Genomic DNA, 230,686 nt, shown 5'->3' with positions numbered 1-230,686 from the left:
CCGGCCGGCCGAAAGGGGTGAAGGTGAGTCACCATTCGCTGCTGAACTATGCGCATTGGGCCGCCGGTCATTATCTGGAAGGCGGCCCGGCTGTTTTTGCGTTGTTTACTTCCATTGCATTTGACCTAACGGTAACGAGTATATTCACGCCGCTGATTACGGGTAATGCCATTGCCTTGTATGAAGAAGCAGATAAAGGCCAGCTGATCGGAAAGGTATTGTCGGATGGTATCGCGGAGGTGATCAAGTTGACGCCTTCCCACCTGCGGGTGATACGCAGTACGGAATTCGTGCCGGAAGCAGGGCGCACCTTCACCTTTATTGTAGGTGGTGAAGCCCTGGAGACGGCCCTGTCGCAGGGTATTCATCAGCAATTCAACGGCCAGGTAAAGATATATAACGAATACGGCCCTACGGAGGCAACGGTGGGATGTATGATCTATCAGTTTGATCCGGCCGATACCCTGGCCGTAGTGCCGATTGGTACCGCGATTCAGAACACGCAGATCCATTTACTGAATGCGGATTTACAACCGGTAGCCGCTGGCATTCCGGGTGAAATCTATATTGCCGGTACGGGTGTGGCTGCAGGATACCTGCTGAATGAAACACTGACAGCAGAACGGTTTATCACAGATCCGTTCAGCGCCGGTGGCCGCATGTACCGCACCGGCGACCTGGCGGTACGTCTGCCGGATGGGAGAATATTGTACCGGGGCCGTAACGATGAACAACTGAAAATAAGAGGCTACAGGATAGAGCCGGGAGAGATCGCACAACAGCTGTTGTTATACCCGGGCATAAAAGAAGCCGTAGTGGTAGCAATTGAAAAAGAAGGGAACAAATACCTCGTAGCCTACTACGTAGCAGGCAGCCCGCTGGATGCAACTGTGCTGACGACATATTTACAGGCCCGCTTACCGGTGTACATGGTACCTACGTTTTTTATCCCGCTCGAGCAGCTGCCCCTGACTACCAATGGTAAGTTGCATGTGAAAGCGCTACCGGCGCCGGAATGGGTAGCTACGCCAGCTTATGAACCTGCCGCAGATGAAACCGAAGCTAAACTGGTAGAGCTATGGGCCGCCGTGTTGAAAAGAGAACCGGACACCGTCAGTGTGACGCAATCTTTTCTGACACTGGGTGGTAATTCCCTGATGGCCATTGTGCTCACCAACAAAATATTCAAACAACTCAACGTAAAAATAGCCATTAAAGACTTTTTTGAGCAGGAGCACATCCGCGCCATGGGTAGATTTATCCGGGGTGCGGAGAAGTCCGGCTACACCAGTATCCGGAAAGTATTGTCGAAACCACATTATAAAGTGTCTTCCGCGCAACGGCGGTTGTACTTCCTGTATGAAGTCAATAAAACATCGCTGGCGTATAATATCACCACAGCGGTGACGCTGGAAGGTGCGCTGGATACCGATCGGCTGCAGGCCGCTTTCCGGGCACTGGTAACGCGGCACGAGAGTTTACGTACCTGTTTTGATAGGGTAAAGGAGGAGCCGGTACAGAAAATTATTCAGGATATGCCGTTTGAAGTGGCGCGTTTTACCACCGATGCAACAGGGGTACAAGCAACGATACGCACTTTCCGGCAACCCTTTGATGTAAATAACGGGCCGTTGATTCGTGCTGCCCTGATCACCGTCGCACCGGAAGAACATGTACTGGCAGTAGATATGCACCATATCATTTCGGATGGTATTTCACTGAGCTTATTGGTGAAGGACTTTATGGCGCTGTATAATGGCGACCAGCTGCCTGCACTTCGTTTGCAATACAAAGATTATGCAGCATGGCAGCAAAGCAAGGAGCAACAGGAAAAAGTACGCAGCAGTGAAGCTTTCTGGCTGCAGGAATTTGCAGCAGTTCCGGCAGCGCTGGAACTACCCACAGATTATCCCCGGCCTGCCATCAAAAATCATCACGGCAGCCGCCTGCGTTTCGAACTGGATGAAACGATGACGGCCCGGCTGTCTGCCATCGCAGAACAGGAAGGCAGTACGCTGTACATGTTGTTCCTGGCAGCATTTAACATATTACTGGCGAAGCTGGGCGGCCGGGAAGATATCACGGTTGGTACGTCTACCGCCGGCCGGCAACATCCGGAGCTGGAAAACATCATCGGTATGTTTGTGAATATGCTGACGATCCGGAATTACCCGGCCGGTCATCTCTCTTTCAAAACATTCCTGGCTGCTGTTAAAACAAAAACGCTGGCGTGTTTTGAAGGACAGGATTATCAATACGAACAATTGATTGAAGCCATAAAACCGGAGCGGGACATGAGCCGTAATCCGTTGTTTGATGTGATGTTTGATTTCAACAACTTTGAAGGAGAGGCTTTGCAGATACCCGGTCTTACTATCAGATCTTACCCTGCCGCCTATACGATTTCCAAATTCGACCTTACGCTGTCCTGTACCGCGATGGAAGGAAAGATTTATGGTAACCTGGAATATGCCACAGATCTTTTCCGGGAAGAAACCATTGAACGGTTTATCCACTACTTTAAGAATATAACAGCCGCCATTGCCGCAGATGCAGACCTGCAACTGGCGGACATCTCCTTGCTATCGCCGGAAGAGAAGGTGGCGCAGCTGCAAACCTACAATGCTACCGCCGCACCTTTGCCGGAAGCGGAAACTGTGGTAACCCTGTTTGAACAACAGGCGGCAGCGGATCCGGAAAATGTGGCGTTGATCAGCGGCGAGCATACGGTCAGCTACGGGCAGTTACAGGAGCAGGTAAACCGCGTAGCCGCTTATCTGCAGAACAGCTGTCATATACAAACTGGCGAGCTGGTGGGCATCCTGCTGGATCGGGAATTATCGCTGATCCCAGTGATGCTGGGCATACTGAAAAGTGGTGCGGCCTATGTGCCAATTGACCCGGCTTATCCGGCAGAACGGATTTTATCCATCGTAACAGATGCCGGCCTGAAAGTATTGTTTGCCGTGCATCCGGATGCGGAGCTGGCGGCGCATACGCGGGTAATTTCACCGGAAGTGGCGCTGGAGTCAGCATTGCCAGAACAGCAACTACCCGTACCAAATCAGGCCGCACTGGCCTATGTGCTGTATACTTCCGGCTCTACCGGCCGTCCCAAAGGCGTGCAGGTAGGACATCGCTCGCTATTGAACTATGTACATTGGGCTGCTGGTCAATACCTGGAAGGCCGCCCGGGTACCTTTGCGCTGTTTACCTCCATCGCTTTTGACCTAACGGTAACGACTATCTTCACCCCGTTGATTACGGGTAATGCGATTGCCTTGTACGAAGGTGAAGACAAAGGCCAGCTGATCGGAAAAGTATTGACAGATGGTGTCGCCGATGTGATTAAGTTAACGCCTTCGCACCTGCGGGTCATACGCAGCATGGGATGGGAGCCGGAAGGATTCCGGGCTATCACCCTGATTGTAGGGGGCGAGGCGTTGGAAACAGCCCTGTCACAGGATATTTATCATCAGTTTAATGGGCTGGTGAGAATATATAACGAATACGGCCCTACGGAGACAACGGTAGGCTGTATGATTTATCGCTTTAATCCGGCCGATACGTTGCCTGCAGTGCCCATTGGCGTACCAATACATAACACGCAGATCTATCTGCTGGATGGGTATCTGAAACCGGTGGCAGTGGGTGTACCCGGAGAAATTTATGTGGGCGGTACCGGCGTGGCCGAAGGCTACCTGAAAAATGAAGCGCTGACGGCAGAACGGTTTATCCCCGATCCGTTTACGGCTGGCGGCAGGATGTACAAAACCGGCGACCTGGCCGTGCGGCTGGCTGATGGAAAAGTAGTCTACCGGGGCCGTACCGATGAGCAACTGAAAATAAGAGGTTATCGCATAGAACCGGGAGATATTGCACAGCACCTGTTGTCGTATCCGGGCATAAGAGAGGCGGTGGTGGTAGCAGGAGAGAAAGAAGGCAGCAAGTACCTGATTGCCTATTATGTGGCTACTACACCGCTGGATGGAAACATCCTGGCTGCACACCTGGAGGTACATTTACCGGTGTATATGATACCTGCTTTTTTTGTACGGATCGACGAACTGCCACTGACTACCAATGGCAAACTGAATAAAAAAGCCTTACCAGCGCCGGAAGCTACAACGACTGGCGAGCACCTGGCCCCGCTGGATGAAACCGAAGTAAAACTGGTGCAGCTATGGGCGGAGGTATTAAAAATAGACGCGGCTGACATCAGTATCGATGCCAGTTTCTTTCAGCTGGGCGGACATTCCCTGCTGGCAATAGAACTGATCAGTAAAGTATTGCGGGAAATGCAGGTGGAATTGCCGCTGGATGTAGTGTTTGATCATGATAATGTGCGGGCGATGGCTACTTATATCCGCGGTACCAAAAAATCAGCTTATGCGGTTATTCCGGTTGCCGCAAAAAAAGAACATTATGCCTTATCGGCTACGCAGAAAGAAATGTATTTCCTGCATGGCCTGGATCAGGCGTCGCTGGCCTATAATATGCCGCGGGTAGTGAAGCTGGAAGGTAAGCTGGATAAGGATAAGCTGGCGCATGCTTTTACAACGCTGGTAGCCCGCCATGAAATTTTCCGGACCGCTTTTCACATTGTGGAGGAGACACCTGTACAGGTAATCGTGGAAGACGCAACGATAGCGATAAGTCACCACCAGACGACAGAAGCAGCCGTGAAACCATTGATGGAACAGCTGATCCGGCCGTTCGATCTCAGCGTGGCGCCGCTGTTACGAGTAGCGCTGGTGGAAACAGGGGGCGCTGAACATTTCCTGCTGGTAGATACCCATCATATTATCATGGATGGTACTTCCAATGGTATCCTGATTAAAGAATTTGTAGCCCTGTACAAAGGAGAAACATTACCACCACTCCGGTTGCAATATAAAGACTATGTGGAATGGCAGCAAAGTCCCGACAGGCAGCTGGCTGTGCAGGCGCAACGGGCTTTCTGGAAGGAACAGTTTGCAGATGGGATACCGGTATTGGAATTGCCGGTAGATCATCCCCGTCCGCTGGTGAAAAACCATGCCGGCAGCACCATCGATTTCAGCCTGGATGAAACTACCACGGCGGCTGTTAAATCATTAGCTGCATCGGAAAATGCCACCCTGTTCATGGTGTTGTTATCTGTATATAATGTGTTGCTGGCAAAGATGACCGGGCAGCATGACCTCATTGTGGGGGCCTCTGTTTCCGGCAGGAAACATGAAGACCTGAAGAACCTGATGGGCCTTTTCCTGGATACCTTGCCGATGCGTAATCAGCTGCGTACGGATCAGTCTTTCCGCGATTTCCTGAAAGCAGTACGCACCCGCACGTTGCAATGTTTCGATCATCAGGCCTATGAATACGAAATACTGGCCAATGAACTGAACATCCGGCGCAACGGCACACATAACGCCTTGTTTGATGTCATGTTTGCGGTACAGAATTATGAGAAAGCCACCTTTGAGCTACCGGAGCTCAGCTTTCAAACGTATAGCCGTAAAGGATATGAAGCCAAGTTTGATATGACGCTGACGGCAACAGAGCAGGGCGATCGTATTTACCTCAGCCTGGAATACAGCACGCAGCTGTTTGAAAGAGCTACCATAGAAAGATGTATTACCTGGTTCCGTAATATCCTGTCTGGCGTACTGGCAGATACCGCCATACGTATCGGAGATATTGAAATGATGGCCGGCACAGAGCGGGAGCAGATCCTGCACACCTTTAACCAGCCCGCTATTGTTACTGCACCCGGCCAAACTGTGCTGGACTTATTCACTACACAGGTGCAGCTACACGGAAATAACCCGGCCATCTGGTTTGATCAGCAAACCATCAGCTATGCAGTGCTGGATGAAAAAACAAACCAGCTGGCACATTACCTGGCCCATGATGCACAGGCAGAAACAGAAGAAGTGATTGCCTTATGTATGGACCGGTCGCCTGTCATGCTGGTGGCATTGCTGGCGATATTAAAAACGGGTGCTGCCTATGTGGCACTGGAGCCTTCTCTGCCAGCCAGCAGAATAGCTACCATTTTACAGGAAGCCGGCGTAAAAAGAATACTCACCAATACCGTGCTGGCAGGAGCTGCCGACTGGCCGGTAACGTTAATAGATATACGTAAAGAACAGGCAATCATCAACGGCTATCCGGTAACGCCGTTGCCGGTAACGATAACCGGTAACCAACTCGCATATGTGATCTATACGTCCGGTAGTACCGGTATACCGAAAGGTATTGAGATAGAACACCGTTCGTTGATAGACTATGCCCTCACTTTCCGGGATTATTTCGGGGTTACTCATACCGATAAAGTCGTACAGCAATCTTCCTTGTCATTTGATACCGCCGTTGAAGAAATCTTCCCGGCGCTGATCAGTGGCGCCCAATTGCTCCTGATGCAGGATGGGGGTATGAATGTGCCGCATCTGTTACAGGTGATGCAACAGGAAGGCGCTACCATACTCAGTACCACACCGCTGGTATTAAATGAATTAAACCGGCAGGCGGCTGCCTTGCCACCGTTGCGGGTACTGATCAGCGGAGGAGACGTATTGCGGCCGGAATACATCGATCAGCTGGCGGGTCGTTTCCAGGTGTATAACACCTATGGCCCTGCCGAATCCACGGTTTGTGTAACCTATCATCCGCTGACAGGCGCCGGCGATACCCAGGTGATTGGTAAACCGGTGAGGAACCGGGAAGTGCTGATCCTGAACCGGGTGGGCGGGCTTTGCCCCGTAGGGGTAAGAGGAGAAATCGCCGTGAGTGGTGCTGGTCTGGCAAGAGGTTACCTCCATCAGCCGGGAGCTACCGCCGCGAAATTTATCCCGCATCCCTATAATCCTGCTGCCCGCCTGTATCTGACCGGCGATGAAGGCCGCTGGCTGCCAGATGGCAGTATTGCCTTCCTGGGCCGAACAGATGGACAGGTTAAGATCAGGGGATACCGGGTAGAAACCGCAGAGATAGAAAATGTCTTGCTGGCAATACCGGGTATACGCGAAGCAGTGGTACTTAGTTATGAACCGGCGCCGGGAGACCGGAAGCTCGCTGCTTTCCTGGTGTTGGAGGATACTACCTTAAATGTGCTGAAAATAAAAAAACAGGTGCGGGACAAACTGGCCGGCTATATGGTGCCTGCGCATTTCATTCCGGTAGCGGGTATTCCGGCTACGGTAAACGGGAAAACAGATACGGCAGCTTTGCTGGCATTGATACCTGTTACCACCACCGTTTCAGATAGTTACCGCGCACCGCAGGATAAGATACAGCAACAGCTGGCAGCCATCTGGCAGGAATTACTGCAGGTAGAAAAGGCCGGCCTGGACGATACGTTCTTTGACCTGGGCGGGCATTCCCTGTTACTCATCAAACAAAGTGAAAGAATAAAGAAAACGTTTCGGGTAACACTCCCGCTGAACATCTTCTTTTATCAGACACTCGAACAGATAGCCGCCGCCATTGCCGCGGAAAAGACCCATTCCTGATCTCCTGAACCCAGTTACTGCATGGAATATCAATATATAGAAAAAGGCAACAGAAGGTTATACAGCATCTATCATGAGCCGGAACATCCCGGTCGTGAAGATACCGGCATCGTGCTTTGTTATCCGCTTGGACATGAGTATATCCGTTGCCACAGGTTGAATGTTAACCTCGCGCATAAGCTGGCCAGAGAAGGATTTCACGTGCTTCGTTTTGATTATTCCGGTACGGGCGATTCTGCCGGTGATTTTACTTCACTGACAGTGGAAGGCTGTCTGGAAGACATTGGCATGGCGGTCAGTGAGCTGAAAGACGCCTGTGGTATAACACGGGTAGGGCTGGCAGGCGTACGTTTTGGCGCCACTTTGTCTTTGCTGTATATGCAGCAGCAACCCGTGGATATGGCAGTGGTATGGAATCCCGTGTATGACGGCACCCGTTACCTGCGTGATATACAACAGGAATATCATGCCTGGAAAAAAGGCATGCTGGTGAAGGAAAAAGCCATGCCGGGTAACAGTATCTCCTGCTTCGGGTTTCATTATGATGCGGCTTTCCTGCAGCAGGTGGCCGCCATCAGACCGGAAACGGTGCGTTTTCCGACAGATAGCACCTTGTTGCTGATTGATGAAAAAGCACCGGCAAATGTGCCGCCACAGCTGACTTATCTGCCATCGCACAACAAGGAATTCTGGCTGAAAAGAGATCACGAAAAAGAAAAAAGTATGGTGCCGGTGGCAGAAATCAACGCCATACTTCAATGGATAAACGAAAAAACGGAGGAATGAAAGAACAGATTATACGATGGGGAGATACCAACGCTTTCGTGGGTATCCTGACCGGTAATCAGGATCATAAATATGCGGCAGATACCTGTGTGGTATTTATCAATGCAGGCATGATACATAAAGTAGGACCCAATGGTATTTACGTAAAAGCGGCCAGGGAGCTGGCCGGCCATAATATCTGCAGCTTTCGTTTCGATTTCTCCGGACTGGGCGACAGTGGCCCTTCCTACAGGGATCTGCCGGTAGCGGAAATGCGGAACCGGGAAATCAGGGATGCATTGGATGCGATACAATATCATACCGGTATCACCCGGTTTATCCTGACAGGTATCAGTCTGGGAGCAGATGATGCATTTGCGGTATCGCTGGAAGAAAAAAGAATAACAGGACTGATACTGATAGAAGGATTATATCAGGAAAAAGCACAGTTGATACAGGTGTCGCCTGCCGCTAAACGGATGTCCCGCTTGCGCTATCTGAAAGCATATCCGCTCCGGCCAGGAGGCTGGTTTAAAGCAGTCGCCACCTTTCCCGGCTGGCTGGCAAATGGATTACGCCGCCACCGGCCTGCCGTTGCAGGCGCCGATATCAGCCGCTGGCAACGGCTGTTGCAAAGGAAAGTAAAGATCCGGTTGATATTCAGTGAAGGAAGTATTGCCATCGATGTTTTTCAACTGACAACAGCTGCTCCGCTCAGTGCCTATATGGGCAGCTCACTGCTGAAAGTAAACCTGGTAGCCGGTGCAGACCACCTGTTTACACCGGTGTGGTCGCAGCAGTTATTGGTAAAACAAATTACGGCCATGGTACTCGAAGGGGCTGTATCGCCATATCCGGAATCAGGCCCGGCTAATCATCATCATTAATTATTATGTTATGCCTATCAGATTGAATCGCCATGTTGGCTTGTATTGCCTGTCTTCTCTGCTGACAGGTATCACACTTCCGCTCGCCGCACAGCAGCAACCCTATTTTGAAGCCGCCGGCCGGAAAATTAACAGTAAAGCTTTTGACGAAGCGATAGAGAAAATGATGGAAATCTCCAATGTGCCAGGTGTATCGCTCGCTATTATCGACAATAACCGGGTGGCTTATTACAGCGGCTACGGCTATCGCAAATTATCAGAGAAAACCCGGGTGGACAGCAATACGGTTTTTGAAGCCGCTTCATTGTCTAAAAGCTTTCTGGTATATGCCGCATTTAAACTCGTGGAAGCAGGAAAACTGGACCTCGATAAACCCATGTACGAGTATCGCGATCCCGGCGCTCCATTGAATAAGGATCCCCGCTATAAACTGATCACGCCCCGGATGATACTAAGCCATTGTTCCGGTATAGAAAACTGGCAACGGTACAATAATCCGGATGTACTGGAAATCGTCAGTGAACCAGGTAAACAATTTGTTTATTCCGGCACCGGCTATAATCTGCTGGCAGATGTGATGACGACCATTCTCGGAGAGCCTTACGAAGCCTATATTAAAAGATTGGTCATCGATCCGCTGGGGCTAAAAAATACTTTTCTCCGTTTTACTTCCGGTAATGTAAACGGCTTTTATAAAGAAACGCCCGCTGATTTTGCGGTAGGACACGATAGCTTTGGGAAAGACCTGGGGAAATGGAAGAACCGGGAAGCCGTGCCAGCCAGCGGCAACAACGTAACGGCAGCCGATTATGCCACTTTGCTGATCAGTCTTTTCGACCGGCAACATTTCACGGATGCCACCACCGCTACCTTGTTGCGGCCGGTGATAAGACTGGGTGAAACAGCCGACTATTCAGGTTATTACGGTACGGGTTTCGAAATCCATTATGTACCGGGAGATACCATCATTGCACATGGTGGAGATAACACCGGTTTTAAAAATCAGGTGTTTTATTCTATCACCCAAAAGAGAGGTTTTGTACTGCTCACCAACAGTGAGCGGGGAAAGCTGTTGAGTACGGCCATCTCCGCCTTGTCGGTAGACTTACCTATCCGGGAACTGTGCCGGAAAAATTTCATCGATCAGTATCCCAGTCCTGCCATCGATTTGTTTAATGTATACCGGAAAGACGGGAAAGCACCGATGCTCGCGGCATTACAGCAGGTGAAAGCCAAACAGGGATTGGATAGTAACACCTTGTGTGCTTTGGGAATGGAACTGGTAGAAAAAGATATTGATCTTTCCCGGCAACTCTTTGAAGAGGAAATCCGGCGTCAGCCCACATCTGCTACTGCCTATGGATTCCTGGCCGAAGTATGCTTCAAACAAAAACAGTATGACTCTTCACTGGCCTACTATACAAAGGCCCGCACCATGCACTTTAAGTGGTGGAATATCGATAATAAACTCACGCAGTGCGAAGATAAAATCAAGGAACAGAACAGAAGACCTTCTTTGCTGGCCACCATCGACGGAGCTGCTTCCTCCAGGGTACTGGCCAATGACTACAATGCCATGCAGGGCGTAGAATCCGGTCCTATCCCGGATTCCGGTACCAATTACACGGTAACTTATGTGAACACCGGCAGCTGGCTGGACTACAAAGTAAGTGTAGATAAACCCGGCACTTATCAGGTAGCCTTCCGCGTAGCCAGTAAAAAGGGCGGCAATAAACTGTTGCTGCAATCCGACGGAAAAGTACTGGCAAGTATAGCCGTGGCGTCTACGACAGAGTGGCGTAACTGGAATACGCTCACGGCGCAGGTACAGCTACCGCCCGGCAAACAGTTGCTGCGGCTGACTGCCAGCGGGGACGGCGGCGGATTTATTGTGAGCTGGATCAGGTTTTCACCGGTAGATACTTCGACTGCACAGACCGCAACGAAATAGTCTGCGGGAACAATAGCCAGGTGATTTTATGACTATAATTGAGATGTACCATGAACCTCGAACAGGATAATGTAATAGGAATCGTAGGAGGGATGGGGCCAGAAGCCGGCGCAATGCTCCTGAATGCCATCTCCGCTCATACCCGTGCCGCCAGTGATCAGGAGCATATGTCGGTGGTACTGATGTCGTTTCCCGGCCATATTACCGACAGAACCACGTTTCTGGAAGGAGGAACTACCGTGAATCCGGCATTCAGTGTAGCGCGGGTAATAGGACTGCTGGAGGCGGCGGGTGCAACGGTGGCGGGCATTGCCTGCAACACCATTTATGCTCCGCCCATATTCAATACCATTCAGGAAGAACTGGACCGGCATCAGGTGAAAATAAAATTGTTGCATATGCCTGCAGAAACCTGCCACTATATAAAGCAACATTATCCGCGTGCACAACGGATCGGCATCATGTCTACCAATGGTACCTACAAATCCGGCGTATACCGGCACCTGCTCGAAGGACTGGGATATGACGTGATATTACCAGACCCTGATTTTCAGGATGGGGTCATACACAGGATGGTGTATGATCCGCAGTTTGGCGTGAAAGCGAATCCTGGTAATATTACCCGCGAAACGATTATGCTCATGAAAAAAAGTACTGACTTTTTCAGACGGCAAAAAGCAGATGCCATCATCCTCGGATGTACGGAATTGCCATTGATACTCGTCGGGAAACCGGATCTGTCAGGCATACCTGTGATTAACTCCATTGAAGCCATGGCATTGGCATTGATCCGGGAAGCAACGGCAGGTATCAAAATAAAAAGCATAGCTGCTCCATCCTTTAAACAATCTGCTCAACACCTGAAATAGCGGGTGCCCTTTAAAATATGCAACAAATGAAAACACGCAATAGCCGCATTATTCTCTTTACATCTTTGCTGCTGCTTCTGGTTGGGGCAACGTGGGCGCAATCTTCCCCGCCTGTTGTCAGCGCAGCAATGGAACAGGAAATCAGAAACCTGATGGATGCCGGGCATATTCCTGGTCTGAGCCTGATTGTTGTAAAAGACGGCCGCCAGGAAATCAAGACCTTTGGTTATGCAGATGTGGCACAACAAAAGCCGGTGACGCCGGCTACTATCTTTGAAATCGGATCCTGTTCCAAAGCGTTTACTGCGCTGGTAGTCAGTAAGCTGATACAGGAAGGCCGGTTGGATCCTGCTGCCGCGGTTTCGCAATATATTCCCTGGCTAACGGTAACGTACAAAGGAAAGCAGGCAACGATTACCGTGCAACAATTGCTGCATCATACCAGCGGCATTCCCTGGAGTAGTATTGCCCGTATTCCGCAAACCAATGCGCCCGATGCATTGGAACAAACCGTAAGGCAGCTGAAAGGGCTGGAGCTGGCCCGCCTGCCGGGAAAAAAATATGAATATGCCACCATCAATTATGATGTATTGGCGCTGATTGTTCAGCAGATTACCCACCAACCTTTTGAGGAATATCTGCAAACAGCTGTATTGGATAAACTATCGCTCCATCATACTAAAATGGGTTATCCGGCAGATCCTGCCTTGAAAGCTACCGGATATAAAATCGGATTTTTTAAAGCAAGGCCTTATGCGGCGCCGGTATTCAGGGGGAATAACGCTGCCGGTTATATGATGTCCGATGCAACAGATATGGGCCGCTGGCTGCAATTCCAACTGGGATTGGCAGATACGGCAATGTATGCATGGGCGAAGTATACACAACAGCGCGATGAAACCGTGCCACCGCATAACATGTCGTCGTATGGAATGGGCTGGGAAGTGTCGCTGAAAGGAGATGGGGAAATTACCCACGGCGGCTTAAACCCTAACTTCACGGCTTATGTGGCGTTGCGGCCGGGGCAGCAGGCAGGCCTGGTTGTTATGGCCAATTCCAACAGCGCCTTTACTACTTTGATTGGCAACAAGCTGATGAAGATGCTGGTGGGAGAGGAAATAGAAAAAGAATACAATCCGGGTGATGGCAATGATAAAATGTTTTCCCTCGTAACATTGCTGCTGGCCGGCTATTTCCTGCTGCTGTTGTATTTTATCGTTACTATTCTGTTGGGGATCGTTCGTAAAAAGAGAAGTTATGAACCCATTACCGGCGCGAAAGTAAAACAGGCATTTATTTTACTGGTGCTATTCGTACCGTTGCTCTATGGTATTTATGTATTGCCCGAAGCTATTTTTAATTTCAACTGGGAAGCGATTGCCGTGTGGGCGCCGGTGAGTTTTGGCTGTCTGGCCATATTGCTGGTATCCGCGATGGCATTAAGTTATATCACCTATTGTATAGAGCTGTTGTTTCCGGAACACAACAAAATAAAAAATCTGGCGCCCCGGTTATTGTTACTGAGTGTGATTTCGGGTCTGGCCAATATGGCTGTGGTAGCGTTGATTGCTTCCTCGTTGGAAAGTAGTGTCGCGTTGAAGTATCTCATTTTTTACTACGCGCTGGCCATCGCCACTTATTTGCTGGGTAGAAGATTTGTGCAGATCAGTCTGATCAGATTAACCATGGGTATCATCTATGACCTGCGGGTGAAACTAACGGATAAGATTTTTGCTACTTCCTATCAGAAATTTGAAAAGATAGACCGGGGGCGTATTTATACCGCCCTGAATGATGACGTAAATACAATCGGCGAATCAGCGAATATGTTTGTGGTATTGGTGACCAGCGTATTTACAGCCATTGGTGCTTTCCTGTATCTGGCATCTGTAGCTTCCTGGGCTACCGGACTGACGATCGGCATGGTATTGCTGCTGGTAGTGATGTATTACCTGGTGAGCAAACGTGCCCAGAAATATTACAATGGTGCACGTGATACCAAGAATGTATTTATGCGGCTGATCAATGGGATGATAGATGGTTTTAAGGAGTTGAGTTTACACCGGAATAAAAAGGAAGCCTACAAACAGGATGTCTTCATCACCTCAGAAGAGTATCGTGCCAAGATGTGCATAGCAGGTGTGCAGTTTGCCAATGCATCGCTCTTCGGTGAGGCAATTCTGGTCATTATACTGGGGATGGTAGCCTTTGGTTTTCCGGAGTTGTTTCCTGGTATCAAAACCTATACCCTGATGAGTTTTCTGGTGGTGTTGCTTTACCTGATAGGGCCGGTCAACAGTATACTGGGAGCTATGCCAGCCGTGATGAAAATGAAAATCGCCTGGAACAGAACACAACGTTTTCTGAACGACATTCCGGCCAATACACCCGCCACCGGCCTGCGGCCACCTGTACCGCAGGTGGTAGACAATCTCCGGGTAGAAGGCGTGGAATTCCGCTACCAGGATGAAAACGGGCAGGATGTTTTTACTGTGGGACCTATTAACCTGGAGGTGAACGGAGGTGAGATACTCTTTATTATCGGCGCCAATGGCAGTGGTAAAACCACCCTGGCAAAATTGATCACAGGGTTGTACGAACCGGATAAAGGACGGTTCCGGATCAATGGCGACATCGTAGATGCCGCCAGACTGGGTGAATGTTTTTCTACGGTATTCAGTCCCATCTATCTTTTCAAAAAACTGTACAACATCGATGTAAAAGCTAAAGCAGCCAAGGCTGAAAAATACCTGAAACTGTTGCAGCTGGATAAAAAAGTAACCATCGAGGATAACACCTATAGTACTATTGATCTCTCCGGCGGACAGCGTAAGCGCCTGGGACTTCTGCAATGTTATCTGGAAGAGACACCCGTTTTCCTTTTTGATGAGTGGGCGGCAGATCAGGATCCGGTGTACCGGCATTTTTTCTATCGCACACTATTACCTGAAATGAAAAAGATGGGTAAGATCGTCATTGCGATTACGCACGACGACCATTATTTTGATGTGGCAGATAAAGTGTTGAAAATGGAGAGCGGACAACTCGAACATTACAACAGAACGATTGTGAATTTATAAAACCTGTAAATACTCCCGATGCATATGAGCAGGCAGTTGGAAATAAAAGCATACAGCGTGCAACCGGAAGAAATAGAACAAGCATTACTGCAATTGCCCGGTATTACCGGCGCGGCCGTTATTGCCGGTATGGTACATGGCGAAGCCCGGCTGGTAGCTTTTTATGCCGCCGTTTCCTGTCAGTCGTGCCTGACATTGAAAGGATGGCTGCGGAAAAAGCTACCGGAATACATGGTGCCTTACAAGTTGATTCAGGTATCGGCGATTCCTTTTACGGCAAATGGTATGGCAGATGAAGCAGCCTTGTATATGCTATGGGAGAAGAATGACGGGCTGGCTACCTGTGCCCGGAAACGCGCGTCTATCCTGGAAGTCGCCATTGCAGAACTATGGAAAGAAGAACTGGGTGTAACTGGTATCAGTGCCGGTGATAGTTTTTTTGACATGGGAGGTAACTCGCTGTTGTTACACAGGATTTCCGCCAGAATGAAAACAGAATTTGGTATTCAACCCGATTTCAGTGATTTTTTAAACCAGACATTTTCCCAGTTCCTGCATAATTGTACGGCAAAAATATTGGAAACAGTATAAACTTAAGATAGGAACAGATAACATCTTTTTTGCTGACGGAAATAAGCTGTCAGCAAAAAAGATAGCTATTTATAGTAGTACTCCTTACTGAAGAAGTAATAGCCGTATCATAACTGTAATGAGTATACGTAAATAGTATTGAGAAGACGATTGATGGAAGAACAGGCTAAACCGATCAATTATAAGCAACAGGTAATACCGGTAAAGTGGTAATCAGGTACTACCTGGTTACAGGTGCCTGTAAAAATAAAAGGGGTCATGCCATCAGTCTGCCAGATTTAATAATAAGATAAAACAGCGCACTTCCCGCATCCTGCCCCCATGACTACCTTTGCTCGTCAAAACCGAAGCTGCTATGACTGCTGATCAGGAAATGGAATTGTTCCGGCAAATGAAACAGGATGATGTCCAGGCATTTAACCTGTTATTCAGGACATACTGGGAAAGACTGTATTTATTTGCCTACCGGAAACTCAATTCCGAAGATGATGCCAAAGACATCATACAAAATATTTTCATTTCCTTCTGGCTGAAACGAAATACCCTCATCATTCAATCTTCTGTAGAATCCTATCTTTTTAGTATCGCCCGGTATGAATTACTCTCTTTCGTTTCCAGGGCCATCAAATCCAGGGAAAAACAGGAAATCCTGATACATACTATCCTGCCGGCATTTGAGGCCCCGCTGACGCCTATGGAGGCCCGGGAAATAGATCAGCTGCTGCTGCAGGAAGAAGAAAAGCTGCCGAAAAGGATGAAACAGATCTTTAAGATGGCCCGCGAAGAAAACCTCTCCATCCGGGAGATTTCCGTAGCGCTGCAACTATCAGAGCAAAATGTGCGCAACCAGCTGAATACAGCTATTACGAAAGTAAAAGTAGGTCTGGGCGAAGCCGTACTGGCAGCCATCCTCTTTAGTCAGCTGTCATGATAATAATAAGTATCCCTTCCACCACCTGTACCACGTATCCCACTCCTTTAAATATTTTTTTCCGCTTGTTAATAATTTGGTAACACTACCCGGATAGTTAAAACGCTGTGTTTTCCACGCTTACTGGTAAGCATAGCTATATGAAATTATCTGAACTGGAAATTCTGATCGACAAGTACCTGGAAGGCAAAGCCTCGGAGGAAGAAAAAGAACGCGTTGAACGATGGCTGGATCATCCAACAGCTCCTATGGCTGAGCTGACGCCTGCAAAAAAAGAAGCACTGACCCGGTATTTCTGGGATAACATTCTGGCAGGTATCGGGATGGCTCCGGCACGGCCCCGTCGCAGAATCGTACACTTGTTTCACCAGGCAAAAAGCAACATACTTAGGATCGCTGCTGCTTTGCTGTTGATGATAATGGCCGCGACTATCATTAAATATACCATCATAGATAAATGGATGGCAACGCCCGCCTATACCGTCATTACAGCCAAAGAAGGCCAGGCCCTCCATTATGTATTGCCTGATGGATCAACAGCCAGTCTTTTTCCTGGATCAGCGATACAGGTGCCGGATCATTACAATCAGTCCGACCGGCAGGTAAAAGTACATGGCCGGGTATTTTTTGAGATAGCGCGTAGTGAGTCGAATCCGTTTTATGTAGTAGCCGGAGAGCTGCAAACCCGTGTGTTGGGTACCTCCTTTGAAGTGAATACACTCGCCGCCCTGCAGCCAACCGTGGTGGTTAAAACCGGTAAAGTAGCCGTGTCCTATAAAGGACAGCAACAGGCTGTACTCACGGTGAACAAACGATTACGTATCAACCTGTCGGATCCCCATCCTGCCGGCCACGTAGACAGCGTGAATGCAGCCAGTATCTGCAGCTGGTGGAAGGGCACTTTCGATTTTGAACAAACAACCTTGCCGGAAGTATTGCAAACCATTAGCCAGTGGTATAAAATACCTATCGCCATCCAGGGCGAAAAATGGTATGCAGAAAGGGTAACCATGCATGTCGAAACCGGGTTGCCTGTTGAAGCTGTTATGCAGCTCCTGGCGGAAACTTTGGGTAATCATTACAAAATGACCGGACAGCACATCACCATTTACTAAAGCATCCGGTAGAGGTCCTATCATATCAACTGTAGAAAAAAATATAATGCAGCACAGACAACTTATCAGGTATTTCTTTTTCTTACTATGCTCCGTCATGTGTATGTGGCGGGTACGCGCGCAAACGCCGCCACAAAGTATTCGCCTGCACAACACCACAATCACCGTGGCTGAATTGATAAAGACAGTAGAAGCACAAACCCTTGTCCGGTTTTCTTATGGTAGTGGCGTTACAGAAAGACTAACAGCCGCTGTAAAGGTAAAAGCAGCAACTATTTCCCTGCAAGATGTATTGGAAGCTATTCGCACTCAAACCAGTATTCAATACAGTATTTTTTCGCCTGTTAAGGTGGTATTGAAAATGGATAAGAAAGAGGAGCCGAAGAAAAATGGGGTGGAAGAAGAGGAGGGCACCACTTTTCACGGCCTGGTGACTGATGCAGAAAGCGGCGTTCCTCTACCTGGTTCCTCCATCACGATCGGTCACTCCCGGCGGGGAACGGCTACCAATGAAAAAGGAATATTCAGCCTTCAGGCGCCTGCAACGAATACATTATTGGTGATCAGCCATGTAGGATACGACCGGAAGGAAGTACAGGCTACCGGTACCACATTTTTGCAGATTAAACTGGCACTGTCGAAAACCAGCCTCAATGAAGTCACGGTTTCTGCGGTCAGAAACCACCATACCGATGCGGCCCTGCTCTCTGAAAGAAGAAAGGCGGCCGTTATTTCTGATGGCATTGCAGCACAGCAGATCGAAAGAACCGCCAGCATCACAACGGCACAGGCGCTGCAAAGGGTAACAGGCGTATCTATCACGGATGATAAATACGTGGCCATCCGCGGGCTGGGCGACCGGAGCGTTATTGCAGAATTAAATGGCGCCCGCCTTTCTTCTGCAGACCCCGACCGCAGCACCGTTCCCCTCGATCTGATTCCGGCTGGTTTGCTGGATAATATCACCGTTTACAAAACCCTTACGCCGGATAGATCTGCTGATGCTGCCGCCGGTATTGTGGAATTGAAAACGAAATCAGTACCCACACAACGTACCCTGGAAGTCACCGCCCAGGTGGGGTTTAATTCCAACGTTGGCCTCAACGGAAAGTATAATGGATTCTATAATGATAACCTGGGCTTCTGGGGACAACGGGTGAAAACACATGCCCTCCCGGCCGATTTTCTGCAGCTGTCTAACCAGTATCCCGGCGGTTTGATACAAATGCAGGAGCTGTTTATTCAAAGCCGTAATAACCCGGCCATGGCGAAAGAGGCGATGCGTATCAGTAATATTATGCAAGGTTTCGATCCGGTACTGACCACCAGCTATAAAAATGCCAGCCCCAATCAGCTGTATGGGATTACATTCGGCGACTCCTATAAAGTTTTCGGCCGGCATAAGTTAGGATTGATAATGAGTGCAAATTATTACCAGCGATATGAAGATGTATACAACGGCGAACGGAATCAATACAGCCTGTATCAGGGTGTGGTAACCGGGTCCGGTAAGATCTTCAATCAGCTGCATATCCCGGGTTTTATTACGCCTGCCTACCCGCGGCTGGGGCATTATATTGCCTACAATGAAAACACCGGCAAACGTACCATTAACTATGGCGGATTAATTGGGGTGGCTTATCAGTTCACGCCGCAGCATGTGGTGCAGTTTCAGTTTGTAGGCAGCCGAGGTGCAGAAGCCATTGCCAGCAATCTTACCGGCCAATGGAAAAATACCGGTCTGAATTTTCCGGTATACAATATCATCAACCAGCTGAAATTAACCTATCGTACTTTCGATACTTACAATATTCAGGGAGAACATAAATTTTTGCAGCAAGCATGGTCGCCCCGGCTTACTTATAACCTGAGCACTTCCAAAACCGTGCAGGATGAACCTGATTTCCGTTCCAGCAACTATGCGCAACTAAGAACCGTGCAGCAAATGGATCCCAATGGTGTAGGTATTGGTACAGATACCTATGCTTTTGTCACTGGTTTAACACATGGGCTGGGCAACGATTATGCCAGCGCCATTATTGCTGATCCCAATGGCCGGCAATTCAGAAAGCTGTACGAAGATAACTATCATGCAAAGGTAGACCTGACGCAACCATTTACCATCCGGGGATTGCAGCAGGTGATCAAAATCGGAGGCGCTTTTCTCAGAAGAGAACGGGATTACCGGGAGAATATCCTGGGGTTGCCGGGCAGTAATCTGGGCGGTGGTGGCGACCTGCTGGGTGCCGTGAAAGGAGATATCAACCGCCTGGTATCTACCCGGTACGTAGGCCTGAAAGATCCCGCTGCTTTTGATGAAGAAGGGCAACCCAGGGTAGGTGGTTTTTTATATCAGATAAAAAAATCGCCGAACAATTACACGGGTGCCTATGAAACAAGGGCTTTCTATTTTATGGCCGACGCCCATGTTAGTGCGCGTTTACGTATAACCGGGGGCGTTCGTTTCGAATCTACCGTTATTGAAGCCAGTGTAGATACCAACCAGGTATATCTGCCGCCTATGCTCGATCTGGCCAGTAATCTCCCCGGTGTAAGCGTACGCAATATTACCGACAAACCTTTCTCCAATTACACAGTAGATTATCAGCCTTATTATTCTGCCAATGTTACCTATGCGGTACGGGACAATATGAATATCCGGCTGGCTTACAGTACGTCCCTGGCACGGCCTGAACTACGTGAGCTGACGAACATTTATTCCTTCGATCCCTTTCAGTTTGCGGTAGTAGGCGGTAATCCCGGTTTACAAAACCAGCTCACCAACAGTATGGATTTTCGTTGGGAATGGTTTACCGGCCCCAATGAGGTATGGGCTGTTTCAGCATTTTCCAAATCAATCAGCAATCAGCTGCAAAAAGTATTCAATTATAAATCGCAGGGTAACCTATCTACTTCACCGGAGTTTCCATTGGTAAATTTTCAGAATGATCCGAACAAAGGCCAGGTGTATGGAGCGGAGTTTGAACTGCGCCGTAACCTGCGGTTTATTTCGCCTGCTTTGAAAAACCTGTTCTTTAATGCCAACGTGATGCTGGCGGTGAGCCGGATCGATAAGAACCCGCAACGACTGGAAGCTTCGCGTATCAACGACCGGCTTTCACCCGCTACCAGTCCGGTGTTTGAACAGGCGCCCTATTCTATCAATACTGCACTCGACTATAATAATCCTGCTACTAAAACCACGGTATCCTGCAACTTCAATATTGTAGGCGCAAGACTGGTGCAGGTACAGCTGGATGGTACGCCTGATATTTTTGACCGGCCGGTACCTATCCTGGATCTGGTGTTTGCACAACAACTGGGGAAGTATTTTCTGTTGAAAGGTTTTGCGAAAAATCTGCTGGATCCCAGCTATAAACAGGTGTATACCAATGCCGGCAACAATGGTAAATATCATGGCAGTACTTACTTGTACAGACAGTACAAACGTGGGTCGGAATTTTCATTGGGTATTGCCTACAGAATTTTATAAAACCAATTCTTAAAAACAACGTGTCATGTATTGTTGTCAGCAACGTAGTTCCTACTATTTATTATTCCTGTTGTTTTTGAGTATCAGCATGGGCTGTACGAAAAATAAGGAATCTTCTGTCATACCACAGGACAACCTGCTCACCTTAACAAATTCCAATATCCGTTTATTTAACATCAGTCAGCGTGACCTCAGTGCAGTGGTAAACAATATCGTGCTGGCGATGCCTAAACGCATCATTACTGATGAACAGCAAACTTCTGTCATCGGTAAACAACTCTTCCCGGAAGGTGTATGGAAAAACGGCACTTCTTTTTCCATCCCTACCGCATTACTGGATAAATCCGGTGCTGCTTTTTTGTCTGTTCCGCTGGTTAACAGCGAGATAACGTTTAAGGATACACTGATCACAAATGATCCGGCATATCCCCGGGATTTTTACCTGTTGCCTACCGGGCAGATCACCAGCTTTCCCCGTAATAATACGCCACCGGCAAACCCCGAGCATTTTAAGATCCGCATCGTCAACCTGGGAGATCCGCATTCCGCCTTTAATGTGGGTGGGCCGGTGTCGCTCACGTTTGCAGATGGAAGTGAGGTGGATCCCCTGTTAAATGGTGTTGCCAGTGGTGCTGCTTCCGGATATGTGGAAATACCTTACGGCGCCTATCAATTCAAACTATTTGCCGGTGGAACGCCTGATTTTAAAAGGCAGTTGGTAACGGGTAAGATGGTGCCGGCATTTAATGCGTGTATACCAGGTGCCTTGCCGCAGGAAGGTTTTATGCCACCGGTAGTGACCTTCAAGCCGGGTGGGGTATACACGATGATGGTGGTCAATGGTATGTTTACCTTCGACTACAACTGTACCGGTACCGCCAGCCGGGAATCGCGGCGGGCCAACGCCTATCAGCTCATCACAGATCTGGATCCCGGTGTTAATCTGAGCTATGCCCGCCTGAATGCTGTCAATACCATCCCCGGAAAAAAAATTACGATCCGGGTAGATGGAAGACCATTAGGAGAACCGTTGGATTATGTCGGGAATATCTTCCGTGAAAAAGCCATCCCGGCAAAGTATTATACCGTGATACAAGGGCATCATACCATCGAGGCCCTGGATGCCGCCGGAAATACGCTGGCTACGACCACGCTGCAGCTATATCCTTTCGATAACTATACCATCTGGGCCTATGCGGGCAAGGAGGGAGGTACACAACTGGTGTTTACGGCCAACGACATGACCAATACCCTTTATAAAACCGGTGTGGATCCCTCGGGCAGCCTGGGCCCCGACGATGGTACAGACGGAGAACGCCGCCGGTTCCGGATTCCTTATGCCTGGCAAAGCAGGTGTATGAACTTTTGCAATGAATATACGGCTATCACCTTCACCCATAACGGGCAGCTTTTCCTGCCGGAATATGTGTATCCGGATACGTTGCGTTTTCCTTCCGCTTACCGTAATCTGGCGCCTGGTGTGGTGCCGCTCAAGAATGGCAGTATTATGTACCGGTTAGAAAATATACAGGGATACAAAGCAGACGGCACACCTGATCATGGCCTGAGCAATGATGAATATGCTTACTTCCCGCAGAAAATATGGGTCAACAATACGGCGGGGGGCCAATCGCCGGGTATATTACTGACCCATATCACGCCCATTACCGCTGCCAATACCTTTATCGCCAACGACCGGATGTATTCCGGTTCCTATACCCGGCCACCTGCTGAAAACGGTATCTATACAATGGCGCTGGTAGGCGGACAGGCAGGAACAAATCCGAAGCTAATTGTTATCAAACACAATAAATAATACCATTCATGAAAAACAAAATAATGTACCTGTTTTTTATACTGCCTGCCAGCTGGCTGCTGTTGGGTTGTTATAAATACAAAGAGCGTGATCCCGTAGAAAACCCTGCTTATATGCGGGTGTTCAATTCGGTGGCAGTTACGCCCGATGTATTACAGGGTGGGGGTGTTTCTTCTTTCTTTACATTTCTGATGGACCCCGAAACAGATGGGGAGGGCATACCACTGAACGCTGCCACTATGTGCGATTTTCTGACCACCCGGCAATTGTTCAGCACTTCCTATCCGATCAATGCCGGTAACAGCTCCGAGGGGCATTATGTGATAGATCAATATAACAGAAAAGTGTTTAGCACCACCCCTGTTAATTTTGAATATCCGGGTAATAAGCATGTGTTGACGGCACCTGTTATCAATGGATTTGATCTCTCTGCCTGGGCGCAGATTCCAGCCGGAAAACACCGGATTGTTTTTGTCAACCGGCCCAGAAACAGTATTCCTTTTTCCAGTCTGTCAAAAGCAATAAGAAACCAGGTATTGGTAGATACGGTAGTGGATTTTACAAAGGATGAAGTATACACGTTACAAATACTCAGCCGTGATCTGGATAAAAACAAATTCGGATTGTATGTAAGAAAAGAACAGTTTATTCATCAGGCCTTTGAAAAGGATAAAATCTATGTAGGATTTATCAACCTGTCCGGTGTATTGCCAAAGCTGGCGGAACTTTTCTTTATGGCCAGTTTTCCTGAAAAGGTGTCTGTAAAATACAGTTATAAGATGCAGGAAAGATCGGGCGTATACACCTATGTGCCGCTGCCGGGGTATAACAATAACTACTACACGACGCTTACCGGAAAAATGGATACCGTTATCAACTACATGACGCTACCCTTGTTGCCCAGGGAATATTTTTTTGATAAAGATACCCTGCGTACCTACGATAATTTATTACCCGGAGGACGCCGGCTGCCGCCTACATTGCCCTTTGCAGAATATACTTTCGGCGATGCCGACCGGCCGGGAAAAGTAACAACGATTGTACAGTACACCGCCAATCCCGCCGTGTACAATACCTACCGGTACGAATCCTTTTTGAATGCGCCATCACAGCTCTCTAATATAAATGTGGCGCCGAACCTGAATTTAATTACCAGTTCGGGCAACAGGTATCACATATCTGCCACACTCAATATTATGGAGATCGTATACGATCGGATTTACATGATGCAGGTACAACGTGGTTTCAACGAAATTCCTCAATAAAAATAATGACAAGCAATGCGAGATCATACCAGATATATAATCATCCTGCTGTTGTTGCTGACTGCCGGATGCATCCATAAAGATGCGATAGATACACCCTCCGTCAGGGCTGCTGCAAGTTTAAGAAGCCTGCTGACCAATAACTTTTCCTTCAGCATGTTTTATGAGGCAATGCGAAAGGCGGGGGTAGATACGTTGCTGGATAATGAAGCCAGTGGTTATACACTCCTGATACCAGATAACGGCGCTTTCGAACGGTCGGGCATTACGCCGGACAGCTTACGGAAGATGTTGCCGGAAGCGATACGTAAAATGGTGCTGTATCACGTAGTGCCAGGTAAAGTAAGCAGTACCGGCATTCCGCAAACGTTGAACTATCCTTTTGTCACGTTGGGAGAGAAGTCCGTGTTTACGTCTACCACGGTATTAGATACCAATTTATATGTGAATGGTATTGCGGTGGTGAAAAAAAATATCGCTGCGCGTAATGGGGTTATTCATGCCCTTAAAGAAGTATTGACTGTTCCTGCAGGTTCTGTGCAGGAGATCCTGGCCGGTAACCCACATTATAGCTGTCTTGTTGCCGGGTTGAAAAAATTTGGTTACTGGGAAGCGTTGGCTACGCAACCATCGCAGGTGATACTGGCGCCCACCAATGAAGCATTTGCCATGCATCACTGGGAAGAAAAAGATATCAATAATATGAAAACGACCGATTATAAAAAGCTGGTATTCGGTAGTTATGTGATGAATCAGGTTTTCTTTTTTACGAATGATGTGAGGATGGCTCCTCCACAAGGGCCCTTTCTGCAGGGAGAAGTGCTGTTGTTTGTTGAGCGGGCTAATACCGGCGAAGGGATCAGGATCAAGGTGATGCCGCTCAATTACCGTGATCCTGAATTTGGGTTGCGTATTATTTTTTATGGCGACTGGGTGAATATTCCCTATAGCAGGCCTGGCCAGCAGGCGGTTAATGGTATTGTGCATCAGGTAGACCAGTTGCCGGTCGTACCGGATAGTGCCCTGATTCGATAATCTTAATAACACATGGCATGTACAAAAAAAATATAACACATCATATAACTGTCATCATTGCTTGCATCTCGCTATGGGCAATGTCTGCCGGCTGTCTCAAATCATCCGACTCGCTGATCCGGCCATCCGGTTCAATGGAATCAGATAAAGAACATTTATTGAAGATCCTGGAAAAAGCAGATTCATTGAGCCTTTTTTATCAGGCATTGCAGCAGACAGGCTATGCGGATATGCTGGCAACCAACCGGAATTTTACCCTGTTGGTACCCGGGAACAAGGCGATGCTGGCAGCCGGACTAAGCGCTGCTAAAATGAAACAGCTACCGCCGGACTCTCTGCGGAAAATAGTAGCCGGCCATATGCTGCCAGGTGCTTATGATAACAATGCACTGGAAGGTTTACAGATAACTGCTTTTATGCCTTCCATGCGGATGGATACGGTACTGATTCCGCAGCAGCAATTTGTGATTAATCAGGCTTATTTATCTATACAGAAAGCAGATCAGCTTTACGTCAATAATGATGCAGTAGCTACGAATACACCGCCTGTGGCGGCTGCCAATGGTTTTATTTATCCGATTGGCAAAGTAATCAGTTTTGCCCCTATAGATGAAAGCAAAACGCTGTGGGACGTGATTCAAACAGATCCTGATCTCCGCATGTACCGGGATGCCATCCTGCTACTGGATAGCATCAAAAAAACTGATGTGTATTTTGATGGAACTATTTTTTATGACATACTCTCACCACCACTGGATGAGGATTTGCTGTCCGCCCGTAAAACCAATCCGGCCAATGGTACCATCAACAACCGGAATATACCGGTTGTATTCGCGCCTACCAATCAGGCATTTTATGATGCCGGCTTTCATACCATTGACGACCTGCGGAGATTTGCCTACCGCTATCCGTTTGGCGTAGAGAGCTGGGCAAACGAGGATTACACAGAAGTCATGTTTACCTACCACTTTTCTTCGCTGGATACATTACTGGCACATAATATATTGACCAATGGCATTGGTGATGGTGCGGATAGATATCCTCCCCGTATTTTATATCCTGATATGCTGAAAGGAAAAATCAATAATGGCACCTTCAATAAAATGACCCGGTTAACAGCCTACTCCGTGTCGACGTATGTGAAATATCCGGAAGACCTGCAATTCTCTGCCGCCAATGGCATCGCTTATGTACAGGACCGCCGTCAGGCTGCAAAAATTATGATACCTAAAGATACCGATCCGTTGAAGCCCGTGAATAATTACAATCTCGACAACGGTGTCCTGTATAAAGTTGGTAAACTCTTTTATCCTTTCAATTAAGAAATCAGTTTTATGATGAATCGGAAACGACCCTGGTGGTATACAATAAACTGTCTGATCGTCTTGCTGGGTGGTGTACTGTTGCTGGCGGCCTGTAGTAAAGACCCCGTGACATCCGGAAAAGAAGCCGAAGACAGAACCCGGATAGGCTATGTGCTGGAAGATAATTTCAATTTTTCCATTTGCCATGAACTGCTCGTTTATACCGGTCAGTCGGAAAGGTTGAAGAGTAATACAGCGGCTACTTTGCTGGCGCCTGATAATAATGCGTTCAATTTACTGCGGTTGGGCAATATACCTGCTACGCCCTATGACCGGGATTGGTTTACACAGGTAGCAGTGTATGCCACCTTGCCTGGCAGGTATTCCTTCCGGCAGCTACCATTGGGCGACAACCAACCTGTTTCATCAGCGAATGGTTATCACGCTTATGTGAGCCGCTATTTAGCGGGTACGGATACGGTTACACGCGTAAATGGGGTAGTCATGTCTGATATTGATGTAAAGGCCGGCAATGGGTATCTGCAGATTGCCACGCAGGTAATACGGCCGGAAAACACACGGCATCTGGCACAGCTGCTGGTGAGTGATACAACACTCACGCTGTTTGCGCTGGCGGTACAACACAGTGGATTAATGCCTTTGTTGCAAACCAACGAGTATACGGTGCTGGCGCCTGTGAATGCCGTGATGCGAACGAAGGGAGCACTGAAGCCAGGATTTAATCTTACTACGCCGGATAGTATACTGGCGATCCCGCCCGCAGAACTTGCCGCCTTGCTGAAATATCATGTATTGCCAGGCCGTAGTTTCCTGGACCGGATACACCGGATGGCAGATACTTCTGTCAATCATGCATTGGTCACCCTGAACGGAGAAAAGATAGGGATAGGCGGCAGTGTTCAAACGTATAATGGTACCTCTTTCACGGGGAATAAAAACAGTGTGCCGGCAAAGATATACCGGTTTGGCGGCGAAGCCATCAATCTCGCCAACTGTCCGGCAGGAAATGGTGTCGTGCATGGTATCGATAACATACTTCTCCCATAATCCGATTTTACTAAACAAGACAATATGTGTACAAAAATACATTATGTCATAGCAGTCAGTATATCCCTTTTGTTGGGTGCGTGTTCCAAGGAACCCGTCAACCAATCGGTGAATACATCCAAAGAAACCTGCATGGCATATATGGCGGCAGATCCTGCATTATCCTGCTTTTATGCGGCATTGCGTCGGATAGCACTTGATCAGGATACCGCCTATCTGCAGCACGGACCTTTCAGTTTTTTCGCTCCTACAGACGCTGCTTTTGCACAGGCAGGTATCAATATCGCCAACATCAGCGCCATGGATAAAAAGACGTTAAAGAAGATCATCTACGGACATATTTTAACCGGCAGACTAGGCAGCGCTACGGTAGCAGGATTTTATAAACTGCAGGCGCGTTGTCTGGATACCACTTTCCGTCCTATTCTTTCCCGTAATTACTATGGTCTTTTTCTGAATGGCAACAGCACGGCATTATCCACGGATCTGGGTGATGGGATTGTGCATAAAATGGACCACATCGCATGGCCGGGAACAGTCACCTTATGGCAAACGATTAAGGAAAACAAAGCGTTGACCATGCTGACTGCAGCGATCGCGCGAACGGCTCCTCCGCCTGGCCAGACTTCGCCCCAGTTAAACTATCAGGAAATCCTGGAATCAGGATTACCCCAGGCCGGATGGCTGACCTCTACGATGTTGTGCCCGACAGATGAAGCATTTCATACCCTGGGGTATCGGGATGTGGCAGCCATAGAACAACTTAGTCTGCAGGATGTCCGAAACCTGTTGAACCGGCACATCGTTCGGGATTACTACTTCACCGCTGATTATTTAATGAGTGGGGTACTTGAATGGGGATCTCCGGTGCTGAAGACAGGAGGTAATATCATCTATCCAAAAATTGTACAGGCCAACATCAAAGCTACCAATGGCGTGGCTCACCTGATTGACCAGGTGATTTTACCTTGATTTTTATAACATGTATTACATCATGAAAAAAATATCTTCCTCCACGAATAAAGTAGCAAAGCACCTTTTGATCGTGGTATGTATGCTGCTTTGCTTTCAGGTACCGGTACTCCGGGCGCAGGAAACCGGAGGAGCGCTGGAAGGCCGCATTACCGGGCCCGGAAAAAAGGGGCTGGAAGCTGCTGCGGTTATACTTACACACCTGCCCTCTGCTACCCGCTATTACCTTTCCACGCTGAAAGACGGCCAGTTTTATTTCAGTAATCTGAAAGTAGGCGGTCCTTATCACCTGGAAGTAACGCATGTAGGGATGAAGAAAACAGATACGACTATCTCAAAAATTTCTTTGGGAGATGCGCAGCTGATCACGCTTCAATTAACAGAAAATACTGTGGCACTAACAGGTATCACGGTAACGGCTGCTCCCCGGAAGTCTAAAAACATGCCAATAGGAGCAGGAGAACAGATCAATCGTCAGGTGGTACAAACCATGCCCACCATTTCCCGCAGTATCACGGATATCACGCGGGTAGTGCCGCAGGCAACGAAAGACAATAGCTTCGCCGGTACCAATTTCCGTTATAACAATGTAACGCTCGATGGTGCTGTCAACAACGATGCCATTGGGTTCAGTCCTTCGTTGGGCGGACAGACAGGTACCTCCAATATGCCCGGTAGTTCTACCAGAACCAATCCTGTTTCGCTGGATGCCATTGAGGAGATGCAGGTATATCTTTCTCCTTTCGATATCAAAATCGGTAATTTTACCGGTGGCAGTATCAACGCGGTTACCAGGTCGGGCACCAATGAAGTACATGGCTCCGTTTATTTTTTTGGCCGTAATGCTTCGTTGACAGGACCCGACAGAACCAATACGGAAAAAGAAAAACGATTGCCTGCTGCTTTTTATGACTGGCAAACCGGCGCCCGGGTTGGATTTCCGATTGTAAAAGATAAATTGTTCTTTTTTACCAATATAGAAATGACAGACCGGCAGGAGCCCGTACAACAAGTAGCCGGCAGTCCGGGATCTGATAATATTTTAAGTAGGGAAGATGCCGATAAAATTGTGCAGCACGCCCGGAGCAAATATAATTTTGATCCCGGTACTGATCAGTTATATAACACCTATGCCCGCTCAAAGAAGTTTTTCAACCGCCTGGATTGGAACATCAACGAGCGGCATCAGCTGGTGCTCCGCAACAATACCGTACTATCGGAGGCCCTGCATATGGAAAGGGACCAGTTTAACTTCCGCTTTTCCAGTATTGGATTCCGGCAGGTCAACCGGCAATCTGCTACTGTGCTGGACCTGAAGTCGAGGATCAATAACCGGATTTCCAATAACCTCATTGTCGGCTATACGAATATACACGACTACCGGGAACCTACGGCCAGAGCAGACTTCCCGCAGGTACAGATTGTAGGGCGTACACCCGGTACCACCATTTTCTTTGGTACCGACCGGGAAGCAGCTGTGTTCAACCTGCAACAAAAGACGTTTGAATTTACGGACAACGTAACCGTGAGAATGGGAAAACATACACTCACCGCAGGTACGCATAATGAGTTTTATAATATTGGTTATGGGTTTGTCAATAGCTGGAACGGGCGGGTGACCTATCAAAGTATCGCTGATTTCCTGTCCAACAATCCGCAACGGGTACAAGGAAACTATAACTACTTCAACAATAGCCGGGAATACCTCTACAATCATCCGCCGGCTAATTTCCGCATTAACTTCCTCAGTGCCTATGTGCAGGACGAGATCAGGATTTCTCCCCGGTTTAAAATAATGCCGGGTCTCAGAATAGACTGGACGCATATTCCGGAGAAAGCGCCCTTGAGTAGCCGTACGCAGGAAGCATTTCGTGATCCATACTTCGGTACCACCTATACCTATACGCCGTTGCGTAATATCAACCAACAATACCTGTCGCAGCCGATGGCTTCGCCGCGTATTGGATTCAGGGCGGATCTGACAGAAAGCCGTTCCGTGGTGCTGCGGGGAGGGATTGGTGTTTTTACCGGCCGTATTCCTTTAGCGTGGCTGGGGTATGCCTATTACAACACCGGCAATACATTCGGGTCTATCGATTTGCGAACAAACAGTGTGCCGCCTAACCCATTCCAGCCGGGTACGGATCCTTTATTGCGGCCGGCGGGTAGTCCGTATGAAGGCATCGCAGCTTTTGCTCATCAGCAGGGCCGGGTGGTAAATGATCCCAATGCCGGACAAACACAGGTGGATGTCATTGATAATAATTTCGTCATGCCTTCGGTGTTAAGAACCAGTCTGGCTATTGATTTTACTGACCAGCATGGCTTCAATTATTCACTGGAGGGAATCTATACCAAAACAATCCGGGATGTAAAATTTGTACAAATCAACCTCCGGGATAACCCTACGTATTTTGCCTATGATACGGCGTTGTCGCTAAGAAAACAACCGGTGTATGCCGGCAGTGTAGATCCGCGTTTGGCCAACGGGTACCTGCTAACCAATACCAGTAAAGGTTTCAGGTACAGCCTCACGGGGAAAGTCAGCCGCCGGTTCGATAATGGGTTTCATTTCTCTGCCGCCTATACCTATGGTAAATCGAAAGATATCTCCAATGGTATCCGGAACTCGATGGAATCAAACTGGCAGTTGAACCAGGCTTTAAATCCCAATGATCCGGCCCTTGCCTTGTCTAATTTTGATATCCGGCATAGAATCATTGCCATGCTGGGCTATGAACGGAGCTGGTCGCCTAAATGGCGTAGTGTGCTGTCGCTCTTCTTTTCAGCGCAATCGGGTAGTCCGTTTACCTATGGTTTTGTCAATTACACGCCACAGAATACGCCACAACAGGTGGGGCTGGCTTATATACCTGCCCGGGGAGAAACGATTAATTTCTTTGCCCCCCAATATGCTGCTGATGGCAAGACTGTGATCAGCACGGCGCAGGAGCAGGCGGCCGCCTTCGATCAGTTTATCGATGACAACAAATACCTGCAATCACGCCGGGGCAACTATACGGAACGCAATACCGGCAGAACGCCCTGGAATGTAAATGCAGATCTGCACTTCGCGCAGGAGTTTCATCTCTTTACAAATAAGCCGGTAAAAGATCATCATATCATAACATTGACGGTAGATATAATGAATTTTACAAATTTGATTAACAAAGAATGGGGCTGGGCCTATTTTGCGCCCAATACCTATAATGCCACAGCCAGTATTGGTTTGCAGCCCTACATTCCTGGCCGTAGTGCACAGGGGTATCCGCTTTACCAGTTCAAAGATCCGGGTAAGCCTTATTCCATTGACCCGCTGGCATCGCGCTGGCAAATGCAGTTAGGGCTGCGATACAGTTTGTAACAGTAGCATAGAAGCCGGAGACAAGGAAGAAAAAGCTTGTCAGTACAGCCAGACCGTAAAGATAGAAAACAGGCCTTTGCAAAAAGGTTGGTTTTGTATCTTTGCGGTCTTATGTTTAAAGAGCTTGCTGTCCGCTACTGGGGGTATATCGTGCATGTGGGTATAGATCCGGCTATGTCTTTTATAGAAGCGCGGCGTATCAAGCTGCTTAATCTGCTGGCATTACCTTGTATACCGTTCATGTTTTTCTATGCCATACTGAACACTTGTCAGCACCGCTACCTGCTGGCTTCACTCAATCTCACCACCACGCTGGTGAACATCACCGTACTACTGATGCATCGGTATCGGATGTATTATAGCGCCCGGATTGTTATGATCTTTTTCAGTGTGGTACTGTATACCTTCACCGGTATGTTTTTCCATAACGGGGCAGAATATTTTCTGCTCAACATCCTTATCCTGAGTATCCTGGTATATGACAACCGGTGGATCGTTGTGGGATTGAGTCTGATGGTGATTGCAGCCTTTCTGCTGATCCTGTTTCTGCCACAGCAATGGTACCTGGCCCCACCAGTACCGCAGGTAAGGGTCTGGAGTAATGTGAGTGTTTCGTTACTGTTTATTATCGTGGCACTGAGCTTCTTCAAATATATACAATCAGACTACCAGCAGCAGATCGAGCAGCAACGGCAGGAGCTGGCCGCCATGAACAAAGACAAGGAAAAACTTTTTTCTGTAGTTGCGCATGATATCCGTAGTCCGCTGGCCACGCTGGAAGTATTGCTGGATATGTACCGGAAGGGAGAATATCCGGCGCAGGAAATGAGCGCTGCCACAGAAGCCTTATACCAGAAAATTGTAGAGATGGGCGGCTCACTGGACAACGTACTCCGGTGGAGTGCCCGTAATATCCGGGGTATCCGCTGGCGCCCGGAATCCTTTCCCCTGGCGCCGCTCGTGCAGGAGGTGTTGTCTTTCTGCCAGCTGTTGATCCAGCAGAAACAACTGGTGCTGCAAGTGGAAATACCTGTCGTGATTGAATTGTATGCTGATAGGGACCAGGTATCTGTGATTCTTCGTAATATTCTCAATAATGCTATTAAATTCAGCTATACCGGAGAGAGCATTAGCGTGCGCGCAGAACAGGATCAGGAGATGGTACAGATTCAGGTGGCAGACCAGGGAACCGGCATGCCGGCCGAACAGTTAGCTATCCTGTTTTCCGGTGCGCCTGGTCAGGCTAACGGTACCTACGGCGAATGGGGAACAGGACTTGGCATGTTGCTTTGCAAGGAATTTACAGAACAGAACAAAGGTCACATCACGGCAGCAAGTACAGTGGGTAAAGGTACCTTGTTTACCGTCACATTGCCGGTAGCAGAGGAAGACGAATGAAAAGCGAATGAATAGATGTTAGGGAGGTATACCGTAAAATACCGGAAGCGTTGCCGGAAATGGCAGTGTGGAATGCTGCTTTATGCGGCGTTCCACAAAATAAATACATGAAAGGGATGGGTATGGTGGTCGGTTGTTTTTATAAGGGCGTGTTGATAGCAGAAGAAGATAACCCGGAGCTATTTTAACCATATGGCATTAGGTGGCTCAAAATTAAATAGATCTTCCGGGCTATAATTCTTCTATTCAACCATTAGAGAGAATATCTTGACCTGGTAAAGGTCGCAAAACAGGAGGTTATCCGGAATAACTACCTTGTAGCGCAGTGGGCACTTAAGCGGAGAATCAGATGACGCATCATTATACATCTCTATAAGCCTGGAATCCTCTTTTACAGGTGTTAAGATATTTTTCTGCGAGGCATGCAATTCCGCTGAACTTGTCTTTGTAGCTATGGTATATCTCATCTATGGCAGTTTCTTATGCAGCTGGTTTCGGTAACTGTAAGGGTAGGTGCACCCGGTATGTTGATAGCATCTTTGGGTTTTATAGTGATGATATAAAGTTTGTTTAAATAATAAGTGTTGAAAGTGCAAATAGGTTTGCAGTCGGAGTAATATGATTTCCATGAAAAGAAGGCAAGAAAGAAAAGTATGGTCCGATAAGATATGCCGCTATTGCCTACTGATTATTTTTATTGAAAAAAAGAATGAAACGGGTTCCCTTACCTGCTGATGATTCTACTTTTACGCCTACATTATTAGACCGGAGAATCGTATAGGTATTAGACAGGCCAATGCCCAACCCTCCTGGCTTAGTGGTGAAGTAAGGGGTGAATATTTTTTTGATGTTATCCTCGCTGATCCCGCAGCCATTATCTTCTATTTCGACAAGAAATTTACCATAAACTGATTTGGTTACCAGTGTAAGGATACCATTTTTGGAAGACATCGCATCAATGGCATTAATGATGATGTTTGTCAAAGCAATTTTCATTCTCAGGCCATTCAGCTCTATGGTACAATCATGTTGTTCATACTGCTTCCTGACCACGATATTTTTAAGCTGGATACGATCTGCTGCCATCTCCAGTACTTCCTCCAGCAGCTGATGAACAGCATGCTGTTCTACCGGTACTTCATTGGCATGTTGGTATTTAATCAGCTCAGTAACGAGATCGTTAATACGTACAGAGCTACGCATAATAATATCCAGGTAGCTTTTCAAATCGTCATTTCTGGTAATGGATTCGATCATCCCCACGGATAGATTAATATTGGTCAATGGATTTCGGAGTTCATGCGCCAGGCTGGCGGTCGGCTGTCCGGAAAACACTTTTGATTTTTCAGCAACTATCGGTAACGGGTAAAAGTTATTAGGGGCTACAGGTGAAAATACTTGGGTAGCAAAATCTGTATATGAGTCATGGCCAGCTATTTTTTTGGTATTGATACCTGCAGTCGATGTTTTCATTTCTTAAGGATTTATGCTGGATGTAAAGGTGAATAAAATTTTTGTTAGCACTATTATAGCCCGCAATGAATTAGTTACATAATTCACACATTCGCTGGTATCTTTGAAGCCGGTGTTAGTTTAAGCTGTGCCACTGCCACGAATCACGCCCATTAATACAACAATTACTGCGATAACAAGTAAAAGATGTATAAGGCTACCTGCGGCAAGTCCAAAAAATCCAATTGCCCATATAATTACTAATACGACGGCAAGGAGATAAAGTAGATTTCCCATGATGCATATTTTTTAAAAGGAGTACTAAATAAGAAAATCTTTACTCATACCCGCTTTTAATAATGGTCTGAATCATTTTGAATCTTCCATTGGGTTTTATGAAATTAGGTGCGTGTGCAGGTATGATGATACCTTGTCCTGATTCCAGGTAGTTGGATTTACTGTCAATGACAATCTCCGCCTTGCCTTCAATAATCTGGGCAAAAGTATCAAAGGGAGAAGTTTTTTCCGTTAGTCCTTCTCCGCTGTCAAAAGACATAATACTGATATTACCGGTTGATTTTTTAATAATCGTTTTAATTACTACAGCGTTGGCCATATACTCAATAATCTCAACAATAATATGTGATTTTGACTTTTCCAGTTCGGAGTTATCCAGGTATTCATTTTTATCGTTGTTGTCCATAGTCTGCAGTTGATTGACCGGTTTATACGTAGTCAATTCCAATAGCAAAGGTCCGCTGCTTTTTATTGATAACCATTACACAAAAACATAAATAAGTTGTAAGATTCACACATCGTCTAACATGGAACGTCTTTTTTCCTTTAGTTGCCGGAAATGGGAAGGGGTGAGTCCGGTCACTTTTTTAAACTGCGTAGAAAGATGTGCCACGCTGCTGTAATGCAGCAGATAAGCAATCTGCGTGAGGTTAAGCTCATTGTATACGAGTAATTCCTTTACCCGTTCTATTTTGTGGGCGATGATAAATTTTTCGATGGTAATACCTTGTACTTCTGAAAAGAGATTGGCGAGATAGGTGTAATCATAGTTTAATTTCTGGCTCAGGAATTCAGAGAAATTGATGGTCAATGGCTCGTCGGTGTAATGCACTAGTTCAATAATTACATTTTTTACTTTTTGAATGAGAATACTTTTTTTGTCATCCATTAATTCAAGGCCCCATTTCAATAGTGCTGATTTGAGCTGACTATGTTGTTCCGCAGAAATAGTAGAAAGCACTTCCGCTTCACCCAGTTCTACCATACCAAAAGGTAACCCGAGTTTCGTCAGTTCTTCCTTCACCAACATCTTACAACGGATGCAGACCATATTTTTAATGTATAGTTTCAATTGAGTTGATTTTTAATCAGGTATTTATGCTTATGCGCCCGGTAGAGCAGGAGAGGGTGGCTGCTCGGGTTATGTTTAGCAGTATTACCCTAAATATAGGCATAAATTTTCTGATTCAGCTATTTCCCATACTATCAGTAATAGCAAAGACTACCAGGTAAGGCGGCCGTTTGAAACCAGAAAATGTCACTGATATCCATTTTAAAAGGTGTTAAAAATAGTATTTACTACAAGATACATTGTAAGTATAGCTGTGCTATCGCAGCCATAACGGGAATACCCCGACGGGAAAATATTTTTATTAAAGTATTGGTTGATGAAAGGTCAATGCCGACGGTGCTTTCAGGGCAGTGAAAAATAATAGCAGGGTTGGTCGTAAAGGTCAATGCGGTGTGACTACCCGTTCGCTTTATGGTGAGAATCATTGTCTGTAATGCTCCCTTTGAAATAAGTACGGAGCGTACCTGATAATATTATTATAGCTACCGTTGCTGATCTGCAGTAGCGTATGAAATGTATAATGTTAAAGTTTGAAACCGGATGATAACCTGGAGGCGGGTTGTCAATATAGGCATTTGTATAGAACGGGATGGATAAGCATGATTTTTTATGCCTGTCAGGTATAATGGTAATCAATGATGCGTGTTATTTCAGCAATGATTGATGTTAAATAATCTTTCCGGAATACATAATATATATAGTATTTCCGGATGAGACGAAAATTATCCAGCTACTGAAATAGTATTGTTGCATACCTTGATTAGCTAAATTAGACAATAGGAATACGTTTGACCCTTACTTAGCTGTTTAGTATGAAATTTTATATATGGCGTGTATGGACCGGCAAGCTGGTCTGTCTGTTATGGAGCTGCTTGCCCGGTCTGCTCCCGGCACAAACTCCGGATACCTCCTGCTATGGGTTCAGGCATCTGCGGATGATGTATAAGGGAGATCCGGTAGAGATACTGGTAAAGTCCGGGAAAGGAACGGAGATGAAAGTAAAACCGTTGTTATTGTTTTGCCAGGGCAGCCTGCCGGTTCCATTAATTATTACTTACGACGCCGGTGGACAGCGGGCAATTTATCCGGTGTTTGTTTTTAATCCCGACAGCTTATCCGCGCAATATCACCTGGTTATTATTGGCAAGCCCTATATACCGTTGGTAGCTGATCAAAAAAATCTAACCAGCGATTTGACCTGCAGTGACAGTACTGGTAACTTTCCGCGACAATACATAGCGCGAAATCTGCTTTCCTATTATGTAAACCGGAATAAAGCCGTGATCCGGTTTTTACGAAAGCAAAGCTGGGTTTCCCAAAAGGAATTGGTAGTAGCCGGACATTCGGAAGGTAGTACGATTGCTGCTAAATTAGCCATGGAAACTCCGGCTGTGACAGCATTGATCTATTCAGGAGGGAATCCGATGGGGCGGATCATGACCATCATCACCCGCAGCAGGCAGGTGGAAACAGATAGTACTCAAAGAGCAGCAGCCGATATCCGGCGCTGGGAGGAGGTAGTAGCCAACAAGCAGCATATCGGTGCGGCGGAGGGAGATAGCCCGCAAACAACATATGAGTTTTCGATTCCTCCTATCCGGTATCTTCGTAAACTAAAGATACCCGTGCTCGTTAGCTATGGCTCAAAAGATGCCGGGGCGCCGTTTAATGATTACTGGCAGGTGGAAACCATCCGGCAGAAAAGAAAAAACTTTACATTCAGGACTTACGTCGGCACAGAACATAATTACTTCCCGCTAAAAGCGGATGGTAGCATCAACTATGACATTTTTAACTGGGACCGGGTAGCAGCGGACTGGCGGAAATGGCTGATCGCAAAATAAATGGAGGCGTTTACATTTGGCAGAAACCTCATTTTTCTCCATATTGCCCGACGTATCTTACACATTAGTATGTTTGGCATGAAATATATAGCATCATATGGATTTTGGAGCTAACTGGCAACAATATACGCAACTGGATGTATCCCTGTTGCCGGACGACCCGATTACCAGCCAGGTATTGAAAGGAGTACCGGGTAACAGCACGTTGCGGATTGGTACGTCCGGCTGGAGCAGAAAGGAATATGCCGGTACCCTGTATCCCAAAGGGCTCAAAGAAACGGCTTTACTGACGGAATACGGCCGGTTGTTTAACTGTGTGGAGCTGAATGCGACTCACTATAAAATATATAGTCCGGATGCGATCCGGAAATGGGCAGAGAAAGTAAAAGGAAGAGACTTCAGGTTTTGCCCGAAGGTACCGCAATCTATCAGTCATAACAGCTCTCTGATTAATGCGATGACAGAAACCGCGGCTTTCCTGGAGGGGATACGTGCTTTTGAAGACCAGCTGGGACCTGTATTTCTGCAGCTCAGTGAATATTTTTCGCCGGTACGTAAACAGAACCTGTATAAATATCTGGAGCAACTACCCCGTGATCTGACATTTTTTGTGGAGGTCAGACATCCGGATTGGTTTGGCAATGAGGCGGAACGCCGGGAATTTTTTACTACCCTGCATCAGCTGGGGATCGGCGCCGTACTCACGGATACGCCGGGTCGCCGGGATTGTTTGCATATGGGACTTACACTGCCGAAGCTGTTCCTGCGGTTTGTTACCCAGGGCGGGCATCCGCTGGATAAAGCCCGTTTGCTGGATTGGATCCCCCGGCTAAACGCCTGGAAGGACCAGGGGTTGGAAGATATTTATTTCTTCCTGCATGTACATGATGGTAAATACGAAGCCGGATTTTATGAAGAAGTACAGGCCGTATTTGGCCTGACACCCCAGCCGGCACAAACACAATTATCACTTTTTTAAATACCCTGTTGGGGAGCGTAATAAATAAACAGCCGGAAGCAGCGCATGGTGCTTCCGGCTGTTGTTATAAAGGACGGCATTATTTTTTTACCAGTCTGTAAATGCTTTTCAGGATGCCCGCGTAAGGGCTGAGTGCCAGACAGTGTTTGAAAGCTGCTTTATTGTTGCTGCTTTCGCCCCGGTTGGCCATTGCTGCCAGCTCATAAAAGCTCCTGGCTCTGTAGTAGTTACCATTAGCAGGAGTCTGGAAGCGGGCATTAATTTGCAAAGAATCTCCTCCCCATAAATGTTTGAAGGAATACAACAGTGCATTGGAACTAAGACTGATATCACAGGTATCCTGTGTATATCCGGTCTGGTGCAGTTGCTTACGGAAGTCGAACCCGAAGGCCTGTTGATAATCCGTTAACCAGATTTTCATGGTAGGGTATTTTTTTACAAAAGATACCTGCTGATTGATCTGGAGAATTTTTTCTGTAAATTTCTCTGCTGCGGTAGCCAGTTCCTTTACTTCCACTTTTGCGGGGTGGGCAACATAGCTCACTTCGTTACTATCTATTTTGCGGTAATCTGCCAGGTACTTGCTGATAGCAGCGGTAGAATCGTGTGCAGTCAGTGCTTCCCATTGATCTCCCGGATAGAGGACAACGGTTTCCGTCTTTAAGGTATCGGTAATAAAGTCATAAACGCGGTCTACCCGGTTCATGCCGTTATTCATGTATTTATTTTCTTCATGGCAGAAATATACATAGCTGGCAAAAGGAATGATGGCCTTTGGCGCAAAAACCTGTTGCTGTATGGCGATTCTCCGTAGCTTTTCAGCAGAAGCTTCTTCCCGTTCTTTTACATCATCCGTGTTACCTACTTTGTTGGCATAACCAAACTGGGTAAACAGGATGTCCACCGGACCCGTTTTAGCCTGGATGGATTTTGCATCTTCCGGTGTACAGATAATACAATCATTCAGATTCAGCAGATTGTATTTGTCGGTTTTGATATAAAGCCAGGAATCGCCGTCTGTAAATGGATTACACTTACATTGTACATTGGCGGAAAGCGAATAGTACTTATCTGTTTCCATTTCTACCACGGTACCAAATCCAGCTTTTCTGCAATAGTCTGCTACCTTTCTGTCGGTGGTGTTCTGGAACAATACCGTAATCTTTTCCCGGTAAGCTTTGGGTATTTTGTTCAGATTGGGTGGACTGAAATGGTCCGGGTGTTCGTGTGAGAACCAGATATGCGTAATGGTGGAAAAATCCTCATACTGTAATACAGTATTGGATAATAATGCCCAACCATTGTCGAATGCAGTTCCTTCCATCCATGGATCAGTAATCAGCCGGATGCCATCATATTCAAATATAAAAGAGGCATGGTTTACCCAGGTAACATTCATAAGTATATGTTTAGCGTCAATTCAATATTATCGGGATAAAAATATCCTGTCAGCATTAGGTCCTTAAATAAATTAAAAAAATAAAATATATGTATAAGGATGTTGGCCGCAATTTACATAAATATCAACAAAGTGCAAGTGCGTGAAACGTGGTAAACTGGCTATAGCTGGCGGTTATACACGTGTATCATGATAAAGAGAGAGGAGGGGATGCATACTGGCAGGCAGCAATGTAATAGGGGTGATTTGCCGGGAATGAGCTACTATACTGCATTGCAGCGGATAGAAGGCGGCCGTGAAATGGGTAGTCGCAGGCTTATTTCGCATCTAACGTTATCGGGCATACTTTTTTTAAGAAATTGTTAAGCTTGGAAAGATGATGACGTGACACGATAATTTTAGCTTGCATGAGCAATGGTTTTATAACTCCTCCGGAGAAAAAATGCTTGTTGCGCGAGATGAAATAGCTGTTAACATCCGGAATAAATGCCAATCCATGTATAGAATCCGGTTGGCCGACGGGGCCGGAACTCATCTTCCATTGCGGCTTTTATGTTATCTTTGCTGGCCTGTCATCAACGGATTTCGCGGACAGTAAATAATGTGCTATGTATGACCTTGTGTTAAGTAAAATGGATGCTTACTATCCCCTGAGTGAGGCGTGTCAGCAGGACCTGATGTCACTGTTTAAATACAGTACCATCAAAAAAGACGATTATCTGTTGAGAATGGGAACGGTGCCCGGATACTATTATTTCATCGTGAAGGGACTGTTTGCCTATTATTATATTGCTGCCAACGGAGATGTCATCATCAAAAAATTCTTCGCAGAAAATAGTTTTGTGGCCTCCACTTCCGCATTGATTGAACAAAAGCCCGGCCTGTTTTCTATTGTAGCCCTGGAGGATGCGGAATACATCCGGTTTGCGGCAAAGGAATTCCGGGACCTGTTCCGGAAGCACCATGACCTGGCCATGTTTCAGATTAACTACTTAGAGAAAAACTGGATCGTCGATAAGGAAAACGGAGAGATCTCCCTGAAATATGAAACCGCGAAAGAGCGGTATATACAGTTCCTGGAAACCTATCACGACATACAAGGCCGGATCAAATTGCACCACATCGCTTCCTTCCTGGGCATTACACCTACGCAGCTCAGCAGAATCCGGAAAGACATGGATTTTTAACCAAATCAACATATGTAAATGTTCAGTAGTACCGGTTAACAGAATTTTGTGTGATCAATCATTCAATATTCAAACAAATGAAACAGGTATTATTGGCCGTATTTTTATGTGGTGTGCAGTGGGCACAGGCCGCCCAGGTGGTACGCCGGGATGTTTTTAGTCCGGCTATGGGAAGAATCATTGCCACCATCCTTGTGGTGCCGGAAACAAAAACAGGAGCCGGATTTAATACCGTGTATGTGTTGCATGGCTATAGTGGTAATCCGCAGCGTACCCTCGACCAGGATGTTCCCGCATTGAAAGAGCGGGCAGACCGGGAGCAAACAATTTTTGTGATGCCGGATGGCAGCTTCTCCAGCTGGTATATCAACAGCCCGGTGAGGAAAAATTCTCAATATGAAACCTTCGTTGGAGTAGAACTGGTAAAGTATGTAGATACCCATTTTTCCACCAGGAAGGCAGCGACGCACAGAGGCTTGCTGGGCTGGAGTATGGGAGGATACGGTACGATGCTGATCGGTACACAGCATCCGGAAACATTTGGTATACTGGGCAGTGTATGCGGTGCACTCGACTTCCGGACGTTCGGAAAAGATTATCAGGTAAATGACATGTTGGGTGAAGATACGTTGACGTGGCGCCCTTATGTGATGGTTAACCGGATTGCCTGGTTCGAAAACAATCCGCAAAAACTGATCCTGGACTGTGGTACGGAAGATCCTTTTATTGGTATGAACCGGGCGTTCCATCAATTACTGACCAGTCGTGGTATACCGCATGAATACATAGAGCGGCAGGGAAAGCATGATACGGCCTATTGGGCTGCTGCTATGGAAGTGCAGCTGGATTATTTTAAGCATTTTTTTGAGCAGTAGCATCAGAAAAACAGGTAAATTACCAGTCAAATCCGCTGACCTATGCGTAAACAGACTCCCTTTACCTTAAAGATTGCTTCTCCTTGCCAGCAGTCGTGGCATGATATGCGTGAAACCACCTCCGGCCGTTATTGCAGTCATTGCAGCAAAAACGTCATTGATTTTACCACTATGAGTGATGCAGAAATAGAACAGCTGCTGCAGGATAATACGCAACAGTATTGTGGCTATTTTAAGGCAACACAGATAAATAACACCTGGGGTACCGCTGATAAGCATAAACCCCGTACTGTTTTACCTGCTGCCATGGTGAGTGCCTTGCTGCTTGCTGCCGTCGGCAATAGTGAGGCGCGGCCGCCAGCGCCGTTGGTGACCACCGTACATAATTTTCCTGTTAATCTACCGGTGGAAGCCTCCTTCGCTGATACCAGTGCTCCCGGTAAAGATTCCTTGCCGGAAGTGAGTGGGGTTGTCAGGGATAAGGATTCCCATGATCCTTTAGTGGGTGTTGTCATAGAAATAAAAGGAACCACCTATCGTGCCATAACAGACGTAAAGGGCCGTTTTACGCTGAAAATTCCGGCAGAGGTGGATGCCAGGAAAATAAAACTGATATTTTTATATATAGGGTATGAATCAAAGGAGCTGAAAGTAAAAGGGCCTTATCCCATGCAGGTGACATTGGAGCTGAGTCAGACTGTGATGGGCCAGTTTGCCATCGTCAGAAAAAAAACGGGTTTTTTAGCGGACCTCCGGTCGCTGCTGGGTATCGGATAAGCAAAGTGTATAAAGATAATGATGAAATTTTTTTTGTTATTACTGTTGCTGCCATTTTATACGACGGCACAGGTAACTATGCTCCCCGCAGCTGTCAGTCATAGGTTAGCGGATGTGATGTCGGTAGAAATGAAGAAAGATCCTTTTCGCACTTACATGTATCATATATGGGCACAAAAAGGGTATAGTAAAACGGAGCTAAAAAGAGCGGAACGGCAGCTGCATAAGGATGTTCAGGTACTGGATGATATACTGGAGGGATTGTATCATTATCCCGGTGGCATGCCCGATTCATTGCAAAAAGCAGGCATGTCGTCAGCGGATATAGCCATGCTGCAGGCATATGCCACCAATAGGTTTACGGCTACTGGCAATAAAGGAGCCAGATACTATACTGGTACCAGCCGCTTCGAAGACGAAGCAGGGAATTGGTGTCTGTGGGTGACCTTTGATAAAGAGAATGTGGTGATCAGAACCTATCCCGGTCCTAATAACTACACTTATCGGGTTAATCATCAACTACAACATGTTACTATGGGCAAAATTATTCATGATACGATATACGTGCAAAATAGTAAGGGAGCGTTGTTGGCGCAGTATTATTATTACGATAAAGGGAGATTACTGGAGATCAATGAGGGAGAGATAGAGCGTGTTCTTACCCCAATACCGGACAAGATCAATTGGGCGCAGGCTTTTAAAGAAGCCACTGCTAACAGGGAAGAAGAGGTTTTTGCCTTTGTGGAAATGCAGCCGTCATTTCCGGAGGGAGAGCCGGCACTGAAGCAATTTATAGCGGCGCATATGCAGTATCCTAAGACAGCACTGGAAAATAAGGTGACCGGTATTGCTTTTGTACAGTTTGTCGTAAAGTGGGATGGAACGGTGACGGATATAAAAAGTGTGGGCAGAGGCCTGGGATATGGACTGGATGAAGAAGCGCTGTGGCTGGTGTCGATCATGCCGAAATGGGAACCCGGTGCACAAAATGGTAAACTGGTAAATGTACGGGTTAACCTGCCTGTTAAATTTATATTGCCCGGGAGATGATATCCGGGACATAACTTTTTAAAAAGAAACCCTGTTAATGCCTCTCTCCGAAGAATTACATGGTTATAATGCACTCGTACAGCTACATATACACCTGTAGTTGTGTTACTACAGTCAAATACTAATGCTACTACATAGTCGTCCCGCAGGCTGATGTAAATTTGCCAAATCTTATTACTTGTTTTTAATCCGGTCTGCAAGATCGATGGTCTGCTACAGGTCTGTAGCTGCTGGCTATCTGTTGTACGGATGCTGAAAACAGTTGAATAGCGTAGTGGCTGTGTCACACTTTTTTGATTGTCTTAAATGATGTGAGTAAAGCGACTATATAAAATAAGTGCGGAGAAAATTATGGTTACACGGTATGATGGTATAATCGTTACCGGAGAAATCCTTTAACCCCCTGTATAAGCAGGTATAGTAACCATTAAGTTGCCCTGGTATCATACGCAACAGCCGTATGCCCCCGGAGAGAGTCATTTACACCGGTACTGCGCATGATAACGGTCCGGTGATACAAAGGTGGTAGATCATACACCGGCAGGCATGCATCGCAGCAAATGGACAGCCGCTGTGATGCAGGGTACTGTTACTTTACCACGTAGTGGTACAGAGAATCTGCAGGAAACGATGCGGCTGTTATCCAATGATACGGTGGTCATCCCTGAAGTAATGGTACCAGCTGCTGCCGGTCGGTTGTCTGAACCGGGCAATACCCCATGTTGCCATCAATAGCTGTACCACCCAATACAAAAGCAGTCATAGTAAAAATGATAGTGGTTAACCATCGCGTATATCGGAAATGTATCCCTTTTTTTAATTTACAATATGCAACATAGTTGCATATTGTAAATTAATGTTTACTTTCGCAATCCGGTAATACAGCAACCGGTCGTCAATACCTATATGTACTGGTTTATCAACATAGCACCCGTATTTGTCCGCAGGAAGTGGCCGCACGGCCGCGGGATAAGCGCTGTGTTGTTATTACTGCTGCTGGCAGTACCTGCTGTGGTGGAGACCATACACGGGCAGGCATGTATATCGTTGAATACGGCCAGCCAGATCAGCCGCAAGGGAAAACATACACACAGTATTCATCTCCCGTATAAAAAATGTAACCTGTGTGAAGTGATCAAACAACAGGTACATGATTCCTATCTCTTGCCACCGGCATTACCGGATATTGGCCCGTTACCGGTATATCTCTTGTTGCCCGATACCCGTACCTCCTTGTTGGGCATAGTATCACCTGCCCGCAGTAATAAAGGCCCTCCTGATAACGCTCCATACTATTATTAAGACTTCCGTGTCAGCGGAAGATACTACCTGTTATTTACTGTTGTCAACCAGGAGAGGAGTCCCCTGTCCTATAATTTATTATCATGCTGCAAGCGATATCGTTATCGAAACAATACCAGTCTTCCTATGCCCTCAAAGAACTGAACCTGCAGGTAAATGCCGGCGAAATATGCTGTCTCCTTGGGCAGAACGGCGCAGGGAAAACCACTACCATCAACCTGTTTCTGGGTTTTATGGCACCTACTTCGGGCAAAGCACTGATCAACGGGCAGGAAGTAGTGCCAGGTGCAGCTGCTACCCGTAAACACGTGGCCTATATTCCGGAAGTAGTCATGCTGTACGGACATTTAACCGCCATCGATAACCTGGATTATTTCAGCAGGCTGGCGGGGTTTCGCTATGATACCATCCGGTTGTCGGAATTGCTGGCGCAGTGCGGCCTGCATCCGGATAAACACCGGCAGCCCTTAAAGGGCTTTAGTAAAGGCATGCGGCAGAAAGTAGGAATTGCCATTGCCCTCGCAAAGAATGCGGCCGTTATCCTGATGGATGAACCTACCAGCGGGCTGGATCCCCGCGCTACAGATGAATTCACCGGACTGGTGAAGGAACTGGGGCAACAAGGCAAAGCTATTCTGATGGCAACTCATGATATCTTCAATGCGGTGAATATTGGTACGCATATCGGTATCATGAAACAAGGCCAACTCGTTCATACCATGCAGGCAGGAGATATCAATGCCAATGATCTGCAGCAACTGTATCTGCAAACTATTTAAAACTGACATCGTGATTGTATTTTCATCTTCCCGCCTGCTGCAGCTGATCGGCTTATGCAGTGCCGGTTTATTATTGCACAGGCCAGCCATCGCGCAACATAAAAAAGATACCGGTTTTATACCTGCTACCGGTGAAGCCCTGCAAACGGTAGAGGTGCGTGGTACGCGTACCCGTAAATATTTCAGTGACTATTCTTTTTCCGCTACTAAAACAGCTACTTTAAACAAAGATATTCCCCAGGCCATTGCCACTGTTTCTAAAGAACTGATTGCAGACCGGCAGGCATTCACACTGGCAGATGCTGTGAAAAATGTAACCGGAGTGGTACCCGCCAGTTTTTATAACCAGTTCACCATCCGCGGTATGAGCCAGAATGAAGAAGGCGTCATTATTAATGGGATGCGTACCCGGCAATATTTCTTTAACCAGCCCCTGACCAGCAACCTGGAACGGATTGAAGTGATCAAAGGACCTGCCAGTGCCACCTTTTCCAGTGTGGATCCGGGTGGTAGCATTAACCTGGTTACCAAAAAGCCGCTGACCGAAGACCGGAAACAGGTAAATATTTCCGTTGGCAGTTTCAGTACCATCAGAGGTGGTCTGGACTTTACCGGTCCGCTGAATAAAGAGAAAACCTTACTATACCGGTTGAATATCGGTTTTGATGATAGTAAAAGTTTCCGCGACCTGCAATACAGAAAAGCCTGGCTGATCGCTCCATCCTTTTCCTATGTTCCGAATGAGCGTACCAGTTTAAATGTGGAGATGGTCTTTAATGATACCAAAACCCGCCTGGACAGAGGGCAGGCTATCTTTGGCGCCATCGCCGGCAAAACAGACCTGCATAGTACCCCGCCGCGTTTCAATATGGGCGGAAGCAACGATTATTTCAATACCCGTGATCTTATGCTGATGGCCAACTTTTCTCATACATTAACAAAGGGTATTGTCTTCAACGTGGCCTACATGAAACAAACATGGAATGAAGACCTGCTGGAACACCGTACCACCAATGCATTTGGGGTAGATGAAAATAACCGGCCGGTGCCTGCACTCGCGGGCATGCGTGCGGTACAACGTCAGCAACGGTGGAATACGGATAACCTGAGTGCCTATGTGAGCATACAAACGGCTACGGGTATACTGCAACATCACCTGGTGATAGGATACGATCGTATCCATACTCAAAAATACCGGGGCGGTGGAGAAAATATGGCACAGGGCTACCGGCTGAAAGATGGTACCATCACGGCTAAATATGATCCGGCAAAAAAAGATGCTTATCTCTTTAAAAATATAAATGGCGTAAATATACCTGTGCCCAATGTGGATCACTTTAACCTGGCTAGTCCGGTATATGTACTGCATAACGTGAACGACTATGTTTTTACAAAACAGGAAATTCCACCAGCCAGTTACCTGGTAAATGGTGCCTATATCCAGGATCAGGTAAAATATGGTCCCCTGACGGTAACCCTGGGCTTAAGACAGGAATGGTATGCCGATGAGGGCAACTATCAACTGCCAGCTCAGTATACCGTATCCGGACAAAAACTACTGCCTCGTATCGGACTTACCTATGCAGCAGGCACCCACATCAATGTGTATGGTACATATTTGCAGGGGTATCAGCCACAGGGCAATACGTCCACTTTGGTGATTGTACCACCACCCGCCGGCACCCGTTTCAAGCCACTTGAAAGTGACCTGAAAGAAGTAGGGATGAAATCCACCTGGCTCGATCAGCAGCTGCAGGTAAATCTGGCTGTTTTTGAAATCAACCAGAAAAACCTGCTGATGAATGCCAATGATCCGCTGGACGCTAACCGCCTGATAGAACGGGGGGCGCAGCAAAGCCGGGGAGTGGAAGTAGAAGCGGCAGGGCTGATCACAGCAGGGTGGCAGTTCAATGCCGGCTATAGCTTTATAGATGCGGTCATCAAAGCAGATAATAACCCGGACCTGGTAGGAAAAAGAGTACAGAATACGCCCCGCCACAGTGGGCATATATGGACCCGCTACGACCTGCACCGCGGCAAATGGTGGAAAGGACTGGGCTTTGGCGCAGGCGTGCAGTATAGCGGCGATAAACTACCGGCATACGTACGCGATTTTACCGTGCCCGCCTATACGTTGTTAGATGCGGCAGTATATTATACACCCCCCAACAGTAAAGTACAGCTGGCGGTTAATATCAATAATATCACCAATAAAACCTATTGGATCGGCGCACAGCATTACCTGCGGTTATTTCCAGGTACACCCCGGAATATTATGTTTAACGTAACCTATAGATTCTGATAAGCGATGAATACTGTTATATTAATTGCAGGCCGCACCTGGAAAACCATTTTCAGCAATAGGGCAACAATGGCGTTGACACTTTTTCTGGGCCTGGCTTTATGCCTGGCTACCTATACTGGCTGGGAACATTATCAGTCACAGCAACGCCAGCGGTTGAAATATAAAGCTATTGTTAGAGCGCAGTGGCTGGCCAAGCCAGATAAACATCCCCATCGGATGGCACACTACGGATACCTGGTATTCCGCGATCAGCATGAACTTAGTTTTTTTGATTTCGGAATAGAAAGTTTTGCGGGTGTATCCATCTTTCTGGAAGCGCATAAACAGAATACGGCCAATTTTAGTGAAGCCGGATTTTCCGGTGGTATGTTGCGTTTCGGAGAGATGAGTGTAGCGATGGTATTACAGTTACTGGTACCGTTACTGATCTTTTTCCTGGGCTATAATGCCATATCCGCAGAGCGGGAATCCGGTACACTCAAAATTTTGTTATGCCAGGGAATCAGCTGGGAGCAGCTGCTGGCGGGCAAAACATTAGGTATTATCGGGGTCGTTTTTACATTGTTTCTCCCGGTGATGTTGCTGACAATGTTAGGCTGGGCAGTATTGAGTAACGGGCATTTATCAGCCGATGCGATACAGCGTTTTGGCTTGCTGCTGGCAGGATATACGATGTATTTCAGTATCTGTGCCGGCGTAGCGGTGTGGGTGTCTGCCTGTTGCAGCACGTCCAAAGTAGCGCTGACGATATTACTGGCAGGGTGGGTGTGTGGGATGATGATCCTGCCCCGGTTGACGCAGGCAATTGGTGTACAATTACATCCTGCCCCTGCCAGAATTGAATTCGCCGCCAACGTGGAAAAGGAATTGCACCGGCAGGGTGATAGCCACAACCCGGATGATCCGCACTATGCAAAGCTCAAAGATTCCCTGCTGCAGCAATATAAAGTAACAGATGTTAAACAACTGCCTTTCAATTATGGTGGCTATGTGATGGCAGAAGGTGAAAGAATTTCTGCCGCTATCTATAACCGGCATCAGCAAAAGTTGACAGACAGCTATCAAAAACAAAACAGTTTTACGATCGCTGCCGGTTATCTGAACCCATATCTGGCTATCCGGTATTTATCTATGGCACTGACGGCAGCAGATTTTGATACCTACGCTGACTTTCAGGATCAGGCGGAAGCATATCGTTACCAGCTTGCCCAACAAATGAATAAACTACAGATGAAGTACATCAGCAATGCTACTCCGGGCGATACCGATAAACCCGCCACTATCAGTCATACCCACTGGGCATCTATGCCTGATTTTCAATATCATTTTAAACCGGTAGCGGCAGTGGTGCGTACACAGGCTGCCACTATCGGAGCATTGTTGTGCTGGCTGGCATTGATCATCGGCTGTTTTCTGGGCGCTTCAAAATGGGCTAAATCTTTATAATCAAACACAGGTCTTTTGTATGGAGTTCAAAATATTTTTCAGCAACCGGTCAACGGTATATGGCGTGTTGATCCTGTTGTTCAGCGGACTTTTTGCCTTATATCTGGGTAAAACATTTATTGCACAGCAACAGACGGTAATAGAAAAAGCGATCCGGCTGCAGCCGGAAAACACGGCACGTAACCGGCAATACTTTGGAAAAGAGCTGGGAACACTGATGTACCATAATAAGTTTACCATGATACACCAGCCGGATCCCTGGGCGGCCTTTTCAAACGGACAACGGGATATATATCCTTATCAGCTGTCAGTGAGTATGCTGGGGTTACAGGGGCAGTTATATGATACGGATCTGCATAATCCGGTTACGTTATTGCTGGGTAATATTGACCTCGCATTTGTTTTTATTTTCCTGTTTCCGCTGGTGATCATTGCATTTACCTATAACCTGTTATCTGCAGAACAGGAATCAGGTACCTGGCGACTGATCGGGGCGCAGGCTATTCATCCCTGGCAGGTAATAGGCCGCCGTTTGCTGGTGAGTATAACCACCATATTTGCCGTAGCGGCATTGTTAATGATAGTGGCAGTAGTGTATCTGCAACTGCCGCCGGATATACGTTTATGGCGGGTGTCGGGGATGGTGGGGCTTTATCTGTTAAGCTGGTTTGCCTTAGCAACCTGGATCATCTCTATGGGGAAATCGTCAGATTTCAATGCCGCGGCATTGATTGCCTGTTGGGTGGTATTGCAGATGGTGGCGCCGGCAATATTGAATGTATGGGTTACCTGGAAGTACCCGGTGCCGGAGGCATTGGAAACCGTCGTGAAACAACGGGAAGGATACCACGAAAAATGGGATCTCGATAAAAAAAGTACCATGGATAAGTTTTATGCGCACTACCCGCAGTTTAAAAAATATCCTTTTCCGGAAGGGCAGACGTTCAGCTGGTACTGGTATTATGCAATGCAGCAGATGGGAGATGATGAAGCCGCACAGGGAGTGGCAGGTATGTCGGCGAAGCTGCAGCAGCGGCAGCAATTCACGGATATAGCCACGTTGCTGTTACCCGGTATTCAAACCTCCTTGCGGCTCAATGAAACCGCCGGCACTGATTTACAGCAGCACCTGCGTTTCCTGAAAGCGGTAGCAGCCTATCACGAAGAAGTACGGCTGTACTTTTATCCGTTACTGTTTACGGGCGTTTCATCGCAGCAGGTAGACTGGAACCGGTTTAAGGTGGCACAGTTTAAAGAGACGGCTGATGATAAAGGAGGGCTACAACTGTTGTCTGCCGGTATTTTCATCGTATTGTTTGCCGGTGGCGCCTTATACAATTATCGTCATCGGACCTATCATTTTTAAACCTTGCAGGATGAAAAAATTTTGTTGCTATCTGATGGTGCTCATAGGACTGGTCTTCACCGGATCGGCACAGGTAATACCTTTTGATTTTAACGGGCAACGGGTTATGCCGGGTACAAAGACTTCTTTTTTTATAACTGTCCCTGCAGGAGGAGACAGTGTGCAACTGCCGTTCACCGTGATCCATGGTAAAAAAACAGGTCCGGTAATCGGATTGATGGCGGGCGTTCATGGGTATGAGTATCCACCCATACTGGCATTGCAGGCACTTCCCGGCTATATTGATCCGGCACTGCTGACAGGTACAGTGGTGATCCTGCATCTGGCCAATGTACCGGCATTCCTGGGCAGGAGCGTGTATTATAATCCGATCGATGGTAAGAACCTGAACCGGTCATTTCCCGGCCATAAAACCGGTACGATCACAGATAAGATCGCCTGGTTTATTGCACATGATTACTTCCGGTATTGTAATTATCTGATAGATGTCCATGGTGGAGATGCGAGTGAAGATCTCCACCCGTATGTGGGTTATTACCGGAATGGTCCTGCTGCGGATTTGTCGCAGCAACTGGCCGTTGTTTCTGGTTATGATTGGCTGATAGCGGCCGACCTGCCGCCAAAAGCAGGAGAGGCAACCTTGTATGCCGGCCGCGAAGCGGCGATGCAGGGAATTCCATCCATCACCATTGAGCACGGCAAACTGGGCATCCCCGATAAAGCAGTAGCGGAGGTCATTCAGCAGCGGTTGCTGAACATGATGCGTTACCTGAAACTGTTACCGGGGGAAGTGGTCGCAGCTAACCAGCCGATGACCATCACCGGCCGGGCGAGTATTAAAAGTGAAGACAGCGGTATCATAAAAACAGACAAAAAAAGCGGCGATCTGGTGAGGAAAGGAATGAAGCTGGCAGCAATCACAGACCTGACAGGTAAGCATCTCCGGGATATTACAGCGCCGGTGGATGGCGTGATTATTTACATGCTGGCTACACCACCAGTCAATAAAGGAGAAACATTATTTAGCTTCGGCATACTGCCATAACGAGGGAAACGCGCGATGGTATAGCAGGAAGTGATTATCTTGCAGGCATCATAAACTGATAATGAACATGAAAAAGCTGCTCATAATACTGGTATTGTTAGGTTGGGGATACGGTGCCTTTTCCCAGACGACCGATAAAGACCGTAAAATAAAAACATTCCTGGAACTGACAGGCGCAGGTAAGCTGGGGGTACAGTTGTCGCAGCACCTGATCGCCAGTTTTAAGGGCCAGTTTACCGCAGTGCCGGCAGAGTTTTGGGAAAAAGCCACCAGCAATATCAATGCAGATGAGTTGATCAACCTGAGTATCCCGATTTATGCGAAATACTATACGACTGAGGATATCGATGAACTGATCCGGTTTTATAAAACACCGGTCGGACAAAAGGCGATTCAGGTAACACCTTTGTTGATGCAGGAATCGATGGAAGTGGGGAAGGTCTGGGGGCAACAGCTTGCGCAAAAAATTCTAAAAGAGCTGGAAGAGAAAGGATATAAAAAAGCAGAAAATTAATACCATAACTTTTTATACAAACAACAAAGGGAGCCACGCGGTTCCCTTTGTCGTTTTATTCCGTCCTGCGTTAGTTTTATTCCGTATCACGTCAGGCGGGGAGGGGCACGATGGATTACTTTTGGTACTCACTAAAAAGTATCCATCATGAGACTGAGTCATGTGTTGTTTAAAGTACGGCATTTGCATACAGCCGTAGAAAAATTGACCGCCGCCGGATTTAACGTGGAATATGGAACACGGCAGGATAAAGCCTATAATGCGATGATCTGGCTGGCAGATAATGTATTTGTAGAGATCTATGAAAACCCGGGCTTGCCTTTTTATGTCCGCCTGTACATGCGGTGGTTTGGCTATAAAGCAATAGCAGCGCGGATGGATAAATGGCAGGAGGTACAACATGGCTGGTGCGAGTGGTCGGTAGAATCGGAGCTGGCAGATCTTGCCCGGGAGGAACAACTGTTCACTGCTAAAAAGGTCCCTTATAAAACGCATATAGGTAAGCGTACCAATACGATGAATCAGTTATTATCCTGGCACCTGATTTTTCCGGATGACTATCGCCAGCCCTTTATTATGTCTGCCTATACACCGGATCCCAGGCCCGCTATGATCAGTCACCCTAACGGAATTACGGCCGTAGATCAGATCATGGCAGGCGAAGAGCACCTGGATAAGGCATTATATAATGACCTGCATTTAGACTGGACTAAAATCAAATTAATACCCGGTAAGTCCGGATTGCAAACCGTTATTTTCCGGGATTCGACGCTCCGGATAGAAGACGTTTTAGGATAAAAAATAGTTACATATTTATTGATAATTTATCATAGGCAATAAAGGGAAAAACGTACCTTTGAACTTTCTTATGAACTGGAAACCAACAGTTAACCCGTCCCTGGTACCTGCAACAGCTATTGGTGTTGCCAGTATGGATAACCGTAATAAAGATAATACTACCGGGACTGCAGCAGGCCTGGAAAAAAGTATAAACGCCAGCGTTCAAAGAGAAATGTAACAATTATAAAAACGATAAAATTATCCTGAAACTATGAAACGATGTTTGTTTACCGTTGCCCTGAGTTGTATGATGGTGCATTCCTATGCACAAGAGACTTTACAGTCAGTCACGGCTAATGGAAATAAGACAGATAGGCGTCTGATTCTCGGCGACAAAGAAGATGGTAAGAGTAAGATGTTTATTGACGGGGGGATCTCCCTGAGCGCCGGATTGGATGGTAACAGTGATCGTCCTTCCCTGCTGACTTCTACCATTATTGAACTCCGTGGCCAAAGCAGTACCTCTTACTTACAAGACGATGGTTTCTTAAGATTAACCGCGGGTGGCGGAAAATATGCAGGATCCAAATCCTTTATTGACCTCAGTGGTTATTCCAACAAACCGGATATGCTGCAGAATATTGTATTTGGTACCTCCGGCGGAGAACAAATGCGTATTACCAATTTGGGAAATATTGGAATGGGGGTTAAAAACCCTACTGCAAAACTGGAAGTACAGGGCGATGAAGTGGTGTATGGCAGAATTACGAGCAGCAGTAGTAGTAATGAACCCAGTCTTGGTGCATGTATTTCATTGGTAAATACATCTAAAACAGGAAATGGCCAGGGCAGAATGTGGAACATCTATAATATGTCCGGAGGCTATGCGAATTGCCTGGGTTTTTATGCCTATGATGCCAAAGGATGTGCTGGCGGAGGCATGTGTGCCCCCCGTTTAATATTAATGGATAACGGGAACGTAGGTATTGGTACCACCAACCCGCAGTCATTGCTCTCCGTGGCAGGAATCATTACGGCACAACGGGTAAAAGTCACCACAACCGGTTGGGCAGATGATGTCTTCCGCCCAGGTTATACATTGCCTACCTTACAGGAAGTGGAAAAATACATTCGGGAGCACCAGCACTTACCAGGTATTCCGTCTGAAGCTACCATTATCAAAGATGGCCTGGATATGGGAGATATGCAACAACAACAAATGAGAAAGATTGAAGAGCTGACGCTGTACCTGATTGAACAGCAAAAACAACTGGCGGCACAGCAACAGTTAATTACTTCCCAGCAGCAACTACTGATGGCGCAGGACAAACGGCTGAAAGAGTTGGAAAATAAACTGGTAAAATGATGAAAATAGCCAGATATCTGGCTATAGATAAGTAGTGAAATAGCAAATTAAACAGTATTACTACGCGGTTACATCTTTTATCAGTAGGTAAACTGGAATAGAAAGAAAAATATCATTTGTTGTAAACAATTATAAAAACGATAAAATTATCCTGAAACTATGAAACGATGTTTGTTTACCGTTGCCCTGAGTTGTATGATGGTACATTCCTATGCACAAGAGACTTTACAGTCAGTCACGGAGAGAGGAAATAAGACGGATAGGCGTCTGATCCTGGGCGACAAAGAAGATGGCAAGAGTAAGATGTTTATTGACGGAGGGATCTCCCTGAGCGCGGGGCTGGATGGTGCGAGTGAACGTCCGTCCCTGCTGAATTCTACTATTATTGAACTCCGGGGTCAAAGTAGTACCTCTTATTATCAGGACGATGGTTTCTTAAGGTTAAGTGCGGGCGGCGGAAAATATGCAGGATCCAAATCCTTTATTGACCTCAGTGGTTATTCCAGTAAACCGGATATGCTGCAGAATATTGTATTTGGTACCTCCGGAGGGGAGCATATGCGTATCAATAATTTGGGTAACATTGGAATCGGGACTAAGGAACCTGGTGCAAAGCTGCATGTACAGGGTAACATCATGGCAATGGGTCAGCTTATCAGTAGGATTGATAATCCTAATGTAGGCGGAACAATTGCCGTGGTGAATCCTGCTAAGGCAGCAGATGGACAGGCCAGATTATGGAATATCATGAATATGTCCGGAACTTATGGCAATAGCCTGCAATTCTGGGCCTATGATGAAAAAGGCTGTACCGGCGGAGGCATGTGTGCGCCCCGTTTAGTATTAATGGATAACGGGAACGTAGGTATCGGTACCTCCAAGCCGCAGTCATTGCTCTCGGTAGCAGGGATCATTACAGGACAGCGGGTAAAAGTCACCACAACCGGTTGGGCCGATGATGTCTTCCACCCAGGTTATACATTGCCTACCTTACAGGAAGTGGAAAAACACATTCGGGAGCACCAGCACTTACCAGGTATTCCATCTGAAGCTACCATTATCAAAGATGGCCTGGATGTGGGTGACATGCAGCAACAACAAATGAGAAAGATTGAAGAGCTGACGCTGTACCTGATTGAACAGCAAAAACAACTGGCCGCACAGCAACAGTTACTGGCTGCACAGGAAAAACGCCTGAAAGAACTGGAAAGTAAACTGTCGAAGTAAAAAGATAGCTTATCTTACGATCATTATCAAACAGCCACGCGATTTTCGCGTGGCTGTTTGACATATGTCAAATGTTGCTCCTTCGGAATTGGTTATATTGCATCGCTTTTATACGAGTGAGTAAATTTAGGTACGCACTATGCCTGGTACGATCTTTTCCCTGCATTTCGTGGTGTGTCCGCCGGTTTTGAAATGAAAACAACCATTTATTGTCTATATCTTTTTTTGCTTTTACATAGCCATTTTATCTATGCAAACGAAAGCCGGACGGAAAAGTCCGGCTACACGATCCGTCATTATACAGATGAAAACGGACTACCCCAGAATAGTGTAAAATACATAGCCCCCGATGCTGCCGGCTTTCTGTGGCTCCTTACCGAAAAAGGCCCGACAAGGTTTGATGGGCGTCAGTTCCTGCAGGTGGGCCGTGGAAATTTTGATACTATTGGCGGCCGGATGATTTTCTTCTATCCTCATGATACCCAAAGTAGTTGGCGGGCCATGACAGAAAATTACCAGATATTCACCAGTGATAAAGGGAAAATGGTATGGGCTTCCTCACATGATAAGGCTTACAGCTACCTCATGAAAACGAGGGTGCTGGATAGTTTTCTGGTAAACAAACTCCCGGATGTGAACCTGCATACCTGGAAAAATGCCACGTTTACATTTCCCCGGACGAAGGATGAATATTTTTTGATAAGTAATGACACCGTGCGGTTGATGAAAAACAGCCGGGAACAATACCGCTTCACTGTACCGGCATTACCTCATCAACGACTCTTTGTGTTGGGCGGCCGGTTATGTTATATCAATCATCAGGGAGATGTTATCTTTTATGAAAAGGAGAAACCCCGGAAGGTGTCTGTAACCGGAGCGCTGGCACAACAAAGGTTGTTACAACAGCCCATAAAGGTTTTCTGGAACCTGGCCATGCAACAGGTATTTATCGGTATAGCTGATCAGTGTTATCTGTTGCAGTTGATGCCGGATGGTACGGTACATACCTTGGAAGTGTTGAATGGATTTGACTTTACGGGGAATGCCATTGTTTCCATGTACTATGATGAAAACCATCACCGGCTTTTCCTGGGCAGTACTTCAAAAGGACTCTATGTATGCAGCCGCCAACAGTTCCGGACACGGAAAGCTGGCAATAAAAACAATGAAGTATATTATGCCCAGGCGCCCTATGGCAATAAGGGGGTATTGACTGCCAACGGAGTGGTGTTTGATTCGGCAGCAGTGTATACCGTTCCGCTGCTGAGCTATATCCGGAAGACCGGAGATGACTACAGTATGGTACAGGAGCCGGGAGGGAATTACTGGTTCAAGCATGAGAATATGTTGTACCGGCTGAATAAAACACTCACGGCGATAGACTGGCAACAGGATATCGGAGAATTTATCAGCCAGCTTTATCTGGACAAAGAAGGACGGCTGTGGATTGGGGGCATGAAGAAGGGGTTATACATGATAGATACCAAAGCGCAGGTACTACAACGGCAATTGTATACGCCGGTGATAGTAGACCCGGCTTTTATGAATGCGGAAACACCGGATGTACTATGGATCGGCACAGCAAAAGGTTTGTTCCGGTTGCACTTGCAGGATCACCGCATTGATACCCTGACGGCCCTCCGGGGAAAATATATCCGCAGCATCTATATTCCTGAAAGCGGAGAAATATGGATAACTACCTATGGCGATGGCATCTTCCTGTATAAAAATAATCGCCTGACACAACTGCCGATAGACCGCCGCCAATACCTGGCAACAGCGCATTGTATTTTCCAGGATACAAAAGGATACCTGTGGGTGACAACGAACAAAGGATTATTTCAGTTTAGTCGCCGGGATGGGCTGGCATATGCAGCTGGTATACAACAGGAGTTGTTTTACATGTATTATGGGAAAGACCAGGGATTCAATACCAATGAATTTAATGGTGGGTGTGAGCCATGCGCCTTGCAACTGGGAAATGGTGCTGTTTCCCTGCCATCCCTGGATGGACTGGTATATTTCGATCCCGCTGCTATCACTGCCGAGTTGCCGGCAAAAGGCATATTTGTAGATCGGGTAGAACTGGACACGAAAGAGGTAACGGCGGCACAAATGATAACGCTGCAGCCTGATTTCCGGCAACTGAAAATATATGTCAGCTCTCCTTATTTTGGCGACCCCGGTAACCTGCAGTTGTATTACTCCCTGAATGGGCCGGATCAGCAGAAAGCCCCCCTGTGGCTGCCTGTGAATGATGAACAGACGATTGCTTTTGCTTCGCTGCCTTCCGGAGAATATGAATTACATCTCAGAAAAGTAAATGGATTCGGTAAACAGAACACGATCGAAGGCATATTCCGCATTGTGGTATTACCTGCCTGGTATGAAACAACGGGGTTTCGTATACTGGTAGCTGTTATATTACTGTTGCTGGTTTGGATGTTTTACCGGTTGCGGTTGCGGGGGATTCAGCTGAAAAACCGCCGGCTGGAATTACATGTGGCTGCACGTACAAAAGCATTGCATGAAACATTGGAGAACCTGGAGCTGTCTGAACAACAGCTACGCCGGCAGGCATTTATGCAACAACGGTTGCTGGCAGCCATCAGCCATGATATAAAAACACCGCTGGAATTTCTGGTCGCTGTAATGGGTAAAAGCTATCAGTTGCAGGTGGATATGGCCGCTGCGGAACGGGATGTAGCCTATGAAAGCCTGCAACGCATGTCGGTATTGATCGGGAACCTGATCCGCTATATGAAATCGCAGTACCGGGTGAATGGACCATTATTGGAGATCGTGGATATCTACCTGTTGGCAGAAGAGAAAATGCATATTTTTTATCCGATGGCACAGGCCAGGGGAGTGGTACTGGAGAATGATATTGTACGGGAAACAGCTGTATTTATCAACCGGCAGTTGTTGTCTGTTATCCTGCATAACCTGCTGGATAACGCGGTGAAGTATACGAAAAAAGGAAAGATCCGGATAACGTCGGCAATCGTAGGGCCCTATTTACTGATTGAATTGACAGATACCGGGGAAGGTATGCCCGTTGCATTGATGGATTGGATCAACCGCTTTGAAAAGAATGCCTACGATACGGCACAGGTTCCCTTTACACACACCGGGCTGGGTATCATGATGGTCATGGAATTGCTGCAGCTTATCGGGGGCAGTATTCTGGTCAGTACGCATGCGCCGGCAGGAGGAACAAAGATTGTATTAACGATGCCGGTTAACATGCCGGGAAATGATACGGCCTCGCCTTTTGCAGCAGTTCACTGATATTGTTTACTTCCAGCTTGGCAAATAAACGGGCTTTGTAGGTACTGACAGTACTGATATGTACATGCAATATTTCTGCTATTTTAACAATAGGAATGCCTCTTGTCAGCAGGTTCATCACATCTATTTCCCGGGCGGAAAGCTCCATAAAAGCGTTCTGCAGCTGTTTGTCGCCGGATTTACTCTGCAGTAGTTGCTGCTGGGTCGCCGGGCTCATGTATTTTTCATCTTTTAGGATGACCCGGATCGCCTGATTAACTTCTTCGGCTGCTGTGGATTTTTGCAGATAACCATCTGCGCCGGCCTGTAGAAAGTTGAGCGCATATAGTTGCTCATCCAGGGCGGAGAAAATCAGCACCTTTAAGGTCGGTTGCCGTAAACGGACTGAACTTAACATGTGAATATTATTGCCGCCTGGCAAATTGATATCCAGGATCAGCAGATCAAATAATTGTTGGCTGACAAGCTGTATCACTTCATCAAAAGTGGCTGCTTCCGCGATCGTTACCGGGGCAAATTCAGGCGCAATCATCAGCTTTAACCCCAGTCGGATGATGGCATGGTCATCGGCAATTAAAACATTCATCATTTAATCATCTGCTAAAATGGCGCTGTCTGGCAGCAGGGATCTTTATTTTCACTGGCGAAAGTAGTGGATTTTTTCAGCTTGTCTGTTGGGAATATGATTTGTCTGATTATTACTACAGGTGAAAATGGCGACAGCGTTGCGTAGTATGACCATAGATATTTTATGACAGGAATAAATAAACCAGTGCCGTGTTCAAAGTTTAGAGATGCCAGGAGTTTGTATGCAAAGGGTATATAGACGCCCTGTATATGAAGTGAAAGCTGTTTTTTGAAGTGCCAGTGGGAAAATGTTTTACTGAAAAAGATATCTTTGAAAAAAAGGAGTGTGTATGATAAAAGTTATTTCGGTGAGAGAAACCCCGGCGTATAAAGATATCGCTATCCGGTACCTCCAGCAATCCTGGCCGGACGTCTATCCGATCATATATGAAGATGCTGTCAGTCATAGTATTGGCGCTGCTGCACCGTTGCCCCAGTGGTATCTGCTGGAAAAGGAGGGAGAAGTGATCGGTTGTGCCGGGCTGATAACAAACGATTTTATCAGCAGAGTGGACTTATATCCCTGGATATGTGCTATCTATATTGCGGAGGCACACCGGGGCCATCGCTACGCGCAGCTGTTGATAGAAAAGGCCAAGGCGGATACAGCCCGCGCGGGATTCACGCATCTTTATTTAAGTACGGATCATATTGGTTACTATGAAAGGTATGGCTTTGCATACATCGGGCAGGGATATCATCCATGGGAAGAATCTTCCCGGATATATGGCATCAGCGTACAGCCGTAATCGTTATTGGGGGGGGTATAGATGAATGACAATATGCCGCACTTGTTTATATAAAAAATGGCTGTCAGACCAGATGCTGACAGCCATTTTCTATATAAAAAGATGATAACCTATCCGATGGTATCTTCATAAACATTACCAAAACGATCGGTCGCTTTTACCGTAATCTTTTGCACGTTGGCAGCTGGTTTGGCAAAGAACATATGATCATTCAGCATTGGTTCCACAAACTTATGTTTCTTAGGCAACTGAGGACCGGCATACAGTTCCTCAGCCCATGGGTCATTAGCGACGCGTTGTTCCATAGGGCCTTGTAATACGCCATCTGCATACCATTCCACTTTCCATTTGTTATCCCAGTTCCATACATTGGCAGCAATTTCCTCCGGCGCATTTTTCACTTTGCCTTTGGGATAAACCCTGACCTGTTTTTCTTTCGGAAAGCCGGTGGATTTGTAGTACCATTTGATATCCGCGCCATCTACTTCGTACACGCCGTAGCCGCTGGGAGTGCCATCTCCGCAGATAGGGCCGGTCCACCAGGCGCCACATACCGTACCATGATTGTGTTCCATGATATTGCCTTCTTCCCAGTTGTCGTTGAAGTGGGTATGACCACTCATGATATGTGTTTTAAAAGGCGCCAGTAGTTTGTACAGCTGCTTTCTGTTGGTCACCATACCTCCGAGCTCCGGTTCTTTTTTCTCACGCCGTGCTGCACCGGTGAAAGTGGGGATGTGCAGACTTACCACTACTGTACTACCGGGTTTTACCAGTGCCAGGTCCTGTTCCAGCCACTGCAGCTGGTTTTCGGTCAGATAACCAATATATTTTTTATCTACCCCGATAAAGAAAACATCGTCCAGTACTACGTAATGAATATCGCCCCGGTTAAAGGAGTAATAGGTAGGGCCAAACTGTTGTTTGAAAGTGTGCGTAGAATGATCATCCGTACGGGCATCCAGGTCCATATCGTGGTTGCCGATAACATTATAGAAGGGAATACCACACATGGCGATAGCTGCCTTGTAGTCTTCGTATAGTTCAAAATGATCCCACACCAGGTCACCGCAACCAATACCGTGGAACAACGTTTCTTTCGGGTAAGATTGGAGCAATGCCTGTAAGTCGGGTACAGTCTGGGCTTTGAGCTGTTCTGCATCTGCCTTGGAAATCATCTGGGTGTCTGCCCATACCACGAAATTATGTTTACGGTCGTCTACAGTTAGTTTCGAGAGATGGAAGTCATATTTCGCGGTGCGGTTATTTTTGTTGATGGGCTGATAAAAAGCGGCGATGCTGTTTTGCTCCGGAATAGCATATCCAGCCGGTACGCTGATATATACGAGGGTAGCAGTGGCATTGCTGACCAGTTCATATTGCCCGTTCTTATCTGTTTGTGTGATATTGATACCATCTGTTACGGATACGTTGGCGATACCTTTGCCCTGGCTAAGTACTTTCCCTTTTAAGGTAAAGGAAGAGAGATCTATATTACCTGCTGTTGCTGCCGGTTGGGCCTTGAGTAGCAGGGAAGGTGCTGTCAGCAAGGATCCGGTAATTCCCACATTTCTTAGAAAACTTCTTCTGTTGAGCATGATATATGTCTGTTTATGTTCGTTTATTCGTTGTGATATGGGTGAAAACAAGGCCGGATGAAGGCTGTTTGTAGTGTTGTTGCCGGTTGCTAACGGTGTGGCATACACGGTAAACAATGGTGACTATGAATGGCGATTTTCAAAACGGCGATGGCGGGTGATTGTCTGTACAATTGTTGGCTATGGCTGGTTTAAAAATCCCGGTGGGTATGGTACCTCCTCATTGGGGCGCTAAAGTAATGGCGCAATATGAATTTTTTATTAAGGAATTATTATCTTTTCAAGAATATTTTAAGAGATTATAAAATAATATACTATTAGTTTGATGATGACCGGGATTGCTTATGTTTTTGATATGACAAGAAAGAAAATAATTTCTTGCAGGAGCTATGAGCAGCCACTTTGCAGCGTCTTGCCATATACAACATGGCTGAACCACACAGACTTTCAGCCGCATTTAACCGTTCCCTTAGTATTTTTGTACCCTAAATCTGTATCCATATGGACCATTTGTTGACGATAGGCGCAGCTGCCTTGAAAAAGGCGGCGTTAAATGAAGACGCAAAGGCTTTTCTGCTGCAAAATGAGGTAGTGTTTAATTTGTTGAAAAAAGCAGCAGACAGGTATATTGGCGGAGAAACACTCGAAGAAACAATCGTAAAGGTAAAACAGCAAAATCAGCAAGGATTCAAATGTTCCATAGAGTTTATGGGTGAAAGTACCCGGAATGAATCAGAGTCCAATGCCGCAACGGCCGAATTTATCCGGATCTGTGAAAAAATACAGCAACAGCAGTTATCGGCTACTGTTTCACTGGATCTTTCCCATATCGGGCTGGCAGTAGCGGAAACGCTATGCCGGGAAAACCTGGCTGCTATCTGTACGGCTGCTGCCAAAGGAGGCATAGAGGTCATTGTAAGCGCAGAAGGAACGGAGCGTACAGACGCCATCATCAACACGTATAAAACTGCCGCGCAAACATACGATAACCTGGCGATCACTTTACAGGCTTATTTGTACCGGACGAAAGACGATTTCAAAGACCTGATACAATTGCCCAACCGTATCAGAATCGTAAAAGGAGCCTTTGAAACGCCCGCCGGATGCTCGATGCCAAGGGGAGCAGAGCTGGATGATACCTATATGTATTACATCGATCAACTCCTGCAGCAACGGCATAAATGCGCTATTGCCACACACCACGACAAAATCCAGGAACGGGCCAAAACCTTGATACAACAGTATCAGCCGGATAAAGATAGCTACGAATTTGAAAGCCTGTATGGTATCCGTACGGAACAACTGGTGCAGTTGAAAGCCGATGGGTATAGCACTAAACTGTATTTCGTATATGGGAAAGAGTGGTACCTCTATTTATGCAACCGGATAGCGGAATATCCCCTGAATATTTTTCAGGCATTGCAGGATATTGTAGAGGCCTGATGAGGTAACAGCGCTCTTTCAGGTAGCTGTTGATAAAAGCAAAACACCGGTCCGGCCGCCGGCAACGGCGCCGGACAAAAAATGAAAGGATTTGTTAATATTCTGCGTATACTTGTCCATGTATTTATCCTGTGGTAGATTGAGATGTAATGGTAACCACTAATCTTATAAGAAAGGCATTTATATCCACGTTGCTGGTATGCTTTTGTCTGGCGGCAGCTGGTCAGGTGCGGGTCAGCGGAACCGTTTACGAACGGTCGGCCCGGTTTGGGCTGCCCGGTGTAAGCGTGATGAGTACCTCCGGCGCCGGTACGGTTACGGACTCCCTCGGGCGCTACAGTATCCGGCTGATGCCGGAAGATTCCCTCAGCTTTTCCTATCAGGGCAAAGCCACTATGAAGTTCCCATTAAAGGAAATTCACCCCAACCGGCCCTTTGATATGAGCCTGCATGTGGATGTACAAAGTTTGCCCATGGTGGAGGTAACCACCAAAAAGCTCGATTATAAACTGGACTCATTGAAACGCCGGGAAGAATACCGTAAAATATTTGACTATGCCCCGGAAGTACTGGCCGGTGGTACAAATGGCGTAGGCGTAGGTATTAACCTGGATATGCTGTTCAGTATGCGCAAAATAAAGAGAATGGAAGCCTTCCGGCAGTACCTCGAACAGGAAGAGCGGGAAAAGTACATCGACTACCGGTTCAACAGAAGCCTGGTTAAAAAGCTGACCGGCCTGGAGTCTCCGCTGTTGGATACTTTCATGCGGCAATACCGGCCCACCTTTGAATTACTCCACAGTTTTGAAAATGAATACCAGTATTATGAATATATCCGGGACTGGGGAAAATACTTCTCTGATACGCGGAACAATACCCGCCTTTAAATACAGCGCCGGTAAATAGTAAAAGATAACTATCTGCTCCTGATTGTCAGACAGACATTTATTATTACATGATAGACGCACTCCTAACCGGAACGTATACATCTGCTTATTAAAAAAGGTAACGAAGAAATTCAAAAAGAGGAACACATCGTTCCTCTTTTTTTATTACACACAGCAGCGGTAACGATATCGTATACACGTAGGAAATTTTTTCCCGATTCGTCATCAGCAGAAAATGGATATATAAGGGAAGTAATTAGACCATGAACAAGGAGTAGCCGTTGTGTTACTCCTTTTCTGTTTAAAGGCATTGAAATGAAAAAAAATAATATACCGATTGGTATATTTATACTATATTTGTACCGCAAAAAAGATAATTTATAATGTTTAATATACCGATTGGTATTAAATAAATGCCTGCTTTATCGGCAGATAACCATCCGATGGGTATAAAAACAATTACCTTATTTTATGGATAATCAATATGACGTTGTAGTGATCGGATCCGGCCCGGGAGGCTACGTGGCGGCTATCCGTGCTGCACAGCTGGGATCTAAAGTAGCCATCGTAGAAAAATACAACACCCTGGGCGGTACCTGTACCAATGTGGGATGTATTCCCACCAAAGCCTTACTGGATAGCTCAGAACGGTACCATCAGGCACAGGAACAGTTTCAGGCACATGGTATTCAGCTGAACGGTATACGACTGGATTTTGAACAGTTCATCCGGCGTAAGGCAGACGTGATCAAACAGAATACAGCCGGTTTAGCTTACCTGATGAAAAAAAATAAGATCGATGTACACACCGGCACCGGTAGTTTTATAGATGCCACGCATCTCCGGGTGGTAGCAGGTGAGCAGGAAACCATCCTGACCGGTCGGTATTTTATTATCGCTACAGGTTCCAAGCCATCGTCTCTGCCAGGCATCAGCATCGATAAAAAGCGTATCATCACCTCTACAGAAAGCTTGTCATTGCCGGCTATACCTGCTTCCATGGTGATTATCGGCGGTGGGGTCATCGGGGTGGAACTGGCGTCTATCTATGCCCGCATCGGTACCCGTGTAACGATCATTGAATATACCGATTCCCTGATCGCTACCATGGACCGGGAGCTGGGCAAGGCATTATATAAAACCCTGTCGGCTTTAAAGATCAATATCCTGTTGGGTAGCCAGGTGCAGGGTGCTACCGCTCAGGGTGAGACGGCGGAAGTCCGGTACCTGGATCAGCAGGGACAGGCACAAACCATTACGGCGGATTACTGCCTGGTGGCGGTAGGCAGAAGGCCCTATACGGATGGACTGCATCTGGAAGCAGTAGGCATTGTACCGGAGAAAAACGGCAAAATAGCCGTCAACGCGCAGCTGCAGACAACAGTGGCCAACATCTACGCTATTGGTGATGTGGTGGCCGGCCCGATGCTGGCACACAAGGCGGAAGAGGAAGGTACCTTTGCTGCCGAAATCATACACGGGCATCATCCCCGTATCAACTATCAGCTGATTCCTTCGGTGGTATATACCTGGCCGGAAGTAGCTGCTGTAGGCGCTACAGAAGAACAGCTGAAAGCGCAGGGCATTACCTACCGTGTAGGGAAGTTTCCTTATCTGGCGAGTGCCCGCGCACGGGCATCTATGGATGCAGAAGGATTTGTGAAGGTATTGGTATCACCGCAATACGGAGAAATACTAGGCGTCCATATTATAGGCCCAAGGGCTGCAGATGTGATTGCACAGCCGGTAGCGGCCATAGAACATGAAATTACGGTAGAAGAAATGTTCCGCATCAGCTATGCGCATCCTACCTATGCGGAAGCATTGAAAGATGCCTACCTGATGGCAGGAGGGCAGGGGGCCATTAATATTTAATGAAAACGGTTCCTGGTCGGATATACCGGCCGGGAACCATTTTTTCATATATCCGGTACCGTTATAGTGGGATAGCTAATGGGCGCATCGGAGCTGCACTGGCGCCACGTATTTTCAGCGGTAAACCTACAAAGAGAAAGTTACGCACCTTCGCTTTGGCCAGGTCTTCCAGGTATACCAACTCAATAAACATGGAGCCTTTTTGCGCCAGCAGATAGGTATGTCCTGGTAGCCAGTTGCTTTTATCTTTAGAGGGGAGGGCCTCCAGACTCAGGTTATCGGCGCCCAGCGTCATCACGCCTTTTTCTTCTACCAGCCATTTCAGGGCTTCCATACTAATACCCGGACTGTTTTGCATGAATTTTTCCCGATCGTTGTAAAAGTATTTCATCAAACCGGTTCGGATCAGTACAATGTCTCCTTTGTTGATTTGTAATTGTTGGGCTTTGATGACCTGCTGTATTTCTTCGAGTGAAATAACATAATTGCCGGGCAATACTTCCACGCCTTTATAGGCAGGTACATCTATCAGCACGCCTTTTCCGATGATAGGTGGTATTTTCTCCGCGCCTGTTTTATCCCATCCTCTGTCACTGAGGTGTTCGTCCGGCGTATAGCCGTTCCAGATTTTACCATGTAATCCGAAATGATTGAGGGCGTCAATGTGTGTGCCGGTGTGGGTGTACATGGAGATGGCATCGCCGGTATAGCTGACTTTCCGGTTCATGTCGCCGCCTTGTTTGGTATGATTGCCTACTACCGTGCCCCGGGGCGTATGGGTGAGCCAGTACTGATAGGCCGGGTCGCCCAGCTCTGTAAAGCCCGGCATGCCGGTGAAATATTCTACCCCCAGATCATAGACTTTCCCTGTCCTGATTTTAGCAAACAAAGAAAGATTGTTGCTGTCACTCATCATGTTCAGGGTGCCAATTTCATCTGCAGGTCCCCATGGGCTGGTGCCGGCTTGTTCTGTCTGTGCGGTGGCATGCAGGGTAGCTGCCAGCGCGAAGGTCAATAGCACCGTCTTTTTCCGGCCTAATCTGTAAAATGTATACATGTTGTTTAGATTTATATTGTTGAATAATTGTTCAATTATTGATGAAAAAATAATGCATCTTGTATTTTAGGTAATGGTACTAGTATATTGAATGATTATTCAATAATTAGTCAAAAAATAACCGGCACCGGATATCATCTGCCTAAACCTATCTGCTATTTGTTCAGGCGAGAGATGATATGTCTGCCACGCTGTAATTTTTATAGCCCATGGATACGCTGTCCAGACAACCATACGTGAATAGATCATTTATCCATACACTGCCATCCTACGCCTGGGTACAGGCTGTAATGCTGCAGGATCTGTATATTATTTTTCCGGGAGATGTATACCTGATAGAGCACTGTTTTGTACAGATGATCATTTTAATATCATTTTTTAGGAAGATGGTTCACCTGCCATACCTGTATTTTAATATCTCCATCTGCATTCAATAAATACTGATTTTAAATTATTGAATAATTATTCAACAATTGATCAAAAAATAACCTCTGCAGCATTGTTTTACCGGAGAGGCTTTTGATAACGCACGTCAGTTTTTCAGGCTGCCTATCAGTTGATCCAACAAGGTATGTATGAGCAGCCGTTCATTTAACAGCAGGTCCATCTGCCAAAGGCCGTTGTAACCGGCGTATACATGCAGGGCGAGTTGCCGGGTATCTTTTTCCGGTGCGATTTCACCAGCTTCCTGCGCGCGCTGCAGCAGGCTTTCAAAGATACCAACAATATCCCGTGCCTGTCCCGAGGCAATGGCGTACGCCTTCTTGTTTTTACGCCCCAGTTCCAGGGTGGTTTTTAAAACCATACATCCTTTACCTTCTTTCAGCAACTCATCTGCTCCTTTCCGGAGCATATTTTCCAGTATCGCCAGCGGAGAACCAGGCATATGTGCCCCTTGCTGAAAGGCGGCCAGCTTCTCTGTCGCATAGCTTTTCAGACACTCCAGAAAAAGTGCCTGTTTGCCGCCGAAGGTGCCGTATATACTACCGGGATTGAGCTTCGTGGCAGTTACAATATCCTTCATGGAAGTGGCATTATATCCTTTGGCCCAGAAAAGCTGTTTGGCTTTTTCCAGGCGCTCTTCCGGGTTAAATTCTTTCAGTCTGGCCATAACAGGAGCAAAGGTATATATTTTAAAACAATCGTTCAAGAATTTTAAAAGTGGCTCACCGCCTGTTTATCAGATTATATGCACATTGGCCCTTTATTACAGGAAACCTAAATAACACGGTATGTATTTACAGCCCGCTTTCTTGCAGCAATTCGTGCCCGTACCGGTACAGGAAATATTGGGTAACCCTGGCCGGCAACGGCGTACTGGTGGAATATGAGCTGGACTCCCAATGGGATTATCAGCACGGCGGAAGAAAAACGGAAATGTGGGATCACGATGACTGGGTGCTGGCCCGCCTGGGATTGGGCCTCCGGCTGCCCTGGCATAGTAACGGAAACGACTATATGAAATTGCCGGTAAAGCATACCTACCTCACCGGCTATACGTTTGTATCTGCAAAGGTAGAACCAGCTGGCGTTAGTGCCCTGGCTGTACTACCAGTCCCTGATCGGGCACCCATTTATCATACTCCATATATTGCGCTACCTGCGTGGCTACGGCTTTATTGTAAATTTTGGCTACCAGGTGCAGTGCCCCGTCTATACCGGCAGAGATGCCCGCAGTGGTAATCACCCGGCCATTGTCGACATAACGTACCCCTGATAATACTTTGGTCTTGGGCAGCGCTTTCCGCAGGTTGTCAATCCTGGCGTGAAAAGTAGTGGCCGTCTGATGATCGAGGAACCCTGCCTTCCCCAGCACAAAAGCACCGGTGCAAACAGAAAAGTAATAAGTGGGTGCCTGTTTCTTTTGCAGCCAATGTAGCACAGCGGTATCATCGGCGGGCGCAGAAGAACTTCCCCCAAAAAACGCGACAATATCCGCTTGTGGGGCGTTGGCAATACTGTAATCGGGAATGATCTTTAAGATACCCTGTGAAAGAATGGGGTCCGTGGTTTTGGAAACCGTGGCGATTTTGAAACCTGCATAGGCAAATACTTCCATTGGTCCGGCAAAATCCAGTACCTCTACACCATCCTGCAGGTAAAATAAGATGGTCAGCGGCTTTACCGCTTTAGCTTTCGCCTGCGCGGCTTCCGCTTGGGTAATAAGTGTCATGCCGCAATGCGGACAAGTACCGGCAGCCGTAAAACTGTTGTCATCGCAGCGTTGGTTGCAAGGTGGACAATAATAAGCAGCAGTAAGGGTTTGTGCGGTAACGGGAAAAACAAATGCGCATAATAACAGGCATAATAAGTGGAACACTTTGGGCATGACAGGAATTTTTTCCAAAGATACGCCATGTACTATCCCTGATCCGGCCAACCCTATGCAGTATCGGGCCATTATGGCTGCAATAGTCTGCGCAGGCTGTTGATACTTTTAAATCCACATTGCTGCGCAGCAGCCTGTAAGGTATGTCCTTCACCGAGTAATTGCCGGGCGTGTGTGGTGCGCAACTGATCCTGGTAGGCGCCAATGGTGATGCCGGTAGTTTTCCGGAATAGCCGGGTAAGGTTACGCGGACTCACATGCACCTTTTGCGCCAGTGCTGCCAGCGTATGCCGCTGGGAAGGCGTGCGGCTTAAAATATCCTGTACTTCGTGTATGCGTTGATCCAGGTGGTTGCGGTATTGCGTAAAGATGTTGAGTTGTTCATCTTCCGATGTTCTACGGAAATAGATCACCACTTCTTTGGCGATTTTAGCTGCAAACTGGGGCCCCCACAACTGCTCCGTGAGGTATAGGGCCAGATCAATGCCGGAAGCGACGCCGGCGCTGGTATAGATACCGGCTTCCTCCACAAAGAGTCGGTTGGTCAGTAAACGAGCTGCCGGATATCGCTGACTGAAAGCCGAGGTGTATTTCCAGTGCGTGGTACAGTTTTTATGATCCAGCAGGCCGGCAGCTGCCAGCAGGAAGGCGCCGGTGCAAACGGCGCATACCGTAATACCTTGCTGATGTTGGTGATACAGCCATTGCTGAAAGGGGGCGGACAAGCTGTTGAAGTGCGGATCAAACAACAAGGCGGAATCCAGCCCCGGCACAAACACCAGATCCCCGGCCCGCAACGTCAGCTGATCAAATGGTACCAGCTCCCGGAAAGAGAGGGCAGCGCTGCTGACAGCAGCGGATTCGCCGGTATAAATACTGCTGTATACCAGTTGGATGGGCGCCCCATAACAGGCAGCTTCATAAAAGATGTGCGCCGGACCGGCTAAGTCCAGCAAATGTACCTGCGGTGGCAACATAAATACAACCTGCATAAGCGGCGTTTCGGAAAGTGGCATCCCCTAAAATTAGGACTAAAACAGATACGTCGGATAGGAAGCCGCCATAAGCAGACGCGAAAAAATGCGTCTGCTTTATTAAATATTTAATCAGGCATGCAGTTCTCTGGTCCGTACCGGTACATCTGCCGGGCGGTCTGGCATAATAAACAAACAAATACTGACCATCATCAACAGAAAAATACTGACATATAAGGTGATGTGATACGCGTTGGTATAATCGGATAACCCGGGATTACTACCTGTGAAGTAAAAGAATACACCGCCTGTAACACCGGCTCCCAGGGCAATGGCCGATTGTTGCGCCGTATAGTAGGTACCAGAGGCTGCACCGGCAAACTGTTGGGGTATGCCTTTCAGCGACCAGGCCAGCAAGGACGGCAACACAGATCCGCAGCCCAGTCCGTATAAAAAAAGAATGGCCGGAAAGGTGAGGGGATGCGTAGCGGCAGTGTTCAGGAAAAACACATGCAGCAAAAGCGCGGCTATCATCGTGTAAATGCCCCCCTGCAACACTTTCTTCCCGAACTGGTGCATCAGTTTTACCGACAGGATAGAGGCAAGCACATAACCGATACCCTGGAATACAAAGTAGTAGCCGGTAGTGTGAGAACTGATATGCAAGCCATCCTGGAAAAATACGCCTGTGATGAGGAAGTAGGGTTCCTGTACCAGGAAATAAAAAATAGTCGCATACAACCCTATTTTAAAATCCCGGTAATGGAATAACGCGATGTTGATCAGTGGCGCCTGTTGCCGGGCAGATTTCCGCCGTTGGTCCCGTACAAAAAGCATAAACAGTACCACGGATACTGCCAGCAGGCCAATACTCCAGGCCGGCCAGCCCAGCTCCCGGCCCTGGATGACCGGATATATCAGGCAAAAAAGGGCTGGGGTGAGCAGGGCAACGCCACCATAGTCAAATTGTTGGGAACGATCGCGGGGCGTTTCTTTTAGTAAGAGAAACGCTGCTATCAGGGCGAGTATACCCAGTGGCAGGTTGATGAAAAAGATCAGCCGCCAGCCTTCCGCAATGAGGTGGGTATCGGGTAGGAAGCCACCGAGGAATTGTCCGATGACAGAGGCCGACCCGGCAATGATGCCATAAATACCGATGGCTTTCATCCGTTCCCTGGGTTCCGGAAACAATACCTGTATGTACGAAACGCCCTGCGGCGTCATCAGGGCCGCACTGATGCCTTGAAAGAAACGGGCCGTATTCAGTTGCAGGCCCGACTGTGCCAGCCCGCAAAAGCAGGAACTGATGGTGAAAATCAGCATGCCGGCCAGAAAGATTTTTTTCCGGCCATAGTAATCACCCAGCCGGCCACCGGTAATCAGCAGGCAGGAATAGCCCATCAGGTAAGTGGCTATGACCAGCTGCAGCTCTCCGTTGGTGCCGTTGATGCCTTTTTTAATGGCAGGTAAAGCCACGTTTACAATAAAGATATCAATCACTGCCAGGAAGATGGAAGTGGATACAATCAGCATGGATAACCAGCGGGAAGTTGGAGGTTTCATATTATATTTATATAGATAGATCTATCTATTTTTAAAGAAAAAAATAATTAGAGAAGCAGAGGAGTAGCATCGAGAAACCGACGTACCAGCAGACCAATATTTTCCGGTGCATCTTCCGGACTGTAATGGCCTACACCGGGCAATTCATGTAGCTGACCAGCCGGAAAAAGGGTCCGGAACAATGGCAGGAAATGAGTGGCCTGTAAGGTTTGATCTGCCATACCCCAGACGGCCATCGCCGGTAAGCGACTGATTTGCTCTTGCACGGCGGCGGAAGGCGTTTCAAAAACATGTGCACCTGTGGCAAATCCTTTGGCCCATCCCAGCGCGCCCAGGGTGTCTGCAGGCGTAGTAAAAGGTGTGCGCCACGCTGCCAGCCACGTGTCGGTGATCAGGTCTTTCCGCTCAAATCCGTTCAGGTGCAGGGTACTAAGGATATGATAGTGCAGTTGCGTCAGTACCTGTTCCAGCGTACCCGCGGCTTCGGCTTGTAAGATCCATTGAAACCAGGGAGCGGTGGCAGCATTGGCCTGCAGCGCTGCAGCCAGCTCCGGCTGCCCGAAAGGCACCGGCGCATTCAGGCTGATGATGCGGGCGATCCGTTCCGGATGCCGGGCCGCCAATCCCATACCAACGGGACCACCAAAATCATGCATGACGAGCGTGATGGCGCGGAGGTCGAGCGCGAGTACCAGTTGTTCCAGATTTTGAATGTGGTCCTGCAGCCAGTAGGTGCGGTCGGCCGGAGTTTCGCTTTTCCCGAATCCCATGTGGTCCGGTACAATCACCCGGTGATCGGCTGCCAGCCGGGAGATGAGTTCGCGAAACAGGTAGCCCCAGGTAGGTTCGCCATGCAGACAGAGTACTACGGGTCCTTCGCCTTCGTCCACGTAATGCATCCGGTATCCCGCCACGGTACTGACATGCGGCGCGAAAGGAAACGTGCCGTTGAATGTTTCATTGATAGGTATCATGTTGATATAGATTTAAAATAATAGTCGGGCCGGAAAGAGAATATTTAAAATAGATAGATATATCTATTTTTATCTTTCAAAAAAATTAATCGCTGATCTTTTTCAGGTATTTTTTCACACTCTCCAACGCCTGTATATTCTGGTGAATAGTGGTGCTGATGGTAGCGCCTTCCAGCATCAGGAACAGGGTATCAGCCAGCAGCTTCCTGTCCAGCGATCCGGTATACTCCATCTGTTTGATAAAGCCATACAGCATGGTACGCTGTTTTTCTTTGTGCGACTGTACCAGCTGCTGTACTTTCGGATCCCGGTCGCCGATTTCCGAAATGATTTTCGTGAAAGGGCAGCCACAGAACCCGGAGCTTTGCTGTTGCGCAATGCGGTAATCTATAAATTTCAGGACTTTATCCCGCGGATGGGTAACCCCCTTAATAGCCTGTTCAAACCCTTCAAACAACTCATCTTCCTGCCGTTGTAAATAGGCCAGCAGTAAATCATTTTTAGACGGAAAATGATTATACAAAGAACCAATGGCAATATCTGCTTCCGCAATAATCTGATTAATACCGGTTTGATTAAAACCCTGGTGGTAAAACAAATCAGTGGCGACATGGAGGATCCTGTCCCGTACTTTAACTTTCTCTTGCATAAGCCTGAATTGGAAGACAAATATAGGAACTATTTTAAAAAATAGAGAGGTCTATCTAAAAATATAATGAGCCGGACACCAGGATAACATAAAAACCCGCGCCTTGCGCAGGTTTTTATGTGGGAGCTCCGCTCACTTCCGGATGTTGCCTAACAGTAACCTGTTCCGGGCTAATGGTACGCCCATCCGGAAATAGCGGCTTTCCCGCAGATCGCATAATCGCTAAAAATTAATATCGAAATTTACACCGCCTACCCGGCAGGTAAAATTGGTCGGCGTGGTTAAGGTCAGCGGATCTTTATGCAGTGATCTTACCTGGTGCAGATAATAGGTGGGGCTGGCCTGGTTGCCCAGTAATCCGTCATGGAAAATGTATTTGGGCCCATCCGGATGTGTTTTGATATCTGCCAGCATGTCGCGGCTTACGTTATTGCCCGGAAAACCTACCACTGAAATCGGATCTGTGTGATTGATAATGTTACTGGAGATACCCAGGATTTGTGTGCCCCAGGTTTCTGGGTTGTAGTATTTTTCATAGTAGCGGTCTACGATGCCTGTATTCGAATATACCTGTACGGCATACGGATCAAGTAAAGCATCGGAAAATATAAACTGGAAACGGCCATCCATTTTAAATTCAACGGCTGGCGCCCATTGCCAGAAGATCAGTAATTTTTCCTGGGCCCGGTATTCCAGCTGCGTCATACAATATACGGTGCCGTTTTTTCTGGTGTTAATCATTCTCACCTGGTAATATAATCGCTTGGTAGACGTCACAAATACGGCCTGCGGTGTTACGTTTACCGTGGTTTTGCCTTCATCCGGATTATTGCCGGAAAGGTCCAGCCACAGATACCCCGGATGCGATTTGGTAAGGAGGCTGTTGACTGCATTCTCATCATTCGGATTGGTAACCTGTACCTGGTAGTTAGCTTTGTCCACATTCCAGGTTGCCGCAATGGCTTGCTGCAAGGTGGCCAGGGTACCGCTTTTCAGCGCAACGGTTTTACCTTTGCTGAACTGATACAAGGCATTGCCTATTTTCACGATGCCATGCGCATTTACCAGTTGTGCCGTTGCCCAGTCCGGTGCATTCACGCGATATTCATCCGGCGCTTTCCAGTATACCACCGATGCATACCGGGCTTTCAGCAGGTAAAATCCGCTGGTATCTCTCTTCTTTTCCATCTCCCTGACTGCGTGGTCAAACTCCAGGAAGCGGGCTGCCAGTGAGGTATAAGTTAGCACACCTTGTTGATGCAACTGTGCTGCCGGCGATAGCCTGGTTATTTCCTGCAGCTTTTTCGTGAAGGCGGCTTCATTTGCAAATGAAGGATAATCACCCAGACTTTTTTGAATCGCTGTTTCATCAATACCAATTGTTGTTACAGCAGGAATATCGTTGTTTTTAGAACAGGCTGCCAATAGCAGGAGAGCAGGCAGACTTAACAGGTAACATGTTTGAATAAACTTCATGGTGGTGGGTTTTGGTTGATAAATAAACAAGGGAACAGGCTACTTCGATGGTTTAAAAGTAATCATTCCGGATGCACTAGTTGGGGCTTATTGATACTCGATAAGAAACAACGCGTCGCGAAAAACAGCAACCATACTACCCGTTTTTATAAGTTATATTTACGCTGTAATCATCTCTGGTAAAGTATTTAGGTGTAATGGAAAAGGAAAGATAATGATCGTGGTAAATTTATATTTCAGGATAAGTACATTGTATTATATTTACCGAGAGTAATTTTGATAACAACACCTTATACTTTTAGGGGTAGCGATGATGACGACCAATAGCCCGGGCTTTTTTATCATGTCGGCAAGACACGCAAAAAATATACCTATCTAATCAATACTATTAAATACAAATTTATCTATGGGATTATTTTCCGGACTAATGGGCAATGCCGGCGCCGTAAGCCAGGAGCAACTAAACAAAGATTACGGTAAACTACTGATTGATAAAGAAACCATCGAGATGGGATTTAAGCTGATCAGAGACACGTTTATCTTCACCAACAAAAGATTAATTCTCATCGATAAGCAGGGGCTGACCGGTAGTAAAACAGAATACCGCAGCATCGTCTATAAAAGTATTTCCCGTTTCAGCGTAGAAACTGCCGGTACTTTCGACCTGGATGCAGAGCTGAAAATATGGATATCCGGCGAAATAAACCCCAGCATCAAAAAGCAGTTCAACAGATCTGTGGATGTATATGAAGTACAGAAAGTACTGGCGCACCATGTGCTGGGATAAAATAGTTGCAGCTATGATAGTGAAAGGCCCCAGGTATGACCTGGGGCTTTTTTATGCTGACTTCTGGCATGGAATTTACCCGCTATCTGTAGGTAGCAGACAACCGGTGTTATCGTGGCTGTACCTCCATATGCCTGACTGTAAAGCATCTACGTGCAGCACAGTCGTCATCACGGTGCGATGGAGAATGCCCGCTTTCCGGAAGGTGTGGATAAAAGGCCTCAGAAAGTACCGGCTTGTCGGCTCATCATTTAAATGTGCTATCATGAAACCAACTACGGGTAAAAACAACAACCGTTTTTTTGAGAAAATGGCTTCTGCAGTCATTGCGGCAACCGGCAGTCAGTGGGCCTTTTTTGTGGCGTTGGCCGTTATTGTGATATGGGCGGTCAGCGGTCCGTTATTTCATTATTCTGATACCTGGCAACTGGTGATTAATACCGGCACCACCATCGTGACATTCCTGATGGTATTTATCATACAGAAGTCGCAGAACAAAGATGCGAAATCGGTGCAGCTGAAACTGAATGAGCTGCTGGCTGCCAATAAAGCTGCCAGCAACCGCCTGATTGATGTAGAAAATCTGTCGGAAGAAGAACTGGATATCCTGCATAAATACTATTGTATCATCGTAGAGGAAACAAAAAAAAGATCCAGTATGACGGGATCTCATTCCGTAGAAGAAGCGATTAATAATGCGGAAAGTAAACATGCCAGCCAGCAGGCGGCCGGAGAGGCCCAAAAAACAGACACGGAATAAGCGGGAGAAATTCCTTGCTGTATATTTGTTGCATGTATACTTTGTTATTGCATCACGTAGCCCGTTACATTACACTGGAAGAACCCGCACAGCAACTTTTCTGTGACGCGCTGGAAGTAAAGAAACTGCGCAAACATCAATACCTGCTGCAGGAAGGAGACATCTGCCGCCGGGATTATTTTATTGTCGCCGGCGGGGTACGGCAATATGAAACGACTACCGATGGCCGCGAACATACCGTACATTTCGGCTTTGAAGATTGGTGGATGACAGACCGGCATAGCCTCCTGACCCATACGCCTTCTGTGTATAATATCCAGGCACTCGAAGCCACTACGGTGTTACAGCTTCATCAGGAGACACTGGAAACCCTCTATCATACCGTGCCACAGCTGGAACGGTATTTTCACAGGGTATTACAGCAAACCTGCGCGATGTGGCAGCAAAGAATATTGTTGCTGCAGAAAAGCGCTGCAGAACGGTACGAGGCTTTCCTGAAAGATTATGGTCCCATCGAACAACGCCTCTCGCAACAGCACATAGCTTCCTACCTCGGCGTTACCCGCGAAACCCTTAGCCGGCTGCGTAGTCAGCCTGGCCGCCTTTCACAATAAAACAAGGACATTCCGCACAGGAATTTTTTGATAAATGTCACAATATAACAGCTGCCTGCTGCTGCAACTTTGCATCAAAAAAAGATGTACAAAGAAGTAATGAGAGAGCTATTGAGTACCGGCAACAGCTGGGTGCCGCTGATATTAAGAGTGACCATTGGCGGCGTATTATTCCCACATGTGGTGCAGAAAATGTTTGGCTGGCTGAACGGGCCGGGGTTGTCCGGCGAAATGAAATTCATGACGGAAGTGGCCGGACTACCGGCATACGTGGCAGCCTTGGCCATCCTGGTAGAATGTGGTGGTACAGTCCTGCTACTAACGGGGATGGGTACACGTATAGCTGCCATCGGTATTGGCGGACTTTTCATCGGGATGATTATTTGCATCCATGGCAAAAATGGCTTTTTCATGAACTGGTTCGGGAAGCTGCCAGCCGGACAGGAAGGCTTTGAGTTTCACCTGCTGGTACTAGGTATGTGTCTGGCGCTATTGATCACCGGTGGCGGGCGCTATTCGCTGGACCGCTGGCTCGCATCGTAGGAACAACACGGGCCAGGGCAGCCCGTGTGCTTATATACTTCGTATTGCGTCAATGAAAAAACGGATTGCGTTATCATCCCTTCCGCTTCCTGTTGCAACTTTGCTGTCTAATCCGGAAATGATGTACAGGAAAAAAATTATTCTCTTTATTTTATTGATCGCCGCCGTCTTATCGCCACTGGATTTTTACATTGTTAACCTGGCGTTGACGGCCATCCAGCAAGACCTGCACGCCGAACCGGCGTCGCTGCAAATGATCGTTTCATTCTACACGGCTGCCTATGCCGTATTTCAGATTACCGGCGGCCGGCTGGGAGATCTGATGGGGCGCAAGCGGATGTTTCTTTGCGGGCTGTTTGGTTTTATTACTGCTTCTTTGATCTGTGGTTGCGCGCCAGATACCACCGTACTGATTGCCGGCCGGGTGTTGCAGGGCATTGCCGGTGCTATTATGGCGCCACAGGTATTGGCCATCATTCAGGTAGTGTATACCCCGGAGGAAAAGATCCGGGTGATGGGATATTACAGTTTCACTTTCGGCCTGGCTGCCGTATTAGGACAGCTGCTGGGCGGTTTACTGATTGCCATGAATATAGCGGGGCTAGGCTGGAAGGTTATTTTTCTCATTAATGTCCCTATTGGTATCGTGGCGTTGATCGCCGGTCTGAAATACCTGCCGGAACATAAAAGTGAACAGCAGGGACCTATAGATTGGTTGGGTATCTGCCTGTTGTCGGCCTGCCTGTTACTGGTGATATACCCGCTGACCTGTGGATTTGACCTGTACTGGCCTTTGCGTATAAAAGTGATGTTGGGGATGAGTATACCGGTATTGTTGTTGTTTTTCTGGTATGAAAACAGGCTGATGCAGCGTGGCCGCACGCCGCTGATCGATATGCGGATACTCCGCTACCCGCAGCTGGCGGGTGGTATCGGTACGGCTTTTTTATTTTATACCAGCGGTATCTTCTACCTGGCACTGGGGCTTTTCCTGCAAAATGGTTTGCATTGGCAGGCTATGCAGGCCGGCCTGGCGATTATCCCTTTCGGGCTGGGATTCCTGATTTGTTCGCTCGCTGCTGCCAGCATAACCCGTTATATCGGTGACCGCATATTATTGCTGGGTATCAGTTTGTATGCTGCGGGATTTACGTTGATGATCGCTGCATTATGGCAGCCGGCCGGGCAGTCGGGTATCCTGTTTTACGTAGGACTATGGGTGGCTGGTATGGGCATGGGATTTACCCTGTCGTCGATTGTACGTATCAGTTTAAACGGTATTCCGCAGGCATTTATAGGATTGGGTTCCGGGTTGATCAATTTTGCGCTGCAGATAGGATCTGCCCTGGGTGTGGCTTTGATCGGCCAGGTGTTCTTTGATGTGGCAGCCGGAAATAATTATGCCATCGCCTTTCGGGAGACGCTGATGGTAGTGGTGGTGTTGTTATTGCTGGCACTGGTACCGGGGTATCGCCTGGTACGCAAACAGGCGGCTGTCAAAAAGGGACAGGCATAAACTGCGCAGAGCATACCCTTCAGATATTATTTAAAGGTAGCACCAGGAGTGCTCCGGTTTTGCCATAGATGCAACAAACCAATATAGCCCATTACAGCCTGAAATGTCCACATATAAAATCCCCGTTACCTGTGGGGAAGGTAACGGGGATATCGTGGCTGGAATCATTGTTTTACGAATACATACGGGGTTGTTTCCACGTCGTCGGCTACCCGCACAGTGACAGACACTACTTTTCCGTCTTTTACCTGAGCAGGTAACAGCTTCACGCCATACAGGGATGCATTGTAAGTGCAGATGAATTCGTGGTTGCCTACCGGCTCCAGCTGGCCCTGTAAAGTTTTATGATGCTGAAAATGCATGACCAGTCCTGTTTTTTCCAGGGTGATGTGCATGCCGCCATAAACTGGATGTTGGTATGCGCCGGTATAGGCCTGCAATGGTAAGTTGGCGGCAGATTGCGTAGGTTTTTCCTGCCGGCGTTCCTGCAGCAGCTGCGCCTGCCGGGCTTCTCCGGCACTCACCGCCTCTTTGAGTACCCGGCTGTAATTACGGTAGGGTAACCCCAGGAAGGCATCGCGGATTTCATCGCGCAGCGCCACATAAAAGGCATTGTTGTCGGTGTTGGTGAGTATGACGATGCCCAGATTTTCTTCCGGCAGCAAGGTAACGCTGGAAACAAAACCATTCACGCCACCGGTATGGGACACGATTTTACGGCCATCATATTCTTCTATGATCCATCCCAGTCCGTATAGTACAAAATGCCCGGTGTTGTACCGCGGGCCGCCATTGCCCAATACGGCCTGTGGCTGTCGCAGTGCCTGGATAACGGATTCCGGTATGAGTTGCCGGTCGGCTGTTTTGCCATTATTCAGTTGTAACAGTACCCAGCGGCTCATATCATACACGGAGGAGCTGATCGCTCCTGCCGGCGCGAGGTTGTCGATTTTACAATAAGGGATGGTATGTAGTTTTCCGGCGGTGACAGTATGCGCCAATGCTTTGTCGGATAGCCCTTGCAGTTCCTGTACGGTAGTAACGGTATGCGTCATTTGCAGGGGAATGAAAATTTTTTCTTTCAGATAAGCGGCCCACGACTGACCGGTTACTTTCGGAATAATTTCTCCCGCGGTAAGATAGCCGGCATTACAATAGCCCCACTGCCGGAAACCCAGTGCCGGTTTTATTTTAGCGAGGGTTGTTCGTATCTGCTGACTGGTCAGGTCTGAATCGAAGAAAGTGAAATCGCCCTGAAAGGTGTCGAATCCCAGGCGATGGCTGAGGAGGTCGCGGATATTGGCTTCTCTGGCAATGTAAGAATCGTATAAGGTGAAGTCCGGCAGCCAGCGTTGTACCTTATCGTTGAGCGATATTTTCTTTTCTGCCTGCAACAGGGCGAGGGCAGTAGCGGTAAAAGCTTTGGTATTGGAGCCGATCATGAAGGCGGTATGTACACCTACGGGTTGTGCGGAACCGGTGGCCTTCTCGCCATAGCCTTTCATCCATACCACTTTCCCATTTTTGACAATAGCAACGGCAACACCGGGAATCTGCCAGTCGGCCAGCCCACGCGTCACATAATTATCCAGACTATCTTTCACAAAGGAGGGAACAGCATCCTGGGCAAAGGCCAGCTGTGAGGCAAACAGGAATAAGCATACCAGTTTTTTCATGTTGATGGGTTTAACGGTTTGTGGGATCAGCCATTTATCAAGCGCTCCGTCCCGGGGTGGACTGATTTGCTGACTAAGATAAATAAATCAGTGTGCAATCGTGTCTCGGCAACGATTATCTATGCTGTCCCAAAAAAATAAAAATAATTATGGGAGAGATGTCCTGTTTTGAATGATCCGGTCATTATTATATCAAAGGCCGGAGATGCCGACAGGCAATACGGCTCCTAATCTTTATCTTCAATCATCTTTTAAAGAAAAAATCATGAAAGACTTTATCTTGTTATTCCGTCAACCAGACTACGATCACCTTCACCTGTCACCGGAAGCCATGGAGGCCCTGAAACAGCAATGGCAGGACTGGATCGGCGGTATCGCCGCACAGGACAAGCTGGCAGGTAGGGGGCCGCGTTTATCGCAGGAAGGAAAAGTATTAAAAGCAGGTGGTGTTATTACAGACGGCCCCTTTGTGGAAATAAGGGAACGCCTGGGCGGTTTTATAATGATAAAAGCGGCCAGCGAAGAAGAGGCAATTACCCTGGCTCATGGTTGTCCGGCGCTGGCATCCGCCGGCAGCGTGGAAATCAGGGCTATCAGTTAAAGTATTATAACAGACAGGAAGGCATGCTGCGGGGCAGCATGCTTTTTATACTTATATATGAAAGCAGCAGACATCTCTTTAAAACAGTTATTCCAGCAGGAATTTGCCAAAATGGTAGCGGTTATCAGTAACAAGTTCGGCCTGGCACATATTGAAACCGCAGAAGATATTGTAAGTGAAACCTTCCTCACGGCCGCGGAAAACTGGGAAACGAAAGGGATACCGCCCAACCCGGCAGCCTGGTTGTATACTGTAGCCAAACAGAAAACCTTGTACCATTTCAGGAGAAATAAAATCCTGGAACAAAAGGTCATGCCGGCATTGACCGCCCGGCAGGAAAGCACAGAGGAGGCCAACCTGGACTTTTCTCATGAGAATATCAAAGACAGTCAGCTGCAAATGCTCTTTGCGGTGTGTGATCCTGTTATTGCCAGCGAAGCCCAGATCGGATTAGCCTTGCGTATCCTGTGCGGTTTTGGTATAGAAGAAATTGCAGAAGCCTTTTTGTCTAATAAAGAAACCATCAACAAACGTTTATTCCGGGCGAAGGAAAAGCTGCGTACCGCCGGCCTGAAAATGGAATTGCCACCGGCCAGTCAGTTATCGGCCCGTTTGGATAATGTGCTGCATATCATCTACCTGCTTTTCAGTGAAGGGTATTATTCGCAGACGCAAAACGAAATCCTGCGGAAAGACCTTTGCCTGGAAGCCTTACGCCTGGGCCTTATGCTAACGGCTGCGGAACTGACCAATCTGCCTAAAACCAATGCACTCATTGCGCTGATGTGTTTTCATGCTTCCCGCTTTGATGCCCGGGAGGCGGGTGATGGACGGGTGGTACTGTACGAAGAACAAGATGAAACATTATGGGATACAGCCCTGATCAGCCAGGGTATTCATTTCCTGGATTTGTCGGCCCGGGGCAGCGAAGTAAGTTCCTATCACCTGGAGGCCCGTATTGCCTACTGGCATTGTATGAAAGAAGATGCTGCCGAAAAATGGGAGCAGATCCTGCAGCTATATAATCAGCTGCTGCAAATCAATTATTCTCCCAGCGTGGCCCTCAACAGAACCTTTGCCCTGTATAAGGCAAATGGCCGGGAAGCAGCCCTGATAGAAGCAGAAAAGCTAAAGTTGGAACATAATCATTTTTACTTTTTACTGCTGGCAGAATTGTATAAAGAGATAGATCCCGAAAAAGCGCTCCGTCATTTAAAGCAAGCGTATAGCCTGGCGAAAACACAGACCGAACAACAAGGCATCCGGGAAAAAATAGATCGTTTGTCTGCATAACCGGATAACATAATTATCCCGGGTAACTGACCACACCAGCTACCCGGAACGATTACCCGGAGTGGATTACAGCGCCGTGGTACGCTGTATCCAACTGGCCATAAAAGCCATTACTTCCGGTGCCATGGTTTCCGTGATGGTAGCATATTCACTGATCGCGCCTGTTTTTGCCGTCTGGAAGAGATGATTTTTCCCTTCAAAGGCTTTGATAGTAACCTGTTTGTTGCCTCCCTGTCGCAGGGCGCGTTCTATTCTTTTTAACTGCGAAGGCAGTACCTGTACGTCTTTGGTACCGTTAATGGCCAACACCGGACACTTTACCCGGCTGACGATGGCAAACTGGTCCCGTTGGAAATCTGCCCGCCGGGGTTTGGATAGAAATGTCAGGAACTCATCTGATGCAATAGGAACGTGTAAATCCAGGATATCCTGGTCTTTTGCGGAAAGACCAGCCACCGCTTTATCCAGTGTACGCAATACCTGTGGGATCTTCACCCGGGCAATGCTGTCGGAAGGTTGTTGTTGTATAATGTTGAAAACGGCTGCCAGTACCAGTTGGTTTACCTGTACGCCTTTAGGGGATACGCCCTCCAGTGGATAGGCGGCGGCGCAATGCTCATAGTAACAGGTAGCGATAGGTGCTGCACTACCGGCCATCAGTACAATAAAGTTGACATCCGGCGACAGGTTCGCGGCAATCGGAGCAATATCGCCACCCAGGCTATGACCTATTAATCCGATGGCTTTGGGATTTATCTCCTTTCTGGTATGCAGGTAGGCAACGCCCGCTACGGCGTCTGCTGCCAGGTCTTCGTTAGTCGCTGAGTCGAAGTCGCCGGTACTTTCTCCGATACCACGATCATCCACCCGTAATACCGCAATACCGGCCCGGGTGAGGTAATCAGCCAGCACCAGGAATACTTTATGCGTAAAAATATTGGCATCGCGGTCGTTGCCTCCGGAACCGGAAATCAACACCACCGCAGGGAAGCGGCCACCGGTAGCCGGCCAGCTCAGTGTACCCGACAACGTTATACCGGCGGCGGCATGAGGGAACCGGACATTTTCTTCCAGGTAGGGCAGGGGGCCAACCGGCTCCTGAGGCCGGAGGGTTTTAGGCGCGGGTAAAGCAGCCTGCTTCTTTAACTCCAATACAAAACGTTGCTGGTCATTCATGACAATGAAACCCTTCAATAGGGTATCATTCACCAATGCGCCTTCAAAGCGGCAACTCAGGCGGCTGATGACCATCCGTACCTGCTGGTTGTTTTGCAGGATACTGTCTACCGGGATGTTGTAATTTTGCTGATTGGTAACATGCATCACCGCGGTGAGGCTGCCACCCGTCGCCTGGCTGATTTCAAAGGCTACATCCGGTGCATCCGGATGCAGGGTTTGTACAGTGCCGGTCCAGGTACCTGTGAGGGTAGGTATACCGGCAACGGTACGTAGGTGCATACCCGTTACGAAGAGGAATAATAGGAGATAAAAACGACGCATGTTTTTTTTAGGGTAAAACTAGCCGCAAAAAAAACAGGCCATACACCCGATTGACGAACAGGCCTGCTGGTCTTGTATACAGTGGATAGGTATGTGTGAACAACGTTCACATAAAAAAAAGGGGGTTGATCAATTCCCGTTTTTCCTTCTCCCCGGTAATCCTATCTTCACGAAAAAAAATTGAAGCGACACTATTGGGAAACAGGTATGCATGTAGTCATATGGCTCACCGGTTATTTACTCATCGCCTTTTTTGCCAACTATATTGGCACTTTCAGCAATACCTCCCGCAACTTTTTTGCCCCGCTCACTGTGGGTACACTTATTAATGCTGGTTTATTTTATGGCTGCGCGTTGAGTATTATTCCCCGGTATGCCGCCTACAAAAAAATACCGCAACTACTGGGACGTATCGGGCTGTTATATACAGTGGCTACGGCAATTGAATCCATGGCAGACTATTGCTTCGCCACCAGCATTTTTTCTTCGGAAAAAGAAACCTTTACCGAACAAATCTGGATCAATGTAGTCCTGAATGGTATACTCGTATGTGTGGCCGCGGGGTATGGCTTCACCCGGCACTGGTTTCGCCGGGAAGCCCGGCAGCAGCTGCTGGAGCGGGAAGTGCTGATTGCGGAACGGAACTTCCTGAAAGCCCAGGTGAATCCCCATTTCCTCTTCAATAGCCTCAATATGGCCTATGCCAGCGCCTTGCTGCACCGGGACGAACCTACGGCCAACATCATCGATAAACTGAGTCAGCTGATGCGCTACATGTTATACGAAAGCAACGAAGACCGCGTACGGCTGCAGCAGGAAATCCTGTACATGGAAAATTTCATCGACCTCCAGCAACGACGCCTGGCCGATGAGATAGCGGCAGATATCAGCTTTCACCACAGCTACGTATTGCCGGAACATCAGATTGCGCCCCTGTTACTCTTGCCATTCGTGGAGAATGCTTTCAAACACGGGATACAGTTGGATAAAAAATCGTTTATTCGTATCATGCTGGAAGTAGAGGGCGCGCTCCTGTATTTTTCCGTTAAAAACAGCCGGGGGCTGCCCCAGCCGGAAACAACGGTGCGGCACGGCGGCATCGGTTTGGATAATGTACGGAAACGTTTACAGTTGCTGTATCCCGGCGCGCATGTCTTGAATATTCAACAGGATGCCCGCATATTTCAAGTACAGTTAACCATTAATTTAAACGGATGGAATCATGAAATGCATGGTCGTAGATGATGAGCCTTTTGCATTGGCCCTTACCAAACAATATATTGCCCAAACGCCTTCACTGCAATTATGCGGCGACTTTACCAATCCCTATAAAGCCCTGGCGCACCTTCAGGCAACGCCGGTAGATCTCCTGTTGCTGGACATCAATATGCCCGGATTATCCGGATTGCAGCTGCTGGCTTCCCTGCCTGTGGCGCCTATGGTCATCTTCACCACTGCCTATGCCGAATTCGGCGCCGAAAGTTATGAGTATAACGCTATCGACTATCTGCTGAAACCCATCAACTATCCCCGCTTCCTGCGAGCCGTTAATAAAGCTATTGCGGCGGCTACGCCCCGCCTGCAGACAGCGCCGCCTGCTCCAGAAATCATTGTGAAGAGTGGCTCCCGCATCCATAAAATTCCTACCGACACGATTTATTACATCGAAGCCGCCGGCAACTACATGCGTTTTCATACCGCCAGCGCCAAAATCCTCTCCCTCCTCAATATGCAGGAACTCCTGACACTCCTGCCTGCACAGGACTTTATCCGTATCCACAAATCCTATGTGGTGGCGCTGAAACATATTTCGGTATTTGAAAAAAATCAGGTAGAGGTGAATGGTACCGAACTACCGGTGGGCCTGACTTTCCGGCAGCAGTTCCGGGAGCGGATGTGTCAAAAATAAATGAGTGGTGTTTACCCTGCTGCTTCCATCATGAAAAAAAGAGAGCATCGTACTACCGTTCTGGTTATCACGCCAATTCGCGGGGGGAAACAGGTATCAGGAAATACAAACGGGGCTGACACAATATTTGGCTACCTTGTTTTTTCCATGCTGTGATATGGCAGTCATCATAATATTACTACTTTTTTACCTTAACTTATGAGGAATATTGTCCAATTTAGCTAAATTGTTCATAACGGTCATGTTTAAACGAGCAACGATTTACGTAGATGATAAGCAATGGATGCTGTATCTCCGGGGATTGGAATGTCGGGAAATTGGACAGCTATGCATGCACGATAACTACGTATTACATATGCAACGAAGTAATGCCTGTCCCTGTTTTGTTTGTTCATTATAGTCATCTTATCCTGCCTATTTACTCACTTTAAAAATAGCACATGCAATTCAGCAGCATTTCACAGACAGCTCAAGGTATTGAGCATCTACAGGAACAGTATGCCCTGTTCAGCACCCGGGAAAAAATTTCCCTGAGTACCCTTTTCAATGACGGCGATACGAATATCCGGGAGTATTGCCGCACTTACCGGCCCAATGCCGGCAATGACCAGCTTACCGCTGCGGTGAAGTCGTGGAGTGAATCGTATGGTATCTGGCTGAAAAGCGGAGAACATTATTTGACCTGCGCCACCTATCTGTTTCCGGCGGCCGACTTCCGGCGGGGAATAGCTGTGGTGCAGAATTGTGCGGTGGACTATTACCTCAATGAAATCATGGGGCGTGATGTATTCCGGTTATTGCCCCGGGAGCAACAGGTGGAAGCCCGTTTGATCATTGACCGTATGGCCGGACTATCGCCTGCACTCACAGTGATACCGGAGGCGCATGCCGTGGAAAAAGCCAATGCGGAAATGCTGCAGGAAATCCGTGATACATCGCCAGGGGAGTGGTTTGCCGCGTTTTCTAACATGTATGCCTATCACATCGGTGTTACGCATCAGGACTGTAATGCCAGCGGGCTACATTACCTGCCGGATGTGGAGGAGTATATACAGCAACGGCTGCATACCTCGGGTATGCCCCACATTATTCTGCTGATTGAATACTGCGATGGCGCGTTTCTGGACTGGTCCTGGCTGGCCGCGCAGCGGATGGCAGCACAGCTGAAAGACCTGCAACAGGCGGTGGCTATGTTCGGCTGTTTGTCTAACGACTTCTTCTCTTTTGAAAAGGAAGTAATTGATAAAAGTGCCGACTCCAACCTGGTGGCCAGTGTAGCGCTGAACCATCCGGAGCTGTCGTTTGAAGCGGTGCTGGAAAAGGCCGCGGTGATTGTCCGGTTTTACCTGTCGGAATATTTCCGGTTGCGGGAACGGATTATCACGAAAATGCGCCGCCTGGCTGCGACAGCCGATCCCCGTTTGCAGGCGCTGGAAAAACACCTGGTAGGCCTGGAACGCTGCGTGCAGGCCAGTTGGATGTGGCAGGCCTATACGAAACGGTATAAACGTTATGATTCCGTATTCCAGGAAACAGTACTGGATACAGACATTGCTGTTGCCGTATAGCCGTTGGCTTTAGGGCCGGGACATTCCCGTCAGCTGGCCGGTCACGGGTGGTATGAGGGTGTTGAAATGTTTTTTCAGCTCATTGATGGAATAAGGCTTGGTCATGATGGCATCTGCACCGGATGCTTTGATCTGGGTGAGTGTTTCTGTCAGACCTTCTGCCGTGGCGATGATGACGGGAATGTCTTTTGTTCTGGCGTTGGCTTTTAAATGCCGGACGGTTTCAATACCGTCCATTTCCGGCATCACGTTGTCGAGGATGATAATATCCGGCAGGTACCGGGCAGTAGCTGTGAGTACCTCTTTGCCGTTATGGACACTTTTTACTTTACATCCGATGCGTTGCAGTGCCTTTTCCAGGATGCTGGTATTCATCGGATCATCGTCGGCGAGTAAAACATGCAGGGATACATCAAAGAATTCCGTGATAGAGGTATCCGCATCTTCTTCCGGTTGTATGGCTGCCGGATCGCCGGCTACCAGCGGCAGGGTAATGGTGAAGGTGGTAACGGGCCCGTTGCTGTCCAGCCGGATGGTGCCGGACATTTGTTGCAGGGTATTCTGCACAATGAATAATCCCAGGCCGGTTCCTTCAATGTATTGGTGCCCTTTGTGTGTGGTAAAGGCATGAAAGATTTTTTCCTGTAAATCCGGCGGAATGCTGTAGCCGGTATTCGTAACAGCGAGTGTCAGTACACTATCGGTGGCAGTCACTTTCAGCAGGATCGTGGTTTCCCTGAAAGAATATTTCAGGGCATTGCCGAGGAGGTTCGTCACAATTTCCTTTAAGCGGAAAGCATCGGTGATCATCACTTCGGGTACTGCAGGATCTATTTCCGGCTGTATTTTGATAGACCTGGACCGGGCAGCAATATTGTCTACCGCGATGATCTTTTGCAGAAAATCTTTCAGCACTACCGGGCTACGCTGGATATCATCGGGAATACCGGCTTCTATCTGCGACATGCTCAGTACACTATTGACAATATTGGCTGCATTGGAGGCGGCATAGTTGAGCAGTTCCACCAGCGGGGCAATGGTATGAATGGGTTTATCCAGCTGGATGTCTTGTTTCAGCAAACCGGCTATCCATTGCGTTTTGGCGAGGGAGTTCCGAAGTTCATGCGATATTTTCGAGATGAACATCCGTTTGAAATAGTTCGATTTTTCGAGTACTTTATTGCTGTCATTGCTGACCACATAGGTTTTGCTGACCATCAGTATCAGGATCATCACACCGGTAATGGCCAGGGATTGTATCACCAGTGCATCAGAGCTGCTAACGGTGATGACATTTGTATAATAATAACTGGTTTCCAGCAGTACGAGGGTAAGGATGGCAGCGGCCAGACAAATTTTCCGCAGATAGGTTTCCTTGAAGATCAGATAAATGATAGAGATCAGGAAGAGTACCATAAACTGCAGTTGCAGCATGGCGCCCATGAGCGTACCAAAATAGACTACTGCTGCGCACTGCAGGAAAAAAAGGGTGAGCGCTGCCGTTTTATACCACTTTTTATAGTTGAGAAAAAGCACCATGTTGTTGACCAGGAACTCTATCACAATAGCTATCAGGATAGATGTTTTGGGCGTAAGAAAATATACCACCGGTGCAATAATGAGGATGCAGACGCTGATGACCACACATATTTTATTGACAAAGGTGATTCTGGTAATCATTTCTTCATCTTCCAGGGAGGCCGTACCTGTTTTTATCATGTTGGGAAAAAGTGTAACAATACTGTGTAAAAGCATAGGAGTTGCAGGAACTAAAAAATGAGATTACAAAAATGCTGAATAATCGTATCAGGGTTCATGATCAGGTGTCTTCCCAAAAATAAAGCGGCGCGTTACTAATCAGTTGTTGGCAATAGTTTCAGTTGTACCCGGCTAATATACTATTTTTTGTGTTCAAAACCGGTAATAAAAAGCAGTGCTACCGTCGTATTACTACACTATTTTGTATTTGCCGCCGATGACCTCGATGCGTCTGATATCGTTGCTGTCGGGTTGATATATATCCGGGATCAGGCGCACGGTTTTTTGGTTCGTGAATTATCCGGGCCGCTTCCATAAGCGTGAATTTCCGGACAAGGAAAGGACACCTATAGATCCATCTCTGTTTGTACATTATTCCTGATCAATCCCGATATCATCATCATAAATAAATAGAAAGATTGATCTCATAATGTTGATGATCGTCCTGAACGAACAGGTGGTATTTTTCTTTATAAATCAGTTGCAGCCGCCTTCGCAGGTCTTCCATGCCAACATCTGCAGGAGGGGTATGCGGAACGATTGTTTTTTCATGGCTGATAAACAGCTGTAGCAAAGCGATACAGGGATCGTAATTCAGTTTTATCACCAGCGATTTGCTGTGTAGCAGCTCTCTGTGTTTAAAAGCATTTTCTACCAGGGTTATCAGTATAAAAGGATTAATCTTCACATGCGTATAATCATCTTCCGCAATGAAAGTAACTTTCAGCTCCTGGTTAAAACGTAGCTGATGGATGCGGATGACATTATTGATCTGTTCTATTTCCTTATACAGCGGAATACGTTTCAGCTCATTGCCTTCATTGTTGATAATGTAACGCATGATATCAGCGAGGTTCAGGATACCATCTGCCAGTTCTGCGGAAAGATTGAGCGCCCGGGCATAAAAAAAATTCAATACATTATAGAGGAAGTGCGGATTGATCTGTGCTTTGAGATAGGCATATTCAGCGGCCATATTTTCATTGACCAGCAGCGATTTTTCCCGCTCTCTGGCGAGCGTGGTTTTAACAAACCAATAGCCGAATCCCCATAAGGTATATTGGTACCACCACCAGCTATTCATCAGATACAATGACGGCAGGCTATCCGACATCGCCGGCAATCCGAACAACGGTAATATTTTGAGGTACAGGATTAGTTTAATGCCGAAAGAGAAAAATGATAACAGTATTACAGCAAGTGCGAAAGCGCGATAACGTTTACGGGCAAAAAATACCGGTAGTGTGTAATTCGTATTGCAATAGAAGATGAGGGCCGCTACCAGGTACTGGCCAATACTATCCTGTATATAGGCATGACCGTTATGCCGGCTGAAAGTAATAAAATGATTCAACAAAGTATAGCATACCCAAAACAGGATATGGTAGCCGATCTTTTTTTGTTTGGAAGAGATAGAATAAGCAGAATTCATTTGGTCGTTGATGAAATGAATGAATACACAGCAGGGTAATCCTGACTGGGATTGCTGGCAGGTGTATTTCGGTATAGATTAGCAGAAGGCCTCCGTACATCAGCAGTGGTGCCTGGCACTGATAAATAGGTACTTTCCGGGATGTGCGCTGGCCAGGTGAAGGTCGTTTTTCAATTACTGGGCCAGGCAGGTAACAATAAAATGACGTATAAGCCTGATATTGGATCTGTCTTTTTGTTGTAGTGCATGGTGTGCAGACGATTGGTAGCAGACATATGAGACAAATATACAGCACCTGGTTGTTCCCGGAGAAACTGATGGACGAAATCAGCTACGGTAGGTATGAATATCCGGATCGTACCTACCAAATCCTAAAACAAGGCCGGCCGAAGGGAGTATTATCTTGCCCGTTATAGGGTAAAAGAAGGATATCCGGAGGCATCATATATGGATATTAGGGGCTTTCGCACCGCGCAAGTCCGGTTTGGTCAATTAATCGTGTTCCACTGCGATAATTAATGATAGTTTTGTTTAAACGATCAACGGACAGTAGTAAATGTGAATGCTGTATATAAGTTCTTATTATCCCTGTATCCATTAAGAACGATAGTTTTTGTACGGCTGATTGTAAAGCGGATGACTACAGGCAGCCGGTTTACCGTTGCCTGTAATGTAACGGTCGCTATTCCGGCGCGTCTGCATGGTGCGCGCCGACTCCTTCCGCCAAAGGAGAGGTATCCCTTATAGGCTGTTTGCTGATAAGGATGCCCCTGTTCCGCCTTGTCAGCACCTTAAGCCCGGGAATTCCCGGGCTGGGGATGGCGGGCTGCTATGACGTTGCCTGATCTTGTCCGTTTACCCCTATAAAACAGCTGGGATGAAATACTTTAGAATCGTGGATATCCTCCGCGTTATGTCAGCGGGAGTATTGCTGGAGCTACGCTTTCACATCAGCCTTGCAGATACCCGACATGCTTTCACACTGGCCATCCGTGACGATCATGAAACCCTTTCATTTACCCGCACTTCCTCCTGGACTTCCTCTTTTACGGGGGAGTGTTACGACGTGGTATCTATAGACCGTCAGCAGGATGCATTGGGCAGATTGATCGGCAATGAAATCCGGCATACCCGTTATGGTATTGGCCGGTGCGGGAATACCGGCAGAGAAGGACTTTGTTTTTTCCGGTTGCAGACAGACAGGCATGCATGGCTATGTTTTAATAACGGCCGGGAAGTAGATTATTCTTTTGAACGTCCAGACCAGGTTACTACACATGCCGTATATACTATTGAATGGCTATGATAATAACTGTAACGGCTAAAGGTATATACCGTCAAAAATGGCCGGACTGGCAACTTATCCAGTTGTAGATGCGGCAGATATCCGTATTATTATAGAACAGCTGGAATCTTTAACAAACGGATATGTTAGCGTAATCATACGGACATGCAAACAGAAGGGGTTATTTCTTTTAACAAACATTAAGCATTTTTTGGTGACAGTTCCAGACTACTGGCATTTTGATTGCATGTTTTCACGGACAAAAATTATTGATGGTATAACCGGAAGTAAGGCTATATTTTTCTTCAACGTGAAATGAATTGGTATATGGATCAGTTTCTGACAAAAACAGGGGAACGAAAAAAACATCCGGCGGTGCTGGTAGTAGGGGATCTGATACTGGACGTGTGCATGAAAGGCAATAACGGCGCCAGGGTATCATCGGCTGTTATACCTGCCGTAGAGGTGGATGAAGTAGCATATATACCGGGTGGGGCCGCGTTTACAGCCGTTTGTCTGGCGCGTGCAGGCGCCAACGTTACACTACTGGGTGCGGGTGGCAACGATCCCGAAAAAGAACGACTTGTTTTATTATTGCAGCAGGAGGGGGTGGCGCCTGTTATCATTACTTCGCCGGAAAGCCGTACCTGCAGCCGGACTTATATCATGGCCGGGGAGCAGCTGATAGCGCGGTATGATACGGGTACAGCAACCGCAATGGGGGCAGCTGCAGCGCAGCACCTGCAGGAAATACTGGCTTCTTTTTTTTCGGCCTATGATGTGGTGGTATTGGCAGATTATAATAAAGGGGTATTGACAACAGGCGTGATTGATTGTCTGGAACAATTGAAAAAACAATATCCGGTTTTACTGGTGGCAGAAACGGGTCGGCCAGATCGTTACCGTTCCCTGCAGCCGGTGCTGGTAAAAACAAGTGCCGTGGAAGTAGCGCCGTTGTTGCTGCCCAACCGGCACAGGGAGGAAGATATCCGTACCTGGGAGGTAGCAGGAAAGACCGTATATGCGTTAACGGGAGCTGATATTACTACCATCAACAGTAGTAAAGGAGATGCCATGGTATATGCAAAAGATGAATTGTTGGGATATTACGCAGCCAGCGGTCCTGTGCGGCCGAAATTACCAGGCGCCGGTGACCCTTATCTATGTACTTTTCTGATGACCCTGTTGCAGGGAAGCCCTGCGCAGGCAGCCGCAGTAGCGGCGGCCAGTCATGGCAGCGCGGATAGTGGAATACCTGCCGGTGCTGTTACGGCTACCGGTCAACACCCACATATGGTGGGTATATGGACGAATTAAATAAACAGGTAATTCCCGGAAGGCGCCAGTGAAGGGCCTTCCGGAATATACCACGTCGGAGGGATAATATTAGTTGCTATCATGCACACACAGCAACTGCTTGGCTGTGATCCGTGTTTCCTCCGGATAGCCGAAAGCGTTATTGATATAAAAGACATCATCTATCGTACGTTTTACGTTTACATGACTGTGCCCGTAAATATGTATGATGGGATTTACTTTTCTGATTTGTGCTTCCAGACCATTACTGCCCAGGAACGGATAAATAATACGCCGGTCTGCTGGTATATAGTCCGGCATCAGGTCTATCCTGGGAAGAAAATGAGAAAACGTGATGGTAGGAATACCTGGTCTGTGTAAGGCCAGGTTGGTTTCATTCAGCGCGAGAAAGTGTTGGGTGATGCCTGCTACGCTGTTGAAGCCTGCCCAGTTACAGGCATAGAAATCCTGCCAGCTTTGTATGGCAATTTCGGTAGGTTGACCAAATGAATAATCATACCATCCCAGCAAAGGAATGATGGTGACGTTGTCGAGATATAACGTAGAGGTATGTACGCCATAAACTGCCGCCATCCGGCGGATCTGGTCAAACTTCTGCAATGATGTCAGCTGCCGGTTGCCGGCAATCCAGAGGTCATGGTTACCCGGAACAAAAATAACTTCCTTGAAAATTTTCTTGAGATGATAGAAAGCAGTTTCTATTAATTTCATTTCATGAGAAATATCTCCGCCCAGTATCAGGGTATCCTGCTGATAATCCAACCTGGACAACCCCTGTAGCCATTTTAGATTTTCGCTGTAATCGATGTGCAGATCCGAAAGTGCCTGAATGCTCATATTGATGGTTTAGTGCGCGTATCCTTATTTTTTCTTTCCGGGAGCCAGCAGGCCGTTTTTGAGTAACAGGGCAAAGCCGGCAGCTGCCTGTTGAATATCTTCTTCCGGCAGGGAAAATGCTTTTTTCTTCCGTCTGACATTTTTCCGGGAATCCATTTTATAAACGAATGCCAGATAGTTGTACAGGTTTTGTTGTACCTGTAATACCTGGAAGGCCATCAGGGTGGCAGGAATATCTTTCCGGATATGTCCCAGTTTAATCTGCTCTTCGATAGCCGGAATGAGGGGTTTCATCATACTGGCTGTCAGGTATTCCTGGATGTTGCCCAGCTCGTCGCTGTTTTTTTCCTGTGCCACATTGTGGAGGAAACTGCTGAAGCCAGGGTAGGCGAGGTCAAACCTGATTTCCGCTTTGAAGCGTTCCGTGAGTAGGGCAAAGAAGTCTTTGGCCGGGGGCTGCAGCCATTCTTTTTCTTTTTCCAGCCGGAAGTCGACGACGTAGCTCAGTAGATAACGATACAAGTGCTCTTTGTTTTTGAAGTACCGGTAGAAACTACCTTTGGCAAGGGCCAGCTTTTGTACAATGGCAGACAGGGATGCGCTCTCATACTCTTTCAGGGCAAATTCTTCCACAGCGGTGTTAATGATTTGCTGTTGGCGTTTGTGTGGCAGATTGAGGAACGTTTGCGTTGCAAACATGTGATTTGGGTTTAAGTAGGCGTTTGTAAATTTTTTATCGGACAATTTTACAAAAGGAAATAAGGTTGTCGCTATTTTATTTGCTTTTTGTAATCAATTTTAAGCGTACGGGCTAAGTGTACAGTAGTTAAAAATAATACTTTCTTGTTTATTTTGTACAGATTATAAAGATATTATCACAGAAGATACCTGTGAGCTGGATAGGTGACCATCCGGTCGCTATGGCGTAAAATGCCCCTGCATCGCTGTATCAGCAAGATTTTACCATTATCCGGATGCCGCCGGAAAAAAAATAATGGGCCTTTACTTTTTTTCGGATGTTTTATTGTTTAAGTGATATACAGGCCGGCTGAAAAGCCGGTTTAGCGGTATGTAAGACAGCAATCACCGGCCGGATCCGGGTAAGCCGGGCTTCCTGTCACCCGGATAACGGCCTATTCCCGGGCCTGGCATAAAAATTCGTATAGGCTTGCAGGGTGGAAGCCGATAACAAAGATTAACCATTTGAAAGATAACAGGGGCGAAGATTACCCGCCAGCTACGGGAATAAAATATTTGTCAGTCAGCCGGTTGTTGTTTAATTTCAGGATACATTGAGAAACCCGTTTTGAATGCCCGCATATCTTTTCCATGTATGAAAAAATGAGATGTGCAGTAGCCGTAGTTGACCCGTGTGTAACCTGACATAAACCATTTTCACCTGCACCTTGCGGTAAAGCCATGCCTGATCAGCTACATGATGACCCGGCTGTTTGCTGCCATCGCTGCAGATCACACAACAACAGGAGTATACCACTGTATGCCGGTGGTAAGTATAGTTTTCATTTTAAATACGCTATCAATGACCCGTTACAAGTTAGTGCCTGTAATGCTGTTTGCTTTGTTATTGCAGGCAGCCGGCGCATGGTCCCGACAGGCAAGCCCCGTTGCAGCTGAAAAGACCCTCTCCGGCAAGACCGGAAAAGCCACCATTCTTTGGGACACCTATGGCGTTCCCCATGTATATGCAAAGAACCTGCAGGAAATGTACTATAGCTTCGGCTGGGCACAGATGCATAATCATGCGGACCTCCTGTTACGCCTGTATGCGCAGGCAAGAGGCCGCGCCGCCGCTTATCTGGGTGAAAATTATCTGGCAGAAGATAAGTTGGTGCAATTGTATGATGTCCCCGAACTGGCGCGGCAGCACCGTAGCCGCCAGCATAAAGAGATGAACAATTACCTGGAGGCTTTTGTGGCAGGTATGAATGCTTATGCCACCGCCCATCCGGAAGCCATCGGAGCGCCTTATAAACCTATATTACCGATTACGGCGAATGATGTAATGGGGCATAAGATCCGGGTGCTCTACCTGAAATTTCTGGCAAGGGGCGAACTGGGAGCGGTTACCGCTTCCCTGAATCAAGGCTCCAATGCCTGGGCCATCGGGCCTTCTAAATCGGCTTCTCACCATGCCATGTTACTGGCCAATCCGCATCTGCCCTGGAAAGACTTATACCTGTTTTTTGAAGCGCACCTGAATGCGCCGGGTTTTCATACCTACGGCGCTACCCTGATTGGTATTCCGGTGCTGGCCATTGCCTTCAATGAACACCTGGGCTGGTCGCACACCGTAAATACCATTGATGCGGCAGACCGTTATGCACTCACCCTGCAGGACCAGGGATACCTGCTGGATGGCCGTACGGTTCCTTTTGTGGAAAAGAAAATAACCCTGCAGGTGAAACAGGCAGATGGCAGCCTGAAAGCAGTACCGCATGTACTCCGGTATACGCAGCACGGACCGGTACTGGAAAAAGGGAAAAAAGCCTTTGCTGTTCGTATAGCCGGTATGGATAGTCCCGATCTGCTTTATCAGTGGCACCGCATGGGGATGGCTACGAACTGGAAACAGTTTGAAGCCGCGCTGAAATTGATGCAGTTACCCATGTTTAATGTGATGTATGCAGATGATGCCGGTAATATCAGTTATACGTTTGCCGGTATGGTACCCAAACGGGATACCGGTGACTGGTCGTTCTGGCATCAGACCGTAGATGGTACCCGCTCATCTTATATCTGGCATAAAATACATGCTTATGCAGCTATGCCGAAGTTATTGAATCCCCGTTCCGGTTTCCTGCAAAACTCCAATGACCCACCCTGGAGCTGCACCTATCCTGCAGTACTGCAATCCGGTGACTATCCGGCTTACATGTCGCCGCTGGAAGTGGGCTTGCGGCCGCAACGCGGTATCCGCATGTTGCTGGCCGACTCGCTGATCACCTTCGATCAGCTCATCGCAGATAAACATGATACCCATATGGAAGCCACCGACCGTTTGCTGGATGAGTTGCTGGCCGCTGCACAGGCACATCCGGATGCAACGGTACAGCAGGCAGCTGCTATCCTCAAAGCCTGGGATCGTACTGCTGGTGCAGAGAGCCGTGGGGGCGTATTGTTTGTGACCTGGTTCGATCAGCTGAAAGGAAAAGGATACCGGCAGGCCTGGAATGTGGCTACGCCGGTAGGTACACCTACCGGATTGAAAGATCCGGCACAGGCAGTGGAGCTGTTGAAAACGGCTGCTATAGCTGTAGCGCAGGATTATGGCAAAGCAGATGTAGCCTGGGGTGAAGTATATCGGTTGCGGGGCCGCAACGGAGAAGATTATCCGGGCAATGGCAGTGAAGACCGCTACGGTGTTTTCCGGGTCATAGAATATACCCGCGGCGCTGACAAAAAGAAGGTGGCAGATGCAGGAGATAGTTATGTAGCCGTATTGGAATTTGGCAAACAAGTCAAAGCCAGGGTATCGCTGAGTTATGGAAATGCCACCCAGCCCGGCAGCCGTCATGCCTGGGATCAGTTACCTCTGATATCCCGGCAGGAATTGCGTACGCCCTGGTTGCAGCAGGAAGAGGTGCTGCAACACCTGGAAGAGAAAGAAGAGCTGCAGATCAAACAGATAAAGTAGCCTGCATTTTTCGTCAGGGAATTGTTAAAGCGTGCCGGGTGCTCCTATGTTGCAGCGAGCTTGCCTACTTTACTGCTGATAACCTGGATTCCACGAATGGTGCGCGCATCATGATCAACTCCATTCTGTGCATGATCCGATTCCACTTACGTTAAAACAGTAAAAGATGAAACCTGTAAAATCCTTTGGCAAAACCATGAACCGTACTGCTATGAAAAAGGTACAAGGTGGTGCCGGCAATGATGTGATCGTATGCACCAAAAGGTATTGTGATATGATCTGTATGGCACAATCCGGATTCGGTGGCCAATGTCATAATGGTCAGTGTTACTGCCTCGGATAGCAGGCAATCCGGCAAATGTATCCGATGTAGTCGGAGCAGCCAGTTGCCATAAGCCATTAAAAATCCTGGTCACATAGGCGTGGCCAGGATTTTTTTTAATGAAAGAAAACGAATCACGGACAAGTATCGTTCTCACGCAGAATGGGTATGTATCCGTATCCGCTGCGGCCGTTGGTGGCAATCCCGCTGATATTGCAGGAGCGTTTGCCACTGAAAGTATATGCTTATGAGTAGTCAAACCGTCATAACAGGCATACCGGTAATCTTTTTTTAATAATGAAGATGAACACACGTTGCTTACCTGGCTGCCCGTGGTGACATGCAGCAGTGAAACTTTAGAATGTGGCTGTATTACAGGCTGTATGGCAGCAGGTGATACAATAACGTTGTATCACATGAACGGTTATACGTAATAAGCATGGCACCGTGTGTTATAGTGTCCCTTTGGAGTAAAAAAGACGCTGAAATATTTCTGGTCAAAGGGACAGGCCGTGATGTATCAATACCATTGGAACAGGGGTGATGGCTAAAGGCACCTGTTTTGGAAACCGCATGCAGGAACCGCGCTCACGGGTGTCTCTCTCCCTGATCCGGTATGACACATCATCCGGCAGTATCATAGGTATACAGATCATCTGCAGGAACAGGTAGTTCTTTTGTAATCAGTATCTTCCTGGTGTCCTTTGCGTAACAGCCTGTATAAAAGTATCCGTAGTGAAACCGTACCGGGGTATTTTTTCCGGTTGCCGTTATGAAAAATGTTGAAGGTAAAAAGTCCTGGCTGCTTTTTCATTTTGGTGATACTTTTAGGTGTTAAATGGATGTTTTGCAGGGCACTATCGGGTCAATCATCATCTTATCTAAAACTACTATATATTTACATGGCCACAGTCGTTGAATCTGTCAGTGGCGATATTTTATCTGCGAAAGCCAGACTGTCTCAGCGACTTAAAAAGATGACAATGCTATGATTAGAAATGAAGTGATTATTGGCGTAGCTGCCGTAGAAAAAAGCTCCCGCTGGTATCAGCGTTTATTGGATTGTCACAGCCAGCATGGTGGAGATACTTTTGAAATCCTGACGGATGACGATGGTACCGTGGTGCTTTGTCTGCATAAATGGGAGGCACACGGGCATCCTACGCTAATAGCGCCTGTTGCAGCCCCGGGGAATGGATTGATCCTGTTTTTCCGGGTGAGTGATTTCGAAAAAAAGTGGACAAATGCCACTGCGCTGTCAACGGAGATAGCAGCTCCGCCGCATTTAAACAACAACTCCGGATGTATGGAGTTTTCATTGAGAGATCCGGATGGCTATTATGTGACGGTTTCAGCTGCCCGGTGAGTTAAAAAACCTGTAAGAGCGTAAACAATTTTTCCCGGATAGCTTCCCGCGGTTGTGGTGTATTCGCCAGCAGGATATAACAAAGCTGCTGATCCGGTAGCCATTGATAATCGCATTTAAAACCACCCTGGGATCCGGTATGCCCGATCATGCGGTAAGGCGTATCTGCTATGAACCAGCTTAATCCCATAAAGGGTGGGTAAGCAGCCGCCCAGTTATCAAAAGTATAGACCTTCCTGGATAAGGCCAGCCAGCTGGAATCGAGTAGCCGTTCCTGTTGGATAGCCTGTTCATATAACCACAGCTCTTCTACATTGCTCCATACACCACCGTTACCAGCGGCGGCAAACGTAGGTGCTTCCCCGTAATCATACTCCGTATAGCCATGTACGCTATCAGCTATATAACCATGTGCCACGCCGGTTTGCGGGTAGGCGCCATCGGTGATAAGGGATTGCTGCATGCCGGCAGGCCGGAAGATTTGTTCCCGGATGAACTGCTGCCATTTTTGGCCGCTGACTTTTTCTATAATTAGTGCCAGTCCGTTGAAAGCGGGATTGGAATATTCGAACTGACTACCTGGCGAAAAGTGTAGCTGCTGCGTTTTTTTAAGCGGTGCGAAATTGGCGGTATCAGTGGCGGTAAGATAGAATACGGGATGCTCGGCTACCTCTCTGCTGTCCGGCAGGCCGGAGCTATGGGTGAGCAGGTGACAGATACGGATGCTGTCGGCAATACTTTTATTGTCAAAGTCGGGAAAGAAGCGGGAGAGGGGATCCTGCAGGGAGATACGCCCTTGCTGCGCCAGTTTCAGGATACCATAGGCCACAAATGTTTTGCTGATGGAGCCGGTGTTGAAAATGGTGCGGGGTGTTACAGGCTGACGGGTAACGATGTCGGCTACACCAAATCCCCGCTTGTAAATAACTTTCCCTTTTTTAGCAATGAGTACCGCTCCGCCGGGAAGACCCGGCGGAAAGAGGGTACTGAAAAAGCTGTCCAGCTGTGCAGCAGACTGGCTATTGGCCTGCAGGGCCGGTAGCAGTAATAGTAGCAGCCAGCAGGCGGTATGTTTGTAGTCAATGATAAGGCGATACATGTTTCAACAGAACGGGGTGGTCATTATAAGGTAGCCGGTGCGGTGTTATTATCTTTATATACCACGCCGTCTTTCATCACAAAAACTACTTTACTCATTACCTGTATGTCGCGTAAGGGATCACCGTCTACGGCTACAATGTCGGCCAGTTTACCGGCTTCTATACTGCCCAGTTTATCTTTTACACCCAGGAGGTCTGCGGCGCTGATAGTGGCCGCCTGTATCACTTCCATCGGTGGCATGCCTGCTTCTACCATGTAGGTAAATTCGAGCCAGTTTTTACCATGGGTGTATACGCCGGCATCGGTGCCGAAGGCAATTTTTACCCCGGATTTATAGGCTTTTGCAAAGGTGCTTTGTATTTTAGGTCCGATGGTGGCCGCCTTTGGTTGTACGATAGCAGGGAAATAACCTGGTGTTTTTGCAGAATCACTTACCGAGTGGCCGGCTATAATGGTAGGCACATACCAGGTACCATATTGTTTGGCGAGGGCAATACCTTCATCGTCGAGATAAGTGCCATGCTCAATAGAGTTAACACCCGCGCGGATGGCGCGTTTAATACCTTCTGCACCGTGTGCGTGTGCCGCTACCCGCAGCCCGTAATCTTTGGCAGTGGCTACCAGCGCTTTCAGTTCTTCGTCTGTAAACTGCGGACTGCTGCCATCTTTGGCCACACTCAATACGCCGCCGGTAGCAGTGATCTTGATCACATCGGAACCGTTTTTATAGGCTTGTCTCACTGCCTTGCGGCATTCATCCGGACCGTTTACCACACCTGCTTCCGGACCGGGATTGCCCATCAGATCGCTGCGGTACCCGTTGGTAGGATCGCCGTGGCCGCCGGTAGTGGCAATGGCTTTGCCGGCAGTATATACCCGCGGTCCTTTGATCAGGCCTTTATTAATGGCGTTACGCAGCGCGATGTTTACCCCGCTGCCACCCAGGTCTCTCACAGTGGTAAAGCCTCCCTGCAGCGTACGTTCTGCAAATACCACACTTTGGTAGGCATAGTCCGCCGGGTTCATGGTGTACTTGTCTGAATAGGACGTTTTGTTGAATTCTGTTTCCAGGTGTACGTGCATGTCTATCCACCCCGGCGTTACTGTCTTTTGCCGCAGGTCAATCACTTTGTCATTACGTGTACCATTTACAAAACCTTCCTTGATGGCGCTGATCCGGTTACCATTGATGATAACAGACACATTGTGTCGTGGTGCATTGCTGATGCCATCTATCAAACTACCACAATGCAGAATCGTGGATTGCGCGGATATTGTCTGCATGCCAAGCAGGAGCAGAAAGGTAATAAGAACAGGGAATTTCATAATTTTTGGTTGAGGAGCTGAAAATACGATTTAATCTCTCTACGGGCAATAGCTACCTTACAGGTATTTATTGTATGCTGCTGCTTTAAAACTACCCCGCATGACTGCTATGAAACTGCAGTGTATAGGTAATAGTTATCGTATAACCATTACCGTTATATCCCGAAGAACGGGCAGGGAGGCTATTGTCATGACAGTCTCCCTGCGGGCAGTTACCGGTGAAAGGAACGGGTCGTGGCCGGAAAATTAAGAATGTGGTATCTTTATCACCGGAATCTATAAACAAAAACCTTGACAGACCAATTTAATACGATTCATTATCTGCAGACGGGGACCTTGCGGCAACAGCAGGCCCACGCTGTATTGCAGCAATATCAGGTCATGGAAAAACTGCAGCATTTTGATCCGTTGCTGGCTGGTACGATACCAATCGGGGTGGATATCGACGATAGTGATCTGGATATTATTTGTTGTTATCAGGAGCCGCAGGTCTTTCAAACCTGCCTGGAGCAGTACTTTTCGGGATTTGATGATTTCCGGTTGTATACAACTGTGATTAACGACACCACATCTATCATTGCGCAGCTGCAGATGGGAGGCTGGCCGGTGGAGATTTTCGGGCAGGGGGTACCTTCCCGGGAACAGGCGGCTTTCCGCCATATGCTGATCGAATATCAGTTACTGCAACAGCACGGAGAACCGCTACGGCAGGAGGTTATCCGGTTGAAAAAGCAGGGATATAAAACAGAACCTGCTTTTGCCCGGGTATTGGGGATTCCGGGAGATCCCTATCAGGCATTGCTGCAACTGACGATATCTCCCGGATATTAGCCCATGTATAATCAACCGCCGGCTCTTTTCTTTTCATCATCCGCACTGCCGGTTTTCCGCTTCGAGCCATTGGACTGGCCGCCGAATTTATAATTGAAACTCACCGTGATGACACGGGTATCTCTTTGCTGGAAGAAATGTTCGCCATAACCGGTTAACCGGGTAATCGCGTTTGTTTTATTGGTAAAGAAGATATCACTGCAATTGATTTTTATGGATGCTTTTTTATGCAGGATTTGTCTTTGCGCACCAATATTGACAAACCAGATGCTGCCTACATCCAGAAAGCCATAGTAAGACCGGCTGGTATAGCTGCCAATGATTTCCAGCGATGTTTTGGGATCAATGGTGATGGAATTGTTGGAGCTGAAATTGAAGGTGGTTCTGCCTACATTCAGATCGGTATTCACCAGGTTACCATTGTATTTGCTGTAAAATACCAGGGCAGTATTGTTGCTGGTCAGCCAGTGTCCGATAGTGATCGGAACATCTACGCTGGCATTGTAGTATAGAAATTCAGCCAGGTTACGGCCGGTTTGTATGATGGTGTTGGGTTTCACATCCGGTGAAAGTACCGTGAGGATGTTGTCGGTGGTTTTGCTGAAACCTATTTTGGTAATATATTTTTGCTGGAAGGTATGTACCAGCTCAAAGGAGTTGGTGATTTCCGGATTCAGATAAGGATTACCGGTGGAATAGGTAAACGGATCCAGGAACATGGTAAAGGGATTCAGCTGGCGATAGGAAGGCCGGTCGATCCTGCGGCTGAGAGAGAATCCCAGGTCATGCCGCTGATTGAATTCGTAGCCGATAAATCCGCTGGGGAAAAGCTGGGTGTAGTTCCGGTCAAACTGATCGTTGTTGGTCAGCTGATTGCCTTTAGCAATAGTATTCTCTACCCGGAGCCCCGCTTGTACCGTCAGTTTACGCCATTTTTTGGTGGCATTCAGATAGGCGGCATTGATATTTTCTTCATAGATGAAGTGATTGCTTTTTCCTAAATCCAGTTCGTTTTTACCGTCACTTCTGTCGTAGAATTTTACATCATTATCGGCCGTTACCCAACTGCTTTTAACCCCTGCTTCTATTTGTACATCGATGGGTTTAATGGGTTGTGCGTAATCAATTTTAAATGATTTGATCCGCAGGTCTCCATTGAGATTCCCGACAAGTACATAAGGTTTTTGGGAAGGGTGGTGAAACAGGTCAAAGAAATCGGTGGTGTAATTTTGTAATTCGTCGGAAGCGTACCGGGCATAATCGAAGTCGGCACTGAGTTCTTTACCGCTGGAATCCAGCTTGTGCCTGTAGTTCAGGTTGATGCTGCCGTTGTCGCGGTTGGTATTGTTGCTGCCCCCGGTTACAAATGAGCCGGTTTGTTGGCTAGCGGCATTGAATGTTTTAGCGGCGCTGTTGGAACGTACTTTACCATCGTTGAAAATACCATTGGCAACTACGCCGATAACGATATTGGAGTTGATGTTGTAATCTGCACCAATACGGGCGTTGTGGTTTTTATTATAGTATTTGAAATAGTTGTCGTAGTTGTTGCTACCGGTGATCTTGTTGGCTTCATTATAGAAGTCCCGCAGTATTTGCAGCTTGGTTCTTTCCAGCCGGTCGGAGTAGCTGTAGGAGGCAAAGAGGTTTACCTTGCGGATTTTGCTGTTGATATTGATGGAAGGATTGAACTTGTAATATACGCCCTGGCCATAGCTGAGGGTAACATTACCGTTGGTACCTTTCTGCTGTCCTTTACGTAACCGGATGTCGATAATACCGGCGTTACCGGCGGCATCATAGCGGGAAGAAGGGTTGGTAATGAGGTCTATTTTTTCAATCTGGTTGGCAGACATGCTCCTGAGCAGGTTCGCCAGTTCCTGGCCATTCATGGGTACCAGTTTGCCATCAATCATCACCAGTACGCCTTGTCTGCCGCGCATGGCAATATTGTCGTTCTGATCGATGGTGATGCCGGGCGCTTTTTCCAGTACTTCCAGGGCGGTACTACCAACAGCGGAAATGGAGCTGGCCACATTGAGTACCGTTTTATCGTATTGCTGCTGGATAAATGGTTTGGTGGCCACTACAGCCGCTTCTTTAAGGGTAGTGCTGGAAGCTTGCAGGGTGATGGTGCCGACGTTGGTGTTTTTATTATGTATAATGGCGTCTGACTGATACTTTACAAAGCCCATGCTTTGTGTAACGAGTATATAGGTACCGGGGGGTATTTTATCAAAAGTAAAATTACCTTGTTTGTCGGGATATTCCATTTTCACCAGTTTTTTATCACTGGCTTGCAGCAGGTGAACAATGACTTCATCCAGATGGGCGTCCTGTCCGCTGCTGAGTTTACCTTTCAGCTCGAAAGTGGTGGGTTTCTCCTGTGAAAAAGTACTGTTTGCGTGGAAGATGACAAAAAACAGCAGTAGAAAAAAACGGGCATACAGCTTTCTCATATTGGGTTGTTTGGTTGCTAAAAACAGATGATGTGGTTTTGGTTAATGTCTGAATTACGTGATTTATCGTTTCAATTTAGGTATTTCTCCTGTATAATGTTATGCCATATCAGTGAAAATGACAACAGATATGTAACAAAAAGGGAGGGGAGAATAGCTGCAAATACTTGCTGGTATTTCGTTTGGTACAGGTGCTGTCTTGTCTTATTATTTGATGGATGGTCGGTTGCCGGGTTAATCGTATCGGTGGGAGGTGGCAAAAAACAGGCAGGCAACGTTTTCGCCGGACAGGAGCGGTTGCCAGGCAAACGGGCATATCCTGATCTGTTGCCGGTTTGCTGTAGAAGTGGCTGCGGTGGCTGGCTGTACGAATGCGATGATTTAGAAATAAATAGCTTTTTTATGTAGGAATGTTTGGATTTTCACGGAAAAAAAAATAAGTTTGTGAGAAGCTCCGCTACATTTGTATGCTATAGCTTTTGTCAACAAACGCAGTCCGGAAAGATATGTTTCTCATGAAATATGGATAGATAAACGACCGCTGGATAACCCGCTTTCCCTATCTTCATGCAGAACCCAATAACTACCTTGATAACTATTGCAGCCCGTTGTTTTTGTAGTTACCACAGTTGCCCGACATTACTTCCCCGTTTTTTTTGTCTGCGTTATTATTGATAATATTTGAAATCATGCCGTATTTAATTGTGCTGATATAAAACTGTCCTGTTGTTATATAGCAGTATAATGTTTAATAGTTTTATTAAGGATAACCAATGTGCTTGTAATAAGTAAACCCATGCTCCCCAGTAACGAAATCAATATACGTATATCGGGTTAGTCACATGGTTACCTGAACCCACAAATGCATATTTTATGAGCGACAAACAACTATATCTTAAACCAAATGTCGTTATTGAACCGTTGGTAGACAGATGGTATGCCTGGAGTCATTTGATTTCTCCGGCTACGGCGGCTATGAATATTACTGGCCGTCATATGAATATTATGGAATCTTTTGTGATGGCGCCGGCTATACATGTGGAAGCAGTGCTGAACCCTAAAATGCGGGGCGGCCCTTTCATGGATATACCGGAGAAACGTGTAAATGAAGTAAAAGCAATTCAGCAGCAGACACTGGATAAACAACAGCCATTGATCCAGTTTTCAAAGGCCATCAAAGAACTCGACCGGTTGCTGGCGATGGAAGGAAAAGGGTTTGGCATGGAAGCCCTGTACGAAAAAGTGCCGGAAGAACTGAAAGGATACATTGAACTGTACTATGACCGGCATAATAATCCCGGTTTCCGCTTCTTTGAACCCCTGCTGTATGAAAGCAAGTATTACAATAAGAGCATGCAAAGCATTGCACTGTGGGTAACAGATAATGACCACCGGCCTTTTGCCCTCAGTACACCGCGCCTGGATGAACCCAATGTACTGCACCTCGAAATTCCTTTTGATCATCCCGGCATCGATGAACTGGCCAGGATGAAACGGAATCCCAAGTCATTAAAAGACATCAAGGATTTACTGGGGATCACGCCGGAGCAGGAGCCCCTGTTTGAAACGCTTTTCACGGATACTCCGCCGCCGCCTTATCAGCGTTATACCGGTGATAAAATCCGGATGCGTTACTTTGGCCATGCCTGCATCCTGATAGAAACAAAAGATATCAGTATCCTGGTAGATCCGCTGATCAGCTATTATGGCTACGATTCAGAAGTAACCCACTACTCTGATGTGCACCTGCCGGATAAAATTGATTATGTACTGATTACCCATAACCACCAGGACCATATTCTGTTTGAAACATTATTGCCGTTACGGCATAAAATACGCAATATCATTGTACCGCATACCAACAGCGGTAAGCTGGAAGATCCGGATCTGAAACTGATGTTTAATCACATCGGCTTCAATAACATCGTGTCGATGGAAGAAATGGAAACCCTGCGTTTCTCTGACTCCGTGATTACCAGTTTACCTTTTACCGGTGAGCACAGTGATATGAACATCCTCACGAAAGCCTGCTACCTGGTTCGCATTGGCGACTTCAAGTTATTGTTCCTGGCTGATTCCAGAATTGTGGAGCCGGCCCTGTATAAACATATCCAGAAAAGTATCGGCAATGTAGATGTCATGTTCCTGGGAATGGAATGCGATGGCGCCCCACTGTCATGGCTATACGGTCCACTGTTAACCAAGAAGTTATCCCGTGAACAGGACAACAGTCGCCGGCTTTCCGGATCGGATTGCGACAAAGGCATGTCACTGATCAATATCTTCCATCCCAAAGAAGCTTATGTATATGCCATGGGACAGGAGCCATGGGTGGAATTTATCAGCAGTATCAAATACACGGATGAATCCAATCCGATTGTACAATCGAACAGATTAGTAGCGGAATGTCATCAAAAAGATATTATCGCAGAACGGCTTTTTGGAGAGAAAGAATTGCTGTATGAAAAAGAAGCCAGTGTAGCAGTCTGAATATAGCTACCTTAAATATAACATCAGCGCGCCACAGGTATTTCCGGGCGCGCTTTTTTTATTGAAAAAAGATGTTGAGGCTATTTTATCTGGTGTGGTTGGGGCCATACCTATAACAGGAGGGGAACTATTAAATACAAGTGCCTGTTGTAAAACTGCAGTGACGTAACCCAGGTCCTTCAAATAGCCGATCATGTGGCAGCCTGTTTGAAGGGGTGCCTGCAAATGCATTTCCCTGGCAGGTATCTCTTCACATAAAAACGTATAGGCTTATCAGTAAGCGTTGTATAAGAGAGGAGATCGTATTCAACTTTCCAAGACGGGCATCCTGCTGTGCTAATGCCCATAAAGGAAGAAAGGTATAGGTAGATGGAATAGGCGGTGGTAGTGTGTTTAGCGGCAGGGGGTTAGTTTGAGGGAAAAGGTAAGGAGACCTTTATCTCTTTAAATTATGGGAATGTGCTAATATTTCCAAACTATTTTAGCAAAACTATTTAAACATCTTTCCCGATCCATAAACTGCTATAGTAACGCAGTAATAACTGCGTGGTAGCTGCCGTAAAAGTGGGCGCGCAATCACCTGTTGATTAGTATTTTTTATAGTAGATCAGCTCTCCTGCTTCACCGGGAGCAGCACCTTTGCCGGGAATAAATAAGGTGACCAGGATAGCGGGTTGTCCACCTATCTGCAGGCGGGTAATGGTTGGATTGGCAAATGCTTTACTCCCATGATCTGTAATGATATGTAAGGTGTCTGCATTACCTGTCTGATAGTCATAGAGGAAAGTGCGCCAGCTGCCGAAATCACCTTTGAGGTATTGACCTTCTATCACGCCAAACTGATAACCGTTGAAAGTGGTGACATCCCGGTCGCCGATATTTCCTTTTACACCCCAGTATAAAAGCGCATTGTCGAAATCAGGTTGCCGCTGCGTCGTCCAGGTGCGGAAGTTGGTGAGTATCCCTCTTGCCTGCCGGTCTGTATCGCAGTTGGCATAGTAGTGGTGGCCTGTTTCCACGCGGGTACTGCTGGCATAGTAGATGTTCGGCGTGCCTTCTGCACAGGAAGAGAGGGTGCGGGGCGCATCGAAGCTTTTGCTGACGACGCCGTTTTTCAGGTTGTTCCAGCTGCTGAAATAGGTGAACTTCAGGTGATTGGAGGGTTCCTGTTCCCATACCATGACGAAGCCCCCATCTGCGGCTACGGCGATGTCGGGCTGTGAAGCGCTGCCGGTATTACTGCCGGCCAGTTCCCTTACCCAGGTCCAGTTGAGTATATCCGTTGACGTAGCCAGATTTACTTTGGCTTCGCCGTTCACATAGGTGTGATATACGGCAATATAACCACCTGCCGGATTCGCAATGATTTTGGCGCAATCCATGTTATGACCGGCATTGTCTTTGGCATCATAACGGCGGGCGTCTGATAGCTTCACCTGTTCAATATATCCGCGCAGTATAGCCCGGGCGGGATCAGTAGGTGTACCGGCAGCCATGGCTGCGGTGGGATTGTCTGTTGGGAGCTGTACTGCAGCGGGTTTACCGCAGGAAAAAGCCAGCAGGCATATGCCCAGTGTGTGGGGAAATCTGCAATGCATACACGTGAAATATAAAAGGGTTTATCAATAAAGGGAAGTTACTGCTTTCATTTTTTCGCTGGCGGCTAATCTTTCTGCTAAATGGCAATAGCGGGAAATCCGCCCTGCATCAAGGGTTCAGTGATCATCATCTGTGTGCTGAAAATTAATTGCGGGTCCGCCTGTATTACCCTAATTTAGATGGCTTAACCATAAATGTTTTAACCCATGAGAAAAACCCTTGTATCAGGTTTGTTGTTCACTTTTTTTTATGTGCAAAGCCATGCTGCACCACACAACAAGGAGAAAAACCGGGAGATGATTACCCGCTCATCGTATCATCCTGTCAACAACAACATTGCTACGGCATTTAATGTCCGTATTGGTCTGGTTACCATCAATGGTACCCCTGTTTCAGGTAGTGCCGGATTGCGTGGTTTCTGGGCGAAAAATGAACAAACCGGTGTGTACATAGATGCGACTAACCGGGATGGCAATGAGTTTGAAGGATTACCGGCAGGCACCTATACATTTGGCGCCTATAATGGGAACTGGGATGGTGCGGTACCGCAAACCGTTACCCTTAGCCACAGCCAGGAAGGTCCTGACGGGTTTATTCCCGTAACACTCGTCTACTGGGTGGAGTAACATCCGGACAAAAGTTGTCGGAAGCCGGCTGTGAGGCCGGCTTTTTATTTCTCTTAAAAGCACTACTTTCGCTTTTTAATATATTAAAATATGAATTTACGTACAGCTTTAGCTTTACCGGCATTTATCCTGGTGCTGCAACCAGGAAATATTTATAGCAAGGAAAAGTATAGCGACGCCCGGTTGCCGCTGGTGATAGTTGAAAGTAGGAACGGTACCGGACAGGCAGCTGCGCCGAAAAAGAAAGTCAGTGTTGCCAGAGGCATTGAGCTGATTGTAAAGGGCCTGGATTTAAATATTAACAACATCCGGTTTATCAAAGCACCCAAAGCAACCGACTACTATGTGTATGCCAATAATAAAGCATCCTACGCGCCATCGCTGATTATAGCCGCCAATAATGGTATTCAGCTGGAGCGTACGGTACGTCTGGAAAAACCACTTACCCGTGAGCAGTTTGCGCAACACCTGGATGAAGCCATTTTATCTACCGGCGATTATGTTACCAATGCTATGTGGCTGACCATTGGCGACGAAGCGAAATTCTCCCAGAAGGCTTTGACAGCCGTACAACAGCTGATCAAATTCAATGTGGTGAAACTGGAAAAAGGTAACTTCCGCCCCAAAGCTTTTATTACAGAAGCTGAAGCGACTGAGATGATTAAACGTGCCGCTGAATTTGTACAATCTCCTAAAGAAGGCAAAGAATAATATAACCGGAGATCATCCGCAAAGGAGATATATGGGAAGATGATCCCCATATATCTCCTTTGTTTTTTAGGAGGGGATTTACCGGCGATATCTGTGGTTTCGCCGGTTGGGAGCAGCGATTTACCTGCCGATTGTTTACCAGGCAAATACCAGCCAGTAAATTTGGGGCTGTCAGCAATTGTAAATACCGCATATGCACGTTGAAACCCGTCCCAAACACGTACTGATTTCCGGCGCCAGTATCGCCGGCCCCGCCCTGGCCTACTGGCTGAACAAATACGGATTTAAGGTCACCATTATAGAAAGACAGCCAGCACTTAGCCGCGGCGGGTACCGCATCGACCTGAGAGGAGTGGCCGTGACGATAGCCGAACAAATGGGAATTATGCCACAGATCCGGCAGCAGCAGACATTCGTCCGGTCGGCTACCCTGGTCAATAAAAAAGGGAAAGAGATCGCCACCTTCCATCCCGATACATGGGGGATGCGGATGGATAAAGACCTCGAAATCATGCGGGGGGATTTGGCCCATATCCTCTATGAAGCTACCCGCGGGGAGGTCAGCTACATTTTTAACGACAGCATTACCAGTGTGCTGCAACACGAAGACAGCGTAACGGTAACCTTTCAGCGCAGTGCACCGCGCACCTTTGACCTGCTGGTAGGCGCCGATGGCCTGCGCTCCAATGTACGGAAGCTCGTCTTCGGCAATGAAAGCAGCTATCTGCGGCACCTGGGCTTTTACATCTCTATCTTTTCCCTGGAAAACTACCTGCAGCTGGATCATGGTGAAATGGGTTATCCGCTACCCGGAAAACTAATCAATGTATTTAATGCCAGCCGGCAGCAGGAGGCAAAAGCGGCCTTCCTCTTTGCCGCGCCGCCGTTAACCTATGATCACCGTCATCCGGAGCAACAAATGGATATTGTAACCGATTACTTCCGGGATGCCGGGTGGGAAGCCCCCCGGTTGCTCGCGGCCATGCGGCAGGCGCCGGATTTCTATTTCGACGCCATCAGCCAGGTGCATATGGAACAACTGTGGAAAGACCGGGTAGTACTGCTGGGCGACGCCGGGTATTGTCCGTCGCCGGCATCGGGGCAGGGGACCAGCCTCGCCATTATAGGCGCCTATGTACTGGCCGGAGAACTGGCCAAAGCACAGGGCGACCATACAGCCGCATACAGTAGCTATCACCGGCAGATGCAGCCGTTGATCAGGCTGAATCAGGAACTGGGACAAACGGCCTTAAAAAAGATGATTGCCCGCACCAAAAGAGAAGTATGGATACAGGCATTTTTTATCCGGATTATGTTACGTCTGCCGGGACGCAACTGGTTGTTCACACGTTTCCTCAGCAAACTGCAGCAGCAGGTAAACAAAGCGGCCAATGGTATTACCCCCGAAGACTATCGGGCCTATGAGCAGGCAGACAGGTAGTCGCTGTACTGCTGTGTGTTTTCATTTACCTTTGTTACCGCCAAAAATGCCACTTATCATTAAAAAGATGACATCGTGTTGCATTTTTTTTATTTTGGTTTGTCAACCGGTAACAGGTAGTAGCAAATCGCTGCCTGTTGATGATGAAATATCAAGACATGTTTAAACGCTTATGAAGAGATTCTTTTTCACGTGTGCAGCCTGGCTGCTGGCGGCAACTTCCTATGCGCAGGACAACGCGCTGTGGCTTCGTTACCCCGCCATCTCTCCTGATGGTAAAACCATCGCCTTTGGTTATAAAGGAGATATCTACAGAGTTCCGGTAAATGGCGGTGTAGCCGTTCCCGTTACCATCCATGAGGCACAGGATATGATGCCGGTATGGAGCCATGACGGCAAATACATCGCTTTTGCCAGCGACCGTTATGGCAACTTTGATGTATTCGTTATGCCTGCGGAAGGCGGTACGCCGGTAAGGCTTACCACCAACAGTGCAGCGGATTATCCGTATGACTTCACGCCAGACAACAAACAGGTATTGTTCGGCAGTGCGCGTAATGCGCCTGCAGCCAGTATCCGTTTCAGTTCCCGCCTGTTTGCCAACCTGTATACCGTACCGGTAACCGGTGGCCGCCCCGTGCTGCTGACAGCAGCAGGTGCAGAAGCAGCGCACTATAACAGCAAAGGAGATCAGGTAATTTTCCAGGACCGCAAAGGATATGAAGATCCCTGGCGTAAACACCATGTTTCTTCTGTTACAAGAGACATCTGGCTCTACGACCTGAACAAACAAACCTACGAACAGATATCCGGCTATGTGGGTGAAGACAGAGAACCGCTGTTCGGTAATAACAATGAGGTATATTATCTCAGCGAAAACGGTGGTATCTCTCAGAACCTGTTTAAGGTATCGCTGTCGGATAAAGGGAAAATGCAGCAGCTGACGCATTTCGACAAACATCCGGTACGTCACCTTTCCAGGGCTAATGACCAAACACTTTGCTTTACCTATAACGGTGAAATATATACGCTGAAAGAAGGCGGCAAACCACAGCAGGTGGCCGTGAAAATATTCAATGATGGCCGTAATGCCGTGGAGAAACGTTTGCCGGTAAGCAGCAACATTACCGAATTTGCACTCAGTCCCAATGGGAAGGAGCTGGCTATCGTAGCCAGGGGCGAGGTATATGTGACCAGCGTGGAAGGTAACATGACCAAAAGAATCACCAATACGCCGCAGCAGGAAAGAATGATTGAATGGTCGCCCGATGGCAAAAAACTCCTCTATGCCGGCGAACGCAATGGCAGCTGGAACATCTACCAGACTACTGTAGTACGGAAAGAAGAACCTTACTTCTATGCGGCTACCTTACTGAAGGAAGAACCGCTGATTGCCACGGCTGCAGAGGAATTCCAGCCGATATTCTCGCCGGATGGAAAAGATATCGCCTACATTGAAGACCGCAACATCCTCAAAGTATATAACCTTGCTTCCGGTAAAAGCCATACCCTGCTGCCAAAAGGAAATAACCATTCCTACGCGGACGGCGACTGGGGTTTCAGCTGGAGTCCCGATAGCAAATGGATCGTAACAGATGACCAGCAGGGGTATTACATGGTGAAGAATGCGACTGTTCTGTCTGCAGATGGGAAAGGCGCGCCTATCTATCCGCTGGGCAGCGGCTTCGGGGAAGGGGCTACCAAATGGAGCGCCGACGGAAAAATGCTGACCTGGCTGAATGGCCGCGAAGGTCGTAAATCCCTCGCGAAACAAGGTAGCCGCGAAGTGGATGTATATGGCGTATTCTTCGATCAGGAAGCCTATGATAAATTCATCTTATCAAAAGATGAATTTAACCTCCTGAAAGAAACAGAGGAAAATGCGAAGAAGCAATCCGGTAAAGACTCCGCTGCTGCTAAAAAAGATACGACCACGAAAACCAAATTCTTCCGGCCCGATTTCAATGACCTGGAAAACAGGAAAGTGCGTTTAACCATCAACAGCGCTTCCATCAGTGACTATATACTGAACAAAGACGGCAGCAAATTATACTACCTGGCAGCTTTTGAAAAAGGATTCGACCTGTGGGTAACAGAGCCCCGCACCGGTGACACCAAAATACTGGCTAAACTGGCAGGAGGCTACAGCAGTATCACCCTGAGCCGCGATGGTAATAATCTCTTTGTCATCAACAAAGGAAATGTGGTTAAGATAGATGCTGCTTCCGGCAAAACCACCCCGGTAAGTGTGGGCGGAGAACTGGAACTGGATCTGGAGGCAGAACGCGCCTACATCCTGGATCATGCCTGGAAACAAGTGAAGGAGAAATTCTATGATCCTACCCTGCGTAACCTCGACTGGAAGATGTACCACGACAACTACGCCCGTTTCCTGCCGCATATCAGCAACAACTACGATTTCCAGGAATTGCTGAGCGAAATGCTGGGCGAACTGAATGGCTCCCATACCGGTGGCCGTTACTCTCCACAGCAACCTACCGGCGATAATACCGCTGCACTGGGACTGCTCTTTGACGAAACCTATCGCAAAGACGGACTGAAAGTAGACGAAGTAATCGGTGGCGGACCGTTCGATAGAGCTGGTACTAAAGTGAAGAAAGGTAGCATCATCGAAAAAATAGATGGTGTAACGATTGATGAAAAGGCTGACTGGGCATCGCTGCTGAACCGCAAATCCGGCGCCAATGTGCTGGTAAGCGTATATGATGCAGATACCAAAACACGTTGGGAAGAAACCGTGAAACCCATTACGGCTGGCGCAGAAGACCGGCTGATGTACAAACGCTGGGTGAGCAACATGCGTAAGATGGTCGACAAACTCAGTGGCGGCAAAGTAGGTTATGTGCACGTAGAAGGTATGAACGACGCCAGTTTCCGTTCCATGTATGAAGAAGTAATGGGTAAAAACCGCGATAAAAAAGCGCTGATTGTAGATACCCGCTTTAATGGCGGCGGATGGCTGCATGATGATCTCTATAATTTCCTGAGTGGTAAAAGATACCTGGATTTTGCTCCCCAGGGAGATCGGTTGAAAAACGGAGAACCACAGGGCCAATGGCAAAGCCCCAGCTGTGTGCTGATGAGCGAAGGAAATTACAGTGACGCCTTTATCTTCCCGTATATCTATAAACAAGGCAACATCGGTAAGCTGGTAGGGATGCCGGTTGCCGGTACCGGTACCGCTGTATGGTGGGAAAAACAGGTAGATCCTACCCTGATATTCGGTATCCCGATGATTGCCACCATTGGTAAGGAAGGCCGTCCGACCGAGAACATGCAGGTAGAACCGGATATCCGGGTGCCCCTGCGTTATGAGGAATTCCTCGCCGGCAAGGATGCCCAGCTGGAAGCAGCTGTGAAACAAATGTTGCAGGAAATAAAATAACTACCGGTGGCAACGGATAGCCGTTGCCGGTAGTAAAAATAATAGTATCCATAACAGGTAATACCAGTACGGGCATCTTCCCGGAAAGGTATTACCTGTTATGCTTTTAAGACAGGAGCGGCAGCAATCTGTCGGTTTTGTTCTATTTCTCCGGCCATGGCCGGCCTAATTTTGTCCTAAAAAAAAGATGAAACCGTTACTGATTTTATGGGTGCTTTTGTTATCCTGCCATCTCTTGCCTGTGGCGAACTGTTATGCTGCCGCCGAAGATGAGTTGCAGGAGAAAGCCTTGCTGGTATTGAAGACGAAATGTAATACCTGCCATATCCGCAATAATCCGTTTAAGGTATTCAACAGCCGGAATATGAACCGGCATGCCGCCGCTATTTACGAGCAGGTGTTTGTGAAAGGCCGCATGCCTAAAGGCACGGAAGTGACGCTGACGGCTGCGGAGCGCGATATCCTGCGCAGCTGGCTGGGACCCCGGTAATATAGCCGTACCCGTGAGTGAAATCCCTGTTTACGACTATTTTTTAAATGAATCTGCCGGTTTAATTTTGCCCGCTGCTATGGATACCTGATTACCGCCATAGCCATAAATATTAAATCAACAACGATGGAAGCTGGAAAGAAAAACACCACACAGGTAGATGCATCATCCGCATCACATACGCCCGTTCCCGATAAAACCTATTCACCGGTATGGGTGGGGCTGGTGATGCTGGGGGGCGGTATCGTGGCGGCTTATTTTTTTATATACCGGAATTATGCCCTGATGAAGGCCGGCGCACGGGAAATTACCTATTCCGTGAAAGGAATGATGCTGGGGCCGGTGGCCATCATTTTTGGCCTGTACTATCTCCTGATCCGCCCGACAGCCCTGAATCCGGTAAGCCGGCGGGACAGAGGATGGCTGTATGTATTTATTGTGATCATGATGGCAACCATAGCAGGACTCTACTTTGCTGAAAAAAGTTTTGCCGCTGAACACGGGTATTTTTTTAACTAGCGGATGTATATAACCCTGTCGGCTATACGGCCGGTATCCCGATACATCCACCTCCTGTTACCAGCAAAAATTCCTGAGCCATTCAACAAAACAGATTGAGCTTTTGAACAAAACAGCGGGTAAGGAACCGACGTTACTTTGCATCAGATAAAATTGATATCATGAAAAAGCAAAAAGTTTGGTTCATTACCGGTTGCACCAGGGGGCTGGGCCGCAGCCTTACCGCGGCCGTACTGGCGAATGGAGACCTGGTAGCTGGTGCCGCCAGAACCCCGGCGCAGCTGCAAGACCTGGTAGCCGCCTATCCGGATCAGCTGTATCCCTTACAGCTGGATGTAACGGATGATGCCCGTATACCGGCAGCGGTAGCGGAGGCCATCGCACATTTCGGCCGGATTGATGTACTGGTAAACAATGCCGGCTACGGCATTGCCGGTGCTACCGAAGGATATACCAACGAACAGGTACAGGGGCAGCTGGCGACCAACCTCTACGGACCCATAGCGATTACCCGTGCTGTACTGCCTTATATGCGGGCGCAACGTGCCGGTCGTATCCTGCAGATCAGTTCTATCGGCGGGCGGGTAGGCAGTATTGGTTTATCTGTTTATCAGGCTGCCAAATTCGGTCTGGGTGGTTTCAGCGAGGCATTGTCTAAAGAAGTGGAACCCCTGAACATCAAAGTAACCAGTATAGAACCCGGTGGCTTCCGGACCGACTGGGCAGACAGCTCTATGAGCTTTGCCCCGCATGTGGACGGGTATGAAACCACAGCAGACTGGCGGAAGCAGGTGTTTATTGATAAGGCGTATGTGCCGGCGGGTGACCCGGATAAAGCGGCAGCAGCCATTATCACGGTGGCCGAACACCCGGAGCCGCCGGTACACCTGTTACTGGGCAACGATGCTGCGGGTATTGTACAACAGGCGGATCTGAAACGACAGGCTGAAATGGAAAAATGGTTGCCGGTTACCACGTCTACAGATGCCGATGATGCGGAGAGCTTCCTCGAAACGGCTGCCGGAAAAAGATTCCTGAAATAACCCCCATGCGGTTGAGGAAAACGGGCTTTCCTCAACCGCCTGTTTATGATTATATTTGATATGATGACCGGAGCAGCAACACAGCAACAACCAGGAAGGATCCTGTATTCGTGTTACCAGGCGAAGAGCCGGGTAGGAGAGCATTTTGTACCTGACCATGTATTGGGATATATTGAATCAGGGACCTACGAAGTATTTATCGATGGGAAAAATCATGTTTTTCAGGCAGGCGATATCCGTTTTTTCCGGAGAAACCAGCTGGCCCGCTTTACCAAAATACCACCGGAGAACGACACGTTCAAATCCATTTCGATTTTTATCGACCAGGCAACGTTGCGTAGTATCGCAGCCGAATACCAGTTGTATATGGATAAACCCTATACCGGTGACAATGCATTACACCTCAAACCGGTAAAACTGTTGCAGCATTATTTCGATTCCTTGCTGCCCTATCTGCAGGAAGGCGGTACGTTCCGGGATACACTCATGCACCTGAAAATGCGGGAAGCCGTATTGATTCTGCTGCAAACAAATCCGGATCTGAAAAACGTGTTGTTCGATTTCAGCGAGCCCGGTAAAATAGACCTGGAAGCCTACATGAACGAACACTATAAGTTTAACGTGGATCTGAACCGTTATGCCTATCTGACCGGCAGAAGTCTGGCTACGTTTAAGCGGGACTTTGAACGGATTTTTCATACGTCTCCCAGCCGCTGGTTACAGCAAAAACGCCTGCAGGATGCCCATTATCTGCTCCGGGAAAAGGGGTGGAGGGCCAGTGATGTTTACCTGGAGGTTGGCTTCAAAGACCTTTCTCACTTCTCCTATGCGTTTAAAAAGACCTTTGGTATTCCGCCTTCTTCTCTCTCTTCCGTATAGGCATTAACGTTATTTCATATTTATACATCACTGAAATTTTTGTACCGGTGAAAGGTAACCGGAAGTGATGACTTTCTTCCTATAAAAGTAACTACTTATTAACTGCTGTGAGCAGCGGTTATACTGGTTTTTCCGAACAGTTGTTTTTTTCAGCAAACAGCTTTGTTACACGACGCGGTACAGTTGCATGGAAAAATATTTTTTTTGAAAAATGCGTATATTTAGTTCGGAACATCTTTGTTAGAATCCCAGTGTATGCATGGTGACCGGAGACCGGGAAAAGTTGCATAATATGCCTGTGTGACAGTCATTTTATTTTCCCGGAACGGCCGATGTTGCCGGAAATGCCGACACCCATATATATGTTTTTCATGGGCTGTATTCCATTCTGTAAAAACATGTTATATCAACTCAGTACGCAGCGAAGAAGGTGGAAACTTACTGGAACAGCCACACCCGGCCGGATGCTATAAATGCCAATGTAAATAGTTCCGATAGTGCGGAAATGTAGTAATATCAGTTTCATGGCCAACAGCGTGGCAGGATCTGAACCATCATACCATCCCGTATAAATGGTGATATGCTCCGGATGTTATCGGGTACACCTCCATGCGTATCACTGCTCTTTCTTGCTGTCCCGGGAGTCATTCATACCGGTATCCACGGAAGCTGGCGCTATTCAAAATAAATATCATGCTAATAGCCTTTCCGTTCGTATCTGCATGTTTCAGCGAAGAAATTACTGATCGGACATTTTAACCATAATAAAGTAAATCAATCACTGATGAAACAGAAGATAATTGGCGTTGCCATTTCTGTTATTTGTTTTGTCGTACTTACCCTTTTATTTTCATCATTTGAAGGCGGACATAACGGGTATACGAAAATAGGTTTTCCTTTTACTTTTTATCTCAGCACGGGAAGCAAAGCAACAGATCCGGAAACCGTTGTATCCCCTTTTAACTATCGGCACCTGATATGGGATATTGCCGTTTTTATCATATTTACCTGGTTAATGGTATTGTTATTAAAAAGAACACAACGTCCTCATTAGCGCTGTTGCCTTTTTTCACTGTCATATATGCTACCACTGCTCCGTTACCTGCCGGCCTGATAAGCACCGCCGGCACTTCGCAGTGATTGACTGCGCAGTGAAGCCAGCTTGCAGGCAGACAAAATATCACCTGTTATCCCGGCGGGTTGTAAAAGTTTCGGCGAATAGTTATATTGGCGTGGCTTTCCATCAATCTTGCTATGAAAAAGACAATATACGTTACCATATGGCTGTTGGTAACACAAACGATGCTATTGCGGGCTCAGAAGGCTGAGCCCCGGATGATTACCACCGATATTGACCATTTCTGGCAGGCCTACGACAGTGTGCGTACCACCAATGATAGCCTGCGGCAACTGGCGTTTATCCAGACACTTTACATCGATCGGGGGACACCCGGATTGGAAGCCTTTATGGCGTTGAAAAGATATACCGCTCCTTTATGGGTGCATCAGTTGCGCAGCTACCCAAAGTTCTGGAACAGTATCCGGCCCAATACCGAAAAGCTAAAAACCTTGTCGGCGGCCTTCGAACCAGGCATCGACAAATTGAAAAAACTGTATCCCGCCCTGAAACCGGCAAAAATATATGGCTGCATCGGCGCGCTGGCATCCAGTGGTACGGCGCAAGAGGGGAAGGTATTGATCGGAGCGGAGATGGTGACCGGTGGTCCGGAAACAGATCTCTCCGAATTTCCGGAAAATATGCGGGCACGATTATCGGCTTACTATGGAACATTACCTTTTAACAGTATTGTATTGCTGAATATTCACGAGTATGCACACACGCAGCAGTCACTCCCGGAAGATGACCTGTTGTCGCAATGCCTGTATGAAGGCGCCTGTGATTTTGTGGTGAAGCTGGTTACCGGCAAAGAGGTGCCGTTACCTTATATGGAATATGGTCCCGCGAATGAAGCGGCGTTGAAAGAGAAGTTCAAAGCAGAGATGTACGGTACTTCCTACCGGAACTGGTTATATAATAGTGGGGGCAAAGGGAAAGTCGGCGACCTGGGATATTATATGGGTTATACTATCTGCCAGGCTTACTACAATAAAGCCGCGAATAAAAAGCAGGCGCTTAAAACCATCCTGGAACTGCCTTACGGCGATTCGGTGGCGGTGGGTAGATTCCTGGCACAATCCGGATATTATGGCGGCGCTGTTGATAAAGCCGCGCTGGTAAAAGCCTATGATGATCGCCGGCCGTATGTGGTACAGGTATCGCCTTTTACGAATGGAGACGTGATGGTAGATGCCTCCATAAAAGAGATCCGGGTGGAGTTCTCTGCGGAGATGAATCCACTGGGTATTTCTATCGATTACGGCATAGGAGGTAAAGATAGTTATCCGGTAGTGGGTAAAGGCGTGTTTGCTGCAGATAGGAAATCCATGTCATTCAAAGTAGAGCTGCAGCCAGGACGTATGTACGGTTTTTTGCTGACAGACGGGTCTTTCCGCTCGACGGATGACTATCCGTTGAAACCGTTTATGGTGACGTTCCGGACGAAATAATATAATTCCTTGTATAAAAGAAAGCGGAGCTATCTATAGATAGCTCCGCTTTCTTTTATACAAGGAGTACCGTGTTTAACGATACTGTGCATTTTGTTTTTTCTTTTTCTGATGATCGATAATAGCACCAGTAGCCGCACCGGTACCTGCTCCAATCAAACTACCGATGATAGCGCCTTTGGCCCGATCCTTATTCAGGAAAGCGCCGGTGATGGCGCCTGCTCCGGCACCTACCAGGGCGCCTTTTGCCGTGTGGCTCCAACCTTTTTTCTTCTTTACTGCCGGCGCTGGTGCAGGGGTAGCTGTAGCTACAGCCGCAGGCTGACTTACTTCGGAGCTATTGCCCTGAGGTGCTGTGGTGTGGTTATGACGGCTGTTGTAATAATTATTGGTACCGGCAGTGGAGAAGTGGTTCCGGGTGTCTTTATTATCTTTTATAGCATTCATGGAATCAATCACCTGTTGCTTAACGGTGTTGATGGCATTCATGGAATCGATGGTGGCTCTTTTGGCATTTTCCACTGCAGTGGCGGTATCTGTATGTTGCTGGCAGGAAAAGAGGATGACGGTGGCGGCGAGTGCTACACTAAGTTGTTTCATGGTTAAAATTTTAAAATTGTCAGGTTATGTCAGCCTCTATCGAAAATTATGCCGATTCTTATTAATACGCTGGAATGCCCTCCTGGCGGTAACATTATTTGGCAAAACAAGGAAAGACGAATATATTCGGGCACTGTAATGTCCAACTTTATGATAAAAAGATTTTTTACCGGATTAGTTTTACTGGCGATGATCAGCCAGGTGTCGAAAGGCCAGCAGGCCGTACCCGTACAACGGATAGAAAGCAGCCAGTTTCAATTGGGGATCATCGATAAAATACCTTCTGCCCGGCTGGGTGAAAACCGTACTTTAAATATTTATCTGCCGGATGCCTATAAAAAGGATACCACTACGGCGTATCCCGTGATCTATTTACTGGATGGTAGTGAACAGGAGGATTTTATTCATATCGTAGGCCTGGTAAATTACATGAACATGATCAACGTGCTGCCACCTACCATTGTTGTAGGCATCGCCAACGTTGACCGGCGCCGGGATTTTACCTTTCCTACCCAGAATATCGAAGACCAGAAAGCCTGGCCTACTACCGGAAAGTCTGAGAAATTCATCAGTTTCCTGGAACAGGAGTTACAGCCTTATATTACACAGCATTATCGTACTACCGCTGAAAAAACACTCATCGGACAGTCGCTGGGAGGATTGCTGGCTACGGAAATACTGCTGAAGAAACCGCAGCTTTTCAGGAACTATATCATTGTAAGTCCCAGTCTGTGGTGGAATGATGAATCTTTGCTGGCAGAAGCACCTGTCCTCATGAAGATGCATCCCTATAAAGAAAATATCCAGGCCTATCTGGCGCTGGGTACAGAAGGGGCGCAGATGCAACGGGATATGGATGCGTTGTTGAAAATATTCCGGGAAAAAGGCGACAAAAAACTGAAACTAACGTATGTACCCTTTCCGGAGGAGAACCACCTGACGATATTACACCGGAGTGTATACAAAGCATTTGAAGTGCTCAACAAAAAATAACGATGCCATAGCGCATAAAAAAAGCACGATCTGTATACAGATCGTGCTTTTTTTTGATTATAATAGAACTATTTGGGGGCGATGATTTCCGCAAGCTCATATGTATAAGCGCTGGCGTCCTGTAATTGTTCAGCACGCGGCGTACGTTTTACTTTAATCTGATAAACCTTGCCTGGTTTGTAATCGAAGCCTTTGATGTCTTCAGAAAATGCCTGCCACTCGCTGGCTTTTGTTGGCGCTACTTTTCCGTAAGCCACTTCCAGACATTCGCGGGGGCCGCCGGGAGGAACCGTGCAGGTGGTTTTCTTTTTATTCACCCACATCACGAGTTCTTTTTCTTTCGCAGCAGGTTTATCTTTTTTGGATAACTTCAGGCCTTCGCTGCCATAGTTACTGCCCTGGTAGGTGAGTACTTCGCCTTCTTCTTTAAATACAAGTGTATCTTTTTTGCTGTTGCCACTTCCTACAGTTACGAGCGAGAGGCGAATCAGGCCACTGTCCAGTTTTTCCCAGGGTCCTATTTCCACGATTTCCGGATTGTAATCCTGGTAGTCTGTAACCAGTTCTGCATCGCCGGTTGGTTTAAGACTGAGTCCGATCGTTCTGCCGGGGCTGGAGGCAGCTGGTAACGCTGCTTCATAATAAATTTCGGTGGTAGACGACGTTGCAGCGGTCGTATCTGTGTTGTTTGACTGTTCGCTGGTGCTTGCCCCGTTGTTGCAGGCAGCTAAGGTCAGGAGCGATAATCCGGTGGCACAAAAAAATTTTACAGACATAGACTATAGTGTATTGATTAATGTCGGATTAACACATATAATGCCAGTTTTGTTTATTGTACCGGAATTTTTTGCAGACAGATAATGTTATGAGAAGCCATCAGGGCTCTAGTACGCCCGTGCTGTTACCCTGATGCCGCTCATTTTTGTGACTATTTTTCTATGCATTGATCACAGCTCACCATCCATTGCACACCAAATTTATCGGTGAACATACCGAAATAAGAACCCCAGAATGTTTTACCGATAGGCATAATGATAGTGCCGCCAGCAGAAAGCCCGTTGAACAATTTATCCGCTTCTGCATCGGTATCGGTGCCAACAGAGATAGAAAAACCATCGCCACTGATAACGGGACCAAAGGAGGCTAGCTTGTCGCTACCCATCAGAATGGATTCCGGACCTATCTGTAGCGCGACATGCATTATTTTGTTGCTTTCTTCCGGTGCACCCTGGCAATCAGCCGGCGCTTCGCTAAACCGGGAGATGGTGAGGAATTCGCCTCCAAATACGGATTTATAAAAGTTGAAAGCGGCTTCACAGTTGTCAGTGAACGTTAAATACGGATTTAATGATGCCATTTTTTATTTTTTGAGTGTTGACGAGATGGTTGCCGGAAGTTTGTTGCTTTGATACCTTACTGATGGAACATGCCAGCCATCCGGCCTGCAGGGTTGATGGAAAGCCTCTTCATATTATGGATCTTACCTGGTTTTATACCCCGTTACCGGGCAACTTGACAACTCAAACTTACGGCAATAAAATAATTTGGAACGAGGCTGTTTCAGACAATCTGGAGGGTTGATTACGACAATCTTACTTTCATCCCAAAAGATGCCTTGTGGGCGTCTGTGCCGTGCTTAGTTACGGTTCCAGAAAGCCGGTGGGGTAATGCCTAATGCGCGGAGATATACATAGCCCTGGCCGCGGTGATGTATTTCATTGTCGATCCAGTAAAGAATGATACTATATACCGGACCCTCGTAGGCGCCGAAAGCCAGTACGGTTTCCTGAAAACGTGCGGGCGACAGCTGTGCCCACAGTTCGTTGATCATCTCCGTTTGTTCATCCCATAGCTGGAGGATAGCGGCTTGTGTGGCAGGAGGGTTGTCCTTGTTAGCCTGCTGGAGATTGGGCCATACACCGGTCACAATGCCTTGCAGGCCGGCAGCGAGTCTCAGCATTTCCAATGCCAGGCTGGCAAAAGAACGCATGCCGCCAATGGAGAAGTCGAAAAAATCGGCTTCCGGGAAGGCCGTGATCAGCTGGCGGGTGAGCCTGCGGTGGCCTTGCCAGTGTTCCAGCAATGAGGCGGAAGAGAGCACCGTGGCAGTTGATGCGGTAGCGGAAGTAGTAGTGGTATCTTGCATTGTTTAGAATTTTAATAGTGATGATTGCTGATTGTTACACAAAGAAAATCCGGTGTAGTGACAACCTTATGTCAGCAGGTAGCGCCGGGCATAAAAAAAACTTCCGGGAGATATTTCCCGGAAGTAAGGGCATCAACATGAAAAAAAATCAAGTGAGGGGAGATCTTCGCGCTAACCGGGCAATAAGCATGCCCGCAGCGGTATCACCGGTAGCATTCAGCAAGGTGGCAATAGGGTCTAATAAGGTGCCTATAATAATAATGACGGGTAACACGGCCGGCGGCAGACTATAGGCAGAGACAATCAGTAACTGTCCCACGTAGCCGCCATTGGGGATACCACCTTCCACAATACTCACCAGTAAGGCAATCAGCAGGGCCAGCAAAATATGATCGATGCCGGTCAGCTGATGTGCGACCATCGCCAATGCTACGGCAATCTTGATGACCGCCGCAATAGCAGAACCTTCTTTATGCAGGGAGGCGCCGATAGGAATGACCACATCCGCAATGGCGGGGGGAATGCCCATCTGCCGCGAAGCATGCAGGTTGGCGGGTATGGTAGCTACGCTGCTGCAGGTACCCAACGCCGTAGCGGAGGGCAGGATATTATGTTGCCAGTAGGTTTTAATGCCTTTGATGCCACTACCGATAAAGGCATAAAGACTAAAGAAAACAAAATAGTAGAAAAAGGCAATGCCGTGTCCAACGATCAGTGTTTGTGCATAGAGACTCCATACGGAGCTGCCGATCGTGGCCAGCTGGCAGGCGAAGTAGGCGCCCAGGCCTATAGGCGCCAGTTTCATGATCCAGGTAAGCAGGGCCCGCATGACTTCATTGCCGGCATGCAGCCAGTTGCGGAAAGCGGCGCCTCCCTCACCTGCCTGCCGGGCGGCAATGCCCGTCAGCGAAGAGAAGATGAGGAAGGCCAGCATATGCTGCCGCGACAGCAATTCGTAAAATTCGCCTGTACTGACCAGCTGTACTATCTGATCGCCGATAGCCAGTGGTTGTACTGTCTGTGGCTGCACCAGCGGATGTAAGCCTGGTGTTACCGGAAAGATACGTATACCCACTATCGTTATCACACCTGCCAGCAGTACCGTACCTGCAAAAACGAGTGTCATGTGGCCAGTGAGCCGGTTTTTGGCCCCGGCAGCGGCCATGGCGGAGGCAATGGCAAAAAATACCAATGGTATCACTGCTGTAAACAACAGGTTCAGGAAAATATCGCCGACAGGTTTAATCACCAGGATTTTTTCTTTCCACAACAACCCGGACACACTACCTGCCAGTATACCCACCAGTAATCCAATGATATTACCATAGTGGCGTAAGAAATTAGTTTGGGAGTATGGCATTGTAAAAAGGAGGGGTTATCGGGTGAGCAGACCAGCATCCAGCACAAAGGAACTACCGGTGACGAAGCGGGCTTTGTCGGATGCCAGGAACACAACGGCATGGGCCACGTCTTCAGGTTCTATCCAGGGTACGTCTATCAGGTTGCCGGCAGAACGTTCTGCAATTTCCTGCGGCGTAGCGCCCTCCAGTGCGGCAAGGCCGTCGTTCATGGGTGTATTGACGCCGGTAGGGTGCAGGGCGATCGCACGGATATTATGAGGCGCCAGTTCAATGGCCCATGATTTGGTCAGACCGGTGAGTCCCCATTTGGAGGCGGCATAGTGGCTTAACCTGTTCATGCCTCGTAAGCCTGCTATGGAAGAATTATTGATGATCACCCCGGAGCGTTGGGCAATCATCACGGGAATGACCCTACGTCCTACGAGGAAAGCGCCTTTCAGGTTGATGTCGATCATCGCATCCCATTCTTCTTCCGGCATTTCATGGGCTACACCATAGGCGCAGATACCGGCGTTGTTAAACAGGATGTCGATACGTTCCCAGGCGGCTGTAACGGCATTGACAGCGGAGGTAATGGCAGCATCATCCCGTACGTCGCCGGTGAAGGTGAGGCAACGTACCCCTAGTGCTTCGCATGCCTGGCGGAGGGTGGCTAATTCACTTTCTTTGCCCAGCGTATAGCCGGGATAGGATAGCTGACGGGCAATGTCGAAGGCGGCGATGTGTACGCCGGCGGCAGCCAGTGCCAATGCGGTAGCCCTGCCTTGTCCGTGGGCAGCGCCGGTAATAAATGCTACTTTACCAGTTAAATCAGTGGCCATAATTATTTATTTGAAAATGGTGGGAGATACGAGAGCAGGTAATCATCAATATCTGTTTCGATGACATTGCTGAATACATTGGTGGCAATCATTTGTCCGGCAAAAGCAATCAGGGTGACCAGTTGGGCGGTGTTGTAATGTTGTTTTACCTCGTCGAAGAGGGTGTCGGAGATATGTCCTTTTCCTGCGGAGATAGCGCCGCCGAAATCCAGCAGCAACTGTTCATGTGCCGTAAACGTGATTTGTTCCGGTTGTTCGCCGTTATCGATAATGATCTTGCGGAAGAACGTCGTACACAGGGGGCAGTTGCTGCCAACAGATACTGCATAGGCAAAAAGATAGGCCAGCCGTTCGCCCAGTATTTCCTGGGTGCTGATATAGAGGGGATACCATTGCATGTATACCTCAAATGCCAGCAGTGAATGTCCCAGGGTAGCTTTCATATTGGTGATGCGGGCATGATACTGTTTTTTGTGGTGTTCAAAGGCAGTCTGCGTTGCTTCGGTTGTTTCGCTGATTGGCAAAGGGTTAATTCTGGCCATGATGGATTTTTATTAGAAGGGTTTAAAGGTCCGGGAGTGTTGAATGTACGAATTTATTAATAATCTACAAATTTTGTAGACTAATTGTGTGCGATAAAAATTGGTGATAATCAGGAAGAAAAATTTGGAAGTAAGGATTAAATGTTTACTTTTGCGTCCCGTTTAAATGATTCCGTAGCTCAGTTGGTAGAGCAATACACTTTTAATGTATGGGTCCTGGGTTCGAGTCCCAGCGGGATCACAGGGAAGTTTCAAACCTCCACGCAAGGCGTGGGGGTTTTGTTTTTTTACTCTATAATTTACGCTATAAAGATCTGATGCTACATAGGATTTTACTGCACTTTACATAGTTGCCATCTATCTTTACGAATATTAATGGATAGCTCGTCGCAGATATAACCCCGATTTCTTTCCCGTACTTTATACAGGTTAATCAGCTTTTACTAAGATATGAAGTTTCTATGAGTATTGCTATGCGGAAAATTACTAGGAAATAATTCAATGGCAATGCTAGTTGGTATCTTGAGAGTTGACTAATTTATCAAACTGATATACCACTGAGGTCCTCCCATATTTAAGGCCAAATACAGTAGCAATAAACCGCTATATAGAACCAGTTTTCTGTACTATATTTCACTGAATAAGTATTGCAGGAATTCTAAAATTTCTGCTCAGTAAGCTATGACTGTATAATTATCATTTAAACAAACCAAATTATGATACAAAAAAACTATCGCATCTGAGCAATTCTAACTATATTAGATTTGAGTACCCCGTCATTAAACCCTAAATTATATGTTAGCCAATTCTTCTCAACAGAAATGCGCCCAAGCAAAGTTTATATACTTACTGTACGTCTTTAGTTTATTTTTTTTCTCCTGCAAAAAATAAGATGCTGTTCCCGGAAAGATGAATGGCGAAAAGAAAGCAACGGATGTTTCCATATTAATACTCTTTTTGTCGGATATCACCGGAGCTGAAACAAACAAAATTATTTTGGATAATGTCAAAAGGCAATTTATGATTGATGGAGACGTGGTAATGCCTCTTAAAGAGGCCTGACAACATTATGCAAAATCTGATCAAACATACAACAATTCATCAGTTGCCCGTCCGGAACAGCGGCTGTACACTCAACCCTCAAACCGTTATTATCTATGAGATGAAGAGATTTAGACAGGAAATGCTTCACCGGTTTAACCTCATGTGTTTAGGTACGCTCATTTTTTTCGACCAAATTAAACCTCAAATAAATCATTGCGTATGAAGAGTCTATTTAAATTAAGACTATGTATTCTTACCTGTATCTTAATCTTTATTTCCTGCCGGAAAGAAAAAGTACAGGTGCAACCCAAAACTGAAATATCCAGTGATCTGATTGCACAGATCAAGGCAATGGGATTCAATACTAATGAAATCAGAAGAGTACAGGATGGCTATGTGGTGGAGGGGGATATTTTCCTGCCTGATAAATCACTCACACAGCAAACAGATAGTAAAAAACTTCTTGTTGCCAAATCGGAGCAGTATCGCACTAACAACCTGATAAGTATTAGTGGCACGAGGGAAATTACTGTTTCTGTAACTAATCTTCCCCCGGTATATGTGGCCGCCGCTGATGAAGCCATTGCACGCTATAATGCACTAGGTTTGCGCTTAACTTTCAAAAGGGTGGCCAGTGGTGGTCAAGTAGATATTATCAACGCCAACCTGGGATGGGGTATCCTGGGTCAATCCGCTGGTTTTCCTGATGCCAGCGGGAATCCTCCGAGTCCTATAAAACTTAATGCCGGGTACATAGGTAATAGCCCGGATCAAGCATACATGGCTACCATTATCGCCCATGAAATAGGCCATACTATTGGACTCCGTCACACGGATTATTTCAACCGAGCCTACAGCTGCGGTTCTGGCGGTAATGAAGGTGATGCGGGTGTTGGTGCAATCAACATCCCCGGCACACCTACGGCCGGAGATCCTGATAGCTGGATGTTAGCCTGTGTAAGCACCAATGTAAACCGCCCCTTTAATACAAATGATCAAATAGCCCTGAGAGCTTTATATGGAGGATCACTGCGATATGGAGGGGCTGATGCACATCCTGTTCCTGCTGACTATGATGGAGATGGGAAAGCAGATTTGAGTGTTAAAACTGATGCCGGGGATTGGTATATTGATTACGCAAACAATGGCTTTGGCAATTGGGATGCAACATACCTACAATATGGAGGGGTTGGTGCACATCCTGTTCCTGCTGACTATGATGGAGACGGGAAGGCAGACTTGAGTGTTAAAACTGATGCCGGGGAATGGTATATTGATTACGCACGCAATGGCTTTGGCAGTTGGGACGCAACATACCTACAATATGGAGGGGATCCTGTCCCTGCTGATTATGATGGAGACGGTAAAGCCGATTTGAGTGTTAAAACTGATGCCGGGGAATGGTATATTGATTACGCACGCAATGGCTTTGGTGCTTGGGACGTAACACTCCTACAATATGGAGGGGCTGGTGCACATCCTGTCCCTGCTGATTATGATGGAGACGGTAAGGCGGATTTGAGTGTTAAAACCGATGCCGGGGAATGGTATATTGATTACGCACGTAATGGCTTTGGCAGTTGGGACGCAACACTTTTACAATATGGAGGGGCTGGTGCACATCCTGTCCCTGCTGATTATGATGGAGACGGTAAGGCGGATTTGAGTGTTAAAACCGATGCCGGGGAATGGTATATTGATTACGCAAGCAATGGCTTTGGTGGATGGGACGCAACACTTTTACAATATGGAGGGGCTGATGCGCATCCCGTCCCTGCTGATTATGATGGAGACAGGAAAGCAGATTTAAGTGTTAAAACTGATGCTGGAAGATGGAATATTGATTACGCACGCAATGGTTTTGGTAGTTGGGAGGTAATATACCAATAAGATATATGGAAAAGGGGGCCCCGTAGGCCTCCTTTTTTATTTTTCACTGCTCGATACCTACAAACTCAACACAGTACCATGGATTACTTACAGCAGGTATTTCCCTATTAAAGCGGGTAATCAGGATCTCTTCTGCTATATCCCGCAGTGGAATAACGACCCAATGATCTGATTTTTCCTGTTTTTATACAATGACCCTTTCCGTACGTCCTCCGGCTGGATGGACGAAAAATCGGAGAACCTCAAGCCGGTAAGGCAGCCGAGAATAAACAAATCCCGGCATTTTGCCAGGTATGGGTATTCGGAAAGGTCGGTTTGATATATCCGGGTAATTGCTGCCCATGTCAGGTACACTACATCTGCTTCTTCGTCCAGTATTTTAAAATCGGATAAATCAATAGGGGGGATGATCTTACGGCGTATGCTATCCCGTAGGAATATACGTAGCTGTTTAATAGTTTTGCCGACGGTAGCGGTTTTTAGTCCTTTTATCTGCTCCTTTTTACCGTCAATGACCTCCGATCTCCGGCGCTGAACGTAATCGTAAGTCAGATAATTGATAAGGCTTTCATATAGGTTGAAATCGAAGGAGTCGAATGTGATAGTGAGGCTCCGGTGTTCCTGAAAGGCTGTCATGTGGTCTTTCATATTCTTATACACGTTCAGCATACCAGCTGAAACCTTACCCCGCTTACATTTGATATAGTCTTCTATCTGAAAAGTCAAATCTAGGTTTGTTTTTGGGTTGAGAGCCGCCGCCTGTTGGGCTTTCTCTTCTAGTAGGGCCGTATCAAATGCCGGGTGAAAGGTTTTCTTTACAAAGGTGGGTATATCCAAAACTTTCTTTTTCACAGCATGGGTGATAATGTCGCTTGCCTTCCGTAATAGGGTGGCCAGTTGACCATTTAGGTCGTCGGTTCCATATGTGGCGGGGAGGTCGGTGGTGATTCGCCGAAACTTGCGGTTCCAGTATTTAGGAGGAACGGCAAGTTCGGTGTTCAAAAGGACGGTTTTATCCCCGCAGTATTGGATAAAGATAATACAAGTACTATCTTTGCGCACTTTGCCCTTTGGGCAAATTAATTTGATTGGTAACAGCATACTCAAAAACTTTTAGTCGAGTTTTTAGTCGAGTTCAATGCTGTTAACCGTTATAAAGGTGGGACTTTAAAAAATGATCGGTGTTATAAAATATTGAAAATAAACGAGTAAAAGTAAGGTTGATTAAAGTTGTGTGAGGTTTTTTCTGACTTCTGTAATCCCAGCGGGATCACAGGGAAGGCTTCACAATAATGTGGAGCCTTTTTTAATTTCCGGTCCATCCTGCTCAACACATTTCTGGTTCTTTTTTTAATTCCACACACTATTGAAAAACTACAATCTCTGAGATAAAATGTACCAGCCTTCCTGACTGGTAAAACAGTTGGGAGCATTATTGCACGATGCTCCCGAAAGCCATCAATTACAGATTTCTGAAATGGTGGAAACAAGATCTTCATTGTTAAAGATTATCCGCTCATGGTTGTACTGACCGTAACTGTATATGGTATGGCCGTTGTACACAGGCATGCAGATCAAATGATGGAAGAAATTATCTTACCCGCAGTTATTGATAAATAATTTTTTGCAGGCTTGCGTGTCAGATTTTTGCACTACCTTGCCGCAGTTCAATTTCACGTATTGTATTTTTACGTAATATTTAAAATAAAATCCTAAACAAATTACACTATTTTGAAAAAAACAATCCTCTTATCCCTGATTATTACACTTGGCACTATTAATTATGTCTCGGCAAAAGCGAAAATTCCACTGTGTATTCCTTGTCAAACTTTACAAACTATTGAAGAGTTACCCACCGGTGCTGAAATTCAAAAATTAGCAGGACAAAAAGTAAATCTTTCTTACATCAATGATGAATATGGTTTTTTTTGGATTCCGGTCTGGAATGCCAATGGCAGGTATGTATTGAGTGATATTTCTAACAATACATTTTTAGAAATTGATGAACAGGCAGCCAGGCTATTGAAAGAAAAGCATGATTTTTCTATCGAAACGGCTGGAAATCCGTTGTCTTTCTGGAAGAAAATTGGAGGAAAACTTGTTTTCCTGTCAATAATTCTATTATTAATCTGGGGAAATGTGTCTTCAAAAAACAAGAAGAAAGAACCTCAGCCCACTAATATCTAAAATTTATATCCCTTATGAACCCATTATTTTTAATCCCTGTAGTCTTAGTTATTGCAGGGGTGTGTTTCATGATCTATATGAACAGGAAACACAAATCAACAAAAGCGGAAATTGATCTGGATGCAGAAAGAGCTAACTATAATATTTACAAACAAGAGTTATTGACCCAGGATTTTTCTCAGGTCAAGCAATGGATGAAAGGAAAACCTATTGATGCCTTTACCGCTGCTTCTGTACCTCAATCAACAACCAGTAAGGTACAGGAAATGGTAGCAGATGGAATCAAGAATGTTGCACTGTCTGCAATTGGAATAAAACTCAAAAGAATTGAAACTGATTGTTTTTGGGTCTTAAGTGGAAAGGATCTGCATTTTTTGAGTACCAATACAGTGGGTGAATTAGACGAACATATCGTGTTTGACAATTTTCGCATAGAGAGCGCCCGGCTTCAATACGGTGGTATCTTAAAATCGCAGCTGGGTGTTTATGCAAAATCTTCTGAAGAGTATTTGCCCAGAACAACTGTCATTACTTTTGACATCGATGGCAGCCCTCTGGAGCTTGAAATTCACGACAGGTTGAATTATGTCCCCGATCCATCTGACATGCTGAATTTGAAAAAGCAGTTGTTGACAAGAGCTAAATATCAGGTAGTTGGAGAAAAGTTTGTATCGGCTTTACAAAGTAAATTCCCTAACCTTAATTTATCTTAATTTTTTTCTGTTTTCGCTCAAGTAAAAAAAATAAAAGACAGTGGCTGGAATTATGGCAGAAGTGTGTTTTTAGCACGTTGCTGTTATGAATTAGGTTATCTTTCAAAAAACGAACTTCAGGAGTATATCGCAAAATCATATTCAGAAATTAGAATATTCTGCAGCACCTGGCAGGATTACACCAGCAGCTATATTTGGGGTAGAGCTAATAATGAAGGAGTGATTCAGATTGCGGATGACTTACTGAATGATGAAAGTAGTCCGTTAAAGGATAAAACTTACCTGTAACCACCCCGGTTGAATAAGATTGCTCTCAACAACAGATCTTCTTGTCAGACCTGGTTCGAGGTTTCGATCCTTGGGGGTATTGCTGCTAATTTTTGTAGATCAAATACAAAAAGGTTCGAATTTTGTACCATAAGGTTCACATATAAGAATATCAAAACAAAAAAGCCGCTTAAATCATAGGATTTATGCGGCTTTTCTGTTTTGAGCATTGAAATAATTACATGCCCGCCCTTCTTTCTTCGTCATTTTTACTTTCACCTTTACTGGTGTGGGTAGATTTTCCGAAACTATAATTCAGTGTTAATGCTATTTTATGGTTGCCATACCTATGCTGTAGTTGGTTATTGATGATCATTTTCTCGCGGAATGTCAGGTGGTAACGATAGGTATCAAATACATCATAAAAATTGAATCTGGAATTGAGTTTTCCTTTCAGCCAACTTTTCCGGATGCCCAGGTCCAGGCTTCCCATCGGCTTGAAGGTATATAAACCATTCCCGGAAGCGGATTGATAGAGATAGGAAATATCGAATGTGATACCTTTCGGCAAACTGAATACCTGGCTGCCTGAAAGTGTATAGTCAAATATGGGAATAGCATACACTTTATCATGATAAGGTGTTACCTCTTTTTTATACTTACCTCTGATATTGTTATTCATATTCCACCAGCGGTTAATGGTCAGTGGAAGACTGACTTCTATACCACCGAAATCATTGTAGGGCAGGTTGCGGCCGAGATATTCCAGCACATTGGTAACGGGGTTGTATTCAGGATAGCGCCCCATTGGGTCCGTTTCCCTGCCTGCGAATAGTGTAACGCTGAGATCGTGCCGGTTATAGGCGAGGCTTAGCATATCCGTTTTGGAGGGCTGCAAATAGGGATTTCCGACGAAATAATTAAGCGGACTATTATAAAACCGGAAAGGATTTAGTTGGGCAAAGTTGGGTCGGGTAATACGACGACTATAAGACACATGTAACTGCTGCGCATGTTCCAACGGAAAAGTAACACTAAAGGAAGGCAACCAGGTCAGGTAATCCCTGCTGGTCAGCAGGTGTTGGGTTATGGCATTGCTATGAGTATGTTCTGCACGCAGGCTGGCGCTATAACTCCATTTATTTATTGTTCTTTCGTATGCTACATATGCTGCTGTAACGTATTCATCATACTGAAAGCTATTAGAGCGACTGCTATCCGGTACAAAAGCGGACAGCGTATTGAGCGTGTCGTAACGTAATTGATTGTTGGTAGTGGTAACGGCAAACCTGGCGCCGGTACTCCATTTCCCTTTTCCTGGATTGCCGGAAAGATCTGCCTGTACTGAGCGTATCAGGATATCATTTTTCAGGTCCGTTTTCCAGTAATTGAGAAGACGGTGCCCATCAAGGTTTTTCGTCTGTATATCCTCGTTTTGCCGGTTACTGATCTTTAAAAACGATGAAAGTATTTCCAACTGGCTTTTACCCGGTTTTCCGTTATAATTAAGATGGACAGCATACGTCTGTTGCCGGGGAGAGGTATTATTGAATGTATAGATATCTGATACCGGTTGCTTAGCAGCAGCTGTTGTGTGGAGCGTGTTAAAGGAATTGACGTGACGATTCGACTGATATGTGCGGCCTATGATTTCTATGTGATGTGTTTTTGAAAAATTATAATCAATTCCAAGCTGATAATTAAAGTTGTTATTGTTGGTGGGAGTGTTGTTTTGGGTAGCCATGATATTCGTATTAGCCAGATGTTGCAGGGCCGAATATCTGTAAATACTTGTTCCTGCAGTATATCCCAGCCGGGCCGTGTAGGAGAGTTTTTTTGTCTTGTAGGTCAGCAGCAAGTTATTATCCGCCAGTGTATAGGCATTTTGCTGGATATTACTACTGATGTTACCTTTCCATCCTAAAGTGCGGTCACGTTTCAGACGGATATCAATAATACTTTTATGTTCACCATTGTATTTGGAAGAAGGATTGTTGATTATTTCAACAGATGCTATCATTTCAGGCGTAAGGCCGGCCAGATAATTTTGTAATTCCTCCGGGCTCATAGGTACCTGTTTCCCGTCAATGAATATAGCGGGGGCACTGCCTCCGGTCATTTGAAGGGAGCCATCGGCATTTATTTGCAGACCTGGTATTTTCTTCAGGATATCGAACGTATTGGCGGAAGCAGCGAATAATGGGTTGCCGGAAACATTTAATATCAGTTTATCTGCCTGGCGCTGCAACATTGGTTTTTCTCCGGTTACAATGACTTCGTTTAATTGACTGGATATAGTTGTTAGCGCAATGGTGCCCAGATCCAGGTTACTTCCTCCGGTATTATCCAGTATTACATCCTGATAAAACTTACTATATCCAAAAGAAGAAAGTAATAAGGTATATCGACCGTTCTGCAGATTGGATAACCGGAAGATCCCGGCGGTATCTGTCATCTGTCCTGTGATAAAAGTGGAATCAGGGGATAGTAAACTAACCATAGCATACCCCAGGGGCTGGCGTGTCTGGTTATCCAATATTTTCCCTTTGATTGTTTTTTGGGCAGTAGCAAGAAATGATAAGCAGATCAGCAAACAGAACGCCATGCTAAATTTTGTCATATGTAACGGTTTCCTGCAAACCTAAAAAGAGCGTGTACAGGGCCGGTCTGATATTGGCAAATCAGGCGTTCGGATTTATAAATCCGAACTGTAGACTATTGATTATCAAAGGATTTCTTGTAGAGCGCGGGAGTGGTGTCCTTGACTTTTCTGAAGGCAGCATAGAAAGTTGACTTCGAATTATAGCCTACTTCGTATCCGATGGCTTCGAAAGTAAGATGGGTATTAGTGGTAATTAATTTGCAGGCTTCCTGAATCCGGTACTCATTAATGTAGGTAGAAAAACTTTTTCCCAGGTTATCGTTCAATAATTGTGATAGCTGATGCGAGGTTATCTTCACCTCCTTTGCCACATCATTTAATTTAATATTGGGATCCTGGTAAAACTTCTTATCATGTATGATTTTTCCCAGCTTTTCTATCCACGCAGCCGCATCGGTATCCGCAATCTTCTTTTTTTCGGTCTTGACAAATAAACGGGTAGGATCGGATTTTTTTCCCCGGAAATGATAAAAAATAGTCAGGTAGAATAAAACAGACAGTGACACCGGCCCGCTAATGTATAGATGACAGCTGATGCCAGCCCAGGAAAGCATGAAAATAGAACAAACCACACAGTTACTGCCGTACAGAAATAGCCAGAATTTTTCCGTTTCTGTTAGTGTTGCAGGATTTGCAAAGAGCGTTTTTAGCGGATTTTTTAGCACGAATCCTGTAGCCACCAGGTATATCACCCACTGACAGTATATAATGGAAATCATAGGCCCGTTCCATAGATCAGGATAAGTTTGATAAGGAAAAAGGATACCGGTTAATAGCAAAGCTCCCAGAAGCCCTCCCCAGATCCATTTCCAGGAGGAGGGAAGAACAGTTACATTTTGCAATGTAGACCGGAAAAAGTAATATAAAGAAGGCCCGATCAAAAAGCAGGCGGATATCCCTATCTGTGCATATATTTTAGGTAACGAGTGATCGAAGTATAAAAAGACCGCTTTAATAATCCGGAGGCTAAGCGCCAGCAATAGTATACAAAGGAATAAGGTAGATAGTGTTTTCTTCCTTTTACTAAAGAAAAGATAAAAGCTGATCACTATCCCATTGAAAGCACCCAGGGAACTGATAAAGAATAATATTTGCTGACCAATATTCATAAGGACAATACAAGATTTATAAGCGAAATATAAGGGAATTTTTCAGTTCTACATTCCCCCACAATATACAGCGCTACGTCTTTTCGATTGAGGTTAATGCAGGTTCCTGTTGTAATTCAACGCCGTATTCAAAGCGTGTGTATGTTATCATTTCAGTTTTCCAGTATATTTTTCCCCGGTTTATGCTGATTTAGCAAGGGGTTTCGTGCCCTTGTACAGGTTATAGGTTTTTCAGATCCTCACAAAAAAAGCTAATGCAGAAGGCTGATACTATCAAAAACGTATCCTTGCGACCAGGATTCCGAGGGAAGTAAACGCTTATAAAAACTCGGTTTATAAGTAAGTCCGTACTGCCGGGGGATGATTTCTATAGATATGTAAATGAAGGTTGGCTGCAATCAGAGATCCGGAAATAAAAGGCTTCAGAACAGGTTTGTTTTGAAGCCTTTTCATTTCTGGGAATACCAGGGTTAATCATAGCTTATTTTTGCCATTCAGTATACAAACTCCTCGCCCCTGCATAATTTTCCGATTTGTCATAGATTATTCAAAAAGAGAAAGACATAGAAGGGAGATGCTGGTTCTATGCGTTACTATCTGAGAAGGACCTCCTGTTTATTGAAATCTACCGGTACATACTGGTCAGTAACGCAAATAGCGAACATCACTTTAATACTTAGTATATGTTTGTACCAATTAACCATATCAACATTCCCATGTCAGGCATCAGACTTATGTTATTCCTACTGATCGCAATCACCCTGGCCAGTTGCACCAAAAGCCGTTCTGCCATTCCCGTACCTATGGAAAATAGTAAGGGTAATCTGAATAAGGGGGATACGATCCGTGTGGCTATCTACAGGGGGATTGCTTCCTGCAACAGATGTTCGCAGACTGTGAAATCCGCAATCGAAAAAATGGGTTTCATATCTAAGATCGATTTTGTGGGACCCAATGAGCAGATCGACATTACGGATAAAACGTTGAGCCGTTATGATATATATGTGCAGCCAGGAGGAGGGCAGGATATTGCGGGTGCATTTGGTGATTTGGACGGCGTGCGTGCCGTAGCGATCCGCAATTTTGTGGCACGTGGTGGCCGCTATCTTGGTTTATGTATGGGGGCATATCTGGCAGGAGTATCCTATATAGGACTGATTGATGATGATCTTGACTCAGAAGTAAAACGTCCGGGATTCCCGGTGAGAACCATTGAAGATGCATCGGTGGTGGTAGATTGGCAAGGCCATGAAGAATATATCTTTTATCAGGATGGACCCTACCTGTTTCCTAAAAGTAATGATCATCAATTTCTAAAAATTGCGACATATGAAAATGGCGATCTGGCCATTGCACGGTATGCTTATGGAAAAGGATTGGTTATTTTAACTGGTCCGCATCCGGAAGCAGACAATTCCTGGTTTGATGATGCAGAGATCCCATCAACGGAAAGGCCTACCCGTAATCTTTTTAAAGATATCATTAATAGTTTTTACCAGTAAATCTGCTGAGTGCATCGGATAACCGCCAAGCCTTCAAATCGAAAGATTTGAAGGCTTTTTATGTTTGGGTAATCTTTTAAAACTATATTATCCGAGGGAGAGCGACTGGTATAAGGGCGTGCAATAGTAATTTTTTTGTTACCAGGATGATGTGGAAATCAGCATGCTTTACATCATATTGTTATGAAAGCTACGATAACAGGTAATCTATAATATTATGTTTAGGTTGTAAGCGGTTTTTACGGATCACAAATGATTACCATGTCTTTCCTATATCTGTATTCGTATTCGTTGTTTGGAAGAAGCGTATTCATATCTTTTGTAAGAGGCGTTATGTCTTACTGATACTGCTTTTCATGACATGTTGTTAACTTTGTATAGTATGCGAAAAAATTCCATGATATCGTGGTCCTTTTGCTCAACAATATGCCGGCACCAATGGATGTACTATCCAATTGTTGAATAAAAGGTGTTGATGCGTATAGAAAATAGTATGGCATAGTACCAATCAATTACAGGAAAAAGGATAGCAGTAGTTGTTTACAGTAAGCTGCAGCAGGTAGACAACACAGGCCTACTTCACTATTCAAAAATTATTGCCTTATTAAACAATAAAGACTTCCCTTACCATGACAAAGCTAAAATTTACCTTAGCGGCTGTTGCTGCTATTATGGGGCTTACAACACTCTCCCTGGCCGCTGGAAGTAAATGGTCAAATATTACCTACAGAACAGTTAACGGAACTCCTATACCAGGATCCTGTTTGCCTGTTAATCCAACGAAGTCGCAATTAGAAGTTTTTAAACAGATACATTGTATGCCTGATAATACGGATATCTGTATAGTTGAATATAGAGATGGTCGGAAGATGCCAGATATCATTATAAAAGGCCACTACATTCCATGTAAATGATGTTATCATACGCATATGATATGCGGGCATTAACTTATTACTTATGCTATCGTTTTAATAAAAGATATTGATACGTATAGAAAATAGTATGGCGTAATAACAATCAGTTGTAGAAAAAGAAGAATAGTGTCTGTTTACTATAAGCTAATATGAGTAGACAACGTAGATGTACTTCATTATTCTTATCATCCAAAATTTATTGTCTTTTAAATAAAAAAGACTCCTGTTGCTATGACAAAGCTAAAATTTACATTAGCAGCTGTTGCTGCTATTATAGGATTTACAACACTCTCACATGCTGCCGAAAATAGAAGATCAAATATAACTTACAGGACGGTTAGAGGAAAGACTGTACCCGCTATTTGTTTACCTGTTAATCCTACAATGGCGCAATTGGAAATTTTTAAACAAATTCATTGCAGGCCCGCACCTGAAGCAGTAATCTGTGTAGTTCAGTTCAGGGATGGTAAGCAGACAATTCCAGTTGTCCTTATAAAAGGCCTTTATGTTGCTTGCAGTAAGGAGTAGTACTGTTTTAAACTTAGCATCGTTTATATAAAAAAAAGTGTCTCTTATTTAAGAATGAGAGGCACTTTTGTATAAGAAGATGTTTATGTCCTCTTAGTAATTAGATAATAGCGAAGATTGAATTGAAGCCTCCTCATCTCTACAACTCCAAAACATACACCAGTTCATCTGCACTTACACCATCCGGCCACATCACTTCCTTCGCATGGGCATATACAAACCCAAATCGCTGATTGGCGGCTTTGGATACATCGTTCCCAACTCGATGAGAGACCGTAATAGTCTTGCAGTTTTGGCTGCGTGCCCAGTCAATACGGGCTTCATAAAACAAGGTGGACAGTCCGTTGCCCCGGTGTGCCGGCTGAATAAAAGAGGCAAACAAAACGGCGTTTGTTGCAGCTGCTTTATCCAAGGTTACTCCTGTCAGGCCGACTAATGATTCGTTGTAGTATAGGGCAAACTGGGCACGCCTGTCATTTTGCAGAAAAGAGATCCATTCATCTGGTGTATAGGTAGCTTCCTTTTTATAGTTGCTGCCAAACATATCAGGATTGGTTTGTAATGCTTCCAGTCTTATTGATTTATATGCCTCCCATTGGGCTGGCAGTAGCCGGCGCAACGTGTAATTATCTCGTATGTTGTTTTTCATTGTCGTCATTTAACAGCTCTTCCGCATGATTCAAATATATATTTTTTGTCGTAACCCGACGATGCTTTAATAGCGTAAAATACGCATGCGGTATGATGTATGCCGCGCTCCCGGCCGGGTAGCAGCTTATTGTTCCTTATATTCCAGTATGTCGGCAGGCTGACAATCCAGTACTTTACAAATAGCCTCGAGTGTACTGAAACGTATGGCTTTTGCCTTCCCTGTTTTAAGGATGGAAAGGTTGGATAATGTTAAACCTACTTTCTCTGAAAGCTCATTCAGTGACATTTTCCGCTTTGCCATCATGACATCAAGATTTACGATAATCGGCATGTTTTAAATCGTTAATTCGTTTTCTGATTGTATTTCAATTCCTCTCTTAAACATCTGGGCGATGATAAAAAGTACGATCGCCATAAACAGCCATACATCCGCGCCGCCTATTTGTAAATGTTGGGTGTCGGGCATCGGTACGCCCTGTTTCACCAGTCCTTCGGTATAGCTGACGCCGTACCCGGAGAAAATAGCAATCATTAACGCCACATAGGATAAATGAAAAATAAAACGCCTGACTTGTTTGTTGAAGGGCTGAGACATATCCAGGTCCTTACGGTGCAGGATTTTTATGATCAGGAAAAACAACCAGGCTTTCAGTATCGCCACAATGCCGAGTAGTAAGGTGACTACAAAAAAATGCCCCTGGTCGTATTTAAAAAGGGCTGATAAGTCTATTTGCCGCCAAAGATAGGGAACAGCACTCGGCCTGGCGATGGCAAAGATGGCATTCGCAATAAAGCCACCGGCTTCTATGCACAGACCTATAAATATGATCCAGGAAAGGACCAGCAGTATCGTTAAGGTCTGCTTGATGGTAATTTTAATTTCCATAGCTACATTATTTTAAAGGTGAGGTAAAAATAATAAATATTTATTGAAAAACAATAAAAATAGTTTGAGGGTTGATAAATTTATAGGGACGCTAACCAGCATGGGAACATTAAATAATGTAATAAAGGACTGACGAACGGAATGTTTTAGATAAAAAACATAGGACTATAGCGGGTTTCTCCAGAGGAGTACTCATATAAAAAAGGAAGGCATGGGGTGCCTTCCGGTATGTGATGGTGAATAGGAGAACAGGGAGAAATGAGGGCCGTAGTTGGTTAGATCTTTATCCAGCAACGGAATCCCCTGGCTGCATAATATGATTCTGCGCCGTTGTGATACACAAAAACATGATCATAGCGCCGGTCTGAAAAGAGGGCGCCGCCAAGTTTCCTGATGGCAGGCGGTGTGATGATCCAGCTCGACGTTTTCAGATCGAAATTGCCCAATTGCTGTAATTCCCGGTATTGCGCTTCGCTTAAAAGTTCAACGCCCATGTCGGCCGCCATTTCCACGGCGCTGTTTTCTGGTTTGTGCTCCTTCCTGGATGCCAGCGCTTCATGATCATAACAAACACTTCTCCGGCCCTTGGGGCTTTCAGTTGCACAATCATAAAAAATATATTCACCCGTACTTTTATCGTAACCCACCACATCCGGCTCTCCACCGGTTAATTCCATTTCATCGAGCGACCATAGTTTGGCAGGATTGGCTTCCAGTCTCGCTTGTACCGGATCCCAGCTAAGTCCTTTATGTCGTTGTGTGTTTTTCTCAAAGCGGGTCTTTAACACGTTGAGCAGTGCCTGACCCTGTTCTGGTGACAGTTTCTTTTTGGTGTTTTTCATATGGTGGCTATATTTTTCGTGAATATATAAAGTTAATTACTATGCTGCAAGGACAGGGGCCGATAAAATCGTAAGAGAAAAGGCAGCTCGCACGAAAGTGGAAACCAACGGAATTAATCACTAATTTTGTCTGCTAACTTATTCCGTCATGAAGCAACGTGAGGATGTACATATTTTCTATCAGCAATACCTGGAGAAAAAACCGGTAGCAGAAAATAGTTTTCAGGGATATTTTGATACCTTTTCGTGGCAGCAGCTTAAAGATGATTTATCTGCGTGTGATCAGCTACAGCGTAAGCCATTCTACAAGATTGCCTTACTCAGGGGAGAAGCCCGGTATCATGCGAATGAAGAAGAGATTCATGTAAATGGCCATACGATTGTTTTTATTGATCCGATGACCAGGTGTCGGTTTACTACCCATGACCAACATTTTGCTGCGGAATATTGTGTGTTTAGTGAAAGTTTTCTCAGGGGATCCGGTAAAATTGCTGTGGCCAACTGGCCTGTTTTTGCTGGTAACAGTATCTACACACAATCATTAACCGATCAGGAATATGAGCACTTGCGCCATATATTCCATGAATTGGAAACGGAGCACCAATCTGCTTATCAGTTTAAAGAAGAGGTGATCCGGAACCGGATTTTTGATGTCATTCATTTTGTACAAAAAATGGCAGGACATCGAAAGAAAGAGAACGATGTGCAGGATGAAAAACTGACCACGCTTTTCTTCACTAACCTGGAGCATATCTTTTTCAATATCAGCCCCGACCGTCCATTGGAACATAAAACACCCGCCGGTTTTGCGCAACTGCTGCATGTTACCATTGATAAACTGAATAAAACACTCAGGAAAACAACTGGCAAAACCACCCAGTCACTTTTGCATGAACGTATTTTACAGGAAGCCAATGTTTTGCTGCGCCACACCTCTTACAGTATTAAAGAAATTGCCTGGTGCTTAAAGTTTCAGGAAACTGCCCACTTCCAGAACTTTTATAAGAAGCATGCCGGATGTACGCCAGTGGAATACAGGCAGGCGTAGTTTTTTTGCAATCATTCGCTGTTTATTTGTAATCATCGCCCGCCAGTGCAGATTTACCTTTGTGAAAACATACATAAAAGGTAAAGCAATGGAACAATCATTTTTAATTATTGGAACAGGAGAAGTAGGGCTGGCCATGTTGAACAGCCTGTACGATTACCGGCAACGTCATGCCGGCACGTTTGGTATTGCGGTACTCGTACAGCCTTCGCGGTTAGGTACGGATGAAGTGAGCCAGGATCCTAAATTTAAGGAGGTGGTATTGGAGGCCGCAGATTTAAAGGACGATAGTATCCATGCCCTGGCGGCTGTTTTCAGGAAGTATGATACCGTTATTTGTTGCAGTGGGTTTTCTATAGGCACAGGTATACAGGTTAAGATTACGGAGGCTGTGCTGGCAGCTGGGGTAAAAAGATATGTCCCCTGGCAATTTGGGGTCGATTATGATAAGATCGGCCGGGGAAGCGCGCAGCCGGTATTCGACGAGCAGTTGGATGTGCGGGCGTTGTTGCGGGCACAAAATAAGACCCACTGGATCATTGTTTCCACCGGCATGATTACCAGTTTTCTGTTCCGGGAGGATTTTGGCGTGATCAGTCTGTCCGGGAAAGTAGTGCGTGCATTGCGCGATTGGCAGCACTCCCTTACGCTGACGGCCTGTGAAGATATTGGCGCATTGACGGTGGCGATCTTATTTCACCAACCGGAGATACTGGACCAGGTTGTTTTTGTAGCCGGAGATACGGTAACGTTTGAAGAGATGGCGCATAAAATGGAGCAGCTTTTCCAGACAAAATTTGAAAGGGTCTTATGGAGTACCGACCATCTGGAGAACGAGCTGCAAAAAGATCCGGCAGATCCGTTTAAACGGTATCGGCTGGTGTTTACCAACCCGGGCGTAACCTGGCCTAAAGAAGAAACGTTCAATGTAAAACACCAGATACCTACGGTGGATATCATGGAATGGGCGAAGCAGCATATATTACAATAATTGTGTCGTAGAATAAAATGTAAAATTTTGGTTAACAGGTTTTAACTTGTTAGCCAAAATTTTATATTTGATGGCAAGGGAAGATAAAGGAAGCGGGAAATGAGCTGCTACCCACGTTAAGGTGAAACAGTGATTTTATCAGTAAGGAAAATTCAGTTGTTGTATGATTTGCAAAAGTACATATAGCTATATGTGGTTGTTGGTGTTGTTATGTCTTTGTTCCTGTGCCGCGTTTTATCCGGTTGGAGGGAAAAAAGGAAAGTTGCAGGGAAAAGGTGATTTTATTTATGAGAAACGGGACCAACAGCGCCGGCCTGTTATAGATACGCTCCGTAACCAGCTTGTAACCGGCATCGTCCGTTTTAAAGGTATCAATTATCAGTTCGAATTTGGGTTTACAGACCAGGATGGTACAAAACAATATATTCCTTTAGGATCTGTCATCCAGGCAAAGATTGTATCCCCTGATAACAGGGATTCGTTGATGTATACCAGGTATCGGGGAGAAACGTGGCAGATAATAAGAGAACAGCAGCCAGTGCGTATTCTTTTCAGGAGTGAAGAAAATGAATACACATCCTATGATGCCGCTAATAACCTCCAGGAAACCTCCAGATCAAACTACAGTGCAGTGGTGGTATTACATAACGGCAAAAGAGTGGGGGATGACCGGGAAATATTTTATAATAAAAAAAGACTGCTGGAGTTTATCAATAAACGTTATACGCAGCAGTTTGGAAAGAGAAGCTTTAGAGATGAAGCACAAATGCTGGATTATATTGTGAAGGAAGAGAGTAAGACAGGCAACCCGAAATAAGGCAGAAGGGCCATTTATAGCACGACGAATTTTCCAGGGAAATAGTGAACGCCAAAATAAAGATATGAATGAACAATACTCGCGGCTATTGCAGGAAGTAGAAGAGGGGGAGGTCCGGATAGACGATACTGCTATCGCCTTACTCAATGAATTGCTGATAACTCCCGGGCATTATCAGCATCAGGCAATAGCGAAATTACTGCAGGATATTAAAAGTCCTACTACCATTCCATTTGTAAAGCAAGCACTGGAAAGTCATTTCGACTATCTGGAATATACCTGTTCAGATGATAATGTCATTGCAAAGTGGTTTAGCTGGCTGCTCTATGAAATAGGCACCCCTGATGCTATACATCTCATCGCACAATATACACAAAGCACAAATGAAGGTATTCGGTATGAAATGAGCTATCGGTTAAATAAAATAAAATCTACGACTAACAGCTGAAAAGGTGTGTTTTAAAAATGTAACTTTGTTGCAAATTTTTAAAAGATGCGAACCGGAAAGAAAGAATTTTGGGAAGCTGCCTTTGCGGAGAAGCGGGAGATGTGGGGTTTTGAACCGGCCCGATCTGCGATATTAACAAAGGATTTTTTTGTGCAGCAATCCGTGAAGAACGTCCTGATTCCTGGCATTGGTTATGGCCGGAATGCGCAGGTTTTCATAGAAAACGGCATGAAGGTAACAGGCATAGAGATAGCTGAAACAGCGATTGAAATAGCCCGGAAGCATTATGGAACAGGCATGCAGATCTATCATGGTTCCGTAGCGGATATGCCATTTGATAACAACCAGTATGAAGGTATCTTTTGCTATGCGCTGATCCATCTATTAGGCACGGAGGAAAGACAGCAGCTAATTCAGGCCTGTTACAATCAGTTGGCACCGGGTGGCGATATGGTCTTCACCGTTATTTCAAAGGAGGCATCCACTTATGGGCAGGGTAAATGGGTGAGCAAAGATCGTTATGAAATATTCGATGGTGTCAACATGTATTTTTATGATCTTGCATCAATCAATACTGAGTTTGGTAACGCTGGTTTATTTGAAATCACAGCAGTTACAGAGAACTATCCGTTCTTTTTAATTAAATGCATAAAAGACAATAACCACGCGCTTGTTTAACGGAAATGCATTTAAACATCCTCAGGAACACCAGTTACAATAATCCGTAATCAGACTATTTAAATCTGTAATGACATACCCCTCCGGTAACTTTTGTTATTTTTACAAAAAATAGCGGCTCATGGAGATAGTTATTAACTTATCCGGTAAAATCAGGATAGCCGGAATAATCGCCTTGCTTGGTTTTTCTATATACAGTTGTAAACAGACTGCTCCTGCAGGTGATCAGACAAAAACTGAAACCGCGAAAGTAGCGCAGCCGGAATATTTCCAGCTCCGGCCGCAACTGGAAAAAATGTATGGCTACACACAGGCTGTAAGAGTGGGAGACATCGTTAAGGTAGGCGGCGTAATTAGTATAGATGATCAGGGTAAGCCCATCGGGAAAAATGATTATCAGCAACAAATGAAAAATTGTTATGCCAGTTTAGAAAAGGTATTAAAGCATTATGGGGGCACTTTTGAAGATGTAATACTGGAAAATATATATACCACCAGTATGGCAGAGCTGCAAAAAAATGCTGCATACCGGCACAAAATATACACGCATCATTTTCCGACTGGCAGCTGGATAGGCGTGAAGGAGCTGGGATTGCCGGAAATGATGGTGGAGATAGAAATAGAAGCACTCATTCCCGAAAAATAATAATGATCCATGAAACCCATCTTTAAAGAATTATTTGACTACAATAACCACTGCAATCAAAAGTTAGAAGAAGTTTTTCTTGAACATACAGACAAAGTAGCCGGAAAAATAATAAAGCTGTACAGCCACATCCTGAATGCGCATCAGATATGGAATCATAGAATGGCGTCCAGGGATCTTGTTTTCAGCGTCTGGGATATGCATACTGTACAAGACGTTCCAGCTATTAATAAAGTCAATTACGAACAGACACAGCTGCTCCTCGATAAAATAGATCTGCATAATACCATTCAGTACAAAATGAAAGACGGAAGGGTTTTTAGTAAACAGACCTGGGAAATATTGTTTCATGTCATTAATCATTCCACTTATCACAGAGCGCAAATTGCCACTGCATGCAAAGAGAATGGACTCACTCCTGTAGCAACGGATTATATATTATACGAAAGAAAGTAATGCTATCCACCTTCGCGTTACTGGCGAACCGTTTGAGGAAGACATTGCTGTCTATCGGACTATTTTCCTGTCTTACATGGCTATTTTGTTTCGTACAATATTTTCACATTTGAATACCGTATTTATAATACATATTATGACCTATACAGAAAACAAGCACCTGATTACTGTTGACGCAAATGACGGCCCCTGTATTTCAGTGGTAGGAGATACCTACAGGATAATTTTGGGAGGGACAGATACCCAGGGCGCCTTTGCCACATTCGATATGCTGATTCCCCCTGGCGGTGGTCCTCCTCCGCATGCGCATGCTGCTGTGGAAGAGTCGTTTTATGTCGTGGAGGGTGCCATTGAATTCAGATCGGAAGCAGGTGCCTATACCGCGGGTAAAGGAGCTTTTGTACACATCCCTAAAGGGGGAATGGTACATAGCTTCCGGAACAACACGACGGAGGTTGCCCGTTTGTTATGCCGGGTAGCTCCCGCCGGTCTCGATGTGCTTTTCAACGAGATAGGTACGCCTGTGGAATTTGGTCAGTTCCTGCCTGCTCCGCAGATAGATCAGGCATCGATGGAAAAACTAATTATCCTGGCCGGGAAATATGGACAGGAAATTTTTCCGCCTGACTTTCTGGATTGATCCGCCTGCATGTAGGCATGAAAGTTAGCATCAGGAAAGATGTGGATATACTTTTCTGTCACCTGAAAAATCAGTAAATGGAGTAGAAGACCATAACCGGATAAGCCACTGTAGCCAAGGTGAATTACCTGCCCCTGATAGTCGTCCGCTTGAAAATTTGAAGCTGCGGTACCCTGTAAGAGCGCCTTACACTTATCATAATCATTTGGCGGGTTTATCCTTTTTATCTATATTCAGTTATCTGTACACAACCTGTATTTGTTTATTGTTAATCTGATCACTTATAATCAACCCACTTATGAAAAAGAAAACAATTCAACTGGAAAAGAAATTATTCCTCGGAAAAACAGCGATCGCAGATCTTAGCACCCATCAACTGGAACAACTCAAGGGCGGAGCCCGTACCGGAACTGGTCCTTTTGAACCAGATACGATACAGATTACTAAGTGTGTAGAATCGACTAGCCCCGCTCCTGATAGACCTTGTGAGCTCTTCCCGTGCTGGTAAAAATTGCACCGTGATTAAACGGTAATGTATCTTATTCAGGCAGCCGGCTGATGTTGGTCCGGCTGCCTCGTTTTGCCCCTGAATGATAATAGGTAGTAATGATCATACCTCGTCTGCGATAAAATTCCCATTTTTCCGTTTATCAATCAGGCGGGTTTTATCCTGTTTAATTATATCCGGTTATCTGTTTATTATTCATTTGATCACTTATAATTAACCTCACTTATGAAGAAGAAAACAATGCAGCTGGGGAAAAAATTGTTCCTCGGAAAAACAGCGATCGCAGATCTTGGTATGCAGCGCCTGGAAGCAATCAAAGGGGGAGCGCGTACCATCCCTTTTGAACCGGACAGCATACAGATTACCAGATGTGTAGATATTACCAGTCCTGGCAATGGTGCCGTTTGTCAGCAGTATCAATGCTGGTAGCCGTTACGGTAATATATCTTTTTTCAGGCAGCTGGTACGGATGTCCGGCTGCTTTGTTGTAATGCATGATAGTGGCTGGTTATCTAGCCTTAATAGCATAGAAATACATTATTTTCGATCTGCCTCGGATCCATATACGTAATCATCATCTCTCCGTTCAATGAATACGCATGCCGTTGATGGAAACAGGCTGATTCCTGGTAGTTAATTTTCCTGTTGCCGTATACCCCTTCCTGATAGTGCCGGTGAGGTAGCTTGTTTATTCTTCACATATTAAACCTATCATCTATGACAAAAATGTATGGCAGGGCCATCCTGCTACTGTATGCGGCATGCTGCTTGCTCCCTGGTTGCAACAAACATTCGATCGCTGTTCCCGGTGCGGAAGATCGCGGCTTCTGCCAGATTAAGACCATGTATATGCATATGCCGGGCCGCATTGAAATAGCAGACTTCTATTACGATCACCAGGGGAAGCCTACCCGTGTAACCGTGACCACCACGGATGCCAGCTATCAGGTGCAAAATACGCCTTACTATTTCAGGTATGATCAGCAGGGGCGGCTGCATGATTTTATTATCACCTCAAAACCTGATCCGGGTAATCCCTTGCCTTACCATGAAGATATTATTGGCTGGCACCGATATGGATATCCTGATGCAGTAACGGTACTGGATACAGTTTATTTCTATCTGGGCTGGTATGCAGATAGTTGCAGGGAGCCGGGTGTGCTGGCATCGCCAGGTGCTTATTATACCCATCAACTCGATTATAAAGGCAGAATTGTTGAAACAAAAGTAGGCGGCTATACCTATACTTATAGCTATAATCCGCTGGGAGATAAGGCAGGATTTACCTATGATCATCAACCAGGTATCTATCGTACCAACAAAGTATGGCAGTTTGTTTTCAATGATTTCAGTACCCATAATATACTTGGACCTACACCACCTGGTGTTGGTAAAATCGTAGCCTATAACTATTTTGGATTGCCTGCCGTATTAAGTGAGCATGAAAATGATGAAGGCTCCCGGGTAAACAGACTGAATATGGTAGGAGATACCCTGCGCATAAAATACTTTTGTGATGAAGGAACGCATACAGATAAAGATGCGTTGCGATAAACAGTTACAAACAGTAAGCGCACCGGGTTCAGCGGTGCGCTTACGCGTGAAAATAAAGCCATGTGTGGCAGGAAATAAAGATAGCTTACCGCTGACATCCGGCATTTCAGCGTGCCGTATATGCCGCTAACAGCCGAATTCAACGGAGGCGCAGGTCCTGATAGTGAAATTACAAGTCCATTCTCCAAGGGTAGGACGTTTTTGGCATACCGTAGTTTCGTTGAGTTTGGCCACAACAATTTTTTTCAGTGCGAGCTTTTTGATAGATTTTTTCATGACAGTGGTTTTTGGGTGATAAATTTCAGTCTGTTACCAAATATAACTAAATCCTGTTATCGTATAGGCGCTTCAGCAGTAGCGATGATATAGACTTACCTGGATGGACATAGCTGATCATATGCTGCCGGAGTTCGCTGACAGGTGGTGTGGAGCCAGTCATAAACAGCTGTGAGAGGTAATATTGGCGGCACTATGCAGGTTCTTTATCCATAATTTCCTAATATTGCGATACCGGAGGAGGGTATCCGTCGCCGGGAATAGTCAGACGTTTATGCGGTTCGCAATGCCTATACATATGAAGTTATATTTAAAATCAATCGTCACATTTTTACTGTTATCCTGCCTGTACATCCCCGTCAACGCCGGCATGCTTTCAGATACGGCAAATATATTTTTTATTAACAGGAATGGCTGGTTGCCGGCCGGCGCCAGGAAGATAAAAGACCTGAAAATAACCGATGGTGGTTTTAAAATCAACTGCGACTATGAAAGCATCATAGAGGAGGCAAGGGAAAAAGCCATCAAAGCAGGAGGCAACATTATCGTCATTAAAGAGTTGAAGTTTCCGGATATGTTCAGTACCTGTTACCGGCTGTTTGGAGAAATTTATTATTATCTGGATACGGTGGCTATGTTTGCTGAAAAAAACAAAGCCCATGATTCCGTCATGAGAACATTATTACCGGATACAGCTGCCTATGCGCTTTTGTACGTGTATCGTTCCAGATCCTCCCTGGGCGCCGCTATTCCCTATAATGTTATGTTGGACGATTCGGTTATTTGCCGTATCAAAAGGAATTCCGCGCATGTCATAAAAGTTACTAAAACGGGGCATGTTAAAATATCGGCCAGGACAGAAGCACTGGAAGAGATATTTATGAAAATTCTCCCGGGGAAGGCCTACTTTTTACAATGTGACATAGGCATGGGCGTCTTCATTGGCCGGCCGTTGATCAGCCTCATTGATCCCTACGCGGGACTACAGGATTTTAATAAGACGAAAGACAAGCTCAAATCCGAAACGGCGGATCCGATGTATTAACGAGTGGGATAGCCGTTAAGGTAATGTGGGTATTCCTGCAGAAAAGATGGCATTACGTTGTTGGTATTCCCTTTTTAAAACCATAGTTAATAAAAGTTGGCAGCTGTCATGATATGCCTGCGGTACAGTTGCATCGCTGCAGGAGCGCGCATTTCGGATACGATAAATAAAGAAGATGTAAGTACCGCTGTTTAAATTATTTTTATCATGTATAGGCGAACTAGAGAATTAAATTTTTTGCCTTATATTTATTTTAATATCTTTATCACTCAACGTAATAAGTTAACCAACCCTGCTGACTTGAGTATAGATTTGTAGCCCAAATGGGGGAATGTTGGTGAAATTTAACATCAAAAGTATATTGCTAAAATTCAACTGATAAGAGACAGCACAAAACATTTTCGGCAATTATACAGCGATAGTACAATGCATATGGCCATTTACTGTAATGATGGAAATGCGCAGCATAAATTTTAGAGTAGAATATAGAAATAAAGAAATGAAGACTCGTGGCATTGTTTCGTTAAATAGTAAATGTCTAATCCGGTTTCATTAAGTAACATTTTTTAATTAAAAGACTGTCACAGTATTGCACTTGTTATCATTGATAATGAAGGGTTCTATCACTGTTAACCAAATCAGTCCATCAGATAATTTTATTCAACCAAAAACAGTAAGTTGTTACTTACAGTAGCGATAGCTTTATCCTGTTATAAGTAATAAAGTAACTTTTTATAATTAACTCGTGATGCGTCCTGTATTGAACAACACCTAAACAGTGAATCATGATATGACACAGGCCGTAAGGTGTATGTTGAGAAGACTAAAATAAAAAAGATTGCATCTTATCTTTCAGATTTCAAGTAATTGCTAAAAGGAGAAAAAGAGACGTAATGTTTCAGGAAACCCGGTATGATACTGATATACCGGGTTGGAGTACGGCTTTAGTTTAATACGCCATTCAGATAAAGACAATCAGTATCGTAGTAAAGTATATATAAGTAGTATCAGTATTAGCATGACTGAAAAGGATAACCTGTGCGCCGACGCGCTGGCTGAAGAATCAATAGCACAATAAAGAAGTAGTTCCCCGGCATCAACCGAAAAAAATGTTAACTGTTAAACTGATAGGTCGCTTAAACGCGATGACCATTTATAACCTTGTTAATCTTTACTATTAAGCATGCCGGATATGGTGCATGAAAATGCCTGTCCATACGACCACCGGTCATACTTTAAAATCTGTTAACCTGCTGTGGGATAACGTGTAACCCTTTGCTTTTAAACAGATGATTGTTTGTTGTCATTAATGTGCTATTTCACTTGTGTACTTATTTATAACCCTATAAAAAGGTGTTCTCTATGCTTGCTTTTGCCTCTGGATGGTATGTTGTTTACACTGGTCCCCGTAAAGAAAAAAAAATCTCAGATGAACTTTTTGAAAAAAGCATCACCCATTATCTGCCATTGATAAAAACTGCGCGACAATGGCATGACAGGAAGAAAATCCTTTATATTCCTGCTTTCCCCTCTTACATATTTGTTTATTTAAATAAGCAGACGGAGTATCGTGAAGTACTGGATATTGAAGGGGTACATTGTTATGTAAAGATCGGGAAAGTACCGGCGATAGTAAAACCAGCAATAATTGACCAGATCAGATTGGTGATCAATAGTGATAATGTAATTGTTTCCGCTGCCCATTTTGAAGTAGGCGAGAAGTTATATATACAGGAAGGACCTTTCACAGGATTGCATTGTGAAATGATTAAAATAGAAGGGAAAAATAAAATGCTCGTGCGGGTTAATCTATTGAACAGGAATATTCTCGTGGATATGCCCGTTGTTTGCTTATCAAAACAAGTGAGTTAAATGCAGCGACTGATATCGGTAATATACCAGCTCAGTCGCCTTTGCCAACATACTACCCGGTCTTCACATCAATAGTGCCTCATCATACTGCAAAGTGATGCAGCCGGAGCAATCAATCAACGTTGATGCCATCGTCAGTGAGGTATTAAAAAAATACCCGGTTTTAATAGATGCGATTTTTTCTGCTAGGGGATTAGCGGTGGCTATTCTTTTGCCGGCAGACTGCATCAGGAATGCGGGTATTCCCATGTCCGTGCTTACAGAAAAGGACGTGGGAGATAGGGACGCAGGAATATTATTAATAAAAACCAACAGGACTTGTTGAAAAATACAACAGCGGTGTAACGGTTATAAAACGAATAAAATTCAGGAAAGAAAATTAGCATACGCATACATAGGAAATATTCGCAGCGCTGCATACGGAGGGGCGTGAAAGCCCGATGAACCGCAATCTCACCCGTATGCTCAGCCAATAAAGGGAGTGTACCCAATACCTTTCCCGTGTTTTAAAAATTATTTATCCAGGTATGAAAGATGTTTTATCCATACTGTCATCACTTAAGTCTAAAGGCCTAGCCATTGACGTGGATGACACCGGCCTCAATATCCGTTTAAATGGTCCTTTAAGTGCGCTGACGGCATCCGACAAAGCGCAGCTGAAAGACCACAAAGCCGCTATTCTTGATTTCATTAAAGCAGAGCGGAAAAAGAAACAACAACAAGCGACCGGCAATATTCCCCGTATTGCAGACCAGCCATTGTATGTATTATCCAATGCGCAGCGTCGCCTGTGGGTACTCAGCCAGTTTGAAGAAGGTAATATAGCGTATAATATTCCGGGTATTCATGTGTTTGAGGGAACGCTGAATAACGCGGCGTTGGAAACCGCTTTCCAGCAACTGTTGCAACGGCATGAGAGTCTCCGCACAGTGTTTGTACAGGATGAAGCCGGCATAGTATGGCAACAGGTATTGGCGCCGGAAGCTACCGGATTTCAGGTGGAATACCAGGACCTGCAGGGAGTGCCGGAAGCAGAGCAGCCGCTGAAAAGTCTGTTGCAGGGTTTTTGTACCCGGCCTTTTGACCTGGCGGCAGGTCCGCTGCTGCGGGTGGCCGTATTTCGTATCGCCGCACAGAAATGGGTATGCTGTTATGTGTTGCATCACATCATCAGTGATGGTTGGTCGATGGGTATTTTATTGCAGGAATTATTCCGGTATTATGCGGTACACCTGGCCGGCGAAGCGTTGCCGCAGACGCCGTTGTCTATCCAGTACCGGGATTATGCCGCCTGGCAGCAGGCATTGCTGGCAGGAGACGCCTTGCAGACGCACAGGGCCTACTGGCTGGAACAGTTCAGTGGCGCTTTGCCGGTGTTGGACCTACCCCTGGATTTTCCGCGCAGTGCCATCAAAACCTATAACGGTGGATTGGTGACCCATATCATTGCGCCCGATAGCTGTCAGGGTATGCTTCAGCTTTGCCGGGAGCAGGGTGCTACCTTGTTTATGGGACTGCTGGCTGTACTCAACAGTTTATTACATCGTTATACCCAACAGGAAGATATTATTATTGGTACCCCGATTGCGGGGCGTGAACAGGCCGAACTGGAAGACCAGATTGGTTTGTATTTAAATACCCTCGCGTTAAGAACACAGTTCAGCGGAGACGATACTTTCCTGCAGCTGTTACAGCAGATCCGGCAAATAACCCTGGCAGCCTACGATCATCAGGCTTATCCGTTTGATGAACTCGTTGAGGCGTTGCCATTACAACGGGAGATGAGCCGCAGTGCCTTGTTTGATGTGATGCTGATTCTGCAGAACCATGCGGCGGGGCATACGCCCGATCCGGCGCAGACAGGCGGACTGCAGGTAAGTGAATACAATGGCATGGAACACCTGTCCAGCAAATTTGATCTCTCTTTCAATTTCCTGGAAACGACCAGTGGCGCTTTACAGATGGCGATTGAATATAACCGGGACCTGTTTGGCGAAAGCACCATTGCCCGCATCGCTGCCTGTTTTATGCAGTTGCTGACAGCTGCCATCCATCAGCCGGATACGGCGGTGAACCGGCTGCCTGTATTGAATGACGCCACCATACAACAGCTACTGACCGGTTATAATGATACCGCTGCCGACTTCCCGGCCGATCGTTCCATTGTTTCCCTGTTTGAAGAACAGGTACAGGCAACACCGGACAAGACCTCCCTTATATTTGAAGATATACAACTTACTTACCGGGAACTGAACGAACAGGCCAACCGGCTGGCCCGGTTCCTGCAAACCACTTACGGCGTAGAATCCGGCATGCTCGTAGGCATTCAGTGTGCCCGCAGCGAATGGCTGATGATTACCATACTGGGTATCCTGAAAGCTGGTGGCGCTTATGTGCCGGTAGATATGGCCTATCCGGCGCAACGTATCGCACATATTGTGGCCGACAGCCAGTGTAAGGTATTGGTGAATGAAGAAGTACTGGCAGCCTTTAAAGCGGTCAGCCACGCCTATACGCCGGACAATTTGCAAGTGGACATCGCGGCAGACCAGCTGGCCTACGTGATATATACCTCCGGCTCCACGGGGCAACCCAAAGGCGTGATGGTAGAACAACGCAGCGTGGTACGTTTGGTGAAAGGCGCCAACTACTACCACTTCACCGGCGATGAAATATGGCTGGCTACCTGCGCCGTCGCTTTTGATGTGACGACGTTCGAGTACTGGGGCGCCTTGCTGCATGGCGGCAGCCTGGTATTTTGCACACAGGAGGTGCTGCTGGACACCACCCAGCTGGCAGCAGTGTTGGAGGAACAGCAGATCAGCATCGTCTGGTTTACGGCCGGCTGGCTGCATCAGCTCATCGAAGAAGACCTGGAAATGTTCCGTGGCCTGAAAACCATCCTGGCCGGCGGCGATAAATTATCGCCCGATCATATCAATGCCTTGCATGCCCGTTATCCGGACCTGGAAATCATCAATGGATACGGGCCTACAGAAAATACAACTTTCTCTTCCGCCTACCGGATTACCGGTGCGCTGAGCGATATTCCTATCGGGAAACCGATCAGCAACAGCACGGTGTATATCCTCGATCCGTTGCAGCAGTTATCGCTGCCGGGCGCCATCGGCGAAATCTGTGTAGGTGGGTATGGTTTATCCCGGGGATACCTGAACAATCCGGCGCTGACGGCGGAAAAGTTCGTGGCCAATCCGCTGGTGCCTGGTACGCTGATGTATAAAACCGGTGACCTGGGTCGCTGGCTGCCGGATGGCAATATCGCTTTCGCCGGCCGGAAGGATGACCAGGTAAAGATCCGCGGATTCAGAATTGAACCGGGAGAAATTGAAAATGCATTACTGGCCTATGCGCCGGTGGAAACGGCTATCGTGGTAGTACATACCGATGCCGCGGGTGAAAAACAACTGGTCGCCTATATAACGGGCAAGGACCAACTGGATATTACGGCATTGCGGGCCGCGCTGGGGCAAACCCTGCCTGGCTACATGATACCAGCTTACTTTATGCAGCTGGAGCAGCTGCCCCTGACGCCCAATGGTAAAACAGACCGGCGTAATCTGCCGGACCCGGTAGGCACGGCAGTACTTTCTGCGGTGACTTATATCGCACCGCGGAATACCACGGAAAAACGGCTGGCTGTTATCTGGGAGGAAGTGCTGGGGAGAACAGAGATCGGAGCAAAAGATAACTTCTTCGACCTGGGAGGTCATAGCCTGAAAGCTACCCGGCTGGCCGGACGTATCTATCAGGCATTTGAAGTGAAATTAGCCCTGAAAGAGCTGATTATTAACCCGGTGCTGGAGCAGCAGGCAGCCCTGATCAGAAAGGGCCTTAAAACGGCTTATATCGCGATTCCCAAGGCGCCGGAGCAGACGTACTACCCTTTGTCATCGGCACAGAAGCGCCTTTTCTTTTTACATGAATTTGCGCCCGGCAGTACCAGCTACAATATGCCGCTGGTCAACTACCTGGGAAAAACGGCCGACAAAGAACGCATCGCCACAGTGTTGCAGCAGCTGATCAACCGGCATGAAAGCTTCCGGACGGCTTTTGTAAAAATAGACGGCATCGCGATGCAGCAGATCCACGCAACGGTGCCGTTTGAGCTGGAAGCACATCAATGCGAAGCAACGGATTTTGCGGCTTATTTAGATGCCTATATACGTCCTTTTGATATCAGTCAGGCGCCTTTAATGCGCTCTTCGCTGGTGGAAGTGAAAGGCCTGGGCTATGTCTGGGTAGTGGATACCCATCACCTGATTTCAGATGGTACATCCCGGCAGGTACTGGCCGAAGATTTTATGCAGTTGTACGGGAACCAGTCATTACCGGAACTACGGCTGCAATACCGCGATTTCTCCACCTGGCAGAATGAGTTGCTGGAAAGCGGAGAATTGAAAGCGCAGGAAACATACTGGTTATCACAGTTTTCCAAAGGGATAGCTAAACTTAATTTTCCGGCAGACCGTCCCCGGCCGGCTGCTTTTACTTTTGAAGGTGATGTATATACGTTTACCCTGGATGCTTCCCTGACGACGCAGGTAAGGAGGTTCGGCATACAGCACCAGGGCACCTTGCAGATGACCCTGTTGGCGGTGTTGAATGTATTATTACATCGGTATACCGGGCAGGATGATCTGTTAATCGGCTGCGGTATTGCGGGGCGTCGGCATCCCGAACTGGAACGTATTGTAGGCATGTTCGTCAATACGCTGGCTATCAGGAACTATCCCCATGCGGAGCAACATTTTGCTGCGTTCTATAAAGAAGTGGCAGATGCCTGTATCGCCGCCTACGAAAACCAGGATGTGCAGTTTGAAGACCTGGTGGATATGTTGAAGCTGGAGCGCGACCCGTCCGCCAATCCCATCTTTGATGTGGCGCTGGTCGTACAGAATTTTGTGGAAACGACAGGCGATACCTCCGTATTGTCAGTACCGGTACCGGAAGATAACAGGGATATCTTATCGCAATGGAATGGTACCCGCACGACCAAGTTTGATATGTCGTGGTTTGTAACGGAAAGAAGTGAGGATATAGTTATTAACCTGGAATATTACGCCGCTATTTACGATCGTACCAGCATAGAACGGCTGGCAGCGCATTTCATAGAGGTATTAAAAACCGTATTGGCGCAACCGGATATTTTCTTATCCGGCATCAGTTTATTGACGCCCACAGCTGCCGAAGCTTTATTAGCGGATTATGTCAGGGGAGAAAGGCAGGACGTGTCAGACCATGCCACCTTCCACGAGATCTTTGAAAAACAGCGTGCCGTCAGCTCGGAAAATACGGCGGTAACAGATAAAACAACGTCGCTGACCTATCAGGCGTTGGGGCAGCGTGCAGATGAGCTGGCGCATTTCCTGGTGCATAGCGCCGGACTGCAGCAGGGACAAAGGGTGGGCGTATTGCAATCCCGCAATGCGGCCTTGCCGGTATCTATATTGGCTATTCTGAAAGCAGGTGGTGTGTATGTTCCACTGGATGCCAATTATCCGGAAGAGCGCTTGTTATACATGCTGGAAGATGCGGCTATCCATATTCTGTTGACAGAAAAAGACCGGATTGAATTTGCCAACCGCCTGCAATGGCGGGGCAAAGGGATACAGCAACTGGTGTGTGTAGACAGTGCTGATATCTATCAGGAGCGTGGTTTGTGGCGGAATGACCTGATGCGCAAAGACCTGTGGGATCACGTGGGCAGCACGGCCACCGATGCGATATCTCAGGGTGGCTGGATGAGCAGTTATACCGGCGAATACCTGTCGGAACGGGAAATGCAGGAGTATAGCGAGAACGCTTATCTGAAATTGAAAGATTATCTGCACCCGGCCATGCGGGTGCTGGAAATAGGTTGTTCTTCGGGATTGACGATGTTTCAGATTGCCCCCTATGTAGGCGCCTACCATGGAACAGACCTCTCATCCGTTATTCTGGAAAATACCGCTAATGCCGTTACAGAGAAAGGATATACGCATATCACGCTTTCCTGTATGCCGGCGCATGAAATAGATCAGCTGACGGATGAGGGTTTCGATCTGGTGATCATCAACAGTGTAATCCAGAGCTTTGACGGACATAACTACTTACGAGGGGTATTGGAAAAGGCCATCGGGAAAATGAAAAATACCGGCTGGCTTTTTATCGGAGATATCATGGACGAAGACAGACGGCAGGCATTGATTGATGACCTGACTGCTTTCAAACGATCCCACGAAGGAGCGGGTGTCCGGACTAAAACAGATCTGTCGGCAGAATTATTTGTATCAAAAGATTACCTGGATGACCTGATCCGCGACAACATAGGAATAGCGGATATTCATTACAGTGATAAGATCTATACCATTGCCAATGAATTAACGGACTTCCGTTATGATGCCCTGCTGCATATCAATAAGGAGCGGCCTTTGACACGGAACGGTAAGCACCGGTACCAGCATGATCTCCGGCATATCGGCGCGCATGAGGGAAAGGTCTTACGTACCAATGTAAGCAATACAGACCTGGCCTATATCATCTATACGTCGGGGTCCACCGGCAAACCTAAAGGGGTGATGGTGGCACATGAAAACATCGTATCCTTTCTGGAAAAATGCCGCAAAACATTCCGGCCGGATGGAACGTTGGTGATGCCGGTATTGGCATCGCATGCATTTGACATTTCGCTGTTTGAACTGTTCCTGCCCTTGCTGGCCGGAGGTACAGCGATGCTGATACATGAGGACGACGTGAAGGATATACCGTACTTAATCACACAATTACAACAAGTCACCGCCTTCCATACGGTACCTGCACTGATGTCGCAGGTGACCGGTTACATTACTGAAACCGGCATAAAAGAAAAATATCCGGCTATAAAAGAATTGTTTGTAGGAGGAGATGCCGTGCCTACCAGTGTACTGGAAGCGATGCGGGACGTATTCCCGCAGGCACACATCCATGTGCTGTATGGCCCTACGGAAAGTACCATCTTTGTAACGGCTAATCATTACGAAAGTGGAGCCACCACGCCGTTCAGGGGCACGCTGATCGGAAAGCCCAATGCCGGAACGGAAGTGTATATACTGGACGAATACCAGCAACTGGTGCCGGTAGGGGTAATAGGAGAGATCTGTCTGGGCGGTAACATTGTGTCGCAGGGTTATCTGAACCAGCCTGCACTGACGGCAGAAAAATTTGTATCCAATCCCTTTAATAAAACAACCCGCCTGTACAAAACCGGTGACCTGGGCAGATGGCTGGCAGATGGTAACATCGAATTTGCCGGTCGTAAAGATGCACAGGTGAAAATACGAGGCTACCGCATAGAGCTGGAAGAAATTGAACATGCTTTGCAACGGCATCCGGAAATAGCGGCCAGCGTTGTAATCGCCCGGACGAATACGGCAGGAGAAAAGGAACTGGTGGCATATATTGTTAGTAAGACGGAGTTGAATATCGCCGACATGCGCGCGCATTTAGGGAAGTCATTGCCGGATTATATGCTCCCTACGCACTATGTGCCTTTAATGGCATTGCCATTAACGCCCAATGGTAAAGTAGACCGCAGGAATCTGCCTGATCCGGCAGAGATGAGTCTCGCTACCGGCGCTGCGTATATCCCTCCGCGTAATGAAACAGAAGCGAAGCTGGTACAGATATGGCAGGAGATATTAGGCCGCGAAGGCATCAGCGTAAAAGATCATTTCTTTGAGAGAGGAGGCCATAGCTTAAAAGCCACCCGCTTATCCAGCCAGATACATAAAGTCTTTGATGTTAAGGTAGCGCTCAACGAACTGTTCTCAAGAGTCATACTGGAAGATCAGGCATTGCTGATTGCAGCTGCACTTAAAACAACTTTTACTACGATACCGGTAGCAGACCCGCAGCCTGCTTATGTACTGTCGTCGTCGCAGCGCAGACTATGGGTGTTGAGTCAGTTTACCGCTGGCAATATTGCCTACAACATGCCGGGGGTACAGGTCTTTGAAGGCAACCTGGATCGGGAAGCGCTGGAAGCTTCCTTTGCAGCATTGATTGCCAGACATGAAAACCTGCGTACTGTTTTCAGAGAGGCAGACGAAGTATACCAGCTGATACTGCCGGCAACAGACATCCGGTTTAGGGTAGGCTATGAGGATCTGCGGCAGGAGAAAGAACAGGATACAGTCGTAAAACAACGGGTGGCAGCCGCTGTAGCGCAACCCTTTGACTTGGCTGCCGGGCCTTTGTTGCGGGCAGACTTATACCAGGTGACCGATCATACCTGGGTATTCAGCTATGTGATCCATCATATCATCAGCGATGGCTGGTCTATGGAAGTGTTGATCCGTGAATTGCTGCAATTATACAATGGCTTCGTAAAAGGAATGCCGGTAGCATTACCGCCTTTGCGCATCCAGTACAAAGATTATGCAGCCTGGCAGCAGGCGCAGTTGAAAGACGAGACGGTAAATGCGCACAGAAATTATTGGCTGACACAGTTCGCAGGACCTTTACCGGTACTGGAATTGCTGGCAGATAAACCACGTCCGGCAGTAAGAACTTTTAATGGAGCGATGATCGACTGGCAGATACCAGCATCACTAAGTAAAGGTTTACTGGCCTTGAGCCACGGGCAGGGTGCTACCTTGTTCATGGGGTTACTGGCCCTGGTGAAGGCACTGTTATACCGGTATACCGGTCAGGAAGATATCATTACCGGCACTCCTATCGCCGGCAGGGAACATGCCGACCTGGAAAACCAGATAGGCGTTTACATCAATACGCTGGCATTAAGAACCCGCTTTAGCGGAGCTAATAGTTTTGAAACATTACTCTCCCATATCAAAACAGTCACCCTGCAGGCCTACGAACATCAGGCATATCCTTTTGATGAACTGGTAGATGAATTGCCACTTAAAAGAGATATGAGCAGGAGCGCCTTGTTTGATGTGATGGTGGCATTGCAGAATGCTAAAATGAATGAGGGTACGGTACTGCGTCTGGATGGCTTGCAGGTAAGCGCTTATGCAGAAGAGGTGGCTGCCGGTAGTATGTTTGATCTGATCTTTAACTTTATAGAAGAAGGGGAAGAGATCCGGGCAAATATTCAGTATAATACAGACATCTATACCACCAGTGCGATAGAACGGTTAACACGGCACTTATCGCAATTACTGGTTGCCGTCATCGCACAACCTGCTGCTCCGCTACAACAACTGGACTATTTAAGTGCAGCAGAAAAAGATACGTTGTTAACCGGATTTAATGATACCGCAACAGCGGAAGGACCACACCCTACGCTGCTGCAAATGTTTGCAGAACAGGTACAGCAAACCCCCGATAATATTGCCCTGGTGTGGGAAGATACTTCGCTTACCTATAAAGCACTGGATGAAACATCCAACCAGCTGGCGAACTATTTGAAACAGCAATATCATATACAGGCGGAAGAACGGGTAGGTATTATGCTGCACCGATCGGCTGCATTAATGGTGGGGATATTAGGCGTACTGAAATCCGGTGGCGTATATGTGCCTGTTGATCCGGAACATCCTGCCGGCAGAAAAGCCTTTATCACCAGTGATGCCGGCATCAAAGTACTGATTACCGAAACAGCAGCTGCTGTTGACGCGGCATATTACGCTGGCCCCGTGCTGGACATAACTGCGGCATTGGCAGCTTCTGCGCATGATACAGCAGCCCCGGAGCTGGGGGTACAGGCAGATAACCTGGCCTACATTATTTACACATCAGGATCTACGGGAACACCTAAAGGAGTGATGATTGCGCACGGGAGCATCATATCCTTTTTGGAAAAATGTAGAAAAACATTCCGGCCGGATAGCACCATGGTGATGCCGGTGTTGGCATCCCATGCATTTGATATTTCCTTGTTTGAGATGTTCCTGCCCCTGCTGGCGGGAGGTACAGCCAGGATGATAGCAGAAGAAAACGTAAAGGATATCCCTTATCTGGCGGCGCAATTGCAAAGCGTCACGGCATTTCACGCTGTGCCGGCATTGATGTCGCAGATAACCGGACACATTACTGAAACCGGCACCCAGGAAAGCTATACGGCCATAAAAGCGCTGTTTGTAGGCGGAGATGTGGTGCCTACGAGTGTACTCGAGGCCATGCGGGACGTATTCCCGCAGGCGGCTATTCATGTGTTGTACGGTCCTACGGAAAGCACCATTTTTGTGACAACCCGGCATTATGAAAGTGAAACCAATACACCATTCAGGGGTACGTTCATTGGAAAGCCCAATGCCGGCGTGAAAGTATACATCCTGGATGCATACCGGCAACTGGTGCCCACCGGCGTTACCGGAGAAATATATGTAGGAGGTACTATTCTGGCGCAGGGCTACCTGAACCAGCCTGTACTGACAGCAGAAAAATTTATACCCAATCCCTTTAATACAGCAGAGCGCTTATACAGCACCGGCGACCTGGGACGCTGGCAGGCAGATGGCAGTATTGAATTTGCCGGCCGTAAAGATGCGCAGGTAAAAATACGTGGCTACCGGATAGAGTTGGGAGAAATTGAACATGCGCTGCAACAGCATCCGGCCATAACAGATACGGTAGTAATAGCGTGGCCGAATGCTACCGGAGAAAAAGAACTGGTGGCATATATCGTCGGAGAGGCAGACCTGCATATCGCCGGACTGCGTGCGCACTTAAGCAAATCGTTACCGGATTATATGGTACCTGCGCATTATGTACCATTAGCGGCCTTGCCGCTGACACCCAATGGTAAGGTAGATAGAAAAAATCTGCCCGATCCGGCGGAGATGAGCCTGGCTACGGGTACTGCGTATATCCCTCCGCGTAATGAAACAGAAGCGAAGCTGGTATTGATCTGGCAGGAGATATTAGGAAGAGAAATCATCAGTGTGAAGGATAATTTCTTCGATATCGGCGGCCATAGCTTAAAGGCTACACGGCTGTCCGGTCAGATACATAAAGTGTTTGACGTGAAATTATCCTTAAACGAACTATTCTCCCAGGTGGTGCTGGAAGACCAGGCTACACTGATTACACAGGCTGCGAAACAGACCTTTATTACGATACCTCCTGCACCGGTACAAACCGACTACGTATTATCTTCTGCACAACGCCGGTTATGGATATTAAGCCAGTTCACGGAAGGGAATGTGGCTTATAATATCCCCGGTGTGCATGTGTTTGAAGGCGATTTAAATATCGCTGCGCTGGAACAGGCGTTTAAGGTATTACTGGAGCGGCATGAAATACTGCGCACGGTATTTAAGGAAGATGAACAGGGAGAACTGCGGCAGGTGGTACAATCATTGGCCGGTATTAACTTTCAGATTACGCAGCAAGACCTGCGTGCAACGGCGCAAAGTCCGGAAGAACAGGTACGCCTGGATCAGCTCCGGCCTTTTGATCTGGCGGCAGGACCATTGATTCGCGCCAGTCTCTTACAGGTAGCAGATGAAAAATGGATATTCAGTTACGTGATGCATCACATCATCAGTGATGGTTGGTCAATGGGTATATTGATCCGGGAACTGCTGCAGGTCTATAACGCCTGTCTGCAGGGAGAAGAGTTAACATGGTCTCCCTTACGTATCCAGTATAAAGACTATGCCGTATGGTTGCGCGAACAGTTAAGCGGCGCCGCCTTACAGGCACATAAGGATTACTGGCTGACACAGTTTGCCGGCGCATTGCCGATACTGGATTTGCCGGCAGATAAGCCTCGTCCTGCTGTGAAAACCTATAACGGGCATGTCATTCATCAGTTCATTCCTGCTGCTATCAGCCAGGCTTTAAAAGCATTGTGTCAGGAAGAGGGCAGTACCTTGTTTATGGGCTTGCTGGCTGCCGTAAATGCTTTATTGTATAGATATACCCATCAGGAAGATATCATTATAGGTAGTACCATTGCCGGCAGGGAACATGCCGATCTGGAAGACCAGATCGGATTTTACGCACATACACTGGCATTACGTACCCGGTTTAAGGGAGATAATAGTTACCGCGAATTATTGGCATTGGTAAAAGCGTTAACCCTGGGTGCCTATGAACACCAGGTGTATCCTTTCGACGAATTGATAGATGCGTTGGATATGCCGCACGACATGAGCCGGCATCCTCTGTTTGATGTAACCGTGGTACTGCAGAATACGGATACGCATATACCCGGTGCGGCACCAACGTTGCAGGGCCTGCAGACAACCGGTTATGAAGCAGCTATCAATCTGCAAAGTAAGTTTGACCTCTCTTTTAATTTTGTAGAGACAGCAGATGCCATACAGGTAAGTCTGATATATAACACAGACGTCTATACGGAGCCAACCATCCAGCGCCTCTTCCGACACCTGGAGCAATTACTGACGGCCGTAACCGCGGCGCCGGACGTACCCGTGAACATTGTTAATTACTTAAACGAGGCAGAAAAGCAGGAGCTGTTAGTGGCCTTCAATGAAACCGCAACGGTCTGGCCGGCAGATAAAACCATACCAGCCCTCTTTGCCGCACAGGCGCAGCAAACGCCTGATCGCATTGCCCTGGTATTTGAAGCCACCACTTTTACGTACAAAGCGCTGGATGAAAAGGCCAACCAGCTGGCGCATTATTTACAGGCGCAGTATGCGATACAACCGGGCGACTTTGTTGGCATCATGCTGGACCGATCCGCGCAGTTAATCCTCGCTATATTAGGGGTACTGAAATGTGGTGGCGTATATGTACCGGTTGATCCGGAATACCCGGCAGCGCGGAAAGCCTTTATCACAAAAGATACCGGCGTTAAAGTCCTGATCACCCAGACCGATTATATTTTTGACCTGGACTATTACGAGGGTCCTGTGTTCGCCATCGATGTGCAGCTGGAAGAAGCGAATGGTAGTGTGGTAGCACCGGTGGTTGATTTGCATGCCGATCATTTGGCGTATGTGATGTATACCTCCGGTTCTATGGGAGTGCCGAAAGGCGTGATGGTACCACATCGGGGCGTCGTGCGTTTAGTGAAGCCTGCCAGCTTTGTGGATTTAACCGGTTATGAAACATTGTTGTCTACCGGCGCGGTGTCGTTTGATGCCACCAGTTTTGAATACTGGGGCATGTTGCTGAATGGTGGTAAGCTGGTGTTGTGCCGGAAGGAGGTATTGCTGGATAGCCGGCAGTTGGCGGCAACGATTCAGGCACACGGCGTAGATATGATGTGGTTTACAGCTGGTTGGTTAAATGAATTGGCAGACAGGGATATTCATTTATTCGCCGGCCTGAAAACGGTACTGGCCGGGGGCGACAGACTATCGCCGGCACATATCAATGCATTGTTGCAGCATCATCCACACATCCGTATTGTCAATGGTTATGGTCCTACAGAGAACACCACGTTCTCGCTGACTTATCCGGTCATGACTGCCTGCGAGGATGTGCCGGTAGGAAAACCCATTGGCAATAGTACGGCCTATATCCTGGATAGTCAGCTGCAACCCGTGCCCATAGGCGTGGTGGGGGAGATCTGTGTAGGCGGCGCCGGTCTTGCGCAAGGCTATTTAAACCAGCCGGATCTGACCGCCGCGAAATTTATAGCACACCCTTTCATCGCTGGTGAACGGCTTTATAAAACAGGTGATCTGGGCAGGTGGTTACCGGATGGAAATATTGGTTTTGTGGGCCGTCAGGATGCACAGGTCAAAATCCGGGGATATCGCATAGAGTTAGGGGAGATAGAAAGTGTGTTGCAGCAGGATGCAGCGGTGACGTCTGCAGTAGTGGTGGCCAGATCCAACCGTGCGGGAGATAAGGAACTGGTGGCTTACCTGGTAGGTAAAACAACGTTGCATATTGCAGCGATACGCGCCGCATTAGGTAAACATTTACCCGACTATATGGTGCCGGGCTATTTTATCCAGCTGGAAGCCTTACCCTTAACCGCCAACGGTAAAGTAGACCGTAACAATCTGCCAGATCCCGAAGGAATGGATATGCATACCGGTGTGCCTTACATCGCGCCGCGCAATGAAACAGAAGAAAAGCTGGTGTTGGTATGGAAAGAGATACTGGGCAGGGAACAGATCAGCGTAAAAGATAACTTCTTTGAAATAGGCGGCCATAGCTTAAAGGCAACCCGTTTATCGAGCCAGATACACAAAGTGTTTGATGTAAAGGTTTCTTTAAACGAATTGTTCTCGCTGACGGTGCTGGAAGAACAGGCCGTATTGATTGCACAGGCAGTCAAAGATACTTTCGTTACGATACCACAGGTGCCGGAACAAAACGGATATGAGCTTTCTTCTTCCCAGCGCAGACTATGGGTGTTGGGGCAGTTTACCGCCGGGAATATGGCTTACAATCTACCGGGGGTATATGTATTTGAAGGCGATTTGAACAGGGAGGCCTGGGAGCATGCTTTTTATGCTTTACTGGAACGGCATGAAATACTGCGTACCGTATTCAGAGAAGATGAAACGGGCAAGCTGCTGCAATTTATACTGACCATACCCGAGATTGGTTTCAGAATTTCCTACAGAGATCTGCGGCAGGAAACCGCGCGCGAACAGCTGGCCAATACGCTGGTGCAAAATGCGTTTGTACAACCCTTTGATCTGGCCGCAGGCCCATTGCTAAGAGCCGGGCTGTATCAGTTAACCGATCAGCAATGGGTGTTTAGCTATGTGATGCATCACATCATCAGTGATGGCTGGTCCATGGGCGTGTTGATCAAAGAGTTGTTACAGTTGTACAATGCCTTTATTAAAGGGGAAACGGCAGTACTACCGCCTTTACGTATCCAGTATAAAGATTACGCCGCCTGGCAACAGGCGCAGTTAAGTGGGGCTGCCTTACAGTTGCACAGAGACTATTGGCAGCAGCAGTTTACAGCGCCACTGCCGATATTGGATTTGCCGGTAGATAAGCCGCGTCCTGCTATAAAAACGTATAACGGTGGAGCCATACACGGGGTGATTAATGCCGCTGCCAGCCAGGGATTGAAGGCATTGTGCCAGGAACAGGGCAGCACGCTGTTTATGGGCTTACTGGCTATTGTAAATACCTTGTTTTATCGGTATACCCGTCAGGAAGATATGGTGATTGGTAGTCCGATCGCCGGCAGGGAACATGCCGATCTGGAAGATCAGATCGGGTTTTATGTGAACACGTTGGCATTACGTACCCGTTTTAAAGGAGGAAATAGTTACCGCGAATTACTGGAGCTGGTAAAAGCGCTGACCCTGGATGCTTATGAACACCAGGTCTTTCCTTTCGATGAGTTGGTGGATGTGCTGGATATACCTTATGACATGAGCCGGAATCCATTGTTTGATGTAACCGTAGCGTTACAGAATACGTCTATGGATACCCATAAACCGGGTGAGGCACAAACCCTGGGTGCGTTGCAGGTCAGCAGTTATATTGAGTCGGTAAGTCCGCAAAGCAAGTTCGACTTGTCTTTTGATTTTGAAGAAACGGGAGCCACCATCCGTACCACCCTGGTATATAACACCGATATCTATACGAAAGATACCATGGCGCGCCTGTTTCGTCATCTGGAGCAATTGTTGGCCGCTGTCACCGCTACGCCGGATATACCTATTGATACCATTCGTTATTTAAGCCAGGAAGAAGAGCAGGAGCTGCTGGTAGCCTTCAATAAAACAACGATGGCTTATCCCGCAGACAAAACCATACCGGCCCTTTTTGCGGCACAGGCACGGAAAACGCCTGATCGCACCGCCCTGGTATTTGAAGATACCACGTTTACCTACAACGCACTGGATGAAAAGACGAACCAGTTGGCGCATTATTTACGGGCGCAGTATGCTATACAGCCCGGTGATTTTGTCGGCATCATGCTGGACAGATCCGCAGATTTAATCATTACCATATTAGGCGTACTGAAATGCGGTGGGGTGTATGTGCCGGTTGATCCGGAGTACCCGGCAGCACGGAAAGCCTTTATCACAAATGATACCGGCATCAAAGTGCTGATCACGCAGGCTGCTTACATGGCCGACCTGGACTATTACGAAGGGCCTGTTTTCGCCATCAGCGCACAGCCGGAAGACGCAGCTGGTAGCGTGGATGCGCCGGACCTTGATTTACAGGCCGATCATTTGGCTTATGTGATGTACACCTCCGGTTCTATGGGGGTGCCGAAAGGGGTAATGGTACCGCATCGGGCGGTCGTGCGTTTGGTGAAGCCGGCCAGCTTTGTTGCCTTAACCGGTCATGAAACCTTGTTGTCTACAGGGGCGGTTTCCTTTGATGCCACCAGCTTTGAATACTGGAGTATGCTGCTGAATGGTGGTAAGCTGGTGTTATGCAGCAAAGAAGTATTGCTGGACAGCGGGCAATTATCAGCTGCTATCCAGGAACACGGAGTAGATATGATGTGGTTTACAGCCGGTTGGTTAAATGAGCTGGTAGACAGGGATGTGAGTTTGTTCCGTGGTCTGAAAACCGTATTGGCCGGAGGCGACAGATTATCGCCGGCACATATCAATGCGTTGTTGCATCACCATCCGGGCATCAGTATTATCAATGGATATGGCCCTACCGAAAACACCACCTTCTCTTTGACCTATCCGGTCATGACTGCCTGTGAAGAAGTACCGGTAGGAAAACCAATCGGCAACAGTACGGTCTACATCCTGGACAACCGGCAACAACCCGTGCCCATAGGTGTAGTCGGTGAGATCTGTGTAGGTGGCGCCGGTCTCGCGCAAGGCTATTTAAACCAGCCGGATCTGACCGCCGCGAAATTTATAGCACACCCTTTCATCTCAGGAGAACGACTTTATAAAACAGGTGATCTGGGCAAGTGGTTGCCGGATGGAAATATTGGTTTTATCGGCCGTCAGGATGCCCAGGTAAAGATCCGCGGGTATCGGATAGAGTTGGGAGAGATAGAAAGTGTGTTGCAGAGCGATGCCACGGTGACGTCTGCCGTGGTGGTTGCGAGGTCCAACCGTGCGGGAGATAAGGAGCTGGTGGCTTATCTGGTAGGCAAAACAGCGTTGAATATTTTAGCGATACGTGCTGTATTAAGCAAACATCTGCCCGACTACATGGTGCCGGGTTATTTTATCCAGCTGGAGGCTTTGCCATTAACCGCCAACGGTAAAGTAGACCGCAACAACTTACCGGATCCGGAAGGAGCAGGTATGGAAACCGGCGTAGACTATGTAGCGCCGCGCAATGAAACAGAAGCGCAACTGCTGCTGATCTGGCAGGAAATATTGGGCCGGGAAAAGATAGGCGTGAAAGATAACTTCTTTGAAATAGGTGGTCATAGCCTGAAAGCTACCAGAATGGTGATGCAGGTGAAAAAGACATTTAAAACAGCGATAGAACTGAAAAATATTTTCCAGGAACCAACGATTGAAATGCTGGCAGATAAAATTAATAATGATATCTGGCTGCAAACAGCTGTGGTAGCGGAAGATGATGACTACGAAGAAATCAAAATATAACTTAATTCAATACACCATGAGAGCGTTGTTATCTGTATTGCGGGAAAACAACATCAACCTGAAGTTAGAGGCAGGGGAATTATCTGTCCGGTTTCCCAAAGGGAAAGTTGATCCTGCGTTGCTGGCAGCAGTTAAATCCAATAAAGCAGCGCTGATCAGCTACCTGACGTCACTGAATCAGCAAAGCCATTTTCATATTCCGCAGATCAAAGAACAGGCAGGGTATGTACTTTCTTCTTCCCAGCGCCGGTTATGGGTGTTGAGTCGTTTTGGAGAAGGAAATGCGGCCTACAATATACCAGGGGCCTATGTATTTGAAGGAGCGCTGGAGCCGGCTAATCTGGAATATGCATTCCGGGAATTGCTGGAGCGACATGAAATACTGCGTACGGTATTTAGAGAAGATGAAGCGGGAGAACTACATCAGGTTATCCGATCAGTGCAGGATAGCGGTTTCACGATCACCTGTCACGACCTGCGTAAGGAAGATGAAACAGCGCAGCGCCTGCGGGACCTGATCAACGCTTCCTTTATCGCGCCTTTTGACCTGGCGGCCGGTCCGCTGTTACGTGCGGATTTATACCAGGTCGCCGATCATCAATGGGTATTCAGCTATGTGATGCATCATATCATCAGCGATGGGTGGTCTATGCAGGTGTTGATCCAGGAATTGCTGCAAAGCTATAATGCCCGCATGACCGGTAAGGCGGCTGCATTAAAACCGTTGCGTATCCAGTATAAGGATTATGCTGCCTGGCAACAGGGGCAACTGAGTGGCGAAAATTTACAGGCACATAGCCACTACTGGCAGCAACAATTTGAAGGTCCGTTGCCGGTATTGGAACTGCCGGCCGATAAGCCCCGTCCTGCTATCAAAACCTATAACGGCGGCAGTGTACAGAAAGTCCTGGACCCGGAGGTGGGTAAAGCATTACAGGCGTTTTGCCAGGAGCAGGGTACGACCTTGTTTATGGGATTACTGGCGGCTGTAAAGGTATTGCTCTACCGGTATACGCAGCAGGAAGACATCGTTGTGGGCAGTCCCATCGCGGGTAGAGAACATCCCGACCTGGAAGACCAGATAGGGTTTTATGTAAATACCCTGCCATTGCGGTCCCGCTTTTCAGGCGACACCTGTTACCGGGAATTGCTGGCACAGGTAAAACAGGTGACGCTGGGCGCTTACGAACACCAGGTATATCCTTTCGATGAGCTGGTAGGGGCATTGCAGATTCCACACGATATCAGCAGGCATCCTTTGTTTGATATCGTAGTCGTACTACAGAATGGAACGGGCGGTGGCGGCGCTTCTCAACAAACATTGGGCGCATTGAAAGTGAGCCATTATGGAGGAGAAGTAACCACCATGAGCAAGTTTGATCTGGTGTTTGATTTTATAGAGATAGCAGGGGAGATACATTTGAACCTGATATATAACAGTGACATATATACGAAAAATACCGTGGCACAATTCACCCGCCACCTCGAACAAATATTGGGTGCCGTGATGGCCCGGCCGGATCAACCCATTAGCCGTGTCAGTTATTTGACTCCAGAAGAACAACAACAGTTGTTACAGGCATTGCAGGCAACCAGCGTGACATATCCGATGGATAAAACATTGGTAGCGCTGTTGCAGGAGCAAAAAATGAATACGCCGCATCATACCGCTGTTGTTTTTGAAGACCGGACATTAACGTATAGTGAACTACATGCCCGGGCTGCCCGGTTAGCTCACTATCTGCGGCAGCATTATAAAATACAACCCAACGACCTGGTAGGTATACAGCTGGAACGTAGTGAATGGATGATGATAGCCATACTGGGTGTTTTAAAGGCTGGTGGCGCCTATGTGCCCATCGATCCGGCATACCCGCAGGAACGTATTGATTATATCATCACAGATAGTCAATGTAAAGCGGTCATCGACAAACAGAAACTATGGCATTTCGCGCTGGAAGAAGAGCAGTATACCACGGAAGAACCGGCAAGCGTCAATAAGCCCGATGATGTGGCCTATGTTATTTATACTTCCGGTACAACCGGGCATCCTAAAGGCACTTTAATCACGCACAGAAACGTAGTCCGCCTGTTTAAAACCGGTAAACCCTTGTTTGATTTTGGTGCGCACGATGTATGGAGCTTGTTTCATTCCTATTGCTTTGATTTTTCTGTGTGGGAAATGTATGGCGCCCTGTTACACGGTGGTAAGTTAATCGTGGTGCCACTACTGACAGCGAAAGATCCGCAGGCATTCCTGGAATTATTGTATCAGGAGAAAGTAACGGTATTGAACCAAACGCCTGCTGCATTTTATAACCTCATAAAGCAGGAACAGGCCAAAGCAGCAGCTGGTCTGCAGTTGCGTTATGTCATCTTCGGCGGAGAAGCGTTAAGTCCGGCGAGATTGGCGGCGTGGAAAATACGATACCCCCATACCCGATTAATCAATATGTACGGGATTACAGAAACCACGGTGCATGTTACCTATAAGGAAATTACGGATAAGGAGATAGCTGAAAACAGCAGCAGCATTGGCAAGCCGATTCCTACGCTGAGTTGTTATGTGCTGGACCGGTACCAGCAATTGGTACCGCCTGGAGTACCGGGGGAATTATATGTAGGCGGCGCCGGTGTAGCCAAAGGTTATCTGAACCAGCCCGAACTGACCAGCCAGCGTTTCATTACCAGCCCGTTTAAAAATAGAGAACAATGGTATCGCTCCGGTGATCTGGTAAAGCTCCTCGATAGCGGAGAGCTGGAATACCTGGGACGAATAGATGCGCAGGTAAAGGTGCGCGGCTACCGGATCGAATTGGGAGAGATAGAACACGCGATACAGGCGCATCCCGCCATTACCGCTACTGTTGTAGTCGTGAAAAACAATGCAGCAGGCGAAAATGAGCTGGTGGCTTACGTGGTGAGTGCCACCACCTTTAGTACAACAGCACTGCGCACGCATTTAAGCAGTCGTTTGCCCGACTACATGATACCCGGGTACTATATACAGTTGGATGCGTTGCCGTTAACTTCCAACGGGAAGATAGACCGCAAGCTGCTCCCGGAGCCGGAAGGGATAGGCATGGAAACAGGTGTTGCCTATGTAGCACCGCGTAATGAAACAGAAGAAAAGCTGGTATTGATCTGGCAGGAAATATTAGGTAGAGAGCAGATTGGCGTCATGGATAATTTCTTCGAAATAGGGGGGCATAGCCTGAAAGCCACCCGCCTGGCCAGCCAGATCCGGAAAGAATTTGAAGTGGATCTGAACCTGCTGAAGTTGTTGAGTAATCCTACCATTGAAAGTATTGCCCTGGAGATAGAAAAAACCTATTGGGCCAATAAAGGACTGTTTGGAGTGGACAATGTAGAAAGGGTTTCCATATAAATATTTACCTGATGGTTCATCTGCAACGAAACTGCATCCGCATAAATAATTAATCCTGAAAAATAATAACATGGAAAATCCCAACGGCATTATACCTTCTGATTTCCTGACAATGGAATACGACTACATTGAATATTATGTAGGCATGGCCAAAATGGTGGTGTACTGGCATGTAAAAGCATTAGGCTTTAAGGTAGTGGCTTATAGTGGACCAGAAACCGGAGCACCTGACAGATGTTCCTACTACATCGTCAAGAACGATATCAAACTGGTGATCACGGCTGCTTCGCAACCCAGTTCCTATAAGATCGTTTCTTTCGTAGACTTACATGGCAACGGTATCAAAAAGTTAGCTGTGAAAGTGAATCAGGTACGGGAATTTTTTCAGCGTGCCTTGAAGAACGGCGCTATTCCGCTACAACACCCGCATACACTGACGGACGAGCAGGGCAGTGTAGAGATGGCCTCCCTGAAAATGTTTGATGATAATGAGATCGTACTGATCAATTATGATCAGTATAATGGTGATTTCATGCCGGGATATAAAAATATTGAACAGGAATGGGATGAATTCGGGGAAGATACCGCACTGGAAAAAATAGACCACGTCGCCTGCGCGTTGCGCCTGAATGAAATCAATCTGTGGGAAAACTATTTCAACCATATTTTCAATTCAAAAACCGTCAAACAGTTTGATGAAAGGAAGAAAGATGGTGAAAAGAAGATCGGGATGCTCCTGAAAGTATTACAGTCAGAAAATAAACAGGTGAACAATGTACTGGTAGAGCCGGATCATGAAATCAAATCGCAGGTATCGCTGTTCATTGATCAGCACTATGGCGCTGGTATCCAGCACATCGCTTTCAGCTCCGGTAACATTTTTAAATCAGTGGAAACCCTCCGTGCAAACGGGGTACGGTTTACCTCATACCCGGACTCCTATTACAAAAAGCTGTCTGCAAAATATCCTGACCTGGATATCACTCTCCTGAAAAAACATGGTGTGCTGTGCGACGTGCTGGATGGCGCCTTGCTCTTCCAGATTTTTACCACACCCATTGGAGACCGCGCTACTTTCTTCTATGAAATAGTACAAAGAGTAAATAACTACGAAGGTTTTGGACTGGATAATATCCATGCCTTATTTGAAGCCATGGAAACAGAACTGATGGCGAATAGTATTTCATAAGTTAAACACATAATCTTTCCTTATGTTATCGGATTTATATGTAAAGCTGAAACAACTCAAGATCGACGTTCAGTTAGTGGATGGCAACCTGGATGTATTGGCCCCTAAAGGCGTTTTAAATGAGGAGCTGTTAAATGAAATCAAGTCTCATAAAGCGGAGCTGATTGATTTTCTCCATGCCTACAAAACAAAAATGAATGACTATGTTGACATCCATAAAACAGCTCCGCAGGCAAACTACGTCCTGTCGTCTTCTCAGCGGAGACTGTGGGTATTAAACCAGTTCCGGGAAGCCGGCAGCGCATATAATATCCCCGGTGTTTATGTGTTTGAAGGGGCGCTGGATCAGGCAGCACTGGAGTATGCCTTTGCTGCGTTGCTGGTACGCCATGAAAGTTTACGTACTGTGTTTAAGGAAGATGAACACGGACAAATCAGACAATTTATCCTGGAACCGGCAGCAACAGGCTTCCGTATGGTGTATAAAGACCTGCAGCAGGCAGGGGAGGCGAAAGTAAAAGAACACGTACAGGTAGCCTTCAATACCTTGTTCGAACTGGGAACGGGGCCGCTGATACGTGCCAGCTTGTTTCAGACCGGGCCGCATAAATGGGTGTTCACCTACGTGATGCACCACATCATCAGCGATGGCTGGTCTATGGAAATTCTGATAAAGGAATTGCTGCAGTTGTACAATGGCTACCTCAAAGGAGTGACCAATGTGTTATCGCCGCTGCGTATACAGTATAAAGACTATGCTGCCTGGCAGCAGGAGCAGCTGGGCAACGGACAGATGGCCGCACATAAAGCGTATTGGTTGCAACAGTTTGCGGAAGAAGCACCGGTGCTGGCATTGAGCGGCGACAAGATCCGGCCGGCTATTAAAACCTACAATGGTGCGGCGGTGGGCCGGCTGCTGGATACTGCCACTGGTAAAGACTTTAAAGCCTTTTGTCAGCAGCAGGGTGCTACATTATATATGGGCTTACTGGCCGCTGTAAATGCCCTGTTATATCGGTATACCAGCCAGGAAGATATTGTGATAGGTAGTCCGGCAGCAGGAAGGGAGCATGCCGATCTGGAAGACCAGATTGGTTTTTATATCAACACAGCAGCCATGCGAACCCGCTTCAAAGGAGCTGATAGCTTCAAGGCATTGCTGGCTGCAGTAAAGATCAATACTTCCGATGCACATGAGCATCAGTTGTTTCCGTTTGATGAATTGGTGGAAATACTGCAGCCCCAGCGGGACCTGAGCCGTAACGTACTGTTTGATGTATGGCTGGTATTGCATAATGCAGCTACGGTCAGTACCAACACGTCACAGGAACTGGATGGCCTGAAAGTAAGCGGGTATGAAGTAGCAAGCGGGGTCTGTAAGTTTGACCTGACCTTCAACTTCCAGGAAGTAGGAGAAACCATACAGGTACAGATCGAATACAACACGGATATTTATACGCAGCATAGCATCGCGCGGATGGCTGATCACCTGAATCAGCTGGTGGCAGCAGTGATTGCGGCTCCGGATACTGCCCTGCTGGAAATAGATTACCTGACAGCAGCAGAAAAGCAACAACTGCTGCAGGCATTTAATGATACCGCAGCTGCTTATCCGAAAGATACCACACTGGCTGCCTTGTTTGAAGCGCAGGTGCAAAAAACGCCGCAGGCGCCGGCCCTCGTATTTGAAGACCTTTCACTGAGTTATCAGGAAGTAAGTGAAAAGTCGACCCAGCTGGGTAATTATTTAAGAAAGAAGTACCGCATAAAGGTAAATGACCGGGTAGGCATACAGCTGAAAAGAAGCCAGTGGATGATCATCGCGATACTGGGCGTACTGAAAAGCGGCGGCGCCTATGTACCTATAGACCCGGCGTATCCGGAAGACAGGATCGACTTTATGTTGGATGACAGCGAGTGTAAAGTGGTAATAGATGTGCATGAACTGGAATGTTTTATCCAGGAGGCAAAGCTGTATAGCCACCAGTGGGAAGGGCCGGTGAGTGAGCCCCTTGACCTGGCCTATGTGATTTATACCTCCGGCTCTACCGGCCAGCCTAAGGGCGTGATGATCGAACAGCATGCCATTGTCAATACCATTCTGGCACAGCGCAGTGTTTTTGACTTAAAGGGACAGGAAAGAGGATTACAATTTGCTTCCTGTTCATTTGACGCCTCTGTATCAGAAATATTTACCATCCTTACGTCGGGTGGTACCTTATATGTGATCGGAGAAGAGACACGGAAAGATCCCCAGTTGTTTGAACAATATATAGCAGACAACAGGATTGATTTTGCAACCATTCCTCCGGCATGGCTGCAAATGCTGTCCATAGACAAACTGCAACCCATCAGAAAACTCATCTCAGCAGGGGAGGCGGCTGTAGCAGCGCATGCCGCAGCTATTGCTCAGCAGGGTACCTACTATAACGCCTACGGCCCTACGGAAGCAAGTATCTGTGCAACCGTATTCACGATCGCAGCAGGAACACACCTTACAGAGGAGCCTATTCCGGTAGGAACGCCTATTCCCAATACGCAGCTGTACATACTGGATCCGCATATGAACCTGGTTCCTCCGGGTATAACCGGTGAAATATATATAGGCGGAGCCGGACTGGCGAAAGGATACCTGAATCAGGCTGCTTTAACAGCAGAACGTTTTGTGCCCAACCCATTCCATAAAGGAGACCGCATCTATAAAACCGGCGACCTGGGTAAATGGTCAGAATCCGGCAACATCGTCTACATAGGACGCAACGATGACCAGGTAAAGATCCGGGGCTATCGGGTGGAGCTGGCCGAAATCGAAAGCGCCTTAAACACCTATCCCAATATTGATGCGGCAGTGGTAATCCTGGGTACCGGCCATAATGGTGAAAAGGAGTTGCTGGCATATGTAACCGGTAAGGAAGAGCTAACGGTAACGGCTATACAGGAATACCTCGGCAATATACTGCCGGCGTATATGTTGCCGGATCATTTTATGCAGCTGACAGCATTCCCGTTAACCGTCAATGGTAAAGTAGATAAGCGGCAGCTGCAACACCCGCAGGGCTTGGAAATACAGACCGGTGTGGAGTATGTGGCGCCCCGGAATGAAACGGAAGAAAAGCTGGTGCAGCTGTGGGAAGAGATCCTGGACCGGAAAGATATCGGCGTAAAAGATAACTTCTTTAAAGTGGGGGGCCATAGCCTTAAAGGTACTTTACTGCTCACCCGCATTCGTAAAATGTTCGACGTCAATCTCAGCTTGTCAGTTTTATTCAGCCATCCGACTGTAGAAGAACTCTACCACGAAATCGAAAAAACCTACTGGGTCAATGATGACACCGTAGCTACAGAAAATGAAGAAAATATTTCTATCTAAAATTTGAACCCATGGATACGCAATTAGTTTACTTAAGGAACAATGTGAAAGTAGAACCATTGATTAATAACTGGTATGCCTGGCATCATATCATCCCGCCGGTACTGACAGGATTCAATGTGGTAGGCCGGTATATTCCTATTATGGAGTCTTATATCAATGATCCGGAAACCCACGCGAAGGCGGTAAAAGACCCCGCTTTTAAGGGAGGTCCGTTCATTGACCTGGAAGGTAACTGTGCAGAAGAAGTAAGCGCCTTGTTAGAGCGAACCAAAGAGCTGTCCAGGCCATTGTTCGATTTTGTGGCAGCTATCCGTGCCCTCGATAAACTGTTGAGAAGAAAAGCAACCGGGTATGCGATGGAGTCCCTGTATCGTGAAATCCCGGCAGAGCTGAAAGGATATGTGGAGTTGTATTATGACCGGCACCACCGGCCAGACTTCCGTTTCTATGAAGCACTGATCTATAACAGTCCTTATTATATCGAATCTTTTCAGTGCGTAACCTTGTCTTTGATAGAGAAGGATGCCGACAGACCTTTTATATTTTCTACGCCACGCTTATCTAATCCGGACACCCTGGAATTGAAATTGCCATTCCGTGCAACTGCCCTGGACGAACTGTTTAAGATGAAGCGTACCCCGCAAACATTTGACTATATCAAAGAACAGCTGGGCATTACACCGGAGCAGGAACCTTTGTTTAAAAGCCTCTTTACCACGAAAGAACCTGCTACTTACGATAAGTACAACGGGGATAGTATCCGCATCCGGTATTTCGGCCATGCCTGTATCCTGATTGAAACAAAAGAACACAGCATATTACTGGATCCGGTATTGAGCTATACCTACGAGTCTGATATCTCCCGTTATACCTATGATGACCTGCCGGATGAAATTGACTATGTGCTGATTACCCATGGTCACCACGATCATATTCTGATGGAAACCATGCTGCAGATCCGGCATAAGACCAAAAATATTATTGTCGGCAAAAACATTGATGGCGCCCTGCAGGACCCTTCCCTGAAACTGATGCTCAGGCATCTCGGATTTAAAAATATCATTGAACTGACAGACCTGGAACAGGTAGTATCTGATTCCGGCATCGTCATTACCGGCGTGCCTTTTATCGGAGAACACCACGATCTGCATATCAACAGCAAGCTGGGTTATCATATCAGATTGGGAGAATACACCCTGCTGGCTGTGGCAGACGCCTGCAATCAGTCTCCGGAATTGTATGAGCAACTGCATCACTTTACCGGCGACGTAGATGTATTGTTTATGGGCATGGAATGCGACGGATCGCCGGCATCCTGGGTATATGGGCCGGTATTTACCGAAAAGCAGGAACGGGAAAAAGACTTTTCGCGCCGGGGCCGTGGCAGCAATTATAACGAAGGTATCGAGATGGTGCACCGTTTTAATTTTAAGGAAGTGTATGTATATGCCATGGGAGAAGAGCCATGGGTACAGCATATTCTGGATGTGCATTATACCGAACATTCCAATCCGATCATCCAGTCTAATATGTTGATTGAAAAATGTAAGGAAGAAGGTCGGATCGCTGCCCGTCTGTTTGCAGAGAAAGAATTGTTCAGCAGTAAAGCTTTGTATGCTTAAAAATTAGTTATATGATATCAGCGCTGTATACAAGATTAAGGAAGCTAAATGTAAAGATCAAACTGGTTGATGGTAAGCTGGATATTACAGCGCCTAAAGGCGTTTTGACCCAGGACCTGTTAACAGATATCAAATATCATAAGAACGATCTCATTGATCTGATCAATACCTATAAAGATAAAAAAGAGGATTATAATGCTATTCATAAAGCTCCTCTCCAGGAAAGCTATCCTTTATCATCTTCCCAGTTCAGGTTATGGATACTAAGCCGGTTTGAGGATAGCAATGTAGCGTATAATACCCCCGGGGTGTATGTGTTGGAAGGGGAACTGGAGGTAGCCGCACTGACATACGCGGTAAATGCATTGATAGACCGTCACGAGAGCCTGCGCACGGTATTCCGGGAGAATGAACGGGAAGAAGTACAGCAGCTGGTATTGGCGCCATCCGGCCGTGATTTTCACATTGATTATCATGACCTGCGTGGCGAAGCGGCGCCGGAGAAACAAATGCATAGCTTAATGGAAGCTGCCGTTGCCCGTTCTTTTGATCTGGCAGAAGGCCCTTTGTTTCGCGTTGCTTTATACCAGGTAGCGGCACATAAATGGATACTGGGGTATGTTATCCACCACATCGTGATGGATGCCTGGTCGCTGGAAGTGTTTATCCGGGAATTATTGCAGCTGTATAATGCGCAGATTAAAGGAATACCGGTGCCGCTGCCACCCCTGCGTATTCAATATAAAGACTATGCCGTGTGGCAACAGGCACAGCTGAGTGGCGGTAACCTGCAAGCACACCGGGATTACTGGCTGCAACAGTTTGCCGGGTCACTGCCGGTGCTGGACCTGCCGGGCGATTACATCCGTCCGGTTATAAAAACCTACAATGGTGCTACAGTACACAAAAGTATCCGGCCCCGGGTCAGTACCGCACTGAAATCCCTGGTGGAAGCAGAAGGAGCGACCTTGTTTATGGGCCTGCTGACAGTCGTAAATATCCTGCTCTATAAGTATACAGGGCAAGAGGATATTATTACCGGTACACCCATCGCAGGTCGGGAACATGCCGACCTCGCAGATCAGATCGGGTACTACGGTAACACGTTGGCTTTAAGAGCTACCTGCAAAGGAGAGGATAACTATCGCGAAGCATTGGCACTGGCCAAACAAGTGGTACTTGGCGCTTATGAACATCAGGTGTATCCTTTTGATCAGCTGGTGGAAGAGCTGCGCCTGCAGCGGGACCTGAGCCGCAATCCTTTGTTTGATGTACAGGTAGTGCTGGATCACAGTCAGGTAGTGAGTACAAAGGATCCGCAACAAATGGGAGACCTGCAGGTGAGCCCGTACGATCAGGAAGTGAAGCAGGCCTGCCGGTTTGATATCATCTTTGGGTTTAGTGAAACAGGGGATGGGATGCTGCTGAGTATACAGTATAACAGCGATATCTATACGAAAAATACGATTGAACGGATCGCCGGTCAGCTGGAGCAATTGATGGTGGCTATTACCCTACATCCTGCCCGGCCCCTGCAGCAGCTGGAGTTGTTAAGCCAGGCGGAGAAAACGCAGTTGTTGCACACATTTAATGATACCGCTGGTGCATTCCCGGAAAATAAAACGGTAGTGGACCTGTTTGAAGAACAGGTGCGGAAATATCCGGATAATAAAGCGCTGATCTTTGAAGGCACTACGCTTACCTATAAGGAACTGGACGAACGGGCCAGCCGGTTAGCCGGTTATTTACGCCGGGAAGGCAATGTCAGACCAGGTGAGCTGGTAGGTATCATGCTGGAAAGAACAGAAAAGATGTTCATTGCTGTATTGGGTATCTGGAAAGCCGGTGGGGCTTATGTGCCCATCGATCCGGAATACCCGGATAGCCGGAAAGAATATATTATACAGGATACGGATATCAAAGTGCTGATCACACAGGCTGATTATATTTTTGATCTGGCTTTCTATACCGGTAATGTTTTTGCCATAGATGTGCAGCTGGATACGCTGGAAGATACGGTGGATACCCCTCTTGGGTTGAGTCTTCCCGGGAATCCGGCCTATGTGATCTATACGTCCGGATCTACCGGTCAGCCGAAAGGCGTGATGATCGGCCACAGATCGCTGGTGGATTTGTCGGCCTGGCAAAGGGCATATTTTGAGCTGGACGAAACAAAGAAGATCTCCCAGATGGGGCCTATCAGCTTTGATGCTTCTGTCGGAGAGAGTATTATGGCGTTAACCAATGGTTGTACCCTGGTGATGATCAGTAAGGGAAATTTCCTGGACCTGATCGACCTCATTAATCAATATGGTATTGACGTAGTGGTAACGGTGCCGTCTATGCTCAGACAGTTAAATCCGGCTGCTATTCAGGGGATGCCAAGGATTGTATCCGTAGGAGAGAAGTGTACCGTGGAGTTATATGAGCGATGGAAAGATCATTGCCATTTTATTAACGGTTACGGCCCTACGGAGTATACGGTGTACTCTCATGTATGGCATGGCCGTGAGCCCATGGGCGCCATTCCTATTGGGCAATCGCGCACCAACCTGAAAACATATATTACAGACAGCAATATGGATCCCGTGCCGGTAGGAATAGAAGGGGAGGTATACCTGAGCGGACCCGGTACAGCAGTGGGTTACTTCAAGGATCGCAGAAAAACGTTTGCCTCTTTTTTACCCAACCATTTTTATCTAAACACCATCTATCAGGAAAAAGGAGAGGTCATCAATACAGAGGTTTTCCGGAAAGGAAAACTGACAAAAGAAATCAATGTACTGTTTGAAAAGGTGACCGATAGCATCGAGGCCGCAGTAGCCGTAGAGGACATTATTCCTGAAATTGAAGCACATTTTACCGGTGCTTTAAAAGAGCGGGCGATTAAAATCCTCCAGGAAAATGCACCTGATGCGGAGTTCAAAAAAACATTCCTGCGATATTACTATGAAGGCATGTTTGATACCTATAAAACAGAGAGTCTCTCCTGGAAGGTATTCTCAAAACTGGCAGGCAGAGAGATGCCGGCCGATGCCAGCGGCGTGGATTTCGGCTGCGGTAGCGGAGAGCTGCTACAAAATATCTATGATAGTGGGGTGAAGGATGTAACAGGCATCGATATCAACCCCTATTTCATCGATAACCTGATCAAAAAGAATATCAATAGTATTATCTCCCGTATAGATACACCAACGGATATATTTCTGCAGGATACCAGGCTGGCGCGGAACTCCATGGATTTTGCCATCAGTACTTTGACGCTGGACCGGGTACAGCATCCTGCCAACCTGTTGCAGAATATGACAGCCGTATTGAAAGAAGGCGGGCGGTTGATCCTGGGCACCTTGTTGCCTATCATCGAACATGAGGATGGTACCAATCAGAGTGCGTTTAGCTATACAAAGTTCGAGAACAAACTAACGCCGGGGATTACGGTAAAAGAAGACAAATACTATTTGCTGGAAGCGCTGGTAAGTAATGGCATAACGGATATTGAACTCTTTAAGGTGAAAACCCGTGTGCGGAGTAAGAACGGTGTACAGGATTATGAATTGTTTGTATTCTGCGGGAATAAGTTGGCCCATGTGGATGTTGCCGCTACCGATTACATACGCATGTATAAAACCGGTGATCTGGGTAAATGGTTGCCGGATGGTAACATCATCTTCACCGGCCGTAAAGATGACCAGGTAAAAATACATGGTCACCGTATTGAGCTGGGGGAGATAGAGAATGTGCTGCTGGAACATGATAAGGTAGATGCAGCCGTAGTAGTGGCCAGGCCTAATATCAACGGAGATAAGGAACTCATTGCCTATGTGGTGAGTGAAGCACCTTTAGCGTCGTTGGACCTGCGGACCTATCTGGGGCAAACCCTGCCTGTGTATATGATACCGGGCTATTTTCATCAGTTGCCACAGTTGCCTTTGACCTCCAGTGGTAAAATAGATAAAAAGAATCTGCCGGTTCCGGAAGCCGCAGCGTTGGGCACCGGAACGGTATACGTAGCACCCCGTAATGATACGGAAGAGAAAGTAGTACTGATCTGGCAGGAGATCCTGGGAAAAGAACGTATAGGCATCAGGGATAACTTTTTTGAGCTGGGAGGTGATTCTATCCGGATACTGAAAATAATCAGTGAAATCCGCAAGAAACTCGATCTGGAAATACCCCTGACGGATATCTATAAGCATCAAACCATTGAAGCATTGCTGGAGCATGTGCTCAGTAATAAAGATATACTGGAAGAACAACATAAGGCGCAGCAGGAAACAGCCATATGGGTACAGGCGGAACTGGATGCACTGAAAGAACGGATCTTATCTTCCCCGGAGATCAGGGATCCGGCAAACATCGCAGACGTCTATCCGATGAGCGATATTGAAAAGGGGATGGTGTTCGAATCCTTGATGGACAAAGGGTTGGGTATCTATCATGATCAGATGGTCAGAAGGAGATCCTTCGTTGATTTTGATGTGAACCGGCTTTGTGCGGCATTGGAGCTGATGGTGGAAAAACACACGATCTTAAGAACAGGGTTTAATATAAGCGACTTCGAAACACAGGTGCAGATCGTCTATAAAAAGGTGAAGGTAGCCGTACGCTATGAAAACCTGATTGGCATGCACCTCGCGGAACAGGAAGCCGTTATACGGGAGTTCATGAGAACGGAACGCAATCATCCGTTTGATGTGACGCAGGCGCCGCTGTGGAGAATGGCCGCCTTTAACCTGGGTGGGAATGATATCGTATTCATCTTCCAATGTCATCATGCGATCCTAGACGGATGGAGTGACGCCCTGTTCATGACGGAATTAAATAACCTGTATCTGCAGTTGCAGGAGAATCCGGATTATCATCCTGAAAAATTAAAATCAGGATATAAAGACCTGATCATCCAGCAGGAGATAGATAAAAAAGATGATTCGATAAAAGATTTCTGGCAAACAGCGCTGGCAGACTACAAGCGGCTGAACATTTTCAAAGAAGAAATTGCTGTAAGCAGTTATGGGCAGTTCCTGGATATGGCCGAAGTAAAGCAACTGGAACAGCTGGCAGTTGATTTAAAGACGACCGTGAAAGCCATCTCTTTCACTGCGTATTTATTTATGCTGAAAGTCTTGAATGATGATCCGGAGGTAGTGGCAGGATTGGTCACCAATACACGGCTTTCACGTGAAGATGGCGACAAGGTACTGGGATGTTTTTTAAATGCAGTACCATTTAAAATAGCAGTAGGGGAAAACGTACAGGTGGATGAGCTGATTACGCAGGTGCAGCAGCAATTGGTGACATTAAAACGCTATGAACGGATCAGTGTATTGGAACTCTCCAAAATACATCCGCAGCAGGATAAAGGCAATCACTTTTTTGATACCTTTTTTAACTATGTTGACTTTCATGCGTACGAATCTCTGGCAGACAGTACGCCAGCAGGAGCATCCACTTCTGCAGTACCGATGCTGAATCTGGATGGACATGGTCTTACCAATACCTACCTGGACTTTACCATCAATAGCACGGGTGGCAGGTATCAACTGGGATTACACCTCACCCGTAAGCTGCGTTCCGGATTGACCGCTGAAAAATTAGGACAGCTTTTCTTTGCCATATTAACCGGTATCATTCGCGCTCCCCAACAGCGTATCCACCAACTGGAATATATCAGTGCTGCAGAAAAAGAACAGTTGTTGGTAACGTTTAATAATACCCACACCGCATATCCCCGTGATAGCACTATTGCCGGCCTGTTTGAAGTACAGGCAGCAAAAACACCGGATAACATAGCGATTGCATTTGAAGAACAGGCGCTAACCTATGCGCAATTGAATGAAACAGCCAACCAGCTGGGCAATTATTTAAGACAGCAGTATGATATCAGACCGGATGATTTGATAGGTATAAAACTAGCGCGTAACGAACAGATGGTAATAGCCTTGCTGGGCGTATTAAAATCGGGCGGCGCCTGTGTGCCTGTAGACCCGGCATATCCGCAGGAGCGTATCGACTATATGGTCGCCGACAGCAACTGCAAAGTATTTATTGATGAGGACTGGTGGCAGGCATTTAAAAAATCGGCCAACAACTATGATAAAGCAAATCCGGTATCGATCAATGGCCCGCGCGACCTGGCCTGTGTGATTTATACTTCCGGATCTACCGGAAAACCCAAAGGAGGTATGCTGGAAAACAGCGGTATTATCAATCACCTGTACAGCAAAATTGCCTTGCTGCAGCTCAACGCCGAAAGTGTGATCTGTCATAATTCCCAATTGCATTTTGTAGGTGGCATCTGGCAATTGTGGGCGCCGCTGATAGTTGGCGGAAAGTGCGCACTGTGTAATGAAGAGGAGTTGAAAAGTGTCAGTAAACTGATACATAAAGCGGGTGTTACCGGTGCTACGATGCTGGAGGTAATCCCGTCCCAGTTAAATGAACATCTTTTTTATGAAAAGAAGATAGACCTGAGTGGTATAAAAACCTTCATCCTGACCGGGGAAAAGCTGAATACCTATTTTGTAGAAAGATGTTATGCCGGCAATGAACAGGTAGAGATCATCAACACCTATGGCCAAACAGAATGTTCTGATGTAACCACTTACTATAAAATTCCCCGGCACTCCGCGGAAGGTAAGGTACTGATAGGCCGTCCGATACAAAATACGGCGATCTATATTCTCGCTCCCGGCGGCGCCTTATGTCCTGTAGGGGTGATTGGTGAAATCTGTACCAGCGGAGATGGCGTAGGCAGAGGGTATCTCAACAAGCCGGAGCTGACGGCCGAAAAATTTGTGCCAGACCCTTTTCAGCAAGGACAGCTCATGTACCGGACGGGAGACCTGGGCCGGTGGTTGCCGGATGGTAATATCGAAATTACCGGTCGTAAAGATGACCAGATCAGCATCAGGGGATATCGGATAGAGCTGGGTGAAATTGAACATGCCCTGCAACGGCATCCTGATATCGATGCGGCTGCCGTAATCGCCAGATACAATGCTGCCGGTGAAAATGAACTGGTCGCTTATATTGTAGGAGACGCGGCTTTAAATACAGCCGTGCTGCATGCCCATTTAAGAAAATCCGTACCGGATTATATGTTGCCTGTTTACTATGTACCCTTAGCTGTTTTACCACTGACGCTGAATGGAAAAGTAGACAAGCGTAACCTGCCCGACCCGCAGGGTATCAGTATCGATACCGGTGTGGCCTATGTGGCGCCGCGCCATGCAACAGAAGAAAAACTGGCGCTGATATGGCAGGAAGTATTAGGCAGAGAAAAGGTGGGCGTAAATGATGGCTTTTTTGAAACCGGTGGTCATTCGATTTCCATGATCCGCCTGCTGCATAAAATCAATACGGTATTTGAACAGGCAGCTATCCGGCTCATTGACCTCATGCAGCATACCACTATTGCGTTGCAGGCTGCATTGATCGCGGCCGGCAGCGGAAGACTGGCCGGATCAGATCCGCATATCCTGACACTACGGGAAGGCACACACGAAGCTCCCACTTTTATTATACCGGGTATGCCGGGTATCGCTGAAGGCTACCTGGAAATGGCACAGCAAATACCCACGCAGGGCGTTGTTTACGGCCTGCAGATGAAAGGCGCGCTGGCAGGAGAAACTCCGCTGGACAGCATTACGGATATGGCCGCCCATAACATCGCTTTGATCCGGGCGATCCTGCCATCCGGGAAGATCAGGCTGTATGCCCATAGCTACGGTGGCACCGTTGTGTATGAAATGTTGCAGCAACTGGCAGGTACGGATATAGCAGTCCTGGAGGTAGTGCTGATCGACAGCGCACCGATCGGAAAGGGTGATGGCTGGGCAAAACAGGATGCCGGCTTGTTCCTGGATCATTTCTTCACCGCGAATGGCCTGACGGCAGAAAAGACACGCTTTTATCACTTATGGCCCTTATGTGAGCACGCACTGGCCGTACAATATAATTATGCCAGCCAATTACCCTATACCGTTACGCTGATCATAGCAGATGACCAGGGCGTATGGGCAAGTCCGCCGGATCGCACCGGCTGGCAGGAACACTATCAGCAGGTAAACGTGATACATGCTGCAGGCGATCATTTTTCCATCGTAAGAGCACCCTATTGCTCCGGCTGGCTGGCCAATACATCCACTAACTTATAAAACAGCAATTATGAAATCATTAATTCGCTCAGCAGTAGTATGCCCGGATGCTACCAAAAAGTACCCCGCTATTGTTTACGGGAAAGGCATTTATTTATACGATGAATCCGGGAAAGGCTATCTGGATGCTTCCAGTGGTTCGGCGGCGGTATCCAACCTGGGGTATGGCATCCCGGAGATTGCAGAGATTATCCGGGAACAATCGTTGAAAGTAAGTGTTTTGCCTACGCATGTTTTTAGCTCCAGGGTAGTGGATGATTATTTTGATGCCCTGGTGGATTTTGCGCCACCGGGTTTTAGCAAAGTATGGACGGTGACAAGTGGTACCGAAGCGGTGGAAAGCGCCATCAAACTGGCTTTACAGTATCATCGCGTAAAAGGAGATGAGAAACGGTATAAGATCGTTTCCAGGCATACCTCTTACCATGGCAACTCTGTTTTTATGCTGGACATTGGCGGTATGCCCATCAGGAAAAAGATCTACGATCAATGGATGAATCATTTTCCCCACATTTCAGCTGCCAATACCTACCGGAAGCCAGATCACCTGGATGAGGAAGCGTATGTGGATATGCTGGCCGATGAATTTGAACAAACGTTGCTGGAGGGGGACCCGGGCACATTTGCGGCTTTTATTGCAGAACCGGTAGTGGGAGCTGCAATGGGCGCGGTACCTGCCCCTCCCGGCTATCTGGAGCGGATGTATCACATCTGCCGGAAATACGGACTATTATTTATCTCAGATGAAGTACTCGCCGGATTCGGCAGGGTAGGCACCCGTTTTGGCGTAGAAAAGTTCAACGTCATACCCGATATCATTGCTGCCGGAAAAGGTATCAGTGGCGGATATTTCCCACTGTCGGCCGTGCTGGCCTCCAGGGAGGTGATGGAGCCTTTTGTACAACAGAATCTACCCTTCCTCGGTGGCCATACCTATGCCTGTAACCCGCTGGGTGCTGCTATCGGCCGGTTTGTACTCACTTACATAGCAGAACAAAACCTGGTACAGAAGGCCGAAATCCAGGGCCGTTACCTGAAAGAAAAACTGCAGTACCTGTATAAACATGATATTGTAGGAGATGTACGGGGCGAAGGATTATTGCTGGGCATTGAGCTGGTACAGGATAAGGTCACTAAAAAACCATTTCCGCCTGAAATGAATATCGCCAAACGGATCGGGGAGCTGGCCATGGAAGAAGGAGTGGTATTATACCCGGGTAAAGGTACCAATGACGGATTTACCGGCGATCATATCCTGATCAGTCCTCCGCTGATCATTAACCAGGAAGAATGCGATCAGATCGCAAATGTACTGGATCTGTGTATTGAAAAAGTAGTAGGCGTACCTGCTTAACATCATGCTTTAACAAACAAACATGCAGCGCGTATTAAAACTAATATTGCCCCTTGCCGGGAAATGGAAACTGGGCATGAATATATTACTGGGCATCATTTCCGGTCTGTGCAATTTTCTGTTCATTCACCTGGTGACCAGGATCATTGGAGAGATAGCAACGGGGCAGTATACTGTCATCAGTCAGCAGTACCTGTTTATTTTTGCATTGATTATCCTGTTTTTTATCTGGACAAGAAGAACACTTTCCTATAGTATCATCCAACTGTCGCAATTATTATTCTGGAGTCTCCGGAAACAAATACTGTCGCAGGTACTCCAGGCAGACTACCGGCAGTTAACAGACCGAAAGCATAAAATCTATGCGGCACTGGTACATGATGTGAATGTATTAACACAGACATCACTGAACATCATTGATTTTTTTACCGCTTCCATCCTGGTATTTTCCTGTCTGGTTTACCTGGGCTTCATTTCCTGGATATTGTTCCTGGCTACGCTGGGAGTAGGCATCGCCGGTACGGCCATCTATCATCTCCGTACCCGTAAAAACCTGCAGCAGTTTGCCCATGCCCGCGATCTGGAAAATAAATTTCTGGAGCATTTCGACACGATTCTGAAAGGCTTTAAGGAAATATACATGGAGCCTAAAAAAGGCAAAGCTGTCTATGAAGGAAAGATTCTGGGGATTGCCGACGAGACTTGTCGCGATAATACTGTGGCCTTTACGGGGTTTCTGAACAACCAGATTGTGGGGCGGGTATTGTTTTATATATTAGTTACTGTTATATTGCTTGTTTTTAGTGTGACCCTGAACATTGGAACCGGAAAAGTGGTGAGTTTTGTTTTTACGTTGCTCTATTTATTAGGCTCTCTTGAAATAATGATGTCACTATTGCCCACACTGGCCAGGGCTAAGATCGCCGCCAATCATCTGGTAGATCTGAAAGAGGAGCTGGAAGCGGCGCGGTTTAGTAATCCCATGGCTAAGCAATATATTTCAAAAGCAGCATTCGACCAGATTACTGTAACAGATTTAACCTTTCATTACAGCGAAGCAGCAGGGACTTTTGGCATAGGCCCCATTAATTTTAACGCCAGAAAAGGAGAAGCTGTTTTTATTTATGGTGGCAATGGTAGTGGTAAAACTACCTTTTTGCATACGGTATTAGGTATACATCTGCCAACAGCCGGTGAAATCCGGTTGAATGATGCCCTTGTCAATGAAGATAATTACGCGGACTACAAAACAGCATTTGCGGTGGTATTCAGCGATTTTTATTTGTTTAATGAATTACATGGCGTAGATAAAGTAGACGAAGAAAAATGGACCCGTTATCTCCGCCTGTTTGAACTGGAAGGCAAAGTGACCCTGGAAGGAACACGGTTTTCTACTACAGCGCTATCTGCTGGTCAGCGGAAACGGCTGGCATTGATCGCAGCGTTGATGGAAGATAAACCGGTACTGGTGCTGGATGAATGGGCTGCTGACCAGGACCCCTATTTCCGAAAACGATTTTACAAAGAGATCCTTCCCGCACTCAAGCAGGAAGGAATCACGATTATCGCTATTACCCATGATGACAAATATTACACTTGCGCAGATAAGCTTTACAAAATGGATGGCGGGAAACTGATGGCGGAGGCCGTGAATATGCACGAATCCGGTTTTGTTGCCTGATCAGACCGGAAGAATGCAACGACCTGACTATTGACCAGAGAAAGCATGGCTATACGTAACAACACAAACAATCTATCTATACTTATTTTATTAACATCATTATTATGAAACAGGAACTGTTCTACCTCAAACCCAACGTGATTATCGGACCTTTAGTTGACAGGTGGTATGCCTGGACCCACCTTATTTCTCCTGCTACCGCAGCCATGAATGTGGTGAACCGGCATTTAAAGATCATGAACTCGTATATCCAGTCACCCCAGATCCATGCTGCTGCTGTGCGTAACCCTAAAATGCTGGGAGGACCCTTTATGGATTACAATGGTCAACGTGTAGACGAGGTAAAACAATTACGGGAGGAGATCACTACCAAACAAGCGAATGCCATCGCTTTTGCTGCAGCCGTGAAAGAACTGGACAAGTTGCTGAAAGGCTACCCCAAAGGGCTTTCGCTGGAACCACTGTATGATAAGGTACCGGATATCTTAAAAGGTTATGTGGAACTGTTGTATGATATCAATAACAACGCCTCTTTCCGTTTTTTTGAATCCCTGTTGTATAAGAGTGAATTTTATGCAAAGGACTCTCAAAGTGTGGCACTGTGGGTCACCAACAACGACGAACGTCCTTTTTGTTTGAGTACGCCGCAGCTGGATGAAGAGCATATCTTACACCTGCAGATTCCTTTTGATCATGCCGGATTGGATGTGTTGAGCCGTATGAAAAGAGAAGCCGGCAGCATCGATGAAGTAGCCGCGTTGCTGGGTGTGCCGGAGGAGAGCCGCGCCCTGTTCGATACCTTCTTCACCAAACAGGAACATCCCCGGTACCGCAAATATGAAGGAGATAAAGCCCGGATGCGGTACTTTGGTCATGCCTGCATTTTAATTGAAACAAAGGAAGTGAGCATTCTGGTAGATCCGTTGATCAGCTACTATGGGTATGAATCCGGTGTCACGCATTTTTCTGATATTGATTTACCCGACCAGATCGATTATGTGTTGATTACCCATAATCACCAGGATCATATTGTGTTTGAAACACTGCTGCCGCTGCGTCATAAAATCAAAAATATTATTGTACCGGCTACCAACAGTGGCTCCCTGCAGGATCCTAGTCTCAAACTAACATTCGAGAATATCGGATTCACCAATGTGATAGAAATTGATGAACTGGAAGCCATCCGGTTTGAAAACTGTACCATCACGGGTTTGCCTTTTACCGGCGAGCATAGCGATCTGAATATAAGAACGAAAGCCTGTTTCCACATCGCGATTGATAAATTTACTTTCCTGTTTGTAGCAGATTCGCGGGTGATGGAAGCACGTCTTTACCAGCATGTTCAGCGTATCATCGGAGATGTGGATGTGTTGTTCCTGGGTATGGAATGTGAAGGCGCGCCGCTTTCCTGGCTCTATGGCCCGCTTTTGACAGAAGACCTGTCGCGCGAGAACGATCAGTCCAGAAGACTGGCGGGTAGCGATTTTGAAAAGGGAATGCACCTGGTAGATATCTTCCATCCCAAGGAAGCCTATGTATATGCGATGGGACAGGAGCCCTGGCTGGAATTTATCAGTAGTATCAAGTATACCCCGGAATCCAAGCCTATCGTTCAGTCAAACATGCTGGTAGCGGAATGTTTGAAACGTGGTATTATAGCAGAAAGATTATTCGGAGAAAAAGAATTATTGTATGATTATGAGCAGCAGGCAGTAGCCGCAGCATTGTAATCCTATACCAGTATCGCTTGAAAAAGAGGAACCGGGTGTTTGGAACGTATGTTGGGTATATCTACCTTTAATACCTGTTAGCAGGGTAGGTATGGGTACCCAATGGCATGCTCCGGAAGTACAAAGGATAATGGTATAGATCCATGGAAGCAGGAACTGTCTGCCGAATGGTTTTTATGATAAGGAATAAGTAGCAACAGGAAAGCAAAAGAAATACAGATAGTGCAAAAACCTACAGCAAGTATATTGATGATGCAATATTCGTGAATACCAACGTCAAAGACAGTTTCCTGCCCCGGTTTACAGCCCATGATATAGGTAACAGTCATGGGTACACGAAATAAAGATAAAGATAGCAGCAGCACGGACCGGGTAAATAACAATAATGTATATACGCCGTGCAGCTCAGGAACAGGCAGAACAAGCCCATATAGTCAACCCATCACCTGGAATAATCCATTATTGCCGGGATTGTAAATAAGTCAGTAATCAACAGCTCGTATGATGAATGGTAATGCCTTTGTGAAGACCCTTTTTAGTATTGCATTTATTTTCTTCGTCGTTCCATGTACGACATATGCCCAGGATGCGGTTATCCGGGGTGTGATCAGAGAAGCCGGTAACCAGGCGGGGCCGATTGCGGGTGCTTCCGTTAGTATTACCCGTAAAATAGACTCCGTACTGGTGAAAACAGCGGTATCTGATAAAGAAGGAAAGTTTGAACTGATCGGGGTGCCGCCAGGCAACTACCGGCTGACGGCGTATGTAATCGGCTTTAATCCGTATACATTAAATGCACTATTGGTGAGTGCCGGCAATAGCGCATTGCAGTTGGAAGAAATCAGACTGGTGGCCAATACGAAGGACCTGAAAGAAATAGCCGTGATCGGGCAGAAAGCATTCATTGAGCAGCAAACAGATAAGTTAGTGGTAAACGTTGACGCATCTGTTACCAATGTAGGCAGCAATGTATTGGAGATCCTGCAGAAGTCGCCCGGCGTGGCGGTTGATAAAGACGGCAATATAAGTCTGAGAGGAAAACAGGGCGTAACCGTTATGATCGACGGGAAGCCCAGTTATCTATCAGGTGCAGACCTGACGAAACTGTTGAGTAATATGAATGCCAGTCAGCTCAGCCAGCTGGAGATCATCGCCAATCCCGGCGCCAGGTTCGACGCGGCGGGTAATGCAGGTATCATCAACATCAAAACAAAAAAGAATACAGCTGCGGGCTTTAATGGTTCGGTGACATTGGGCTACGGGCAAGGTAGCTACTGGCGTACAGACAATGCGCTGAGTCTTAATTACAGGAACAGGAAGATTAATACTTTCCTGAATTATAACTATGGTATCAGGAACGGATTTACGGAGTTGAATATCAAAAGAAGGTTCTTTGAAAGCGAGGGGAAAACGACGGGTTTATATGATCAGCCTTCCCGGATGACTTTCCGGAGTACCCTGCACAATCTTAAAGTGGGGATGGATTATTTTGTATCAGCTCGTACCACCATCGGCTTTGCTGCCACCGGCCGGATCCAGGTAATGCCTTCGGATAATGCCAGTGATGCGCATTTTCTGGATCGGAAAGGGGTATTGGATTCTATCGTACAAACCCGCGCCAATACAAAAAGTGAGTTGAAAAACGCGGGCGTCAACCTGAATCTGTCGCACCAGTTTGATTCAGCAAAGATACTCACCGCGGATATTGACTATTTACGCTATCATTCCACGAATCATCAGTTCTTTACCAATAGCAGTTTTGCGGCTGGTACACAAACGGCAAAAGAAGCCGTACAGGGAGATTTACCGGTGAAAATTGATGTCTACTCCCTGAAAGCAGATTATACCCAAACGTTTCGTAATCTCCTGAAAATGGAAAGCGGCTTGAAGATCAGCCAGGTAAAAACGAATAACCTGGCCGGGTATCTGCGCCGGATGGCAGATGACCCCTTCTTACCGGATTATGGGATCTCCAACAACTTTCTGTACGAAGAGAATATCAATGCCCTTTACCTGAACTTTGCCAGAGAGGTGAAGCAATGGACGCTGCAGGCCGGCTTACGCTTTGAGAATACGAATTACAAAGGCCACCAGTTAGGGAATCCGGAGCGAACAGATACCACCTTTACCCGCCATTACAACAACTTATTCCCGAATGTTTTTGTCGGATATAAAATTGACAGTCTGAATGAAATCAGTTTTTCCTATGGCAGGCGGATAGACCGTCCCGCTTACAGAACCTTGAATCCGTTCCTGTATTACGTCAACAAGTATACTTATGAAGTCGGGAATCCTTTATTGTTGCCGCAGTATACCAATAACTTCAGTGTCAGCTACGGGCATAACGGGAAATTCACGGCTACTGCCAGCTATGCAGCGACCAGCAATTATTTCGCGGTTGTTTTCAGGTCCCGGAATAAGGAGTCCATCTACACGCAGGACAACCTGGGTAAATTGCAGACAATCGGACTATCGCTGAATCAGGCTTTATCCGTAGGAAAGTGGTGGACTATTAACCTGAATGCAGATTTGTTGTATAAAAAGGTAACAGGTTTCGTCAATGGCGCTGATCTGGAAACCAGTGCCTATACAGCCAGGATAGGCGCCAGCAACCAGTTTGCCATCGGAAAAGGGTGGGCTGCAGAGCTTTCCGGCTATTATAACAGCAAAGATGTAGATGGGCAGTATACAACAAAAGGATTTGGCCAGGCGGATATAGGTATATCCAAACTGGTATGGAATAATAAAGGAACATTCAGATTAAATGCCAGGGATATTTTTTATTCCCAGATCATATACGGCACCATTCTGTATAATAATGTAGAGGAAAGTTATGTGCAAAGCGCCGATACCAGGGTCGTGAATCTTTCATTCACCTATCGTTTTGGCAAGAAATTAAATGCGCCTGCCAGGAATAAAGGCAACAGTACAGAACAGGAGCAACGAAGAATCAATTAAACAACAGCGGCGCCTATACGGGGCCATCAGCATAGTGCCCTTTGCTGAGCCAATAAAAAAAGCAGCCTTCCGGTCTTTGGATCGGAAGGCTGCTTTTTTTATTAGGTGGATTTGCTAATCTCATTTTAATCTGAAGTGATTAAATATCGGTTTTATTCGTTTTTGGCACAATAGGCCCGACTTTTGATAGGGGTGGGGCAAAAAATAAAAAGGTCTCACATGTCAGAAATTAAACATTAATTTATTTTATGTGTTAAGATAAAGAAAAGTAAAAGAGCATTGTAGGGTCAGGGGTGTATAATGGATAGCCGGCCAATTTGGAAGCAGGATATTTTCTCCCTATGGATACGATGTGTTGAATTTTGTATTAAAGATATTCTATCGATGAATATCTATCTCTGGATTAAAATTTTTTTTCATCAATGAAGAGTAAGCTGTTTTTCCTGCTCCTATCACTTATATTCTATAATTTTTGTAAAGCTCAAACAGCGCCTGGCTTTAAAGAATTGCTGGATAGCGCTATGGTACGGGACGCAGACCTGAAAGGCCAACTTGCCAAAAATAAGCTAACCGGTCTTGATCAGCATAAACTGAAGGATATTTATCTCCCTACGCTGGAAGTCAGCGGGATGGCGGGTTATCTCAATGCTACCACACGTCTCATTTCCCCGGAATTGAATTTGCAACCTTTTCTGGAAATACCGGAAGGGAAATACAACAATAATATCAATGTATCTGGTTTCTCCGGCCTGGCCAAGGCAGATGCCAAGATGTTGCTGTATTCCGGCGGAAAAGTAAAATATCTCAGCAAAGCTTTGGGAGAGAAAAAATTATCAGAAGATGTGTTGCTGGAAAAAACAGCAGATGAAGTGGCGGCTGTTATTTCCAGGGCCTACGATCAGCTGGCATTGGTACATCAATCGAAAAAAGTGCTGGATGAAGGTAAGCGAAGACTGGATGCCAATCGCAAAACGGCAGATAAGGCATTGGGCTATGGCCTGATAACACCGTATGATCATAAAAAAATTGAACTGGCACAGGCTACCCTGGATGCTAAAGTAGCAGAGTACGAAGGGAAAAAAGAACTGTTGCTGACCCAACTGGAGGTATTAACAGGTATCAGCAAGGAAAGGCTTCGGCTGATTGATCCGGTGCTGGCAGCATTGGCCCTCAATACACCCGGAAAAACAATTGAAGACCGCGCAGAGGTACGGGCATTAAACCACGGTATCAACGCCTCCGGCTATAAAATAAAGGCGGAACAGACCTGGTGGATTCCCAAGGTACAATTGATGGCATCTACTGCGTATATGGGCCTGTATGGTGCACGGGTGAAATCGTCCGACAACATTATACCCGCTATTCCGGCTATCAATTATCCGGGCCGGAAGCTGGACTGGCGGCCTACGAATCTGAATGTTTTTCCCGTGTTCATGGGAGGCATTGGATTTAAGTGGGAAATTTTTGATGGCAGGGAAGGTAAACATGCCATTGAAAAAGCCCGTATAGACCAGGAACTGCTGCAAAATCAGAAATATGATGCCTTGCGTAAGCTCACCTTAAACCAGGCGAATAATCAATCTAATTACGATATCGCCAACGCGCAGATTGCCCTGAAGAAAAAACAGAAGGAAGTGGCTGGGAATGCGCTGGTACAGGCAGAGAAAGAGTTTCGGTATGGGATGACAAAATCTACCCAGTTGATAGAAGCGGAAAATGACCTGGAGATGGCGGAACTGGATTACCAGAATGCCATTTTCAATCAGCGCAGGGCGGCGATAGAAGTGATGCGCTCTACCCAGGAACTGGATATCAGCAAGCTGTATTAGCCGATGTATACCGGCCGGCATTCAGAAAGGAATAATGATTACTAAAATTAATGACTATAAAATGAGAATAACTACCTGCATATTATTTATCAGTTTACTGGCACTCATGAGTTGCAGCTCCCGGAAGCGGGGGGCCGACAACTTCGAGGGAAAAGCAAAAAAAGATGTGATCTCTTTTGCGCCAAAGATCACGGGCAGGATACTGAAAATTTATGTAGCCGAAGGGCAGACGGTAAAGAGAGGGGATACCCTGGCTTTACTGGATGCACCGGAAGTTTCCGCGAAAATAGCGCAGGCGGAGGGGGCTGTCAGTGCAGCAACCGCACAGGAGCAAATGGCGCGTAACGGCGCTACTGCTGACCAGATGAAACAACTGCAGGCGAAGTACAAGGGGTTGAAAGAGCAATATGAATTTGCACAAAAATCATTTGCGAGGGCCAGTAATATGTTTAACGACAGTCTGATGGCGCCCCAGGCGTACGATGAAATCTATGCGAAGCTGCAAGGAGCCAAAGCGCAGTATGATGCTGTGGTCGCAGAACTGGATGATGTCAAAAAAGGTACCCGCATTGAAAAGGTAAACATGGCTGCGGGCCAGGCTTCCCAGGCCAAAGGCGCTTTGCAGGAAGCCAATGTGGCCTTTGCCGAACGATATGTCATTGCCACCAATGATATGGAAATAGAAACGATCAGCCTGAACCCGGGAGAGCTGGCAACAGCAGGTTTTGCGCTGTTCAACGGATATATTCCGGGGAGTACCTATTTCCGGTTTACCATACCGGAAAGCAGGATCTCAAAGTATAAAAAGGGAGAAGACGTAAAACTGGAAGTTGTTTACAACAAGGAAGAACTGGTGGGTACCATCGCCTATATCAAACAACTGACCCGTTATGCGGATATTACGACTGCCTATCCCGACTATCAGTTGCAGGATGCAGTGTATGAGATTAAAGTGCAACCAAAAGATATCAATAAGACCAAAGAGATATTGGTAAATGCGAGTGTTATACTGAAATAATTAGGCATGAAAGAATTTATCCGATTGTTGAAACGTGAGTTCAAGTTATTTATTGGCAATGCTACCTTGCGCACAGTATTCTTTCTCGCACCGGTTTTTTACGCTACACTACTGGGGTTTGTGTATAAAAGCGGGAAAGTGGAGAGTACGCCCGTCATCGTGATTGATAAGGATAATACCCCCTTATCCAATCAGCTGGTAGAAATGCTGGGAGATAATAAGACGATTAAAATATTGAAATATGTACAGGAGCCTGCCAATATCAATGATGAAGTGATCCGGCAGGAAGCATCCGCGGTGGTGATGATTCCCGCCCGGTTTGAGGCGGGCATATTGCAGAAAAAATATCCGGAAGTCAATGTATATGTCAACACCGGAAATGTGTTGACGGCTAACTTTGCATCCAAGGCATTGCAGCTGACCATTGGTACCTTTTCTGCAGGGGTCTCCATCAAAGCGCTGCAAAAAATGGGAATGCCTGCTACCAGAGCGGTTACGCAATATGAGCCCTTTAAAACCAACTATATTACCCTTTTCAATACCACCAGTAATTACCTGATATTTATGTGGCCGGCTATGCTGGCAGTGGTATTGCAACAAGTTATTCTGCTGGCGATGGCAGTTAGTTTTGCGGCCGAGTTCCAGGGTGGTTCGTTTGTGCAGGAGTATGAGCGTTTGCGGCATTGGGCTTTCCCCACGATGCTGATAAAGGTGATCCCGGTATGGGTTTTCTCTATCCTCATCGTGTCGATATACTATGTCATGCATATACTGTTCCATGTGCCATTGCCGGAAGGGATTTGGAATTTCATCTGGCTGACGGCCTTTTTTGTGGGGGCTGCTTCTTTCCTGGGTGTATTTATCAGCATCCTGATTCCGGATGCTTTAAAAGCTACCCAGATATTGATGGTCATCGCTTCGCCGGCTTTCATCATCAGTGGTTTTACCTGGCCACTCAATGCCATGCCGGGTTTCGTACAGTTTATCGCTAACATTATTCCATTGACGCCCTTCCTGCAGGCCTTTAAAATCCTGTTGATCCAAAAGGGAGGCGTTGCACTTACGTACCCTTACATCAAACACCTGGGTATTTTATTGGTGGTATATGCTTTCATGGGATGGCTGGCATTGAAAATAAAATTATGGCTGTTGTTCCGCGCGGCATCAAAAGGAAAGACAGATCGGATCAGCTAATGCATTACTATACGATGTTGTCGCTGCCCTTAGCAGGATGATGGTATAAAAAGTAAAATACAGCAACAACATATACCGATAGTCCGATAAGTTATTAAAGACCTGCGCCCGGCGCGGGTCTTTATTTGTTTGTACCCTATCAAAACAACCACAATTATGTAGCGGGCAATAGAAAAAGTATAACAAAAATTACGTAAATTCAGAAAGGTATCTGCTGGCAATCAATACAGTCTTTATGGTTATCCATCTTGAGCTGTTAGCAAACAATTATTATCTCTTCCCTCAAAAAAATCTACATTATGTCTAAGCTATTTGTTTTTATCCCATTCAAAAAAAGTAAACTGGATATGGGGAAAGACCTGCCTCCGCAGGCGATTGATTTTCAGAATACCTTCAACAAAGTATCCAGCAAACTTATCAGAGAAAACATTAATGCAACAATTGATAGCCTGGAAGTGGTGTATTCCGGCACTAAGTTTACCGTAACGAAAGATGATTATATCATCGTTTTTGCACACGGCAGTAAAAAAACAAGTGATAAATTATTTTCCAATGAACCGGATCTGGAGGTAACTACGGATGCTGTTATAAAAGAGCTGGTGACCTGTAAAGCCAACACCGCTAAAAGAATACTGTTTATGTGCTGTTACAGCGCTGTTACGACAGATTCAAAGAAACATGTCGCAGTACTTTGGAAAGAAAAGTACCCGAATCAGGTAGTATATGGTGGCGATGATGCCATTTCTTATCTGTTTGCTGCTACCAGCACACAAATAAGGGCTTGTTGTATCGCGCTTTTCACCATTTAACATAGCTATAGATTGCCGGCAGATAACGAAAGCCGTATAGCTCCGGGAGCTGTACGGCTTTTCTTTTGTACGTATATAGGTAACCGGTAGTCCTCACAGTGGAGAACAGGCATCAGATATTTTTAGAGGGCATCGTTACCAGCCCTGGTAATATTGTATGGGCCGCCATCAATGCTCATGATGAGTCGCTTTGTTTTGAGCCTTTTAAATAGCTCCAGGTCGCACTTATCCAGGTGATTGCCTTCTGCACTCAGGCACAGTACTTCCACAATTTTTCCTCTTTCATCTTTATAGGAAATAACCCGGCCGCCTCTGGATAAGGCTTCTAATACACGTCTTTCCGTTTTGGATATATTGGTTACTTTTCTGTCTTTCTTTTTAATGTTATTCATGCTGTATGCGGTAATTACACATGAACAGCGTCTTCCAGGAGCTTTTGCAGCGCAGCGTTCCGCTGTTCTTTTGTGAAGGGTGTCTGGTAATACACCTCATATAGCTCCAACCCTTCCAATGCTGCCCAGATAATGATGGCGCGCACGGGGTCCTTTACTTCGGCCGTAATCCTTTGCCAGTAACGTTCGTAGAAGCCGGTATATAAATCGGTGAGGGGAGGATCTTCCATAATACCCGCGTTGAACATACCTTTCCACAGTTGTATGAGCTGTCCGGATGGATCAGCGATGGCACGAATGAAGCCTGTAAATACCGGGTTGTTGCTATCCGGTGTTTTCGCTATTTCTGCTTCAATGATTGTTGCTGCCCGGGCCAGTGTATCTTCTATCATTGCCACCACCAGGTGACGTTTGGTAGGAAAATTATGGGTAATTGCCCCTCTACTGGCCCCTAACCTGACGGAAACCGCCTGGAAAGAGAGATTGTGCGCTCCTTCCGTTTGTACGATCAGCCGGGCAGCAGTGGTATATTGTTCACGGGTGAACTGCCGCTTTCTAGTCATGGTACATTATTTAACAAACAGAACGTTCTGTTTTTTTCAAAGATAGGACTTTTTTTGACATTAACTCATATCAGATCATCGGGCAGCATCAGTATAATAGCAAGCTAGCCCCTTCACCAATAATACTACCTGCTTACAGGTAAATGGGAATTACCGTCTTACCTGTAGTGAAACAAGTGAAAAAAGCGCTTATTTTTATCGGGAAAATGATTGTCTGTGGATATAAGAAAAGGATAAAAGCCATAAGCCTACCTGTCAGCGTCGCAAACAGTTACCTATATTTTAGAAAAGCCATATTGTACCAACATGATAGTAAACATGCCTAAGCCCACCCGGACAACGGGATTTTTTTCTGCATTACTGCTCACCGCAACAGCAGGAATATGTACCGCACAAACAGCCACCACACCGGAAAATATTCCCTTTGAAAAGAAATGGCTGAAAAGCGGGAAGTCTGAAATGGCTTGTTTCGTACTCAATGGCGGCCGGCAGATAGACATTGGCACATTTGCCATTGATATCCAACTCAATAGTGAACATTTATCTATCTACACGACTTTGCATCTGGCGGGAAACAATGGCCAGCGGATAGATACCAGTATTGCTGATGCCCGTACTTTCAAACCCCTATATCGTTCTTCCTTTGATAAGAGCAAGGAAGTATTACTAAAGTATGGAAAAGAAGTCACCGGTTATTATTACGAAAAACAAGGTGCCAAAAGAACGAAGGTGAAGGAACCTATTAATGAAAGCTTCCTGGATAGCTATTGTTATCCTTACCTGCTGGGATTACTTCCGCTGTCTTCGGGATATAGTGTAAGCATGCCCGTATATGATTACCGGCCGGAGAATAATCAGCATATCAGCAAGGCAGTGGTACAGGAAGTGAAAAGCAATATGTATGTCAGCAAACTGACCGGTGCACATAAGGTTTGGCAGGTGAGTGTTTTTGAAGAGGCTACCAATGATAAGTACATCTATTACCTGGATAAGGAAACCCGCAGAATGTGGAAGGTAGACATATTTTCAAAAGGCCAGCAACTGCTGATGGTGGATAAGGAAATTGATTTTAATCCCTTCAAAAGTACTTTTGATAAAGTGGCCACTTTAAAACTGCTTAATGAAGGTACAGCGGTGATCACCGGGCAGGCTTTTGCCAGAGACAACGAAAATGAAGGGATGCTGAGTGGGATGGCAGTACTCAATGTAAACAAGAAGCAATTTGCCCCGGCCGGCGTTTCCATTGTTTTAATTCCCTACACCGATTTTTTCAAAGAGTGGCTAAAGTTAAATGAATCATCCAGAAAGAAAGGCATATCTATTCCACTGCCACAGGAAGTAGCGGAGTGTATAAAAGTAACTACTGTCTATGATGACAAGGGGCATTTTGAATTCGTGAACCTGATGCCGGGAGACTATTTACTATACACGGAATTTGGTTATAAGCATACTTCCAAACGTACGGAGGTCGTGGGTTATACGGATACTTACATCAATGGTTTGTTTCAGGGTACATCCACTAATACGGTCAGCAACAGTTATAATGTCAATGCGTCGGCCAGTGTAAAAAAGGTGGTAAGTATAGATAAAGCCGGAGAGAAGGTAGAGGTAAAATTAAAGAAAACACTGTAGCCGCGTCAGGCAAAGGATATCAGCTTACAGTAAGCAGCATGAACCTCCAAACAGTTTGTTTGGAGGTTTTTCATGGTGGTGAATCAGGATTATGCCATAAACGTTGCTGCCGGGATTACCTGCGCATACAGTCCGCCAAGGGCAGTCATACCGGCCAGATAAGCCTGGTGGATGGTGTCAGCATTGATGGTCTGGCCATACAGCTCCCGGTTGCGGGTAGCACAGGCATCGCCAATAACTGTTGTCGTAAAGCCCAGATCCATGGCTGCTCTAACCGTAGCGTCTACACATACATCTGTCATCATACCGCAGATAACCAGGTGCGTGATGTGGTGTTCCTGGAGATGTGCCAGTAATGTGGTAGCTCTGAAACTGTTCGGATAGTTTTTGGTGATGACTGTTTCCCCGGGAAGCGGATTTGCACAGGCATGTATATGAGCGCCGGTAGTATTGGGTAGAAAGAAATCGGCGCCTTCATTAACAGCAAGGTGTTGGATATGTACGACCGGCAGTTGTTGTTTTCTGGCGGTCTGTAATACCTGTTGTACCTGTTGCCCTGCCTGCGCGGCATTTACCAGTGTGTGTGCGCCACCTTCAAAGTAATCATTTTGTACATCAATAATCAGTAAGGCTGTTTTCATTTTTCGTGTCGTTTAAGACCGTAAAAGTAGCAGTTGGCAACAACCTGACCTTTGAACTAGTTCAAAAAATGGATTTACTTACCAGCCAGTTTTTTTCTGATCTTGCTTAAAAATTCGTGTGATATGCCCAGGTAGGCAGCCAGCTGTTGCTGGTTGAGGCGTTGCGCCAGATCCGGATATTTTTCGATGAATTCCAGGTAACGTTTGTCGGCAGTCTTGCCCAATGAAGAAATGATCCGGCGCTGTAGTGTCACCAATGATTTCTGGTTCATGATCCGGAACATCTTTTCTACTTTAGGTAAGGTGTCGTATAAAATATCTTTATGCGGTTTATTAATCAGTAGTACTTCACTATCTTCCAATGCTTCAATATTGAGAATGGAGGGTCGCTGGTTGGTGAAACTGTCGATATCGGTGGCCCACCAGCCTTCTACGGCAAAGTAGAGGATCTGTGCATATCCTTTTTCGTCCAGATAGTAAATGCGGAAACAACCTTTGGTGACAAAGGCTTCATATTGGCAGATGTCATCTTCCCTTAAAAGGAAGGCCTTTTTCTTTATCTTCCTGTGATGGAAGTTGGTCGTAAACTGTTCAAACTCCTGATCCGTGATGGGAATGTATTGTTCGATATGTTTTCTGAGTAGTTCAAGATTGGTCATAACATATATTTCCGGTCATACACCTGCTGTTTGCTTTATCAATTGAAAATTGATAAAGCAAACCGTAAAGTTATGATTTTTCAGGAAACAGTTGTAAAGAGGAGCCGAGGCGTCAGGTGAATCATTACCCGCTATATTTTTCGAATGCCTGCAGATCTGCTTCGATCGGAGTATGATCGGTTATTTTTGTCAACAGCTCCTTGCCTTTTATGGAAAGCGCGGCGATCAATGTGGTATCATTTTGTCGGTCGGCAATATCTATGCGTAACGACACGACCTTAAAGAGATGCAGCAAATCTGTTTCATCAGCCGCTTGCAGGGCTGCATCCAATACTTTTGCTGCTTTATCGATATCATCTTTACCATTAGCTAATCGGTTTCCCAATTCATATGCTTTTTGCAAGGGCGTTCCGGCCATCGGCTTTTGTCCGTTCTCTTCAAATAAAAGACTTTGTTCTTTTTTAATGGGTTGTCCTATGCGGATATAGTTACCGGATGGGTCTACCACTACAAATTGCCGGACACCATAACTGGGCATATCTTTCAGTGGATTAATCCGGGGGATACCTTTCACCGGTACTTTACCGAGTTTTTCCTTTAACCCGGCAGTAAAGGATTGGAATAAGAGATCAATATTGTCTACAATTAAGTAACAGGTACTGAAGTTACTTTCCGGTTTAATTTGTTTTAAAGAAAAGAAATGGAGTTCAATATCCCGTATTTTCATGCATACATAGGTATTGGGCGCCTGCTGCTGATATGTGATGACGAATCCCATAGCCGTGTAAAATGCAAGGGTTTCTTTCATCGCAGTACTCGGTAACATAGGAATAGCATATTCTTTCATATGGTGTGTTTTGTATTTATACTTATACTTATGATGAGTGCGGCTATCATAAAACATGGCAGCAGGAGGCTTCGAACACATGGATAACTGACCTGGCGAAAAACAAACAGTGATTGACATCCGCATGACTGGTCTGGATAGCATGCCGAAGATAGTCTTTTTTCAACAGGATGTTACTTGCGATTGCTGGTGGTAGTAGGAAGGAGGTTTGAACGGGAATAGGTGACAGGGTACTTTCAAATATCATCCTGTACACATAGGTGGCCAGCATGATATTTGAAAGCAGCATTTTATTGACCCGATATCTGTTATGAATTAACAGATCATACCTTGGGCATAATTATGGGAAAGCATAAAATATAACACCATCAAATTGTGTCCAATAATTGGGATATCCAATGGATCTGCTGGGTGTATAATAATGTTCAATTCCCTGGGAACTATAATGGCCATAAATGGGGATGGATCCGGGTACTTGTGTGGTATGGGCATAAAAGGAGACGCCTTGATAGCTCCACCAGTTAAGGTCATCCACCCAATTAGGTGTGTAGTAATGATCCACACCGGCATCACTGTAAAACACATGTATGGGAACCGTTCCGGGAATATTTTTTGTATATGCCCGAAAGCTGGATCCTTCTGATTGCCAGTAATTCCAGTCGTCTATTACGCCAGGTGTTAAGTAATGATGCCCCCCGCGGCGGGCAGAGAAAGAATTAATGTTTACCAACTGTCCGGAACAATCCATGGTGGTGTAATCACCGTTGATGATCGTTTGGTAAACCCCATGATTTTTAGCATTACGCAGTTTGTAGGCGATTACCTCACCTCTGGAGTTGGGTCCCATGTTGGCGCCATTGATGACGTAATCACGAAATGCCTGAATACCTTGTATCGCTGTTGCAGCAGCTGTAGAGGAGCCTCCTATCAGCACACCACTGATTTTTAACTGGTCCATTACTACTTTATGTTCATTGGAGATAGTAGTGCCTCCGCCGGTCAGCCATACATTAAATGAGGCTTCTAACGATTTGTATACCCTGGAAGAGTCATAAGTACTTTCCAGGAGGAGGTAGGCGCTTCTGCCGTAATCAATGGTAGATATGTATACAGGTGCAGTAGTGCCTGTGAAATCGTTGGGTTTATTGAACAGATTGCCATCAGCAGGAATATTGATATCTGCACTGAAGAATTTTTGGAAAACTTTCAGTACAAAGAAATTTTTTCCGCTATACCCGCTTTCATCATAATTCATGGTAGCATTGAAAAAAGTGCTGAATTTAAGATTGGCACTGATCTTCATCTCCATTTCCTTTTTTGAACGGGTCTGTACTAGTGAAAAAGTAAAATTTGCAGGTTGCTGACCTGTAATGTTGTTACGCATAATATCCTGCATGGAATTTCTGAAGTCAGATAGTGTAGGCGTAATCGTTTTACTGATAGGACCAGAAGATCCCTGTATGGAAACAGAATAAGTAATCGGCTTCCGTACATAGTCAGCAGGATAGATTAATGGCATATAGGTGCCACTTTCCATCGTACTTCCATCTAGCAGGGAGCCAATGTACATTATATCTGTAGAGGGATCCAATACGCTTAATTTATCGAATGTAGCAGATTGTGTATGCCGTACGGGAACGCAGCCCGTGTTGTCATTGGCAGGATTAGATGAATGAGTTTGATTTTTATCTTCGCTGGCAGCGATGGCTGTTTGCGGGATTTTTAAATCCTTAAATTGATTGTGGCTATTGGTGATGGTGGGGTCCGTTGCCTGGTATGGTTTGTCAGCTTGTTTTTTACAGGCGGATAACAGGATCATTAATCCGGCAATAAACAAAAGGGTTTTTCTCATAAAGGTGGTTACGCTTTAGGTAAAATGAGGGAAAAGTTACTGTGGCTAATTTATTGTGTACGTTGATTTATTGTGGCACACATCGTCTGGCCGCAGCCTCCAAACGAAAGGTACATTTGCAACCTTGAATTTTGAAACAGGTGTTGCCACCGAGCGGATTCCAGCATTTGCCTGTTCCACAGGCTACATTTTCGGCACTGGTACCACCATTGATTTTTTTAAGTGCGTTTCTGCTGAGAGAAATAGCTGTTTTCATTTTCATAAGTTATTGGTTTAAATAAAAGATGACGGGAATGTGCACAGTTTATCGGCCTGATAAGGATCTGTACATCCTTTTTAGGTAATATTTGCTGCTGGTTTTTGGGGCAGGCGATCGTTAGAACGGCTGCTGCCTGATCTTACGGGCTGCTAAATACGATTATAGCATATTTTCAACGTCGTATAGCAGAAACATTCAGGATGGCATTCATATCCATAGTTACAGGGCTTGCCGAAAACGAGACAATAAGCCCTGGCGGAATTTCCTCCGCCATTAACATGCTTCATCTGATGTCTGTTGAGCATCTTGCCGGATGGCATTATTTTTTTCATAACTAATAAAGATTACAGGTTGAATACGGGAGTATGACATGATTTAATCATCAAAATAAAAAATACTACTGCTGTAGCCTGACAGGAATACTTATTTACTCATACTGCAGCGACGGATGGGGGCGCTCATACCATAACGATGCTTCGATGGATGTTGGAAAATACGCACCAGGTGATATTTATTCAGAAGAGATAATAACGTCGGAATAGCTTTTGAACGAGAAGGTGATATAGGCGAATGAAAAGCACGTTGCTGCAAGGGCTGGTTTTTGATGGATGATAACGTAAATGCTATTTGGAGTGCCATAGATGGTATGTGTTTTTCGTTTATACATCCGGCATAGTCATATGCAATAATAAGTGTCAGCAGTTGACGAATGCAGGAAGCGATAGCTTGAAAAAAATAGGCGACTACCAGGTTTTAAAATATAGTATATGATAGCAAGAAAAATAGAAAGGATGATGATTTATCTTGAGGGTAGTATAATGTCAAACCCACATCAGTGAACTCCGGTATAACCCGATATTGCTGATCCCGGTTTTGATACGCGTGCATAGCTGCTATGCTAAAATGGCCAACTGAATGAACTTTTCTTGTTGCAGATGGAATCATATGAAAGAAGTAATCAAAGTGTGCTAATACAAGTGTTGGAACAGCTTTCTGACTGCGATTTGAAAGGAAATTTTGTGTGGCGGATTATTTTGTTAATTAAAATTAGTTTCTTAATTTCAGTCGTGTTGACCTAATTATGAGGAGTTGCATTGATGGAAAATTACATGGAGGAGTGATCCGCATAACCCGATTAAGTGTACGCCATCAGCCAGGAAACAGCCCTTTTATTATAGATGACCTGATAGCGTCATCGCTTTTAATCAATAGATAATTATTAATATTTGATTTGATATCTGAGCGCATCTGTTGCAATAATGATAATAGGGTATCGTTATATCAGAAATGTGCTAGGAAAATGAAAGCAGACTGCTTTCAGACACCATGCGAAGATCTCTTAATGACCAGCTGTACAGCTGGAATTACTGACTAATATTTATTATCGGATAGATATCAAATGATACGCTTTGCCAATTTAGATGAATAATGTTTGTTAGCCACGGCTTATATTAGATAGGTTGTTTTCCGATAATCCCGCTTTGTTTACATGGCAGCCAAAAAGTAATCCATAGATGGAAGATGTAACCATATTCAGCCTTTAGCTATTCTCGTCGTATTGTAGCCGGTAAATGTTATTGACCCGGGTTTACAGTATTCCATCAGAATTAGCGCTGTATTGCTTTTGCTGATAACGACCAATGATAGCCTGTTTAATTCATCGTTGCAATATTATATAGCTATTCCCTGCTGTTGTGCCAGGGTTGTAATGAATCGTTTGCTGTAAACGAAAGGATAGGTGTATGTTTTGTATCCTAACTATCATAATAATTTCAATCATAAATATTGAAAAATGATTTTAGACCTGATCAGACGTCTTAATGAAAATAATATTGGCCTTTCCTTATCCGGATCCCATCTGGAAGTTAACTACGATGGAAGCAGCTTGCCGGAAGCATTGTTGAAGGAGATAAGAGATCATAAAACAGCGATCATTTCTTTTCTGCAGCAACTGACGCCGGAAGCAATTATTCCTGCGGCGCCTCAAACGGATGATTACCCCTTGTCGGTTGCCCAGCAACGCTTATGGACGTCTACGCAAATGAAAGGAGGAGCAGTCGCGTATAATATGTCATCCATTTATAGCTTTGAAGAAGAGCTTAGGATGGAGGTACTGACGCAGGTTTTTGATGCCATGCTGGAACGGCATGAGAGCCTCCGGACTGTTTTTCGCAGCAATAGTGCCTATGAAATCCGACAGGTAATACTTGCACGGGAAGCCATTGATTTTAACATTCGTACTTACGATCTACGGGAAACTGCCCATCCGGCAACCCGTGTGAAAGCAATGGTCCGGGAGGAGTTATCGCACGCATTTGATCTGGAGAAAGGCCCACTGATCAGGGGAAGTTTGTACAGAACAGCAACGCAGCAATGGATACTGGTAGTAGTCATACATCACCTGATCGCGGATGGTAAATCAATGGAAGTGTTGATGACGGAATTATTTCAGTTGTATGACGCCTATCTGCATAACAAAGAAGTGGCACTTCCACCATTGAGTATCCATTATAAAGATTATGCAGTATGGGAAGCGGAACAATTGCGGGATGGTGAGCGCAACGTGTCGGAACAGTATTGGCATAGCCGGTTTGAAGAGCTGCCTGCATTGTTGGAGCTGCCGGTAGATAAACCACGACCTGCTGTCAGAAGCTATAGTGGTGATAAAGTAATCAGGGGCCTGTCTCCTTTATTGGTAAAGGATTTTAAGGCATTTTTACAGGAGCAGGACGCTACATTGTTTATGGGGTTGCTGGCATTGCTCAATGCGTTATTGTATAGGTATTGCCGGCAGGAAGATATTGTAGTGGGCTGTTCTGTAGCAGGCAGAACGCACGCTGCGCTGCAGGGACAGATTGGATTATACGCCAATACCATTGCTTTGAGAACGCGTTTCAGCAGCGGGGAAAGTTTTGCGGCGCTGCTGCAACAGGTGAAAGAGGTGGTGCTGGGAGGGCTGGAACATCAGTCCTATCCTTTCTATCAGCTGCTACGCGTATTGAATCTGCAGAAAGATCCCAGCAGGAATCCGTTGTTCGATGTAGGGATGGTACTGCATACGATGAGGGATCAGCCATCAGGAAAGCGGCCGGATGACCTGCAGGACCTGCAGGATCTGGATACGGCTACCAGCAAGTTTGAGCTGTTTTTTGACTTCGTGGAACAACAGGATGAGCTGGTGCTTCGGTTGGAATACAGCACGGATATTTATTACAGCAATGCTGTTGTTAATCTGGCCACTCAGCTGGAACGATTGATGGCTGCGATTTTGGAAGCGCCGCAACAATCACTGGAGGATTTAAGTGGTGCACCGGTAGCCAGACGATATCCGCTACCGGACGTATCGTTGTTGCGTAAAACAAACTACCGGCAATGGATACACTACAACAGAGCGGCGGCAGACCGGCTGATAAAAGAAGGTGAATTTGACTTCTGGGTGGCACAATGCCCTGCCGCGGTCATTCCCGCCAGGCAGCCAACACGGAATTTTCGTACGGGAGTGGATATAGACAGCCAGGGTAATACCTCTACGGAGGTGCAACATATTATTATTGCAGGTATGGTGCAGGCTTTGTCAAAGGTGTTGCAGGTCCGCGAAATTGTTATTGAAAGAGAAGGACACGGTCGGAATACCCTTGCAGGCTATGATGTTTCATCCAATGTAGGATGGTTTACCAGTAAGTTCCCCTTGAAATATACCGTAGAAAATGACAGTATACAGGTATTCCTGGAAAAAGTGAAGGCACTGAATAATGCTGTTCCCAATGCCGGTGTCGGATATGGGGTGCTTCGGTATTTGTCGGCCGGAAATATAGGACGGCGGCTGGATTACATGCCACATTTCTCGTTTAATTTTCTGGGCGAACTCTCCGGAGCGCCGGCTACCGGTGAAAGAAAGGGGCTGATCAGATCTGCACATTATGCCTATGGGGCTGCGCTGGAACAAACAAATAAAGACGAAGCTGAAAGTCCGTATTGGCTTGACCTGAATGCCTGGCTCGATCAGGGCATGATAAGAGTGGGTATCGTGGTTAACCGGGAGATGGGGCTAACAGCCGATGAACTGGAGCGTTTTAACGCCATCCTGACAACAACTATAACAACCATGCTGGCTGGTCCTGTAGCGGAAGCACTGACGCCTTTCCAGCAGGGACTGGTGAGCTTTGTGAAAAATAATCCCGAAAGTTCCCGTTACGTTGTACAATATGCATTCCGTATCAATGAGGTGGTGCACTTTAACCTTTTTCATACCGCTTGTAGTATCCTGACGGCCCGTCATGAGATACTGCGTACCGCTTATGATTTTGATGAAGATACAGGGCGCTTCATTGCCAGGTTGCTGCCGGAAGAGGCCATGTTGTGTACAAGCCTGGAGATAGCGCCGGAAGAAGATGACCGGTCGTTGCTTGCATTACTACAACAGATACAGCACGATGGATTTGATATCTCCCGCACGCCACTGATCAGGTATACCCTGGTGAATACAGGACCTCATGCATGTGTGGTGGCTGTTACCATGCACCATATCATTATGGATGGCAGTGCTGCTACGATATTATTTCATGAATTATTGTCCATCCTGACAACACTTAAAGCCGGAAACATGCCGGAGAAAATACTCCCCGGCAGACGGCAGTTCTCTCATTATGTGCACTGGTTGTATAACCAGGATCGTCAGGCGGCGGTTACTTACTGGCGGAAGTTGTTGCAGGACACTGCACCGGCAGAAATGAAAACGATCGGTGAAACAATGGCTGCCGCAGAAGAATTTGGTACCTGGGAGGGGGATTATCCGTTGCATCCGGAATGCCTGGAGTTGTTGAAGGCGGAGGGCATCACCTTGTCTGCGGCCTGTAACCTGCTTACTGGTCTGGTGTTGTCGAAATATATAGAAGCGGCAAAGTTTGTATGGGGGAATATGGTCAGCCTGCGTCCGCCGGAACTATCGGAAATGGAATATATTATTGGCCCCTGTATCGCCTCCATTCCTGTAGTGGCAGATTTCCATGCAGATCAGCCATTGGGTGTGATGATGAAAGCCCTGCAGCTACAGGTATTGCAGTCGCGGGAACAGGCCTTTCTGCCATTGCATGAAATGGTGGCGGGTACAGGATATCCGCAACTCTTTCATGTATTGTTCACCTTTCAGAATTATAATAAAGTACAGGCCGGAATTACTTATGATATTAGCCCGGTAGGTAACGAGGTGCGGATTTCTTCGCACTTCCCGCTTACTGTGATGATCAACGAAATGGATCAGGCGCTGAATATCAAACTGAGTTTCCGTAAAGATATGTTCGCAGTATGGGTATTGCAGGATATAACACGTGCCATAATGGCCTTGCTGAACAATCTGCCGGTACATTTCAATAGCATGGTTTCAGCTATTGGTATTCACGATACGGCCTGTTCTGTACCGTCGGCTGTACTGAGAGGTATCCGTGAATCGGATGAAGGTAAGGGACAGACGCTGCATGGATGCTTCGGCGAGGTCGTAAAACGTTGCCCGGAAAATATAGCCGTTATCGTTAGTGATACGACTATCTCTTATCTGGAACTCGACCAGATGAGTAATTATGTGGCGGCACAACTGTTGAAGGAGGGGGTAACAGGCGCCGTGGGGCTGCGCATGAAACGTTCACCAGGTATGGTCGCCGCCGTGATAGGCGTATTAAAGGCGGGATGTTATGTGGTTGGTCTCGATAAACATTTCCCGGAAGACAGGCTGTTGTGGATAGGAAGAGAGCTGGGAATGACTGCACTGGTGTATGATACACCGGATACGGTACCTGCGGGTTTTGCGCAGGCGTTCTGCCTGCCGTTGGAGGAGCACATCCCCTTGCTGGCTGTTCCGCCGGTGTTTCCTGTTACCCTGGGAACAGATCTTTGTACGATTAACTATACTTCAGGATCCACGGGAGTGCCCAAAATGGTACTCATTGACCATGCCAGCCACCTGAACAGGATCAACTGGCTGCAAACGCAGTTCCCTGCGGAGGGGCATGACCGTTATTGTCTGCGTACCGCCTTATCCTTTGCACCTGCATTGCGGGAAATATTCGAACCGCTGCTACAGGGAGCCGCGCTTTGTATACTGCCGGATAATTTTAATGAAGACATGCGTGTATTTGTAAATACTATACAGGAGCAGCATATTACCCGTCTTTTCCTCACGCCTACCTATTTACAGTTGTTGCTGGATGAAGGTAAAACAGCAAGTCTGCAGGGACTTCGTAACCTGGAGGTCAGCGGTGAACCAGCGCAGTCAGCACTGATAGGCCGTTTGCGGGAGGCGTTGCCTGATGTACATATATTAAACAGATATGGCGCTACGGAGGCCGCCTCTGTGGTGTATCATATGCTGGCGCCGGAAAACAGGCTGAGAGAAGGAAACCGGTATTTTCCGCTGGGGAAGCCGGTACGCAATACCACCGTATATGTAGTGAATAACGCCCTGCAACCGGTGCCCAGAGGGGTTGTTGGGGAGATATTAATTGAGAGCATGAGCAGGGCAAAAGGGTATGTAAATCAGCAGGGAGAGGAAGGAGTATTCACCGAAATAACATCCGGCGGCGGCAAGGTATTGAGAACAGGGGACCTGGGTTTTGTAAATGAAGATGGCCTGCTTTGTTATTATGGCAGGAAAAACAGGATGCTGAAAGTACGGGGTTTCCGCGTAGAACCGCGCGAAATAGAATACAATGCAGAACTATGCCCTGGTGTCGGGAAAGCTGTGGTGTTGCCGGTGGAAACGGTTTTTGGTCAGCGCATCCAGCTGTACTATTCGCCCGAAGCGGTGGCAGAGCCAGTACCTGCAGGCAGCGTGGTGCGGGCATTCCTGTCGAAACGCCTGCCTTCCTATATGGACCCTCATGAAGTTATTCCGGTAGAAAAAATTCCGCTGACAGCCAATGGTAAGATCGACTACATGCGGCTGCGTGCACTGGCAGCTACCGGAGCCGATCACCAAGACACCGATGCACAGACGGAAACAGCGCAGATATTGACAGCTATTTTGCGTAGCCTGCTAGGAGCTGCAAGATTTGATGTATATACCGATTTTTTTGAAATAGGATTGGATTCTATCCTGGCGTTGCGGGCTATCTATGAGATCAAGCGTAGTTTTGGTTTGTCTATAGCCGTATCTGCACTTTACAGGTATAGTAACATCAGTACACTCGCAACCCTGATCGATGCGCAGCAACAGCTCTCTAAACCTGCATTGCCAGGTCATACCCTGCTCGGCGAAGGGGAGGGTAACAGGCTATTGTTTGTTATTCCGCCTGCCGGATTAAACGCCTTTATATTCCTGGATGCTGCACCCTATCTCCCGAAGAAAACGACTGCCATTGTATTTGACCCGGCAGACCTCACCCGGCAGGAAGCGGAGAATAGCACGCTGGAAAGCGTTGCCACCGGATATCTGGAGGAAATACTGCGTATAGCTGCCGGCCGCGAAGTAAATATCATGGGCTGGTCGCTGGGTGCTACGCTGGCCTTTGAAGTAGCCAGGCAGCTGGAAGGTCAGGGTGTAAAAGTGCCATTGCTGATATTGATAGATCCGGGCTTTAGCAACCATAGCTATGATAATGATTTTACCAGAGAAAAATTACAGGACATGCTGCAGCGGATGATACCGGTGGAAGCGGCGTATCAGGTGAAAGAAGAATTGCTGACACTTTTATACAATGCAAACCGGTTGATCAGGGATTACCAGCCGGGTGCTTTCCGGGGAGATATCTGCCTGGTAAAGCCGGCCGTGGTAATGTCTTCTGAACGGAACTATAACCGGCCTTTTAATGGCATGGATGTTTTCTGTAGCGGCGAGATAAAGGTGGTGACAATAGCGGGTAACCATATGACTATGATGGATCAGTTTTTCCGGGACCCCGACATCAGCAATAGTGTATTTGGATCCGGAGCCCCTGAATAGATAAGACAACCATGATTTAAATGATTCCATATCCAATTACCCAAAAATATATGTATATGAGGAATACGGCGGATCACAACAGGCAGGAGCCGGTGTCAGGTAGCTTCCTGCCTGCTGAAGAGGAACAGGCGCTTCCTGTAGTTTTGCAACAACAACTTTCTTATTGGAAAAAATATGTATTCAACGAAGATATTACTCCCCTGGAGTTACCGGCAGATTTTCACCGGCCGGCAGTGAAGTCGCTGGAAAGTGCCGCCGCCAGGTACCTGTTTACCGCAGCAGATACGGCGCTATTGCTGGAAACAGCGGCGCAGCACCGGGTTTCACTGTTAACGGTTTTAACGGCTGTTGTGTCGGTACTGCTTAAAAAAACAGCTAATCAGGACGACATTATATTGGGAACTGTCACCACCGGTGTTGCTGGTCTCATTAATAAGTTGCCGCTGCGTGCCCGCATAAGCGGAACGATGCGCTGTCATGAGCTGTTGTTGTACTGGCGCGATATTATTCAACAGGCGTTCAGCAACCGGGAAATACCTTTTGATGAATTGGTGAAGGAGTTGGATATATGGCAGGATCCTTCCCGTTCTTCGCTGTTTGATGTGATGGTGGTACTGGATATGGCCAGTATTACGGAGGTCGCAGCGGTGCCTCCGTCGGCAGTACCTGCTGCTACAGCGGGATATGACCTGACCTTCTTTTTTACTTTACAACGTGACCAGCTGCAGCTGGAGCTCACTTATAACACCACCTTATTCACCGCTGCTACGGCAGAACGTTTTATCGGGTACCTGGTCACTATCGCAGGTATTACGTGCCGTCATCCGGATAGCAGTATAAAAGCTGTTTCCGTATCCGACGCGGAAGAACTACAGCAGATTTTTTCCAAGGCAGATCAGACAGCGGTAGGATATCGGGAAGAGGATACTATTATTTCCCTGTTTGCCCGGGCCGTGGCAACATATCCGGATAATATCGCGCTGACGGCAAATGGCCGGCAGCTGACTTACCGGGAGCTGGATGTAAAGAGCGGGCAGCTGGCCCGGTTGCTGAAAGAACAATACCAGGTATTGCCGGAGGAGTTTGTGGCATTACACATGGATCGTACCGAGTGGATGGTTATTGCCATCCTGGCTGTGCTGAAGGCCGGCGCCGTATATGTGCCGGTAGATCCGGTTTATCCGGCTCCACGGATAACCTATATTTTGCAGGATGGCGACAGCCGGTTGCTGCTGTATGATGTGCCGCCTGCACATCCGCTGCCGGAAGAAGTGATACCGGTAGACATTACCCAGGTCAATACTGCATTGCTGACGCCTTATACGGCAGCGGTGACTCCCGGTCAATTGGCGTATGTTATCTATACTTCCGGCACAACGGGACATCCCAAGGGGGTACTGATTGAGCACCGGCATGTGAACAGACTGCTGTTTAATGATGCTGACATATATGATTTTAAGGAAACAGACAGTTGGTCTTTGTTTCATTCCTATTGTTTCGACTTCTCCGTCTGGGAAATGTATGGCGCATTACTGAAAGGAGGCCGGCTGGTAGTGGTGCCTAAGGTAGTAGCACAGGATGCCCTGTCATTTTATGATTTCCTGAAACAGGAAAAGATTACGGTGCTGAATCAGACGCCCACCGCTTTCCGCAGTCTGCTGATGAACAGCGGGCGGTTTGTGAAATCAGATCTGGCGGTGCGTTATGTCATCTTTGGCGGGGAAATTCTCCTGCCTGAAATATTGGTGCCATGGAAGAAAGTTTTCACGGAGTGTCGGATGATTAATATGTATGGCATCACGGAAACGACGGTGTTTGTGACCTATAAGGAAATTACGGGGGAGGAGATTATAGTCAACAAAAGCAACATTGGGAGAGTCATTCCTACTCTCAGTTGTTATGTGCTGGACCGGGATTTATCTATATGTCCCGTACAGACGATTGGCGAAATATATGTAGGCGGCGCCGGTGTGGCAAGGGGATATCATAACCGTGCAGCGCTTACGGCAGAACGGTTTATTGCCGATCCGTTCCGGCCGGGAGAAAGGATGTACCGTTCGGGCGATTATGCCCGCGTATTGCCCGATGGAGATATTGAATACATTGGGCGGAAAGATGAACAGGTAAAGATACGCGGTCACAGAATAGAGTTGGGAGATATTGAAAGCTGGCTGGCAAAACATACGGCCATCAAAGATGTATTGGTGCTGGCGGGAGAAAAAGACGGTGATAAATGTCTGATTGCCTACTATGTGGCCGATCAGAAGATAAAGGTGTCTGCCTTGCGGGAATATCTGGCAGACAAATTACCGGCTTATATGATTCCTGCTTATTTTATGCATCTGTCTCATTTTCCAATGACCCCGAATGATAAGGTAGATAAGAAAGCATTGCCGCCCGCAGCGATCGAAACAGACCATCAACCTGTAATAGTAGTGGGCAGCAGAGAAGAGGAGATGGCGACCATATGGTCTGAAGTATTGAAGATCGATAGGGGACAGATTAACAACACCACCAGCTTTTTTGAACTGGGGGGCGATTCGCTGAAAATGTTGCGGGTGATCAGTATGAGCCGGAATGCAGGTATGGCACTGACCCTGGATCAGTTCATGGAAACGCCGTATATCACGGTAGGCAGTAAAACTGCTGGTACAAATACAGCGGGGAAACAACGACTGGAAGATATGTTGAGGGATATATGGGCAGCAGTACTGCTACTAGATAAGAAGGAGATCAGGGCAGACAGTAACTTCTTTGAGTTGGGTGGAGACTCGCTGAAGATGCTGCGCGTAATAGCCATGTGCCGGGAAAAAGGCGTGGAGCTTACCTTGCAGCAGTTTTTGGATAAACCGTATATCACTACATCTGGAGGGGCAGCTAACAACGTAGGGATATCACCGGTAGAGCCGGAATATATAGTGGCAGATGATGTCAATGACGGGCTGAACTTTATGCTTTCACCTATTCAGCAGTGGTTCTTTGATCAGGACAATAACGGACGGAAACTGTTGGTGCATTCATCCTGGTATATAACAGCCGATTATGATATAGAGAAACTCCGTTTGTGTTTCATCAAAATACTGGAAACACATGATGCACTGCGGTTATCATTTGTCAAACATCATGGGGTCTGGTTTCAACGTTACCGGCCAGTTGTTGAGGTGGCCGCGATGCTGGTCGTCAGAGAGCTGAAAGACCAGCCGGATGTGGATTTGCAAACTTGTCGTGAAATGGCTTTGCAGGAAATCAGTACTACAGGTCAGACTACATTCTTTGCTGCCATCTACAGCGAAAATGACCGGCCGATACTCTTTATGTGTTGTCATCATCTGGTAGCAGATGCTGTTTCATGGCAAATTGTATTACAGGACCTTGAGTATTATTATTACAACATGCAATTTGCATTTGAATTGGATTCCGTGAACAGGTAAGGGTTACAGCATGGGTAATAATTATTTTTTTGTATGATGATTGTTGAATACAATATCTTTCTTTATCTTCAAGCACCGGAATGAAAAACCTTGAAAGCAAAAAGCAAAATGAACCATTACATTTTTGTAGCTAATAAAACTGAATGAATACTTCAGGAAACACATATCTGTAATTTATCTGATCGTTTGAATAGGAAGCGTAAGGCGTGATGGATAATATAAGCCCTGTTGTTTCAACTCAATATAAACCATTTCATTTAGCCCTGGATAAACCAGTTGCATGACTGTAATCCACAGGATTTTAATAGCCACCATTTTATTTCCAAATCATTTCCTTCACGGATCAGCGGTATGAGAAAATTACTTGTATACATATCAGTATTGTTATTTTTTTGCTATCATGAAACTGTTGCACAGACGGCAAAAACAATTGCAGGTGTTATTACAGATGCTTCATCGCGTAAGCCGGTATCATATGCCAGTATCACGCTGCTGGCATTTAGTGATTCTTCCAATGTAAAAATGGCTGTAGCTGATAGTACCGGAAGATATGAACTGAAAGATCTGAAGGCAGGCAGGTATTACCTGTATACAAAATGCATGGGGTATAAAGACAGGTGGGATACCATTAATGCATTACAGGAAAGTGATCGGGCCATCATCCGGGATATCGTGCTGGCATCTTCGGAAAATCAGGTGAAAGAAGTAGTGGTGGCCGGAAAGATACCGCCAGTGCAGGTAAAGGCAGATCGCGTTATTGTAAATGTGGCTGGAAGTGTGAATGCAACCGGTAGCTCAGTATATGAGTTATTGCTCAAATCACCAGGTGTGCGGCAGGGAAACGACGATGCCATCACCATCAATGGACGTACCGGTTTACAGGTATACCAGGATGGCCGTCAGCTTACCTTAAGCGGGAAAGAACTGACAGACCTGCTTAAAAGTATGCAGTCTGCTGATATCGGTACCATAGAAATCATTACCAATCCATCCGCCAGATACGAAGCCGCCGGTAATGCCGGTATTATCAACATCAAAACCCGTAAAGGGCAGGCGCTGGGCTTCAATTCCAATGTTACCCTGACCGCAGGATTTGGTTCCTATAATCCCAAATATGATGCAGGTATCAATCTTAATTACCGGATAAAGAAATTTAACTTCTTCGGCAACTATAATTACTTTACCGGAAACAGCCTGTGGACAATAGACTTTTTTCGTATACAGAACAATAGTAAAAATGAGCCGGTACATTTTGACCAGCGCTATAGAAACGTTATCCACAGCAGTATACACACGTTTAAAGCAGGAGCGGATTACTTTATTTCTCCACGTAGCCGACTGAGTGTGATTGTAGACGCCAATATTCCGGCTACGAAGAGCAGTGCCAATAGTATTACACCTATCTATAAAATACCCGGTAAGATCGACTCCACATTGCTGGCCGGTAACGAAGAGCGGAAAAGCAGTCATCTGTATAATTACAGTGTCAATTATCGCTACGCCGATAAGGACGGAAGGGAGCTGGTAGCTGATGGCAGCTATATCCGCTACAATATGGATGCAAACAGCTTTCAGCCTAATTATTACATGAATAATGGCGGTAATGGTACCAGCGCTGTCTTGTTTCATAATTTCAATGCTGCAAAAATTGATATTTACGCAGGTAAACTCGATTATCAGCAGCCACTCTTTGGCGGAACATTGAATGCCGGTGTTAAAGTCAGTGGAACCAGAACAGACAACAGTGTACATTATTTTAAGGTGGATAAAAACAACCTGCCGGAAACAGATACAGCGCGTACCAATCAGTTTGTGTATGATGAAAAAATATACGCTGCCTACGTTAACTATAACCTGGCAGTGGGTAAATGGACGTTTGTAGCAGGGCTCAGAGGAGAACAGACGAACGTAGATGGCCGGTTACGGACACTTTCCGGCAAAGGAGAACAGGCACTCGATAGCCAGTATATCAACCTGTTCCCCAATGTAGCGGTTACCTATGATATTAATGAGGATCATACACTGGAGTTATCCTACAACAAAAGGATCGACCGACCGGTTTATCAGGATCTCAATCCCTTTGAATTTGTATTGGATGAATTGTCTTACATGAAAGGCAACCCTTTCCTGAAACCGCAGTTTTCCAGTACAGTTAAGTTATCTCATGCGTTCAGGAAGTTTCTCACTACTTCGGTGAGCTACACAGATGTGAGAGATTTTATGGTGCGCTACCGGGATACGATTTCCGCTGGCAGAACTTTCCAGACCAACATTAACGTCGCTCACCAGTATACCTACAACCTCTCCACTACTGTGCAACTGGCTCCCCTCAAGTGGTGGAATTTTTACTATACACTGGGACTCTTCCATCAAAAAGTATCAGGAGTAATGGGCGGAGGAAAGGTGCCTATCTCTACATCCGATAACTTCTGGAGCATAACCGGCAGCAATACCTTTAGTATTGGTAAAGGCTGGAGTGCTGAATTATCGGGATTTTATAATTCAGATTTTCCGGACGTGCCGGCAACCATTTATGCACAGTGGCAGCTGGATGCGGGCATACAGAAAAAAATACTGAAAGACGCAGGCGTGTTGCGGTTAAGTGTATCAGATATGTTTAACTCCTTTGACTATACGTTGAAGAGAGATTTCGGAGGACTTTATTACACCGGGAGAAACAAGCGAGAAACACAACAGGTAAAAATATCATTCACATACAGGTTTGGAAATAATCAGGTGAAAGGCTCATCAGCAGAAGGCAATGGACTAAAAGATGAAAAGAACCGCATAAAATAATACGACCACCAGATAACATAGTTCAAAGCAACGATCAAAAACATATTTCGATTACCGGCATTTTAAGCAAAAAATCAGCTTATTGTTTAACCCGCTTGTCTTAAAATGCTAACGCTATAATTTATTGGGAACAAGATAAACTTTATTCGGCCTGTTTTTAAAGTAACTGATACAATATTGTTTACAACAGTTGTTTGTAAGCCTATGCATGATAACCCAATCATTTAACCCGATTAATACGATATACACCCGGCCCGGCATCATTTTCTGTTTACGGCGAATGCCTCCCGGATACCAGGGTGCTTCAACAGTTTGATTACTATAATGGACTGAATATACTAATGGATAATAAAACAGACATCTCAGTCATGTCTGTGATATATTATTCCGGTAGGGATATGCCTGTCAAATAGCGGCTGGATTTCTGTGCAAGCAGGAGACAGTACCTGATTGTTGTCTATTGTCTCGCATTTATGATGAACGATGGAATAACGCTTGTGGTATTTTTTTTATGCGCTGTTTCGCTGTCATTGGCTTTTAAAACCATACTGCTTTTGGAGCGCATGTGCATGTAAGGAACGCAACATCAGTGTGTCAGCAGACAGAAATGACTGCTATGAAAAATAATGCCATTCCGGGGAATACGCTTGTACGAACATCCAAATATTACCGCAGTACCGGTCGTGCTTTTTTACAGCAGGTATCCTGTATATACCTGTTGCGTATGGAGATAATTCGCTGCTCACCGTAAAGACAAACGGTTTCGCGAATACCCCTTTGCCGCCGGGAGTTCAGCATGCGGCCGGCGAATGGCAGGTACAAAGCGGACTTGAAGTGTGTAAGTAAATAAATACATCATCATACAGTTAACCTGCTAAGCGGCATGATGGAACTGCCGGCATAGCTTCCAGGTATGTCTTATTATTAACGCCAACGATTTTTTATGGAGTATAGCTCATATGGAATTTTCAGGCAGATAGCTGCACTTAACCCGGACAAAACGGTGTTTCATGCTGTGGAACAGCATGGAACATGTATTACATGTACAAATACCGCCTTGTTTTCAAATGTAAAAAGACTGGCTGCCCGGTTGGAACACTATGATATGACCAAACCGGTATTGCTGTTGTATACCGGCAGTATCGATTTTGTAGTCGCTTTTCTGGCTTGTCAGGCAGTGGGGGCTATTGCAGTGCCGATGTTCTATCCCAGAACCCAGCGGCACTTCATGCGCCTGCAGCATATCATAAACGATTGTTCAGCAGGACTGATCCTTTGTGAAGCCTCCAATCTTGCCGTGATCAGAGAAGGATTGGCAGCATTGCATATCCCCGAAGAGAGGATTGCCGGAACAGATTGGTCTGATGAAAACATGGACTCAGCTGCATTTGCTGCTGCAACAGGCGATAATAACATTTCTTTTATTCAGTATACTTCTGGTTCTACCGGCCTGCCTAAGGGAGTAGTGGTAACTCAGGAAAACATAGTAAGCAATCTGCAACAGATACAGGAAACATTTTCCTGTGACCAGGATACTGTTGTGTTATCATGGCTACCCTTTTATCATGATATGGGCCTTATCGGCAACCTGTTACAATGTTTGTATACCGGCTGTACCTGTGTGCTGGTGTCGCCCGTAGCAGTGGTGCAGCGCCCGGAAAGCTGGTTGCAGCTGATATCGCAGTATAAGGTAACACATAGTGGCGGCCCCAATTTCATGTACGACCTCTGTATAGAAAAAGTAGATGCCGATCGCCTGCTGGAAGAAGGAGTAGACCTCCGTACCTGGAAAATCGCCTATAATGGTGCGGAGCCGGTGAAGAAAAGAACGCTGGATGCATTCGCGGAAAAGTTCGCCAAACTGGCTTTCAATCCCGATGCGTTATTTCCCTGTTATGGCCTGGCAGAAGCCACCCTGCTGGTAGCAGCAGGTACCTATCGGCCAACAGCCGGATCGCTGGTATCTTCCGGTAAAATATGCCGCACCTTTGAAGTAGCCTTGTTAAATACCGAAACCGGAGAAGTTGCAGAAGAGGAAGGTGAGATCGTTATTCATGGTCCTTCTGTTACCAGCGGTTACCTGGGCCGCGACAACGATAGTTTGTTCTGTAATATAAATGGAAAACAGTTCCTGAGAACCGGCGACATTGGCCGGATACAAGCAGGAGAGCTATACATTACCGGCCGGCAGAAAGAGATGATCATCATCAACGGGAAAAATTATTTTCCCTACGACCTGGAGCATGAAATAGCCGCGGCAGTAGAAGCCTTATCATTTAACAATGTCATTGTATCCTACCTGGCTGATATAACAGAGTTACCCCTGGTGTTTGCCGAAATCGGCCGCCATACCAATCCGGAAGAAGCAGCGGTTATCCTGCAGCAGATCGATAGCGTAGTCATTGCGGTCACCAATATCAGTTGTATAGATATTGTGCTGTTGGGCCCGCGGAGTATGCCACGCACTTCCAGCGGCAAACTGCAGCGCATCCGCTGCCGGAAAGACTATCTCGAAGGGGCCTTGGAAAAAGTAATCGCCACTAAACGCGACATACCGATACCGGTAGATGCGTTGGCCAATCTGGCCATAACAATTAATCCGGATAACCTGGAAAAAATAGCAGACTTCCTCCGCTTGCTGATCAACCAGACCCTGAAACTGGAACTGAAAACATCCGACTTTAATGAAAATACAGAACTGATAGCGCTGGGCATTGATTCGCTGAAAGGAGTGGAGATGGTGAACCTGATCAATCATTATCTGCAACTGAATATGGAAGCCACCAGATTATTGTCTTTCCGTTATGTAAAAGACCTGGAAGAGTTTATTGCTAACCTGATTTGGCTGAGAAATGTGGAATCTGCCGGAGAAAAAATAACTATATGAAAGTATTAGAATTATTAAAGCAATTAAGGACCATTGGAATTGTGCCCCAGGCCGATGGAGATAACCTGAAGCTAAGTGGTAATACCAACGCTTTCACCCCGGCGCTCCGGCAGGAAATACAGGCACATAAGCAGGAACTGATAGCCTTTCTGACAGAAAGCAGGAACGCTGCAGCCATGGAAGTGATTACACCTGCCGGGGAAAGAACACATTATCCGCTTTCCAATGCACAGCGCAGGCTATGGGTACTAAGTCAGTTTGAAGGTGGCAACCAGGCATATAATATCACCACAGAATTTCATCTGAAAGGAACGGTTGTCAGAGAAAAATTTGAAGCAGCTTTCCGGCTCGCTGTTCAGCGGCATGAAAGCCTGCGTACTGTTTTCCGGGAGGTGGAAGGAGAACCCGTACAATTGATCCTGGAAGATATGCCGTTCGCTGTTTCGTATAGTGATATCCGTCATGTTGCTGATCTGAAGCGCAAACTGACGGAGGAAGTGGCGGCAGCCGGTAACTGGCTGTATGACCTGGAAAACGGTCCCCTGCTGAAAGTAAAGCTGTTGCAGATCGCAACAGATGAATATGCCATGATCTTCTCCATCCATCACATTATCAGCGATGGATGGTCTATTGGTGTATTGGTACAGGAGGTCATGCAGCATTACAAGGCATTGTGCCTGGGGAATAAAACCGATCACCGCCCGCTACCTGTTCAGTATAAGGATTATGTGATATGGATGGAAACAAAGCTGAGTGGCGACAGTACCAGTAAGGCAAGGGAATATTGGCGCAGCCGGAAACTGGGAGAAGTGGCCCCGATTACGTTACCCACAGATTTCAAAAGACCTGACACCAATTATTTTGAAGGGGCCAGTCTGAAACTATACTTCGAAAATGGGCTATACGCTTCCCTGGAAAAGTTTGCCCTGGACAACAAAACGACTTTATTCAATGTCTTCCGCGCCTTGCTGGGTGTACTACTGCATAAATTGTCCGGCCAGGAACAAGTGATTATTGGGGTGCCGGTAGCGGGAAGGCCCAGCAGTCAGCTGCACGAACAGATAGGGCTATACGTAAATACGCTGCCTTTGTTGTCGGTATTCGACGGAAGCCTTACCTTCCGCGAATACCTGAATCAGATATCAGCCGACTCCGTGCATTCACTGGAATTTCAGCACTATCCGCTGGACAGGATCATTGAAGAATCGGCCGTTAGCCGTAATGTGTCGCATAATCCGTTGTTTGATGTCATGATGGTATTACAGAATACCTCCATCGGTGATGGTACGATCAGCTATCAGCACCAGCACGGTTTCAGCCTGACACCGCTGGATGATTACCTGTATGGCGGCGACAGACGTCACCGGCCGGATGTAGCTGCAAAATTTGATCTTACCTTTAATTTCTCCTCTGAACCAGACCTCCGCTATTACCTGGAAATAGAATACAGCACCAGATTGTTTAAAGAGGAATCGATACGCCTCCTGTATGATATCTTCCTGTATATTATCCGCCAGGTAATGACAGCACCTGCCATTACGCTGGCGGCTATACAGCTGGCAGATGAGGCGGCCCGGAAACAGATACTGCATACCTTCAATACACTGGTGGGTACGGTGGAGGAGACAACGATCCTGCAATTGTTTGCCGCAAAGCTGCATAGTGATGAGCCGGTATTACTGACAGTAGATAAAACCTATAGTTATGCTGAACTGGATACGTATGCTACAGCGGTAGCCCATAAAATATATAACAGGCTGGCCGGCGGGCGGTGTACCGTAGCATTGCTGCTGGACAGAACGGAGAAAATGCTGTTTGCCGTTGTCGGATGTATGAAGAGTGGTTGTACCTATGTCCCGGTAGACGTTAATTATCCTGATGAGCGTATCGCCTACCTGCTGGATGATGCCGGAGCGGGCATCCTGTTGGTAGATGAGATTGGGAAACAACGTATCCCGCCAACTTATACAGGAAACATCATTGAACTGGACCTGCTAACAGCGGAAGACGCCCCGCTGCTCCACCTGCCGGCGGTATCACCGGATGATACGGCTTACCTGATTTATACTTCCGGTTCTACCGGAAAGCCCAAGGGAGTGGAAATCACGCACAGGAACGCCATCGCGTTCCTCAAATGGGCCGCTGATGAGTTCCGGAACACGCCTTATGAAATATTATATGCGGCTACTTCCTATTGCTTCGATCTGTCTGTATTCGAATTTTTTCTGCCTCTCATCCAGGGAAAAAAAATCAGATTGCTCACCTCCGCGTTACAGATACCGGAGTGGTTGCCTGCTGATGATAAAGTATTGCTGAATACAGTGCCGTCGGTGATCCGGAGCTTGCTGGAACAAAAGATAGACTGGACAAAAGTGGTAGCGGTAAATATGGCGGGAGAGGCAGCCCCGCTGATCTTTAAGGAGCAGTTGGATTATCACCGGATCGCCATCAGAAATTTATACGGCCCTTCGGAAGATACTACTTACAGTACCGTATACCGTTTCAGGGATGATAGATATGATACCGTGCCTATTGGTAACCCTGTCGGCTATACGCAGGCGTATATTCTTGATAAAGATGCCAATCTGCTGCCGGTGGGGGTGGAAGGCGAAATCTGTCTTTCCGGCCTGTCGGTGGCAAAAGGATATTTCAATAACCCGGAGCTGACGGCAAAGAAATTTGTGCCCAACCCATTTGTACCGGGGTTGGTGATGTACCGTACCGGAGATACCGGCAAATGGCTGCCCGACGGGCAGCTGGCATTTACCGGCCGGATGGACGACCAGGTGAAAGTGAGAGGGTTCCGCATTGAACCGGGTGAAATTCAATACCAGATAGAGAAGGTAACCGGTGTAGAACAGGCGGTAGTCACCATGCAGGAATTGAACGGTGAACAGGCCATTGTAGCCTACTGGAAAGGAGATATGGCGCTGGATAGTGTGGTCATAGCCACCACGCTGAAACAATGCTTGCCCGGGTATATGCTGCCATCCTGTTATATCCGGCTGGAAGCTATTCCTTATAACAGCAACGGCAAAGTAGATAAGAAAAAATTGCCTGCTCCGCAACACGGCGCTGCGGAAACAATTGTGCTGCCTGCTGATGAATGGCAACAGGTTCTGTACGACTGCTGGCAGAAAGTACTGGGTACTGGCGACTTTGGTATCACGCATAACTTTTTTCAACTGGGTGGTCATAGCCTGAAAGCCGCCCGCCTGCGTACACTGATTGCAAAAGAAACCAGCCGTGAGCTCACCCTCAACGAAATATTTCTGGCGCCTACCATCGCACAACAGGCGACCCTGCTGCAAGAGAAAACGCAGCATCGCCGGCAGGTTATCGCGCGTGCCGGAGAGGCAGCTGACTATCCTTTATCTTTTACACAGGAACGTCTTTGGGTGCTCACCGGTTTTGAAGAAGCATCCAGGGCTTATCATATGCCGGCGGCCTTCCGGGTGCAGGGTGCTATCAATCATACTACCCTGGAAGCGGCTTTTCGCATGGTGATGGCGAAACATGAAAGCCTGCGTACCGTATTCAGAAAAGGCACACATGGGCCTGTGCAGGTGATACTGCCTGCAGCAGACATCCGGTTTGCAATCAATATTTATGAACAACCGTTACAGACAAAAGCGGAACAGGAAGCCTTCCTCAGAAAACAATGGCAACGCGCCTTCGATCTGGAGCAGGGGCCATTGCTCCGTTGTTTGCTGCTGATAACGCCGGAAACGACTATTCTCTCGTTCTGTATGCATCATATCATCAGCGATGGATGGTCAATAGGCGTGTTGTATAAAGATGTGGCGGCTGCATACCGGCAACTGGAGGAGAATGATGCTACTTCATTGCCATTGCCCGACGTGCAATACAGAGATTTTGCCGTATGGCAGCGGGCACATCTTACAGATGAGGTCTTGCAGCAGCAGTTGTTATACTGGAAAGAAGCGGTGTTTGGTAATGAGATCATTCCGTTGGAACTGCCGGCGGATTTTCATCGTCCGGCGGTGAAAACCTACAACGGAGCCACTTACCGGCAGTTGTTTACAAAAGAAGATACCAGGTTGCTGCAGGAAACGGCATTGAAACACGACGTGAGTCTGTTTATGAAATTGATGGCCGCTGTTTCCGTATTGCTGAAAAAAACAGCCAACCAGGAAGATATTACGATCGGCACGCCGGTAGCGGGGAGAGACCAGATGCAGTTGTACGATCAGATAGGTTTCTTCGTCAATA

At 46.6% G+C, this 230,686-nt stretch carries 158 protein-coding genes and 1 tRNA gene (2 of these 159 running past the window's edge); 111 read left to right on the top strand and 48 right to left on the bottom strand.

Annotated features, from left to right (window positions below; all coding sequences use genetic code 11):
* The 18 genes from OL444_RS21730 to OL444_RS21645 form a co-directional block, all read left to right on the top strand.
* Positions 1-7,493, top strand: partial view of a non-ribosomal peptide synthetase gene (locus tag OL444_RS21730; protein WP_264729745.1) — the 3' portion only. The gene continues 1,249 nt to the left of window position 1, outside the view; 7,493 of the gene's 8,742 nt are visible here — the last part of the coding sequence; its start codon lies beyond the left edge, outside the window; the stop codon is at positions 7,491-7,493.
* A 21-nt stretch (positions 7,494-7,514) separates the two neighbouring features.
* Entirely contained in the window at positions 7,515-8,279 is a 765-nt protein-coding gene (locus OL444_RS21725) for a serine aminopeptidase domain-containing protein (protein WP_264729746.1), read from the top strand.
* Positions 8,276-9,145: an alpha/beta fold hydrolase gene (locus OL444_RS21720; RefSeq protein WP_264729747.1), complete on the top strand. Its 870-nt coding sequence runs from the start codon at positions 8,276-8,278 to the stop codon at positions 9,143-9,145. Before OL444_RS21725 ends, OL444_RS21720 begins: the two co-directional genes overlap by 4 nt.
* A gap of 10 nt (positions 9,146-9,155) precedes the next feature.
* Positions 9,156-11,096 carry a serine hydrolase gene (locus OL444_RS21715; RefSeq protein ID WP_264729748.1) on the top strand — a complete coding sequence of 647 codons (1,941 nt, stop codon included), beginning with the start codon at positions 9,156-9,158 and terminating at the stop codon, positions 11,094-11,096.
* A 50-nt stretch (positions 11,097-11,146) separates the two neighbouring features.
* On the top strand, positions 11,147-11,965 hold the full coding sequence (locus tag OL444_RS21710) for an aspartate/glutamate racemase family protein (RefSeq protein WP_264729749.1): 819 nt from the start codon (positions 11,147-11,149) through the stop codon (positions 11,963-11,965).
* Positions 11,966-11,991: 26 nt separating this feature from the next.
* The gene (locus OL444_RS21705) at positions 11,992-15,045 is read left to right on the top strand and encodes a cyclic peptide export ABC transporter (RefSeq protein WP_264729750.1); all 3,054 of its coding nucleotides are present in this window, start codon (positions 11,992-11,994) and stop codon (positions 15,043-15,045) included.
* A gap of 24 nt (positions 15,046-15,069) precedes the next feature.
* Positions 15,070-15,636: a phosphopantetheine-binding protein gene (locus OL444_RS21700; protein WP_264729751.1), complete on the top strand. Its 567-nt coding sequence runs from the start codon at positions 15,070-15,072 to the stop codon at positions 15,634-15,636.
* A 355-nt stretch (positions 15,637-15,991) separates the two neighbouring features.
* Positions 15,992-16,567, top strand: coding sequence for an RNA polymerase sigma factor (locus OL444_RS21695; RefSeq protein ID WP_264729752.1), 576 nt, complete (start codon positions 15,992-15,994; stop codon positions 16,565-16,567).
* A gap of 140 nt (positions 16,568-16,707) precedes the next feature.
* On the top strand, positions 16,708-17,682 hold the full coding sequence (locus tag OL444_RS21690) for a FecR family protein (protein WP_264729753.1): 975 nt from the start codon (positions 16,708-16,710) through the stop codon (positions 17,680-17,682).
* Between the two features lie 46 nt (positions 17,683-17,728).
* Complete coding sequence (locus OL444_RS21685) at positions 17,729-21,175, top strand: TonB-dependent receptor (RefSeq protein WP_264729754.1); 3,447 nt, start codon at positions 17,729-17,731, stop codon at positions 21,173-21,175.
* Between the two features lie 25 nt (positions 21,176-21,200).
* Complete coding sequence (locus tag OL444_RS21680) at positions 21,201-22,991, top strand: hypothetical protein (RefSeq protein ID WP_264729755.1); 1,791 nt, start codon at positions 21,201-21,203, stop codon at positions 22,989-22,991.
* An 8-nt stretch (positions 22,992-22,999) separates the two neighbouring features.
* A complete protein-coding gene (locus tag OL444_RS21675) occupies positions 23,000-24,256 on the top strand; it encodes a hypothetical protein (RefSeq protein WP_264729756.1) in 1,257 nt (418 codons plus the stop codon).
* 15 nt (positions 24,257-24,271) lie between these two features.
* Positions 24,272-25,291, top strand: a complete 1,020-nt coding sequence (locus OL444_RS21670) for a fasciclin domain-containing protein (protein WP_264729757.1) — start codon at positions 24,272-24,274, stop codon at positions 25,289-25,291.
* A gap of 17 nt (positions 25,292-25,308) precedes the next feature.
* On the top strand, positions 25,309-26,613 hold the full coding sequence (locus OL444_RS21665) for a fasciclin domain-containing protein (protein WP_264729758.1): 1,305 nt from the start codon (positions 25,309-25,311) through the stop codon (positions 26,611-26,613).
* 12 nt (positions 26,614-26,625) lie between these two features.
* A complete protein-coding gene (locus tag OL444_RS21660) occupies positions 26,626-27,663 on the top strand; it encodes a fasciclin domain-containing protein (RefSeq protein ID WP_264729759.1) in 1,038 nt (345 codons plus the stop codon).
* Positions 27,664-27,687: 24 nt separating this feature from the next.
* Positions 27,688-28,635, top strand: coding sequence for a fasciclin domain-containing protein (locus OL444_RS21655; protein WP_264729760.1), 948 nt, complete (start codon positions 27,688-27,690; stop codon positions 28,633-28,635).
* 22 nt (positions 28,636-28,657) lie between these two features.
* Positions 28,658-31,999, top strand: coding sequence for a TonB-dependent receptor (locus tag OL444_RS21650; RefSeq protein WP_264729761.1), 3,342 nt, complete (start codon positions 28,658-28,660; stop codon positions 31,997-31,999).
* A gap of 111 nt (positions 32,000-32,110) precedes the next feature.
* Positions 32,111-33,397, top strand: a complete 1,287-nt coding sequence (locus tag OL444_RS21645; RefSeq protein WP_264729762.1) for a sensor histidine kinase — start codon at positions 32,111-32,113, stop codon at positions 33,395-33,397.
* 681 nt (positions 33,398-34,078) lie between these two features.
* Here OL444_RS21645 and OL444_RS21640 read toward each other — a convergent pair.
* The 4 genes from OL444_RS21640 to OL444_RS21625 all read right to left on the bottom strand — a co-directional run bounded on the left by OL444_RS21640 (position 34,079) and on the right by OL444_RS21625 (position 36,218).
* Positions 34,079-34,870, bottom strand: a complete 792-nt coding sequence (locus OL444_RS21640) for a two-component system sensor histidine kinase NtrB (protein WP_264729763.1) — start codon at positions 34,868-34,870, stop codon at positions 34,079-34,081.
* Positions 34,871-34,990: 120 nt separating this feature from the next.
* Positions 34,991-35,146, bottom strand: a complete 156-nt coding sequence (locus tag OL444_RS21635; RefSeq protein ID WP_264729764.1) for a lmo0937 family membrane protein — start codon at positions 35,144-35,146, stop codon at positions 34,991-34,993.
* A gap of 40 nt (positions 35,147-35,186) precedes the next feature.
* Positions 35,187-35,552 carry a cupin domain-containing protein gene (locus OL444_RS21630; protein WP_264729765.1) on the bottom strand — a complete coding sequence of 122 codons (366 nt, stop codon included), beginning with the start codon at positions 35,550-35,552 and terminating at the stop codon, positions 35,187-35,189.
* A gap of 105 nt (positions 35,553-35,657) precedes the next feature.
* On the bottom strand, positions 35,658-36,218 hold the full coding sequence (locus OL444_RS21625; RefSeq protein ID WP_264729766.1) for a helix-turn-helix domain-containing protein: 561 nt from the start codon (positions 36,216-36,218) through the stop codon (positions 35,658-35,660).
* Between the two features lie 812 nt (positions 36,219-37,030).
* On the opposite strand from OL444_RS21625, the gene OL444_RS21620 reads away from it, so the two are divergent.
* Complete coding sequence (locus tag OL444_RS21620; protein WP_264729767.1) at positions 37,031-38,062, top strand: alpha/beta hydrolase family protein; 1,032 nt, start codon at positions 37,031-37,033, stop codon at positions 38,060-38,062.
* Positions 38,063-38,159: 97 nt separating this feature from the next.
* On the top strand, positions 38,160-39,041 hold the full coding sequence (locus OL444_RS21615) for a DUF72 domain-containing protein (protein WP_264729768.1): 882 nt from the start codon (positions 38,160-38,162) through the stop codon (positions 39,039-39,041).
* A gap of 79 nt (positions 39,042-39,120) precedes the next feature.
* Here OL444_RS21615 and OL444_RS21610 read toward each other — a convergent pair whose 3' ends face one another.
* On the bottom strand, positions 39,121-40,440 hold the full coding sequence (locus OL444_RS21610; RefSeq protein WP_264729769.1) for an MBL fold metallo-hydrolase: 1,320 nt from the start codon (positions 40,438-40,440) through the stop codon (positions 39,121-39,123).
* Between the two features lie 174 nt (positions 40,441-40,614).
* Complete coding sequence (locus OL444_RS21605; protein WP_264729770.1) at positions 40,615-40,767, bottom strand: hypothetical protein; 153 nt, start codon at positions 40,765-40,767, stop codon at positions 40,615-40,617.
* A 281-nt stretch (positions 40,768-41,048) separates the two neighbouring features.
* Between OL444_RS21605 and OL444_RS21600 the strand changes: the two genes are divergently transcribed.
* From OL444_RS21600 to OL444_RS21525, 16 genes are all read left to right on the top strand, one after another.
* Positions 41,049-41,627, top strand: a complete 579-nt coding sequence (locus tag OL444_RS21600) for a Crp/Fnr family transcriptional regulator (RefSeq protein WP_264729771.1) — start codon at positions 41,049-41,051, stop codon at positions 41,625-41,627.
* Between the two features lie 77 nt (positions 41,628-41,704).
* Entirely contained in the window at positions 41,705-42,502 is a 798-nt protein-coding gene (locus OL444_RS21595; protein WP_264729772.1) for an alpha/beta hydrolase, read from the top strand.
* Between the two features lie 42 nt (positions 42,503-42,544).
* The gene (locus OL444_RS21590; RefSeq protein ID WP_264729773.1) at positions 42,545-43,279 is read left to right on the top strand and encodes a carboxypeptidase-like regulatory domain-containing protein; all 735 of its coding nucleotides are present in this window, start codon (positions 42,545-42,547) and stop codon (positions 43,277-43,279) included.
* A gap of 18 nt (positions 43,280-43,297) precedes the next feature.
* Positions 43,298-44,329: an energy transducer TonB gene (locus OL444_RS21585; RefSeq protein ID WP_264729774.1), complete on the top strand. Its 1,032-nt coding sequence runs from the start codon at positions 43,298-43,300 to the stop codon at positions 44,327-44,329.
* A gap of 546 nt (positions 44,330-44,875) precedes the next feature.
* Entirely contained in the window at positions 44,876-45,064 is a 189-nt protein-coding gene (locus tag OL444_RS21580) for a hypothetical protein (protein WP_264729775.1), read from the top strand.
* 171 nt (positions 45,065-45,235) lie between these two features.
* Positions 45,236-45,631 (top strand): hypothetical protein, encoded by a 396-nt coding sequence (locus tag OL444_RS21575; RefSeq protein WP_264729776.1) that lies wholly within the window; start codon positions 45,236-45,238, stop codon positions 45,629-45,631.
* Positions 45,632-45,714: 83 nt separating this feature from the next.
* Complete coding sequence (locus tag OL444_RS21570; RefSeq protein WP_264729777.1) at positions 45,715-46,410, top strand: ABC transporter ATP-binding protein; 696 nt, start codon at positions 45,715-45,717, stop codon at positions 46,408-46,410.
* Positions 46,411-46,420: 10 nt separating this feature from the next.
* On the top strand, positions 46,421-48,712 hold the full coding sequence (locus tag OL444_RS21565; protein ID WP_264729778.1) for a TonB-dependent siderophore receptor: 2,292 nt from the start codon (positions 46,421-46,423) through the stop codon (positions 48,710-48,712).
* A 6-nt stretch (positions 48,713-48,718) separates the two neighbouring features.
* Positions 48,719-50,161 (top strand): ABC transporter permease, encoded by a 1,443-nt coding sequence (locus OL444_RS21560; RefSeq protein ID WP_264752034.1) that lies wholly within the window; start codon positions 48,719-48,721, stop codon positions 50,159-50,161.
* A 19-nt stretch (positions 50,162-50,180) separates the two neighbouring features.
* Complete coding sequence (locus OL444_RS21555; RefSeq protein ID WP_264729780.1) at positions 50,181-51,527, top strand: DUF3526 domain-containing protein; 1,347 nt, start codon at positions 50,181-50,183, stop codon at positions 51,525-51,527.
* 10 nt (positions 51,528-51,537) lie between these two features.
* Positions 51,538-52,572, top strand: coding sequence for a succinylglutamate desuccinylase/aspartoacylase family protein (locus OL444_RS21550; RefSeq protein ID WP_264729781.1), 1,035 nt, complete (start codon positions 51,538-51,540; stop codon positions 52,570-52,572).
* A 67-nt stretch (positions 52,573-52,639) separates the two neighbouring features.
* Positions 52,640-53,086 carry a DUF2059 domain-containing protein gene (locus tag OL444_RS21545; protein WP_264729782.1) on the top strand — a complete coding sequence of 149 codons (447 nt, stop codon included), beginning with the start codon at positions 52,640-52,642 and terminating at the stop codon, positions 53,084-53,086.
* A gap of 147 nt (positions 53,087-53,233) precedes the next feature.
* Positions 53,234-53,884, top strand: coding sequence for a VOC family protein (locus OL444_RS21540; protein ID WP_264729783.1), 651 nt, complete (start codon positions 53,234-53,236; stop codon positions 53,882-53,884).
* Positions 53,885-53,942: 58 nt separating this feature from the next.
* Positions 53,943-54,104 carry a hypothetical protein gene (locus tag OL444_RS21535; RefSeq protein ID WP_264729784.1) on the top strand — a complete coding sequence of 54 codons (162 nt, stop codon included), beginning with the start codon at positions 53,943-53,945 and terminating at the stop codon, positions 54,102-54,104.
* 33 nt (positions 54,105-54,137) lie between these two features.
* Positions 54,138-55,232, top strand: coding sequence for a hypothetical protein (locus OL444_RS21530; RefSeq protein WP_264729785.1), 1,095 nt, complete (start codon positions 54,138-54,140; stop codon positions 55,230-55,232).
* 159 nt (positions 55,233-55,391) lie between these two features.
* Positions 55,392-56,459 carry a hypothetical protein gene (locus tag OL444_RS21525; protein WP_264729786.1) on the top strand — a complete coding sequence of 356 codons (1,068 nt, stop codon included), beginning with the start codon at positions 55,392-55,394 and terminating at the stop codon, positions 56,457-56,459.
* Positions 56,460-56,774: 315 nt separating this feature from the next.
* Here OL444_RS21525 and OL444_RS21520 read toward each other — a convergent pair whose 3' ends face one another.
* Positions 56,775-56,936, bottom strand: a complete 162-nt coding sequence (locus OL444_RS21520) for a hypothetical protein (protein WP_264729787.1) — start codon at positions 56,934-56,936, stop codon at positions 56,775-56,777.
* A gap of 24 nt (positions 56,937-56,960) precedes the next feature.
* On the opposite strand from OL444_RS21520, the gene OL444_RS21515 reads away from it, so the two are divergent.
* Positions 56,961-59,750, top strand: coding sequence for a sensor histidine kinase (locus OL444_RS21515; RefSeq protein WP_264729788.1), 2,790 nt, complete (start codon positions 56,961-56,963; stop codon positions 59,748-59,750).
* Here OL444_RS21515 and OL444_RS21510 read toward each other — a convergent pair.
* The gene (locus OL444_RS21510) at positions 59,701-60,339 is read right to left on the bottom strand and encodes a response regulator transcription factor (protein WP_264729789.1); all 639 of its coding nucleotides are present in this window, start codon (positions 60,337-60,339) and stop codon (positions 59,701-59,703) included. The two genes, OL444_RS21515 and OL444_RS21510, sit on opposite strands and share 50 nt — an antisense overlap.
* A gap of 328 nt (positions 60,340-60,667) precedes the next feature.
* Here OL444_RS21510 and OL444_RS21505 point away from each other — a divergent pair, with 328 nt between their 5' ends.
* Entirely contained in the window at positions 60,668-61,126 is a 459-nt protein-coding gene (locus tag OL444_RS21505; protein ID WP_264729790.1) for a GNAT family N-acetyltransferase, read from the top strand.
* Positions 61,127-61,236: 110 nt separating this feature from the next.
* Here the strand turns inward: OL444_RS21505 and OL444_RS21500 are convergent, their stop codons facing one another.
* Entirely contained in the window at positions 61,237-62,724 is a 1,488-nt protein-coding gene (locus tag OL444_RS21500) for a calcineurin-like phosphoesterase C-terminal domain-containing protein (RefSeq protein WP_264729791.1), read from the bottom strand.
* Positions 62,725-63,225: 501 nt separating this feature from the next.
* On the opposite strand from OL444_RS21500, the gene OL444_RS21495 reads away from it, so the two are divergent.
* The 3 genes from OL444_RS21495 (at position 63,226) to lpdA (ending at position 66,929) form a co-directional block, all read left to right on the top strand.
* Positions 63,226-64,167, top strand: a complete 942-nt coding sequence (locus tag OL444_RS21495; RefSeq protein ID WP_264729792.1) for a proline dehydrogenase family protein — start codon at positions 63,226-63,228, stop codon at positions 64,165-64,167.
* Between the two features lie 149 nt (positions 64,168-64,316).
* Positions 64,317-65,054, top strand: a complete 738-nt coding sequence (locus OL444_RS21490; protein ID WP_264729793.1) for a peptidase associated/transthyretin-like domain-containing protein — start codon at positions 64,317-64,319, stop codon at positions 65,052-65,054.
* A gap of 471 nt (positions 65,055-65,525) precedes the next feature.
* Positions 65,526-66,929: a dihydrolipoyl dehydrogenase gene (lpdA, locus tag OL444_RS21485; RefSeq protein ID WP_264729794.1), complete on the top strand. Its 1,404-nt coding sequence runs from the start codon at positions 65,526-65,528 to the stop codon at positions 66,927-66,929.
* A gap of 61 nt (positions 66,930-66,990) precedes the next feature.
* On the opposite strand, the gene OL444_RS21480 is transcribed toward lpdA, so the two are convergent.
* The 8 genes from OL444_RS21480 to OL444_RS21445 form a co-directional block, all read right to left on the bottom strand.
* On the bottom strand, positions 66,991-67,986 hold the full coding sequence (locus OL444_RS21480) for a cyclase family protein (protein ID WP_264729795.1): 996 nt from the start codon (positions 67,984-67,986) through the stop codon (positions 66,991-66,993).
* A gap of 532 nt (positions 67,987-68,518) precedes the next feature.
* Positions 68,519-69,097, bottom strand: a complete 579-nt coding sequence (locus tag OL444_RS21475) for a TetR/AcrR family transcriptional regulator (RefSeq protein WP_264729796.1) — start codon at positions 69,095-69,097, stop codon at positions 68,519-68,521.
* Positions 69,098-69,517: 420 nt separating this feature from the next.
* A complete protein-coding gene (locus OL444_RS21470) occupies positions 69,518-70,315 on the bottom strand; it encodes a DJ-1/PfpI family protein (RefSeq protein ID WP_264729797.1) in 798 nt (265 codons plus the stop codon).
* 71 nt (positions 70,316-70,386) lie between these two features.
* Positions 70,387-71,307, bottom strand: a complete 921-nt coding sequence (locus tag OL444_RS21465) for a GlxA family transcriptional regulator (protein ID WP_264729798.1) — start codon at positions 71,305-71,307, stop codon at positions 70,387-70,389.
* A 114-nt stretch (positions 71,308-71,421) separates the two neighbouring features.
* Complete coding sequence (locus OL444_RS21460; RefSeq protein ID WP_264729799.1) at positions 71,422-72,852, bottom strand: MFS transporter; 1,431 nt, start codon at positions 72,850-72,852, stop codon at positions 71,422-71,424.
* Between the two features lie 47 nt (positions 72,853-72,899).
* Positions 72,900-73,826 (bottom strand): alpha/beta fold hydrolase, encoded by a 927-nt coding sequence (locus tag OL444_RS21455; RefSeq protein ID WP_264729800.1) that lies wholly within the window; start codon positions 73,824-73,826, stop codon positions 72,900-72,902.
* 85 nt (positions 73,827-73,911) lie between these two features.
* Positions 73,912-74,475, bottom strand: a complete 564-nt coding sequence (locus OL444_RS21450; RefSeq protein WP_264729801.1) for a TetR/AcrR family transcriptional regulator — start codon at positions 74,473-74,475, stop codon at positions 73,912-73,914.
* Between the two features lie 222 nt (positions 74,476-74,697).
* Positions 74,698-75,951 (bottom strand): hypothetical protein, encoded by a 1,254-nt coding sequence (locus OL444_RS21445; RefSeq protein ID WP_264729802.1) that lies wholly within the window; start codon positions 75,949-75,951, stop codon positions 74,698-74,700.
* Between the two features lie 406 nt (positions 75,952-76,357).
* On the opposite strand from OL444_RS21445, the gene OL444_RS21440 reads away from it, so the two are divergent.
* From OL444_RS21440 to OL444_RS21420, 5 genes are all read left to right on the top strand, one after another.
* Complete coding sequence (locus OL444_RS21440) at positions 76,358-76,738, top strand: PH domain-containing protein (RefSeq protein ID WP_264729804.1); 381 nt, start codon at positions 76,358-76,360, stop codon at positions 76,736-76,738.
* Between the two features lie 265 nt (positions 76,739-77,003).
* Positions 77,004-77,498, top strand: a complete 495-nt coding sequence (locus OL444_RS21435) for a low affinity iron permease family protein (RefSeq protein WP_264729805.1) — start codon at positions 77,004-77,006, stop codon at positions 77,496-77,498.
* Positions 77,499-77,530: 32 nt separating this feature from the next.
* Complete coding sequence (locus OL444_RS21430; protein ID WP_264729807.1) at positions 77,531-78,112, top strand: Crp/Fnr family transcriptional regulator; 582 nt, start codon at positions 77,531-77,533, stop codon at positions 78,110-78,112.
* 84 nt (positions 78,113-78,196) lie between these two features.
* On the top strand, positions 78,197-78,655 hold the full coding sequence (locus OL444_RS21425) for a DoxX family protein (RefSeq protein WP_264729809.1): 459 nt from the start codon (positions 78,197-78,199) through the stop codon (positions 78,653-78,655).
* A gap of 121 nt (positions 78,656-78,776) precedes the next feature.
* Positions 78,777-80,171, top strand: coding sequence for an MFS transporter (locus OL444_RS21420; protein ID WP_264729810.1), 1,395 nt, complete (start codon positions 78,777-78,779; stop codon positions 80,169-80,171).
* A 164-nt stretch (positions 80,172-80,335) separates the two neighbouring features.
* Here OL444_RS21420 and OL444_RS21415 read toward each other — a convergent pair whose 3' ends face one another.
* The gene (locus OL444_RS21415; RefSeq protein WP_264729812.1) at positions 80,336-81,847 is read right to left on the bottom strand and encodes a serine hydrolase; all 1,512 of its coding nucleotides are present in this window, start codon (positions 81,845-81,847) and stop codon (positions 80,336-80,338) included.
* A 265-nt stretch (positions 81,848-82,112) separates the two neighbouring features.
* On the opposite strand from OL444_RS21415, the gene OL444_RS21410 reads away from it, so the two are divergent.
* Together OL444_RS21410 and OL444_RS21405 are read left to right on the top strand one after the other, a co-directional pair.
* Complete coding sequence (locus OL444_RS21410; RefSeq protein WP_264729814.1) at positions 82,113-82,448, top strand: YciI family protein; 336 nt, start codon at positions 82,113-82,115, stop codon at positions 82,446-82,448.
* Between the two features lie 57 nt (positions 82,449-82,505).
* Positions 82,506-83,741 (top strand): RNA polymerase sigma factor, encoded by a 1,236-nt coding sequence (locus OL444_RS21405; RefSeq protein WP_264729816.1) that lies wholly within the window; start codon positions 82,506-82,508, stop codon positions 83,739-83,741.
* Between the two features lie 66 nt (positions 83,742-83,807).
* On the opposite strand, the gene OL444_RS21400 is transcribed toward OL444_RS21405, so the two are convergent.
* The gene (locus OL444_RS21400) at positions 83,808-85,241 is read right to left on the bottom strand and encodes an alpha/beta hydrolase family protein (RefSeq protein ID WP_264729817.1); all 1,434 of its coding nucleotides are present in this window, start codon (positions 85,239-85,241) and stop codon (positions 83,808-83,810) included.
* A 180-nt stretch (positions 85,242-85,421) separates the two neighbouring features.
* On the opposite strand from OL444_RS21400, the gene OL444_RS21395 reads away from it, so the two are divergent.
* The 3 genes from OL444_RS21395 to OL444_RS21385 all read left to right on the top strand — a co-directional run bounded on the left by OL444_RS21395 (position 85,422) and on the right by OL444_RS21385 (position 88,718).
* Complete coding sequence (locus OL444_RS21395; protein ID WP_264729818.1) at positions 85,422-86,486, top strand: sensor histidine kinase; 1,065 nt, start codon at positions 85,422-85,424, stop codon at positions 86,484-86,486.
* On the top strand, positions 86,464-87,150 hold the full coding sequence (locus OL444_RS21390; protein WP_264729820.1) for a LytR/AlgR family response regulator transcription factor: 687 nt from the start codon (positions 86,464-86,466) through the stop codon (positions 87,148-87,150). The genes OL444_RS21395 and OL444_RS21390 overlap by 23 nt, the downstream gene beginning before the upstream one ends.
* A gap of 440 nt (positions 87,151-87,590) precedes the next feature.
* Positions 87,591-88,718, top strand: a complete 1,128-nt coding sequence (locus OL444_RS21385) for a terpene synthase family protein (protein WP_264729822.1) — start codon at positions 87,591-87,593, stop codon at positions 88,716-88,718.
* Positions 88,719-88,727: 9 nt separating this feature from the next.
* Here OL444_RS21385 and OL444_RS21380 read toward each other — a convergent pair whose 3' ends face one another.
* Together OL444_RS21380 and OL444_RS21375 are read right to left on the bottom strand one after the other, a co-directional pair.
* Positions 88,728-90,437 (bottom strand): hybrid sensor histidine kinase/response regulator, encoded by a 1,710-nt coding sequence (locus tag OL444_RS21380; RefSeq protein ID WP_264729824.1) that lies wholly within the window; start codon positions 90,435-90,437, stop codon positions 88,728-88,730.
* A 439-nt stretch (positions 90,438-90,876) separates the two neighbouring features.
* On the bottom strand, positions 90,877-91,908 hold the full coding sequence (locus tag OL444_RS21375) for a sensor histidine kinase (protein WP_264729826.1): 1,032 nt from the start codon (positions 91,906-91,908) through the stop codon (positions 90,877-90,879).
* A gap of 877 nt (positions 91,909-92,785) precedes the next feature.
* Here OL444_RS21375 and OL444_RS21370 point away from each other — a divergent pair.
* Positions 92,786-93,214: a hypothetical protein gene (locus OL444_RS21370; RefSeq protein WP_264729827.1), complete on the top strand. Its 429-nt coding sequence runs from the start codon at positions 92,786-92,788 to the stop codon at positions 93,212-93,214.
* A 306-nt stretch (positions 93,215-93,520) separates the two neighbouring features.
* Positions 93,521-94,510, top strand: coding sequence for a PfkB family carbohydrate kinase (locus OL444_RS21365; protein WP_264729830.1), 990 nt, complete (start codon positions 93,521-93,523; stop codon positions 94,508-94,510).
* A 69-nt stretch (positions 94,511-94,579) separates the two neighbouring features.
* Here the strand turns inward: OL444_RS21365 and OL444_RS21360 are convergent, their stop codons facing one another.
* On the bottom strand, positions 94,580-95,347 hold the full coding sequence (locus OL444_RS21360; protein WP_264729832.1) for a metallophosphoesterase family protein: 768 nt from the start codon (positions 95,345-95,347) through the stop codon (positions 94,580-94,582).
* A 24-nt stretch (positions 95,348-95,371) separates the two neighbouring features.
* Complete coding sequence (locus OL444_RS21355) at positions 95,372-96,046, bottom strand: TetR/AcrR family transcriptional regulator (protein ID WP_264729834.1); 675 nt, start codon at positions 96,044-96,046, stop codon at positions 95,372-95,374.
* 841 nt (positions 96,047-96,887) lie between these two features.
* On the opposite strand from OL444_RS21355, the gene OL444_RS21350 reads away from it, so the two are divergent.
* The 3 genes from OL444_RS21350 (at position 96,888) to OL444_RS21340 (ending at position 100,690) form a co-directional block, all read left to right on the top strand.
* A complete protein-coding gene (locus OL444_RS21350) occupies positions 96,888-99,002 on the top strand; it encodes an acylase (RefSeq protein ID WP_264729836.1) in 2,115 nt (704 codons plus the stop codon).
* Positions 99,003-99,168: 166 nt separating this feature from the next.
* Positions 99,169-99,345 carry a hypothetical protein gene (locus OL444_RS21345; protein ID WP_264729838.1) on the top strand — a complete coding sequence of 59 codons (177 nt, stop codon included), beginning with the start codon at positions 99,169-99,171 and terminating at the stop codon, positions 99,343-99,345.
* Between the two features lie 967 nt (positions 99,346-100,312).
* A complete protein-coding gene (locus OL444_RS21340; protein ID WP_264729840.1) occupies positions 100,313-100,690 on the top strand; it encodes a VOC family protein in 378 nt (125 codons plus the stop codon).
* A 1-nt stretch (position 100,691) separates the two neighbouring features.
* Here the strand turns inward: OL444_RS21340 and OL444_RS21335 are convergent, their stop codons facing one another.
* Positions 100,692-101,789: a serine hydrolase domain-containing protein gene (locus tag OL444_RS21335; RefSeq protein ID WP_264729842.1), complete on the bottom strand. Its 1,098-nt coding sequence runs from the start codon at positions 101,787-101,789 to the stop codon at positions 100,692-100,694.
* A gap of 23 nt (positions 101,790-101,812) precedes the next feature.
* Positions 101,813-103,117 carry a metal-dependent hydrolase family protein gene (locus tag OL444_RS21330; RefSeq protein WP_264729843.1) on the bottom strand — a complete coding sequence of 435 codons (1,305 nt, stop codon included), beginning with the start codon at positions 103,115-103,117 and terminating at the stop codon, positions 101,813-101,815.
* A 100-nt stretch (positions 103,118-103,217) separates the two neighbouring features.
* On the opposite strand from OL444_RS21330, the gene OL444_RS21325 reads away from it, so the two are divergent.
* Both OL444_RS21325 and OL444_RS21320 read left to right on the top strand, forming a co-directional pair.
* Positions 103,218-103,367 carry a hypothetical protein gene (locus tag OL444_RS21325; RefSeq protein ID WP_264729845.1) on the top strand — a complete coding sequence of 50 codons (150 nt, stop codon included), beginning with the start codon at positions 103,218-103,220 and terminating at the stop codon, positions 103,365-103,367.
* A 41-nt stretch (positions 103,368-103,408) separates the two neighbouring features.
* The gene (locus tag OL444_RS21320) at positions 103,409-103,948 is read left to right on the top strand and encodes a DUF4269 domain-containing protein (protein ID WP_264729847.1); all 540 of its coding nucleotides are present in this window, start codon (positions 103,409-103,411) and stop codon (positions 103,946-103,948) included.
* Between the two features lie 11 nt (positions 103,949-103,959).
* On the opposite strand, the gene OL444_RS21315 is transcribed toward OL444_RS21320, so the two are convergent.
* Positions 103,960-106,407: a TonB-dependent receptor gene (locus OL444_RS21315; RefSeq protein WP_264729849.1), complete on the bottom strand. Its 2,448-nt coding sequence runs from the start codon at positions 106,405-106,407 to the stop codon at positions 103,960-103,962.
* An 873-nt stretch (positions 106,408-107,280) separates the two neighbouring features.
* Between OL444_RS21315 and OL444_RS21310 the strand changes: the two genes are divergently transcribed.
* The gene (locus OL444_RS21310; RefSeq protein WP_264729851.1) at positions 107,281-108,897 is read left to right on the top strand and encodes an MBL fold metallo-hydrolase; all 1,617 of its coding nucleotides are present in this window, start codon (positions 107,281-107,283) and stop codon (positions 108,895-108,897) included.
* Positions 108,898-109,484: 587 nt separating this feature from the next.
* On the opposite strand, the gene OL444_RS21305 is transcribed toward OL444_RS21310, so the two are convergent.
* Positions 109,485-110,495: a hypothetical protein gene (locus tag OL444_RS21305; protein WP_264729853.1), complete on the bottom strand. Its 1,011-nt coding sequence runs from the start codon at positions 110,493-110,495 to the stop codon at positions 109,485-109,487.
* A 207-nt stretch (positions 110,496-110,702) separates the two neighbouring features.
* Here OL444_RS21305 and OL444_RS21300 point away from each other — a divergent pair, with 207 nt between their 5' ends.
* The 10 genes from OL444_RS21300 (at position 110,703) to OL444_RS21255 (ending at position 122,179) form a co-directional block, all read left to right on the top strand.
* Entirely contained in the window at positions 110,703-111,122 is a 420-nt protein-coding gene (locus OL444_RS21300) for a hypothetical protein (RefSeq protein WP_264729855.1), read from the top strand.
* Positions 111,123-111,212: 90 nt separating this feature from the next.
* The gene (locus tag OL444_RS21295; protein ID WP_264729857.1) at positions 111,213-111,833 is read left to right on the top strand and encodes an S-layer homology domain-containing protein; all 621 of its coding nucleotides are present in this window, start codon (positions 111,213-111,215) and stop codon (positions 111,831-111,833) included.
* 193 nt (positions 111,834-112,026) lie between these two features.
* Positions 112,027-113,274: an FAD-dependent monooxygenase gene (locus tag OL444_RS21290; RefSeq protein ID WP_264729859.1), complete on the top strand. Its 1,248-nt coding sequence runs from the start codon at positions 112,027-112,029 to the stop codon at positions 113,272-113,274.
* Between the two features lie 172 nt (positions 113,275-113,446).
* Positions 113,447-116,680 carry a S41 family peptidase gene (locus OL444_RS21285; protein WP_264729861.1) on the top strand — a complete coding sequence of 1,078 codons (3,234 nt, stop codon included), beginning with the start codon at positions 113,447-113,449 and terminating at the stop codon, positions 116,678-116,680.
* A 187-nt stretch (positions 116,681-116,867) separates the two neighbouring features.
* The gene (locus OL444_RS21280) at positions 116,868-117,170 is read left to right on the top strand and encodes a hypothetical protein (RefSeq protein ID WP_264729863.1); all 303 of its coding nucleotides are present in this window, start codon (positions 116,868-116,870) and stop codon (positions 117,168-117,170) included.
* 126 nt (positions 117,171-117,296) lie between these two features.
* Positions 117,297-117,689, top strand: coding sequence for a hypothetical protein (locus tag OL444_RS21275; protein ID WP_264729864.1), 393 nt, complete (start codon positions 117,297-117,299; stop codon positions 117,687-117,689).
* 161 nt (positions 117,690-117,850) lie between these two features.
* Positions 117,851-118,732, top strand: a complete 882-nt coding sequence (locus tag OL444_RS21270) for an oxidoreductase (protein WP_264729865.1) — start codon at positions 117,851-117,853, stop codon at positions 118,730-118,732.
* Positions 118,733-118,777: 45 nt separating this feature from the next.
* The gene (locus OL444_RS21265) at positions 118,778-119,611 is read left to right on the top strand and encodes a helix-turn-helix domain-containing protein (RefSeq protein WP_264729866.1); all 834 of its coding nucleotides are present in this window, start codon (positions 118,778-118,780) and stop codon (positions 119,609-119,611) included.
* 784 nt (positions 119,612-120,395) lie between these two features.
* On the top strand, positions 120,396-120,665 hold the full coding sequence (locus OL444_RS21260; RefSeq protein WP_264729868.1) for a hypothetical protein: 270 nt from the start codon (positions 120,396-120,398) through the stop codon (positions 120,663-120,665).
* 200 nt (positions 120,666-120,865) lie between these two features.
* Positions 120,866-122,179, top strand: a complete 1,314-nt coding sequence (locus OL444_RS21255) for a hypothetical protein (protein ID WP_264729870.1) — start codon at positions 120,866-120,868, stop codon at positions 122,177-122,179.
* A gap of 75 nt (positions 122,180-122,254) precedes the next feature.
* Here OL444_RS21255 and OL444_RS21250 read toward each other — a convergent pair whose 3' ends face one another.
* Entirely contained in the window at positions 122,255-122,779 is a 525-nt protein-coding gene (locus OL444_RS21250; protein WP_264729872.1) for a YMGG-like glycine zipper-containing protein, read from the bottom strand.
* 150 nt (positions 122,780-122,929) lie between these two features.
* Here OL444_RS21250 and OL444_RS21245 point away from each other — a divergent pair, with 150 nt between their 5' ends.
* Positions 122,930-123,772, top strand: a complete 843-nt coding sequence (locus OL444_RS21245; protein ID WP_264729874.1) for an alpha/beta hydrolase — start codon at positions 122,930-122,932, stop codon at positions 123,770-123,772.
* A gap of 68 nt (positions 123,773-123,840) precedes the next feature.
* On the opposite strand, the gene OL444_RS21240 is transcribed toward OL444_RS21245, so the two are convergent.
* The 6 genes from OL444_RS21240 to OL444_RS21215 all read right to left on the bottom strand — a co-directional run bounded on the left by OL444_RS21240 (position 123,841) and on the right by OL444_RS21215 (position 128,642).
* Entirely contained in the window at positions 123,841-124,548 is a 708-nt protein-coding gene (locus OL444_RS21240) for a DUF4377 domain-containing protein (protein WP_264729876.1), read from the bottom strand.
* Between the two features lie 152 nt (positions 124,549-124,700).
* On the bottom strand, positions 124,701-125,129 hold the full coding sequence (locus tag OL444_RS21235; protein WP_264729877.1) for a VOC family protein: 429 nt from the start codon (positions 125,127-125,129) through the stop codon (positions 124,701-124,703).
* 279 nt (positions 125,130-125,408) lie between these two features.
* Positions 125,409-125,918, bottom strand: a complete 510-nt coding sequence (locus tag OL444_RS21230) for a DinB family protein (protein WP_264729879.1) — start codon at positions 125,916-125,918, stop codon at positions 125,409-125,411.
* Positions 125,919-126,066: 148 nt separating this feature from the next.
* Positions 126,067-127,278 carry a dicarboxylate/amino acid:cation symporter gene (locus OL444_RS21225; protein WP_264729881.1) on the bottom strand — a complete coding sequence of 404 codons (1,212 nt, stop codon included), beginning with the start codon at positions 127,276-127,278 and terminating at the stop codon, positions 126,067-126,069.
* Between the two features lie 15 nt (positions 127,279-127,293).
* Positions 127,294-128,100, bottom strand: a complete 807-nt coding sequence (locus OL444_RS21220) for an SDR family oxidoreductase (protein WP_264729883.1) — start codon at positions 128,098-128,100, stop codon at positions 127,294-127,296.
* Between the two features lie 2 nt (positions 128,101-128,102).
* Positions 128,103-128,642: a carboxymuconolactone decarboxylase family protein gene (locus OL444_RS21215; protein ID WP_264729884.1), complete on the bottom strand. Its 540-nt coding sequence runs from the start codon at positions 128,640-128,642 to the stop codon at positions 128,103-128,105.
* A 168-nt stretch (positions 128,643-128,810) separates the two neighbouring features.
* On the opposite strand from OL444_RS21215, the gene OL444_RS21210 reads away from it, so the two are divergent.
* Both OL444_RS21210 and OL444_RS21205 read left to right on the top strand, forming a co-directional pair.
* Positions 128,811-128,883, top strand: a tRNA-Lys gene (locus tag OL444_RS21210).
* Positions 128,884-129,905: 1,022 nt separating this feature from the next.
* Entirely contained in the window at positions 129,906-131,576 is a 1,671-nt protein-coding gene (locus tag OL444_RS21205) for a M57 family metalloprotease (RefSeq protein WP_264729886.1), read from the top strand.
* 135 nt (positions 131,577-131,711) lie between these two features.
* Here the strand turns inward: OL444_RS21205 and OL444_RS21200 are convergent, their stop codons facing one another.
* Positions 131,712-132,677, bottom strand: a complete 966-nt coding sequence (locus tag OL444_RS21200) for a phage integrase SAM-like domain-containing protein (protein ID WP_264729888.1) — start codon at positions 132,675-132,677, stop codon at positions 131,712-131,714.
* 630 nt (positions 132,678-133,307) lie between these two features.
* Here OL444_RS21200 and OL444_RS21195 point away from each other — a divergent pair.
* The 3 genes from OL444_RS21195 to OL444_RS32010 are packed head-to-tail and all read left to right on the top strand — an operon-like array spanning position 133,308 to position 134,764.
* A complete protein-coding gene (locus tag OL444_RS21195; protein ID WP_264729890.1) occupies positions 133,308-133,763 on the top strand; it encodes a hypothetical protein in 456 nt (151 codons plus the stop codon).
* Positions 133,764-133,777: 14 nt separating this feature from the next.
* A complete protein-coding gene (locus OL444_RS21190; RefSeq protein WP_264729891.1) occupies positions 133,778-134,476 on the top strand; it encodes a hypothetical protein in 699 nt (232 codons plus the stop codon).
* Positions 134,477-134,506: 30 nt separating this feature from the next.
* Complete coding sequence (locus tag OL444_RS32010; protein ID WP_371878151.1) at positions 134,507-134,764, top strand: DUF1266 domain-containing protein; 258 nt, start codon at positions 134,507-134,509, stop codon at positions 134,762-134,764.
* A gap of 217 nt (positions 134,765-134,981) precedes the next feature.
* Here OL444_RS32010 and OL444_RS21185 read toward each other — a convergent pair whose 3' ends face one another.
* Both OL444_RS21185 and OL444_RS21180 read right to left on the bottom strand, forming a co-directional pair.
* The gene (locus tag OL444_RS21185; protein WP_264729893.1) at positions 134,982-137,363 is read right to left on the bottom strand and encodes a TonB-dependent receptor; all 2,382 of its coding nucleotides are present in this window, start codon (positions 137,361-137,363) and stop codon (positions 134,982-134,984) included.
* A 95-nt stretch (positions 137,364-137,458) separates the two neighbouring features.
* Positions 137,459-137,911 (bottom strand): helix-turn-helix domain-containing protein, encoded by a 453-nt coding sequence (locus OL444_RS21180; RefSeq protein ID WP_264729895.1) that lies wholly within the window; start codon positions 137,909-137,911, stop codon positions 137,459-137,461.
* 1,286 nt (positions 137,912-139,197) lie between these two features.
* Between OL444_RS21180 and OL444_RS21175 the strand changes: the two genes are divergently transcribed.
* The 3 genes from OL444_RS21175 to OL444_RS21165 all read left to right on the top strand — a co-directional run bounded on the left by OL444_RS21175 (position 139,198) and on the right by OL444_RS21165 (position 141,458).
* Positions 139,198-140,016, top strand: a complete 819-nt coding sequence (locus OL444_RS21175; RefSeq protein WP_264729896.1) for a BPL-N domain-containing protein — start codon at positions 139,198-139,200, stop codon at positions 140,014-140,016.
* Positions 140,017-140,645: 629 nt separating this feature from the next.
* Entirely contained in the window at positions 140,646-140,930 is a 285-nt protein-coding gene (locus tag OL444_RS21170; protein ID WP_264729898.1) for a hypothetical protein, read from the top strand.
* Between the two features lie 231 nt (positions 140,931-141,161).
* Entirely contained in the window at positions 141,162-141,458 is a 297-nt protein-coding gene (locus OL444_RS21165; protein WP_264729900.1) for a hypothetical protein, read from the top strand.
* A 139-nt stretch (positions 141,459-141,597) separates the two neighbouring features.
* On the opposite strand, the gene OL444_RS21160 is transcribed toward OL444_RS21165, so the two are convergent.
* The 4 genes from OL444_RS21160 to OL444_RS21145 form a co-directional block, all read right to left on the bottom strand.
* Positions 141,598-142,107: a GNAT family N-acetyltransferase gene (locus tag OL444_RS21160; RefSeq protein WP_264729902.1), complete on the bottom strand. Its 510-nt coding sequence runs from the start codon at positions 142,105-142,107 to the stop codon at positions 141,598-141,600.
* A 126-nt stretch (positions 142,108-142,233) separates the two neighbouring features.
* A complete protein-coding gene (locus tag OL444_RS21155) occupies positions 142,234-142,413 on the bottom strand; it encodes a helix-turn-helix domain-containing protein (RefSeq protein WP_264729904.1) in 180 nt (59 codons plus the stop codon).
* 30 nt (positions 142,414-142,443) lie between these two features.
* The gene (locus tag OL444_RS21150) at positions 142,444-142,995 is read right to left on the bottom strand and encodes a DUF2975 domain-containing protein (protein ID WP_264729905.1); all 552 of its coding nucleotides are present in this window, start codon (positions 142,993-142,995) and stop codon (positions 142,444-142,446) included.
* 275 nt (positions 142,996-143,270) lie between these two features.
* Complete coding sequence (locus tag OL444_RS21145; protein WP_264729907.1) at positions 143,271-143,837, bottom strand: DUF4256 domain-containing protein; 567 nt, start codon at positions 143,835-143,837, stop codon at positions 143,271-143,273.
* A 148-nt stretch (positions 143,838-143,985) separates the two neighbouring features.
* Between OL444_RS21145 and OL444_RS21140 the strand changes: the two genes are divergently transcribed.
* From OL444_RS21140 to OL444_RS21010, 27 genes are all read left to right on the top strand, one after another.
* Positions 143,986-144,885: a helix-turn-helix domain-containing protein gene (locus tag OL444_RS21140; RefSeq protein ID WP_264729908.1), complete on the top strand. Its 900-nt coding sequence runs from the start codon at positions 143,986-143,988 to the stop codon at positions 144,883-144,885.
* Positions 144,886-144,973: 88 nt separating this feature from the next.
* Positions 144,974-145,876, top strand: coding sequence for an aromatic alcohol reductase (locus OL444_RS21135; protein WP_264729910.1), 903 nt, complete (start codon positions 144,974-144,976; stop codon positions 145,874-145,876).
* 163 nt (positions 145,877-146,039) lie between these two features.
* Positions 146,040-146,693: a hypothetical protein gene (locus OL444_RS21130; RefSeq protein ID WP_264729912.1), complete on the top strand. Its 654-nt coding sequence runs from the start codon at positions 146,040-146,042 to the stop codon at positions 146,691-146,693.
* A 64-nt stretch (positions 146,694-146,757) separates the two neighbouring features.
* Complete coding sequence (locus OL444_RS21125) at positions 146,758-147,141, top strand: HEAT repeat domain-containing protein (RefSeq protein WP_264729914.1); 384 nt, start codon at positions 146,758-146,760, stop codon at positions 147,139-147,141.
* A gap of 45 nt (positions 147,142-147,186) precedes the next feature.
* Positions 147,187-147,819, top strand: coding sequence for a class I SAM-dependent methyltransferase (locus OL444_RS21120; RefSeq protein WP_264729916.1), 633 nt, complete (start codon positions 147,187-147,189; stop codon positions 147,817-147,819).
* Between the two features lie 121 nt (positions 147,820-147,940).
* Positions 147,941-148,465: a RidA family protein gene (locus tag OL444_RS21115; RefSeq protein WP_264729918.1), complete on the top strand. Its 525-nt coding sequence runs from the start codon at positions 147,941-147,943 to the stop codon at positions 148,463-148,465.
* A 9-nt stretch (positions 148,466-148,474) separates the two neighbouring features.
* Positions 148,475-148,921, top strand: a complete 447-nt coding sequence (locus OL444_RS21110; protein ID WP_264729920.1) for a DinB family protein — start codon at positions 148,475-148,477, stop codon at positions 148,919-148,921.
* Positions 148,922-149,057: 136 nt separating this feature from the next.
* Positions 149,058-149,561 carry a cupin domain-containing protein gene (locus OL444_RS21105; RefSeq protein WP_264729922.1) on the top strand — a complete coding sequence of 168 codons (504 nt, stop codon included), beginning with the start codon at positions 149,058-149,060 and terminating at the stop codon, positions 149,559-149,561.
* Positions 149,562-149,859: 298 nt separating this feature from the next.
* A complete protein-coding gene (locus OL444_RS21100; RefSeq protein WP_264729924.1) occupies positions 149,860-150,069 on the top strand; it encodes a class I lanthipeptide in 210 nt (69 codons plus the stop codon).
* A 225-nt stretch (positions 150,070-150,294) separates the two neighbouring features.
* The gene (locus tag OL444_RS21095; protein WP_264729926.1) at positions 150,295-150,498 is read left to right on the top strand and encodes a class I lanthipeptide; all 204 of its coding nucleotides are present in this window, start codon (positions 150,295-150,297) and stop codon (positions 150,496-150,498) included.
* A 288-nt stretch (positions 150,499-150,786) separates the two neighbouring features.
* Positions 150,787-151,623, top strand: coding sequence for a hypothetical protein (locus OL444_RS21090; protein ID WP_264729928.1), 837 nt, complete (start codon positions 150,787-150,789; stop codon positions 151,621-151,623).
* 574 nt (positions 151,624-152,197) lie between these two features.
* Positions 152,198-152,944 (top strand): DUF2846 domain-containing protein, encoded by a 747-nt coding sequence (locus OL444_RS21085; protein ID WP_264729929.1) that lies wholly within the window; start codon positions 152,198-152,200, stop codon positions 152,942-152,944.
* 1,362 nt (positions 152,945-154,306) lie between these two features.
* Positions 154,307-154,816, top strand: coding sequence for a UpxY family transcription antiterminator (locus tag OL444_RS21080; RefSeq protein ID WP_264729932.1), 510 nt, complete (start codon positions 154,307-154,309; stop codon positions 154,814-154,816).
* A 527-nt stretch (positions 154,817-155,343) separates the two neighbouring features.
* A complete protein-coding gene (locus OL444_RS21075; protein WP_264729934.1) occupies positions 155,344-172,260 on the top strand; it encodes a non-ribosomal peptide synthetase in 16,917 nt (5,638 codons plus the stop codon).
* A gap of 16 nt (positions 172,261-172,276) precedes the next feature.
* Positions 172,277-175,648 (top strand): non-ribosomal peptide synthetase, encoded by a 3,372-nt coding sequence (locus OL444_RS21070; protein ID WP_264729935.1) that lies wholly within the window; start codon positions 172,277-172,279, stop codon positions 175,646-175,648.
* Positions 175,649-175,718: 70 nt separating this feature from the next.
* Entirely contained in the window at positions 175,719-176,837 is a 1,119-nt protein-coding gene (hppD, locus tag OL444_RS21065) for a 4-hydroxyphenylpyruvate dioxygenase (RefSeq protein ID WP_264729937.1), read from the top strand.
* Positions 176,838-176,859: 22 nt separating this feature from the next.
* Positions 176,860-180,207: a non-ribosomal peptide synthetase gene (locus OL444_RS21060; protein ID WP_264729938.1), complete on the top strand. Its 3,348-nt coding sequence runs from the start codon at positions 176,860-176,862 to the stop codon at positions 180,205-180,207.
* Between the two features lie 11 nt (positions 180,208-180,218).
* Entirely contained in the window at positions 180,219-181,832 is a 1,614-nt protein-coding gene (locus OL444_RS21055) for an MBL fold metallo-hydrolase (protein ID WP_264729939.1), read from the top strand.
* 11 nt (positions 181,833-181,843) lie between these two features.
* Positions 181,844-189,988, top strand: a complete 8,145-nt coding sequence (locus OL444_RS21050; RefSeq protein WP_264729940.1) for a non-ribosomal peptide synthetase — start codon at positions 181,844-181,846, stop codon at positions 189,986-189,988.
* A gap of 10 nt (positions 189,989-189,998) precedes the next feature.
* A complete protein-coding gene (locus OL444_RS21045; RefSeq protein WP_264729941.1) occupies positions 189,999-191,342 on the top strand; it encodes an aminotransferase family protein in 1,344 nt (447 codons plus the stop codon).
* 22 nt (positions 191,343-191,364) lie between these two features.
* Positions 191,365-193,023 carry a cyclic peptide export ABC transporter gene (locus tag OL444_RS21040; protein WP_264729942.1) on the top strand — a complete coding sequence of 553 codons (1,659 nt, stop codon included), beginning with the start codon at positions 191,365-191,367 and terminating at the stop codon, positions 193,021-193,023.
* Positions 193,024-193,127: 104 nt separating this feature from the next.
* Positions 193,128-194,753 (top strand): MBL fold metallo-hydrolase, encoded by a 1,626-nt coding sequence (locus tag OL444_RS21035; RefSeq protein ID WP_264729943.1) that lies wholly within the window; start codon positions 193,128-193,130, stop codon positions 194,751-194,753.
* Positions 194,754-195,254: 501 nt separating this feature from the next.
* Positions 195,255-197,711, top strand: coding sequence for a TonB-dependent receptor (locus tag OL444_RS21030; protein ID WP_264729944.1), 2,457 nt, complete (start codon positions 195,255-195,257; stop codon positions 197,709-197,711).
* Positions 197,712-198,133: 422 nt separating this feature from the next.
* Entirely contained in the window at positions 198,134-199,540 is a 1,407-nt protein-coding gene (locus OL444_RS21025) for a TolC family protein (RefSeq protein WP_264729945.1), read from the top strand.
* A gap of 61 nt (positions 199,541-199,601) precedes the next feature.
* Positions 199,602-200,558: an HlyD family secretion protein gene (locus OL444_RS21020; RefSeq protein ID WP_264729946.1), complete on the top strand. Its 957-nt coding sequence runs from the start codon at positions 199,602-199,604 to the stop codon at positions 200,556-200,558.
* Between the two features lie 6 nt (positions 200,559-200,564).
* The gene (locus OL444_RS21015) at positions 200,565-201,752 is read left to right on the top strand and encodes an ABC transporter permease (protein WP_264729947.1); all 1,188 of its coding nucleotides are present in this window, start codon (positions 200,565-200,567) and stop codon (positions 201,750-201,752) included.
* Positions 201,753-202,051: 299 nt separating this feature from the next.
* The gene (locus OL444_RS21010; RefSeq protein ID WP_264729948.1) at positions 202,052-202,561 is read left to right on the top strand and encodes a hypothetical protein; all 510 of its coding nucleotides are present in this window, start codon (positions 202,052-202,054) and stop codon (positions 202,559-202,561) included.
* A gap of 122 nt (positions 202,562-202,683) precedes the next feature.
* Here OL444_RS21010 and OL444_RS21005 read toward each other — a convergent pair whose 3' ends face one another.
* Positions 202,684-202,953 carry a YjhX family toxin gene (locus OL444_RS21005; RefSeq protein WP_264729949.1) on the bottom strand — a complete coding sequence of 90 codons (270 nt, stop codon included), beginning with the start codon at positions 202,951-202,953 and terminating at the stop codon, positions 202,684-202,686.
* Between the two features lie 14 nt (positions 202,954-202,967).
* Positions 202,968-203,516 (bottom strand): TetR/AcrR family transcriptional regulator, encoded by a 549-nt coding sequence (locus tag OL444_RS21000; protein WP_264729950.1) that lies wholly within the window; start codon positions 203,514-203,516, stop codon positions 202,968-202,970.
* Between the two features lie 318 nt (positions 203,517-203,834).
* On the opposite strand from OL444_RS21000, the gene OL444_RS20995 reads away from it, so the two are divergent.
* The gene (locus OL444_RS20995) at positions 203,835-205,148 is read left to right on the top strand and encodes a DUF3108 domain-containing protein (protein ID WP_264752033.1); all 1,314 of its coding nucleotides are present in this window, start codon (positions 203,835-203,837) and stop codon (positions 205,146-205,148) included.
* Between the two features lie 89 nt (positions 205,149-205,237).
* Here OL444_RS20995 and OL444_RS20990 read toward each other — a convergent pair whose 3' ends face one another.
* From OL444_RS20990 to OL444_RS20970, 5 genes are all read right to left on the bottom strand, one after another.
* A complete protein-coding gene (locus tag OL444_RS20990) occupies positions 205,238-205,789 on the bottom strand; it encodes a cysteine hydrolase family protein (protein WP_264729952.1) in 552 nt (183 codons plus the stop codon).
* A gap of 74 nt (positions 205,790-205,863) precedes the next feature.
* Positions 205,864-206,448, bottom strand: a complete 585-nt coding sequence (locus tag OL444_RS20985; protein ID WP_264729953.1) for a Crp/Fnr family transcriptional regulator — start codon at positions 206,446-206,448, stop codon at positions 205,864-205,866.
* A 124-nt stretch (positions 206,449-206,572) separates the two neighbouring features.
* Entirely contained in the window at positions 206,573-207,295 is a 723-nt protein-coding gene (locus OL444_RS20980; RefSeq protein ID WP_264729954.1) for a bleomycin resistance protein, read from the bottom strand.
* Between the two features lie 340 nt (positions 207,296-207,635).
* A complete protein-coding gene (locus tag OL444_RS20975; RefSeq protein ID WP_264729955.1) occupies positions 207,636-209,147 on the bottom strand; it encodes a thiol-activated cytolysin family protein in 1,512 nt (503 codons plus the stop codon).
* 67 nt (positions 209,148-209,214) lie between these two features.
* Positions 209,215-209,409 carry a hypothetical protein gene (locus OL444_RS20970; RefSeq protein WP_264729956.1) on the bottom strand — a complete coding sequence of 65 codons (195 nt, stop codon included), beginning with the start codon at positions 209,407-209,409 and terminating at the stop codon, positions 209,215-209,217.
* Positions 209,410-211,198: 1,789 nt separating this feature from the next.
* Here OL444_RS20970 and OL444_RS20965 point away from each other — a divergent pair.
* The 5 genes from OL444_RS20965 to OL444_RS20945 form a co-directional block, all read left to right on the top strand.
* Entirely contained in the window at positions 211,199-217,339 is a 6,141-nt protein-coding gene (locus OL444_RS20965) for a condensation domain-containing protein (RefSeq protein WP_264729957.1), read from the top strand.
* 56 nt (positions 217,340-217,395) lie between these two features.
* Positions 217,396-220,770, top strand: a complete 3,375-nt coding sequence (locus OL444_RS20960; protein ID WP_264729958.1) for a non-ribosomal peptide synthetase — start codon at positions 217,396-217,398, stop codon at positions 220,768-220,770.
* Positions 220,771-221,121: 351 nt separating this feature from the next.
* Positions 221,122-223,566, top strand: coding sequence for a TonB-dependent receptor (locus OL444_RS20955; protein WP_264729959.1), 2,445 nt, complete (start codon positions 221,122-221,124; stop codon positions 223,564-223,566).
* Positions 223,567-224,509: 943 nt separating this feature from the next.
* Entirely contained in the window at positions 224,510-226,453 is a 1,944-nt protein-coding gene (locus OL444_RS20950) for an AMP-binding protein (protein ID WP_264729960.1), read from the top strand.
* On the top strand, positions 226,450-230,686 hold the 5' portion of the coding sequence (locus OL444_RS20945) for a non-ribosomal peptide synthetase (RefSeq protein ID WP_264729961.1). It continues 2,321 nt past the right edge of the window; 4,237 of the gene's 6,558 nt are visible here — the first part of the coding sequence; the start codon lies at positions 226,450-226,452; its stop codon lies beyond the right edge, outside the window. The genes OL444_RS20950 and OL444_RS20945 overlap by 4 nt, the downstream gene beginning before the upstream one ends.

It is taken from the genome of Chitinophaga nivalis (genome assembly GCF_025989125.1).
GTDB lineage: Bacteria > Bacteroidota > Bacteroidia > Chitinophagales > Chitinophagaceae > Chitinophaga > Chitinophaga nivalis.
Note: the sequence above shows the minus strand (reverse complement) of the source record. Positions and strands in the feature narration are given on the sequence as shown.

What these genes read in the sequence shown, in the direction of transcription:
- OL444_RS21370 (WP_264729827.1), top strand. Translation starts at nt 92,786, where the DNA reads ATGAAATACTTTAGAATCGTGGATATCCTCCGCGTTATGTCAGCGGGA.
- OL444_RS21345 (WP_264729838.1), top strand. Translation starts at nt 99,169, where the DNA reads ATGAAACCTGTAAAATCCTTTGGCAAAACCATGAACCGTACTGCTATG.
- OL444_RS21600 (WP_264729771.1), top strand. Translation starts at nt 41,049, where the DNA reads ATGTATGACCTTGTGTTAAGTAAAATGGATGCTTACTATCCCCTGAGT.
- OL444_RS21335 (WP_264729842.1), bottom strand. Translation starts at nt 101,789, where the DNA reads ATGTATCGCCTTATCATTGACTACAAACATACCGCCTGCTGGCTGCTA.
- OL444_RS21305 (WP_264729853.1), bottom strand. Translation starts at nt 110,495, where the DNA reads ATGCATTGCAGATTTCCCCACACACTGGGCATATGCCTGCTGGCTTTT.
- OL444_RS21465 (WP_264729798.1), bottom strand. Translation starts at nt 71,307, where the DNA reads ATGCAGGTTGTATTTATGTTGCCACCGCAGGTACATTTGCTGGACTTA.
- OL444_RS21555 (WP_264729780.1), top strand. Translation starts at nt 50,181, where the DNA reads ATGGAGTTCAAAATATTTTTCAGCAACCGGTCAACGGTATATGGCGTG.
- OL444_RS21190 (WP_264729891.1), top strand. Translation starts at nt 133,778, where the DNA reads ATGAACCCATTATTTTTAATCCCTGTAGTCTTAGTTATTGCAGGGGTG.
- OL444_RS21435 (WP_264729805.1), top strand. Translation starts at nt 77,004, where the DNA reads ATGAAACCAACTACGGGTAAAAACAACAACCGTTTTTTTGAGAAAATG.
- OL444_RS20975 (WP_264729955.1), bottom strand. Translation starts at nt 209,147, where the DNA reads ATGAGAAAAACCCTTTTGTTTATTGCCGGATTAATGATCCTGTTATCC.
- OL444_RS21055 (WP_264729939.1), top strand. Translation starts at nt 180,219, where the DNA reads ATGGATACGCAATTAGTTTACTTAAGGAACAATGTGAAAGTAGAACCA.
- OL444_RS21675 (WP_264729756.1), top strand. Translation starts at nt 23,000, where the DNA reads ATGAAAAACAAAATAATGTACCTGTTTTTTATACTGCCTGCCAGCTGG.
- OL444_RS21070 (WP_264729935.1), top strand. Translation starts at nt 172,277, where the DNA reads ATGAGAGCGTTGTTATCTGTATTGCGGGAAAACAACATCAACCTGAAG.
- OL444_RS21710 (WP_264729749.1), top strand. Translation starts at nt 11,147, where the DNA reads ATGAACCTCGAACAGGATAATGTAATAGGAATCGTAGGAGGGATGGGG.
- OL444_RS21720 (WP_264729747.1), top strand. Translation starts at nt 8,276, where the DNA reads ATGAAAGAACAGATTATACGATGGGGAGATACCAACGCTTTCGTGGGT.
- OL444_RS21515 (WP_264729788.1), top strand. Translation starts at nt 56,961, where the DNA reads ATGACAGAAAATTACCAGATATTCACCAGTGATAAAGGGAAAATGGTA.
- OL444_RS21685 (WP_264729754.1), top strand. Translation starts at nt 17,729, where the DNA reads ATGCAGCACAGACAACTTATCAGGTATTTCTTTTTCTTACTATGCTCC.
- OL444_RS21630 (WP_264729765.1), bottom strand. Translation starts at nt 35,552, where the DNA reads ATGGACAACAACGATAAAAATGAATACCTGGATAACTCCGAACTGGAA.
- OL444_RS20985 (WP_264729953.1), bottom strand. Translation starts at nt 206,448, where the DNA reads ATGACCAATCTTGAACTACTCAGAAAACATATCGAACAATACATTCCC.
- OL444_RS21160 (WP_264729902.1), bottom strand. Translation starts at nt 142,107, where the DNA reads ATGAAAAACAACATACGAGATAATTACACGTTGCGCCGGCTACTGCCA.
- OL444_RS21135 (WP_264729910.1), top strand. Translation starts at nt 144,974, where the DNA reads ATGGAACAATCATTTTTAATTATTGGAACAGGAGAAGTAGGGCTGGCC.
- OL444_RS21260 (WP_264729868.1), top strand. Translation starts at nt 120,396, where the DNA reads ATGAAACAGAAGATAATTGGCGTTGCCATTTCTGTTATTTGTTTTGTC.
- OL444_RS21010 (WP_264729948.1), top strand. Translation starts at nt 202,052, where the DNA reads ATGTCTAAGCTATTTGTTTTTATCCCATTCAAAAAAAGTAAACTGGAT.
- OL444_RS21645 (WP_264729762.1), top strand. Translation starts at nt 32,111, where the DNA reads ATGTTTAAAGAGCTTGCTGTCCGCTACTGGGGGTATATCGTGCATGTG.
- OL444_RS21510 (WP_264729789.1), bottom strand. Translation starts at nt 60,339, where the DNA reads ATGATGAATGTTTTAATTGCCGATGACCATGCCATCATCCGACTGGGG.
- OL444_RS21700 (WP_264729751.1), top strand. Translation starts at nt 15,070, where the DNA reads ATGAGCAGGCAGTTGGAAATAAAAGCATACAGCGTGCAACCGGAAGAA.
- OL444_RS21330 (WP_264729843.1), bottom strand. Translation starts at nt 103,117, where the DNA reads ATGAAATTCCCTGTTCTTATTACCTTTCTGCTCCTGCTTGGCATGCAG.
- OL444_RS21660 (WP_264729759.1), top strand. Translation starts at nt 26,626, where the DNA reads ATGATGAATCGGAAACGACCCTGGTGGTATACAATAAACTGTCTGATC.
- OL444_RS21035 (WP_264729943.1), top strand. Translation starts at nt 193,128, where the DNA reads ATGAAACAGGAACTGTTCTACCTCAAACCCAACGTGATTATCGGACCT.
- OL444_RS21580 (WP_264729775.1), top strand. Translation starts at nt 44,876, where the DNA reads ATGCATCGCAGCAAATGGACAGCCGCTGTGATGCAGGGTACTGTTACT.
- OL444_RS21650 (WP_264729761.1), top strand. Translation starts at nt 28,658, where the DNA reads ATGAAAAAAATATCTTCCTCCACGAATAAAGTAGCAAAGCACCTTTTG.
- OL444_RS21680 (WP_264729755.1), top strand. Translation starts at nt 21,201, where the DNA reads ATGTATTGTTGTCAGCAACGTAGTTCCTACTATTTATTATTCCTGTTG.
- OL444_RS21355 (WP_264729834.1), bottom strand. Translation starts at nt 96,046, where the DNA reads ATGTTTGCAACGCAAACGTTCCTCAATCTGCCACACAAACGCCAACAG.
- OL444_RS21325 (WP_264729845.1), top strand. Translation starts at nt 103,218, where the DNA reads ATGACTGCTATGAAACTGCAGTGTATAGGTAATAGTTATCGTATAACC.
- OL444_RS21150 (WP_264729905.1), bottom strand. Translation starts at nt 142,995, where the DNA reads ATGGAAATTAAAATTACCATCAAGCAGACCTTAACGATACTGCTGGTC.
- OL444_RS21410 (WP_264729814.1), top strand. Translation starts at nt 82,113, where the DNA reads ATGAAAGACTTTATCTTGTTATTCCGTCAACCAGACTACGATCACCTT.
- OL444_RS21490 (WP_264729793.1), top strand. Translation starts at nt 64,317, where the DNA reads ATGGTAACCACTAATCTTATAAGAAAGGCATTTATATCCACGTTGCTG.
- OL444_RS21235 (WP_264729877.1), bottom strand. Translation starts at nt 125,129, where the DNA reads ATGGCATCATTAAATCCGTATTTAACGTTCACTGACAACTGTGAAGCC.
- OL444_RS21480 (WP_264729795.1), bottom strand. Translation starts at nt 67,986, where the DNA reads ATGTATACATTTTACAGATTAGGCCGGAAAAAGACGGTGCTATTGACC.
- OL444_RS21130 (WP_264729912.1), top strand. Translation starts at nt 146,040, where the DNA reads ATGATTTGCAAAAGTACATATAGCTATATGTGGTTGTTGGTGTTGTTA.
- OL444_RS20990 (WP_264729952.1), bottom strand. Translation starts at nt 205,789, where the DNA reads ATGAAAACAGCCTTACTGATTATTGATGTACAAAATGATTACTTTGAA.
- OL444_RS21505 (WP_264729790.1), top strand. Translation starts at nt 60,668, where the DNA reads ATGATAAAAGTTATTTCGGTGAGAGAAACCCCGGCGTATAAAGATATC.
- OL444_RS21610 (WP_264729769.1), bottom strand. Translation starts at nt 40,440, where the DNA reads ATGAATGTTACCTGGGTAAACCATGCCTCTTTTATATTTGAATATGAT.
- OL444_RS21025 (WP_264729945.1), top strand. Translation starts at nt 198,134, where the DNA reads ATGAAGAGTAAGCTGTTTTTCCTGCTCCTATCACTTATATTCTATAAT.
- OL444_RS21090 (WP_264729928.1), top strand. Translation starts at nt 150,787, where the DNA reads ATGACAAAAATGTATGGCAGGGCCATCCTGCTACTGTATGCGGCATGC.
- OL444_RS21140 (WP_264729908.1), top strand. Translation starts at nt 143,986, where the DNA reads ATGAAGCAACGTGAGGATGTACATATTTTCTATCAGCAATACCTGGAG.
- OL444_RS21380 (WP_264729824.1), bottom strand. Translation starts at nt 90,437, where the DNA reads ATGATAAAAACAGGTACGGCCTCCCTGGAAGATGAAGAAATGATTACC.
- OL444_RS21590 (WP_264729773.1), top strand. Translation starts at nt 42,545, where the DNA reads ATGCGTAAACAGACTCCCTTTACCTTAAAGATTGCTTCTCCTTGCCAG.
- OL444_RS21005 (WP_264729949.1), bottom strand. Translation starts at nt 202,953, where the DNA reads ATGAATAACATTAAAAAGAAAGACAGAAAAGTAACCAATATATCCAAA.
- OL444_RS21570 (WP_264729777.1), top strand. Translation starts at nt 45,715, where the DNA reads ATGCTGCAAGCGATATCGTTATCGAAACAATACCAGTCTTCCTATGCC.
- OL444_RS21250 (WP_264729872.1), bottom strand. Translation starts at nt 122,779, where the DNA reads ATGAAACAACTTAGTGTAGCACTCGCCGCCACCGTCATCCTCTTTTCC.
- OL444_RS21620 (WP_264729767.1), top strand. Translation starts at nt 37,031, where the DNA reads ATGAAATTTTATATATGGCGTGTATGGACCGGCAAGCTGGTCTGTCTG.
- OL444_RS21270 (WP_264729865.1), top strand. Translation starts at nt 117,851, where the DNA reads ATGAAAAAGCAAAAAGTTTGGTTCATTACCGGTTGCACCAGGGGGCTG.
- OL444_RS21050 (WP_264729940.1), top strand. Translation starts at nt 181,844, where the DNA reads ATGATATCAGCGCTGTATACAAGATTAAGGAAGCTAAATGTAAAGATC.
- OL444_RS21715 (WP_264729748.1), top strand. Translation starts at nt 9,156, where the DNA reads ATGCCTATCAGATTGAATCGCCATGTTGGCTTGTATTGCCTGTCTTCT.
- OL444_RS21605 (WP_264729770.1), bottom strand. Translation starts at nt 40,767, where the DNA reads ATGCGAAATAAGCCTGCGACTACCCATTTCACGGCCGCCTTCTATCCG.
- OL444_RS21400 (WP_264729817.1), bottom strand. Translation starts at nt 85,241, where the DNA reads ATGCGTCGTTTTTATCTCCTATTATTCCTCTTCGTAACGGGTATGCAC.
- OL444_RS21245 (WP_264729874.1), top strand. Translation starts at nt 122,930, where the DNA reads ATGATAAAAAGATTTTTTACCGGATTAGTTTTACTGGCGATGATCAGC.
- OL444_RS21075 (WP_264729934.1), top strand. Translation starts at nt 155,344, where the DNA reads ATGAAAGATGTTTTATCCATACTGTCATCACTTAAGTCTAAAGGCCTA.
- OL444_RS21155 (WP_264729904.1), bottom strand. Translation starts at nt 142,413, where the DNA reads ATGATGGCAAAGCGGAAAATGTCACTGAATGAGCTTTCAGAGAAAGTA.
- OL444_RS21470 (WP_264729797.1), bottom strand. Translation starts at nt 70,315, where the DNA reads ATGCCCAAAGTGTTCCACTTATTATGCCTGTTATTATGCGCATTTGTT.
- OL444_RS21725 (WP_264729746.1), top strand. Translation starts at nt 7,515, where the DNA reads ATGGAATATCAATATATAGAAAAAGGCAACAGAAGGTTATACAGCATC.
- OL444_RS21705 (WP_264729750.1), top strand. Translation starts at nt 11,992, where the DNA reads ATGAAAACACGCAATAGCCGCATTATTCTCTTTACATCTTTGCTGCTG.
- OL444_RS21000 (WP_264729950.1), bottom strand. Translation starts at nt 203,516, where the DNA reads ATGACTAGAAAGCGGCAGTTCACCCGTGAACAATATACCACTGCTGCC.
- OL444_RS21120 (WP_264729916.1), top strand. Translation starts at nt 147,187, where the DNA reads ATGCGAACCGGAAAGAAAGAATTTTGGGAAGCTGCCTTTGCGGAGAAG.
- OL444_RS21500 (WP_264729791.1), bottom strand. Translation starts at nt 62,724, where the DNA reads ATGCTCAACAGAAGAAGTTTTCTAAGAAATGTGGGAATTACCGGATCC.
- OL444_RS21125 (WP_264729914.1), top strand. Translation starts at nt 146,758, where the DNA reads ATGAATGAACAATACTCGCGGCTATTGCAGGAAGTAGAAGAGGGGGAG.
- OL444_RS21690 (WP_264729753.1), top strand. Translation starts at nt 16,708, where the DNA reads ATGAAATTATCTGAACTGGAAATTCTGATCGACAAGTACCTGGAAGGC.
- OL444_RS21595 (WP_264729772.1), top strand. Translation starts at nt 41,705, where the DNA reads ATGAAACAGGTATTATTGGCCGTATTTTTATGTGGTGTGCAGTGGGCA.
- OL444_RS21185 (WP_264729893.1), bottom strand. Translation starts at nt 137,363, where the DNA reads ATGACAAAATTTAGCATGGCGTTCTGTTTGCTGATCTGCTTATCATTT.
- OL444_RS21545 (WP_264729782.1), top strand. Translation starts at nt 52,640, where the DNA reads ATGAAAAAGCTGCTCATAATACTGGTATTGTTAGGTTGGGGATACGGT.
- OL444_RS21455 (WP_264729800.1), bottom strand. Translation starts at nt 73,826, where the DNA reads ATGATACCTATCAATGAAACATTCAACGGCACGTTTCCTTTCGCGCCG.
- OL444_RS21530 (WP_264729785.1), top strand. Translation starts at nt 54,138, where the DNA reads ATGAAACGATGTTTGTTTACCGTTGCCCTGAGTTGTATGATGGTGCAT.
- OL444_RS21080 (WP_264729932.1), top strand. Translation starts at nt 154,307, where the DNA reads ATGCTTGCTTTTGCCTCTGGATGGTATGTTGTTTACACTGGTCCCCGT.
- OL444_RS20950 (WP_264729960.1), top strand. Translation starts at nt 224,510, where the DNA reads ATGGAGTATAGCTCATATGGAATTTTCAGGCAGATAGCTGCACTTAAC.
- OL444_RS21360 (WP_264729832.1), bottom strand. Translation starts at nt 95,347, where the DNA reads ATGAGCATTCAGGCACTTTCGGATCTGCACATCGATTACAGCGAAAAT.
- OL444_RS21265 (WP_264729866.1), top strand. Translation starts at nt 118,778, where the DNA reads ATGATTATATTTGATATGATGACCGGAGCAGCAACACAGCAACAACCA.
- OL444_RS21200 (WP_264729888.1), bottom strand. Translation starts at nt 132,677, where the DNA reads ATGCTGTTACCAATCAAATTAATTTGCCCAAAGGGCAAAGTGCGCAAA.
- OL444_RS21385 (WP_264729822.1), top strand. Translation starts at nt 87,591, where the DNA reads ATGCAATTCAGCAGCATTTCACAGACAGCTCAAGGTATTGAGCATCTA.
- OL444_RS21390 (WP_264729820.1), top strand. Translation starts at nt 86,464, where the DNA reads ATGAAATGCATGGTCGTAGATGATGAGCCTTTTGCATTGGCCCTTACC.
- OL444_RS21420 (WP_264729810.1), top strand. Translation starts at nt 78,777, where the DNA reads ATGTACAGGAAAAAAATTATTCTCTTTATTTTATTGATCGCCGCCGTC.
- OL444_RS21415 (WP_264729812.1), bottom strand. Translation starts at nt 81,847, where the DNA reads ATGAAAAAACTGGTATGCTTATTCCTGTTTGCCTCACAGCTGGCCTTT.
- OL444_RS21575 (WP_264729776.1), top strand. Translation starts at nt 45,236, where the DNA reads ATGTACTGGTTTATCAACATAGCACCCGTATTTGTCCGCAGGAAGTGG.
- OL444_RS21695 (WP_264729752.1), top strand. Translation starts at nt 15,992, where the DNA reads ATGACTGCTGATCAGGAAATGGAATTGTTCCGGCAAATGAAACAGGAT.
- lpdA (WP_264729794.1), top strand. Translation starts at nt 65,526, where the DNA reads ATGGATAATCAATATGACGTTGTAGTGATCGGATCCGGCCCGGGAGGC.
- OL444_RS21045 (WP_264729941.1), top strand. Translation starts at nt 189,999, where the DNA reads ATGAAATCATTAATTCGCTCAGCAGTAGTATGCCCGGATGCTACCAAA.
- OL444_RS21430 (WP_264729807.1), top strand. Translation starts at nt 77,531, where the DNA reads ATGTATACTTTGTTATTGCATCACGTAGCCCGTTACATTACACTGGAA.
- OL444_RS20965 (WP_264729957.1), top strand. Translation starts at nt 211,199, where the DNA reads ATGATTTTAGACCTGATCAGACGTCTTAATGAAAATAATATTGGCCTT.
- OL444_RS21240 (WP_264729876.1), bottom strand. Translation starts at nt 124,548, where the DNA reads ATGTCTGTAAAATTTTTTTGTGCCACCGGATTATCGCTCCTGACCTTA.
- OL444_RS21450 (WP_264729801.1), bottom strand. Translation starts at nt 74,475, where the DNA reads ATGCAAGAGAAAGTTAAAGTACGGGACAGGATCCTCCATGTCGCCACT.
- hppD (WP_264729937.1), top strand. Translation starts at nt 175,719, where the DNA reads ATGGAAAATCCCAACGGCATTATACCTTCTGATTTCCTGACAATGGAA.
- OL444_RS21445 (WP_264729802.1), bottom strand. Translation starts at nt 75,951, where the DNA reads ATGAAGTTTATTCAAACATGTTACCTGTTAAGTCTGCCTGCTCTCCTG.
- OL444_RS21405 (WP_264729816.1), top strand. Translation starts at nt 82,506, where the DNA reads ATGAAAGCAGCAGACATCTCTTTAAAACAGTTATTCCAGCAGGAATTT.
- OL444_RS21665 (WP_264729758.1), top strand. Translation starts at nt 25,309, where the DNA reads ATGTACAAAAAAAATATAACACATCATATAACTGTCATCATTGCTTGC.
- OL444_RS21550 (WP_264729781.1), top strand. Translation starts at nt 51,538, where the DNA reads ATGAAAAAATTTTGTTGCTATCTGATGGTGCTCATAGGACTGGTCTTC.
- OL444_RS20955 (WP_264729959.1), top strand. Translation starts at nt 221,122, where the DNA reads ATGAGAAAATTACTTGTATACATATCAGTATTGTTATTTTTTTGCTAT.
- OL444_RS21020 (WP_264729946.1), top strand. Translation starts at nt 199,602, where the DNA reads ATGAGAATAACTACCTGCATATTATTTATCAGTTTACTGGCACTCATG.
- OL444_RS20970 (WP_264729956.1), bottom strand. Translation starts at nt 209,409, where the DNA reads ATGAAAATGAAAACAGCTATTTCTCTCAGCAGAAACGCACTTAAAAAA.
- OL444_RS21350 (WP_264729836.1), top strand. Translation starts at nt 96,888, where the DNA reads ATGACCCGTTACAAGTTAGTGCCTGTAATGCTGTTTGCTTTGTTATTG.
- OL444_RS21145 (WP_264729907.1), bottom strand. Translation starts at nt 143,837, where the DNA reads ATGAAAAACACCAAAAAGAAACTGTCACCAGAACAGGGTCAGGCACTG.
- OL444_RS21655 (WP_264729760.1), top strand. Translation starts at nt 27,688, where the DNA reads ATGTGTACAAAAATACATTATGTCATAGCAGTCAGTATATCCCTTTTG.
- OL444_RS21670 (WP_264729757.1), top strand. Translation starts at nt 24,272, where the DNA reads ATGCGAGATCATACCAGATATATAATCATCCTGCTGTTGTTGCTGACT.
- OL444_RS21365 (WP_264729830.1), top strand. Translation starts at nt 93,521, where the DNA reads ATGGATCAGTTTCTGACAAAAACAGGGGAACGAAAAAAACATCCGGCG.
- OL444_RS21315 (WP_264729849.1), bottom strand. Translation starts at nt 106,407, where the DNA reads ATGAGAAAGCTGTATGCCCGTTTTTTTCTACTGCTGTTTTTTGTCATC.
- OL444_RS21300 (WP_264729855.1), top strand. Translation starts at nt 110,703, where the DNA reads ATGAGAAAAACCCTTGTATCAGGTTTGTTGTTCACTTTTTTTTATGTG.
- OL444_RS21220 (WP_264729883.1), bottom strand. Translation starts at nt 128,100, where the DNA reads ATGGCCACTGATTTAACTGGTAAAGTAGCATTTATTACCGGCGCTGCC.
- OL444_RS21110 (WP_264729920.1), top strand. Translation starts at nt 148,475, where the DNA reads ATGAAACCCATCTTTAAAGAATTATTTGACTACAATAACCACTGCAAT.
- OL444_RS21275 (WP_264729864.1), top strand. Translation starts at nt 117,297, where the DNA reads ATGGAAGCTGGAAAGAAAAACACCACACAGGTAGATGCATCATCCGCA.
- OL444_RS21225 (WP_264729881.1), bottom strand. Translation starts at nt 127,278, where the DNA reads ATGCCATACTCCCAAACTAATTTCTTACGCCACTATGGTAATATCATT.
- OL444_RS21585 (WP_264729774.1), top strand. Translation starts at nt 43,298, where the DNA reads ATGATGAAATTTTTTTTGTTATTACTGTTGCTGCCATTTTATACGACG.
- OL444_RS21060 (WP_264729938.1), top strand. Translation starts at nt 176,860, where the DNA reads ATGTTATCGGATTTATATGTAAAGCTGAAACAACTCAAGATCGACGTT.
- OL444_RS21615 (WP_264729768.1), top strand. Translation starts at nt 38,160, where the DNA reads ATGGATTTTGGAGCTAACTGGCAACAATATACGCAACTGGATGTATCC.
- OL444_RS21215 (WP_264729884.1), bottom strand. Translation starts at nt 128,642, where the DNA reads ATGGCCAGAATTAACCCTTTGCCAATCAGCGAAACAACCGAAGCAACG.
- OL444_RS21095 (WP_264729926.1), top strand. Translation starts at nt 150,295, where the DNA reads ATGAAGAAGAAAACAATGCAGCTGGGGAAAAAATTGTTCCTCGGAAAA.
- OL444_RS21115 (WP_264729918.1), top strand. Translation starts at nt 147,941, where the DNA reads ATGGAGATAGTTATTAACTTATCCGGTAAAATCAGGATAGCCGGAATA.
- OL444_RS21170 (WP_264729898.1), top strand. Translation starts at nt 140,646, where the DNA reads ATGACAAAGCTAAAATTTACCTTAGCGGCTGTTGCTGCTATTATGGGG.
- OL444_RS21340 (WP_264729840.1), top strand. Translation starts at nt 100,313, where the DNA reads ATGATTAGAAATGAAGTGATTATTGGCGTAGCTGCCGTAGAAAAAAGC.
- OL444_RS21165 (WP_264729900.1), top strand. Translation starts at nt 141,162, where the DNA reads ATGACAAAGCTAAAATTTACATTAGCAGCTGTTGCTGCTATTATAGGA.
- OL444_RS21100 (WP_264729924.1), top strand. Translation starts at nt 149,860, where the DNA reads ATGAAAAAGAAAACAATTCAACTGGAAAAGAAATTATTCCTCGGAAAA.
- OL444_RS21030 (WP_264729944.1), top strand. Translation starts at nt 195,255, where the DNA reads ATGATGAATGGTAATGCCTTTGTGAAGACCCTTTTTAGTATTGCATTT.
- OL444_RS21640 (WP_264729763.1), bottom strand. Translation starts at nt 34,870, where the DNA reads ATGAAAACATCGACTGCAGGTATCAATACCAAAAAAATAGCTGGCCAT.
- OL444_RS21425 (WP_264729809.1), top strand. Translation starts at nt 78,197, where the DNA reads ATGTACAAAGAAGTAATGAGAGAGCTATTGAGTACCGGCAACAGCTGG.
- OL444_RS21280 (WP_264729863.1), top strand. Translation starts at nt 116,868, where the DNA reads ATGAAACCGTTACTGATTTTATGGGTGCTTTTGTTATCCTGCCATCTC.
- OL444_RS21295 (WP_264729857.1), top strand. Translation starts at nt 111,213, where the DNA reads ATGAATTTACGTACAGCTTTAGCTTTACCGGCATTTATCCTGGTGCTG.
- OL444_RS21040 (WP_264729942.1), top strand. Translation starts at nt 191,365, where the DNA reads ATGCAGCGCGTATTAAAACTAATATTGCCCCTTGCCGGGAAATGGAAA.
- OL444_RS21015 (WP_264729947.1), top strand. Translation starts at nt 200,565, where the DNA reads ATGAAAGAATTTATCCGATTGTTGAAACGTGAGTTCAAGTTATTTATT.
- OL444_RS21285 (WP_264729861.1), top strand. Translation starts at nt 113,447, where the DNA reads ATGAAGAGATTCTTTTTCACGTGTGCAGCCTGGCTGCTGGCGGCAACT.
- OL444_RS21105 (WP_264729922.1), top strand. Translation starts at nt 149,058, where the DNA reads ATGACCTATACAGAAAACAAGCACCTGATTACTGTTGACGCAAATGAC.
- OL444_RS21375 (WP_264729826.1), bottom strand. Translation starts at nt 91,908, where the DNA reads ATGAATTCTGCTTATTCTATCTCTTCCAAACAAAAAAAGATCGGCTAC.
- OL444_RS21525 (WP_264729786.1), top strand. Translation starts at nt 55,392, where the DNA reads ATGAAACGATGTTTGTTTACCGTTGCCCTGAGTTGTATGATGGTACAT.
- OL444_RS21205 (WP_264729886.1), top strand. Translation starts at nt 129,906, where the DNA reads ATGAAGAGTCTATTTAAATTAAGACTATGTATTCTTACCTGTATCTTA.
- OL444_RS21475 (WP_264729796.1), bottom strand. Translation starts at nt 69,097, where the DNA reads ATGGCCAGACTGAAAGAATTTAACCCGGAAGAGCGCCTGGAAAAAGCC.
- OL444_RS21495 (WP_264729792.1), top strand. Translation starts at nt 63,226, where the DNA reads ATGGACCATTTGTTGACGATAGGCGCAGCTGCCTTGAAAAAGGCGGCG.
- OL444_RS21290 (WP_264729859.1), top strand. Translation starts at nt 112,027, where the DNA reads ATGCACGTTGAAACCCGTCCCAAACACGTACTGATTTCCGGCGCCAGT.
- OL444_RS21175 (WP_264729896.1), top strand. Translation starts at nt 139,198, where the DNA reads ATGTTTGTACCAATTAACCATATCAACATTCCCATGTCAGGCATCAGA.
- OL444_RS21540 (WP_264729783.1), top strand. Translation starts at nt 53,234, where the DNA reads ATGAGACTGAGTCATGTGTTGTTTAAAGTACGGCATTTGCATACAGCC.
- OL444_RS20980 (WP_264729954.1), bottom strand. Translation starts at nt 207,295, where the DNA reads ATGAAAGAATATGCTATTCCTATGTTACCGAGTACTGCGATGAAAGAA.
- OL444_RS20960 (WP_264729958.1), top strand. Translation starts at nt 217,396, where the DNA reads ATGAGGAATACGGCGGATCACAACAGGCAGGAGCCGGTGTCAGGTAGC.
- OL444_RS21230 (WP_264729879.1), bottom strand. Translation starts at nt 125,918, where the DNA reads ATGCAAGATACCACTACTACTTCCGCTACCGCATCAACTGCCACGGTG.
- OL444_RS21310 (WP_264729851.1), top strand. Translation starts at nt 107,281, where the DNA reads ATGAGCGACAAACAACTATATCTTAAACCAAATGTCGTTATTGAACCG.
- OL444_RS21440 (WP_264729804.1), top strand. Translation starts at nt 76,358, where the DNA reads ATGGGATTATTTTCCGGACTAATGGGCAATGCCGGCGCCGTAAGCCAG.
- OL444_RS21560 (WP_264752034.1), top strand. Translation starts at nt 48,719, where the DNA reads ATGAATACTGTTATATTAATTGCAGGCCGCACCTGGAAAACCATTTTC.
- OL444_RS21460 (WP_264729799.1), bottom strand. Translation starts at nt 72,852, where the DNA reads ATGAAACCTCCAACTTCCCGCTGGTTATCCATGCTGATTGTATCCACT.
- OL444_RS21635 (WP_264729764.1), bottom strand. Translation starts at nt 35,146, where the DNA reads ATGGGAAATCTACTTTATCTCCTTGCCGTCGTATTAGTAATTATATGG.
- OL444_RS21085 (WP_264729929.1), top strand. Translation starts at nt 152,198, where the DNA reads ATGAAGTTATATTTAAAATCAATCGTCACATTTTTACTGTTATCCTGC.
- OL444_RS21520 (WP_264729787.1), bottom strand. Translation starts at nt 56,936, where the DNA reads ATGAGGATAGAAGAAAATCATCCGGCCGCCAATAGTATCAAAATTTCC.
- OL444_RS21255 (WP_264729870.1), top strand. Translation starts at nt 120,866, where the DNA reads ATGAAAAAGACAATATACGTTACCATATGGCTGTTGGTAACACAAACG.
- OL444_RS20995 (WP_264752033.1), top strand. Translation starts at nt 203,835, where the DNA reads ATGCCTAAGCCCACCCGGACAACGGGATTTTTTTCTGCATTACTGCTC.